At 69.8% G+C, this 225320-nt stretch carries 198 protein-coding genes and 1 pseudogene (2 of these 199 only partly in view); 122 read left to right on the forward strand and 77 right to left on the reverse strand.

Annotation, left to right across the window (positions count from 1 at the left end; all coding sequences use genetic code 11):
• The 5 genes in view from QTI20_RS06200 to QTI20_RS06220 are tightly spaced (at most 12 nt apart) and all read left to right on the forward strand, a layout consistent with a single transcriptional unit that may run on beyond the window.
• Positions 1 to 352: the 3' end of an ABC transporter permease gene (locus QTI20_RS06200; RefSeq protein ID WP_286549255.1), read on the forward strand. Its footprint begins 485 nt before the window's first position; 352 of the gene's 837 nt are visible here — the last part of the coding sequence; the start codon falls outside the window, past its left edge; its stop codon occupies positions 350 to 352.
• The gene (locus QTI20_RS06205) at positions 349 to 2058 is read left to right on the forward strand and encodes a dipeptide ABC transporter ATP-binding protein (RefSeq protein WP_286549253.1); all 1710 of its coding nucleotides are present in this window, start codon (positions 349 to 351) and stop codon (positions 2056 to 2058) included. The genes QTI20_RS06200 and QTI20_RS06205 overlap by 4 nt, the downstream gene beginning before the upstream one ends.
• A gap of 11 nt (positions 2059 to 2069) precedes the next feature.
• A complete protein-coding gene (locus QTI20_RS06210) occupies positions 2070 to 3323 on the forward strand; it encodes an acyl-CoA dehydrogenase family protein (protein WP_286549252.1) in 1254 nt (417 codons plus the stop codon).
• Positions 3324 to 3335: 12 nt separating this feature from the next.
• A complete protein-coding gene (locus QTI20_RS06215) occupies positions 3336 to 4286 on the forward strand; it encodes an LLM class oxidoreductase (RefSeq protein WP_286574160.1) in 951 nt (316 codons plus the stop codon).
• Positions 4283 to 5572: an NtaA/DmoA family FMN-dependent monooxygenase gene (locus QTI20_RS06220; protein WP_286549247.1), complete on the forward strand. Its 1290-nt coding sequence runs from the start codon at positions 4283 to 4285 to the stop codon at positions 5570 to 5572. The genes QTI20_RS06215 and QTI20_RS06220 overlap by 4 nt, the downstream gene beginning before the upstream one ends.
• A 98-nt stretch (positions 5573 to 5670) precedes the next feature.
• Here the strand turns inward: QTI20_RS06220 and QTI20_RS06225 are convergent, their stop codons facing one another.
• The gene (locus QTI20_RS06225) at positions 5671 to 6162 is read right to left on the reverse strand and encodes an H-NS family nucleoid-associated regulatory protein (RefSeq protein ID WP_286549246.1); all 492 of its coding nucleotides are present in this window, start codon (positions 6160 to 6162) and stop codon (positions 5671 to 5673) included.
• A 308-nt stretch (positions 6163 to 6470) separates the two neighbouring features.
• On the opposite strand from QTI20_RS06225, the gene QTI20_RS06230 reads away from it, so the two are divergent.
• Complete coding sequence (locus tag QTI20_RS06230; RefSeq protein ID WP_286549244.1) at positions 6471 to 7469, forward strand: GlxA family transcriptional regulator; 999 nt, start codon at positions 6471 to 6473, stop codon at positions 7467 to 7469.
• A gap of 56 nt (positions 7470 to 7525) precedes the next feature.
• Here QTI20_RS06230 and QTI20_RS06235 read toward each other — a convergent pair whose 3' ends face one another.
• Both QTI20_RS06235 and QTI20_RS06240 read right to left on the reverse strand, forming a co-directional pair.
• The gene (locus QTI20_RS06235) at positions 7526 to 8506 is read right to left on the reverse strand and encodes a tripartite tricarboxylate transporter substrate-binding protein (protein ID WP_286549241.1); all 981 of its coding nucleotides are present in this window, start codon (positions 8504 to 8506) and stop codon (positions 7526 to 7528) included.
• Between the two features lie 35 nt (positions 8507 to 8541).
• Positions 8542 to 9198 (reverse strand): DJ-1/PfpI family protein, encoded by a 657-nt coding sequence (locus tag QTI20_RS06240; RefSeq protein WP_286549239.1) that lies wholly within the window; start codon positions 9196 to 9198, stop codon positions 8542 to 8544.
• Positions 9199 to 9663: 465 nt separating this feature from the next.
• Between QTI20_RS06240 and QTI20_RS06245 the strand changes: the two genes are divergently transcribed.
• Together QTI20_RS06245 and QTI20_RS06250 are read left to right on the forward strand one after the other, a co-directional pair.
• A complete protein-coding gene (locus QTI20_RS06245) occupies positions 9664 to 11031 on the forward strand; it encodes a phospholipase D family protein (RefSeq protein WP_286549237.1) in 1368 nt (455 codons plus the stop codon).
• Positions 11032 to 11068: 37 nt separating this feature from the next.
• Positions 11069 to 11950 (forward strand): AraC family transcriptional regulator, encoded by an 882-nt coding sequence (locus QTI20_RS06250; protein ID WP_286574161.1) that lies wholly within the window; start codon positions 11069 to 11071, stop codon positions 11948 to 11950.
• A gap of 24 nt (positions 11951 to 11974) precedes the next feature.
• Here the strand turns inward: QTI20_RS06250 and QTI20_RS06255 are convergent, their stop codons facing one another.
• From QTI20_RS06255 to QTI20_RS06270, 4 genes are all read right to left on the reverse strand, one after another.
• The gene (locus tag QTI20_RS06255) at positions 11975 to 13228 is read right to left on the reverse strand and encodes an MFS transporter (protein WP_286549232.1); all 1254 of its coding nucleotides are present in this window, start codon (positions 13226 to 13228) and stop codon (positions 11975 to 11977) included.
• Between the two features lie 67 nt (positions 13229 to 13295).
• Entirely contained in the window at positions 13296 to 14228 is a 933-nt protein-coding gene (kce, locus tag QTI20_RS06260) for a 3,5-dioxohexanoate:acetyl-CoA acetone transferase (RefSeq protein WP_503011359.1), read from the reverse strand.
• Between the two features lie 10 nt (positions 14229 to 14238).
• Positions 14239 to 14610 (reverse strand): tautomerase family protein, encoded by a 372-nt coding sequence (locus QTI20_RS06265; protein ID WP_286549227.1) that lies wholly within the window; start codon positions 14608 to 14610, stop codon positions 14239 to 14241.
• A gap of 128 nt (positions 14611 to 14738) precedes the next feature.
• A complete protein-coding gene (locus tag QTI20_RS06270; protein WP_286549225.1) occupies positions 14739 to 17480 on the reverse strand; it encodes an ATP-binding protein in 2742 nt (913 codons plus the stop codon).
• A gap of 116 nt (positions 17481 to 17596) precedes the next feature.
• Between QTI20_RS06270 and QTI20_RS06275 the strand changes: the two genes are divergently transcribed.
• Complete coding sequence (locus QTI20_RS06275) at positions 17597 to 18817, forward strand: MFS transporter (RefSeq protein WP_286549222.1); 1221 nt, start codon at positions 17597 to 17599, stop codon at positions 18815 to 18817.
• 18 nt (positions 18818 to 18835) lie between these two features.
• On the opposite strand, the gene QTI20_RS06280 is transcribed toward QTI20_RS06275, so the two are convergent.
• The 7 genes from QTI20_RS06280 to QTI20_RS06310 are packed head-to-tail and all read right to left on the reverse strand — an operon-like array spanning position 18836 to position 25107.
• A complete protein-coding gene (locus QTI20_RS06280; RefSeq protein WP_286549221.1) occupies positions 18836 to 19246 on the reverse strand; it encodes a hypothetical protein in 411 nt (136 codons plus the stop codon).
• Positions 19243 to 20229: a branched-chain amino acid ABC transporter permease gene (locus tag QTI20_RS06285; protein WP_286549219.1), complete on the reverse strand. Its 987-nt coding sequence runs from the start codon at positions 20227 to 20229 to the stop codon at positions 19243 to 19245. Before QTI20_RS06285 ends, QTI20_RS06280 begins: the two co-directional genes overlap by 4 nt.
• Positions 20226 to 21113 carry a branched-chain amino acid ABC transporter permease gene (locus QTI20_RS06290; RefSeq protein ID WP_286549217.1) on the reverse strand — a complete coding sequence of 296 codons (888 nt, stop codon included), beginning with the start codon at positions 21111 to 21113 and terminating at the stop codon, positions 20226 to 20228. The genes QTI20_RS06285 and QTI20_RS06290 overlap by 4 nt, the downstream gene beginning before the upstream one ends.
• Positions 21114 to 21132: 19 nt before the next feature.
• A complete protein-coding gene (locus QTI20_RS06295; protein ID WP_286549214.1) occupies positions 21133 to 22332 on the reverse strand; it encodes an ABC transporter substrate-binding protein in 1200 nt (399 codons plus the stop codon).
• A gap of 24 nt (positions 22333 to 22356) precedes the next feature.
• Positions 22357 to 23076 (reverse strand): ABC transporter ATP-binding protein, encoded by a 720-nt coding sequence (locus QTI20_RS06300; protein ID WP_286549212.1) that lies wholly within the window; start codon positions 23074 to 23076, stop codon positions 22357 to 22359.
• A complete protein-coding gene (locus tag QTI20_RS06305; protein WP_286549211.1) occupies positions 23073 to 23840 on the reverse strand; it encodes an ABC transporter ATP-binding protein in 768 nt (255 codons plus the stop codon). The genes QTI20_RS06300 and QTI20_RS06305 overlap by 4 nt, the downstream gene beginning before the upstream one ends.
• Before the next feature lies 1 nt (position 23841).
• Positions 23842 to 25107 carry a metal-dependent hydrolase family protein gene (locus tag QTI20_RS06310; protein WP_286549209.1) on the reverse strand — a complete coding sequence of 422 codons (1266 nt, stop codon included), beginning with the start codon at positions 25105 to 25107 and terminating at the stop codon, positions 23842 to 23844.
• Positions 25108 to 25216: 109 nt separating this feature from the next.
• Between QTI20_RS06310 and QTI20_RS06315 the strand changes: the two genes are divergently transcribed.
• Positions 25217 to 25792, forward strand: coding sequence for a PAS and helix-turn-helix domain-containing protein (locus QTI20_RS06315; RefSeq protein WP_286549207.1), 576 nt, complete (start codon positions 25217 to 25219; stop codon positions 25790 to 25792).
• Positions 25793 to 25795: 3 nt separating this feature from the next.
• Here the strand turns inward: QTI20_RS06315 and QTI20_RS06320 are convergent, their stop codons facing one another.
• Complete coding sequence (locus QTI20_RS06320) at positions 25796 to 27382, reverse strand: PucR family transcriptional regulator (RefSeq protein ID WP_286549205.1); 1587 nt, start codon at positions 27380 to 27382, stop codon at positions 25796 to 25798.
• Positions 27383 to 27473: 91 nt separating this feature from the next.
• On the opposite strand from QTI20_RS06320, the gene QTI20_RS06325 reads away from it, so the two are divergent.
• From QTI20_RS06325 to QTI20_RS06345, 5 genes are read left to right on the forward strand one after another with little or no spacing between them, the layout of a single operon-like run.
• Positions 27474 to 28919, forward strand: a complete 1446-nt coding sequence (locus tag QTI20_RS06325) for an FAD-binding oxidoreductase (RefSeq protein ID WP_286549203.1) — start codon at positions 27474 to 27476, stop codon at positions 28917 to 28919.
• Between the two features lie 54 nt (positions 28920 to 28973).
• The gene (locus QTI20_RS06330; protein ID WP_286549201.1) at positions 28974 to 30338 is read left to right on the forward strand and encodes an aminotransferase class III-fold pyridoxal phosphate-dependent enzyme; all 1365 of its coding nucleotides are present in this window, start codon (positions 28974 to 28976) and stop codon (positions 30336 to 30338) included.
• Positions 30339 to 30361: 23 nt separating this feature from the next.
• Positions 30362 to 31087, forward strand: coding sequence for a haloacid dehalogenase type II (locus tag QTI20_RS06335; RefSeq protein ID WP_286549199.1), 726 nt, complete (start codon positions 30362 to 30364; stop codon positions 31085 to 31087).
• 13 nt (positions 31088 to 31100) lie between these two features.
• Complete coding sequence (locus QTI20_RS06340; RefSeq protein ID WP_286549197.1) at positions 31101 to 32573, forward strand: NAD-dependent succinate-semialdehyde dehydrogenase; 1473 nt, start codon at positions 31101 to 31103, stop codon at positions 32571 to 32573.
• 4 nt (positions 32574 to 32577) lie between these two features.
• Positions 32578 to 33450, forward strand: a complete 873-nt coding sequence (locus QTI20_RS06345; RefSeq protein ID WP_286549195.1) for a DMT family transporter — start codon at positions 32578 to 32580, stop codon at positions 33448 to 33450.
• Between the two features lie 3 nt (positions 33451 to 33453).
• On the opposite strand, the gene QTI20_RS06350 is transcribed toward QTI20_RS06345, so the two are convergent.
• A complete protein-coding gene (locus tag QTI20_RS06350) occupies positions 33454 to 34374 on the reverse strand; it encodes a LysR family transcriptional regulator (RefSeq protein WP_286549192.1) in 921 nt (306 codons plus the stop codon).
• 137 nt (positions 34375 to 34511) lie between these two features.
• Between QTI20_RS06350 and ggt the strand changes: the two genes are divergently transcribed.
• Positions 34512 to 36248: a gamma-glutamyltransferase gene (gene ggt / locus QTI20_RS06355; protein WP_286574162.1), complete on the forward strand. Its 1737-nt coding sequence runs from the start codon at positions 34512 to 34514 to the stop codon at positions 36246 to 36248.
• A gap of 27 nt (positions 36249 to 36275) precedes the next feature.
• Here ggt and QTI20_RS06360 read toward each other — a convergent pair whose 3' ends face one another.
• Genes QTI20_RS06360 through QTI20_RS06400 form a run of 9 tightly spaced genes read right to left on the reverse strand, consistent with a single transcriptional unit; the run spans position 36276 to position 44111 of the window.
• Positions 36276 to 36503 (reverse strand): hypothetical protein, encoded by a 228-nt coding sequence (locus QTI20_RS06360; RefSeq protein ID WP_286549186.1) that lies wholly within the window; start codon positions 36501 to 36503, stop codon positions 36276 to 36278.
• A gap of 29 nt (positions 36504 to 36532) precedes the next feature.
• Entirely contained in the window at positions 36533 to 37909 is a 1377-nt protein-coding gene (locus QTI20_RS06365) for an amidase (RefSeq protein ID WP_286549184.1), read from the reverse strand.
• Between the two features lie 25 nt (positions 37910 to 37934).
• Positions 37935 to 38690: an SDR family NAD(P)-dependent oxidoreductase gene (locus tag QTI20_RS06370; RefSeq protein WP_286549182.1), complete on the reverse strand. Its 756-nt coding sequence runs from the start codon at positions 38688 to 38690 to the stop codon at positions 37935 to 37937.
• 13 nt (positions 38691 to 38703) lie between these two features.
• Entirely contained in the window at positions 38704 to 39465 is a 762-nt protein-coding gene (locus QTI20_RS06375) for an SDR family NAD(P)-dependent oxidoreductase (protein ID WP_286549180.1), read from the reverse strand.
• The gene (locus tag QTI20_RS06380) at positions 39462 to 40286 is read right to left on the reverse strand and encodes a polysaccharide deacetylase family protein (protein WP_286549178.1); all 825 of its coding nucleotides are present in this window, start codon (positions 40284 to 40286) and stop codon (positions 39462 to 39464) included. Before QTI20_RS06380 ends, QTI20_RS06375 begins: the two co-directional genes overlap by 4 nt.
• A 38-nt stretch (positions 40287 to 40324) precedes the next feature.
• Entirely contained in the window at positions 40325 to 41116 is a 792-nt protein-coding gene (locus QTI20_RS06385; protein ID WP_237675861.1) for an ABC transporter permease, read from the reverse strand.
• Positions 41113 to 41964 (reverse strand): ABC transporter permease, encoded by an 852-nt coding sequence (locus tag QTI20_RS06390; RefSeq protein ID WP_286549172.1) that lies wholly within the window; start codon positions 41962 to 41964, stop codon positions 41113 to 41115. Before QTI20_RS06390 ends, QTI20_RS06385 begins: the two co-directional genes overlap by 4 nt.
• Positions 41961 to 43052: an ABC transporter ATP-binding protein gene (locus QTI20_RS06395; RefSeq protein WP_286549171.1), complete on the reverse strand. Its 1092-nt coding sequence runs from the start codon at positions 43050 to 43052 to the stop codon at positions 41961 to 41963. The genes QTI20_RS06390 and QTI20_RS06395 overlap by 4 nt, the downstream gene beginning before the upstream one ends.
• Before the next feature lie 33 nt (positions 43053 to 43085).
• Positions 43086 to 44111, reverse strand: a complete 1026-nt coding sequence (locus tag QTI20_RS06400) for an ABC transporter substrate-binding protein (protein ID WP_286549169.1) — start codon at positions 44109 to 44111, stop codon at positions 43086 to 43088.
• A gap of 157 nt (positions 44112 to 44268) precedes the next feature.
• Here QTI20_RS06400 and QTI20_RS06405 point away from each other — a divergent pair, with 157 nt between their 5' ends.
• Positions 44269 to 44889 (forward strand): MarR family winged helix-turn-helix transcriptional regulator, encoded by a 621-nt coding sequence (locus tag QTI20_RS06405; RefSeq protein WP_286549165.1) that lies wholly within the window; start codon positions 44269 to 44271, stop codon positions 44887 to 44889.
• Positions 44890 to 44913: 24 nt separating this feature from the next.
• Here QTI20_RS06405 and QTI20_RS06410 read toward each other — a convergent pair whose 3' ends face one another.
• A complete protein-coding gene (locus QTI20_RS06410; protein WP_286549163.1) occupies positions 44914 to 45732 on the reverse strand; it encodes an IclR family transcriptional regulator in 819 nt (272 codons plus the stop codon).
• Between the two features lie 226 nt (positions 45733 to 45958).
• Between QTI20_RS06410 and QTI20_RS06415 the strand changes: the two genes are divergently transcribed.
• From QTI20_RS06415 to QTI20_RS06480, 14 genes are all read left to right on the forward strand, one after another.
• Positions 45959 to 47581 (forward strand): rhodanese-like domain-containing protein, encoded by a 1623-nt coding sequence (locus QTI20_RS06415; RefSeq protein WP_286549162.1) that lies wholly within the window; start codon positions 45959 to 45961, stop codon positions 47579 to 47581.
• 40 nt (positions 47582 to 47621) lie between these two features.
• The gene (locus tag QTI20_RS06420) at positions 47622 to 48860 is read left to right on the forward strand and encodes an acyl-CoA dehydrogenase family protein (protein WP_286549160.1); all 1239 of its coding nucleotides are present in this window, start codon (positions 47622 to 47624) and stop codon (positions 48858 to 48860) included.
• A 19-nt stretch (positions 48861 to 48879) separates the two neighbouring features.
• Entirely contained in the window at positions 48880 to 50064 is a 1185-nt protein-coding gene (locus QTI20_RS06425) for an LLM class flavin-dependent oxidoreductase (protein WP_286549158.1), read from the forward strand.
• A 29-nt stretch (positions 50065 to 50093) separates the two neighbouring features.
• Complete coding sequence (locus tag QTI20_RS06430) at positions 50094 to 51059, forward strand: ABC transporter permease (RefSeq protein ID WP_286549156.1); 966 nt, start codon at positions 50094 to 50096, stop codon at positions 51057 to 51059.
• Positions 51056 to 51895 (forward strand): ABC transporter permease, encoded by an 840-nt coding sequence (locus QTI20_RS06435; protein WP_286549154.1) that lies wholly within the window; start codon positions 51056 to 51058, stop codon positions 51893 to 51895. Before QTI20_RS06430 ends, QTI20_RS06435 begins: the two co-directional genes overlap by 4 nt.
• A gap of 96 nt (positions 51896 to 51991) precedes the next feature.
• Positions 51992 to 53584: an ABC transporter substrate-binding protein gene (locus tag QTI20_RS06440; protein ID WP_286549152.1), complete on the forward strand. Its 1593-nt coding sequence runs from the start codon at positions 51992 to 51994 to the stop codon at positions 53582 to 53584.
• Between the two features lie 16 nt (positions 53585 to 53600).
• Entirely contained in the window at positions 53601 to 55340 is a 1740-nt protein-coding gene (locus QTI20_RS06445; RefSeq protein ID WP_286549150.1) for an ABC transporter ATP-binding protein, read from the forward strand.
• A 327-nt stretch (positions 55341 to 55667) separates the two neighbouring features.
• Positions 55668 to 57287, forward strand: a complete 1620-nt coding sequence (locus QTI20_RS06450) for a methyl-accepting chemotaxis protein (RefSeq protein WP_286549148.1) — start codon at positions 55668 to 55670, stop codon at positions 57285 to 57287.
• 5 nt (positions 57288 to 57292) lie between these two features.
• Positions 57293 to 57778 (forward strand): chemotaxis protein CheW, encoded by a 486-nt coding sequence (locus QTI20_RS06455; RefSeq protein WP_286549146.1) that lies wholly within the window; start codon positions 57293 to 57295, stop codon positions 57776 to 57778.
• On the forward strand, positions 57769 to 59013 hold the full coding sequence (locus tag QTI20_RS06460) for a CheR family methyltransferase (RefSeq protein ID WP_286549143.1): 1245 nt from the start codon (positions 57769 to 57771) through the stop codon (positions 59011 to 59013). Before QTI20_RS06455 ends, QTI20_RS06460 begins: the two co-directional genes overlap by 10 nt.
• Positions 59006 to 59695, forward strand: a complete 690-nt coding sequence (locus tag QTI20_RS06465; RefSeq protein ID WP_286549142.1) for a chemotaxis protein CheW — start codon at positions 59006 to 59008, stop codon at positions 59693 to 59695. Before QTI20_RS06460 ends, QTI20_RS06465 begins: the two co-directional genes overlap by 8 nt.
• A complete protein-coding gene (locus QTI20_RS06470; RefSeq protein ID WP_286549141.1) occupies positions 59692 to 61920 on the forward strand; it encodes a hybrid sensor histidine kinase/response regulator in 2229 nt (742 codons plus the stop codon). The genes QTI20_RS06465 and QTI20_RS06470 overlap by 4 nt, the downstream gene beginning before the upstream one ends.
• Positions 61917 to 62960, forward strand: a complete 1044-nt coding sequence (locus QTI20_RS06475) for a chemotaxis response regulator protein-glutamate methylesterase (RefSeq protein ID WP_286549139.1) — start codon at positions 61917 to 61919, stop codon at positions 62958 to 62960. The genes QTI20_RS06470 and QTI20_RS06475 overlap by 4 nt, the downstream gene beginning before the upstream one ends.
• Before the next feature lies 1 nt (position 62961).
• Positions 62962 to 64005 carry a diguanylate cyclase gene (locus tag QTI20_RS06480; protein WP_286549138.1) on the forward strand — a complete coding sequence of 348 codons (1044 nt, stop codon included), beginning with the start codon at positions 62962 to 62964 and terminating at the stop codon, positions 64003 to 64005.
• 49 nt (positions 64006 to 64054) lie between these two features.
• On the opposite strand, the gene QTI20_RS06485 is transcribed toward QTI20_RS06480, so the two are convergent.
• On the reverse strand, positions 64055 to 64780 hold the full coding sequence (locus QTI20_RS06485; protein WP_183025707.1) for a FadR/GntR family transcriptional regulator: 726 nt from the start codon (positions 64778 to 64780) through the stop codon (positions 64055 to 64057).
• A gap of 230 nt (positions 64781 to 65010) precedes the next feature.
• Between QTI20_RS06485 and QTI20_RS06490 the strand changes: the two genes are divergently transcribed.
• The 7 genes from QTI20_RS06490 to QTI20_RS06520 are packed head-to-tail and all read left to right on the forward strand — an operon-like array spanning position 65011 to position 70350.
• A complete protein-coding gene (locus QTI20_RS06490) occupies positions 65011 to 65502 on the forward strand; it encodes a RidA family protein (protein WP_286549136.1) in 492 nt (163 codons plus the stop codon).
• Between the two features lie 3 nt (positions 65503 to 65505).
• On the forward strand, positions 65506 to 66171 hold the full coding sequence (locus QTI20_RS06495; protein ID WP_183025709.1) for an amino acid ABC transporter permease: 666 nt from the start codon (positions 65506 to 65508) through the stop codon (positions 66169 to 66171).
• 1 nt (position 66172) lies between these two features.
• The gene (locus tag QTI20_RS06500; RefSeq protein ID WP_286549133.1) at positions 66173 to 66829 is read left to right on the forward strand and encodes an amino acid ABC transporter permease; all 657 of its coding nucleotides are present in this window, start codon (positions 66173 to 66175) and stop codon (positions 66827 to 66829) included.
• Positions 66810 to 67538 (forward strand): amino acid ABC transporter ATP-binding protein, encoded by a 729-nt coding sequence (locus QTI20_RS06505; protein ID WP_286549132.1) that lies wholly within the window; start codon positions 66810 to 66812, stop codon positions 67536 to 67538. The genes QTI20_RS06500 and QTI20_RS06505 overlap by 20 nt, the downstream gene beginning before the upstream one ends.
• A 46-nt stretch (positions 67539 to 67584) precedes the next feature.
• Complete coding sequence (locus tag QTI20_RS06510; RefSeq protein ID WP_183025712.1) at positions 67585 to 68361, forward strand: transporter substrate-binding domain-containing protein; 777 nt, start codon at positions 67585 to 67587, stop codon at positions 68359 to 68361.
• Between the two features lie 10 nt (positions 68362 to 68371).
• Positions 68372 to 69394, forward strand: coding sequence for a succinylglutamate desuccinylase/aspartoacylase family protein (locus tag QTI20_RS06515; RefSeq protein WP_286549129.1), 1023 nt, complete (start codon positions 68372 to 68374; stop codon positions 69392 to 69394).
• Complete coding sequence (locus QTI20_RS06520; protein ID WP_286549127.1) at positions 69391 to 70350, forward strand: threonine ammonia-lyase; 960 nt, start codon at positions 69391 to 69393, stop codon at positions 70348 to 70350. The genes QTI20_RS06515 and QTI20_RS06520 overlap by 4 nt, the downstream gene beginning before the upstream one ends.
• A 37-nt stretch (positions 70351 to 70387) precedes the next feature.
• Here the strand turns inward: QTI20_RS06520 and QTI20_RS06525 are convergent, their stop codons facing one another.
• Positions 70388 to 71716 (reverse strand): MFS transporter, encoded by a 1329-nt coding sequence (locus tag QTI20_RS06525; RefSeq protein WP_286549124.1) that lies wholly within the window; start codon positions 71714 to 71716, stop codon positions 70388 to 70390.
• Entirely contained in the window at positions 71713 to 72465 is a 753-nt protein-coding gene (locus QTI20_RS06530; RefSeq protein WP_286549119.1) for an alpha/beta fold hydrolase, read from the reverse strand. Before QTI20_RS06530 ends, QTI20_RS06525 begins: the two co-directional genes overlap by 4 nt.
• A 727-nt stretch (positions 72466 to 73192) precedes the next feature.
• On the opposite strand from QTI20_RS06530, the gene QTI20_RS06535 reads away from it, so the two are divergent.
• The 11 genes from QTI20_RS06535 to QTI20_RS06585 all read left to right on the forward strand — a co-directional run bounded on the left by QTI20_RS06535 (position 73193) and on the right by QTI20_RS06585 (position 87721).
• Positions 73193 to 74149 (forward strand): ABC transporter permease, encoded by a 957-nt coding sequence (locus QTI20_RS06535; RefSeq protein ID WP_286549118.1) that lies wholly within the window; start codon positions 73193 to 73195, stop codon positions 74147 to 74149.
• A gap of 11 nt (positions 74150 to 74160) precedes the next feature.
• On the forward strand, positions 74161 to 75096 hold the full coding sequence (locus QTI20_RS06540; RefSeq protein WP_286549117.1) for an ABC transporter permease: 936 nt from the start codon (positions 74161 to 74163) through the stop codon (positions 75094 to 75096).
• A 42-nt stretch (positions 75097 to 75138) separates the two neighbouring features.
• Positions 75139 to 76836: an ABC transporter substrate-binding protein gene (locus tag QTI20_RS06545; RefSeq protein WP_286549115.1), complete on the forward strand. Its 1698-nt coding sequence runs from the start codon at positions 75139 to 75141 to the stop codon at positions 76834 to 76836.
• 68 nt (positions 76837 to 76904) lie between these two features.
• Entirely contained in the window at positions 76905 to 77873 is a 969-nt protein-coding gene (locus tag QTI20_RS06550) for an ABC transporter ATP-binding protein (RefSeq protein ID WP_286549113.1), read from the forward strand.
• A gap of 40 nt (positions 77874 to 77913) precedes the next feature.
• Complete coding sequence (locus QTI20_RS06555) at positions 77914 to 78891, forward strand: ABC transporter ATP-binding protein (protein WP_286549112.1); 978 nt, start codon at positions 77914 to 77916, stop codon at positions 78889 to 78891.
• A gap of 20 nt (positions 78892 to 78911) precedes the next feature.
• Entirely contained in the window at positions 78912 to 80657 is a 1746-nt protein-coding gene (locus QTI20_RS06560) for a long-chain-fatty-acid--CoA ligase (protein ID WP_286549110.1), read from the forward strand.
• Positions 80658 to 80801: 144 nt separating this feature from the next.
• Positions 80802 to 82004, forward strand: coding sequence for an acetyl-CoA C-acyltransferase (locus QTI20_RS06565; protein WP_286549109.1), 1203 nt, complete (start codon positions 80802 to 80804; stop codon positions 82002 to 82004).
• Between the two features lie 26 nt (positions 82005 to 82030).
• Complete coding sequence (locus QTI20_RS06570) at positions 82031 to 84121, forward strand: 3-hydroxyacyl-CoA dehydrogenase NAD-binding domain-containing protein (protein ID WP_286549107.1); 2091 nt, start codon at positions 82031 to 82033, stop codon at positions 84119 to 84121.
• 84 nt (positions 84122 to 84205) lie between these two features.
• Positions 84206 to 85399: an acyl-CoA dehydrogenase family protein gene (locus tag QTI20_RS06575; protein ID WP_286549105.1), complete on the forward strand. Its 1194-nt coding sequence runs from the start codon at positions 84206 to 84208 to the stop codon at positions 85397 to 85399.
• 10 nt (positions 85400 to 85409) lie between these two features.
• On the forward strand, positions 85410 to 86546 hold the full coding sequence (locus QTI20_RS06580; protein ID WP_286549104.1) for an acyl-CoA dehydrogenase family protein: 1137 nt from the start codon (positions 85410 to 85412) through the stop codon (positions 86544 to 86546).
• Positions 86547 to 86674: 128 nt separating this feature from the next.
• Complete coding sequence (locus QTI20_RS06585; RefSeq protein WP_286549102.1) at positions 86675 to 87721, forward strand: porin; 1047 nt, start codon at positions 86675 to 86677, stop codon at positions 87719 to 87721.
• Positions 87722 to 87801: 80 nt separating this feature from the next.
• On the opposite strand, the gene QTI20_RS06590 is transcribed toward QTI20_RS06585, so the two are convergent.
• The 5 genes from QTI20_RS06590 to QTI20_RS06610 all read right to left on the reverse strand — a co-directional run bounded on the left by QTI20_RS06590 (position 87802) and on the right by QTI20_RS06610 (position 91705).
• Positions 87802 to 89040, reverse strand: coding sequence for a TetR/AcrR family transcriptional regulator (locus QTI20_RS06590; RefSeq protein WP_183025729.1), 1239 nt, complete (start codon positions 89038 to 89040; stop codon positions 87802 to 87804).
• Between the two features lie 117 nt (positions 89041 to 89157).
• Positions 89158 to 89832 (reverse strand): alpha/beta fold hydrolase, encoded by a 675-nt coding sequence (locus QTI20_RS06595; protein ID WP_286549100.1) that lies wholly within the window; start codon positions 89830 to 89832, stop codon positions 89158 to 89160.
• The gene (locus tag QTI20_RS06600; RefSeq protein ID WP_286549097.1) at positions 89829 to 90809 is read right to left on the reverse strand and encodes an alpha/beta fold hydrolase; all 981 of its coding nucleotides are present in this window, start codon (positions 90807 to 90809) and stop codon (positions 89829 to 89831) included. Before QTI20_RS06600 ends, QTI20_RS06595 begins: the two co-directional genes overlap by 4 nt.
• Before the next feature lie 378 nt (positions 90810 to 91187).
• Positions 91188 to 91475 carry a hypothetical protein gene (locus tag QTI20_RS06605; RefSeq protein ID WP_286549095.1) on the reverse strand — a complete coding sequence of 96 codons (288 nt, stop codon included), beginning with the start codon at positions 91473 to 91475 and terminating at the stop codon, positions 91188 to 91190.
• Positions 91472 to 91705, reverse strand: a complete 234-nt coding sequence (locus QTI20_RS06610) for a hypothetical protein (protein ID WP_286549093.1) — start codon at positions 91703 to 91705, stop codon at positions 91472 to 91474. The genes QTI20_RS06605 and QTI20_RS06610 overlap by 4 nt, the downstream gene beginning before the upstream one ends.
• A gap of 62 nt (positions 91706 to 91767) precedes the next feature.
• Between QTI20_RS06610 and QTI20_RS06615 the strand changes: the two genes are divergently transcribed.
• A complete protein-coding gene (locus QTI20_RS06615) occupies positions 91768 to 91962 on the forward strand; it encodes a hypothetical protein (protein ID WP_286549089.1) in 195 nt (64 codons plus the stop codon).
• Positions 91963 to 92019: 57 nt separating this feature from the next.
• On the opposite strand, the gene QTI20_RS06620 is transcribed toward QTI20_RS06615, so the two are convergent.
• The 3 genes from QTI20_RS06620 to QTI20_RS06630 all read right to left on the reverse strand — a co-directional run bounded on the left by QTI20_RS06620 (position 92020) and on the right by QTI20_RS06630 (position 96143).
• A complete protein-coding gene (locus QTI20_RS06620) occupies positions 92020 to 92856 on the reverse strand; it encodes an enoyl-CoA hydratase/isomerase family protein (RefSeq protein WP_286549088.1) in 837 nt (278 codons plus the stop codon).
• Between the two features lie 11 nt (positions 92857 to 92867).
• On the reverse strand, positions 92868 to 94982 hold the full coding sequence (locus tag QTI20_RS06625; RefSeq protein ID WP_286549086.1) for an acetate--CoA ligase family protein: 2115 nt from the start codon (positions 94980 to 94982) through the stop codon (positions 92868 to 92870).
• Between the two features lie 222 nt (positions 94983 to 95204).
• A complete protein-coding gene (locus tag QTI20_RS06630) occupies positions 95205 to 96143 on the reverse strand; it encodes a LysR family transcriptional regulator (protein WP_286549083.1) in 939 nt (312 codons plus the stop codon).
• 168 nt (positions 96144 to 96311) lie between these two features.
• On the opposite strand from QTI20_RS06630, the gene QTI20_RS06635 reads away from it, so the two are divergent.
• The gene (locus QTI20_RS06635; RefSeq protein WP_286550981.1) at positions 96312 to 97292 is read left to right on the forward strand and encodes a Bug family tripartite tricarboxylate transporter substrate binding protein; all 981 of its coding nucleotides are present in this window, start codon (positions 96312 to 96314) and stop codon (positions 97290 to 97292) included.
• Between the two features lie 31 nt (positions 97293 to 97323).
• Positions 97324 to 98865 (forward strand): acetolactate synthase large subunit, encoded by a 1542-nt coding sequence (locus QTI20_RS06640; protein WP_286549080.1) that lies wholly within the window; start codon positions 97324 to 97326, stop codon positions 98863 to 98865.
• A 9-nt stretch (positions 98866 to 98874) separates the two neighbouring features.
• Here the strand turns inward: QTI20_RS06640 and QTI20_RS06645 are convergent, their stop codons facing one another.
• The 5 genes from QTI20_RS06645 to QTI20_RS06665 form a co-directional block, all read right to left on the reverse strand.
• The gene (locus QTI20_RS06645) at positions 98875 to 99546 is read right to left on the reverse strand and encodes a helix-turn-helix transcriptional regulator (protein WP_286549078.1); all 672 of its coding nucleotides are present in this window, start codon (positions 99544 to 99546) and stop codon (positions 98875 to 98877) included.
• Between the two features lie 36 nt (positions 99547 to 99582).
• On the reverse strand, positions 99583 to 101013 hold the full coding sequence (locus QTI20_RS06650; RefSeq protein WP_503011358.1) for an efflux transporter outer membrane subunit: 1431 nt from the start codon (positions 101011 to 101013) through the stop codon (positions 99583 to 99585).
• Positions 101014 to 101015: 2 nt separating this feature from the next.
• Positions 101016 to 104096: a MexW/MexI family multidrug efflux RND transporter permease subunit gene (locus QTI20_RS06655; RefSeq protein WP_286549074.1), complete on the reverse strand. Its 3081-nt coding sequence runs from the start codon at positions 104094 to 104096 to the stop codon at positions 101016 to 101018.
• The gene (locus QTI20_RS06660) at positions 104093 to 105193 is read right to left on the reverse strand and encodes an efflux RND transporter periplasmic adaptor subunit (protein ID WP_286549072.1); all 1101 of its coding nucleotides are present in this window, start codon (positions 105191 to 105193) and stop codon (positions 104093 to 104095) included. The genes QTI20_RS06655 and QTI20_RS06660 overlap by 4 nt, the downstream gene beginning before the upstream one ends.
• A gap of 96 nt (positions 105194 to 105289) precedes the next feature.
• The gene (locus QTI20_RS06665; RefSeq protein ID WP_286550980.1) at positions 105290 to 106453 is read right to left on the reverse strand and encodes an MFS transporter; all 1164 of its coding nucleotides are present in this window, start codon (positions 106451 to 106453) and stop codon (positions 105290 to 105292) included.
• Positions 106454 to 106651: 198 nt separating this feature from the next.
• On the opposite strand from QTI20_RS06665, the gene gcvA reads away from it, so the two are divergent.
• Positions 106652 to 107671: a transcriptional regulator GcvA gene (gcvA, locus tag QTI20_RS06670; RefSeq protein ID WP_286549070.1), complete on the forward strand. Its 1020-nt coding sequence runs from the start codon at positions 106652 to 106654 to the stop codon at positions 107669 to 107671.
• Here the strand turns inward: gcvA and QTI20_RS06675 are convergent.
• Entirely contained in the window at positions 107601 to 108485 is an 885-nt protein-coding gene (locus QTI20_RS06675) for a helix-turn-helix domain-containing protein (protein WP_286549068.1), read from the reverse strand. The genes gcvA and QTI20_RS06675 overlap by 71 nt on opposite strands.
• A 354-nt stretch (positions 108486 to 108839) precedes the next feature.
• Between QTI20_RS06675 and QTI20_RS06680 the strand changes: the two genes are divergently transcribed.
• From QTI20_RS06680 to QTI20_RS06730, 11 genes are all read left to right on the forward strand, one after another.
• Entirely contained in the window at positions 108840 to 109514 is a 675-nt protein-coding gene (locus QTI20_RS06680) for an RraA family protein (RefSeq protein WP_286549066.1), read from the forward strand.
• Positions 109515 to 109528: 14 nt separating this feature from the next.
• Positions 109529 to 109798, forward strand: coding sequence for a UxaA family hydrolase (locus QTI20_RS06685; RefSeq protein ID WP_286549065.1), 270 nt, complete (start codon positions 109529 to 109531; stop codon positions 109796 to 109798).
• Between the two features lie 12 nt (positions 109799 to 109810).
• The gene (locus QTI20_RS06690; protein WP_286549063.1) at positions 109811 to 110509 is read left to right on the forward strand and encodes an amino acid ABC transporter permease; all 699 of its coding nucleotides are present in this window, start codon (positions 109811 to 109813) and stop codon (positions 110507 to 110509) included.
• A complete protein-coding gene (locus tag QTI20_RS06695) occupies positions 110506 to 111156 on the forward strand; it encodes an amino acid ABC transporter permease (RefSeq protein ID WP_286549060.1) in 651 nt (216 codons plus the stop codon). The genes QTI20_RS06690 and QTI20_RS06695 overlap by 4 nt, the downstream gene beginning before the upstream one ends.
• Positions 111143 to 111868 (forward strand): amino acid ABC transporter ATP-binding protein, encoded by a 726-nt coding sequence (locus tag QTI20_RS06700; RefSeq protein WP_286549058.1) that lies wholly within the window; start codon positions 111143 to 111145, stop codon positions 111866 to 111868. The genes QTI20_RS06695 and QTI20_RS06700 overlap by 14 nt, the downstream gene beginning before the upstream one ends.
• A 9-nt stretch (positions 111869 to 111877) precedes the next feature.
• Positions 111878 to 112669: a transporter substrate-binding domain-containing protein gene (locus QTI20_RS06705; RefSeq protein WP_286549055.1), complete on the forward strand. Its 792-nt coding sequence runs from the start codon at positions 111878 to 111880 to the stop codon at positions 112667 to 112669.
• Between the two features lie 8 nt (positions 112670 to 112677).
• On the forward strand, positions 112678 to 113907 hold the full coding sequence (locus tag QTI20_RS06710; RefSeq protein WP_286549053.1) for a UxaA family hydrolase: 1230 nt from the start codon (positions 112678 to 112680) through the stop codon (positions 113905 to 113907).
• Positions 113907 to 115421, forward strand: coding sequence for a M81 family metallopeptidase (locus tag QTI20_RS06715; RefSeq protein WP_286549050.1), 1515 nt, complete (start codon positions 113907 to 113909; stop codon positions 115419 to 115421). The genes QTI20_RS06710 and QTI20_RS06715 overlap by 1 nt, the downstream gene beginning before the upstream one ends.
• A gap of 2 nt (positions 115422 to 115423) precedes the next feature.
• Positions 115424 to 116626, forward strand: a complete 1203-nt coding sequence (locus QTI20_RS06720; RefSeq protein WP_286549048.1) for a fumarylacetoacetate hydrolase family protein — start codon at positions 115424 to 115426, stop codon at positions 116624 to 116626.
• 15 nt (positions 116627 to 116641) lie between these two features.
• Positions 116642 to 117715, forward strand: a complete 1074-nt coding sequence (locus QTI20_RS06725) for an Ldh family oxidoreductase (protein WP_286549047.1) — start codon at positions 116642 to 116644, stop codon at positions 117713 to 117715.
• Between the two features lie 315 nt (positions 117716 to 118030).
• Positions 118031 to 118792 (forward strand): SDR family NAD(P)-dependent oxidoreductase, encoded by a 762-nt coding sequence (locus QTI20_RS06730; RefSeq protein ID WP_286549046.1) that lies wholly within the window; start codon positions 118031 to 118033, stop codon positions 118790 to 118792.
• Positions 118793 to 118821: 29 nt separating this feature from the next.
• Here QTI20_RS06730 and QTI20_RS06735 read toward each other — a convergent pair whose 3' ends face one another.
• Positions 118822 to 119760 (reverse strand): Bug family tripartite tricarboxylate transporter substrate binding protein, encoded by a 939-nt coding sequence (locus tag QTI20_RS06735; RefSeq protein WP_286549045.1) that lies wholly within the window; start codon positions 119758 to 119760, stop codon positions 118822 to 118824.
• A 341-nt stretch (positions 119761 to 120101) separates the two neighbouring features.
• Here QTI20_RS06735 and QTI20_RS06740 point away from each other — a divergent pair, with 341 nt between their 5' ends.
• From QTI20_RS06740 to QTI20_RS06760, 5 genes are all read left to right on the forward strand, one after another.
• A complete protein-coding gene (locus QTI20_RS06740) occupies positions 120102 to 121511 on the forward strand; it encodes an NtaA/DmoA family FMN-dependent monooxygenase (protein ID WP_286549043.1) in 1410 nt (469 codons plus the stop codon).
• Positions 121501 to 122301, forward strand: coding sequence for an ABC transporter permease (locus tag QTI20_RS06745; RefSeq protein ID WP_286549041.1), 801 nt, complete (start codon positions 121501 to 121503; stop codon positions 122299 to 122301). Before QTI20_RS06740 ends, QTI20_RS06745 begins: the two co-directional genes overlap by 11 nt.
• A 40-nt stretch (positions 122302 to 122341) precedes the next feature.
• Complete coding sequence (locus tag QTI20_RS06750; RefSeq protein ID WP_286549040.1) at positions 122342 to 123370, forward strand: ABC transporter substrate-binding protein; 1029 nt, start codon at positions 122342 to 122344, stop codon at positions 123368 to 123370.
• 13 nt (positions 123371 to 123383) lie between these two features.
• On the forward strand, positions 123384 to 124172 hold the full coding sequence (locus tag QTI20_RS06755) for an ABC transporter ATP-binding protein (protein WP_286549038.1): 789 nt from the start codon (positions 123384 to 123386) through the stop codon (positions 124170 to 124172).
• 458 nt (positions 124173 to 124630) lie between these two features.
• Positions 124631 to 125155, forward strand: a complete 525-nt coding sequence (locus tag QTI20_RS06760) for a GNAT family N-acetyltransferase (RefSeq protein WP_286549036.1) — start codon at positions 124631 to 124633, stop codon at positions 125153 to 125155.
• A gap of 145 nt (positions 125156 to 125300) precedes the next feature.
• Here the strand turns inward: QTI20_RS06760 and QTI20_RS06765 are convergent, their stop codons facing one another.
• The 3 genes from QTI20_RS06765 to QTI20_RS06775 form a co-directional block, all read right to left on the reverse strand.
• Complete coding sequence (locus QTI20_RS06765) at positions 125301 to 125765, reverse strand: hypothetical protein (RefSeq protein WP_286574164.1); 465 nt, start codon at positions 125763 to 125765, stop codon at positions 125301 to 125303.
• A 149-nt stretch (positions 125766 to 125914) separates the two neighbouring features.
• A complete protein-coding gene (locus QTI20_RS06770) occupies positions 125915 to 126151 on the reverse strand; it encodes a hypothetical protein (RefSeq protein ID WP_286550979.1) in 237 nt (78 codons plus the stop codon).
• A 309-nt stretch (positions 126152 to 126460) separates the two neighbouring features.
• Positions 126461 to 127483 (reverse strand): LLM class flavin-dependent oxidoreductase, encoded by a 1023-nt coding sequence (locus QTI20_RS06775; RefSeq protein WP_286549034.1) that lies wholly within the window; start codon positions 127481 to 127483, stop codon positions 126461 to 126463.
• Between the two features lie 308 nt (positions 127484 to 127791).
• Between QTI20_RS06775 and QTI20_RS06780 the strand changes: the two genes are divergently transcribed.
• From QTI20_RS06780 to QTI20_RS06795, 4 genes are all read left to right on the forward strand, one after another.
• On the forward strand, positions 127792 to 128067 hold the full coding sequence (locus QTI20_RS06780; RefSeq protein WP_183025761.1) for a LysR family transcriptional regulator: 276 nt from the start codon (positions 127792 to 127794) through the stop codon (positions 128065 to 128067).
• Between the two features lie 59 nt (positions 128068 to 128126).
• Positions 128127 to 128801 (forward strand): phosphatase PAP2 family protein, encoded by a 675-nt coding sequence (locus QTI20_RS06785; protein WP_286549031.1) that lies wholly within the window; start codon positions 128127 to 128129, stop codon positions 128799 to 128801.
• A gap of 26 nt (positions 128802 to 128827) precedes the next feature.
• A complete protein-coding gene (locus QTI20_RS06790) occupies positions 128828 to 129415 on the forward strand; it encodes an AraC family transcriptional regulator (RefSeq protein ID WP_286549030.1) in 588 nt (195 codons plus the stop codon).
• A gap of 97 nt (positions 129416 to 129512) precedes the next feature.
• Positions 129513 to 130223, forward strand: a complete 711-nt coding sequence (locus QTI20_RS06795) for a sulfite exporter TauE/SafE family protein (RefSeq protein WP_503011357.1) — start codon at positions 129513 to 129515, stop codon at positions 130221 to 130223.
• Positions 130224 to 130241: 18 nt separating this feature from the next.
• Here QTI20_RS06795 and QTI20_RS06800 read toward each other — a convergent pair whose 3' ends face one another.
• Complete coding sequence (locus QTI20_RS06800; protein ID WP_286549028.1) at positions 130242 to 131660, reverse strand: sensor histidine kinase; 1419 nt, start codon at positions 131658 to 131660, stop codon at positions 130242 to 130244.
• On the reverse strand, positions 131657 to 132340 hold the full coding sequence (locus QTI20_RS06805) for a response regulator (RefSeq protein ID WP_183025769.1): 684 nt from the start codon (positions 132338 to 132340) through the stop codon (positions 131657 to 131659). The genes QTI20_RS06800 and QTI20_RS06805 overlap by 4 nt, the downstream gene beginning before the upstream one ends.
• Before the next feature lie 191 nt (positions 132341 to 132531).
• Between QTI20_RS06805 and QTI20_RS06810 the strand changes: the two genes are divergently transcribed.
• Positions 132532 to 132855: a hypothetical protein gene (locus QTI20_RS06810; RefSeq protein ID WP_286549026.1), complete on the forward strand. Its 324-nt coding sequence runs from the start codon at positions 132532 to 132534 to the stop codon at positions 132853 to 132855.
• Between the two features lie 6 nt (positions 132856 to 132861).
• On the opposite strand, the gene QTI20_RS06815 is transcribed toward QTI20_RS06810, so the two are convergent.
• The 14 genes from QTI20_RS06815 to QTI20_RS06880 form a co-directional block, all read right to left on the reverse strand.
• Positions 132862 to 135570, reverse strand: a complete 2709-nt coding sequence (locus QTI20_RS06815; RefSeq protein ID WP_286549024.1) for a winged helix-turn-helix domain-containing protein — start codon at positions 135568 to 135570, stop codon at positions 132862 to 132864.
• A gap of 81 nt (positions 135571 to 135651) precedes the next feature.
• Positions 135652 to 136848 carry a lipid-transfer protein gene (locus QTI20_RS06820; RefSeq protein WP_286549022.1) on the reverse strand — a complete coding sequence of 399 codons (1197 nt, stop codon included), beginning with the start codon at positions 136846 to 136848 and terminating at the stop codon, positions 135652 to 135654.
• Positions 136845 to 138728, reverse strand: coding sequence for an acyl-CoA synthetase (locus QTI20_RS06825; RefSeq protein WP_286549020.1), 1884 nt, complete (start codon positions 138726 to 138728; stop codon positions 136845 to 136847). The genes QTI20_RS06820 and QTI20_RS06825 overlap by 4 nt, the downstream gene beginning before the upstream one ends.
• 11 nt (positions 138729 to 138739) lie before the next feature.
• Complete coding sequence (locus tag QTI20_RS06830; RefSeq protein ID WP_286549018.1) at positions 138740 to 139876, reverse strand: DUF5938 domain-containing protein; 1137 nt, start codon at positions 139874 to 139876, stop codon at positions 138740 to 138742.
• 138 nt (positions 139877 to 140014) lie between these two features.
• Positions 140015 to 140779, reverse strand: a complete 765-nt coding sequence (locus tag QTI20_RS06835) for an SDR family NAD(P)-dependent oxidoreductase (protein WP_286549016.1) — start codon at positions 140777 to 140779, stop codon at positions 140015 to 140017.
• Positions 140776 to 141537, reverse strand: a complete 762-nt coding sequence (locus QTI20_RS06840; protein WP_286549015.1) for an SDR family NAD(P)-dependent oxidoreductase — start codon at positions 141535 to 141537, stop codon at positions 140776 to 140778. Before QTI20_RS06840 ends, QTI20_RS06835 begins: the two co-directional genes overlap by 4 nt.
• Positions 141538 to 141652: 115 nt before the next feature.
• Positions 141653 to 143140, reverse strand: coding sequence for an FGGY-family carbohydrate kinase (locus QTI20_RS06845; protein WP_286549014.1), 1488 nt, complete (start codon positions 143138 to 143140; stop codon positions 141653 to 141655).
• Between the two features lie 20 nt (positions 143141 to 143160).
• Complete coding sequence (locus QTI20_RS06850; RefSeq protein ID WP_286549012.1) at positions 143161 to 144054, reverse strand: NAD(P)-dependent oxidoreductase; 894 nt, start codon at positions 144052 to 144054, stop codon at positions 143161 to 143163.
• Positions 144051 to 144704, reverse strand: a complete 654-nt coding sequence (locus tag QTI20_RS06855) for a dihydroxyacetone kinase subunit L (RefSeq protein WP_286549011.1) — start codon at positions 144702 to 144704, stop codon at positions 144051 to 144053. Before QTI20_RS06855 ends, QTI20_RS06850 begins: the two co-directional genes overlap by 4 nt.
• Before the next feature lie 8 nt (positions 144705 to 144712).
• A complete protein-coding gene (locus QTI20_RS06860) occupies positions 144713 to 145720 on the reverse strand; it encodes a dihydroxyacetone kinase subunit DhaK (protein ID WP_286549007.1) in 1008 nt (335 codons plus the stop codon).
• Between the two features lie 40 nt (positions 145721 to 145760).
• The gene (locus QTI20_RS06865; protein WP_503011356.1) at positions 145761 to 146795 is read right to left on the reverse strand and encodes an ABC transporter permease; all 1035 of its coding nucleotides are present in this window, start codon (positions 146793 to 146795) and stop codon (positions 145761 to 145763) included.
• Positions 146792 to 148399 carry a sugar ABC transporter ATP-binding protein gene (locus QTI20_RS06870; RefSeq protein ID WP_286549006.1) on the reverse strand — a complete coding sequence of 536 codons (1608 nt, stop codon included), beginning with the start codon at positions 148397 to 148399 and terminating at the stop codon, positions 146792 to 146794. Before QTI20_RS06870 ends, QTI20_RS06865 begins: the two co-directional genes overlap by 4 nt.
• A gap of 82 nt (positions 148400 to 148481) precedes the next feature.
• Positions 148482 to 149480 (reverse strand): substrate-binding domain-containing protein, encoded by a 999-nt coding sequence (locus tag QTI20_RS06875; protein ID WP_286549004.1) that lies wholly within the window; start codon positions 149478 to 149480, stop codon positions 148482 to 148484.
• Positions 149481 to 149517: 37 nt separating this feature from the next.
• Positions 149518 to 150546: an ABC transporter permease gene (locus QTI20_RS06880; RefSeq protein WP_183025783.1), complete on the reverse strand. Its 1029-nt coding sequence runs from the start codon at positions 150544 to 150546 to the stop codon at positions 149518 to 149520.
• Positions 150547 to 150793: 247 nt separating this feature from the next.
• Between QTI20_RS06880 and QTI20_RS06885 the strand changes: the two genes are divergently transcribed.
• A complete protein-coding gene (locus QTI20_RS06885; RefSeq protein ID WP_286549001.1) occupies positions 150794 to 151834 on the forward strand; it encodes a LacI family DNA-binding transcriptional regulator in 1041 nt (346 codons plus the stop codon).
• A 12-nt stretch (positions 151835 to 151846) separates the two neighbouring features.
• Here the strand turns inward: QTI20_RS06885 and QTI20_RS06890 are convergent, their stop codons facing one another.
• On the reverse strand, positions 151847 to 153760 hold the full coding sequence (locus QTI20_RS06890; RefSeq protein ID WP_286548999.1) for a sigma-54-dependent Fis family transcriptional regulator: 1914 nt from the start codon (positions 153758 to 153760) through the stop codon (positions 151847 to 151849).
• Between the two features lie 253 nt (positions 153761 to 154013).
• Between QTI20_RS06890 and adh the strand changes: the two genes are divergently transcribed.
• Together adh and QTI20_RS06900 are read left to right on the forward strand one after the other, a co-directional pair.
• Positions 154014 to 155534: an aldehyde dehydrogenase gene (gene adh / locus QTI20_RS06895; RefSeq protein ID WP_286548997.1), complete on the forward strand. Its 1521-nt coding sequence runs from the start codon at positions 154014 to 154016 to the stop codon at positions 155532 to 155534.
• A 2-nt stretch (positions 155535 to 155536) separates the two neighbouring features.
• Positions 155537 to 155914: a DUF779 domain-containing protein gene (locus QTI20_RS06900; protein WP_286548996.1), complete on the forward strand. Its 378-nt coding sequence runs from the start codon at positions 155537 to 155539 to the stop codon at positions 155912 to 155914.
• Positions 155915 to 155975: 61 nt separating this feature from the next.
• Here the strand turns inward: QTI20_RS06900 and QTI20_RS06905 are convergent, their stop codons facing one another.
• A complete protein-coding gene (locus QTI20_RS06905) occupies positions 155976 to 156185 on the reverse strand; it encodes a TOBE domain-containing protein (protein WP_286548993.1) in 210 nt (69 codons plus the stop codon).
• A gap of 48 nt (positions 156186 to 156233) precedes the next feature.
• On the reverse strand, positions 156234 to 156986 hold the full coding sequence (msrA, locus tag QTI20_RS06910; protein ID WP_503011355.1) for a peptide-methionine (S)-S-oxide reductase MsrA: 753 nt from the start codon (positions 156984 to 156986) through the stop codon (positions 156234 to 156236).
• A gap of 338 nt (positions 156987 to 157324) precedes the next feature.
• Here msrA and msrB point away from each other — a divergent pair, with 338 nt between their 5' ends.
• Both msrB and QTI20_RS06920 read left to right on the forward strand, forming a co-directional pair.
• Positions 157325 to 157834 carry a peptide-methionine (R)-S-oxide reductase MsrB gene (gene msrB / locus QTI20_RS06915; RefSeq protein ID WP_286548991.1) on the forward strand — a complete coding sequence of 170 codons (510 nt, stop codon included), beginning with the start codon at positions 157325 to 157327 and terminating at the stop codon, positions 157832 to 157834.
• A gap of 21 nt (positions 157835 to 157855) precedes the next feature.
• Positions 157856 to 159622: a cytochrome c biogenesis protein DipZ gene (locus tag QTI20_RS06920; protein WP_286548990.1), complete on the forward strand. Its 1767-nt coding sequence runs from the start codon at positions 157856 to 157858 to the stop codon at positions 159620 to 159622.
• Here QTI20_RS06920 and QTI20_RS06925 read toward each other — a convergent pair.
• Together QTI20_RS06925 and QTI20_RS06930 are read right to left on the reverse strand one after the other, a co-directional pair.
• Positions 159619 to 160530: a bestrophin family protein gene (locus QTI20_RS06925; protein ID WP_286548989.1), complete on the reverse strand. Its 912-nt coding sequence runs from the start codon at positions 160528 to 160530 to the stop codon at positions 159619 to 159621. The genes QTI20_RS06920 and QTI20_RS06925 overlap by 4 nt on opposite strands.
• A 15-nt stretch (positions 160531 to 160545) precedes the next feature.
• On the reverse strand, positions 160546 to 161526 hold the full coding sequence (locus QTI20_RS06930; RefSeq protein WP_286548985.1) for an AraC family transcriptional regulator: 981 nt from the start codon (positions 161524 to 161526) through the stop codon (positions 160546 to 160548).
• Between the two features lie 140 nt (positions 161527 to 161666).
• Between QTI20_RS06930 and QTI20_RS06935 the strand changes: the two genes are divergently transcribed.
• From QTI20_RS06935 to QTI20_RS06955, 5 genes are all read left to right on the forward strand, one after another.
• A complete protein-coding gene (locus QTI20_RS06935; RefSeq protein ID WP_286548982.1) occupies positions 161667 to 163667 on the forward strand; it encodes a TonB-dependent receptor in 2001 nt (666 codons plus the stop codon).
• On the forward strand, positions 163654 to 164760 hold the full coding sequence (locus QTI20_RS06940; RefSeq protein WP_286548980.1) for a PepSY-associated TM helix domain-containing protein: 1107 nt from the start codon (positions 163654 to 163656) through the stop codon (positions 164758 to 164760). Before QTI20_RS06935 ends, QTI20_RS06940 begins: the two co-directional genes overlap by 14 nt.
• Positions 164761 to 164976: 216 nt before the next feature.
• On the forward strand, positions 164977 to 166179 hold the full coding sequence (locus QTI20_RS06945) for an MFS transporter (protein ID WP_286548978.1): 1203 nt from the start codon (positions 164977 to 164979) through the stop codon (positions 166177 to 166179).
• 97 nt (positions 166180 to 166276) lie between these two features.
• Positions 166277 to 167467 (forward strand): acyl-CoA dehydrogenase family protein, encoded by a 1191-nt coding sequence (locus tag QTI20_RS06950; RefSeq protein WP_286548976.1) that lies wholly within the window; start codon positions 166277 to 166279, stop codon positions 167465 to 167467.
• A gap of 5 nt (positions 167468 to 167472) precedes the next feature.
• Positions 167473 to 168642, forward strand: coding sequence for an acyl-CoA dehydrogenase family protein (locus tag QTI20_RS06955; protein WP_286548971.1), 1170 nt, complete (start codon positions 167473 to 167475; stop codon positions 168640 to 168642).
• Positions 168643 to 168707: 65 nt separating this feature from the next.
• Here the strand turns inward: QTI20_RS06955 and QTI20_RS06960 are convergent, their stop codons facing one another.
• On the reverse strand, positions 168708 to 169691 hold the full coding sequence (locus QTI20_RS06960; RefSeq protein ID WP_286548969.1) for an NADPH:quinone oxidoreductase family protein: 984 nt from the start codon (positions 169689 to 169691) through the stop codon (positions 168708 to 168710).
• A gap of 266 nt (positions 169692 to 169957) precedes the next feature.
• On the opposite strand from QTI20_RS06960, the gene QTI20_RS06965 reads away from it, so the two are divergent.
• Genes QTI20_RS06965 through QTI20_RS06975 form a run of 3 tightly spaced genes read left to right on the forward strand, consistent with a single transcriptional unit; the run spans position 169958 to position 173089 of the window.
• Positions 169958 to 171463: an acetyl-CoA acetyltransferase gene (locus QTI20_RS06965; protein ID WP_286548967.1), complete on the forward strand. Its 1506-nt coding sequence runs from the start codon at positions 169958 to 169960 to the stop codon at positions 171461 to 171463.
• Positions 171460 to 172251, forward strand: coding sequence for an enoyl-CoA hydratase-related protein (locus tag QTI20_RS06970; protein WP_286548962.1), 792 nt, complete (start codon positions 171460 to 171462; stop codon positions 172249 to 172251). Before QTI20_RS06965 ends, QTI20_RS06970 begins: the two co-directional genes overlap by 4 nt.
• A 13-nt stretch (positions 172252 to 172264) precedes the next feature.
• Positions 172265 to 173089 carry an enoyl-CoA hydratase/isomerase family protein gene (locus QTI20_RS06975; protein ID WP_286548961.1) on the forward strand — a complete coding sequence of 275 codons (825 nt, stop codon included), beginning with the start codon at positions 172265 to 172267 and terminating at the stop codon, positions 173087 to 173089.
• 9 nt (positions 173090 to 173098) lie between these two features.
• Here the strand turns inward: QTI20_RS06975 and QTI20_RS06980 are convergent, their stop codons facing one another.
• Positions 173099 to 173635, reverse strand: coding sequence for a GrpB family protein (locus QTI20_RS06980; RefSeq protein WP_286548960.1), 537 nt, complete (start codon positions 173633 to 173635; stop codon positions 173099 to 173101).
• A gap of 261 nt (positions 173636 to 173896) precedes the next feature.
• Between QTI20_RS06980 and QTI20_RS06985 the strand changes: the two genes are divergently transcribed.
• Genes QTI20_RS06985 through QTI20_RS07000 form a run of 4 tightly spaced genes read left to right on the forward strand, consistent with a single transcriptional unit; the run spans position 173897 to position 179134 of the window.
• Entirely contained in the window at positions 173897 to 175486 is a 1590-nt protein-coding gene (locus QTI20_RS06985) for an ABC transporter substrate-binding protein (protein ID WP_286574166.1), read from the forward strand.
• A gap of 7 nt (positions 175487 to 175493) precedes the next feature.
• Positions 175494 to 176459: an ABC transporter permease gene (locus QTI20_RS06990; protein WP_286548956.1), complete on the forward strand. Its 966-nt coding sequence runs from the start codon at positions 175494 to 175496 to the stop codon at positions 176457 to 176459.
• A gap of 15 nt (positions 176460 to 176474) precedes the next feature.
• Complete coding sequence (locus tag QTI20_RS06995) at positions 176475 to 177422, forward strand: ABC transporter permease (RefSeq protein WP_286548953.1); 948 nt, start codon at positions 176475 to 176477, stop codon at positions 177420 to 177422.
• Positions 177419 to 179134 (forward strand): dipeptide ABC transporter ATP-binding protein, encoded by a 1716-nt coding sequence (locus QTI20_RS07000; protein WP_286548951.1) that lies wholly within the window; start codon positions 177419 to 177421, stop codon positions 179132 to 179134. Before QTI20_RS06995 ends, QTI20_RS07000 begins: the two co-directional genes overlap by 4 nt.
• A 10-nt stretch (positions 179135 to 179144) precedes the next feature.
• On the opposite strand, the gene QTI20_RS07005 is transcribed toward QTI20_RS07000, so the two are convergent.
• Entirely contained in the window at positions 179145 to 179351 is a 207-nt protein-coding gene (locus QTI20_RS07005) for a dodecin (RefSeq protein WP_183025803.1), read from the reverse strand.
• 136 nt (positions 179352 to 179487) lie between these two features.
• Here QTI20_RS07005 and QTI20_RS07010 point away from each other — a divergent pair, with 136 nt between their 5' ends.
• Positions 179488 to 179844, forward strand: a complete 357-nt coding sequence (locus QTI20_RS07010; RefSeq protein WP_286548948.1) for a hypothetical protein — start codon at positions 179488 to 179490, stop codon at positions 179842 to 179844.
• Positions 179845 to 179853: 9 nt separating this feature from the next.
• Here QTI20_RS07010 and QTI20_RS07015 read toward each other — a convergent pair whose 3' ends face one another.
• Positions 179854 to 180513, reverse strand: a complete 660-nt coding sequence (locus tag QTI20_RS07015; protein WP_286548946.1) for a glutathione S-transferase family protein — start codon at positions 180511 to 180513, stop codon at positions 179854 to 179856.
• A 176-nt stretch (positions 180514 to 180689) separates the two neighbouring features.
• On the opposite strand from QTI20_RS07015, the gene QTI20_RS07020 reads away from it, so the two are divergent.
• Positions 180690 to 180944 (forward strand): ParD-like family protein, encoded by a 255-nt coding sequence (locus tag QTI20_RS07020; RefSeq protein WP_286548943.1) that lies wholly within the window; start codon positions 180690 to 180692, stop codon positions 180942 to 180944.
• The gene (gene map / locus QTI20_RS07025) at positions 180944 to 181735 is read left to right on the forward strand and encodes a type I methionyl aminopeptidase (RefSeq protein ID WP_286548942.1); all 792 of its coding nucleotides are present in this window, start codon (positions 180944 to 180946) and stop codon (positions 181733 to 181735) included. Before QTI20_RS07020 ends, map begins: the two co-directional genes overlap by 1 nt.
• Before the next feature lie 3 nt (positions 181736 to 181738).
• Here map and QTI20_RS07030 read toward each other — a convergent pair whose 3' ends face one another.
• Complete coding sequence (locus QTI20_RS07030) at positions 181739 to 182740, reverse strand: hypothetical protein (protein WP_286548941.1); 1002 nt, start codon at positions 182738 to 182740, stop codon at positions 181739 to 181741.
• Between the two features lie 181 nt (positions 182741 to 182921).
• Here QTI20_RS07030 and QTI20_RS07035 point away from each other — a divergent pair, with 181 nt between their 5' ends.
• From QTI20_RS07035 to QTI20_RS07065, 7 genes are read left to right on the forward strand one after another with little or no spacing between them, the layout of a single operon-like run.
• Positions 182922 to 184031: a CaiB/BaiF CoA transferase family protein gene (locus QTI20_RS07035; protein WP_286548940.1), complete on the forward strand. Its 1110-nt coding sequence runs from the start codon at positions 182922 to 182924 to the stop codon at positions 184029 to 184031.
• Positions 184032 to 184043: 12 nt separating this feature from the next.
• Entirely contained in the window at positions 184044 to 185606 is a 1563-nt protein-coding gene (locus QTI20_RS07040; protein ID WP_286548937.1) for a long-chain-fatty-acid--CoA ligase, read from the forward strand.
• A 39-nt stretch (positions 185607 to 185645) separates the two neighbouring features.
• Positions 185646 to 187205, forward strand: coding sequence for a long-chain-fatty-acid--CoA ligase (locus QTI20_RS07045; RefSeq protein ID WP_286548934.1), 1560 nt, complete (start codon positions 185646 to 185648; stop codon positions 187203 to 187205).
• Between the two features lie 29 nt (positions 187206 to 187234).
• A complete protein-coding gene (locus QTI20_RS07050; RefSeq protein ID WP_183025813.1) occupies positions 187235 to 188383 on the forward strand; it encodes an acyl-CoA dehydrogenase family protein in 1149 nt (382 codons plus the stop codon).
• A gap of 24 nt (positions 188384 to 188407) precedes the next feature.
• A complete protein-coding gene (locus QTI20_RS07055) occupies positions 188408 to 189199 on the forward strand; it encodes an enoyl-CoA hydratase/isomerase family protein (RefSeq protein ID WP_286548932.1) in 792 nt (263 codons plus the stop codon).
• Positions 189200 to 189221: 22 nt separating this feature from the next.
• Positions 189222 to 190118, forward strand: coding sequence for an SDR family oxidoreductase (locus tag QTI20_RS07060; protein ID WP_219217022.1), 897 nt, complete (start codon positions 189222 to 189224; stop codon positions 190116 to 190118).
• Positions 190105 to 190935: a crotonase/enoyl-CoA hydratase family protein gene (locus QTI20_RS07065; protein WP_286548929.1), complete on the forward strand. Its 831-nt coding sequence runs from the start codon at positions 190105 to 190107 to the stop codon at positions 190933 to 190935. Before QTI20_RS07060 ends, QTI20_RS07065 begins: the two co-directional genes overlap by 14 nt.
• On the opposite strand, the gene QTI20_RS07070 is transcribed toward QTI20_RS07065, so the two are convergent.
• Positions 190932 to 191699 carry an AraC family transcriptional regulator gene (locus QTI20_RS07070; protein ID WP_286548928.1) on the reverse strand — a complete coding sequence of 256 codons (768 nt, stop codon included), beginning with the start codon at positions 191697 to 191699 and terminating at the stop codon, positions 190932 to 190934. The genes QTI20_RS07065 and QTI20_RS07070 overlap by 4 nt on opposite strands.
• Positions 191700 to 191802: 103 nt before the next feature.
• Here QTI20_RS07070 and QTI20_RS07075 point away from each other — a divergent pair, with 103 nt between their 5' ends.
• The gene (locus QTI20_RS07075) at positions 191803 to 192618 is read left to right on the forward strand and encodes a sulfite exporter TauE/SafE family protein (protein ID WP_286548927.1); all 816 of its coding nucleotides are present in this window, start codon (positions 191803 to 191805) and stop codon (positions 192616 to 192618) included.
• 7 nt (positions 192619 to 192625) lie between these two features.
• Here the strand turns inward: QTI20_RS07075 and QTI20_RS07080 are convergent, their stop codons facing one another.
• On the reverse strand, positions 192626 to 195292 hold the full coding sequence (locus tag QTI20_RS07080) for a winged helix-turn-helix domain-containing protein (protein WP_286548926.1): 2667 nt from the start codon (positions 195290 to 195292) through the stop codon (positions 192626 to 192628).
• Between the two features lie 280 nt (positions 195293 to 195572).
• Between QTI20_RS07080 and QTI20_RS07085 the strand changes: the two genes are divergently transcribed.
• From QTI20_RS07085 to QTI20_RS07100, 4 genes are read left to right on the forward strand one after another with little or no spacing between them, the layout of a single operon-like run.
• Positions 195573 to 196778, forward strand: a complete 1206-nt coding sequence (locus QTI20_RS07085) for an acetyl-CoA C-acetyltransferase (protein ID WP_286548925.1) — start codon at positions 195573 to 195575, stop codon at positions 196776 to 196778.
• Positions 196779 to 196802: 24 nt separating this feature from the next.
• Positions 196803 to 198992 (forward strand): 3-hydroxyacyl-CoA dehydrogenase NAD-binding domain-containing protein, encoded by a 2190-nt coding sequence (locus QTI20_RS07090; protein ID WP_286548924.1) that lies wholly within the window; start codon positions 196803 to 196805, stop codon positions 198990 to 198992.
• A gap of 5 nt (positions 198993 to 198997) precedes the next feature.
• Positions 198998 to 199969 (forward strand): NAD(P)H-dependent flavin oxidoreductase, encoded by a 972-nt coding sequence (locus tag QTI20_RS07095; protein ID WP_286550975.1) that lies wholly within the window; start codon positions 198998 to 199000, stop codon positions 199967 to 199969.
• Positions 199966 to 200805, forward strand: coding sequence for an acyl-CoA thioesterase (locus QTI20_RS07100; protein WP_219217047.1), 840 nt, complete (start codon positions 199966 to 199968; stop codon positions 200803 to 200805). The genes QTI20_RS07095 and QTI20_RS07100 overlap by 4 nt, the downstream gene beginning before the upstream one ends.
• An 8-nt stretch (positions 200806 to 200813) precedes the next feature.
• On the opposite strand, the gene QTI20_RS07105 is transcribed toward QTI20_RS07100, so the two are convergent.
• Entirely contained in the window at positions 200814 to 201431 is a 618-nt protein-coding gene (locus QTI20_RS07105; RefSeq protein WP_286548922.1) for a DJ-1/PfpI family protein, read from the reverse strand.
• A gap of 95 nt (positions 201432 to 201526) precedes the next feature.
• Here QTI20_RS07105 and QTI20_RS07110 point away from each other — a divergent pair, with 95 nt between their 5' ends.
• The 4 genes from QTI20_RS07110 to proA all read left to right on the forward strand — a co-directional run bounded on the left by QTI20_RS07110 (position 201527) and on the right by proA (position 210246).
• Positions 201527 to 202861, forward strand: coding sequence for an aminotransferase-like domain-containing protein (locus QTI20_RS07110; protein WP_286548921.1), 1335 nt, complete (start codon positions 201527 to 201529; stop codon positions 202859 to 202861).
• Between the two features lie 178 nt (positions 202862 to 203039).
• Positions 203040 to 204035, forward strand: a complete 996-nt coding sequence (locus QTI20_RS07115) for a hypothetical protein (protein WP_286548919.1) — start codon at positions 203040 to 203042, stop codon at positions 204033 to 204035.
• Positions 204029 to 204814 carry a hypothetical protein gene (locus tag QTI20_RS07120; protein ID WP_286548918.1) on the forward strand — a complete coding sequence of 262 codons (786 nt, stop codon included), beginning with the start codon at positions 204029 to 204031 and terminating at the stop codon, positions 204812 to 204814. Before QTI20_RS07115 ends, QTI20_RS07120 begins: the two co-directional genes overlap by 7 nt.
• Positions 204815 to 204975: 161 nt before the next feature.
• Positions 204976 to 210246: an anti-phage protein ProA gene (proA, locus tag QTI20_RS07125; RefSeq protein WP_286550974.1), complete on the forward strand. Its 5271-nt coding sequence runs from the start codon at positions 204976 to 204978 to the stop codon at positions 210244 to 210246.
• A 30-nt stretch (positions 210247 to 210276) separates the two neighbouring features.
• On the opposite strand, the gene QTI20_RS07130 is transcribed toward proA, so the two are convergent.
• Positions 210277 to 210813, reverse strand: coding sequence for a hypothetical protein (locus QTI20_RS07130; RefSeq protein ID WP_286548916.1), 537 nt, complete (start codon positions 210811 to 210813; stop codon positions 210277 to 210279).
• A gap of 197 nt (positions 210814 to 211010) precedes the next feature.
• On the opposite strand from QTI20_RS07130, the gene mgrA reads away from it, so the two are divergent.
• From mgrA to QTI20_RS07190, 12 genes and pseudogenes are all read left to right on the forward strand, one after another.
• Positions 211011 to 212054, forward strand: coding sequence for an L-glyceraldehyde 3-phosphate reductase (gene mgrA, locus QTI20_RS07135; protein ID WP_286548915.1), 1044 nt, complete (start codon positions 211011 to 211013; stop codon positions 212052 to 212054).
• Between the two features lie 231 nt (positions 212055 to 212285).
• Positions 212286 to 213413 carry a porin gene (locus tag QTI20_RS07140; RefSeq protein ID WP_286574167.1) on the forward strand — a complete coding sequence of 376 codons (1128 nt, stop codon included), beginning with the start codon at positions 212286 to 212288 and terminating at the stop codon, positions 213411 to 213413.
• Positions 213414 to 213580: 167 nt separating this feature from the next.
• Positions 213581 to 214435 (forward strand): TauD/TfdA dioxygenase family protein, encoded by an 855-nt coding sequence (locus QTI20_RS07145; RefSeq protein WP_286548913.1) that lies wholly within the window; start codon positions 213581 to 213583, stop codon positions 214433 to 214435.
• A gap of 76 nt (positions 214436 to 214511) precedes the next feature.
• Positions 214512 to 216038: an ABC transporter substrate-binding protein gene (locus tag QTI20_RS07150; protein ID WP_286548912.1), complete on the forward strand. Its 1527-nt coding sequence runs from the start codon at positions 214512 to 214514 to the stop codon at positions 216036 to 216038.
• 287 nt (positions 216039 to 216325) lie between these two features.
• Positions 216326 to 217558, forward strand: a complete 1233-nt coding sequence (locus QTI20_RS07155; RefSeq protein ID WP_286548910.1) for an aromatic ring-hydroxylating oxygenase subunit alpha — start codon at positions 216326 to 216328, stop codon at positions 217556 to 217558.
• A 23-nt stretch (positions 217559 to 217581) separates the two neighbouring features.
• Positions 217582 to 218658, forward strand: coding sequence for an ABC transporter permease (locus QTI20_RS07160; protein ID WP_286548909.1), 1077 nt, complete (start codon positions 217582 to 217584; stop codon positions 218656 to 218658).
• Positions 218655 to 219536 carry an ABC transporter permease gene (locus QTI20_RS07165; RefSeq protein WP_286548908.1) on the forward strand — a complete coding sequence of 294 codons (882 nt, stop codon included), beginning with the start codon at positions 218655 to 218657 and terminating at the stop codon, positions 219534 to 219536. The genes QTI20_RS07160 and QTI20_RS07165 overlap by 4 nt, the downstream gene beginning before the upstream one ends.
• Positions 219537 to 219560: 24 nt before the next feature.
• On the forward strand, positions 219561 to 221438 hold the full coding sequence (locus QTI20_RS07170; protein WP_286574169.1) for a dipeptide ABC transporter ATP-binding protein: 1878 nt from the start codon (positions 219561 to 219563) through the stop codon (positions 221436 to 221438).
• A 103-nt stretch (positions 221439 to 221541) separates the two neighbouring features.
• Positions 221542 to 222354, forward strand: coding sequence for a TauD/TfdA dioxygenase family protein (locus QTI20_RS07175; RefSeq protein ID WP_286548905.1), 813 nt, complete (start codon positions 221542 to 221544; stop codon positions 222352 to 222354).
• Between the two features lie 33 nt (positions 222355 to 222387).
• A complete protein-coding gene (locus tag QTI20_RS07180; RefSeq protein WP_286548903.1) occupies positions 222388 to 223911 on the forward strand; it encodes an ABC transporter substrate-binding protein in 1524 nt (507 codons plus the stop codon).
• A 54-nt stretch (positions 223912 to 223965) separates the two neighbouring features.
• Positions 223966 to 224604, forward strand: a pseudogene (locus tag QTI20_RS07185) (NADPH-dependent F420 reductase); the annotation flags it as partial.
• 172 nt (positions 224605 to 224776) lie between these two features.
• A protein-coding gene (locus tag QTI20_RS07190; protein WP_286548899.1) for a hypothetical protein crosses the window boundary here: on the forward strand, positions 224777 to 225320 show its 5' portion. Its footprint extends 167 nt past the window's final position; the window shows 544 of its 711 coding nt (coding positions 1-544); its start codon is at positions 224777 to 224779; its stop codon lies off the right edge, out of view.

The raw sequence follows: 225320 nt of genomic DNA on the forward strand, positions 1-225320 counted from the left end.
GCTGCGTGCGCTGGACTGGGTGCGTGCCGCGCGCGTCAGCGGCCTGTCGACAGCGCGCATCGCGCTCCTGCATGTGCTGCCCAACGTGCTGCCGCAGGTCATGGTGCAGGCCTCGCTGATGCTGGCGGGCGCCATCATGATCGAGTCGGCGATCAGTTTCCTCGGCCTGGGCAGCCGCGATTTCATTTCCTGGGGCTTCCTGCTGGGGTCCGGGCGCACGTCCTTCCAGGTGAACTGGTGGCTGTCCACCTTGCCCGGCCTGGCCATCTTCTTCACCGTGCTGGCCTTCAACCTGATCGGCGATGGCCTGGAACGCTGGCTGCATCCGAAGTCGGCCCGGGGGCACGCATGACCCGGCAGCCGCCCCCGATCGAGCGCGTGAACGCGCCCCTGGTGCAGATCCATGACCTGGACATCGCGCTGCCGGCCGATGCCGACCGGGCCTTGGCGGTGGAAGCCGCATCGCTGACGATCGCGCGCGGCGAAGTGCTGTGCATCGTCGGCGAGAGCGGCTCCGGGAAATCGGTGCTCGCATCGGCCATCGCCGGACTGCTGCCCGGCGACACGCTGCGCGTCGCGCGCGGCAGCCTGCACTTCGACGGGCAGGACGTGCTCGCCATGCGCGAGCCCGCGCTGCGCCGCCTGCGCGGCGCGCGCATCGGCTACGTCTTCCAGGAGCCCATGACGGCGCTCAATCCGCTGCTGACGGTGGGCCGCCAGATCGCGGAGGCCCTGACGGCGCACGGGATGCCGGCCGCGCCGGACCAGATCGCCGAACTGCTGGCGGCCATGCAGCTGCCCGAGCCGCGGACCCTGGCCAGGCGCTATCCGCACGAGCTGTCCGGTGGCCAGCGGCAGCGCGTGGCGATCGCCATCGCGGTCGCCTGCGGGCCGGAACTGCTGATCGCCGACGAGCCCACCACCGCGCTGGACGTGACGACGCAGGCCGAGATCCTGAAGCTGATCCTGGACCTGCGTGCGCAACGCGGGCTCAGCGTGCTGTTCATCACGCACGACTTCGGCGTGGTGCGGGACATCGCCGACCGCGTCGCGGTCATGCAGCACGGCCGCATCGTCGAACAGGGGCCGGCCGCCGCGCTGCTGGGCCAGCCGCGGCACGACTACACACGGCGCCTGCTGGCCGCGGTTCCCAGGCTGCAGGCCGACCGGCCCGCGCCCGCGCCGGGCCGTCCGTTGGTCCTGGCCCTGGACGGCATCGAGAAGCACTATGCGGGCCGGCGCCATGTCCTGAGCCGGCAACGCAAGATCACGCAGGCATTGCACGGTGTCGACCTGAACCTGCGCGCGGGCGAGACCGTCGCGCTGGTCGGCGAGAGCGGTTCCGGCAAGTCCACGCTGGGGCAGATCATCGTCGGCCTGCTGGACCGGAACGCCGGCGGCTTCGCGCTGGAAGGGGAGGCCATCCACCAGGCCCGCGACCTGTTCAGCCCCCGATGGCGTCCCGCGGTGCAGATGGTGTTCCAGGACCCGCAGTCCTCGCTCAACCCGCGCCACACCATCCGCCGCATCCTGACCGAGCCGGTGCTGCTGCAGGGCGTCCCGCGCGCGGAGGCCGAGGCCCGCATGGCCGACCTGCTGGTGCGCGTGGGCCTGGAGCCTTCCGTGGCCGACCGGCGTCCGCATGCCTTCTCCGGCGGGCAGCGCCAACGCATCGGGCTGGCGCGCGCGCTCATGATGCGGCCGCGCCTGCTGGTCGCCGACGAGCCCGTCTCGGCGCTGGACGTCTCGGTGCAGGCCCAGGTGCTGCAGCTGCTCGACGAACTGCAGCGCGAACTCGGGCTGGCCATGCTGTTCATCACCCACGACCTGCGGGTGGCCGCGCAGGTGGCCGACCGCATCGCCGTCATGCAGCACGGCCGCATCGTGGAAGAGGCCGCCACGGCCGCGCTGTTGCGCGCCCCGCGGTCGGACTACACCCGGGCCCTGCTGGCGGCCATCCCCGGCGAGCGCGCGCACGCGCCTGCGCACGGCCTTGCGCGCCCGCCGGCCAGCACTTCCGCGTCGTCCCTCCGGATCCCCGACGCATCCACCGTCTGAAGGAAAGAACCATGAACACTGCAGTGAAGGCCCCCGCTTCGCTGACCTACCTGCGCGCCGCGACCGCGCAGGAAGAGGCCCTCGTCGCGCGCTTCCAGCCGCTCTTCGACCGCATCGCCGAGGGCAACGTCGAGCGCGAACGCCACCGCACCTTTCCCTACGAGCAGGTGCAGTGGCTCAAGGACGCCGACTTCGCGCTGCTGCGCATCCCCGAGGTGTTCGGCGGCTGGGGGGCGTCGCTGGAGCAGACCTTCTACCTGCTGGCCTTGCTGGCCGAGGCGGATGCCAACGTGGCCCATGTGTGGCGCAACCACCTGGCCTTCATCGAGGACCGCCTCAACGCCGCGCCGTCGCCGACCAACGAACGCTGGCTTCAGCGTTTCAAGGACCGCGAGTTCGTCGGTGGCGGATGGACGGAAGCCAACAACGGCACCTACGCCAACATCCAGACGAGGGTGACGCGCGAGGAGGGCCTCTACAAGGTCACGGGTGCCAAGTTCTATGCCACCGGCAGCCTCTACGCCGACTGGCTCGACGTGATCGGCAAGGGCGAGGACGGTTCGCTCATCACCACGCTGGTCAGCCGCCACCAGCCCGGCGTGGTGCTCAGCGACGACTGGCCGGGCTTCGGCCAGCGCACCACGGCCAGCGGCAGCGTCACCTACCAGGAGGCCGTGGCGCACGAGGGCGATGTGTTCCCGGCCAGCGAGCGGGTGGTCTACCAGGGCCATTTCTATCAGACGGCACTGCTGGCCGTGCTCACCGGCATCACCCGCGCGATCCAGCGCGACGGCATCGCCTCGCTCCGCTCGCGGGGGCGCAACTATCCGCAGGGCCTGGACCCGGTGCCCGCGCTGGACGCGCAGCTGCTGCAGGTGGTCGGCGAAGTGTCGGCGCGCGCGTTCTCGACCGAGGCCGCCTTGCGCCAGGCCGCGCGCTCGCTCGACCGCATCGCCGCCGCCCATGCCGCGGGCGACATCGCGCTGCGCGACCAGCGTGCGATTGCCGGTGAAGTGTCCGTCGCGCAGGCGCAGCTCGCGATCGTGGACGGCGTGTTGTACGCGGCCACGCATGTCTTCGGTGCGCTGGGCGCGTCCGCGACCTCCGAGCTCAGCGCGCTCGACCGCCACTGGCGCAATGCGCGCACGCTCGCATCGCACAACCCGGTCGCCTACAAGGCGCGCATCCTCGGCGACTACCTGGTCAACGACAAGTCGCCGGTGTCGAGCATCGCCCGGCTCGGCCGCGGCGGCCAGGGCAACTGAGGTGGCCGCGAGATGACCCGTCCCTACCTTGCGCTCGGGCTCGCCGGGCCGCACCTGATCGAACTGACCGCCAGCCGCAGCTTGCTCGCGCGCTGGGATGCCTTGCCGCTGGCCTTCAGCGTGCTGGGCATCGACCGCGTGGACGGCAGCGCGCCGGCCGCCACCACGCTGGCCAGCAGTGCCGTGGGCGCCACCCTCGCGGGCGCGACGCGGCACGGTCGCTTCTTCGTCACCGCCACGCCGCAGCGCGACCATCCCTACAACATCGCGCGCCGTGTCGCCTCGCTGGCCCATCTGTCGCGGGGCCGCAGCGGCCTGCTGATCGGCGTGCGCGATGCCTATGCGCCCGCAGGGCCCGAGGAGGCGCCGGCCTGGGGCGGCGCGGGGCTGGGCGGCGGCACCGCGCTCGACGCGCAGACGGCCTTCGACGCGGCCCGTGCGGTGCGCGCCCTGGAACAGAGCTGGCCCTACGACACCATCGTCGGCAACCGCGAGACGGGGGTGCTGGTGGAGGCCCACCGCATCGTGCACGTCGATCTGGCGAACCGCTTCTCGATCGCGGGGCCGCTGAACGCGCCCGAGCCCGCGACGGGCGCCTCTGTGATCGCGTGGTACGCGGCCACCCCGGCGGACCGGGCCCCGGCGGCCGAGGACGACCCCATCGAGCTGGTGCTGGGGGCGGCCGGCACCGTGCCGGTGCTGCCGCTGGGCCAGGAGCCGCCGCCCGGGCCCTGGGCCGGCCTGGTGCTGCGGGCCGGCCTCGAGCAGTCGGTGGATGCGCTGCTCGACACGGCCGAACGCTGGCTGGCCGAAGGCCGCGTGGCGCCCGTGGCGGCCGGCGGGTCGCTGCGCGCCGCGCTCCGGCTGGCCGCGCCGGCGCCGCTCGCCGCCACCGCGCGCGCGGCCTTCCCGGTGCCTCAGCCCCATGTTCCTCCTTCGCACCCATCGGGACGGCACCCATGACCAACAAACGATCCGGCCATGTGCTCCTGGGCATCAACGTGCTGGTGCTGGGCTACCTGCCCGCCGCATGGAAGACGCCGCTGCTCGAGAAGGACGCCTTCATCAATCCGGACTACTGGGCGAACCTGGGGCGGGCCGCCGAACGCGGCACCCTCGATGCCCTGTTCCTGGCGGACGGTCCGCTGCTGGGCAATCCCGCCCACGACGCCAACCCGATCCGCCTGGAACCGACGGTGAACTGGGGCCAGGTGGCGGCGGCCACATCGCATGTCGGCCTGGTGGCCACCGCCTCGTCGACCTTCAACGACCCGTTCGAGCTGGCGGAGCGCGTGCTGTCGTGGGACCACCAGACGGGCGGGCGCGCGGCGGTCAATGTCGTCACCACCCGCGGCGTGCCCGCCGCGCGCAACTTCGGCCTGCCGGACATCCCGCAGCGCGACGACCGCTACGAGCGCGCCAGCGAATTCGTGGACGTGGTGCGGGCGTTGTGGGCGTCGGCCGCCACGGGGCAGGAGGTGCATCACCACGGCGCCTTCTTCGACATCGAGGGCCGCCTGCGCGTCCCGCCGTCGCGGCAGGGCCAGCCCGTCATCTTCCAGGCCGGCGGCTCGCCGCAGGGGCGTGCACTGGCCGGGCGGGTGGCCGAGGGCGTCTTCGCGGCCGAACTGACGAAGGGCCAGGCCATCGCGCACTACCGGATGGTCAAGGGCCTGGCGCGCGACCATGGCCGCTCGCCCGACGACATCAAGATCCTCCCCGGCCTGCTGCTGAGCCTGGGCAGTACCGAGGAGGAGGCACGCCGCCGCTGCGACGAGATCCACGACGCCGGGCCGGCGTCGTACTCGATCGGCTGGCTGTCGCAGGCGATCGGCTACGACGCCTCGACCCTGGAACTCGACGCGCCGTTCCCCGAGGAGGTGCTGGGCCCGCTGAAGAACAGCCAGACCTTCCTGGGCAGCATCGGCTTTCGCGAGTCGATCGTCACGCAGATCCGCAAGACCCGGCCCACGGTGCGGGAGTACCTGCAGCAGACGCGCTACACCGGCTCCGGCCATGCCGGCTTCGTCGGCACGCCCGAGCAGCTGGCCGACCACATCGAGGACTGGTTCCACGCCGGCGCCATCGACGGCTTCAACCTGCAGCCGGATCGGCTGATCGACGGGCTCGACGTGATCGTCGACGAGCTGGTGCCGATCCTGCGCAAGCGCGGCCTGTACCGTCACGCCTACGAGACGCAGACCTTGCGCGAGCATTTCAGGGCCAGCGCGCCGACGGCTGCCCTTTGATGGGTGCATGCGTCAGCTTCGGCTGCGCCCGCAGGGGCCTGGCCGGACCTGCGCTGAAGTGCGTCAAGGCGAGCAGCCAGCGCTGGCTGGCCGCCTTCTCACTTCAGAAAATCGTCCAGTGCCTTGCCCTCGGACAGGGCCGCCTTGAGCCATCCCGGCCTCGGGCCGCGGCCGGTCCAGCTGTGGCCGGCGTCATCGGCATAGCGGACCGCCGACGGGGCACGCCGGGGCTTCTTCGCAGCCGAGGCGCCTGCAGCGCCGCCGGCGGGCGTCGCGCGGAAGCTCTCGAGGCTTGCGCCGTTGCCGATGGCCTCGCGCAACCAGCGCGGACGAGGTCCGCGACCGCCCCAAACGTTTCCTGCGCCATCCGCATACTTCGCGCCGTCGTCGGTCTTCGGCGCCTTGCCGTTCAGCTTCTTCCTTGGCCGCGTGCCCGTTTTCTCGAAGAGATGCGCCGGGGTCAAGTCGTAATGCGCAATGGCCGCCTTGATGCGATCGATGACCCCCTGGACCTCGCGCAGGCGAATGGCCTCTGCCTGGCGCTTTAGAACTTCGATCTGCTTTTGGAGCTTTGCGTAAGTCGGGGCCATGGGTCTTTCTCCTTCAATGAGAGAGTGAAAGAGCTTACTCGCTTCGCCATGGCGCCTTCTCGAGCGACGGCGCTTTCCTACATTGGCATTTGTTTAAAGATTGGACTGCATTGCAAAGACGGATGCGCGTCGATGCTTCCCGGCGCCATTGGACTACGCGATCGATCATTGGCAAAAAAGGGATGGTTGCAATGCGATGTTCAGGCATCGATGCGGAATCCGATCGGAAAGGCCGATACCCATCGGGCGCATCGCGGCCTGGTCCGGCATAGACTTCCTGCCGTCTCGACTCCGGCACAGTCTGCGCGATGCATCCGACCTGGTTTCTCGTCTTCGACCGATTTCAACTGCTGGATGTCAGCGGCCCCCTGCAGGTGTTCGCGAGCGCGAACGAAGAGCTCGTGCTCTCGGGCCGGAAGGCTTTCTACGAGACCGCCATCTACGCATTGCAGGCGGGGCCGGTGCGAAGCTCCAGCGGTGTCGAACTCGTCGCGAGCGCCTTGCCGCGTCGGTTCTGGCGCGCCGTGGGCTCGGTGTTCGTTCCCGGTGGCCCGGGCATCTGGCGGGCCGGGTTGCCCGTGGCCGACCTGGCGCAGGCACAACGGCTGGAGGCCTTGATCGACTGGGTCCGGCGTGCCGCGCCCCGGTTCTCGCGCATCGCGTCGGTGTGCACCGGCGCCTTCGTGCTCGCACGCGCGGGCCTTCTCGAGGGTGGCAGCGCCGTCACGCACTGGGCGTTGTGCGAGCAGCTCGCGAACGAGCACCCGAATGTCGATGTCCAGCGCGACGCGATCTACGCGCGGCAAGGGCGCATCTGGACCTCGGCCGGCGTCACCGCCGGCATCGACATGGCGCTGGGCATGGTCGAAGCCGATGTCGGCCGCGAGATTGCAATGAGCGTCGCCAAGAAGCTGGTGGTGTTCTACAAGCGGCCCGGCGGGCAATCGCAGTTCAGCAGCGCACTGCTGACGCAGACCGCCGACGATGCACGACTCGACAAGCTGCACGCATGGATGGGCAGCCGGCTGCACAAGACGATCTCGGTGCCCGAGATGGCCGAGCAATTGGCCATGACGCCGCGCACCTTCGCCCGCTTCTATCTGCAGCACACCGGCGTCACGCCGGCACGCGCCGTGGCGCGCCTGCGCCTCGAGAAGGCCTGCCAGCTGGTGGAGGCCGGGCGCCAGAGCCTGAAGGCCATTGCGCAGCAATGCGGCTTCAACTCCGAAGAGGTGCTGCGACGCGCATTCATGCGCCACCTGCGCGTGTCGCCCACCGAGTATCGCGAGCGCTTCGCCGCGCGTTGACGCGCCGATGCGACGCGTCGCCGCTGGCGCCCGCAGAGGCGCCGACGACCTCCCGCCTATTGCGGCACGAAGCCGCTTTCGTGCATCAAGGTGGACAGCACGGCCGAGGCCTGGGCCAGGCGCTGCTGCTGTTCGGCCGGGGTCATGGGCGCCGGCGTCATCACGTAGCTCTTGAGCCTGGCGACCACGTCGGGCTGGGACAGCACGCGATTCAACGCCGCGTTGTAGCGCGCGACCAGCGCGTCCGGGGTGGCCGCGGGGGCGTAGAGGCCCAGCAGGTCGGTGGTGCTGTCCAGGCCGTCGAGCCCGGCCGCGGCGAACGAGGGCACGCCGGGCAGCAGCGCCGTCGCGTGTGTCACCGCGAGGATGCGCAGCGTGCCCGCCTGGTGGTATTGCTGGAAGTCCGAGATGCTGGAGACGCCGGCGGCGAGCTGCCCCGCCAGCAGGTCCTGCACCATCGGCGGGGCCCCGCGGTACGAGGCCGCCACCGTGTCGGCCTTGAAGGTGCGGGAGACCTTGGCCGCCACGAACTCGGGCGAACTGGCGGGCGCGGGCACGCCGATGGACGCCTCGTTCGGGTGGGCCGCGAACCAGGCGCCCAGTTCCTTCAAGGTGTGGGCGTTCGTCTTCGGGTTCACCGCCAGCGCGAGCTCGAAGGTGGCCACGCCGCCCACGGGGCGGAAATCCTTGGCCGTGACGAAGCCCGGATTCCTGACCGTCAGCGGCACCGTCACCACGGTGTGGGTGTTGCTCAGGAAGAGCACCGATCCATCGGCCGGCGCCGCCTTCAGCGCCTGTGCCGCCATCTGTCCTCCCGCACCGGGCTTGTTGTCGACCACCACCGGCTGGCCCAGCTCGACACCGAGCTTTTCCGCGACGATGCGCGCGGCGGTGTCCGCCGGGCCGCCGGCCGTGTAGCCGACCAGCAGCCGGATGGGGGCGTTGCCCTGTGCTTGCGCAGCCAGGCCCGAGAGCGACAGCGACAGGCCCAGCAGCAAGCTGCGCCAGGGACGATGCGAAGGAATGCGATGGAACATGGAAGCCTCGGATGAAAGGGACGACAGGCGAGAACTCAACGCGCGCGGCGGGTGGCGAGCAGGGCGCGGCGATGCGCGACGATGGGACGCAAGCGAAGGCGCATGGCCTCGACCAGGGCGGGCGGCGCCTTGTGCGGCGTGCCGCTGTCGAAGGGCGGTTGCGGGTCGTATTCGGCGAACAGCTGCACCCCGCGCGCCACCTCGTCGCTGCTGGCCAGCGCAATGGCCCGCAGCGCGCAGTCGATGCCCGAGGTCATGCCGGCGCCGGTGATGCGGTTGCGGTCGACCACCACGCGTTCATCCACGGGAATGGCGCCCACCAGCGCGAGCAGTTCGTGCGAGCCCCAGTGGCAGGTGGCCCGGTAGCCTTCGAGCAGGCCCGCCGCGCCCAGCACCAGTGGGCCGGTGCAGATGCCCACGATCCAGGTGGCGCCACGCGCCTGCTGGGCGAGGAAGGAGAGGGTCTGTTCGTCCTGCAGCAGTGCTGCGATGCCGGGGCCGCCGGGCACGACGAGCATGTCGAGCTGGCCGCAGTTTTCATAGGAGGCAGTGGCACGGAACTCCCAGCCCAGTTCCGTGGCCAGCGGCTCCGTGTGCTTCCACACCAGGTTCAGCGTGGCGCCGGGAATGCGCACCAGCAGATCGGCGGGTGCCACATAGTCGATGGCGGTGATGTCGGGAAAAACAAGCATGCCGATGTTCATGAGCGCGGCCCTTTCGCGGTGGTTGGTGGGCCTGACTCTAGGAGCGAGCGGCTTGTCCGAACGGACAGAATCTCCACGATTCCTGCCAAGCGGACGGATGCCGATCCGGACGATTCGGCAGCGAGGAATGGCCTGGCCGCGCCGCGGCCCGAGGGACCGTATGATGGCCGTGCACGGCGGCTGGGCGCTGTCGCGCAAGATCTCGACTGCATCACCGCGGGACAACAACGAAGGTCGATAAAGATGCATCACCTCAGAGGGCTCAGGTTCCTTCTTCTGGCCGGGTTGGCGCTGCTGCTTGGCGCCTGCTCGTCCTTGCCGTCTCGGGGTGACAGTCCTCCCGTTCTGTCCATTCCGGCCGATCCCGCCGGCCTTCTGGGCGGCATCGCAGCCCAAAGTGTGGGCGCGGGCCATGGCTCGGCGTTCAGGCCCCTGCCACTCAGCGCCTGGTCGATGGACGCAAGGCTCACGCTGGTGAGGAACGCACAGCGCAGCCTGGACCTGCAGTACTACCTGCTGCAGAACGACGTCACAGGCCACACGCTGCTGCGCGCCGTGCGGGACGCGGCCTTGCGTGGCGTGCGGGTGCGGCTGCTGATCGACGACCTCTACACCGCCGACAGCGACCACATGCTGATGGCCATCGCGGCCTATCCGAACGTGGAAGTCCGGCTGTTCAACCCCTTTCCTTCGGGACGCTCCTTCTTCCTGACGCGCTGGGCGTTCGCGCTCGGCGATTTCTCCCGCATCAACCACCGCATGCACAACAAGATGCTGATCGCCGACGGCGCCTTCGCGGTCGCGGGCGGGCGCAACATCGCGGACGAGTATTTCTTCAGCAGCAAGGGCGGCAACTTCATCGACTTCGATCTGCTGGTCGCGGGCGATGCGGTCCCGCGGATGGCCGCCATCTTCGACAACTACTGGAACAGTCCCCGGATCTATCCGTTGAACGCGGTGGTGACGACGCGGCGCGAGCCTTCGTCGCTGCGCGACGAATTCGAGCGCATGACCCTGGACGCGGTCACCGCCTACCCGGCGCCGCCCGGCGACAAGCAGGACATCCTGGGCTATGCGCCCTTGAGCGCCGACCTGCTGCATCCGCCGTTGAAGCTCCTGCAGGGGCGGGTCGATGTGTTCGCCGACGACCCGGAGAAGGTGGGGGGCCGCAGTGAAATGGGCGACGACAAGTCCACCGTGACGGCGCGGGTGGGCCGGGCCATCGCCGAGGCGAAAGCGGAGGTGGTGCTGGGCTCGCCGTATTTCATTCCGGGAAAGCCCGGCCTGGATGGCATGCAGGCCGCGCTCGACAACGACGTCCGCGTCGAGGTCATCACCAATTCGCTGGCGTCCAACGACGAGCCCTTCGCCAGTGCGGCCTATGGCCGCTACCGCGTGGCGATGCTGAAGATGGGCGTCGACCTGTACGAGATCGACTCCAGGCAGCTCCGCAACGATTCGCTGATCAGCGCCGCCCTGCACACGTCGATCGGGCGGTCGCATTCCAAGCTCATCGTGATCGATCGACAGACCACCTTCGTGGGGTCGATGAACATGGACCTGCGCTCGTCGCGCGTCAACACGGAACTCGGAATGCTGGTTCACTCGCCCGAACTGGCCGAGAACGTGCTGAGCCTGGCCGACCGGCTGCGTGAGAACGGGAGCTACCGGCTGCGCCTGGCGCAACCGGGCGATCGCCTGCAATGGGTGGGCAACGAGAACGGCGTGCAGAAGGTCTACGACAGCGAGCCGGACGTCGACATCCAGACGAGGCTGCAGCTGTTCCTGCTGTTCCCCTTTGTCAGCGAGAGCCTGCTCTAGCGGTGCAGCAGGGTCTCGCCGGGCCGGAGTGATGAAGATGAATACGGATATCGAAGCGCGCCATGAGACGAGTTGCCGGGAGGTCGGCGGTGAACTCGTGTCCGGCTTCAACATCGACTCCTCGATGACCCATGTCGAGATTCTTCGGCGCAGGTCGGCCGGTCCGATCGCCTGGCGGTTTCGCCAGCAGCGCGCGGCGCTGTTCTGGTTCCGGCGCGGCGTCAGCAGCCTGAACCTGCGGCTGGATGGCGCGCCGGTCCGCGCGCGTGTCGACGAGGGTTCCAATTTCGCGCTCTTTCCGGCATCGATGCTGGTCGAAGGCGAATTCGAGGTGGCGCGCCATTGCGACTACACGGTCGTTTTCCTGGACGTGCAGGCCGTGGCCGAGTCGACCCGGCTTCGCCTGGACCGACCGCTGATCGCGTTCCGGAGTGCCCATCTCCAGAACAGCCTGCCGCTGCTTTTCAGGGAGGCGAATGTGGCGGACGGCCTCTACGGGCTGTTCGCGGATGGGTGGGCCATGCAGGCGCTGGCCGTCCTGGCGCGCATCGGTGGTGGCGACGCTCCTGTCGAACCGGTCCGTCGAGGCGGGCTGGCCGCTGCCAGCCTGGATCGGGTCGTGGACTTCGTGAACGCGGACATTGCGCGGCCCTTCACCGTCCAGGCGCTGGCCGAGGTGGCCGGCGTCAGCCCCAGGCATTTCCTGCGGGCCTTCCAGCAGAGCACCGGCTCGACCCCGCTGCGCTTCATCCAGAAGCTGCGCATCGAGAAAGCCAAGGAACTGCTGTCGCGCGCGCAGGCCAGTGCCACCGAGATCGCACTGGATTGCGGCTTCAGCCACGCGCAGCATTTCAGCACGGCGTTCAAGAAGGCGACGGGCGAGACGCCCTCCAGCTACCGCCGGCGGTCGCCGGGTTAGCGCGCCTCGCCGGTGGTGGAAGGTTCACGTCGCCGGACGCGCCTGCTGCCCCTTCGGTCGATCGGTAGACGCGCGGGGTGCGGCCCCCAGCTTCAGGATCAGCAGGGCCGCCACGAAGGATGCGCCCGAGGCCGCCCAGAGCGCGGGCACATAGCCGAACTGCCGGGCCAGGAAGGCGATGAGCACCGGACCCATGCCGGTGCCCACGCAGATGGCCAAAAAGAGCATGCCGAAGATCTTGCCGAAGTGCCGCAAGCCGAATGCGCGGACGCCCAGGAACGAGACCGCGTCGACTTCGACGCCCAGCCCGATGCCGATCAGGATGGCGCCCGCCATGGCGAGCAGGGGCGGGCCGTCGAGCGTCAACAGGGACAGGCCGATCGCCGGCCCGAGAAAGACCAGCGCGGTCACGCGCGCGGCGTTGAAGCGATCGAGCAGGAAGCCGAAGCCGACCCGTGCCACGATGGTCGAGATGCCGACCAGGCTCAGGATGGTCGCCGCCATCTTGCCGCTGATCCCCCGGTCCCCGAGCACGACCGGGAGGTGCACCGTCGCGGCGCCGACCGAGGCCGCGATCAAGGTGAAGGAAGCCAGCAGCAGCCAGAACTGCCGGTCCTGCATCGCCTGGCGCAGCGAATGGCCGACGCCCTCGGTGGCCGCGACGGCATCGCGTGCCGGTGGGTCCCGCACCAGCCAGAGGGCGTTCGGCAGGCCGATGGCCACCACGGTCAGGCCCATCAACATGTAGGCCGTGCGCCAGTCGAAGGTGCGGATCAGGTAGGCCGAGTAGGGCGCCGCCAGCGCGATGCCGATGCCTGCGAAGGACAGCGCGATCCCCAGCGCGAGCCCGCGGCCCTTGGTGAAGGTGCCCACGATGACGTAGTTGTAGGCATGGGGCAGTTGCAGGGTGCTGAGGAAGGCCGCGAGGACCATGGTCGCGACGAAGGCCGGGGCGCTCTGCGGGAGCCATCCCACCAGCGCGAGTCCGATGCCGAAGCACGGAATGCCGATGAGCGCCATCCGCCGTGGCTTGAGGCGGTCGAGCAGGGCGCCGATCGCCGGCGACATCAGGCCGAAGACGATGGCCGCCATGCCGCCCGCGGAGGCGATGGAGGTTCGGTCCCAGCCGGTGGCCTCCGCGATGGGCCGCACCATCACCCCGAAGGAATAGAACAGGATGGGGCCGCATCCCAGCATCACACCGATCCCCGCGCCGAGGACGATGAGCGCTCTTCGAAGCGCGGAGAGTTCGGAGGCCTGTGGCGTATGGGTGTTCATGTTTGTCTCTGAATGGGGGGACGGCCCTCGGTCGGGGCCGTTGTCTTGGGAAGCGAACGCGGGTCGCTCAGAAATCGACGCGGTGCTCGCCCTTCAGGCCGAGCATGTCCCTGGCCTCGTCGGGCGTGGCGATCTCGAGGCCGAGGTTCTCGATCAGCCGCCTCGCGGCCGCGACCTGTTGCGCGTTGCTGGTGGCCAATTGCCCGCGCCGCAGCCAGAGCGAATCCTCCAGGCCGACGCGGACGTTGCCGCCCGTCGCCGCGGCGATGGCCGCGATGGGCAGCTGGTGGCGGCCCGCGCCGAGCACGGACCAGTGGTAGGCCGCGCCGAACAGACGATCGGCCGTGCGCTTCATGGTCAGCACGTCGTCGGGATGCGCGCCGATGCCGCCGAGGATGCCGAACACCGTCTGCACGAAGAGCGGGCCCTGGACCACGCCGCGCTCCAGGAAGTGGGCCAGCGTGTAGAGATGACCGACGTCGTAGCACTCGAACTCGAAGCGTGTGCCGCGCTCGCCACCGGTGCGCAGCACGTACTCGATGTCCGCGAAGGTGTTCCTGAAGACGCGGTCCCTCGACCCTTCGAGGTAGGGGCGCTCCCAGTCGTGCTTGAAGGCCTTGATCCGGTCGAGCATCGGGTAGAGGCCGAAGTTGATCGAGCCCATGTTCAACGAGGCCAGCTCCGGACGAAACGCGACCACGGGGGCCAGCCGTTCCTCGAGCGTCATCGTCGGTGCGCCGCCCGTCGTCAGGTTGACGACGCAGTTCGACCGCGCGCGGATCGCCGACAGGATGGGGCCGAAGCGTTCGGGCGTCTGGTCCGGCTGGCCGGTGTCCGGGTTCCTCGCGTGCAGGTGCACGATCGCCGCGCCGGCTTCGGCCGCGCCCACCGCCGCGGCGGCGATCTCGGCGGCGGTGATCGGCAGATGCGGCGACATCGTGGGGGTGTGCACCGCGCCCGTCACCGCGCAGGTGATGATCACCTTGCGCTGCTGCTTCATCGACGCCATCTCAGACGCGGGGCGCTTCAGGCAGGCGCTCGCCCCCCCGGACCACATGCCGCGCGGGGTAGAGCGCCGCGGCGACTTCGATGTTGTCTTCGGCATCGCCGGTGCAGGCACTCCAGATCGCGCTCACTTCCTTGAGCAGTGAAAGGATCGCCCCGTCGCTTCGGCCGTCGCGCAGATGGCAGAAGATCAGCGTGTCGGCGGTCGGCTTGCCGGAGCGGTAGGTGCTCTCGGGTGCCAGGTCGTGGAAGACGACGCTGATCAGGTCCAGCGGGGACTGGATGATCTCCTCGATCGCGCGGGTCACCTTGCTGGCGATCTCTGCTTTCAATCCGGCCTCGAGGCCGGCGCGGTTCTCACAAACGATGATCGGCATGCTGTCTCCTGAACTGTGGAAAAGTAGGAGTTGCAGTGTCGTGTCGCGTTGTCATTCGCGATTCCACGAGACGGCCACAACGTGCACGAAAACGCCATGCGAGGCGAAGGCGGCCGGCGCCGCCAGCGTCACCCCGATGCCGGCGGCGCGGGGTCGTGCGCGAGGGTCGCGGCGATGCGGGCTTCCCAGGCGCTGGCGCCCTGGCGGCGGGCCAATGCCATCGCGGTGGCCAACGAGGGCGGCGTGCCATCGTGGCTTTCCGGATCGGGCGCAGACTGGGCCCGTGCCAGGTGCTGCAGCCGCAGCAGTTCCGGCGCGCTCCACAGCTGCAATGCCGGGCCCAGCCGGTCGAGGCGTTCCGTCAGCAGCGCATCGGCCTCCCGCGCCGCGCCGCGCGCGAGCAGCGCCTGGGCCAGCAGCGCGAAGAGCACCGAGTAGGCCGGATCGAAGCCGTTGCGCTCGAACTGCGCGAGGGCCGCGCCCAACTGCTGCGGCGAGACCGTCTGCGGCGCCTGCACCATGCGCGCCCACAGGCCGAAGGCCGCGGCATAGCGCCGCCAGAATTCCAGCCCATGTTCGGCGGCGACCTGTTCGATCTGCGGCACCAGCTGCAGCACATGCGCGACATCGCCGGCCAGGGCGGCCACGGCGCAGCTGCCTTCGATCAGCGCGCAGCACAGCGAGCAGGCATGGTCCAGTTCCGTCGCTTCGTCGACCGCCAGTTGCGCCGCGCGCCGGGCCTGGGCGGGCTGGCCGGCCAGCCACAGCGTGCGCGACAGGAAGGCCCAGCCGACGACCCGCTGGTCCAGCCCGAAGCGAAAGGGCGAGCCGCGGTGATCGTCGCGCACGTAGCGCTCGAGCATGGCTTCGAGCGCCGGAAGCGCCTGCTGCTGGTCGCCCAGGAAATGCTCACAGGTGCCGACCAGGCGTCGCGCGGTCAGCAGGGCGGCCGGGTCCTCGGTGTCCTCGGCCAGCGCCACCATGTGCCGTGCGTGGTGCAGCGACTGCACGTAGCGGCCTCCGCGCATGTGGTGCAGCCACAGGCCGTAGGCCGATTGCAGCTGCATCTCGCGGTCGCCCAGCGTGGCGGCGAGTTCGCTGGCGCGCGTCCAGGCCAGGCCGTTCTCGGGCCCCGGGCCGCGCGACCAGGTCGAGGAGGTGCCCAATGCCGCATGCAGCACCATCGCCTGCGCGGGCGCGAAGGCGGGGGCCTGGGGCGCGGCCAGCGCCGCGGACATGCGCTGGCGGCATTCGTCGTGCAGCGACAGCTGGATCCAGAAGGGCGTGGCGTCCGCGAGGATGCGAAGGCCGGTCGCGCGCTGGTCCTGCCGGCGCTGGCAGTGGTCGAGTGCCGCGCGGATGTCGTCGATGTGGTGGCCGTATTGCCGGCGCCACTGGCGGGTGGACAGCGACATCCAGTCCTGCCGGGCCTGCGCCGCCCGCTGCGCGACGAAGTCGGCATGGCGCCCGGCCAGGGTCTCGATGCGCGCGCCGAGTTGCTGCAGCGCATAGGCGCGCAGCATGCCCAGGTAGCGGTAGCGCAGCGGCTGGGTGCCGGCCTGCGGCGCCAGCAGCGACTTGTCGACCAGGCTGGCGAGGGTGTCCAGCGTGCGGGCGGCCTGGCGGGCCTGCGGACTCAGGACGGCCTCCGCCGCGGCCCCGTCGAAGTCGCCGGGGAACACGGCCAGTTCCTGGAACACCTGCTGCTCGCCGGGCCGCAGCAACTGGTAGCTCCACTGCAGCGCATGGCCCAGCGAGGGGTGGCGCTCGCTGCTGCCGCGCGGGCGGGCCTCGAGCAGGCCGCAGGCGCGCGCCAGGTCCTGCGTGACCGTGTCCAGCCCCAGCGAGGGCACGCGCGCGGCGGCGATCTCCAGCGCCAGCGGGACGCCGTCCAGGGCCCGGCACAGCGCCACCACCTCGCGGACGTTGTCGGGCGTCAGCGCGAAACCGTAGTCGGCCGACTTCACGCGCCGCACGAACAGCTCGACGGCACCGCTGCGGGCCGCCTCGTCGGCCGCGACGCCCGGGGGCGGAAGGGCGAGCGGACCCAGCCGGTAGACCTGCTCGTCGTCCATGCCCAGCGGGGCCTGGCTGGTCAGCAGCACGCTCAGCAGCGGGTCGTGCTGCAGCAGCCGTTCCAGTTCGGTGGCGCAAGCGGCCGCCAGCTGCTCGCAGTTGTCCACCACCAGCAGCGCGCGCGCCGCATCGGGCGCGGCCGGCATGCCGTTGGCGTAGCGCCCGGCCAGTGCGGCCGCGAGACCGGGCGCGACGGCGGCCGCGCCCTGGGTCTGCGACAGGTCCAGGAAATGAATGCCGTCCGGGAAATAGGCGCTGGCGGCCGACGCCAGCTCGATGGCCAGGCGCGTCTTGCCGATGCCGGCGGGCCCGGTCAGCGTGCACAGCGAACGCGTGGCCAGGATGCGCTGCAGGGCGCGCAGCTCCTCGGTGCGCCCGACCAGCAACGAGCGCGGGCGCGGCAGGCCCGATGGCGCCGGCTGCGGCCCGCGGGCCGCGGCGGCGGCTGCCGGGGTGTGCACCGTGCCGGTGAAGCGGTAGCCGCGGCCGAACTCCGTGGCGATCAGCCCGCGGTCCGTGCCCAGCGCCTTGCGCAGCGCCGAGACCTGGACCTGCAGGTTGTTTTCCTCGACCACCTCCTGTGGCCAGAGGCCCGACAGCAGCGCGTCCTTGCCGACCGCCTCGCCCGGGCTGGCCACCAGGGCGCTCAGCACGGCCACGGCGCGCTCGCCCACGTCCAGCCGAACGCCGTCGCGCAGCAGCAGGCGCAGGCCGGGCAGCAGCTGGTAGCGCCCGAAGGCGACGATGTCGTCGTCGCGGATGTCGGGCGAGGGGGGCGAGGAGGGGGGCGGCATGGCGGCGCGGCGAGCGGCCGGTGGCGTGATTTCAGACGTCTGAAATTCTAGGCCAAGGACTTGCGCGGCCGGGCCGGGCAGCATCGTGGGCCCTGAGTATTCCCCTGAAGACCGCCATGCAAAACAAGCTGCCCGGCAGCCCGTCGACGGTGCCTGCCGTCGGCGAAGGCTGCGACGACACCTCGCGCCCGCTCGACACCTCCCTGCTGCTCGCCATGGCGATCGCCTGCGGCGTGTTCGTGGCCAACATCTACTACAACCAGCCCATCCTGGAACTGTTGCAACGGGCCTTCCCCGAGGCGCTCGACCTGGTGAACCTGTCGCCGACGGCCACGCAACTGGGCTTCGCCTGCGGCCTGTTCCTGCTGGTGCCGCTGGGCGACAGGATCGACCGGCGCAAGCTGATCCTGTGCCAGGGCGCGGCGCTGTGCCTGGCGCTGTTCGGCCTGGCGCTGGCGCCCGATGCGCTGGCCCTGGTCATCGCGTCGGCGGTGGTGGGCGTGGCCGGGTCGGTGGTGCAGCAGATCGTGCCCTTCGCCGCGGAGCTGGCGCTGCCCAGCCGCCGCGGGCAGGTGGTGGGCCAGGTGATGAGCGGCGTGCTCTGCGGCATCCTGCTGGGCCGCGCGGTCGGCGGTTTCGTCGGCGAGCACTGGGGCTGGCGTGCCACCTTCTGGATGGGCGCGGTGTCGTCGGTGCTGGTCTGGCTGCTGCTGCTCTGGCGCCTGCCGCACAGCCGGCCCAGCACCCGCCAGGGGTACCGGCAGCTGATGCACTCGCTGCTGGCGCTGTGGCGCGAAGAGCCCCGGCTGCGCCGCGCCACCTGCATCCAGGCGGCGCTGTTCGCGGCCTTCATCGGCCTGTGGACCATCCTGGCGCTGCGCCTGCACGCGGCCTTCGGGCTGGGCGCCGAGGCAGCCGGGATGATGGGCATCGTGGGAGCGGTCGGCATCCTGATGGCGCCGCTGGCCGGGCGCATCGCCGACCGGCGCGGGCCGTACACGGTGATCGGCCTGGGCTGCCTGGTGGTCGTCCTGTCCTTCGCGGTGCTGGGCCTCTGGGGCGGCCTGGCGGGGCTGGTGGCCGGCATCGTGCTGGTGGACCTCGGCGTGCAGTCGGTGCTGATCTCGAACCAGCACGTGGTCTATGCGCTGCGGCCCGAGGCGCGCAGCCGCCTCAACACGCTGTTCATGAGCGGCATGTTCGTGGGCGGCGCATCCGGCGCCTGGCTCATCGGGCTGGCCTGGCGCCACGGCGGATGGAACGGCGCCTGCATGCTGGGCGGCGGGCTGGCGCTGCTGGCCTTCGTGCTGCATGCGACGGGGCAGCGGGAGCACTGAGCGCTCGCAGCGCCGCCGTCATCCGCCGGGCGCTTGCGCCTGCCGTACCGCGCTCACCGCGGACACCGGGAAGGCGCTGTGGCCCCGCAGCAGGTTGATCGTGCGGACGGTGCGTCCGCCCGCCAGGCAGGGCACGTTGAGTGCGTGGAAGAGGCCCAGCGCCTCCAGCGTCTCGAAGTCCGCGAAGGCCGAACGGAACTCGGCGCGGGTCTGCGAGCAGAAGGGCTGGCCGCCGAGGATCACGTGCTCGGCCCACGGGCTTCCCATCAGCCGCTTCACGCCGCCGCTCGGGTAGTTCGCCTCGTCGCTCGAGTAGCTGCGCCGCACCAGTTGCTGCTCCCAGTCGACCTCGAGCACCGTCAGCAGGCCGAAGTCGACGCAGGGCGCGAGCCGCTGCGCGAAATCGGACCAGGCGTGCCGGGCCGTCATGTGCGAGTCGCCAGTGCCTCGGCCATCACCTTGGCGGCATCGCGTGCCGGCCCGGGCGCCGATTCGGAAGGACGGTGCGACGGCATGCGACCGGCGGAGGCCTTCTGGTTGACGCTGCGGAACACGCCTTCGGGCCTGAGCTGCATGATGGCGATCAGCGCGACCGCGATCACGAACTCCCGCAGGGACGCCACCTGCACCGCGCTGAGCCCGGGCACCACCGCCGCGGCGAAGCGCGTGCCTTCCAGCAGCGCGACCACGGCCAGCGAGCCCGCGATCGCGCCGACCACCCGCGTGTAGCCGCCGGCCGTGGCGGCCAGGAAGATGTAGATGGTCAGCAGCGGCACGAAGCCGTCGGGCGCGATGTAGCTGGTCAGGTGCGCGTAGAGGCCGCCCGCGATGCCCGACAGCGCGGCACCCACGAAGAAGGTCTTGAGCTTGAGCTGCAGCACCGGTTTCCCGGCCACGGCCGCCACCTGCTCGTCGTCGCGCACCGCGCGCAGCGCCCGTCCGTAGGGCGACCTGAACAGCCGCGTGAGGCCGAAGGCGGTGAGCCCCACGATCGCCCACACCAGCAGCAGGTAGAACCAGGGATGCGCCGCGCCCAGTTCGAGCTTGAGCGGCGAGCGGATGCCCGACAGCCCGTCGCTGCCGCCGGTGAGCCATTTCTCGTTGGTCGCGATCAGCCGGATGACTTCGGCAAAACCCAGCGAGACGATCGCCAGGTAGTCGCCGCGCAGGGGCCGCGTGAGGTAGGACAGCACCACGCCGACCGCGCCCGCCGCCAGCGCCGCGCAGGCCAGCGAGACGCCGATCGGCACCCCCGCGCCCGACAGCAGCGCCGAGGTGTACGCGCCCACCGCATAGAAGCCGACCAGGCCGAGGTTGACCATGCCGCCCTGACCCCAGATCGTCACCAGGCCGAGGGAGAGCAGTGCGTAGATGCCGGCCAGCGTGGCCATGAACAGGAGATAGGACGTCACTTGCGTACTCCGGAAGCGCCGGCGAACAGGCCGCTCGGGCGGACCAGCAGGACCAGCAGGATGGCGACGAAGGCGGTCGCCGATTGGTAGACGGGCGAAATGACCAGCAGCGCCATCTCGCTCACCACGCCGATCAGCAGCGCGCCCAGCACGGCGCCGCTCAGGCTGGTCAGGCCGCCCAGCACGCTGGCCGAGAAGATGATCAGCAGCAGGCGCGAACCGGTCGAGGGATCGACGCTCGTGTCGATGGCCAGCAGGGCGCCGCCGATGCCCGCCAGCCCCATGCCGATGAAGGTGGCCAGGTTCGACAGCCGGGCCGGATCGATGCCCTTGAGCCGCGCCAGGTCGGGGTTGTCGGCGACGGCGCGCATGGCCTTGCCCACGCGGGTGACGGTGAAGAAGGCCGCCAGCAGGATCGCGATGGCCAGGGCGATGCCCAGGTTGTGCACCTGCTGCGGGCCGACCCGGATGCCGGCGAGCTGCACGTCGCGCGCGATCGGCAGGTCGAAGCTGTTGAGGTCGCTGCCGAAGCCGAAGCGCAGCGCGTTCTCCAGCGCCAGGTTGAGCGCGATCGAAACGATGGCGACCATCAGCGGCGTGTGCGCCGAGACCCTGCGCCGCATCGGCACCAGGGCCAGCCGGTCGCCGAGCATGCCGATCCCGCCCGCGATGGCGAAGGCCACCGCCAGCACCGGGACCAGCGGCCAGTGCAGCTGGCTGTTGACCAGCCAGCCCGCATAGGCGCCCACGGTCATCTGCGCCGCGATGCTGAAGTTGATGAAGCCGAGCACGCTGAAGATGAGGGTCAGGCCCAGCGCGGGCAGGGCCACGACCGCTCCCATGACGAGGCCGTTGACCAGGTGTTGGACGATGTCGGAGAACATGTGGGTCCTTCGCTCGGGCTCAGGCGACCTTGGTCACGGCGAGCTTGCCTTTCTGGATCTGCTCGTAGCGGAAGAACACGCCCTTCACGTCGCCGTTGTCGGCGAACTCGAGCGGGCCGCTGGCGCCGTCGAAGTTGATCGGGCTGCCCGCGCCCAGCAGCTTCAGCGCGTCCGCGACGCCGTCGACCACCTTGCCCTGCGCCGCCTGCGAGATGCCGCGCAGGTGGTCGCGCACGGTGGTGCCGTTGACCGCCGCCGCCGGCGCGTCGGCCAGCGCGAGCGCCACGAGGTTGACGTGGTCGTAGACCTGGCAGGAGTAGCTGTCGAGCGCGTCGACCTTCATCTTCGCGATGAGCCGCTTGTACGCCGCGGCGTTGACCGAGGCCGAGGGCACCAGCGAGTAGGCGCCTTCGCCCACCTCGGCGGGCACGGCCTCGACCAGCTTCTGGTTGATGCCGAAGGAGAAGCCGATGCGCTTGCCGTCGTAGCCGGCCCGGTAGAGGTCCTTGAGCACCACCGAGGTGTCGGGCACATAGCCGCCGAGCACGATCACGTCGGGCCTGGTGCGCAGCGCCTGGTCGACCTCCGACCGGTAGCTCGACTTCTTGTCCTCGTAGATCAGACCCGCGCCGGTGCCGCCCGCGCGGGTGAAGATGCCGGAGAGGATGTCGATGTACGACTGCGCGAAGGGCGTCTGCGGCCCCATGAAGAACATCTTTTTGCAGCCGAGTTCGACGCCGAAGTCGCCCACCCGCGTGCCCTGCAGCGTCACCGTGGGCGAGGTGCGGAAGATGTAGCCCTGGTGCGGCAGCTTCGTGATGCTGTCCGCGCCCGAGGAGGTGGCCAGCACGGTCCTGCTTTCCCAGCACAGCGGCGCGATCGCCGAAGTGACCGAGGACGCGTAGGAGCCGCCGATGGCGACCACGCGGTCCACGTCGATCAGCTTGCGGGCCGCGCGCACCGCGGCCTCGGGGTTGCTCTGGTCGTCCTCGATGACGACCTCCACCCGCCGCCCGTGGATGCCGCCGGCCGCGTTGATCTCCTCGGCCGCGATCTGCGCCGCGCGGCTCATGGTCGAGCCGAACTGGCTGGTGGCGCCCGTGAGGGGAATCAGGATGCCGATGCGGATCGGCTCCTTGCCCTGCGCCCGCAGCAGCGGGTGCTGGGCCGCGAGGGCGAGGGCGGCGCCCGTCGTGAGGAAGGTTCTTCTGCTGGTCATGGCCATGCTCCAAGGAGGTTGAAATCAGTGAATCTGTGCGCCGCCGAGGAACAGGTGGCGGACCTCGTCGTCCGCCAGCAGCTCCGGGGCGCTCGCGTCGCGCAGCTTTCGCCCGGCCACGAGCACCAGGCCGCGCGTGCCGTACTCGAGCGCGAGCAGGGCGTTCTGCTCGACCATCAGGATGGCGAGGCCCTGGCCCGCGAGGTCGCGGATCAGGTCGAAGACCTCGTCGGCGGCGGCCGGCGAGAGCCCCGCGGTGGGCTCGTCCAGCAGCAGCACCTGGGGCTGGGTCATCAGGGCGATCGCCATCGCGAGCACCTGCCGCTGGCCGCCCGACAGGTTGCCGGCCTTCTGCTTGAGCCGCGGCTTGAGCAGCGGGAAGCGCTCCAGCTGCGCCTCGACCCGGGCCTTGCATTCCGCGCGCACCAGGTAGCCGCCCATCTCGAGGTTCTCGCGCACCGTCAGGCTCTGGAACACGTTGCGTTCCTGCGGCACGAAGCTCAGGCCGCGTTCGCAGGCGTCCTGGGCGTTGCCCGGCAGCAGCAGGCGGCCGTCGATGTCCACCTGTCCCGCCTTGGGCTTCAGCAGCCCCGCCACGAGCTTGAGGAAGGTCGACTTGCCCGCGCCGTTGGGGCCGATGATCACGGCCAGGTCCCTGGCCCGGAGATCGAGGTCGATGCCCTTGACGATCTCGTCCGCGCTGCCGTAGCCGCCGCGCAGTTCGCGTATGTTCAAGGCCGTCATGCGCGGCTCCTTCCGAGGTAAGAGGACTGGACGCGGCGGTCGGAGGTGACCTGTTCGAAGCTGCCATGGGTCAGGTACCTGCCCTCGGCCATCACGACCACCTCCTCGCACAGGCGCCGGATGAGCGCCATCTCGTGCTCGATCAGCAGGACCGTGATGCCCTCGGCCTTGACCGCCTCGAGCTGGTCGGCGATCTCGCCCACGAGCGTGGGGTTCACGCCCGCCATCGGTTCGTCCAGCAGGATCATCTCGGGCTCGGCCAGCAGCGCGCGCCCGATCTCGAGCAGCTTCTTCTGGCCGCCCGACAGCGCGGGCACCAGGTTGTCCAGCACGTGGTCGAGGCGCAGCCTGCGCGCCATCGCCCAGGCCTTCTCGCGCAGGGCTTCCTCGCGCGCACGCACGGCGGGCCCGCCCAGCAGGCCGGCGACGAAGCCTTCGCCCGGCTGGTGCGGCCCGTACAGCATCAGGTGCTCGAACACCGTCATGCGCGGGCAGCCGCGGGCCAGCTGGAAGGTCCGCACCAGGCCGGCGCGCGAGATGCCCTCGGGCCGCAAGCCCGAGATGTCGTGGCCCTTGAACGCGATGCGTCCCGAGGCCTGGGGCAGCAGCCCGGTGATGGCGTTGAAGAGCGTGGTCTTGCCCGCCCCGTTGGGGCCGATCAGGCCGGTGGTCTTGCCGCGGGCGACGTCGAAGGTCGCCCCGTCGAGTGCGTGCAGGCCGCCGAAGGTGGCGCGCACGTCGGAGATCTGGAGCAGCGCGTCCATCTCAGTTCGCCAGTGCGGCGCTGGTGCGCGCATGCAGTTCGTTCTTCACGAACCTGCCGTCCTTCAGGATCGCGGCCAGGCCTTCGCCCTGGCCGGTCAGCACGCCGATGTCGCGCAGCGGATCGCCCCGCACCACCAGCAGGTCCGCGATCGCGCCGGGCCGGACGGTGCCGAGCCGGCCCGCGTGCTGGACGATCTCGGCCGCCACGGTCGTCGCGCTGCGCAGCGCCTCCAGGTTGCCGATGATCTCGGCGCGCACGCGCAGTTCCTCGCTCTGGTGCCGGTGCGACTCGCCCAGCAGGTCGCTGCCATAGCCCATCTTCACGCCGGTGCGGTGGAGCAGGGCGACCGCCTCGCGGCCCGCCAGCCGCACGTCGTCGACCTTGGCGATCGACTCCGGCGGCAGCCCGAGCGAGGCGCCCTCGAGCGAGAGCATGTCGAAGGTGATCAGGGTGGGCACCACGAACACCCCGGCGTCCTTGATCAGCCGCGCGGTGGCCTCGTCCACGAGGTTGCCGTGCTCGATGGTCCTGACGCCCGCTTCCACCGCGCGCCGGATGGCGCGCGGCGTGTAGGCGTGCGCCATGACGTAGGTCTGCCAGGCGGCCGCCTCGTCGACGATGGCGCGCAGCTCGTCCATCGAGTAGCCGGTGTTGCCGATGGGGTCGTTGGGCGAGGTGACGCCGCCGCTGGCCATCACCTTGATCTGGGTGGCGCCCTGGGTCAGCTCCTCGCGCGCCGCGCGCCGCACCTCGTCGACGCCGTCCACCACGCGGCCGATGTTGCCGATCCGGAATGCGCAGGCGCACGATTCGAGCTGATCGCTGCGCGCCCGGAAGTCGCCGTGACCGCCGGTCTGGGAGAGCGCCTTGCCGGACGTGAAGAGGCGTGGCGATTCGATCAGGCCGTCCCGCGCGGCCTGGCCCAGCGCCCAGTCGCCGCCGCCCGCGTCGCGCACGCTGGTGAAGCCGCGCATCAGCATGCCCTTGAGGATCGGCAGGGAGCGGATCACCCCCAGCGCATTGGGCAGCCGGGCCGCCAGGCCGAGATTGACCGACGACGCCGTGACGTGCACATGGCAATCGATCAGGCCCGGCATCAGCGTGAGGCCCTGGAGGTCGTACACCGCATCGGTGCCGCGCGGCTCGGCCAGGCCGGGGCCGACCTCCGCCACATGGCCGTCGACGACGACGACGTCCGTGCCACCCACCGACTCGCCCTGCCCGAGGTCCAGCAGGTTCGCATTTCGCAGAACAAATATCGACATGAAAATTCCCGTCTTGAACACCTAATGACGTAGGAGTCTAGGAGTCGTATACTCCTACGACAATAGGTGTCGAGCACCTAAGTGTTTCTCCTTGGAGGACTTTTCATTCATGCGCAACAAAGCCACCGGCCCCGTCATCGATTACGAACGAGCCTTCCAGGACGCGCCCGTGGGCCAGGCGCTGGGCCGCGACCGCCTGATCCTGGCGTGCAACCGCGCCTTCGCCGCCATCTTTCGGGCCGAGGTCGAGGACCTGATCGGCAAGTCCTTCGAGCGGCTCTATCCCACGCAGACGCATTTCGAGCAGACCGGCGCGCGCATCGCGCCGGTGCTGGCCAAGCACCGCACCTTCTCCGACGACCGGATCATGCGCAGGCTCGACGGCGAGCTGTTCTGGGTGCACGTCAGCGGCTTCACCTACACGCCCGAGGACCCGCACCACGACACGCTGTGGGCCTTCACCGACCTGTCGACCGGGCGCAAGGTCAACTCGGCGCTGCGCGGCTCGATGACGCCGCGCGAGCGCGACATCGCGGCCCTGCTGATCGAAGGCAAGACCGGCAAGGAGGTCGCGCGGGCACTCGACATCAGCCCCCGCACCGTGGACATCTACAAGACGCGCCTGCTGCGCAAGTACAGCGTGAGCAGCACGCCCGACCTGGTCAAGCGGCTGCTCGCGGGCTGAGGCTCAGGGCTGTTCGGCCAGGTACAGGCGCACCACCAGCTGCAGCCGGAAGCGCCCCTCCACCGCGTCCAGGTCAAGCCGGGTCAATTCGGCCAGGCGGCCCAGCCGGTAGCGCAGCGTGCTGATGTGCACATGGAGGCGGTCGGCGGTGCGCTGCAGGTTGAAGCCCTCGTCGGTCAGCGCGATGGCGGTGTCGATCAGCGCGCGGCCGCGCTTGTCGGCCTCCAGCACGCCGAACACGCGCGCGATGAACAGCCGGCGCGCGGCCGGGTCGCCGGCCAGCACGCGCGGGAACATCGCCTCGTCGGAGAAATGGACGCGGCCGGGCTTGGTGTGCGGCATCAGGTCGGCCACCTCGCGCCCGGCGCTGTGCATGCCCGCGATGCCCTGGTGCAGCTCGCTCACGCCCATCGCGCAGCGACCGTGCGCGATGGACGACCAGAGCCATTCGACATCGACGGTGTCGGGCACCAGCGCGTTGATCTGGTTGGCCGACAGGCTGATGAGCGGCGCGACCTTCTTCTGCCGCAGGGCCTGCGTCAGCTGCCCCGCGAGCTGCTCGCGCCGCATGAGCCCTTCGCTCGAGAGCGGGTTGGGTTCGTCGAGCAGGATGGTGGCCAGGCGGTAGGGCTGTGCCGGGTCCCAGCCCAGCAGGCGGGCGCGTTCGATGGCGCTGGGCGTCTCGTCGAAGCGTCCCTCGAGCAGCGCCGCCACCAGGGCGTAGCCCAGGCGCGCCTCGTGGGCCGACAGCTCGCGCTGGTGCGCGATCTGCAGCGCGGCCACCGTGCCCGCGTGCTCGACCGCGCGCAGGTCGATCTCGTTGAGCGGCGGCACGCCCTCGGCCACCAGCACATAGCCGAGTCCGCCATTGCGGTTGCGCACCGCGCAGCCGACCACGCTCTGGGCCGCGGTGGCGAGCCGGGAAGGGCGCGGATGCCAGCGCAGGGCGCGGGTCTGTTTGTCCATCGCCTGGATGCCGCCGCCCGCGGACAGGGCACGGAACACGCCCTGTTCGAAGGGCGGCGAGGCCTGCCCGCCCTGCGCCACGGTGTGCGCGGCCAGCAGCGCGCCCTCGGCGGAATGGATCTGCACCGAGCGTTCCAGCACCTGGCCCAGCACGCGCGCCACGTCCTGCAGGCTGTCGCCCGTGGCCGCGGCCTCGGTCAGCTGGCGGTGGATCTGCTCCGACTTGGCCAGGGCGCGGCTCTGGCGGTCCACGAGTTCGCGGTGCACGTACTGGGTGATCGAGCTGAAGGGCACTTCCCAGGGCAGTTCGATCAGCGGCAGGTGCAGCCGCTGCGCGGCGGCGACCGTTTCCGCGGCGAAGTGCGCGACGAAATTGGGCACCGCCAGCACCACGCCGCAGGCGCCCTTGGCCGCCAGCTTCTCGACCAGCGCGGCGGCCTGGGCGCCGCCCTTGGGCCAGTTGTAGCCGGTGCTCAGCAGCAGGTGCCCGGGTTCGACCCAGCTTTCGATGTCGGGGTGGTCGACCACCTGGACCCAGGAAATCGCCTTGGCGAGGTGGTCGGCGCCGGCCACCACGGTGCCGACCCGCAGCGGGGATGTGCGCAAGGCCTCGTCGAGTTGCATGGCGAAATTCTACGAATCAACGGAAGAAAGAGCTACCGTTTCCTACGCTTCGTCTATGTGCCAAAGCGGCCACCGCTTCTAAATTCGCTCCATGCCATCGCCCCACATTGCCCCCCTGTCTGCCATCGTCGGCGCCGCGAACTGCCTGGTCGCGGACGACGAGACGCGCGCCTTCGCCACCGACTATCGCGCCGTGTTCCACGGCAAGGCGCTGGCCGTGCTGCGGCCGGCCGACACGGCCGAGGTGGCCCGGGTGCTGGCCTACTGCCATGCGCACGCGGTGCCGGTGGTGCCCCAGGGCGGCAACACCTCGCTGCTCGGCGGCGCGGTGCCCGATACCAGCGGCCGCAGCATCGTGCTCAGCCTGTCGCGGCTGCAGCGCATCCGCTCGGTCGATGCGCTGAACGACACCCTGGTGGTCGAGGCGGGCGTGACCCTGCACCAGGCGCGCATGGCGGCCGACGAGGCCGGCAAGCTGTTCCCGCTGCGCATCGGTTCCGAGGGCAGCTGCCAGATCGGCGGCAACATCTCCACCAACGCCGGGGGCACGGCGGTCCTGCGCTACGGCAACATGCGCGACCTGGTGCTCGGCCTCGAGGTCGTGCTGCCCGACGGGCAGGTCTGGAACGGGCTGCGCGCCCTGCGCAAGGACAACACCGGCTACGACCTCAAGCAGCTCTTCATCGGCGCCGAGGGCACGCTGGGCATCGTCACGGCGGCGGTGCTCAAGCTGATGCCGCGGCCGCGCGCGACCTGCACCGCCTTCCTCGCCTTCGACACGCCGGAGGCCGCGCTCGGCTTCTTCTCGGACCTGCGCGCGCGCGTCGGCCAGGACGTGTCCGCCTTCGAGCTGATCTCGCAGGCCGCGCTGGTGCTGGTGCTGGCGCACCTGCGCGATGCGCGTGCGCCCCTGCCCATGGCATCGGCCTGGTACGTGCTGGTGGAGCTCGCCTCGGGCCGGTCGCAGGAGGAGCTCGACGCCGCGCTCTTCGACGCGGTGCAGGCCGGCCTGGAGGACGGCCGCGTGCGCGATGCCGCGGTCGCCGCGAGCCAGGCCCATGCGCAGGACTTCTGGCGCATCCGCGAGGAGATCTCCGATGCCCAGACGCGCGCGGGCGGCAGCGTGCGCTGCGACATCTCGGTGCCGCTGTCGAAGATTCCCGCCTTCATCGCGCAGGCCTCGGCCGCGGTGCTGGCGCGCGAGCCGCGCACGCGCATGGTGGTCTACGGGCATGTCGGCGACGGCAACGTCCACTTCAATCCGCTGCGCCCGGCCGACGAGACGGCGGCCGACTACCTGGGCCGCGCGGGGCAGGCCATCACCCGCGCCGTCGACGCGCTGGCCATGGACATGGACGGCTCGATCTCGGCCGAGCACGGCGTCGGCGTGGCCAAGCGCGACGAGCTGCTGGCCGTGAAGTCGCCGGTGGAGCTGGCGCTGGCCTGGCACCTCAAGCGCGCCCTCGATCCCCGGAACCTGCTGAATCCCGGCAAGTTCCTGCCCCTGCTCGACGTCACGAAGGAAGAACACCCATGACCGAGATCGCCGGCGCCCTGTTTTCCTGATCCACCCTCATCCACAAGGACACCCATGACACCGTCAGACCCTTTCGCCGAGCTCACCGAGATCGATCGCCGCCACTGGGTGCATCCGGTCGCCGCGCTGCGGCAGCACGAGCAGCGCGGCGCCACCATCTGGCAGGCGGCCGATCGCATCCACCTGATCGATGCCGACGGCCACCGCGTGCAGGATGCCTTCTCCGGGCTGTGGTGCGTGAACGTGGGCTACGGCCAGGAATCGATCGTGCAGGCGGCCACCGAGCAGATGCGCAAGCTTCCTTATGCCACCGGCTATTTCCACTTCGCGAGCGAACCCGCGATCCGCCTCGCCGGGCGCCTCACGGCGCTGGCGCCGGCCGGCTTGAGCCGCGTGCTCTTCGGCCAGGGCGGCTCCGATGCGGTCGACACCGCGATCCGCACGGTGCGCTACTACTTCAACGCCATCGGCCAGCCCGAGAAGAAGCACTTCATCGGCCTGCAGCGCGGCTACCACGGCAGTTCGGCCGTCGGCAGCGGCCTGACCGCGCTGCCGCTGTTCCATCGTTTCTTCGACGTGCCCGAGCCGCAGCAGCACCACATTCCTTCGCCCTATCCCTACCGCCATGCCGACGGCCCGGCGCCGGAGGCGGTGCTGGCCAGCACGGTGCAGGCGCTGCGCGACAAGGTCGCGGCGCTGGGCGCCGACAAGGTCGCGGCCTTCATCTGCGAGCCGATCCAGGGTTCGGGCGGCGTCGTCATCCCGCCGCCCGGCTTCCTGGCCGCGATGCGCCGCACCTGCGACGAGCTCGGCATCCTGCTGATCGTCGACGAGGTGATCACCGGCTTCGGCCGGACCGGGCCGATGTTCGCCTGCGCCTCCGAAGGCGTGACGCCCGACATCCTGACGCTGGCCAAGGGCCTGACCGCGGGCTATGCGCCGATGAGCGCCACGCTGATCTCCGAGCAGCTCTACCAGGCCATCGCGGAGGGCGGCCGCGACGGCACCGCCTTCGGCCATGGCCAGACCTACGCCGGCCATCCGGTCAGCGCCGCGGTGGCCAACGCCGTGCTCGACCTCTACACCGACGGCGGACTGCTCGCCAACGGCCAGCGCGTGGGCCGCTACTTCGAGGCCCGCCTGAAGGAACTCGAGGCCTTGCCCTGCGTGGGCGAAGTGCGGGTACGTGGCCTGCTGGGCGCGGTCGAACTGGTGGCCGACAAGGCCACCAAGGCCAAGCCGGACCCGGCCCTCAAGGCGGGCCAGCGGGTGCTCGACCACGCGTTCCGCAACGGCCTGGTGTTCCGCGCCTTCGGCGACGACATCCTGGGCTTCGCGCCGTCGCTGAACTACACCGAAGCCGACGTCGACGTCCTGGTCGACCGGCTGCGCGCTTCCATCACCCACGTTTTTTCCTGAAACCAACCCTGACGAGACACACCATGAAACTCTCCGACTTCAAAGCGCTGACCTTCGATTGCTACGGCACCCTGATCGACTGGGAATCCGGCATCTACAACGCGCTGGCGCCGCTGCGCGCCAAGGCGGGCGACGGCAAGTCGCGCGACCAGGTCCTCGAGAACTACGCGCAGCACGAATCCGCGCAGGAGGAAGAGACGCCGGCGATGCTCTACCCGCAGCTGCTGGCGCTGGTGTACAAGCGCCTGGCCAAGGAGTGGGGCGTGGCGGTCGGCGACGAGGAGGCCAACATCTTCGGCGCCTCGGTGCCGGACTGGCCCGAGTTCGCCGATTCGGTCGAGGCGCTGGCCTACCTCAAGCAGCACTACAAGCTGGTGATCCTCTCGAACGTCGACCGGCTGTCCTTCCGCGCCAGCAACGCGCGCCTTCAGGTGGTGTTCGACGCGATCTACACCGCGCAGGACATCGGCTCCTACAAGCCGAGCCCGCGCAACTTCGAGTACATGCTCAAGCGGCTGGAGAGCGACTTCGGCCTCCAGCGCAAGGACATCCTCCACACCGCCCAGAGCCTCTTCCACGACCATGCGCCGGCCAACGACTTCGGCCTGGCCTCGGCATGGATCGACCGCCGGCACGCGAACAAGGGCTGGGGTGCGACGATGCCACCGCCCGGCACGCCGAAGCTGGACTTCACCTTCGACAGCATGATCGCGCTGGCCCGTGCGCACCAGGCCGAGACCGGCGCCTGAGGACCGACGCGAGATGGCGCTTCAACTCAAGGACATGGCGCTGTGGCGCCAGCAGGTGCACATCGACGGCCAGTGGCGGCCTGCGCGCTCCGGGGAGACGTTGCAGGTGGTCAACCCGGCCGACCGTCAGGCCCTGGGCACGGTGCCCGCGTGCGACGACGGCGACACGCGCGACGCCATCGACGCGGCACAGGCCGCGCTGCCGGCCTGGCGCGCGCTGAGCGCGCAGCAGCGCGCCGTGCTGCTGCTCCAGTGGCACGCGCTCATGCTCGCGCATGCGGACGACCTGGCGCTGCTGATGACGCTGGAGCAGGGCAAGCCCCTGGCCGAGGCGAAGGGCGAGATCCTGTACGGCGCCTCCTTCGTGCAGTGGTTCGCGGGGGAGGGCGTGCGCGCCTACGGCGAGACCATTCCCGCGCCCCAGGCGAACCGCCGCATCTTCGTGCGCAAGATGCCGGTCGGCGTCTGCGCCGCGATCACGCCGTGGAACTTCCCCAACGCGATGATCACGCGCAAGCTGGCCCCCGCGCTGGCGGCGGGCTGCACGGTGGTGGTCAAGCCCTCGGAGCTCACGCCCTACTCGGCGCTGGCGCTGGCCGAACTGGGCGAGCGCGCCGGCTTTCCTCCGGGCGTGCTGAACATCGTGACCGGTGCGCCGGTCGCCATCGGCGCCGAGCTCACGCGCAACCCCGCGGTGCGCAAGCTGACCTTCACCGGCTCGACGGCCGTGGGCAAGACGCTGCTGCGCCAATGCGCGGACACGGTCAAGCGCGTGAGCCTCGAGCTGGGCGGCAACGCGCCGGTGATCGTGTTCGACGACGCGGACCTGGAGACCGCGGTGGCCGGCGTGATGGCGAGCAAGTTCCGCAACAGCGGCCAGACCTGCGTATGCGCCAACCGGATCTACGTGCAGGCCGGCATCCACGGCCGCTTCACCGAACGCCTGGTGGAGGAGGTCGGCAAGCTGCAGGTGGGCCCGGGCACGGCGCAGGGCACCACCATCGGCCCGCTGATCAACCCCGCCGCGCTGCGCAAGGTGCAGGCCCATGTCGAGGACGCCCAGGCCAAGGGCGCGCGGCTCGCGGCGGGCGGGAAGTCGGCCGCGCGCGGCGCCCAGTTCTTCGAGCCCACCGTGCTGACCGGCGCGCACCACGGCATGGTGCTGGCCCACGAGGAGACCTTCGGGCCAGTGGCGGCGCTGTTCCCCTTCGAGACCGAAGCCGAGGTGATCGGGCTGGCCAACGACTCGCCCTACGGGCTGGCGGCCTATGTGTTCTCCAACGACGTGAGCCGGCTGTTCCGCGTGAGCGAGGCGCTGGAGTGCGGCATGGTGGGCATGAACACCGGCGCGATCTCCACCGCGGTGGCGCCGTTCGGCGGCGTCAAGGAGTCGGGCCTGGGCCGCGAGGGATCGCTCTACGGCATCGAGGAATTCCTCGAGGTCCAGACCCTGCACCTGGACCTGGACCTGGCCGCGGCCGGGTAGACCGATGCCGCTGCTCGCGGCCGGCGCCGCCATCCTGATGTGGTCGTCGCTGGCCACGCTCACCGTGGCGCTGGCCGCGGTGCCGCCCCTGTACCTGACGGGCATGAGCCTGTTCATCGGCGGCGCGCTGTCGCTGCCCTGGATGCGGCACTGGTCGCTGGACTGGCGCGCGCTGGCGGTCGGCGTCTACGGCCAGTTCGGCTACCACGTGGTCTACATCGTCGCCCTGCGCTCGGCGCCGGCGGTCAACGCCAACCTCGTGCACTACGCGTGGCCGATGCTGATCCTGCTGATGTCGCCGCTCGCGGGCCAGGGGCGGCGCGTGGGCTGGACCCACATCGCCGCGGGCGTGGCGGCCTTCGCCGGCGTGGTGCTCGCCACCCGCGACGGCGTCGATGCTTCGCTGCGCTGGCACACGGGCTACGGCTACGCGCTGGCCGCGGCCTTCATCTGGGCGAGCTACTCCATCGCGGAAGCCCGCAGCCGGGCCACCTCCGCGGTGGACGTCGGCCCGGCCTGCATGGTGTCCGGCCTGCTGGCGCTGGCGGGGCATGCGGTGCTCGAGCCCGGCGTCTCGCTGAGCGCGTCGCAGTGGGGGCTGATGCTCGCGCTGGGCATCGGCCCGACCGGCGGCGCCTTCTACCTCTGGAGCCTGGCGCTGCGCCGCGGCGACACCCGGGTCGTCGGCGTGCTCTCGAACGCCACACCGATCCTGTCGACGCTGATGCTCGCGCTGTGGGGCGGCGGGCCGCTGTCGCTGTCGCTGGTCGGCGCCATGCTGCTGGTCACGGCCTCGAGCGTGGCGGTGTTCGTCGTCAGCCGGCGGAGCGATGGCGCGGCGAAAGCAGAGGGCGTCGACGCCGCGGTCGTCGGCTGAGCGTCAGGCCGCGTCGTCCGGCGCCCCGGCCTGGCCGAGCGCGCCCCGCATGAAGTCGCGCACCCAGGTCGTGAGCCGCGAGGGGGCGCGTCCGGCGACATGCACCAGCGCGACCGGCACCCGGAAGCCGGAGGGCGGATGGACGGTCAGCGAAGCCAGTTCGCCCTCGGCGATGCGCTGCTGCGCCGCCTCCATCACGCCCAGGAACAGCGCGTCGCTGCGGGCGCAGACGTCGAGCAGCAGATCGAGCTGCTCCGACTCCACGGTCGTGTGTTCCCTCAGGTCCACATCGACCCCGTAGCGCTCCTGCGTCCACCGCACCGCCTCGTCGGAGATGCCCGTGTTCAGGATGGGATAGGCCAGGATGTCGCGCAGGCCGACCTGCGCCAGCCGCTGCAGCGGATGCCCCGTGCGGCACACCACGCCGCCGTGGAGATGGCCCAGCGCTTCGACCTGCAGGCTCTGGCTGCTGGGGAAGGAGCGCGCATCCACCACGGCCAGGTCCAGCTGCCGTTCGTTCAACGCGGTGACGAGCGACTCGCCCGTGCCATGGCGCACCAGCAGGCGCAGCTGCGGAAAGTGCTCGACCACGTGCTGGACGAACTGGCGCGCCACGGCCGCGCCCGGCCCGGCGCCGAAGCCGATGCGCAGCAGCCCTTCGGGGCCGACGTCGTCGGTGGCGATGCGCTGCAGCGCGTCCATGTCCTTGAGCAGCCGGCGCGCCCGCTGGACCACCAGTTCGCCCTTCGCGGTGAGCGCGAGCGGCTTGCCCTGGCGGTCGATGAGCACGACGCCCAGTTCGTCTTCGAGCGACTGGATGCTCTTGCTCAGTGCCGGTTGGGTGAGATGCAGGTTCTCGGCCGCGCGGCTGAAGGAGCCGGTCGCAGCCAATTCGACGAGGTGTTCGAGTTTTCTCGATTCCATGAGGGATTGGAATGGCGGTCAGGAAAAGGATTCATTGGACGCAGGAAATGGGGGTCCATAGAGTCCGTGCCGCACCCGGTGCAAGGGTTCAACTTCGAGTCCAACCAATCATACGAGACCACACAAGAGGAGATGGCGTGCACAGTGATATCTTGATTTCCAGGCGCAGTCTGATCGCGTCGGCGGCCGCGGCCGTGGCGCTGGCCGCCTGCGGCGGCGGCAGTGACGGCAACGGCAACGGCGGCCTCGGCGCCAAGCTCAACGGCGGCGCGGTCGCGTCGAGCGACAGGTACAGCGCCGAAGCCGCCAGGCAGATCCTGCTCGCGGGCGGCAACGCGGTGGACGCCGCCGTGGCCATGGCCTTCGTGCTGGCCGTGACCTATCCGGAGGCGGGCAACATCGGCGGCGGCGGCTTCATGAACGTCTTCTTCAACGGCAAGCCCTACTTCATCGATTACCGCGAGATGGCGCCCTCGGCCGCCACCAGCGACATGTACACGCGCTTCAAGGACGCCAAGGGCCAGCAGGACCCGCTGAGCAGCCTCTGGGGCGCGCAGGCGGCCGGCGTGCCCGGCACCGTGCGCGGCATGTGGGAGGCGCACCAGCGCTTCGGCCTGCTGCCCTGGAAGGACGTCGTCGCGCCGGCCGTGGAGCTGGCCGACAAGGGGCACATCGCATCGAAGGCCGAGGTCTTCTGGCGCGACTACATGCTGCAGAACTTCTCGGCCTCGCCCTATCCGGCGAACCTGCGCGAGTACTTCGGATCGATGCGGGAAGGCCAGCTGTTCCGCCAGCCCGAGCTGGCCGAGACCCTGCGTCGCATCGGCGCCAACGGGCCCGACGAGTTCTACCAGGGCCGCACGGCGGACATGATCGTCGCGTCCATGAAGCAGGACGGCGGCAAGGGCATCATCACCAAGGCCGACCTGGCCAACTACAAGGCCGTGTGGCGCGACCCGCTGCCGGTGGCATGGAACGGCATGACGGTCTACACCGCGCCGCCGCCCAGTTCCGGCGGCATCGCGCTGGGCCAGCTGCTGGGCATGAAGGCCGCGCTGCGCGACACGCTGTTCACCGGCGAGAAGCCCAACACCGTGCAGTACATGCACCTCAACGCCGAGATGCTCAAGCGGGTGTTCGCCGATCGCGCGGAGTACCTGGGTGACCCGGGCTTCGTCGACGTGCCGGTCGCGCGCCTGCTGGACCCGGCCTACATCAAGGCCAGGGCGGCCGAGGTCAATCCGCGCGACATCACGCCCACGGCCTCGGTGAAGCCGGGGCTGGCGAAGATGCACACCACCCACTACTCGGTGGTCGACAAGTGGGGCAATGCGGTGTCCAACACCTACACGCTGAACCTGGCCTACGGCTGCGGCGTGATCGTGCGCGGCGCGGGCTTCGCGCTCAACAGCGAGATGGACGACTTCGCCACCATCCCGGGGCAGCCCAACATCTTCGGTGTGATCGGCTCCGACGCCAACGCCGTGGCGCCGGGCAAGCGGCCCCTGTCGTCCATGTCGCCCACCATCCTGGTGAAGGACGGCCTGCCCACGATGGTCATCGGCACGCCGGGCGGCTCGCGCATCTTCAACGCGGTCTACCAGGTGCTGGCCAACACCTACGACCACCAGATGCCCCTGGCCGCGGCGGTGTCGAACCGGCGCTTCCACCACCAGCTGCCCCAGGGCAACATCATGGAAGGCGAACCGTTCTCGCCCATCCCGGCCGACCTGGCGCTGCAGCTGCAGGCGCGCGGCTACACGGTCACGACCAACTCCTTCGACACGGACATCCAGGCCATCCACATCACGGGGCGCGACCTGGTGTCGGTCTCGGACCCGCGCGGGCGGGGCCTGGCGATGGTGGTGAACTGAGCGTTCCTCGCGCGTCGGTCGCGACGCTCAGCGCGCGCGCACGACGGCGATCTGCGCCCGCCTGCCGGCCCTGAAGGTGTAGAGCGTCAGCAGGGCCTGCTTCAAGTCGCCCTTCTCGTCGAAGGAGATGTCGCCGCTCAGGCCCGGGTAGCCCTGCGTCGCGGCCAGCACCGGCAGGTAGATCCGGGGTTCCGACGACCCCGGGCCGGCGGGGGACGGTCTTCGAGAATAGCTCTTCGCTCGCGCGAACGGCATGCGCCGGCGCCTCGGGCCCGGCAAAAAACTCAGCCCAGCGCCCGCTCGACCAGCCCCGCGATGGCCAGCAGGTAGTCGTCGTCGTACCAGCGGCCCGCGAGCTGCAGTCCGATGGGCAGGCCGTTCGCGCTGTGGCCGCAGGGCATCGACAGCGCGGGATGGCCCGTGAGGTTCATCGGATAGGTGTAGGGATACCAGGCGCCACGGATGGTGCCGGCGGGCTTGCCGCCGATCTCGACCTCGCCGCTCACGTCCATGTCGACGGGCAGCGGTGGCGCGGAGACGGTGGGCGACACCAGCACGTCGAAGCGCCCGAACAGCGCCTGCAGCTCCGTGAAGCAGCGGGTCTTGGCGAAGGTGGCCTCGTGCAGGTCGACGGCGCTGTGGCGGCGGCCCTTCAACACCGCGTCGACCAGCGTGGCGTCGAGCCGGTCGCCGAAGCGTTCGAGGTTGGCGCCCACGCGCGCGGCGAGCATCGATTGCAGCACCACGAGGAAGTGGCGCTCCAGGGAAACGAAGTCGAGCTGCACGGTTTCGACGTTGGCGCCTTCGCGTTCCATCGCCTTCACGGCAGCGGTGGTCACGGCCTCGACTTCGGGGTCGACAGGGTTGCCGGCGGTGGGCAGCCAGGCCACGCACAGGCCGCGCAGCGAGGCGGGCCTGGCGCGCCGGGGCATCGGCCCGCCCAGCCCGTAGGGGTCGCGCGCATCGAAGCCCTGGATGGTGTCGAACAGCAACTGGGTGTCGGCGACGTCGCGTGCCATCGGGCCGGTGAAGGAGTTGGCGGAGTAGAGGTCGGGCGCCTGCAGGTTGGGCACCACGCCCAGCGTGGCCTTGAGCCCGACGATGCCGCAGCAGGAGGCCGGAATGCGGATCGAGCCGCCGCCGTCGGTGCCCAGCGCCAGCGAACCCAGGCCCGCCGCCACCGCCACCGCCGCGCCGCTGCTCGACGCGCCGGGCGTGTAGCGCGCGTCGATCGGGTTCAGCGTGCGGCCGAAGAGGGGCGCGGTCGCCATCTGCTTGTGGCCGAACTCGGGCGTGGTGGTCTTGCCGATGAGGATGGCGCCGGCGGCCTTGGCGCGCGCCACCGCCACCGCGTCGTCCTTGGGCACGAAGTCTTCGTAGATGGCCGAGCCCATGGTGGTGCGCACGCCGGCCGTCAAGGTCAGGTCCTTCACCGAGTAGGGCACGCCGTGCAAGGGGCCCAGCGCCTCGCCGGCCATCACCGCGGCTTCGGCGCGGCGCGCGGCCTCGAGGGCCTGTTCGCCGGTCACGGTGATGAAGGCGTTGAGTTCGCGGCGCGCCTCGATGCGCGCGAGCGCCGCCTGCACCGCTTCCACGGGCGAGGCCTTCTTGTCGCGGATCAGTGCGGCGAGTTCTGTCGCGCTGTGGTCCATCAGGTCCATGGTCTTTTCCTTCGGTCGGTGTGGCTCAGAGCATCCAGCGGCCGCCGTCGATCAGCAGCGTCTGGCCGGTGATGAAGCGGGCTTCGTCGCTCGCCAAAAAGCGCACCGTGGCCGCGACGTCCTCGGGAGCGCCGACGAAGCCGGCGGGCGTGTCGGCGACGATCTTCGCGAGCACCTCGGGCCGCAGCTTGTCGTGCGCGCGTGTGCGGATCGCGCCGGGGCACACCGCATTCACCGTGACGCCGTGCGGCGCCAGCTCGCGCGCCAGCGAGCGCGTGAAGCCGACCACGCCCATCTTGGCGGCGGCGTAGTCGGCCAGGCCCACGTCGCCGGCGAAGGCGGCGTCGGTGCTCATGTTGACGATGCGGCCGAAGCCGCGTGCCTTCATGCCGGGCGCGACGCGGCGCGAAGCGCGCATCGTGGTGAGCAGCGACACCTCGAGGACGAAGCGCCACACGGCCTCGTCGGATTCGGCGAACAGGCCGCCGCGTTCGCGCGCGCTCTGGCCCACGTTGTTGAACAGGATGTCGACCGGGCCCAGCGCGGCTTCGGCGCGGTCGAAGAAGGCCGAGACCACACCGGCGTCGGTGCAGTCGCCCGCCACGCAGAGGCAGCGCGTGGCGGTGTCGGGCGGCAGCGCGGCGAGCTGCGCTTGCAGCGGTGCGCAGTCGAGGTCGAGCACGGCGACGCGCGCGCCCTGGGCCAGGAAGTCGCGCACCGTCGCGGCACCGATGCCCTGGCCGCCGCCGGTGACGACGGCGGTGCGTCGGTCGAAGGTCATGGCTTCGGGTCCCTCAGTGGAAGGTGCGCCCGCCGTCGACGGCGAGCGCGGTGCCGGTGATGTAGCTCGCGCCCGGGCCGCTCAGGTAGAGCACGGCCTCGGCCACTTCCTCGGGCGCGGCGACGCGACCCAGGGCGTAGCGCTGGCGGATCTCGTCGAGCGTGCGCTCGGGGTCGTCGCTGTTCTCGTAGCTGGTGCGGAACAGGGGCGTGTCGATGGCGCCGGGGCAGACCGCGTTGACGCGGATGCCGTCGGCCGCGGCCTCGATGGACAGCGCCTTGCCGAACATGATGACCGCCGCCTTGGTGGCGCAGTAGGCGGTGCGGTTGGGCAACGGGCGCAGGCCCGCGCCCGAAGAGATGTTGACGATGCTGCCGCCGCCGGCCGCGCGCAGGTGCGGCATGGCCGCGCGGCACAGCAGCATCGGCCCGGTGAGGTTGACGGCCAGCATGCGCGCCCATTCGTTGTCGCCGGTCTGCTCCAGCGGCTGGAGCGAATCGATGCCGGCCGAGTTCACCAGCGCATCGATGCCGCCCAGCCATTGCGCGGCGGTGTCGACCGCGGCCCGCACGGCCTGCGCGTCCGCCACGTCGCAGAGCAGCGGCAGGGTGGCACCGCCCAGCGCGGCGCAGGCGGCGGCGAGGCCGGCGTCGTCGCGGTCGAGCAGCGCCACGCGCGCGCCGCGCGCCACCGCGAGCCGCGCCACGGCCAGGCCGATGCCGCTCGCGCCACCGCTCACGACGAAGCGCAGGCCCGGAGAAGCCGCGCCGGTCATGCCGCGACAGCCGCCTTCAGGCGCGGGCGCATGTCGTCGGAGATGCGGTCGCAGCGGTCGATCCACACGCCCGAATGCGCGAGCGCATGCTCGATCAGCCCTTCGAGCACCTTGAGCCGCGAAGGCTGGCCGATGATCTGCGGGTGCATGCCGACCATCATCATCCGGTCTTCGGCGTAGAGCATGTCGAACTCGCTGGTCCAGGCCTCGAGCACCGCCGAGGGCGCCTGCAGCGTGCGGCCGGGCAGGGTGATCGAGTACTGGAAGAAGGGCGCGTCGTCCAGCACCCAGCGGAAGGGCAGCTCGACGATGTCGGTGCGCTGGCCGCCGATCTCCAGCAGGTAGGGCGAGTCGTCGTCGAAGAAGTTCGACGAGTAGTCGAAGCCGTACTCCTTGATCAGGTCCAGCGTGATGGCGCTGAACTCCGCCGCCGGCGAGCGCCAGCCGCGCGGCCGGGTGCCGGCCAGGCGTGTCAGCGCTTCCATGCCGCGCTCCATTTCCTCGCGCTCTTCGGCGGGGCTCAGGTTGACGATCCAGCGGTGGCTGTAGCTGTGGTGCGCCACTTCATGGCCCTTGTCGACCACTTCGCGCACCAGGTCCGGGTGCTTGTCGGCCACTTCGCCGGGGATGAAGAAGGTGGCGCTGATGCCGTAGCGCGCCAGCAGCGCCAGGATGCGCGGCATGCCGACCTTCCAGCCGTAGGCGCCCTGCGACATCAGGATCGGGCGCTGGGCATTGGCCGGGTCGCGGCCGGTCCACATGGTCTCCGCGTCGAGGTCGAAGGTCAGCATGAGCGGAAAGCCTTTGCGCGTGGTCGGCATCGGGAAACTCCTTGGCGAAATCGGGGGGTGTTGTTCGGTCAGACGTGCTTGTGGAAACCCGTCCAGCGCTCGGCCAGCAGCAGCACGATGCCGGTGGTCACGATGAGCAGGGTGGAGACCGCGGCCACGCTGGGGTCCACGCCCTGCTCGACCGAGGTGAAGATCTTCACGGGCAGCGTCGTCTGGCTTGCGGAGAGAAGGAACACCGACACCGGCACGTTGTCCAGCGAGGTGATGAAGGCGAAGAGGCCGCCGGCCACCAGGCCCGGCTTCACCAGCGGCAGCGTGACGAGGCGGAAGCTGGTGAAACCGTCCGCGCCGAGCACCCGCGCCGCGTCTTCCAGCGATTCGTCGACCGACGAGAGGCTGCCCAGGCTGGCCCGCACCACGTAGGGCACGGTGATGACCACGTGCGCGAGCCACAGGCCCAGCGAGTTGCCGCGCAGGCCGGTCATCGTGTAGTACTGCAGCAGCGCGACGCCCAGCACCACCGAAGGCAGGATCAGCGGCGCCATGAAGAGCGAGGTGAGCGCCGCGGCACCCGGCACCATGCGGCGGTGGATGGCGTAGGCCGCGATCAGGCCCAGCACCAGCGCGGCGGCGGTGGATGCGGCGGCCAGCCACAGGCTGGTCCATGCGGCGCCCAGGTACTCGGGGTCGCGCAGCACCACCTCGAACCAGTGAAAGGTCAGGCCCTTGGGCGGGATGGTGAGGTAGGCCGTCTTGCTGAAGGCCGCGAGCACCACCACCAGCACCGGAATCTGCAGGAACACCACCACCGCGATGGCCGTGGCCGCGAGCACGGGCGTCTTCTTTCCGTCGGCGTTCATGCGTTGCCTCCCCAGCGCCTGAGCACGCGGCTCGACAGGCCGATGACCGCCAGCGTGAGCGCGGTGAGCGCGAAGGACATGGCCGCGCCGGCGGGCCAGTCGAGCGTCTGCAGGAAGTCGTCGTAGATCAGCGTGGCCATCACCTTGTAGGTGGGGCCGCCCAGCATGCGCGGCGTGACCAGCGCGCTGATGGTCAGCACGAAGACGAGGATCGAGCCCGACAGGATGCCCGGCGCGCTCATGGGCAGCGTGATCGACCAGAACACCCGCAGCCGGCTCGCGGCCAGCGTGTACGCGGCGGCCTGCACGTCCTTCGAGATCGCCTGGATGGCCGGCACGAGCATCAGCACCATGAAGGGCAGGAAGATGTGCGACATGCCCACCAGCAGGCCGAACAGGTTGAACATCATCTTGATCGGCCGCTCGATCAGGCCGATGTCCATCAGCAGGTTGTTCACCAGGCCGCGGTTGGCCAGCAGCGCGATCCAGCCGAAGGAGCGCACCACCAGGTTCAGCAGCATCGGGAAGATGACCAGCATGGTGAGCGTGAGCCGCATCTTCGGCCCCGCGTTGGCGATGTAGTACGCCAGCGGGTAGCCCAGCAGCAGGCAGATGGCGGTCACGCCGAAGCCCAGCACCAGCGTGCGCACCACCACCTCGCGGTAGTACTCGTCGGTGAGGATGTTCGTGTAGTTGGCGAGCGTCCAGCCGGCGGAGATGCCGGTGCCGGGCTCGTAGGGGTGCAGGCTCAGCGGCACCATCAGCAGCACCGGCGCGACGAAGGCCAGCAGCAGCAGCAACAGCAGGGGCGACGCCAGCAGCGTGCCGGTGAGCTGGCGCGGGCTCATGCGGCCGCCGCCTGCGCCGCGCGCGCGGTGACGTACACATGCTGCGATTCGATGGCCACGCGCACCGGCGCATCGACCTCCAGGCCGGCATGCGGGCCGTTGGTGACGGCCTCGGCGATCAGCTCGGTGCCGCCGAAGGCGAGCAGGTACTGCACGCGCGCGCCGACGAAGGAGCGCATGGCGACGCGGCCGGCGAGCGTGGCCGCGCCGCCCACGGGTGCCTCCGTGAAGCGGATGTCCTCCTGCCGGATCACCACGTCGACCGCCGCGCCGTGCGCCATGCCTTCGGCGCCGGCGGCCGGCAGCAGCGGACCGTCGTCCAACTGCACCGCGACGGCGGTGCCGGTGGCGCGCACCACGCGGCCGGTGAGCCGGTTGGGCCGGCCGATGAAGCTCGCGACGAAGCCGGTGGCGGGGCGGTGGTAGATGGCCTCGGGCGTGTCGAACTGCTGTACCACGCCGTGCGCGAGCACGCACACGCGGTCGGACATGGACATGGCCTCGCCCTGGTCGTGCGTGACGAACAGCGTGGTGATGCCGACCTCGCGCTGCAGGCGCTTGAGCTCGATCTGCATCTCGTCGCGCAGCGAGGCGTCGAGGTTGGACAGCGGCTCGTCGAAGAGAAGAATGCTGGGGCGCGGCGCGATCGAGCGCGCCACCGCCACGCGCTGCTGCTGGCCGCCGGAGAGCTGCTTGGGCATGCGGTCGCCGAGGGCCGACAGGCGCACGCTGGCCAGCGCCTGGTCGACGCGCTGCTTCAGCGCGCTGCCCTGCAGGCCCTGGCGGCGCAGGCCGAAGGCGACGTTCTCGAACACGCTCATGTGCGGGAACAGCGCGTACGACTGGAACACCAGGCCGATGTTGCGCTTGTTGGTGGGCAGCGCGGTGATGTCGCGGCCGTCGACGAGGATGCGCCCGCCGGTCGGCTCGATCAGCCCCGCCACCATGCGCAGCACGGTGGTCTTGCCGCAGCCGGAGGGACCGAGCAGCGAGATGAATTCGCCGTCGTGGACGGACAGCGATACCGACGACGCGGCCACATGGCCCGGGTAGCGTTTCTCGAGGCGGTCGAGCGTGAGTGCCGGCATGTCTGTCGGATGGTGAGGGTTGAAGAAGGGCGCTCAGCGTGCGACTTCGCGCTGCCAGCGCTTGGTCCACTCGGGCAGCGACTTGGCCACGGCCTCGGGGTCGGGCAGCCAGAGGTTGTCGAAGGTCTGCTGGTAGGGAACGATCTTCGCGGCCTTGTCGCTGAGCTTGACCTGCGTGTTGACGGGGCCCGCGTACTTGCGCTCGGCGAAGCAGGTCTGGCCTTCTTTCGACAGCACTTCGTCGATGTACTTGAGCGCGAGCGCCGGCGACTTGGCGCCCTTCGGAATCACCAGTGCGGGCAGGATGCCCACCGCGCCTTCCTTCGGATAGACGATGGCCAGCGGCAGGCCCTTGTCGATGGCGGAGCCGGCGCGGTCGGGGTACCACACGGCGGCCGCGATCTCCTGCCGCTCGAACAGCGAGACGATCTGGTCGGCCTGCGTGTAGAGCGTGACGGAAGACTTCGCGATCGGCTTGATGGCGGCGAAGCCCGCGTCCATGTTGGCGAGCGTGCCGCCCTTCATGCGGTTGAGCGCCATCAGGAACTGCGAGCCCGCGGTGCCGCTGATGTCGCCGATGGCGAGCTTGCCGTCGAACTCGGGCTTGGCGAGGTCGGCCCACGAGGTGGGCGGCGTCTTGACCTGCTTGGTGTCGTAGACGATCACGGTGGCGCCGGTCATGAACACCACGTACTGGCCGTCCTTGTCGAGCGCGCGCGGCGACACCGCAGCCGCGTTCGCGAGCTTGCCCTTGTCGATGGTCTCGAGCAGCTTCTCGTTCTTGAGCTGCGAGGCGAGCGAGTTGTCGATGTAGACCACGTCGAAGTCCGACTTGCCGCCGGTGGCGCGGATCGAGGCCGCGAACTGCGAGGAGCTGCCGAGCTTGAGCGCCACCTTGGCGCCGGTCTTCTTCTCGAAGGACGCGATGTGGCAGGTCTTGGAGTCATCGGCGAAGGAGCCGCCGAAGATGCCGACCACCAGTTCCTCGGCCTGTGCGGCACCGGCCAGCAAGGCGGCCGCGAGGGCAGGGACGAGGCAGCGCGAGAAGGTGGTTTTCATCGTGAACTCCTGTGGACAAGCGCCCGAAGGCCGCGTTGGAATTCACTTTATCTTTCGTGAAAGATAAATGCAAGGCATTTAAGATAGGGGCGAACCCGAGCCCGGCGGTGCACCGAGATGGCCGCGCGGAGGCACCACCGTTGATGGAGAGCCCCTCATGTCGCACAAGAAAGAAGCATCGAATCGGCGTCCGCCCCAAGGCGATGCACAGGACCGGGACGACGCCGATGCGCTGCCCCCCGCGCTCGACGACGACATGCCTGCCGGCGGCGGCGACCTGGTCGAGCGCGGCATCCGCCAGTGGCGGCGCGAGCGGCCCGACCTCGACAGCAGCGGCAAGGCCGTGGTCGGCCGCCTGCTGAGGCTGGAAGGCGTGGTGCTGCGCACGCTCAACCTGGTGCTGGAGCCGCTCGGGCTCAAGTACCAGGAGTACGCGGTGCTGGCCACCCTGCGCGTGGCCGGCGCGCCCTACCGGCTGTCGCCGTCACGGCTGCAGAGCACGCTGCTGTTCACCTCGGGGGGCTTGTCGAACCTGCTCAAGCGGCTGGAGAAGGAGGGCTGGATCAAGCGCTCCATCGACCCCAACGACGGGCGCGGCGTGCTGGTCAAGCTCACCGCCAAGGGGGTGCGCCTGGCCGACGAGGCCATGCCGCGCCATGCGGCGGCCGAACTCCATCTGTTGCGCATGTTCGATGCCTCGCAGCGCACCGAGCTGTCGAAGCTGCTGAGCCAGATGATGACGGGCAATGCGCCGGAGCTGGGGCCCGAGGAGGTATGAGAGTAGATGACGGCCCGCGGGTCGTCACTCCAGGAAGCGGGCAAACGAGCGCATGGCGGACGAGGTGTGGCTGAGCAGGCTGGCGGCGTCCAGCAGGTCGCGCTTCATCGCCTGCAGTGCCTCGTCGGCGAAGTACTGGCTCGGCCCCGACATCACCAACGCGCCGAGAGCCGAGCCCTTCGGCGACAGAAGTACCGCGCCGCAGGCGCAGATGCCGGCGACGTTCTCCTGCAGGTTGGTGGTACAGCCTTCCCTGCGTGCGCGGTCGAGTTCACGCTCGAGCGCCGACCGCTCGACGATGGAGTGAGGCGTGCGCGCCGCCAGCGGCTGCGCATCGAGCACCGCCGCGCGTTGCGCTGAGGCCAAGTGGGCGAGCAACAGCTTGCCCGACACCGTCGTGTGATGGGGCGCGCTCACATGCGTGTCGTAGTAGGGAACGACGCTGTAACGCCCCAGCGCGGTCTCCAGGATGCAGCGATCGAGGCCGAAGAACAGGATCAGGCTGGTCGAGGGTCCATGGCGATCCCGCAGGCCGCGCAGCAGGTCGGTCGAGTCGCGCCGCAACAGGTTCATCGGATGGTCCAGGCCCAGCGGGAGCAGGCTGCGCGCCGCGGGCCGGTAGCGCCCGCCGGGCGTGCGATCGACCTGTCGCGCATCCACCAGCATCTGCAGCACGCGGTGCGCCGTGCTCGGCGCCAGACCCGTGGCCTCGGCGACCTCCGAATGGGCCAGCGGCTGCAGCGCCTGGCGCAGCGTGTCCAGCACCTGCAGGCCCTTGGCGAGCGATCCTGACTCCGCCCCTCGCGTGGCGGCGATGTTCTCCCCCTCGGTCATTCGTTTCATCTGGCATTTCCTTTGTTCTGGCTTGGCTGTGTCTCCGCCGGGCTCGCCACCATGCCGCCCTTCGGCGCACGGGCATCTTCGTTTTTCAGATTTCGATATGTGAAAAGCATGCTTCCCGAATTCTTCGGCAGAAATAGACTTGGATCGGAATGAATTATCCGATATGCGGAATGTACGTTCCGATATCTGTTTCCCTTCTCAACCCTGTTTCACGGAAATTCTTCCCATGTCGTCTTCCCCGGCTCCGCTTCCATCCGTCTCCGTCGCCCGACTTCTGGAATGGATCCGGGAGGGCGGCGAGCTGGCGCTGGTCGATGTGCGGGAGGAGGGTGTGATCGCCCGCGACGCGCACCTCCTGCTGTCGGTGCCGCTGCCCTTGAGCCAGCTGGAACTGCGGGTGGCACGGCTGCTGCCGCGCCGCGCGGCCCGCGTGGTGGTAATCGACGCCGGCGACGGCGAGCTCGCGGCCCGCGCCGCGCGCAGACTGGCCGAACTGGGCTATGCCGACGTGCAGGTGCTCGCGGGCGGCGTGGAGGCCTGGCAGGACGCCGGCCTCGAGGTCTACACCGGCTCGAGCGCCTACAGCAAGGCCTTCGGCGAGTTCGTCGAGCATCGCTACGGGACGCCCCATCTGAGCGTCGAGGACTTGCACCGGCGCCTGGCGCGCGGCGACGATCTGGTGGTGCTGGACGGCCGCACGGCCCAGGAGTTCGAGGACTTCAGCATCGCCGGTGCGCATGCGGTGCCCAATGCGGAGCTGCCGCTGCGGGTGCACAGCCTGCTCCCGTCGCCCGACACGCTGGTGGTGGTCAATTGCGCGGGCCGCACGCGCTCCATCATCGGCGCACAGGCGCTGATCAACGCGGGCTTGCCCAACCCTGTGCTGTCGCTGCGCAATGGCACGATGGATTGGCTGATGGCCGGTTTCGAGTTGCAGCACGGGCAGGCGGCGCAACTGCCTGCGCCTCCATCGCAGGACAGTCCGGCGCTGCAGCACAGCGTGGCCCACCTGAGCCGGCGCTTCGCGATCGACTGGATCGACGGCGCGACCATCGGCCGCTTCGAGACCGAACGCGAGGCGCGCAGCCTCTATGTCTTCGACGTGCGCACCCGGGCCGAGTACGAGGCCGGCCACCTGCCGGGCAGCGCATGGATCGAAGGCGGCCAACTGGTCCAGGAGCTCGACAAGCATGTGGGCACCCGGCATGCGCGCATCGTGCTGGTGGACGACGGCTCCGGCGTGCGCGCGGCGATCACCGCCTCATGGCTGCTCCAGCTGGCCTGGGGCGAGGTGCACGCCCACGTGCTCGCGTCGGAGGCTGCGACCGAGTCCGGCCCGGAGCCTTTGCGGCTGCCGGCACCGCTGCCCGTGGTCGACAGCTGGTCGGTGGAGCGCCTCGTCGAGGCGCTGGCACGCGGGGAAGCCGAGGTGATCGATCTCGCGCCGAGCCCGCGCTACGAAGAGGGCCACATCCCCGGCGCCGCGTTCGCGGTGCGCGCGCGGCTGCCCCACGGGCTCGACAGCTTGCGCGACACGACCTGGGTGCTGAGCTCGCCCGACGGCCGTCTGGCGCGCCTGGCCGCGGCCGAACTCGGCGCGCGGCACGCGAAGCTGGTGGTGCTCGAGGGCGGGACGGCCGCATGGCTGGCGCAGCAGCGCCCGCTCGAGCGGGGCGCCACGCGGCTGTTGCACGACGCGGACGATGCGGTGCGTTCACCTTATGCCGCCGCCGACCCGCACGCGGCTTTCCGCGACTACCTGCGCTGGGAGATCGACCTGCTCGACCAGCTCCAGCGCGACACGGTGGTGCGCTTCGCGACCTTCGACGAGGCCGCGTCCCCGGCCTGAGGGCATGCGACCCCGCCGCTCTCTTCACCCGATACACCCCATGACGAACACCATCGACGCGAACCCGACGCGCGAGGCCGGGCAGGCCGCCCGGCGCGCGCAGCAGGCCCTGGCACGTGCACGCGAACTCGCCCGCACCCTGCGCAGCGACGCGGCCGTCCGCGATGCGCAGCGCATCCTGCCTTACGACGCGCTGCGTCTGCTGCGCGAACACCAGCTGCTGAACCTGCGCACACCGCTGGCCCTGGGCGGCGACGAGATCGAGTACGGCGACGTGGTGCGCGTGATCGCCGAGCTCGCCCGCGGCGATTCCAATGTCGCCCAGCTGCTGATCCCGCACTACGTCTACCTGGAACGGCTGCGCCTGATGGGGGAGGCACCCCTCCAGGCGCGCATCTGGCGGCGCGTGCGTGAAGGTGCGCTGGTGGGCAATGCCTCGACCGAACGCAACACGTCCCGCTCCGGCGAGATCACGATCCGCCTCGAACCCGAGGGCGCCGGCTTCAGGTTCAGCGGGCGCAAGTTTTACAGCACGCCCACGCTGTTCGCCGATGTGGTCTTCGCCACGGTGCTGGACCCGCAAGGCCGGATCGTCTACGCCGTCCTGCCGACCGACCGCGAGGGCATCACGCGCCTCGATGACTGGGACGGCCTGGGTCAGCGGCTGACGGGCAGCGGCACCACGGTGTTCGAGAACGTGCGCGTCGAAGCCGACGAGATCGTGCTGGTGGGCGACTGGATGAACCGCCGCCACTACACCAGCTCGGGCGCGCAGATCCTGTTCGCGGCCGTCAAGTCCGGCATCGCGCATGCCGCGCTGGACGAGGCGATCGACTGGGCCCGCGAAGGCGCGCGGCCCACACGCGTCTCGCAGGTCGAGCACGTCACGCTCGATCCGCATGTGCAGGTGCTGGTGGGCGAGCTCTCGACCGCCGCGCTCGGCGCCGAATTGGTGCTGCACCGCGCGGCGGACGCGCTCACCCATGCCTCGCACGTCCAGTACGACGAGACCTCGCGCGAGCGGCTCGAGCAGATCCTGTCCGACACCGCGATCAGCACCGCCCAGGCCCAGCTGGCCACCGAGCAGGCGGCGCTGCACATCGCGCAGAAGCTGTTCGACGTGGGCGGCACCTCGACCGCCTTGCGTCGGCACAACTTCGACCGCCATTGGCGCAATGCCCGCACCATCAGCCTGCACGACCCGATCGTCTACCGCAGCAAGGCCATCGGTGCCCATGCGCTGCGCGGCGAAGCACCGCCGCTGGGCTTCACCTACTGAAGCCGGGGCGCCGTCCACCATGTCCCTCGCAAGCCCCGCCGCATCGCCTTCGGTCGCGAACGATGCACCCGAACCCAGTCCGCTCGAACGCGTGCGGCTGCAGCCCTTCAACCTGGGGCTGTTCCTGCCGATCCAGAACGGGGGCTGGTCGATCTCGACGCTGCCGCGTTCGACCGACTGGCGCTTCGACTACAACGCGCGCCTGACCTTGCAGGCCGAGGCGCTCGGTTTCGACCTGGTGTTCGGCCTGGCGCAGTGGATGCCCAAGGGCGGTTACGGCGGCGCGTCGAACTACCGCGAGACCTCCCTCGACAGCTTCATGGCCACGGCGGCGCTCAGCGCCATCACGCGGCGCATCCTGCTGATCTCCACCATCCACGTGCTGTACGGCCCCTGGCATCCGCTGCACCTGGCCAAGTTCGGTGCGACGCTGGACCACATCTCCGGCGGACGCTGGGGCGTGAACCTCGTGACCGGCCACATCGCCGCCGAGGCCCGCATGTTCGGCCAGGAGCGCGAGGAGCACGACGCGCGCTACACCCGCGCCGCCGAATTCGTCGACATGCTCGAGCGACTCTGGCGCACCGACGGCAACGTGAGCATCGAGGGCCGGCACTGGCAACTGCACGACGCCTACGTCTCGCCCCGGCCACTGCACGGCCGGCCTATCCTCATCAATGCGACCGGCTCGAAGGCCGGCTTCGAGTTCGGCGCGCGCTATTCGGACTTCGTCTTCATCCCGAGCCCGACGGGCGTCGACATCGAGGCGACGCTGGCGGCCTTGCCGGCTTTCACGGCCGGGCTGAAGGCGGCCGCGCAGGCGCAGGGACGCGACGTGCGTGCCATCATCAACCCCACCATCGTGAGCGCGGCCACCGATGCGCTCGCGCAGGCGCGCTACGCGCGCATCCTGGCCTCCGAGGACGCCGAAGCGGTGGCGAACTTCAACGCCCGCTTCAACACCCAGACCGGTGCGAGCGACGCGCGCGCCTGGAGCCACCATGCACGCCGACCGGGCGAGCGGGCGGTCGGCGGCAACATCCATCTGGTGGGCAGCCCGCAGCGCGTCGTGGACGACCTGGTCCGCCTGCGCGACGCCGGCTGCGGCGGGGTGCAACTGACCTTCTTCGATTTCGAGCCGGACCTCGCGCATTTCGGCCAGCACATCCTGCCGCTGATGCGCGAAGCGGGGCTGCGTCTGTGAGCGCGCGGGCTTCCGTGGTGGCACGGGCCGTGGGCCGGCTCGCAGGCCGCCTTCTGACCAAGGCGCCCACGCTGCTGCTGGTGATCGGCGTGAGCTTCCTGCTGCTCAAGCTCGCGCCCGGCGACCTGGCAACGGCCATGGCCGGCGACGCCGGCGCGGCTTCGCCCGAATACATGGCGATGCTGCGGCGCCAGTACGGGCTCGACCAGTCGGTATGGCTCCAGTTCTGGCACTACATCGCGAACCTCGCACGGCTGGATTTCGGCTACTCGTTCCGCAACAGCATGCCGGTGCTCGACCTGATCGCCGATCGCGTGCCGGCGACGCTGCTGCTGGTCGCGACCAGCATCCTCGTCGCGCTCGCTGCGGGCGTGAGCCTGGGGGTGTGGGCCGCCTACCGGCAGGGGCGCTGGATCGACACCGCCATCTCCACGCTGTCGACCGTGGGCTTCGCACTGCCGCTGTTCTGGGTCGGTCTGCTGCTGATCATCCTGTTCGCGGTCGAGTTGCGCTGGCTGCCGTCGGGCGGCCTGGCCACCACCGGCTTCGACGGCGGACTTTGGGCCGGCCTGCTCGACCGGCTGCGCCACCTGGCATTGCCGGCCTTCACGCTCTCGCTGTTCTACATCGCGATCTACGCGCGCATCGTGCGCACCACCGCTGCCGAAGTGCTGCATTCCGAATACCTGCGCACCGCCCGCGCCAAGGGGCTGCGTCCCGCGCGCATCCTGTGGCGCCACGTGCTGCGCAACTGCCTGCTGCCGGTGGCGACCCTCACCGGTCTCGAACTCGGGACGCTGCTGGGCGGCGTCGTGACCATCGAGACGGTGTTCTCCTGGCCTGGCATGGGACGCCTGGCCTTCGATGCCGTGACCTACAGGGACATGAACCTGCTGATGGGCATCCTGGTGTGGAGCGCGGTGCTGATCAGCGCGACGAACCTGGTGCTCGACAGCCTCTACACGCTGATCGATCCGAGGGTGGTGGCCAGATGACGAGCGAACGATCGCCCCTGTGGCGGCGGCTGCTGCGTTCGCCGGCCTTCGTCACCGGCACCGCGCTGCTGGCGCTGAGCCTCGTGATGATCCTGATGTCCGCCACGTTCTACCGCGGCAATCCGCTGTCGGTGGATTCGCCTCCTTTCATCGAACCCGTCACCGAGGCGGCCCATCCACTGGGCACCGACATGCTGGGGCGGGACATGCTGGCCCAGATGGTCCATGGCGCGCGCGTGTCGCTGCTCACCGGGGTGGTGGCCGCCGCGGTCGCGGTGCTGCTCGGTGCGCTGCTGGGCGTGCTGGGCGGCTACTTCGGCGGCTGGGTGGACCGGGCCTGCACGCGCATCACGGAGGTGTTCCAGACGCTCCCGCAACTGCTGCTGGCCATCGTGCTGGTGGCGGTGCTCACGCCTTCGCTCTGGAGCACGATGCTCGCGATCGGGCTGACGAGCTGGCCGCAGGTGGCCCGCGTGGTGCGGCCCGAGGTCATGCGGCTGCGGCAGACCGACTTCGTCCATGCCGCGGCGCTCAGCGGCATGCCGCCGCTGCGGATCATCTGGCACGAGGTGCTGCCCAACGTGGTGCCGACGGTCGTGGCGCTGGCCTCCGTGCTGGTGGCGACCGCCATCCTCACCGAATCGGCGCTGGCCTTCCTCGGGCTCGGCGATCCCAACCTGGCCTCGTGGGGCGCCATGATCGGCGCGGGCCGCTCGGTGCTGCGCGATGCATGGTACGTGGCGGCCTTCCCCGGCTTCGCCATCCTCGCGACCGTGCTGGCTTTCGCGCTGATCGGCAACGGCATCAACGATGCCCTGCACCTGCGACGCCGATGAATCCCGCCAGACGCGCCGCAGGGCCTTGCGTCGTCCTCGGCGGCGCGCCTCTCTTTCTCTCCCTCTTTCCGTTCCATCCTTTTCAGGAATCCTGCTATGAGTTCCACGCGACGTGACTTCATTCTCCGCACCGTGCTGGTCGGCGGCACCTCCGCGCTGCCCTTCGCCTCCGACGTGTTCGCACAGGCCGGCGGCGGACGCAACCTGGTGGTCAACGTGGCGCCGGAACCGTCGGCACTGGCGATCGTCAACGGGCTGCCCAACCAGATCGTCAATGCCAACATCTTCGACGGCCTGGTGACCTACGACAGCAACTACAAGCTGGTGCCGCAGCTCGCGCAGCGCTGGGAAACCTCGGCCGACGGCCTGTCGATCACCTTCCATCTGCGCCCGGATGTGCGTTGGCACGACGGCACGCCGTTCACTTCGGCCGACGTCGCCTATTCCGCGCTCGAGGTGGTCAAAAAGACCAGTGCGCTCGGCGCCAACGCCTTCGCCGCCGTCAAGGGCGTCGACACGCCGGACGCGCACACGGCGGTCCTGCGCCTGGCTTTTCCCGCGCCCGTGGTCTGGTCGTACCTGCACGGCCAGCAGTTCAACATCGTGCCGCGGCATCTCTATGCGGGCAGCGATCCATTGACGCACCCGCGCAACGCCAGTCCGCTGGGCAACGGGCCCTACAGGTTCAAGGAATGGGTGCGGGGCAGCCACGTCGCGCTGGTGCGCAATCCGGACTACTGGGACAAGCAGAAGCCCTATTTCGAGACGCTGACCTTCAAGATCATTCCCGACGCCGGCGCGCGCGAGGCCGCGCTGGAATCCGGCGAGATCCTCTATTCGCCGCACAGCCCGGTGCCGCTGTCGTCGGCGCGCCGGCTGGCCAGGAGCAAGGACGTGGTGGTCGACACCAAGGGCTGGGAAGGGTTGACGAAGGTCTTCTTCTTCGATTTCAACCTGAAGAAGAGGGTGTTCCAGGATGTGCGCGTACGCCGGGCCTTCGCGCATGCGATCGACCGCCAGGCGATCTCGAACGTGGCCTGGTTCGGCTTCGCCAAGCCGTCGCGCGGCCCGATCCCGCCGGAGCAGAAGCAGCACTTCAACGCCGAGGCGCCCGACTACGCTTTCGACCCCAAGAAGGCGGAAGCCCTGCTCGACGAGGCCGGCCTGCGCCGCGGCGCCGACGGCGTGCGGTTGCGCATCAACCATGTGAACCACACCTTCGGCGAGGAATACCGCCGCGCCGGCGACCTGATCAAGCAGCAGCTCAAGCAGGTGGGGGTGGAGGTGGAACTGATCAACTACGACACCGCGACGCAGCTGCGCAAGCTGTTCACCGACCGCGATTTCGACACCAGCGCGATCGACTACGCACCGGGCCTGGACCCGCAGATCGGCGTGATCCGGCGTTTCTGGAGCCAGTCGATCAAGGATGGCGTGCCATGGAGCAATGGCTCGAACTACGCCTCGGCCGCGACCGATGCGGTGATCCAGGGCATCGTCGACGCCACCGACCCGCAGGAACGCAAGAAACTCATCGACCGCCTGCAGGTGCTGGTGCAGCAGGACCTGCCTTCGATCAGCCTGGTCAACATCAACCTGGTGCGCATCTTCTCCAGCAAGCTCAAGGGCGTGGACCAGCGCCCGCTGGGCGCGCTGTCCGGACTGGGCGACGTCTCGCTCGCGAGCTGAAACGAGGGCCGCGTCCATGACCCCGCTTCTGGCGATCGAGTCGCTGAACGTGAGCTTCGGAGGCGTGCCGGCGGTACGGGCGGTGGACCTGTCCATCGGCATCGGCGAGACGCTGGCGCTGGTGGGCGAATCGGGCTCGGGCAAGTCGGCCACGGCGCTCTCCATCCTGCGCCTGCTGCCGCCTGACGCCACGATCTCCGGCCGGGTGCTGTTCCAGGGGCAGGACCTGCTGGCGATGCCGCAGCGCCGGTTGCGCGACCTGAGCGGGCGCGAGATCGGTATGGTCTTCCAGGAACCCATGGTCTCGCTCAACCCCGTGTTGCGCGTCGGAGAGCAGATCGCGGAGACGCTCGTGCGGCATGCGGGCCTGTCGCGCGCACAGGCGCGCGCCAGGACGCTCGACCTGATCGCGCTGGTACGCCTGCCCGACCCCGCCCGGCTCTGCGAACGCTTTCCTCACCATCTGTCGGGCGGGCAGCGCCAGCGCATCATGATCGCGATCGCCGTGGCTTGCAGTCCCCGTCTGTTGATCGCGGACGAACCGACCACTGCGCTGGACGTGACGGTGCAGGCCGAGATCCTGGGCCTGCTGGATTCGCTCAAGCGCGAGCTCTCGATGAGCCTGTTGCTGATCACGCACGACCTCGGGCTGGTGTCGCAATGGGCGGATCGGGTGCACGTGATGCACGACGGGGCCATCGTCGAGCGCGGGACCACGGCCGAGGTGCTGGCCGACCCGGCCCATCCGTACACCCGCGGCCTGCTGGGCGCGGCGCTGCATGGCGACGGCGTGCGGCACTATCGACGCGAGCGCCTGACCGAGATCCGCAAGCACCGGGAGCCCGATGATGGCGCCTGGCGCTTCGAGCTTCACACACCGGGGATCGCCGCCGCGCCGCCGGATGCCGCCAACGATGCGGGCGAGGGCGCGCCCCTGCTCGAGGTGCGCGACCTGCATGTGCGCTACCGCGAACGCGACGGCCGCGAGCTGCACGCGGTGCGGGCCGTCTCCTTCGACATCCAGCCTGGCGAAACACTGGGCCTGGTGGGCGAGTCCGGCTGCGGCAAGTCCTCGCTGAGCCGGGCGATCACGCGTCTGGTGCCAGTGGCGTCGGGCCGGGTCCTGTTCGATGGCGCCGATCTCACCGCGCTGTCCGGCAACGCCTTGGCGCGCGCGCGTCGGCCGTTGCAGTTCGTGTTCCAGGACCCGCATGGCGCCCTGAACCCGCGGCACACGGCGCTGGAGATGCTGAATCTCGCCCAGTGGAGCTTCCCGGATCTCGACGCGGCGGCGCGCACCAGGGCCGCGCGGGAGATGCTCGACCAGGTCGGCCTTCCGCTGTCGGCGCTGCATCGCTACCCGCACGAATTCTCGGGCGGCCAGAAGCAAAGGCTGGGCATCGCGCGCGCGCTGGTCCAGCGGCCGAAGCTGATCGTCTGCGACGAGCCGGTGTCGGCGCTGGACGTGTCGGTGCAGGCGCAGATCCTCAATCTGCTGAGCGAACTCAAGGAGCGCTTCGGCCTGACCTATCTCTTCATCTCGCACGACCTGGCGGTGGTGCGCTACTTCACCGATCGCCTGCTGGTCATGAAGGACGCCGAGATCGTCGAGCGCGGCGATTCGTCACAGGTTTGGACATCGCCGGCCAGCGCGTACGCACGCACGCTGATCGCCGCCGCGCCGACCCTGTCCGGCATGGGTGGCCAGCGAGCCGCGGCGATGGCGGGCAACGAGAAGATGGGCCGCAGGGCCTAGGCAAGGACGCGCCGAGGGCGCTTGATGCGAACTCCGGCGGATGCCCCTTGCTGCGCTGTCACCGCGCGCGCCTTCGCGCACCATGGGTCACGCCAGCCCGGCGCCGAGTGGGTGTTCAGCATGACGTTTTCGTGCGGGCGCGACGCCACGCAATCACCGAAACAGTGAGCGCACTTACATTTTTTCACTGGAACAGTCGCGCGCGGATTCATTGTCGTTACCATTGCCGCGGCTTCCAGGCGGGCATGCGAGCCGAGCCTCGATGGCTTGTGTGCTGAAGCGGTAAGCCATTCTTCTACGTCTCGGTGCCCGCGCCATCCCCGTCCTATGAAAAACCTGACCCTTCGCCAGCGCATGCTGGCCAGCTTTGCCGTGATCCTGGGCATCATGGCCTCGATGGCAGCGCTCAATCTTGCGCGCCTGGTGACGATCGAACGCGAGGCCGACGTGCTGCGCACCGACTCGGTACCGGGCCTGTTCTACAGCGCCTCGCTGCGCTCGACCTGGGGGGCGGGCTTCATCCAGCTGCGCGACGTGCTCGAGCAGCCCACACCCGAAAGCCGGCGCAACCTGCTGGCCGCGCGCGCGCGCTTCGATGCGCATTTCGACGAGCTGATGGCCGGCTACGACGGCACCCTGCATCTGCCCGAAGAGGCGGCGCTCGCCAAGGAGTTCCGCCAGGCGGCCACGGAGTACCGGCGCTTGCGCGACGTGCTGCTGGCCGATGAGAGCCTGGCCGTCCCGGGCCGCGCGCGCGCGGCGGTGCAGGAGCAACTGCTGCCGCAGTTCACGCGCGGCAGCGAGGCGCTGGTGGCGATCCTCGCCGTCAACAAGAAGCAGGCCGACATCGCGACCGCGAGCATCAGCGCGGCGATCGCGAATGCCGAGAAGGGCATCCTCGTTTCGCTGGGCGTGGCGCTGGTCGCGGCCTTCGCCTGCGGCGTCCTGCTGATGCGCGCGATCACCCAGCCGATGGGCAGCATCGTCAGCGGGCTCACGCAGCTGGGCGCGGGCGACCTGACCCGGCGCCTCGACCTGGCGCGCAAGGACGAGTTCAATGCGATCCAGCTCGGCTTCAACACCACGGCCGACGAACTCTCGACGCTGGTGAGCCGGGCACAGCGCTCCGCGATCCAGGTGGCGACCTCGGTGACCGAGATCGCGGCCACCTCGCGCCAGCAGCAGGCCACCGCGACCGAGATCGCCGCCACCACCACCGAGATCGGCGCGACCTCGCGTGAGATCTCCGCCACCTCGCGCGACCTGGTGCGCACCATGACCGAGGTGTCGGGCGCGGCCGAACGCACGGCCGAGTTGGCAGGCAGCGGGCAGACCGGCCTGGCGCGCATGGAAGACACGATGCGCAACGTGGTCGACGCCGCGGGCTCTGTCAACGGCAAGCTGGCGGTGCTCAACGAGAAGGCCGGCAACATCAACCAGGTGGTGACGACCATCACCAACGTGGCGAACCAGACCAACCTGCTGTCGCTCAACGCGGCCATCGAGGCCGAGAAGGCCGGCGAGTACGGGCGTGGCTTCGTGGTGGTGGCGACCGAGATCCGCCGCCTGGCCGACCAGACCGCCGTGGCCACCTACGACATCGAGCAGATCGTGCGCGAGATCCAGTCCTCGGTGTCGGCCGGCGTGATGGGCATGGACAAGTTCTCCGAAGAGGTGCGCCGCGGCATGGCCGACATGCAGCAGGTGGGCGACCAGCTGTCGCAGATCATCCAGCAGGTGCAGACGCTGGCGCCGCGCGTGCAGATGGTCAACGAGGGTATGGGTGCGCAGGCGACCGGCGCCGAACAGATCAACCAGGCGCTGGCCCAGCTGAGCGAGGCCACGCAGCAGACCGTCGAGTCGCTGCGCCATTCCAGCTCGGCCATCGACGAGCTGAACCTGGTCGCCAACGACCTGCGAAGCGGCGTCTCGCGCTTCAAGGTGTGAGTTCCGTGCGCAGGCTGTTCCTGCTGTTCCGGCTGGGCGAGGACCGCTATGCGGTGGCCGCCGATGCGGTGCTGCGCGTGCTGCCCCTGCAGGCGCTCAAGCAGCTGCCGGGCGCGCCGGACTGGGTGGCCGGCCTGCTGGTCCACCGGGGTGCGCCGGTGCCCGTGATCGACCTGAGCCGCATGGCGATCGGCCGGCCTTCGCGGCAGCTGACCAGCACGCGCATCGTGCTGGTGAACCACCGCCACGGCGGCCAGGGCGCGGCCCACACGCTGGCGCTGATGCTCGAAGGCGTGACCGAGACCGGTCACCGCAACCCGGCCGACTTCGTGCCCTGCGGCCTCGACAGCCCGCGCGCGCGCTACCTCGGGCCGGTGCTCGACGAGGCGGAAGGCATGCTGCAGTGGGTCGACGTCGACGCGCTGCTGAGCGACGAAGCGCGCGCCTTGCTGTTCCCCGATGCCGTCGCAGGGGCGCTCGCATGCAGCTGACGACCCACCCGCGCTTCGGCGACCTGCTCAAGCAGCGCATCGGGCTGGATGCCGGGTCCATCGGCGATGCGGCGATCGCGCGCGCCGTGCGCCTGCGCTCGACCGCCTGCGGCGCCGCCGACGACGACCACTACTGGGCGCTGCTGCAGTCCAGCCCGGCCGAGGTGCAGCAGCTGGTCGAGGCGGTGGTCGTGCCCGAGACCTGGTTCAACCGCTACCCGGAGTCGCTGGTCACGCTGGTGGAGGTGGTGCGAGAGCGCCTGTTGCGCAGCGCGCAGGTGCGGATCCTCAGCCTGCCCTGTTCGACCGGCGAGGAGCCGTACTCGATCGTCATGGCCCTGCTCGACGCGGGCATTGCCGCCGAAGGCTTCACGGTGGACGCGGTCGACGTCAGCGAGAAGGTGATCGCGTTCGCGCAGCGCGCGGTGTATGGCGCCAACTCCTTCCGTGGCGACGTGGCGGGCCTGCGCGAGCGCTACTTCACGGCTTCGCCGCAGGGCGAGGTGCTGGCCCGGCGCGTGGTCGAGCGCGTCAGCCTGCGCGCGGGCAACCTGTTCGATCCGGCATCGCTGGCCGGCGGGCAGCCCTACGACATCGTCTTCTGCCGCAACCTGCTGATCTATTTCGATGCGGCGACGCAGGAGCGCGCGCTGGACGTGCTGACGCGCGCGACGCAGGCGACGGGCGCGCTCTTCGTCGGCCCGGCCGAGGCCAGCCTGCTGACCCGGCACGGCCTGCGCGCGATGGCGCCGCACGCCTTCGGTTTCCATGTGGGCCGCACGGCCGCGGTGCCCCGCGCCTTGCCGGTCCATCCGGCGCCGTCGGTGCCGAGGCCGTGGCCCGCGCCCGTTGCCGCGCGGCGGGTGCCGGTGCGGGCGCAACCCGTGGCCGCGTCCTCGCCCCCGGTCGCCGCGCCGCCGCCCGACAGCGAAGGCGTTGACGCGCTGCGCCGGCTGGCCGACCGTGGGCCGGCGGCCGAGGCGCTCGCGGCCTGCGAACGCTGGCTTGCGGCGCATGCGCCGACCGCGCAGGTCTATGGCCTGCAGGGCGTGCTGCACGATGCGCTGGGCCAGCCGCGGCAGGCGGAAGCCGCGTACCGCAAGGCCCTCTATCTCGAACCCGCGCATGCGGAGTCGCTGGTCCACCTGGCCGCGCTGCTGGAGGCGCAGGGCGACCTCGAGGGCGCGCGCCGCCTGCAGGCACGCAGCGCAAGAAGGGAGCGCCGCCATGCTTGAAGACCTGTCGCAGGCGGCGGTCGACGACTGCTGGAACCGCATCGGCATCCACGGCGACAAGCGCTGCGAGCTGCTGGCGGCGCACGTGCACTGCCGCAACTGCCCGGTCTACGCGCGCACCGCGCGGGAACTGCTCGACCGCTTTCCGCCGAGCCTGGCCGCGGCCTCGACGCCGGCCGACGAGGATGCGGCGATCGCCTCGCACATGGCGCATCACGCGCTCGCGCTGCTGGTGTTCCGCGTGCAGGGCGAATGGCTCGGCCTGCCGACCCGCGTGCTGGAAGAGGTGGCGCCGGTGCGGCCGGTGCACACGCTGCCGCACCACTGGAGTCCGGCATTGCTGGGCATGACCAACGTGCGCGGCACGCTGACCGTCTGCGTCTCGCTGGCCCAGCTGCTGGGCATCGACCCGCAGCGCACGCCCGAGGCGCGCGCGCGCCAGGGCGCGCCGCGGATGCTGGTGATGGCCGGCGCCAATGGCATCGGCCGGCCCGTCGTGCTGCCGGTGGACGAGGTCGACGCGATCTACCGCGTCGACGAGAACGCGATGCAGGCGCTGCCCGACACCCTGTCGCATGCCAGCGTGAAGTGCGCGCGCGGCATGGTGCGCTGCGGGCCGCGCACGGTCGGCCTGCTCGACGCGGCGCTGCTGGCCCAGGCCATCGACAGGAGCCTGGCATGAATCCCGACCAGATCCGCGACGCCTCGATGCTGGAGCTGTTCCAGATGGAGGCCGAGACCCAGGTCCAGGTGTTGAATGCCGGCCTGCTCGCGCTGGAGCGCGATCCGCGCGCGGCCGCGCACCTCGAGGCCTGCATGCGCGCGGCCCATTCGCTCAAGGGCGCGGGCCGCATCGTCGACCTCGAACCCGCAGTGCGCATCGCCCACGTGATGGAGGATTGCCTGGTGAAGGCGCAGGAGGGCCGGCTGCTGCTGGAGCCCGCCGACATCGATGCGCTGCTGATGGGCGCCGACCTGCTGCTGCGCGTCGCCACGCCCGGCATCGACTTGGCGCGGGACATCGGCGAGCTGGAGGCGCGGCTCAGTGGCCAGGCCCCCGCCGGCGTGGCCGCCGCGCCGGCCGCCGCCACGCCCGTGCCCGTCGCGCTGCCGCTGCCCCTGCCGGCCGTGGCCGAGGCACCGGCCGCATTGCCCGACGAGGAGCGCGTGCTGCGCGTGACGGCCGACACGCTCAACCGGCTGCTGGGCCTGTCGAGCGAGACGCTGGTCGAGTCGCACCGGCTCGACCCCTTCAACGCGTCCATGCTGCGGCTCAAGCGCCAGCAGCGCGGCGCCAGCCAGGCGCTCGAGACGGTGCGTGGGCTGCTGGCCGAGCAGCCGGCCGACGCGCGGCTGCAGGCTGCGCTCGACCAGGCGCTGCAGATCATGGGCGAGTGCGAGCGCGGGCTGGGCGAGCGCATGGGCGAGCTCGACCAGTTCGGCTGGCGCATGAGCCACCTGGCCCAGCGCCTCTACGACACCACGCTGGCCTGCCGCATGCGGCCCTTCGGCGACGGCCTGGGCGTGATGGCACGCTCGGTGCGCGACCTCGGCCGCGCGCTCGGCAAGCAGGTGCGGCTCGAGGTCGAGGGCGCCGCGACGCAGGTCGACCGCGACATTCTCGAGAAGCTCGAGGCGCCGCTGACCCACCTGATGCGCAACGCGCTGGACCACGGCATCGAGACGCCCGAACGGCGACTGGCCGCCGGCAAGCCCGCCGAAGGCGTGGTGCGGCTGCAGGCACGGCACAGCGCCGGCATGCTGCTGATCGAGATCGGCGATGACGGCAAGGGCATCGATCTCGAGCGCTTGCGCGCCGAGATCGTGCGCCGCCGCCTGTCGACGGCCGAGACCGTCGAGCGGCTCAGCGAGGCCGAGCTGCTCGAGTTCCTGTTCCTGCCCGGGTTCAGCACCCGCACCGAAGTCACCGAGATCTCGGGCCGCGGCGTGGGGCTCGACGTGGTGCAGAACATGGTGCGGCAGCTGCGCGGCGCGGTGCGGGTGCACCAGCAGACCGGGCAGGGCATGCGCTTCGTGCTCGAGATGCCGCTGTCGCTGTCGGTCATGCGCAGCCTGCTGGTGGAGATCGGCGGCGAGAACTACGCCTTTCCGCTGGCCTACGTCACGCATGCGCTCGAGGCGCCGCGCGCCGGCATCGAGCAGATCGAAGGGCACCAGCACCTGCGCTTCCTCGACCGGCACATCGGCCTGGTGTCGGCGCGCCAGCTGCTGCAGTACGACGAGCCCGCCGCCGCCGGCGACACGGTGAGCGTGGTGGTGGTCGGCGAGCATGGCGCGATGTACGGCGTGGCGGTGGACCGCTTCGTCGGCGAGCGCACCCTGGTCGTGCAGCCGCTCGACCCGCGCCTGGGCAAGCTGCAGGACATTCAGGCCGGCGCGCTGATGGAAGACGGCGCGCCGCTCCTGATCCTCGACGTGGAGGACCTGCTGCAGTCGATCCGCAAGCTGATCGCGGGCGGCCGGCTCACGCGCGTGGACGCGGGCGGCGCGGTCGCCGACACCTCGCCGCGCAAGCGCGTGCTGGTGGTGGACGACTCGTTGACGGTGCGTGAGCTCGAGCGCAAGCTGCTGGTCAACCGCGGCTACGACGTCGCGGTCGCGGTCGACGGCATCGACGGGTGGAACGTGTTCCGCTCGGAGCCCTTCGACCTGGTGGTCACCGACGTCGACATGCCGCGCATGGACGGCATCGAGCTCGTGACGCGCATGAAGCGCGACCCGCGGCTGCAGCACATCCCGGTGATCGTGGTCTCCTACAAGGACCGCGAGGAAGACCGCCAGCGCGGCCTCGACGCCGGCGCCGACTACTACCTCGCGAAGAGCAGCTTCCACGACGAGGCGCTGCTCGACGCGGTGGAGGACCTGATCGGAAAGGCAAGCGCATGAAGATCGGCATCGTGAACGACATGCCCCTGGCGGTCGAGGCCCTGAAGCGGGTCATCGCGCTGGAGCCCAGCTTCCAGGTGATCTGGGTCGCCGGCACCGGCGCCGAAGCCGTCGAGCGCTGCGCCGCGCAGCGGCCCGAAGTGGTGCTGATGGACCTGCTCATGCCGGTGATGGATGGCGTCGAGGCGACCCGGCGCATCATGGCCGAGACGCCCTGCGCGATCGTCGTCGTCAGCGGCGATGTCGCGGGTCAGACCGGCCGCGTGTTCGATGCGATGGGCCACGGCGCGCTCGACGTCGTCAGCACGCCGGTGCTCGGGCCGGGCGACATCCGGGAGGCGGCGGCGCCGCTGCTGCGCAAGATCCGCAACGTGGGCTGGCTCATCGGCCGCTACGACCCGGCGCGCGGGGCCCCGCCGCCCGCGGCCGGCCAGGGCCCGTCCGCGCCGGCGACGCGGCTGGTCGCGATCGGCGCTTCGGCCGGGGGCCCGGCCGCGCTGGCCGAACTGCTCAAGGCCCTGCCGATCGATTTCCCGGCGGCGATCGTGCTGGTGCAGCATGTGGACGCGCATTTCGCGGCCGGCATGGCGACCTGGATCGATGCCCAGACCGTGCTGCCCGTGCGCCTGGCGGTGGATGGCGAAGTGCCGCGCGTGGGCACCGTGCTGCTCGCCGGCACCGACGACCACCTGCACCTGCGGCCCGACGGCCGCCTCTGCTACACCCACGAGCCGGCCGCCGCGCTGTACCGTCCCTCGATCGACGTGTTCTTCCAGGACCTGGCCAGCCACTGGCGCGGCGAGGCCGTGGGCGTGCTGCTGACCGGCATGGGGCGCGACGGCGCGCAGGGCCTCAAGGCCATGCGCGAGCGCGGCTTCCTGACCATCGCCCAGGACCGCGCCAGCAGCGCGGTCTACGGCATGCCGAAGGCGGCGGCCGAGATCGACGCCGCCACCGAGATCCGCCCGCTGAGCGAGATCGCGACCCGGCTGATGAACTGTTTGCCGACGCTGCGCGCGCCGGCCCCCCGAGGATATTGACATGCTCCCGATCCCAGACCCGTCCCCGGTCCTGCCCGAGCAGGGCGCGCATTCCACGATGGTGCTGCTGGTCGACGACCAGTTCATGGTGGCCGAGGCGGTGCGGCGCGCGCTGGCCGCGGCGCCGGAGATCGCCTTCCATTTCTGTTCCGACCCGGCGCAGGCGCTGACCATCGCGGTCCAGACCCGGCCCACCGTGATCCTGCAGGACCTGGTGCTGCCCGGCGTGAACGGCCTGTCGCTGGTCGAGGCCTACCGCGCGCACCCGGTGACGCGCGACATCCCGATCATCGTGCTGTCGACCAAGGAGGATGCGGCCGTCAAGAGCGCGGCCTTCAGCGCGGGCGCCAACGACTACCTGGTGAAGCTGCCCGACAGCGTCGAGCTGATCGCGCGCATCCGCTACCACTCGCGCTCGTACCTGGCGCTGATCCAGCGCGACGAGGCCTACCAGGCGCTGCGGCAGAGCCAGCAGCAGCTGCTCGAATCGAACCTCGAACTGCGGCGCCTGACCAACTCCGACGGCCTGACCGGGCTGGGCAACCGCCGCTACTTCGACGAATACCTCGAGGCCGAATGGGACGGCTGCGTGCGCGACGGGCGCCAGATCAGCGTGCTGATGATCGACGTCGACCATTTCAAGGCCTTCAACGACCAGTACGGCCACGTGCCCGGCGACGAGGCGCTCAAGCGGGTGGCGCGCACCATCCTGGCCTGCTGCGACGGGTCCTCCGGCCTGGCCGCGCGCTTCGGCGGCGAGGAGTTCTCGCTGGTGCTGCCCGGCCTGCCGCTCGGCGGCAGCCGGCTCATCGCCGAGAAGCTGCGCCGCGCGATCGAGGCGCTGCGCATCCCGCATTCGGCCTCGTCTTCCGGCCCCTGGCTCACCGTGAGCGTGGGGGTCAGCGCGACGGTGCCGCAGGTCCGCGGCACCTCGTCGACGCTGGTGGAACTGGCCGACCGCGGCCTCTACGAAGCCAAGCGCCTGGGGCGCAACCGCGTGGCGGTCGGCGACAGCGGTCTGGCCGCGGGGGCGTCCGCGGCCTGAGCGAAGCGCGCCGGCCACGCGGTGGCGCCGGCGCGGGGCTGCCTTCGGCTCAGCCGTAGACGCTGAGCGAAGCCAGGATCTGCGTGAAGTAGTCGGTCGCCAGTTGCGTGGCCGCCTTGGCATCGCGGGCCTCGATCGCATCGACGATGGCCGTCAGTTCGCGCAGGGTCTTTTCCCGCACGATGGTGCCCACGGGGCTGTGCAGGCTGGAGCGCCCGTCGTACTGCACGGCGCGGCGGTCGGTCACCACGGCCTCGAACACCTGCATCAGGAAACGGTTGCGCGTGGCGCGGTAGATCGCCTGGTGCACGCCGTAGATGCCTTCCTTGAAGTCGATCCACTGGTCGGCGTCGCGCACGGCCGCGAGGTGGTGACGCATCAGCGCCAGGTCCTCGGCGTCGGCGCGCTGCGCGGACAGGGCCATCATGGCCGGCTCGAACAGCAGCCGGCCTTCGAGGATCTCGCCATAGGTCGGCACGTCTTCATGGTGGGCGGCCACCGGCAGGTCGGTTTCGCTCAGCAATTGCAGCAACGAGTCAGCCAGGAAGGTGCCGCTGCCGACCTTGCGCAGCAACAGGCCCTGGCTGCTCATCATCGCCAGCGCGTGGCGCACGGTGCCGCGCGTCGTGTGGAACTGCGTCGATAGGTCACGTTCGTTCGGCAGCTTGTCGCCGGGCTTGAGCACGCCGTCCTGTATCGACTGAAGGATCGCCCGATAGACCTTCGATGCGGTGGCCTTGTCCTGGGCGCCGATGCGCTCCGACAGGTCGGCCATCGGCCCGGTGGCGGTGTTTGACGGAAGCCCGGGGGCTATGGTTTTATATTTCGCCAAAATGGTTGACCAATGATGAACTGCAATCCTAGAATAAAAACAGCTTCCTGCGGGATCTCGCAAGGAGCATGCACCAGAATTGGTTAACCAATTGCAGTGAACGCTGCGATTTTCCCAGATAACACGGCGGCTGCACCACCTTGGGTGGCGCGAGCTCCCCAACTCCACCATTCATGGCACTGGATTCGAACACCGCGACCGACCCGACACCCGAGATGCGGCTCGCCGGCCTGGGCCTGGCCTTGCCGTCGGCCCCCGAGCCGGTGGCCAATTTCGTGGCCTGGCGGCGCGTCGGCCCGCTGCTCTATCTGTCGGGGCAGGGGCCGCTGGAGGCGGATGGGCACCTGCATGTCGGCCGCGTCGGCGAAGAGGTCGAGATCGAAGCCGCCTACCTGCACGCCCGGCTCACCGGCCTCAACCTGCTGGCCGTCGCGAAGGAGGCGCTCGGCGAACTCCGCCGGGTGCGCAGCGTGGTCAAGCTGCTGGCCTTCGTCAACGCGGCACCGGGTTTTGCGCAGCATCCGAAGGTCATCAACGGTTGCTCCGACCTGTTCGTCGCGGTGTTCGGCGAGACCATCGGCCGCGGCGCGCGGTCGGCGATCGGCGCGGGCTCCTTGCCCGGCAACCAGACCGTCGAGGTCGAAGCCATCCTGGAAGTGGACTGACGCATGGCCTACCAGTTCCAGTTCGAGGCGCTTGCGCCGTACACCGGACAGCTGATCGAGGGCATGGCCCATACGCTCGCGTATGCCGCATCGAGCATCGTGCTCGGCATGGCGATCGGGGTGGTGGGCGCACTGGTGCTGATCTACGGCAGCAAGCCGCTGCGCGGCGCCACGCGCGTCTACGTGGAGTTCTTCCGCAACACGCCGGCGCTGGTCCAGCTGTTCCTCATCTACTTCGGCCTGCCGAACCTCGGGCTGCGGCTCGATGCGCCGGTGGCGGGCGTGATCTCGCTCGCGCTCTATTGCGGCGCCTACATGGTCGAGGTGTTCCGCTCGGGCCTGCTGTCGGTGCCGAACGGCCTGTCCGAGGCGGGGGCGGCGCTCGGCCTGCGCCGTCGGCAGGTGCTGGTGCACGTGCTGTTCGTACCGGCGCTGCGCAACGTCTTCCCGTCGCTGGCGAGCCAGATGGTGCTGACCCTGATCGGCACCAGCCTGATCTCGCAGATAGGGGTCGAGGACATCTTCCATGCGGGCAGCTTCATCGATTCGCGCACCTTCCGCAGCTTCGAGGTCTACCTGGTGATCTGCGCGATGTATTTCGTGGCGGTGCAGGCCCTGCGCATCGTGCTGGGCTTCGTGCAGCGTCGCCTCTTTCCGAAGGAGTTCTGAGATGCGGAGTCTCTCCATCGCCGACCTGTGGCTGATTCTCGGCGCGATCCGCTGGACCGTGGCCCTGGCACTGACCGCGCTGGTGATCGGCAGCGTGATCGCGCTCGGCATCGCCGTCGCGCGCACCTCGCGCCATGCCTGGCTGCGGGTGGTCGCGCGCATCTACGTGGAGCTGGTGCAGGGGACGCCGCTGCTGGGCGTGCTGTTCCTGCTGTACTTCGGCGTGCCGATGCTCATGGGCATCCAGATCGATGCCTTCACCGCGGCCACCATTGCCTTCTCACTATCGGCGGGGGCCTTTCTGGGCGAGATCTGGCGCGGCAGCGTCGAGTCGGTGTCCAAGGGGCAGTGGGAGGCCGCGGCCTGCGTCGGCCTGCGGCGCTGGCATGTGATGCGCCATGTGGTGTGGCCCCAGGCCGCCCGTGTCGCGCTCGCACCGACTGTGAGCTACCTGGTGCAGCTCATCAAGAACACCTCGCTGGCGGCGCTGGTCGGGCTGGTCGAGCTGACCCGTTCGGGACAGATCGTCGCCGGCTCGACGCTCGCGCATCTGCCGGTCTTCTGCGGCGTGGCCCTGTGCTACTTCGCCATCTGCTATCCGCTGGCTCGCCTGGCACTCTCCCTGGAAGGACGCATGCATGTCACTCGTGCGCATTGAATCGGTCGAAAAGCACTTCGGTGACAACCATGTGCTGCGTGGCGTCTCGACGGAGGTCGCGAAGGGCGACATCGTGGCGCTCGTGGGCCGCAGCGGGTCCGGCAAGAGCACGCTGCTGCGCTGCGTGAACGGGCTGGAGACCATCGGTTCCGGCCGCATCGTGGTCGATGGTGTCGATGTGCATGCGCCATCGACCGACCTGGCGCTGCTGCGCCAACGCGTTGGCATGGTGTTCCAGAGCTTCAACCTGTTCCCGCACCTGTCGGCGTCGGCGAACGTCACGCTGGCGCCGGTGCTCACGAAGAAGATCACGCGCGACGAAGCCCCCACGCTCGCCCGGCAGATGCTGGAGCGCGTCGGGCTGGGCCAGAAGCTCGATGCCATGCCGTCGCAGCTGTCGGGCGGCCAGCAGCAGCGGGTGGCGATCGCGCGTGCCCTGGCGATGTCGCCGCAGCTCATGCTGTTCGACGAGGCCACCTCGGCGCTCGACCCCGAGCTCGTGGGCGAGGTGCTGCGCGTCATGGAAGACCTCGCGCGCGAGGGCATGACCATGATGGTGGTGACGCACGAGATGGCGTTCGCGCGCCGCGTCGCTTCCGAGGTGCTCTTCATGAACCAGGGCCGCATCTGGGAGCGCGGCACGCCCGAGCGCATGTTCGGCGCGCCGCAGACCCCCGAGTTCCAGCAGTTCGTCCAGTCGGTCGTCTGACCGCCTTCCGTCCCTTCCCATTCCGTTCACTTCCAGGAGCCTTCCCATGTCCAAACCTGCATCCCTGATCGCTGCCGCGCTGCTGTGCGCCGCGCCGTTGTTCGCGCACGCGGACAAGCTCGCCGACATCAAGTCCAAGGGCGTGATCCGCATCGCGACCACCATCGATGCGGCGCCGTGGGGCTTCACCGATGCCGCCGGGAAGCCCACCGGGCTCGACGTCGAGCTGGCGGAGAACGTGGCCAAGGCGATGGGCGTCAAGCTCGACCTGCAGCAGGTGACCGGCGCCAACCGCATTCCCTACCTGCTCTCGAACAAGGTCGACGTGGTGATCGCCGCGCTCGGCAGTTCGCCGGAACGCGCCAAGCAGGTCGCGTTCTCCAAGCCCTATGCGGCGGTGTACCTCGGCGTCTACGGCGGGAAGGGCATCGCGAAGGTCGCCAAGCCCGCCGACCTGGCCGGCCAGAGCATCGCGGTGCCCAAGGGCTCGACACCCGACCTGTCGCTCAGCGAGATGGCCCCCGGCGCCAAGCTGATCCGGCTGGAGGACACGGCCTCGACCATCTCGGCCTTCCTGTCCGGCCAGGCACCGCTGTTCGCCGAGAACAACTTCATCGCGCAGAAGGTCGCCGACGAGAACCCGGCCAAGGGCATCGAGATGAAGACGCTGCTGCGCATCAGCCCGGCGTACATGGCGGTGCAGCCGAGCGAGACCGCGCTGCTAGCCGAGATGAACAAGATCGTCGATGCCAAGACGGCCGACGGCAGCCTTGCCGCCTTGCGCCTGAAGTGGTTCAAGGACGAGCAAAAAGAAGTCAAGTAAGGAGCGACCAGTGAGCGAGCGCGGAACCACCGTTTTCACGGACATCGACTGGGCACGGCCCGGCAAGCAGGTCGGCCATGCATGGCTGCCGCATTCGGGGCATGCCGATGCCTGGGGCGCGGTGGCGCTTCCGCTGGCGGTCATCGGGAACGGCGAGGGCCCGACCGTGCTCGTGACCGGCGCCATCCACGGCGACGAATACGAAGGCCCGATCGTCATCAACGAACTGATCCGTGCCCTCGAGCCTTCGCAGGTCAAGGGCCGGCTGATCCTGATGCCCGCGGCCAACGCGCCGGCGCTGCGCGCGGCCTCGCGCGTGAGCCCGCTGGACGGGAAGAACCTGGCACGCGTGTTCCCAGGCGATCCGTACGGCACACCGACCGAGCAGATCGCCGCCTTCATCCACGACACCCTCTTTCCGCTGTGCGACGCCTATGTCGACCTGCATGCGGGCGGCAGTTCGCTGTTCATCGACGAAAGCGCCCAGGTCGTGGTCACGCCGACGCTCGACCCGGCCGTGCGTGCGCGCGCCGAAGACATGGCGCGCTGGTTCGGCGCCAAGCTCACGGTCATCACCGACAACATGGGCGATCCGCGTACCAGTTGCGGCGCGGCGGCCCATCTGGGCCTGGCGGCCATCGCCGCCGAGATGGGGGAGAACGGCAGCGTCTCGCCGCAGGGCGTGAAGCGCACGCGCGAATGCCTGGCGCGCGTGCTGGCGCGGCTGGGCGTCGTGCCGGCCGCCCTGCAGGCCGAGCCCCCTTCGAGCCGGCGCGTGCGCATCGTTGCGCGCGGCGGCAACCTGCTGTCGCCCGGCGACGGGTACTTCGAGCCGCTGCACGGCCTGGGCGACACGGTGGCCGCGGGCGATGTCGCGGGCTACCTGCATTCGCTGACCGAGCCCTCGCTGACGCCACGCGCGTTGCGCTTCGCCGCCAGCGGCAGCGTCTACTCGCAGCGCACCTTCGGCATCACGCGACAGGGCAACAGCCTCTGCGTGCTGGTCGAGGACGATGCCGAGGCGGCCGCATGAGCGCCGAAGCCTTGCCCATCGTCCTCGAGGACTACCTCGCCGCCCATGTCCGCGTGGCGCCCTTCATCCGCAAGACGCCGCTGGTGCCGGCACACCCCTGGCTGCCGGGCGATGCGAGCCAGGTCCGGTTCAAGGCCGAATGCCAGCAGGTCACCGGTTCCTTCAAGGCACGGGGCGCCTTCAACCGGGTCCTCAACCTGCCCGACGACGTGCGCCGCCAGGGCCTGGCGACCGCCTCGGGCGGCAACTTCGGCGCCGCCGTGGCCTACGTGGGCAAGACCCTGGGCCTGCCGGCCAATGTGTTCGTGATGAACACCAGCACGCCGATCACGCGCGCCCGCATCCAGAGCCACGGCGCCAGGCTCACGGTGCACGGCGATTTCTGGGACCAGAGCTGGGACGCCGCCGGCGCCAACGTCGCCGAACACGGCGGTGCGCTGCTGCACCCCTATGCCGACCGCGACGTTGTGATCGGGCAGGGCACGACCGCGCTCGAGATCATCGACGAATGGCCCGAGGTGGAGACCCTGGTGGTGGCGATCGGCGGGGGTGGCCTGCTGGCCGGCATCGCGCAGGCCGCGAAACTGCGCAAGCCGTCGATCCGTGTGATCGGCGTGGAGGCGGCGGGCTGCCCGACGCTGTTCACCTGCCGCGCCGAAGGCCGCATCGTCAAGCTCGAGAACGTGAAGACGATCGTGCCGATCCTGGCCGCGCGCTCGACCGAGCCGCTCAACTTCGACCTGATCGAACGCTATGTCGACGAGATCGTGCTGGTCGACGAATCGGTGATCGAGAACGCCGCGCGCGATGCATGGCGGCATGCCGGGCTCGCGATCGAGCTCGGGGCCGCCACGGCCGTGGCCGCCGTGACCGAGCGCTGCTTTGCCCGGCGGGACGACGAAAGGATCGCGGTCGTGTTGTGCGGCAGCGGCAGCGACGGGATGCCGCGCGACTGAAGTCCGTACGCGGCCGCGGCGACGGGGCGGGGCGCGCTCAGCGGGCCTGCAGCTCGCGCTCGCGCCGCAGCCGGTAGCGCGGCTCCTCGATGCGCGAGACCATGACCACGGCGAGCGTCTTGAAGCACAGCGCCATCCAGAAGATCGGCGCGTAGCCCAGCTGGGTGGCGATCAGGCCGCCGAGCAGCGGTCCGAAGGCCATCATCAGGTGCGAGGCGGTGTCGGACACCGCGATCAGCATGGGCAGCTCGTGCGCCTTGCCGAACTCCAGCACGAAGTTCTGCGACGCCACCTGGTAGCCGCCGAAGCCCGCGCCCAGGCCGCAGAAGGCCAGGATGAAGGCCGGCATGGTGGCGCCCAGGATCAGCAGCAGCGTCGCGCCCGACCACACGCCCACGCTCAGCATGAAGACCAGCCGGTAGCCGCGGCGGTCGGCGATCTTGCCCCACAGCAGGTTGCTGATCGTCTGCGAGAGCAGGAAGGCCAGCGAAAAGTAGCCCAGCGCCGCACCCGACAGGCTCACGAAGTTGCCCACGTGCAGGATGTAGAAGGGCACGGCCGAGGTGCCGAGCGCGGCCAGCGCGCGGGCGAAGAAGAAGCGCCGGTAGTGCGGGTCGGCCCGCAGCAGCGCGGGCACCTCGGTCAGCCGCTGCCGCAGGCTCGACGGCGCGGCCCGCACCGACAGCGACTTGGGCTCGCGCACGAAGGTCAGGGCGCTGATGCCCACGCTGGTGAGCACGAAGGCCAGCATGAAGGTCGAGCCGTAGCCGCTGCCGAAGGCATTGGAGCCCACGAGGTACTCGCCGCCCAGGTAGGCCACGCCCGAGGCCGTGAGCCCGCCGAGGAAGTTGCGCATGCCCGTGAGTCGCCCGCGCTGGTTGACCGGGATCACCTTGGACATCAGCACGCTGAAGGTCACGCCCTGCATGCCGCCGAAGAAGCCGAACAGCGCCAGGAAGATGCAGGCGGTGCCCAGAGCCCAGGAGCCCGACAGCAGGAAGGCGCTGAGCGCGAGGCCCAGGATCTGCAGCCGCATGAGCCAGCCGACCGAGTACACCACCCGCATCACGTGGTTGCGGTGCTCGATCAGCGTGGCGCCCCAGATCGAGGACAGCGCCATGCCGATGAACTGCGCCCCCAGCGCCAGGCCGACCGCGACCTTGGAGCCCGAGAGCATGTAGATGTAGGCGGGCACGAAAGTGGGGGCGCTCATGAGCCGGAAGCCCGTCATGCCGAGCATGCCGTGCGCCAGGTTGGCCGCGAAGTTGCGCGGCAGGTCGCGCATCACCTGTTCGTTGTAGAGCGCCTCGTCGCTGGCGGAGCCGTCGATCGTCGCCGCGGCGCTGGGGGTGTCGGGCTTGTTCATGGGGCGGTGGCGGCGAAGGTGTGCATGGCATCGGCGGGTGTCATGGGGGGGCAGGCCAGCAGGTCGACGACCGCCCGCAACCATGGCGGCCGCTCGCGGGTGCAGACGGCGATGGGGTGGGGAAGGGCGGAATGCTGCGCGGCGAGCCGCGCGAAGTGCGCGGCGTACTCGGGCGGCCGCGCATCGGTGGCGAGCTCGGCGATGGCGAAGGGGTCGGGCGGAGCGGGCTGGGCGGTGTCGACCAGCGGGATGTAGGGGGTGGAGGCGCTGCATGTGCCGGCCATGCCGGGGCCGTCGAGCAGGATGGCGCCGCGCACGAGCGCGGGTCGGGCGCCGGCGATGAGCAGTGCGATGTAGGCGCCGAGGCCGCGGCCGCAGACGGTGGCGGGGCCGAGGTGTGCGAGGGCGATGTCGACGTCGCCCATGAGGACCTCGCAGCTGTAGCCGCCGCCGGAGGGGATGGAGGAGTGGCCGTGGCCGGTGAAGTCGAGGGCGTGGACGGCGCCGGGCCAGCCCTCGTGGGCGGCGGCGGGGTGGACGGCATGGGACTCGCCCAGGCCGTGCAGCAGCAGCAGGGGATGGGCGCCGGGCTGCGTGGCGGGGCGCAGCGGGTGCAGGGCCAGGCGGATGCGTCCGTGCGGGAGGAACGCGGTCGGCTGCACCGGGCCGGGATCCCGGGCGGGGCGCGCGTCACGCCTGGGCGCTGCGCCGTCCATGTCGATCGCCATCGAAAGTGATGCGGAAATCATGATGTCGGTATGTTCCTGGTGGCTGAGGGGCGGCCCGATCGACAAAAACCATTCGCAAACAAGCACTTACCGCGCATCGCTTCTCTTTGTGCCTGTTTCCGGAACGGAGAAGTTTGATGGGTACGTAAATTTGTTTGTTCGGTATGGTGGCGGAGATGCTAGCACGGCGTCCGGAACAGTGCTTGGCCCGACGTGAATGACGAAAGTTTCCAATGTAGAAGGCCATTTCGTGTGATGTAGAGATCGAACATTCAGGGCGCCTCATGACTTCGAATTCATGATTTTGGGAATAGTGGTGTGTATTTTTTTCTTCGAATCGACATCAACAACGCCTTTCTGGCGCATTGCTGCGCTGCAAGAAGTGCCTGATTTCTAGGGGGATACCCTGGAAATCCGGCAATGAGGCGTGATTGATTTGACCGATTTAGTGGTCTCGGTATGATTCTTTCATCGAGCTTGCCCATGCAGCCGGATCGGCCCCCGCCCTTCGGCTCCGCAGATTGGCTTTCTCGGTACGTTCCCTCCCAAGGGGCCCGCGATGGGGCAGCAGCCGGCGATGGGTGACGCGTTTCGCCGGTGGTTCGAAAGAAGTACAGGAGACAAATGGTGAGCACTGAATCGACGTGGGCCGGTGAACGGCCCCTTGCAGCGAGACGACGGCGCCCGGACGACGGCGTGCCGGCCACGCCTTCTTCCTCCCGTCCCCGAACCGGCGGCAGGTGAGGCGATGCAGACCTACATCCTGCGCCGCCTCCTGGCCCTGCTGCCCACGCTGTTCATCGCCAGCGTGATCGTGTTCGTGATCGTCCGCATGGTGCCGGGCGACGTGGTCGACCTGATGCTGAGCCAGAACGATGCCGGCTCGAACAACCTGACCCGCGAGCAGCTGCTCGAGACCCTGGGCCTGGACAAGCCCATGTGGAAGCAGTACGGCATCTGGATCGGCGACCTGGCCCTGCGCGGCGACCTCGGCCACTCGCTGTGGCAGGGCGATTCGGTGCTGAGCATGATCGCGACGCGCCTACCCGTGACCTTCGAGCTGGGCCTGCTGGCCATGGTCATCGCGCTGAGCGTGGCGATCCCGGTGGGCGTGTACTCGGCGGTGAAGCAGGACGCCGCGGGCGACTACATCGCGCGCTCCTTCTCGCTGCTGATGCTGGCGGTGCCCAGCTTCTGGGTCGGCACCATGGTCACGGTCTTCCCCTCGATCTGGTGGGGCTGGTCGCCCGAGATCCACTTCATGCCCTTTCGCGAGGACCCGCTGCAGAACCTCAAGCAGATGCTCATCCCGGCCGTGATCCTGGGCTTGTCGCTGTCGGCCATCACCATGCGCATGACGCGCACCATGATGCTCGAGGTGCTGCGCCAGGACTACATCCGCACGGCGCGCGCCAAGGGCCTCAAGGAAACGCTGATCCTCACGCGCCATGCGGTGCGCAACGGCCTGATCCCGGTCATCACCCTGATCGGCAGCCAGGCGCCGATCCTGATCGGCGGCGCCGTGATCCTCGAGCAGATCTTCGTGCTGCCCGGCATGGGGATGCTGCTGCTCGACGCCGTCAACCAGCGCGACTACCCGGTCGTCACCGGCGTGTTCTTCGTGGTCGGCCTGACCGTGATGTTGATCAACCTGCTGGTCGACCTGAGCTACGGCCTGATCGACCCCAAAGTGAGGCAGCGCTAATGGAAGCCAAGATGCAAGCCCATCCCGCCGCGACGGTCGCTCCGGTCACCCCCGCCGTGAAGCCGGCGCCCGCCGGCCGCCCGGCGAACGCGAGGAAGAGCCAACTGGGCTGGTTCGTGCGCAAGCTGTTCCGCGAGAAGCGCCTGGGCGCGGCCGGTGCGGTGATCGCGCTGGTGTTCCTGTTCTTCGGCCTGTTCGCCGACCTGCTCGCGCCCTACGGCATGAACGAGGTGGACATGGGCGCGCGGCTGCAGGCGCCGTCGTGGGGCCATCCCTTCGGCACCGACAACCTGGGGCGCGACCTGCTGTCGCGCTGCATCTACGGCGCGCAGATCTCGGTGGTCATCGGGCTGACGGTGGCGGCCATCTCCACCTTCATCTCGGCGGCCATCGGCATCGTCTCGGGCTACTTCGGCGGCAAGGTCGACATGGTGATGCAGCGCTTCGTCGACGCCTGGATGAGCTTCCCCGGCCTGATCGTGCTGATCGTGGTGGCCTCGGTGTTCGGTTCGGGCATCACGCAGATCATCGTCACGCTGGGGCTGCTGATCGGCATCGGCGGCTCGCGCATCGTGCGCAGCGCGGTGGTCTCGGTGCGGGAGGACATGTACATCCACGCCGCCAAGTCCATCGGCGCCTCGGCCCCGCGCATTCTCTGGCGCCATGTGCTGCCCAACGTGATCGCGCCGCTGATCGTGCTGTTCACCTCCAGCGTGGGCACGGCCATCCTGGCCGAGTCGGGCCTGTCCTTCCTGGGCCTGGGCGTGCCGCCGCCGTACCCGACCTGGGGCGGGATGCTCTCGGGCAACGGCCGCACCTACATGCTGCAGGGGCCCTGGCTCGCGCTGGCACCCGGCCTGTGCCTGACCCTGGTCGTCTACGCGATCAACGTGTTCGGCGATGCGCTGCGCGACATGCTCGATCCGCGGATGCGCGGCTCGCGCTGAGCCCCCGCACCCCACCCCCAAAAACAGAAGGAGACACAGGCAATGAAGATGATCAGGACTTTGCTCGCAGGCCTCACGGGCATGGCGTTGGCCACGGTGGCGGGCCAGGCGATGGCGCAGGCCGACACGCCCAAGTACGGCGGCACGCTCGACGTGGCCACCACCAGCACCGGCGTCACCACCCTGTCGTGGGACCTGGCCGACTGGCAGGCCACGCTGCAGACCCGCGACACCGGCCAGTTCTACGAGCAACTGTTCTCGGTCGACCTGGGCAAGGCCAAGAGCCGCGGCGGCAAGTACCCCTTCACCATCAGCGGCTGGCAGCCCAGCGACGCGATCCGCGGCGAACTCGCCGAGAGCTGGGAATGGGTCACGCCGCTGGTGCTGGAGATCAAGCTGCGCAAGGGCGTGAAGTTCCCGGCCAAGGCCGGCGTGATGCCCGAGCGCGAGCTCACCGCCGAAGACGTGGTGTTCAGCTTCAACCGCATGAACACCAGCGCGAAGAAAACCCAGGGCTACTACGACCACATCGACAAGGTCAGCGCCAAGGACAAGGGCACGGTGGTCTTCACCTTCAACAAGTTCCTGGCCGACTGGGACTACCGCTTCGGCAACGGTTTCTTCTCCGGCATCGTGCCCAAGGAAGTGGTCGATGCCGGCCCGGGCAACTGGAAGAACGTCAACGGCACCGGCCCCTTCATGCTCGGCAACGTGGCGCAGGGCAACTCGCTGACCTTCGTCAAGAACCCGGTGTACTGGGACCAGGAAACCATCAACGGCACCGCGTACAAGCTGCCCTTCGTCGACAAGCTGGTCCACCGCGTGATCAAGGACGAGGCCACGCAGCAGGCCGCGCTGCGCACCGGCAAGCTCGACATCCTGTCCTCGATCTCCTCCGAGGCCGCCAAGGAACTCAAGAAGACCGCGCCGCAGGTCAAGTGGAACCGCTGGCTCAGCACCTCGGCCGCGCGCGTCGCGCTGCGCGTCGACACCAAGCCCTTCACCGACGTGCGGGTGCGCCGCGCGCTCAACATGGCGGTCAACAAGCAGGAGGTGATCGACAAGTTCTACGGCGGCGAGGCCGAGATGTTCGTGTTCCCCATGCATCCCGAATACGTGGGCTACCACACGCCGCTCAAGGACATGCCGCCCGCGGTGCAGGAGCTGTTCAAGTACGACCCGGCCAAGGCCAAGAAGCTGCTGGCCGAGGCCGGCTACCCCAAGGGCTTCGCCTTCAAGATGCAGATCTGCACCTGCAACACCGAGCAGATGGAGCTGATGCCGCTGGTCGCGGCCTACCTCGAGATGGTGGGCGTGAAGATGGAGATCGTGCCGATGGAATACGGCGCGCACCTGTCGGCCATGACCAGCCACACCAACGGCGCGGGCTACCTGACCACCATCCCCGACGTCAACCCGACCACCTCGCTGCGCATCAACTACGGCAAGGGCCAGGTCTACAACGCGCCGATGTGGGACGACCCCAAGTTCGACGCCCGCGTGGTCGAGGCGCTGGGCGAGCGCGACGAGGCCAAGCGCCAGCAGATCCTGCGCGAGAGCACGGCCTTCATCCTCGAGCAGGCGCCGGCCATCTGGATGCCCGCGCCCTACCGCTACACCGCCTGGTGGCCCTGGGTGCGCAACTACGGCGGCGAGCTCTTCGTCGGCGCCGGCCGCAACGCGCCGATCCATGCCCGGGTCTGGATCGACCAGGACATGAAGAAGAAGATGGGTTTCTGATCCGCACGAGCCCCGACCGCAGCGCCGCCGGCGCCGCGCCAGCCCCCCGATCGATAAAGGAAGCCACCATGGCCACTCCCGTTCTGCAGGTCAGAAACCTCACCACCCGCTTCAGGACCGAACGCGGCATGGTCACCGCGGTCGACGGCGTCTCGTTCGACGTGAACGCCGGCGAGACGCTGGCCATCGTCGGCGAGTCGGGCTCGGGCAAGAGCGTGACCGCGATGTCCATCCTGCGCCTGATCGCCTCGCCGCCGGGGCGCATCGAGCGCGGCGAGATCCTGTTCGACGGCCAGGACCTGCTCAAGCTCAGCGACGAGGAGATGCGCGCGGTGCGCGGCAACCGCATCGCGATGATCTTCCAGGACTCGATGTCCTCGCTGAACCCGTCGATCACCATCGGCAAGCAGATCGCCGAGCCGATCAACCTGCACCGCAACGCCTCCTGGGCCGAGGCCTATCGCAACGCCCGCGACCTGCTGGGCATGGTGCAGATCCCCGATGCGCAGAACCGGCTGTCGGCCTACCCGCACCAATTCTCGGGCGGCATGCGCCAGCGCGCCATGATCGCGATGGCGCTGGCCTGCGACCCGCGGCTGATCATCGCGGACGAGCCGACCACAGCGCTCGACGTGACGGTGCAGGCCCAGATCCTCGACCTGCTCAAGCAGCTCACGCGCAAGGCCCAGACCTCGATGATCCTGATCACCCACGACATGGGCGTGGTCGCGCGCTACGCCGACCGGGTGGCCGTGATGTACGGCGGGCGCATCGTGGAGCAGGGCCCGGCGCGCGAGATCTTCAACCGGCCGACCCATCCCTACACCCGCGGCCTCCTGGCCTCGATCCCGCGCATCGACAGCGACACCGACCAGCCGCTGCAGGCCATCGAGGGCATGCCGCCCGACCTGTCGGCACTGCCCGCGGGCTGCGCCTTCGGCCCGCGCTGCCGGCAGGCCACGGCCGAATGCGCCGCGTCGCGCCCGCCGCTGACGGCCGTCGGCGAATCCCATCTCAAGGCCTGCTTCAACACCTGAGGCAGCTGGTCCCGGTTCCAACCCATCCGAAGAAGGCGTTATGGAAGACATCCTGAAAGTCGAAAACCTGCAGATCCACTTTCCCGTGATGAAGGGCGTGGTGTTCAAGAAGCAGGTCGCCACGGTCAAGGCCGTGGACGGCGTGTCGTTCTCGGTCAAGCGCGGCGAGACCCTGGGTGTGGTGGGCGAGAGCGGCTGCGGCAAGTCCACCACCGGGCTGGCGCTGATGCACATGCTCGCCACCACCAGCGGCCGCATCCTGTTCGAGGGGCAGGACGTGACCAGCTTCACGCGCGACCAGGTCAAGCAGTTCCGCCGCCGCGTGCAGATGGTCTACCAGGACCCCTACGGTTCGCTCAACCCGCGCATGAAGGTGCGCGACATCATCGGCGAACCGCTCGAGGTGCACGGCCTGGACAAGGACCGCGAGAAGTACGACCAGCGCATCGCCGAGCTGCTGCGCATGGTCGGGCTGCTGCCGGACATGGCCGACCGCTACGCGCACGAGTTCTCGGGCGGGCAGCGCCAGCGCATCGGCATCGCGCGCGCGCTGGCGCTCGAGCCCAGCCTGATCGTCTGCGACGAGCCGGTGTCGGCGCTCGACGTGTCGATCCAGGCCCAGGTGAGCAACATCTTCAAGAGCCTGCAGAAGCGCCTGGGCCTGACCTACGTCTTCATTGCCCACGACCTGGCGGTGGTGCGCCACATCAGCGACCGCATCGCCGTGATGTACCTGGGCCGCGTGGTCGAGATCGCCTCGCGCGACGACCTCTACAAGGCGCCCAAGCATCCCTACACCCAGGCCCTGCTGTCGGCGGTGCCGGTGGCCGACGTGGACGCCGAGCGCGACAAGGAGCGCATCGTGCTCAAGGGCGAGATCCCGAGTCCGCTGCGCATCCCCTCGGGCTGCCGCTTCCACACCCGCTGCCCGGCCGCGATGGACAAGTGCAAGACGCAGGACCCGGCCATGAGCGAGCACGGCGGCGGCCATGCCGTGGCCTGCCACCTGTACGCGTGAACACCCCCAACGGAGACCCCATGCCTGCCCAGACCTTCCCCGAGTTCAGCACCAATTACCCGCTGCTGCTGACCACCTTCATGAAGCGCCCGGTGCGCTACTACCCCGACCAGATCGGCGTGGTGTACCGCAACCACGTGACGGGCGACTACCAGCGCTTCACCTGGCGCGCCTGGTACGAGCGCGTGTGCCAGCTGGCGCATGCGCTGCAGGGCCGGCTCCAGATCCAGCCGGGCACGCCCGGCGCGCTGGGCGACCGCGTGGGCACCATGGCCTACAACACCCACCGCCACCTCGAGCTCTACTACGCCGTGCCCTGCATCGGTGCCACGCTGCACCCGATCAACATCCGGCTGTCCGAGGACCACATCGTCTACACGATCAACCACGCGCAGGACACGGTGATCTTCGTCGACGACGTGGTGCTGCCGTTGCTGGAGAACATCTACGAGCGCATCAAGGACACGGTGAAGGTCTTCGTCTACATGTCGGACAAGCCCGGCCTGCCCGAGACAAAGCTGCCCAACCTGATCGAGTACGAGACGCTGATCGCGGGCGAGGCCAAGACTTTCGACTGGCCCTACCTGGCCGAGGACACCGTCGCCACGCTGTGCTACACGACCGGCACCACCGGCCAGCCCAAGGGCGCGAACTTCACCCACCGCCAGCTCTACCTGATGACGCTGCACGGCATGGCGCGCCAGAGCATCGTCAACACGCCGGGCTTCGTCGCGGTCGAGCGCCTGGGCGAGAACGCGGTGCCCATGCTCAACACGCCGCTGTTCCACATCCACGGCTGGGGCGCGCCCTTCACCACGGTGTTCAGCGCGCAGAAGGTGGTGCTGCCCGGCACCTTCACCGTGCGCGGCTTCTGCGAGCTGGTCGACCGCGAGAAGGTCACCTCGGTGGGCATCGTGCCGACCATCGCGGCCATGCTGCTGGAGTTCAAGGACTTCGACAAGTACGACCTGAGCAGCCTGGTCAACGTGGGCGTGGGCGGCGGCGCGCTGCCGCTGGGCCTGAAGACCAAGCTCGAGAAGGCGATCCCGCATTTCCGCGCCGGCTCGGGCTACGGCATGACCGAGACCGCGCCGGTGTCGATCGGCGCCTTCGTCAAGAAGCACATGGTGCAGTGGCCCAAGGAGGCGATCGACGAGGTGATGGTCAAGACCGGCCTGCCGTCGCTGGGTCTCGAGGTCGAGGTGGTCGACGGCCAGGGCGTGCCCGTGCCGTGGGACAACAAGACCGTGGGCGAGATCGTGATCCGCGGCCCCTGGGTGATGAAGGAATACTACAAGGCGCCCGAGCGCACCGCCGAGGTCTGGTACGACGGCTGGTTCCACACCGGCGACCTGGCCAAGGTCGACGAGGAGGGCTTCGTGATCATCGCCGACCGGCTCAAGGACGTGATCCGCAGCGGCGCCGAGATGGTGCCCACGGTGCTGCTCGAGAACCTGATCGCCATGGCCGATTTCGTGGTCGAGGCGGCGGTGGTCGGCGTGCCCGACCCGGTTTGGGGTGAGGTACCGATGGCGCTGGTGAGCCTGCGCCCGGGCTCGGACGCGACCGAGAACGACGTGGTGGACTTCCTGGTCACGCACGGCGTCGACACCGGGAAGATCACCAAGTGGATGCTGCCGCGCCTGGTGGCGATCACGCCGGCGATCCCCAAGACCAGTGTCGGCAAGTACAACAAGAAGGCCATCCGGGACAACCTGCAGCAGTTCCTCGCGACCGCCAAGGACACCACCCGCCAGCCAGCCTAAGCGTTTCATGGCGGGCTGAAGAGCCCGTCCTTTTTCCACTCAGCGATGGTTTTTCAGGGCGCCCCGCGCGGGCGCCGGGGAGGCCTTGCGCCGAATTTCTCTGATCGACGTTTTTTCTCATTCATTGATTGACAGGAGCCAGACATGCGTGAAGCCGTGATCGTTTCGACCGCCCGTACCCCCATCGGCAAGGCCTTTCGGGGTGCGTTCAACAACACCCAGGCGCAGGAGCTCGGCGCCCATGCGATCTCGCATGCGGTCCAGCGCGCCGACATCGACCCCGCCTTGATCGAGGACGTGGTGATGGGCTGCGCGGCCCAGCAGGGCACGAGCGGCGGCAACACCGCGCGCCAGAGCCTGCTGCGCGCGGGCCTGCCGCAGACCGTCGCGGGCATGACCATCGACCGCATGTGCTCCTCGGGCCTGATGGGCATCGCCACCGCCGCCAAGCAGATCGTGGTCGACGGCATGCAGGTGACCGTGGGCGGCGGCCTGGAGTCGATCTCGCTGGTGCAGTCGGGCAAGCCGAACACGCACCGGGCGCGCGACCCCTACCTGCAGGCCAACATTCCGCAGCTCTACATGGCGATGATCGAGACGGCCGAGATCGTGGCCGAGCGCTACGGCATCTCGCGCGAGGAGCAGGACGCCTATGCGGTCGAGTCGCAGGCCCGCACCGCCCAGGCGCAGCGCGAGAAGCGCTTCGACGCCGAGATCGCGCCCATGTCGACGGTGATGACGGTCACCGACAAGGTCTCCGGCGCGGTGTCGGAAAAGCCCATGACCATTTCGGCCGACGAAGGCAACCGCCCCGGCACCACGCTGGAAGACCTGCAGAAGCTCAACCCGGTGTTCAAGGACGGCCAGGTGGTCAAGCAGGGCCGCTTCATCACCGCGGGCAATGCCTCGCAGCTGTCCGACGGCGCCTCGGCCATGGTGCTGATGGAGGCCCAGGAAGCCGAGCGCCGTGGCATGGCGCCGCTGGGCGCCTACCGCGGCATGGCGGTGGCCGGCTGCAACCCCGACGAGATGGGCATCGGGCCGGTGTTCGCGATCCCGAAGCTGCTCAAGCTGCATGGCCTGTCGATCGACGACATCGGCATCTGGGAGCTCAACGAGGCCTTCGCCTGCCAGGTGCTCTATTGCCGCGACAAGCTGGGCATCCCCAACGACCGGCTCAACGTCTCGGGCGGCTCGATCTCCATCGGCCATCCCTTCGGCATGTCGGGCGCGCGCATGGCCGGCCATGTGCTGATCGAGGGCAAGCGCCGCGGCGCCAAGTACGGCGTGGTGACGATGTGCGTCGGCGGCGGCATGGGCGCGGCCGGGCTGTTCGAGATCTATTGAGCCACCGCATTCCACAGGAGACATCCATGGCGAAGATCAACAACGTGACGAGCTACTCCACCATCGACGGCGTCGGTGTGATCGTGCTCGATTCCCCGCCCGTCAACGCGCTGTCGGCGGCGGTGCGCGACGGCATCCACACCGCGGCGCAGTCGGCGATCGCCGACCCCGCGGTGAGCGCGATCGTGCTGCGCTGCGACGGCAGCACCTTCATCGCCGGCGCCGACATCACCGAGTTCGGCAAGCCGCCGGCCGGCGTGGGCCTGGCCGAGGTGCTGCGCGTGCTGGAGGATTCGCCCAAGCCGGTGGTGGCCGCGATCCACGGCACGGCGCTGGGCGGCGGGCTCGAGACCGCGCTGGTGTGCCACTACCGCATCGCGGTGCCCAGTGCACGCATGGGCCTGCCCGAAGTGAACATCGGCCTGCTGCCCGGCGCGGGCGGCACGCAGCGGCTGCCGCGCATCGTCGGGCCCGAGGTGGCGCTGGAGCTGATCACCTCGGGTGCGATGGTCAAGGCCGCCGACGCGCTGCAGAGCGGGCTGATCGACGAGCTCGCGCCGGAAGACGACCTGCAGGGCGCGGCCATCGCGCTGGCCCGGCGCGTGGTGGCCGAGAAGCGGCCGCTGCGCAAGGTGCGCGACCTGAACGAGAAGGTCGAGGCCGCGCGTGCGCGCCCCGAGATCTTCGACGCCTTCCGCCAGGCCAACGCGAAGAAGTTCCGCGGCTTCGAGGCGCCCGAAAAGATCGTGCAGTGCATCGAGGCCGCGGTGCGCCTGCCTTTCGAAGAGGGCCTGCAGCTCGAGCGCCGGCTGTTCGCCGAGCTGCTCAAGGGCGAGCAGTCGGCGGCGCAGCGCCACTACTTCTTCGCCTCGCGCCAGGCCTGGCAGGTGCCCGGACTGGCGAAGGACGCGGCGATCCTGCCGGTCAGGACGGTGGGCGTGATCGGTGCCGGCACCATGGGCGCGGGCATCGCGATGAACTTCCTCAACGTGGGCATACCGGTCCACATCGTCGAGACCCGGCAGGAGGCGCTGGACCGCGGCCTGAAGACCATCCGCACCAACTACGAGAACACCGCCAAGAAGGGGCGGCTCAAGGTGGAGGCGATCGAGCAGCGCATGGCGCTGGTCAGCGGCTCGCTGGCGCTGGAAGACCTGGCGCAGAGCGACCTGGTGATCGAGGCGGTGTTCGAGAACATGGAGGTGAAGAAGGACATCTTCGGCCGGCTCGACCGCATCGCCAAGCCCGGCGCGATCCTGGCGTCGAACACCTCGGCACTGGACCTGAACCAGATCGCCTCGGCCACCGCGCGGCCCGAATCGGTGATCGGCCTGCACTTCTTCTCGCCGGCCAACGTGATGAAGCTGCTGGAAGTGGTGCGCGGCGACAAGACCTCCGACAGCGTGATCGCCACCTCGATGCAGCTGGCGAAGAAGATCGGCAAGGTCGCGGTGCTGGTGGGCGTGTGCCAGGGCTTCGTCGGCAACCGCATCCTGGCGCAGCGCCAGCGCGAGGCCAACCAGCTGATCCTCGAAGGCGCGATGCCCTGGGCGGTCGACCGCGTGCTCTACGGCTTCGGCTTCCCGATGGGCCCGTTCGCGATGAGCGACCTGGCCGGCCTGGACCTGGGCTGGAACAAGGAGAAGTCCTCGGGCTCGACTCTGCGCGAGGTGCTGTGCGAGATGGACCGGCGCGGCCAGAAGACCGGCGCCGGCTTCTACGACTACGACGAGAAGCGCACGGCCGTGCCGTCGACGCTGGTCGAGGGCGCGATCCGTGCCTTCGCGCAGAAGAAGGGCATCGCCACGCGCGAGATCTCCGACGAGGAGATCCTCGAGCGCTGCATCTACCCGATGGTCAACGAGGGCGCCAAGATCCTGGAAGAGGGCATCGCGATCCGCGCCTCGGACATCGACGTGGTCTGGGTCAACGGCTACGGCTGGCCGGTCTACCGCGGCGGCCCGATGGCCTACGGCGACGCCGTGGGCCTGCCCAAGGTGCTGGCCAAGATGCAGGAGTTCGAGTCCCGCTACGGGCCGCAGTTCAAGCCCTCGAAGCTGCTCGAGGAACTGGTGGCCAGCGGCCGCAGGTTCAGTGACCTGAACACCACGAAATAAGTCCACGCAACGTCCGCTTCAGAGACGGCCTTCGGGCCGCCTCCGGGGAAGGCTTTGCCCAATTTTTCAACCAAGGAGTCGATCATGGATCTGGAGTACAAAGAGGAAGACCTTCGTTTTCGCGAAGAAGTGCAGACCTTCTTTCGCGAGAACGTGCCCAAGGAGCTCAGCGACAAGGTGCGCGCGCGCCGCCACCTGCAGCGCGAGGACGCGGTGCGCTGGCACAAGATCCTGGCCAAGAAGGGCTGGATCGCGCCGGGCTGGCCGGTGCAGTACGGCGGCACCGGCTGGAGCGCGATGCAGCGCCACATCTGGGCCGAGGAGTACGCGCTGGCCTATGCGCCGCCCACCCTGTCCTTCGGCCTGAACCTGCTGGCGCCGGTGCTGCTGGGCTTCGCCAGCGAGGAGCAGAAGCAGCACTACCTGCCGCGCATCTACAACGCCGAGGACTGGTGGTGCCAGGGCTACTCGGAGCCGGGCGCGGGCTCGGACCTGGCCTCGCTCAAGACCCGCGCGGTACGCCAGGGCGACCACTACATCGTCGACGGCCAGAAGACCTGGACCACCCTGGGCCAGCACGCCGACATGATCTTCTGCCTGGTGCGCACCAGCACCGAAGGCACCAAGCAGTCGGGCATCTCCTTCCTGCTGATCGACATGAAGACGCCGGGCATCACGGTGCGCCCGATCATCACGCTGGACGAGGCGCACGAGGTCAACGAGGTCTTCTTCGACAACGTGAAGGTGCCGGTGGCCAACCTGATCGGCGAGGAGAACAAGGGCTGGACCTACGCCAAGTACCTGCTGGGCCACGAACGCACCGGCATCGCCGCCATCGGCAATTCCAAGCGCGAGCTCAAGGTGCTCAAGCGCCGCGCCACCCAGGCGCAGCGCAACGGAAAGCCGCTGCTGCAGGACCCGCATTTCGCCGCCCGCATCGCCGACGTCGAGATCGAACTGATGGCGCTGGAGATGACCGCGCTGGGCCTGGTGGCCGACGGCGCGAGCAGCAAGATCGGCCCCGAGGCCTCGCTGCTCAAGGTCAAGGGCACCGAGATCTCGCAGGCGATCAGCGAGATGCAGCTCGAGGCCGCCGGCCCGGGCGGGCTGGCCTTCGACCCCGAGTACCTCGACGGCAAGCGCGCGCATGCCGTCACCGGCCAGGACGACATCGCGCCGCTGGCCGCGCACTACTTCAACCTGCGAAAGATCACGATCTTCGGTGGCTCCAACGAGGTCCAGCGCAACGTGATTTCCAAAATGATTCTGGGCCTTTAAGGAGACGACCATGGACTTCCGCCTTTCCGAAGAACAGCAGCAGTTTTCCGACTCGCTGCGCCGCTGGATCGAAAAAGACTACGCCTTCGAGGCCCGCCAGAAGATCATCCATTCCGAGACCGGCACCTCCGCCTCGGCCTACGCCGCGCTGGCCGAACTCGGTGCGCTCGCGCTCGCGGTGCCCGAGGACGCGGGCGGCATGGGAGGGAGCTCCGAGGACCTGATGATCGTGATGAAGGAGATCGGCCGCGGCCTGGTGGTCGAGCCCTATTTCGCGACCGTGCTCGCGGCCGAGTTCCTCAAGCTCGGCGGCGCCCACCCGGCGCTGCTGGAGCGCGTGGCCACGGGCGACGTCAAGCTGGCCTGCGCGCTCAGCGAGAACGGCGCCGACCACGAGCTGTCCAACATCGGCACCCTCGCGCGCCAGGACGGCGAGGGCTTCGTGCTCGACGGCGCCAAGTGCGCGGTGGTGCACGGCGGCCAGGCCGAGGGCTTCGTGGTCTCGGTGCGCACCGGCGGCGAGCAGCGCGACCAAGCGGGCATCACGCTGCTGTACGTGCCGCGCAATGCGCCGGGCCTGACGGTCACCGACTACCGGACCTTCGACGGCCAGCGTGGCGCCGACCTGCGCTTCGAGAAGGTGCGCGTCGCCGCGTCGGATGCCATCGGCCCGGTCGGGCAGGGCTGGGAGATCCTCGAGGCCGTGACCGACTTCGGCGTGGCGCTGCTGTGTGCCGAGGCGGTCGGCGCGATCGAGGCGGCCAACGCGCTCACGCTCGACTACCTCAAGACGCGCAAGCAGTTCGGCGTGCCGATCGGCACCTTCCAGGTGCTGCAGCACCGCATGGCCGACATGTACATCCATCAGGAGCAGGCCCGGTCGATCACGATCCTGGCCGCGGTCAAGGTCCAGACCGCCTCGGCGGCCGAGCGGCGCAAGCTGGTCTCGGCGGCCAAGGTGCGTGTGGGCAAGGCCCTGAAATTCGTCGGCCAACAGGCCGTTCAGATGCACGGCGGAATGGGCATGACCAACGAGATGTCCATCTCACATTACTTCAAGCGGCTGACCGCCATTGAGATGACGCTGGGCAACACCGACTTCCACCGGAGTCGCTTCATCAGTCAGCCCGAGTTCGCGGCGCACTGATTTTTTTCTCGTTGTCACGCGGCTGGGCCAGCGCCCGGGAAGACCGCGAGTGCGGAAGCGCTTGCTGGGCTTTCCGGGGCTGGCCTTTGTCCATTTGTTCGCATCGATTTCAGTCAAGGAATTTCGTGATGAAGAAAATGGTGGTGACTTGGATGGTGTTGGCGGCCTCGGCCGGCTCTGCGCATGCGCAGTCGTCGATCAGGTTCTCTGGCTCCGTCTACGGTGGGTTGGGTCTCAACAGCGGAGGGGATGGCGTGGTGCGCACCGCGCTGACCGGCCCCTCGTCCTTCATGTTCAGCGGCCGGGAGGACCTGGGCGGCGGGCTGGCGGCGATCTTCAAGCTCGAGAACGGCTTCAATGCCGACACGGGCACGATGGCCAGTGCGACGGGCCTGTTCGACAAGCAGGCCTTCGTCGGGCTGCAGGGTGACTGGGGCACGGTGCGCGCGGGCCGGGTCTACACGCCGGCCTTCGCCACGCTGGCGCTGGTGGCCGACCCCAGCGGCACCTACTCGGTGCTGACCAGCACGAACCTGATGGAAAGCCATGGCGTGCGCTTGAACAACGGCGTGATCTACAACACGCCGGGCTTCGATCCCTGGACCTATGCGCGCAGCGGCTTCTACGGCGCGGTGGCGCATTACTTCGGGGAGTCGACCGAGGGCAGTTCGCGCAACAACGCGACCGGCTGGAACGTGGGCTACGGCGAGGGGCCGCTGGTGGTCGAGCTGTCGCACCAGGCGACCAACGCCTACACCTCGGTGACGCAGGACGTGGACTCGCGCAGCACCATCGTGGCGGCCAACTACGACTTCGACGTCGCGCGGGCCTACATCGCGTACTCGGAGAACTCGGCGCGCAACGCCGTGGGCGGCATCAGGACCAAGGACAACAACGACCTGCTGCTCGGGGTCTACATCCCGATCGGGGTGTCGGCGGTGACCGTCTCCTACGTGCGCAAGAACGACAAGATGCCGGTCAACAACGATGCGTCGGTGATCGGTGCGACCTACGACTACTTCCTGTCGAAGCGCACCAAGTTCACCGTCGGCTACGCGAAGCTGCACAAGAAGAACCCGGCGAGTCCGCAACGGCTGGCCAACGGCTACACCGGCACGACCGCGGCCAATGGCGGCACCTCGGCGGTGACGCTGGGCATCACGCACCGGTTCTAGGACCGCTCCTCCGCCGGCATTCCGATCCAGGTCTGCCGGCGGTCTTCCGAGCCGGCGTCAGGCCCGCCCGGGCGCGCGGCTCATTCGTTGCAGATGCCGTAGAAGAGCGGCTTCAGGTAGAGCGTGAGCGCTTCGCTCTTCTGGGAGCCGGGCACCCATCGGTCCAGCGTCATGGCGCCGTTGATCATCCCGACCACCATCCAGGCCGCGATGGCCTGGTGCGTGGGACGCAGCGAGCCGTCCATCATGCCGGTGGCCAGGAAGTCCATGACCGTCTGCGTGAGCTGGCGCAGCGGCTGCACCTGGTCGTAGAACTGGCTGAGGTTCGACAGCTCGGTCCAGGCGGTGATGCGCAGCAAGGGCCCGCGCGGCGAGAAATGGTGGCTGACCAGCGAGCGCGCCAGCGCGGCCAGCTTGTCACCGCCCGTGCCTTCGCCGCTCAGCGCGGCGGCCTGCATGCCCTCGACCACCGCCAGCGTGCGGCTCACGCATTCGGCGAACAGGTCGTCCTTGCTCGGGATGTGGTGATAGAAGGAGCCCTTGGTCACGCTCATGCGCGCGGAGATCCGGTCGATCGACGCGCCGTTGTAGCCCACCTCGTTGACCAGGCCGATCGCCGCCGCGAGGAAGCCCGGGTTCGAGGGCTCGGGCAGGCTGATCGAGGACACGCGCTGGTCCAGCTCGGTCGGCGCCCACACCGTGCCCGGCGCGACCAGGCCGTTGATCAGCACGTCGCACATGTAGGCAGCCACGCGTTCGTAGGAAGAGACGCTGAAGTTGGGCAGCCAGGTGCGGGTCCACAGCGTGGAGGTCAGCAGCAGGTGCGTGCGCGCGTTCAGCGACATCCGGTTCTCGGAGGTGACCGGGCCGGTGGCCAGCAGGCTGCGCACGCGCCGGAACATGTCGCTGTAGCCCGAGAAGATGATCTTGGTGTACGAGGCGTCGAGCTCACCCACGTCGCGGAAGGACATCATGGCCGGATAGCGGCCCTCGGTGGCGGCGGCGACCCTTTTCCAGCGCTCCATCACGAACCGGGTCACGCGCTCTTCGGGCGTGGCGGCCGTGGCGCACTGGCTGGCGATCGTCGAGATGGTGCTGGTCGTGTGCATCAGGCACTCGAAGACCAGGTCTTCCTTCTTCTTGAAGTAGTAGGTGATGCTGTTGGTGCTCAGCCCCACCTGTGTCGCCACTTCCGCGAGCGTCGTGCCCTTGAGGCCGTTCTCGTCGAACAGCTTGGCCGCGGCATCGAGGATGGCCTCGCGCTTTTGTTTGTAGCGTCCCGTCATGCGGTCGCCGGCTTCAGCGGATGGTGAATGCATGGTCGCGAGTGAAGGGGGTGGCGATCGGGTACCGGCGGGGATGGCGACGGTGAGGCGGCATTCTAGGGGTGACGCTGAGGGGCGCGTGGAGACGGGGATGCGCAGCGATGGCAGGCCTCAGGCATGCGAGGGATGGCGCGGCGCGGCCGCGTACGCGCGCCAGGCGCCCTGGGGGGCGATGGGCTGGCAGCCCAGCAGGTCGATCACGGCCCGCAGCCAGGGCGGCTGCTCGCGCGTGCAGACGGTGATCGGGTGCGGCAGGTGCGAACCCTGCGAGGCCAGGTGCGCGAAGTGCGCGGCGTACTCGGGCGGCCGCGCATCGGTGGCGAGCTCGGCGATGGCGAAGGGGTCGGGCGGAGCGGGCTGGGCGGTGTCGACCAGCGGGATGTAGGGGGTGGAGGCGCTGCAGGTGCCGGCCATGCCGGGGCCGTCGAGCAGGATGGCCCCGCGCACGAGCGCGGGTCGGGCGCCGGCGATGAGCAGGGCGATGTAGGCGCCGAGGCCGCGGCCGCAGACGGTGGCGGGGCCGAGGTGGGCGAGGGCGATGTCGACGTCGCCCATGAGGACCTCGCAGCTGTAGCCGCCGCCGGCGGGGATGGACGACAGGCCGTGGCCGGTGAAGTCGAGGGCGTGGACGGCGCCGGGCCATCCCTCGTGGGCGGCGGCGGGGTGGGCGGCGTGGGACTCGCCCAGGCCGTGCAGCAGCAGCAGGGGATGGGCGCCGGGCTGCGTGGCGGGGCGCAGCGGGTGCAGGGCCAGGCGGATGCGTCCGTGCGCGAGGAACTCGGTCATGGGCGAAGCAGGAAGTCGGTGACGAGCTCGGCGGTTTCGCGCGGGCGCTCGATGTGGATGAAGTGCCCGGTGTCGGGCATCGCGATGCCGCGCGCCGAGGCGGGCAGGTAGGGCGCGAGGTCCTCGAGGTGGCAGTCCCAGCCCATGGGTTCGTCGACCGTGCTGAAGAGCGCCAGCAGCGGCACCGGGAAGCCCGGCAGCCGGTCGGTCATCCAGCGCGAGCGCATGGCGCCGAAGCCGCCGGGGCGGATGGCGGGGTCGAGCTTCCAGCGCCAGCCGTCGGCGTCGTGCTGCGCGCCCTGCGTGACCAGGTAGCACAGCCACTCGTGGCTCAGCCGCGGGTTCATGCGCGCGCGCCGGCGCGCGATCTCCTGCAGCGGCGAGGGCTTGCGCGCGGCCGAGCCGGCCGTGTGACGATGGGCCAGCCAGCTGCTGATGATCTCGGGCGACATGTAGCGCCGTTCGTGCATCGCGGTGTCGGGGTGCGGGCTGCGAAAGGGCATGCCGTCGATGCAGGCGAAGCGCGTGAAGCGGTGCGGCAAGGCCTCGATGGCATGGATCAGCAGCGAGCCGCCCTTGCTGTGGCCGATCACCGGCATCGGCTGGCGGGTGATCGAATCGGCCACCGTCAGCAGGTCGCGCTCGTCGGCGACCCAGCCGTAGAGCGCCGCATGCGAGGAGTCGCCATGGCCGCGCTGGTCGTAGGCCACCACGCGAAAGCCCGCGTCGGCGATCAGCGGCGCGAACACGTCGAAGGTGCGCGCGAAGTCGAGCGCGCCATGCACCAGCAGCACCGGTGGCGCATCGGGCGCCCCCCATTCATAGCAGGCCAGGCTCACGCCATGGGCGTCGACACGGCGTTGCCGGTCGGGCGCGCGGGCGCCGGGAAAGTCGAAGAAGCGTGCGTCCTCCGAGGCCATGGTCGGCAACGCGGACGGCGGTTCGATCACTGCCGCGGACTGGGTGAAAGAAGGCATGTGTGGGGTTGGTGGTATGGATGACTCTGGGCGAGAGTCTCGCATAAAGGCCGAATGAAATTGCTGATTGTGACGGTGACAATTTCAGTAATTTACTCGATGAGTACGATTATTGGTGTTGATGGTATGGAACTATTTGGCATTCTGCAAATGCGATGGCGTGCGCCGCCGCGCATCGGGCGATGCGGCGGGGGTGTGGGGAATCAGGGGAGGGGGCGCCGACCGGGCGTCGGGGAACGGCGGGGCTGCGCCCTGACCGTTGGCCAGGGGCTGCCGCAAGAGCGGGGATGGGGCGCTGCCTGGAGGAGAGGCAGGCCGATGGCGGGGGGCTTCCCTGGGCGGCTCCCGCGGGCCGCCCGGAAATCAGGAGGCTGGGGCTCAGCCCGGACGGACCTCGAAGTAGGCCTCGTCGGCGCCGCCCAGGTCCCGGAAGCCGGCCATCCTGGCCTTCTCGTAGGCCTTGGGCCAGGCGCTGGCCAGGGCCAGCTCGTCCGCCGACAGCTCGTCGGCGCCCGATTCCGAGGCGTTCATGTAGGCCTTCAGCACCAGGCCCAGGTCCTCGCCCAGGGCCTTCTCCAGCGCGACCCGGAAGCGTTTCTCGGCGGTGGCGATGCCCTCGGGCGGGAGGCCCGGAAATTCCCGGAGCCGGATGGTGGTTTCGATCATGAGGAGTCCTTGGGTTGGAATCGGCGCGCGGCGTCGGCCGCCACGATCTCCACCGGCCCGATGCCGGCGTAGACGAGCTGGCCGCTGTCGCGCTCCACGATGCGCACCCGCTCGCCCTGGGTGCTCACCAGGTAGCATTCCGGCGCCAGGTCGAGCCGGATCTCTTCGGTCACGGTCGGTCCGAGCCAGGACGGCATCCGCAGCAGGGTGAGGTGGGGACGATCGGTCATGCAGTGGCAATGAATTGTGAAATTAACTGTATGAATATACAGCTTTTCGCTAGACTCACGCCATGCATTCCATACCTGAAACCGAATGGGTCGCGACCTGCGCGCACCGGCTGCAGCGGCACTGGCGAAGCGTCGACCCCCTGGAGCTGGAGGCCCTGGCCGCCGAGCTCGCGCACGACGAGCGCCTGCGCGCGATGCTGCCCACGCTGGCGGCGAGCGAGTGGCTCAAGCCGATCGAGCCGATCGAGCCGGCCTGAGGACTGCGTGCCGATGGCGCGCCGGCCGGGAGGCTTCCGGCGCGACGCCCAGTCCACTCAGGCCACGGCGAACTTCTCGTCGCGCCACTTGAACGCGGCCTTGAGCCCGCGCTCCTGCGCGATGCCGAAGAACTCGCGCTTCTCTTCCGAGTCGAGCAGGTGGATCAGCGCGAACATCTCCGCGCCGTAGTCGATGGTCGACTGGAAGCCGCGCATCTCGTAGCTGCGGTTGAGCGTCTGCTTGTTCATCTGCATTGCATCGGGCGCGATCATCGAGAACCGCAGCGCCAGCTTCTGCGCCTCTTCCAGCAGCGTGGCCGCGGGCACCACGCGCGTCGCCAGGCCGGCCTCGCGCGCCTCGTGCGCGCCGATGCGGTCGCCCGTGAGCATCAGCTCCTTGGTCTTCTTCATGCCCACGATCCACGGCATGATCATCAGCGGCGGGGCCGACTGGAACTGGATCTCGGGTTCGCCGAACTGCGCATCGTCGGCCGCGAGCGTGATGTCGCAGGCCATCGACAGTTCGCAGCCGCCGCCCAGGCAGAAGCCGTTGACCGCCGCGATCACCGGCAGCCGCGAGCGCCAGATGCGCAGGAAGGTGTCGTTGCCCATGCGCGCATGCTCGCGCCAGTCCTGGACCGTGGTGAACGGCTTCTCGCGCGGGCTCAGGTCGAAGCCTGAACTGAAGGCGCGACCCTCGCCGGTGATGACCAGCGCGCGGATCTCCGGGTTCTGTTCGAGCGCGTCCAGTGCATGCTGCATCTCGAGCAGCAGATCGTCGCCCAGCGCGTTCATCTTGTCGGGGAGCGCCATCGTGAGGGTCGCGACCCAGCGGTCGATGTCGAGCCGGATGCAGCGGTAGGCGTGGGTGGTTTCGGAGGTCGGGAGGCTCATGGTTCTGGCTTTCAAGGTTGGCAGGGAACGATCAGCGCGTCGAGCGCGCAAGCGCCTTGCCCCTCGCGGAGCACGGCAACGGGGTTGAGTTCGATGGCTTCGATGACGTCGGCATAGGCCCGCGCGATCTCGCTCACGCGCACGACCATGGCCTCCAGCGAGGCACGGTCCGCGGGCGGGGCACCGCGGTAGCCGGCCAGCAGCTTGGCGGCGCGCGTGCGGTCGACCTGTTGGCTGGCCTGCACGGCGCTCACGGGGGCGAGCGCGAAGGCGCTGTCGTTCATCAGCTCGACCAGCACGCCACCGGCACCGACGACGATGCCCGGCCCGAAGGGGCGGTGCTGCGCCGAGCCGACGATGATCTCGATGCCGCCGCGCACCATCTCCTGCACCACGACGCCGTCGATCTGCGCGTCGGGGCGGTGCCGGCGCACGCTGTCGAGCATGCGGTCGAAGGCCTGTGCCACGGCCGCCGCGCTGTCCAGCGACAGCGCCACGCCGCCCACGTCGCTCTTGTGCGCGATGTCGGGTGAGTCCACCTTGAGCACCACCGGAAAACCGATCGCCTCTGCCGCGCGCACGGCGGCCTCGGCGGTGGCCGCGCTTGTTTCTCCGGTGGTGCGGACGCCGTGCTCTCGAAGGAAGCGCTTGGCTTCGCTTTCCGACAAGGGTGTTCCCTTGGCCAGGCGCGCATGCCAGGCGGGTTGCGCGTCGACGCCGGGGGCCAGCGCCGCGGGCGCGGGTGTCCAGCGGTGCCATTCGAGGTAGGCGCGGATCGCGACCAGCGCCGGGCGCGCGCCCTGCAGCACCGGCACCGGCGTGCCCTGCAGCGGCGCGATGGTCGCGGGGTGCAGCGGGCCGGCCACGTTGCTGTAGAAGACCACGGGCTTGGCGGTGCTGCCGTCGATCTCCGCGGTCGATTGCGCGAGCTTGCCGTAGCCGTGCGCCGCGCCGTCGCTCAGGCCGGCCGGGCAGTCCTGCGACACGGCCACCAGCCCGATCGCCGGGTCGTCGAGCAGCGCGCGCATGGCGTGCCGGTAGACCTGCGGGTCGGACAGCGCGGCGCTCGTGGCGTCCAGCGGGTTGGCCGGCGTGGCGAAGGCGGGCAGGATCTGCGTCAGGGCCGTCTTGGTGGCCGCGCCCAACGGCGGCAGCTGCAGCCCCAGCTCCTGCCCGAGGTCGCAGGTCAGCGCCACCTCGCCGCCGCTGATGTTGATCACGGCCAGGCCGTCGTTGGCGGGCGGCTTGCGCAGCGTGTCGAACAGCACGCAGGCTTCGACCAGTTCGTCGAGGTCGTCGACCACCACGATGCCGGCCTGCCGGAAGAATGCGCTGGCTGCCGTGTGCGAACTCGCGAGCGAACCCGTGTGCGCGGCCGAGGCTGCCGCCCCCATGGCGGTGCGGCCGACCTTGAGTGCCACGACGGGCTTGCCGGCCGCGCGCATGCGCGCGACGGCCGCAGCCAGCCGGTCGGGCCGGCGCACGGTCTCGAGGAACAGGCAGGCCAGGCGCGTGTTCGGGTCGTCGGCGAAGTGGCCGAGGTAGTCCTCGACATCGAGGCCCACGCTGTTGCCCATCGAAACCACCTGGTTCAGCCCGAAGCGGCCGGTGCCGCTGAGCGCGATGCAGGCCGAACCGGAGTGCGCGGCGATCGATACGCCGCCGCGCGGCGCATCGACGGCCAGCGGCGCGCTGTAGAGCGCGAAGCGGCGGTGCAGGTTGCGCACGCCCAGCACGTTGGGGCCGCAGACCTTCATGCCGCTGCGGTGGCAGAAATCGGCCAGCGCGCGCTGCAGCCGTTCGCCCTGTGCACCGGTCTCGGCGAAGCCGCTGGCGAACACCACCGCGGCCTTGGTGCCGCGCGCGGCCGCCTGTTCGAGCACGGGCAGCACCTTGTCCGCGCCGAGCGCGATGGCCACGCATTCGGGGGCCTCGGGCAAGGCATCGAGCGTGGCGTGGCAGGTCAGCCCCGCGAGTTGCGATTCGCTCGGGTGGATGGGGTAGATGCGGCCTTCGTAGCCACCGCGCAGCAGGTTGTCGAGCACGCGTTGTCCCAGCGCGCCGGCGCGCGGCGAGGCGCCGACGATGGCGACGGAGGACGGGTCCAGCAATGCGTTGAGCGTCATGGGGCGCTCCCCCCCGTCGTTCGCGTCGACGCTTTCGCGCACACGGCGGTGCGTCGGTGTCGGGGGTGTCTGCTCGGCAGGATGGCCTTTGGCACGGTGATCTCCTTCGTTCGTTCGCGGGACATCCGCGGCAGAGGGAAATCTAGAAGCCGTGACCGGCATCGGCAAGCATCGATTTATCGCCTGTGCGTTCTCGTTTCGAGAACGCGAGGCGCGGCCACGTCAGCCCGGTGCGGTGCCCGACTCGAGCACGTCGGCGATGCGCGCGAGCATGGTGGTGCTCGCCGCCGACAGCGTGCGGCCGCGCCGCGTGCAGCACGCGAGCAGCTGCGGCGCGATGTTGCCGTCGCGCAGCGGCAGGTACACCACGGGTGACGACCGGGTGTTCGACGCGAACACCTGCTGCGTCAGGATGGCGATGCCGATGCCCGACTCCGCCGCCGAACGCATCACCTCGTAGGAGTTGGTGGTGAGCGCGACCTGGGGGGCGAGCCCGGCCTGCGCGAACATCTTGTCCAGCGTCGCGCGCAGCGCCAGCGACGTGTCGGGCATGACCAGCTCATACGGCGCGCAATCGCGCAGCCGCAGCGCACGGCGCGTGGCCAACGGGTGGTTGCGCCGCACCATCACGCAGACGCCGACGTTGAGCCGGGCCGCGAGCGTCAGGCTCTCGTGCGGCGGCGGATTGAAGGCCAGGGCGAAGTCGATCTCGTCGGCCAGCACCATCTCGACCAGCCGCGGCGAATGCGCGGTGGCGACGTGGTACTGGATGCCCGGGTGGTCGCGCCGGAACTGCGTGAGCACCCCCGGCAGCAACTCGCGCCAGATGCCTTCGTTGGCGCCGAAGTTCACGGTGCCGCGCCGCAGGCCCTGCAAGGCATCGATCTCGCTGCCGGCGGCGCCGAGTTCGGTCATGGCCCGCTTGAGGCGGTAGAGCAGGATCTCTCCCGCGGCCGTGAGCCGAAGGCCCTCGCGCCCGCGGCCTCGCTCGAACAGCGGCGAGCCCATCTCTTCCTCGAGGTGCTTGACGTGCCGGTTGATGGCCGAGGCGGCCACGTGCACCTGCGCCGAGGCCTTGCGGAAGGACCCGGCCTTGGCCACCTCGAAGAAGTAGCGCAGCGAGAGCGGATGCTTGAGCGGGACGAAGGATTCGCGTGTCATGGGCGCCTTGGGTGGGGTGGAGGACGGTGACGAAACGCCGGCATCGTAGTGCTGTTCGCGTTCTCGGTGCGAGAACGCAAATGTGCGGAATCGGTGATTGCCGAGATACGGGCCGGGGTCTAGATTTCGTGACGCCCCAGAAGCGCCTCGAAAGGAGCAATCGTGAACATGGAGACTTTTTCCCCTCGCCGCCGGCACGTGGTGGGCGCCATTGCGCTGGCCCCCCTTGCCGCCATGGCGCAGAAATCCGGCTGGCCCGACCGGCCGGTGCGGCTCATCGTCGGCTGGCCTCCCGGCGGCAGCGCCGACGTGGTGGCGAGGCTGCTGGCCGAGCCGCTGGGGCGCCGCCTCGGCCAGCCCGTCGTCGTCGAGAACCGCGCCGGCGCCAGCGGCCGGATCGGCGCGCAGCAGGTCGCGCGCTCGGAGCCGGACGGCTACACGGTCCTGTTCGGCGCGCCGTCGGAACTGACCATCGCGGCGGCCACGGTGCTGTCGTTGCCCTACGACCCCTTCAAAGACCTGCAGCCGGTCACGCAGGTCGTATCGGGCGCGTTCATGCTGGTGGCCCAGGCGAACTTCCCGGCGGCCTCGGTCGGCGAGCTCGTCAGTTATGCGAAGTCGAATCCCGGCAAGCTCAACTACGCCTCCTACGGCAACAACACCACCAACCACATCTACGGCGCGCAGTTCTGCGCCGCCGCGGGCATCCAGGCCACGCACGTGCCCTACAAGGGCGGCGCGCCGGCCTGGAACGACATGATGGCCGGGCAGGTGCAGTTCATGTTCGACAACGCTGCGGTGCTGATGCCGCTGGTGCGCGCTGGCCGGATGAAGGCGCTGGCGGTGCTGTCGCCCGAGCGCATCCGCCTGTCGCCCGGCACGCCGACCATGGCCGAAGCAGGCTATGCGGAGATCGGCATGCGGTCGTGGCTGGGCCTGCTGGTGCCCGCGAAGACCTCGCCGGCCATCGTCAAGCTGTTGCACGACGAGGTGGCGGCCGTGCTCGCGGCGCCCGAGTTCGCGGCCCAACTCGAGGAGCGCGGCATGCCGGCCCACGGCAGCACGCCGGCCGAATTCGCGCAGGTGCTCCGTTCGGAGACCGCCACGCTGAAGGCGCTGGTGCACAAGCTCGGGCTCAAGCTCGAATGAGCCGTCTTCTGCACGGCCCGAAGGGGGCGCGGTGAACGGCGCCGAGGCCTTGCTGCGCACGCTGTGCGCGGCGGGGGTCGACAGCTGCTTCTCGAACCCGGGCACCAGCGAGATGCACTTCGTGGCGGCCATGGACCGGGTGGCCGGCATGCGCGGCATCCCGGTGCTGGCCGAGGGCGTGGCGACGGGCGCCGCGGACGGCTACGGGCGCATGGCGCGCAAGCCGGCCGCGACCCTGCTGCACTGCGGGCCGGGGCTGGCCAACGGCATCGCGAACCTGCACAACGCCCGCCGTGCACGCTCGCCGGTGCTCAACCTGATCGGCGACCTGTCGCACGCGCATCGGCCGGCCGATCCGCCGCTGGCCTCCGACATCGAAAGCCTGGCGCGCGTCGTCTCTTCGTGGACCCGCGTGGCGCGCGACGTGCATGCGGTGGCCGGCGACGGCGCAGCGGCGGTGGCCGCGGCCATGGGCGCGGGCCAAGGCATCGCGAGCCTGATCCTGCCCTCGGATGTCTGCTGGACCGAAGGCGCGCAGCCGGCCGTCCCGCAGGTCGCGGCGCCTGCATCCGCGGTGGCGCCATCGGCCATCGCACAGGCCGTGGAATGGACCGCGCTCGGCGCGCAGACCGTGCTGCTGCTCGGCGGCGAGGCCCTGCACGGCGAGGCGCTCGCGTTCGCAGGCGCCATCGCGCGGCGCACCGGCGCGCGGCTGATGGCGGAAAGCGCCATCGCCCGCATCGAACGCGGACGCGGCAGGCCCGCGGTGGCGCGCGTGCCCTATGCGCCCGCGGCGGCCATCGAGGCGATGGCGAGCGTGGGCAAGCTGCTGCTGGTCGGCGCGCGCCGGCCGGTGTTCTCGTTCGCGGGCCCCGACGGCCGGTCTCGGCCCGAGCGGCCGGAACTCGAGGTCGCCGTGCTGGCCCATGCCGAGGAGGACATTCCCGATGCGCTGGCACGCCTGGCCGCCGCGCTGGGCTGCGCGCCATCGCCGCCGCACGCTGCGTCGGCCGAGCAGGCGCTGCCCGCCACGGGCGCGGTGACGCCGGCATCCTTCGTCCGGTCGCTGGCCGCACTGCTCCCCGAAGCCGCCATCGTGGTCGATGAGAGCGTGAGCTTCGGGCGCGATCTCTTCCCGCACATGGGCGGAGCGGCCCCGCACGACTGGCTGCAGCTGACCGGCGGCGCCATCGGCTCGGGCATGCCCATGGCCACCGGCGCGGCCGTGGCCTGCCCGGGGCGCCGGGTGGTGAACCTGCAGGCCGACGGCTCGGCGCTCTACACCGTGCAGTCCTTGTGGACGCAGGCGCGCGAAGGGCTGGACGTGACGACGGTGATCCTCTCGAACCGGCGCTACGCGATCCTGTTCGACGAGATGCGCCGCGTGGGTGCCGCCGCATCGCGCACCGCCAGCGAGCTGCTGAGCCTCGAGCGGCCGGAGATCGACTGGCTTCGCATGGCCCGGGCCTTCGGCGTGGAGGCCGAGCGCGCGGACACCATGGCGGCCTTCAACGCCGCCTTCGGTCGTTCGCTGCGTGCCCGCGGGCCGAGGCTGATCGAACTCGTGCTGTAGGCGCGCGTTCTACGCGGCGCGGCGCTTCGCCGCCGGTTCGATGCGGTAGGCGCAGCGCCGCGCGCCCGCCAAGATGTGTTCGACGCGGCTGACGCTCACATCGGTGCCCAGCACGTCCTTGAAGAGTTGCAGTTCACTGCGGCAGAAGCCGGTGCAGGCCTGTGCCGCGGTGCAGATCGGGCAATGGTTCTCGATGAAAAGAAAGCCCTCGTCCTCGGGCCTGAACTCGGCCATGTAGCCTTCGCGGCTGCGGATCTCGGCAAGGCGTTCGAGCCGCGCCGAGAGGCTGCGCGCGCCGCGCATGGCTGCCGTGTAGTCGGCGCGCATGACCTGCTCGCGTTCGCCGATCAGTTGGTTCATGCCCTGCGGGCCGAAGACCTTGATCACGGCGCTGATCATCTGCACCGTCATCTCGGCGTGGGTGTCGGGAAAGCGCTGGTGGCCTGCACCGGTGAGCCGCCAGATCTGCGTGGGCCGGCCGCGGCCGCTGGGCCGGCTCTCGGCGTCGACCAGGCCCTCGGCCTCGAGCTTGGCCATCTGCTGGCGCACCGCTTCCACCGTGACGCCCAGGACCTTGGCGATGTCGGGAATGCCGAGCGCGCCGCGGGTCTTGAGCGTGGTGAGGATGCGGTCGGCCGGCTGGTGCGGCGTCCAGGCGGGCTTGGCATCTGGGGCGGACATGGCGAGTTCCATCGTGGAGGACAACAGCACCCATTGTCAGGTGCCGGGACCACCCTTTCGATCCGGAGGTGCTTGCCAGCCGCCGCCCAGCGCCTTGTAGAGCGCGACCAGGCTGGTGTACGAAGCGGTCTCGGCCTCGGCCACGGCGTCCTGCGCGCGCAGCAGTGTGCGCTGTGCATCGAGCATGCTCAGGTAGGGCGCCGCACCTTCGCGGTAGCGCACCTCGGCCAGTTCGGCGGCGCGGCCGCTGCGCTCCGAGGCCTCGGCCAGCCGCCGCAGGCGCAGCTGGTTCTGGCCGTAGCCGGCGAGTGCGCCTTCCACGTCCTCGATGGCGCGCAGCACGGTCTGTTCGTAGCGCGCGCGTTCGCCCTCGGCACGGGCCTCGGCGCCGCGCACGCGGGCCTTCACCGAGCCCAGCCGCAAGGCGGGCCAGCTTACGCCGGGCTTGACGCTGAAGGCGCGGCTCGACGAACTGCCCACGTCGGCGCCGCGCAGCGCCACAAAACCCAGGAAGCCGCCGATGTCGAAACGCGGGTACAGCTCGGCCGTGGCGGCGCCCACGTCGGCCGTGCTGGCCGCCAGGCCACGCTCGGCACGCAGCACGTCGGGCCGGCGACGCAGCAGATCGCCGAGATCGCCGATGGGCAGGCGCTTGTCGAGCACGCGCAGCTGCTGCGGCTGCAGCATGGGCTCCAGCTCGGCCGGGCGCAGGCCGGCCAGCACGGCCACGCGGTACGCCGCCTGGCGGCGCGTGGTCTCGAGCGCCGGCAACTGGCTTTCGGTGCTTGCGAGGTTGGCCTGCGCGCTGGCCAGATCGCCTTCGAGGCCGCGGCCGGTCTGCACCTGCGCCTCGGTCACGCGCAGGCTGTTGCGCAGGCTGTCGAGCGTGCGGCGGGTCACGGCGATGCGCTGCTCCGCACCGCGCATCTCGTAGTAGCTGCGGGCCAGTTCGGCCACGGCCACGATGCGCACCTGTTCGAGGTCGGCCGCCGAGGCCTGCGCGCGCGCCGTGGCCGCTTCGTCGAGTCGCTGCAGGCGGCCGAACAGGTCGATCTCCCAGGCGGCATCGAAGCCCGCGCGGCTGCTCTGCGCCAGCGTGCGCGCATCGGCCGGCATGCCGTTGCCCTGCGCGATGCCGCGGGTCTTGCTGGCGCCCATCGTGACGGCAGGCAGGCGGTCGCGCTCGGCCTCGGCCTGCGTGGCGCGCGCTTCCTGCAGACGGGCCTGCGCGATGCGGATGTCGTGGTTGTTGCCGAGGGCCCGCTCGATCAGCGCATCGAGCTCCGCATCGTCGAGCTGGCGCCACCAGTCGCGCTGCACCGCGTCGCTGGCGAACAGCGAGCGCTCGGGCGCCGAGATCGTGACCGGTGCGTCCGCGGGCGCGGTGTACCGGGGCCCCACGGCGCAACCGGCCAACAAGAGCGCGCCGAGTCCCCAGGCCGCGGCAGGAAGTAGACGTCCGTTCATCGTCATGCTCCCTGGACCAGTGCGTCGAGTTCGGCGGCGCGCGGCGAGCGGCCCACCGTGCGGTGGTCGCGTGCCAGCAGCGTGTACATGGTGGGCAGCACGAACAGCGTGAACAGCGTGCCCACCAGCATGCCGACCACGATCACCAGGCCGATGCTGAAGCGGCTGGCGGCACCCGCGCCGCTGGCGAACAGCAGCGGCACCAGGCCCATCACCATCGCGGCGGTGGTCATCAGGATCGGGCGCAGCCGGATGCGCGCGGCCTGCTCGATGGCGGGCCGGCGGTCCAGGTTGTCGCGCGCCTGGATCTCGTTGGCGAACTCCACCATCAGGATGCCGTGCTTGCTGATCAGCCCGATCAGCGTCACCAGCCCGATCTGGGTGTAGATGTTGACGGTGGCGAAACCCATGGCCAGCGGCACCAGCGCGCCGCAGATCGACATCGGCACGCTGATCAGGATGATCAGCGGGTCGCGCAGGCTTTCGTACTGCGCCGCCAGCACCAGGTAGATCACCACGATCGCGAACACGAAGGCCATCACCAGCGCCGAGCCCTCCTGCGAGAACTGCCGTGCGTCCGACTGCCAGTCGTAGCTGAAACCGGCCGGCAGCTTCTTCGCTTCCTCGCTCAGGAAAGCGACCGCGTCGCCCATGGTCACGCCCGGCATCGGAATGGCCTGGAAGGTCGCGGCGTTGAGCTGGTTGAACTGCGTGAGCTGATTGGGCCCGACGCTGGTCGACAGCTGCACCAGATTGGCCAGCGGCACCGGCTGGCCGCTGGCGCTCTTCACGAAGTAGCGCGACAGCGCTTCGGCCGACAGGCGCTGGTCGCGCGGCGACTGCGGAATCACGTCGTACGAACGGCCGTCCATGCCGAAGCGGTTGACGTAGTTCTCGCCCACCAGCACCGCCAGCGTGTCGCCGATGGCCTTCATGGTCACGCCCATGCTGTTGGCCTTGGCGCGGTCCACGCGCACCTCGGTCACCGGGTTGTTGAACTCCAGGTCGCTGTCGACCACGGCGAACCTGCCGCTCTCGCGCGCCGCCTTCTTCAGCGCCTCCATCGCTTCGAACACCGTGCGATGGTCGCCCGCGCTGCGGATCACCATCTGCACCGGCAGCCCGCCGGTCGAGCCCGGCAGCGACGGCAGCTGGAAGGCGAAGACGCTGCTGCCCTCGACCTCGTTCATGCCGGCCTGCACCTCGGCCTGGATCTGCTCGGCGCTGCGCTGGCGGTCCTTCCAGTCGGACAGCTGCACGCCGCCGATGCTGTTCGACACGCCGTCCGAACCGTTGACGAGCCAGCGCCCGGTGTTCTCGGGCAGCGCGCCCAGCACCTCGTCCCACTTCTTGCCGAACTTCTCGACGTAGTCGATGTTGGCGTGCTGCGGCGACTTGATGACGGTCATCACCATCGCCTGGTCTTCGCCGGGCGCCAGCTCGCGCTGCGCCGCGTTGTAGAGAAAGGGCAGGCTGACCAGCACCACGGCCGCCAGCAGGCCTGTCACCCAGCGATGGTGCAGCGACACGTCGAGCAGCCGGCCGTAGGCCGTGGACAGCCAGTCGAAGAAGGCTTCGGCATGGCGCGCCATGCGGCCAGCGCCCGTGTCCTGCGGCAGCAGGAAGGAGGCCATCACCGGCGACAGCGTGAGCGCGATCACGCCCGACACCACCACCGCGCCGGCCAGCGTGAAGGCGAACTCCTTGAACAGCGAACCCGTGAGCCCGCCCATCAGGCCGATGGGCGCGTACACCGCGGCCAGCGTGAGCGTCATCGCGATCACCGGGCCGGCCACCTCGCGCGCGCCGATCAGCGCCGCCTGCACGCGCGAGCTGCCTTCCTCCATGTGACGGTGCACGTTCTCCACCACCACGATGGCATCGTCGACCACCAGCCCGATGGCCAACACCATCGCCAGCAGGGTCAGCAGGTTGAGGCTGAAGCCGAACAGCAGCATCAGCGCGGCCGCGCCCAGCATCGACAGGGGAATCGTCACCACCGGGATCAGCACCGCGCGCATCGAGCCCAGGCACAGGAAGATCACCAGCACCACGATGGCCACCGCCTCGAGCAGCGTCTTCTGCACCTCGTCGATCGAGGCCTCGATGAAGCGCGCCAGCTCGAAGGGCAGCTGCACCTCGACCCCGGGCGGCAGGTTCTGCTTGACCGCGGGCAGCAGCTCGCGGATGCGCTTGACGATCACCAGCGGGTTGCCGTCGGGCGCCGCGTGCAGGCCCACGTAGATGGCCTTGTCGCCATCCATCGTCGCGCTGCTGTCGACGCTGGCCGCACCCAGCTCCACCGTGGCCACGTCGCCCAGGCGCACGATCGCCTCGCCGTCGCGCTTGACCACCATGTCGCGGAACTCGGCCACGTTCACCAGGTCGGTGTTGACGCGGATGTTCGACACCACGTACAGGCCCTTGACCTGCCCGGGCGTGGCCTGCACGTTGTTTTGCCGCAGCGCGTCGGCCAGCTCGCCGGCCGAGATGCCGCGCGCGGCCAGGCGGTTGGGGTCGAGCCACACGCGCATCGCCAGCGTCTGGCCGCCCGACACGGCCACGCTCGACACCCCGGGAATGGACGCGAACTGCGGCTGCACCACGCGCGAGAGGTAGTCGGTGAGCGCCGGGATCGGCATCGTCCTGCTGGAGAAGCCGACGTAGGCCACGGCGGTGGCCTCGCCCGAGGACTTGAGGATCACCGGGTCGAAGGCCTCGGCCGGCAGCCGGTACTTGACCTGGCTGACCTGCGCCATGGCCTGCGTCAGCGCCTGGTTGGCATCGGCGTTGAGCTTCATGCGCACGCTGACCACGCTGCGGCCCAGAGTGGACGTCGAGGACAGGTAGTCGACGTTCTCGATGGTCGCCACCGCCTGCGCGATGGGTTGCGTGACGAAGCCCTGCATCAGTTCCGGCGAGGCGCCCGGGTACTGGGTGGTGATGGTGAGGGTGGTGCTTTCGGTCAGCGGGTACTGGCGCACCGGCAGCTCGCCCAGCGCTCGGGCGCCCAGCAGCAGGATGAGCGTGCTCACCACCAGCGCCAGGACGGGCCGGCGCACGAACAGGTCGGTGAATCTCATGGCGTCGGCTCCGCGAAGGCCAGCGTGTCCTTCGCGACCGGCACCACCGCGGCGCCGCTGTACAGGCGCAGCTGGCCCGAGGTGACGACCTTCTCGCCGGCCTCCAGGCCCTGCTCGATGACGACCCGGCCGTCCTGCCGGTCGCCGGCCTTCACGAACACCTGCTGCGCGGTGAAGCCGCCCTTGTCGTCGGGGCGCACCACGAAGACCGCGTCGCCGTGCGTGCTGTAGGTGAGGGCGGTTTCGGGCACGGTGATGGCATCCGCACGCGCCGGCAAGGCCACCTTGCCATTGACGAACATGCCCGGCCTGAGCGCGCCGTCGGCGTTGTCGACGGTGGCTTGCAGGCGCACGGTGCGGGTGTCGGTGCCGATCTGCGGCTCGATGGTGCTGAGCCGGCCCTGGAACACGCGGCCCGGGTAGGCATCGACCGAGAGCGCCACCGGCTGGTGGCGGTGCAGCGCGGGCAGCGCGGTCTCGGGCAGCGTGAGGTTGGCGAACAGCGTGCGCGCATCGGTGAGCGACACCAGCGCGTCGCCGGCGCGCACGAACTGCCCAAGGTGGACACGGCGAATGCCGAGCACGCCGTCGAAAGGCGCCTTGACCTGCTTCTGATCGCGCATCGCCTGCGCGCGCTTGAGCTCGCCGCCGGCCTGGTCGAAGGCGGCCTGCGCCTGTTCGAGCTGTTCCTGCGTGGCCGCCTGCTGCGGCAACAGGCGGCGCGTGCGCTCGAGCAGCGCGAGGGCATTGGCACGCTGCGCGCTCAGGCGCTCCAGGTCGCCCTGCTCGGGCGCATCGTTGAGCTGGACCAGCAACTGACCCGCACGCACCTCGCCGCCGGGCACGAACAGGATTCTGGCAACCCGCCCGTCCACCTCGGCCGGCACCTCGACCTGGGACCGGGCCTCGAGCGTGCCGATGCCGCCGAGCATGCGCGCCAGCTCGGTCCTCTGTGCGATGGCCACCGCCACCTTGGCGGGCGGCATGCCAGCCCCCTGCGCGTGCGCCGGCTTGAGCCTGGCGACGAGCCCATAGCCGCCGCCCAGCAGCAGCACCGCGAGGCCAGCCCCCAGCCAGGCCCTTGAACGTGTCTTCATGATCTGTCCATATTAATCAAAGAAAGTTCTTTGATTATTGGCGATGGCAGCCGGACATGTCGAGCCATGGGGGGCAATGGCCCGCATGGATTCAGGCTATGGACGCCGGTCCCTCGCAACGACATGCGCCGTCAGCGGCACCAGGCAGACCAGCGCCGCGACCAGCCAGAAGGCCGCCGGCAGGCCGAGCGCATGGGCGACGAAGCCGATGCCGGCCGGGCCCGCCAGGATGCCGGCGTAGCCCGCGGTGGTGATGGCGCCGATGGCCAGGGCCGCGGGCATGGCGTTCTGCGCGCCGGCCTTGCGGAACAGCACCGGCACGATGTTGGATGCGCCCAGCCCGACGAGCAGGAAGCCCGCCATCCGGACCCACGCGATCGGTGCGGCCAGCAGCACGACGAAGCCGATGACGGCCAGCAGGCCGCCCCAGAACAGGGTGTTCCGGTCGCCCACCCTGGCCGTGAGCCTGTCGCCCGCGAGCCTGCCGGCGGTCATGGCGATGGCGAACAGCATGTAGCCCACGCCCGCCTGGCTGGGGTTCGCGAGGCCGGCGTCCGTGAGTAGGAGGGCGCTCCAGTCCAGCATTGCGCCTTCGGCCAGGAAGGTCGCGGCCGCCAGGAGCGCGAGCAGCAGCACGATGCCGCGTGGCCTGACCAAGAGCGAGCCTTCCACCCTGTCCGGCGCGCCCGCCAGCAGGCGCGGCCAGGCCAAGGCCATGGCCAGCGCCATGGCGGCGGCCGAGGCCAGCGTGCCCCAGAGCGGATCGACGCCCCAGGAGAGCAGCGCGGTCATCGATGTCGCGCCGGCGAAACCGCCGATGCTGAACAGCGCATGGAAGCCCGACATCAGCGGCGTGCCGGCCGCGCGCTCCACCGCCACGGCATGCACGTTCATCGCGACGTCGATCGAACCCAGTGCCGCGCCGAAGGCGAGCAGCGCGAGCGCCAGCGCCAGCGGCGTGGCGGCCACCGTCAGCGTGGGCAGCACCACGGCCAGCCCGAAGCCGCCGGCCAGGATGACGGGCTTGCTGCCGAAGCGCGCGCTCAACGGCCCGGTCAGCAGCATGGCCACGACGGAGCCGATGCCGATGCACAGCAGCAGCAGGCCGAGCGTGCCGTCGTCCACCCCCAGCCGCTGCTTGGCGAAGGGCACCAGGGGTGCCCAGCAGGCGATGCCGAAGCCCGCGACCAGGAAGGAGAGGCGGGTGGCGAGTCGGGTCGCGGCGCGATCGGGGGAGGGTGTTGCAGGGGGCGGCGGCATCGGAAGAGAAAGGGAGGGGGCGGAAGGTGCATCGGCCTCGGGGCGCGGACCCCGCGTCGTCGACGTGCGCAGCGGCAGGCCCGGCTGGCCCGTGAGGCTTCGCAGACGCATGAGATTTTCCAGAAGGTCGAAGTGCCGCATGCGGGGCATCCTAGAGAGGGACTGGCTCGGCTACCATCGACTTTTATGACGTCATCCATGAGCTCACCTCATGCCAGTCCGCGGCGGCTGCCTTCGCTCAACATGCTGCGCGCCTTCGAGGCGGCGGCGCGGCTGCGCAGCGTGACGCGCGCGGCGCAAGAGCTGAGCGTCACCCAGAGTGCGGTCAGCCACCAGATCAAGGCGCTCGAGGAATGGCTGGGCGCGCTGCTCGTCACGCGCGAAGGGCGGCAGCTCGCGCTGACGCCCGAGGGCGCGGCCTACCTGCCCAGCCTGAGCGCCGCCTTCGACCTGCTGGCCGACGCGACCCAGCGCATCGGCCGGGCCACGCAGCGCCGCACGCTGACGGTCAACGCGCTGCCGACGCTGGCGGCGCAATGGCTGATCCCGCGGCTGTCCGGCTTCTGCGCCCAGGTGCCCGACACCGACGTGCAACTCGCCACCACGGTGAGCGTGCTCGACTTCGCGCCCGCGGCCTTCGACGTGTCGATCCGCTGCCTGTCCGCGGAAGAGCTGGGCATGCTGCAGGCGCGCGCGGGGTGGCGCGGCGTGCGCTTCGGCGCCTTCCTGCCCGATGCGCTGACGCCGGTCTGCAGCCCGGCCCTGCTGGCCCGGCTGCCGGCGTCGCCGAAGCCGGCCGACCTGGCGCGCTGCACCCTGCTGCACAGCCGGTCGACGCCGCTGGCCTGGCGCGACTGGCTGGCCGCGGCCCGCGTGCGCAAGCTCAAGCCGGCGGGCGAACTGGGTTTCGACCACGCCCACCTCGCGGTGCAGGCGGCCGTGCAGGGCATGGGCTTCGCGCTGGGCAACCCCGACCTGGTGGCGGACAGCGTCGCCAGCGGGCTGCTGGCGATGCCCTTCAGCGCCTGGACCACGCGCGAGAAGACCTTCCACTGGATCCTGCCCGAGCGCTCGGCGCAGGACGCCGACGCGCTCGCCTTCTGCGACTGGCTGCAGGCCGGCGGCCGCGCGGCGACGGACCCGCGCGCTACTTCCGCCGGGGCCGCAGCGACTTCAGCAGCGCCAGCGTTTCCAGGGGCTGCAGCACCGCCACCTTGACCAGCGAATCGAACTCGCGCGTGAGTTCGGAGATGGTCTCCTCGTCCTGGCTCAGCAGGAACTTCTGGCCCAGGTTGATCGACGCATAGCGCTGGCCGAAGATCGTGACTGGAAAGCCGGCGAAGAAGTTGTCGCGCGCGTCGAAGCAGAACCAGCGGAAGGTGGGGTACACGCTCTCGTAGACCTCGATCATGTGGTCCAGCTCGCGCTGCCTGAACGCATCGGGCAGTTCGCCCCAGAGGTACTCGCCCTTGGCGAAGGCATGGATGATCTCCACGCTGGTGCAGACCTCCATGTCCGCGCCCGGACGCGACAGGTAGCGGCGCCGGTGCGCGATGCCCTCCTGCGCCTCCGCCACCGTGATCTCCGGATGGTCCTTGTACTGCCAGGCCAGGTTCTCGTCGCTCTTGAGCGGGTCGGGGAAGGTGGTCGGCAGGTAGCGGACTTTCATGCCGCCGTAGTTCTCCCGCCAGCGCGAGAACTGCTCCTGCTTGATGCTGGAGACCTGGAATTTCGCGCGCCCGGTCGCCGGTTCCTCGGCCGCATCGGCCGGCCGCTGGGCGTCGTCGTCCAGCCCGAGCAGCCAGTCGACGCTGACACCCAGTGCGCGCGAGATCTGCACGATGGTCTCGATGCGCGGCAGCCGCGTGGTGGTGTCGGACAGCAACTGGGAGATCGAACTCCGGTTGAGACCCGCCAGCGCGGCGAAGTCGTTCCTGGACATCTTTCTCTTGAAGAGCAGCGCATTGAGGCGCTCGCGGAACTGGGTGGCGTGCTCGGTCTTCGACGGCTCGCTCTCGGAAACATCAAGCATCTGCTCGCCTTCGCATGAAACGGTTGGGGAAGGGGCGGTCGCGACCGGCGCGACCGCGTTCGTTGAAGCGTCCCACAGCATGCCATCGCCGCAGGCCGGAACGGACGCCTTGACTCGGTCGATGCGCATGTGTTGCGCTTGCAACTCATTGTTCTTCAAGCATAACACGCCCTCCCAGGGAGGCTTTTCAGAGGGGAACCGGTCCCTAGGTGCGCACATGGCGCGGCCGATCGCCGCGCTGAAGCCCGCGACTCCCCCGTGTAAACCCTAGGAGTTTGATCTATTCGAAGAACATATGATGCACTTGCGCACCTAAAGCGCACATACGCAACATACATTTGATAGGTGGAACAAATGACAGTCATTCTGGATGCCGCTCAGGTCGAGCTGGCGAAGACGAAGCTCTACTCGGCCGTGGTCTGCGACGTGCTCGACACCCTGGGCTATCGCAACCAGGGCATGAAGACCTTCGTCCGCCCCCTGAACGACCAGCACGTCGTGTTCGGCCCGGCGCGCACGGGGGCCTACATGAAGGTCGGTGGGCACCTCGAGGGCGAGAACCCCTACGACATCGAGATGGACCTGCTCGACGACCTGAAGGAGGGCGAGGTGGTGGTGTTCGGCGTCGACGGCCCCACCGACAACATCGTGCCCTGGGGCGAGCTGCTCACCACCGGCGCGCGCGCCCGCAAGGCGGCCGGCTGCGTCACCGACGGCCTGATCCGCGATGCGCGCCAGATCCGCGAGGTGGGCTTCCCGGTGTTCCACGGCGGCATCGGTCCGTGGGATTCCAAGGGCCGCGGAAAGATGGTCGCGAAGGACGTCGCGATCCAGTGCGGCGGCGTCACCGTGCACAAGGGCGACTACGTGATCGCGGACATCGACGGCGTGGTCGTGATCCCGAACAAGGTGGTCAAGGAAGCCATCGCCATGGCCCTGGCCAAGGTGGACAGCGAGGACACCGTGCGCGCCGAGATCCTGGCCGGCAGCACCCTGCGCGCCGTCTACGACAAGCACGGCGTCCTCTGAGGGACACGCCGCCCATGAAGCGTTCCATTCGCCTCGCGGCGGAGGACAACGTGGCGATCGCATTCGAAGAAATCGTTCCCAACGATTGGGTCGAATGCGCTTCGATCGCGTTGCGTGCCTCCAGCCTCGTGCCCTTCGGCCACAAGATCGCCCTGGTCGACATCCCGAAGGGGCAGCCCGTGTACCGCTACGGCGTTCCGATCGGCTTCACCCTGTCGGACGTCCCCAGTGGTGCCCATGTGCATTCGCACAACCTCAGCACCTACTTCCTCGACCACCAGTGAGGGGCCTCCGGGATGAACTACACACTTGATTTCTCCTGGCTGCAGGGCAGCCTGCCGATGCTGTGGAGCGGGCTGCAGGCCACGGTGTTCCTCACGGTGGTGGCATGCGCGCTCGGTTCGCTGGTCGGCATCGTCGGCGCGCTGGGCCGCAACAGCGCCTGGCTGCCGTTCCGGGCCGCCGCCACCGCCTACGTGGAGGCGATCCGCAACACGCCGCTGCTGGCGCAGGCCTTCCTGATCTACTTCGGCCTGCCGGCGCTGGGCATCAGCCTCACGCCGATGGTCGCGGCCGGGCTGGCGCTGACCATCAACTGCGGGGCCTACACCGCCGAGATCTTCCGCGCCGGCTTCGAAGCGATCCAGAAGAGCCAGCACGAGGCGGCGACCGCGCTGAACCTGAGCCGCCGCCAGACCTTCCTGCACATCGTGCTGCCGCAGGCTTTCCGCAGCGTCTATCCGGCGCTGAGTGCGCAGTTCGTCCTGATCCTGATGGCCAGCAGCATCACCTCGCAGATCTCGGCCGAGGAGATCAGCGCGGCCGCCAACCAGATCCAGTCCACCAGCTTCCGCGGCTTCGAGGTCTACCTGCTCATCTCGCTGGTCTACCTCGCGATGGTGCTGGCGATGAAGTCCTTGTTCTCGCTCATCGGCGGCTTCCTGCTGCGCAACAGCGCGGGCGGGCGCCTGGTTGCAGAAAGGGCCGCGCCATGACCCGCTCCTTCGGCTGGCCCGACCTGCTGTTCCTCATCGAGGCCGCGCGCTGGACCGTGCTGGTGTCGCTGGTGGCCTTCGCGGGCGGTGCGCTCGGCGGCGCGCTGATCTGCATCCTGAAGCTCAGCGGCGGCCGGCTCGGCGGCGCCGTGGTCCGGGTCTGGGTGCAGCTGGGGCAGGGCATTCCGGTGCTGATGCAACTCTTCCTCTTCTACTTCGGGCTGAGCATCCTGGGCTTCAGCGTGCCGCCGCTGCTGGCCGCGGCCGTCGCCTTCGGGCTCTATGCCTCGGCCAACATCGGCGTGATCTGGCTGGGCGCGGTGGACGCCATACCGAAGCAGCAATGGGAGGCCGGCGAGACGCTGGGCCTGTCGTGGGCCCAGCAGATGCGGCAGGTCATCGCGCCGCAGGCCCTGCGGCTCGCGCTGGCGCCGACGGTGGGCTTCATGGTGCAGATCGTGAAGAACACCTCGCTGACCTCCGTCATCGGCATCGTCGAACTCGCGCGCGCCGGCCAGGTGGTGAACAACGCCACCTACCAGCCCTTCTCGGTGTTCTTCGCCATCTGCGTGATCTATTTCATCCTCTGTTTCCCGCTGTCGCTGCTGAGCCGCGGGTTGGAAAGGCGTCTCCATGTCGCTCATTGAAATCAAGGGCTTGAAGAAGTCCTTCGGTGCCCTGGACATCCTTCGCGGTGTCGACCTGAACCTCGATGCGGGCATGACCGCCATCATCGGGCGCAGCGGCTCGGGCAAGAGCACCTTGCTGCGCTGCCTCAACGGCCTGGAGAGGATCGACGCCGGAAGCATCCGCATCGACCGCCACCAGATCACGCCGACGCAGAGCGACCTCAAGTCGCTGCGGGCCGACGTGGGCATCGTGTTCCAGGGCTACAACCTGTTCCCCCACATGACCGTGGAGAAGAACATCACGCTGGCGCCGATGCTGGTGCAGGGCACGCCCCGGGCGCAGGCGCAGGACAAGGCGCTGCACGTGCTGTCGCAGGTCGGGCTGCTGGAGAAGGCCAAGGCCTATCCGGGCCAGCTCTCGGGCGGCCAGCAGCAGCGGGTGGCGATCGCGCGCGCGCTGGCGCTCAACCCCAAGGTGATCCTGTTCGACGAGGTCACCTCCGCGCTGGACCCCGAACTGACGGGCGAAGTCCTGAAGGTGATGGAGAGCCTGTCCAGCGAAGGCATGACGCAGATCCTCGTCACGCACGAGATGAACTTCGCCAGGCGCGCGGCCCGAACGCTGGTCTTCATGCACCAGGGCAAGGTCTGGGAACACGGCCCGACGGCCGAGCTGTTCGCGCGCCCGCAGACCAAAGAGCTCGACAGTTTTCTTTCTTCCATCGTCTAGGAGACAGCCATGTCCATCTTGAAATTCATCCGGGCCATCGTCGCCAGCGCGCTGGCGCTGTTGATGGTGTGCCATGTCCAGGCCCAGACGCTGGACCAGATCCAGAAACGCGGCAAGGTGCTGATCGGCGTGGACCTGACCACCGCGCCCTTCGGCTTCACCGACGCGCAGCTAAAACCCACGGGGGTCGACGTGGAAGTCGCGGGCCTGATCGCCGCGGGCCTGGGCGTGCCGCTGGAGATCGTTCCGGTGACGGGGCCCAACCGTATCTCCTACCTGCTGACCAACAAGGTCGACCTGGTGGTGTCGACCTTCAGCATCACGCCCGAGCGTGCGCGCACCATCTCGTTCTCCAACCCCTACGCCGCCACGCAGATCGTGCTGCTGGCGGAGAAGGCGAAGAAGTTCGAGAAGCCGGCCGACCTCGCGGGCAAGTCGGTGGCGGTGGTGCGCGGCACGGTGCAGGACACGCAGCTCACGCTCGTCGCGCCCAAGGACGCGGTGATCCGCCGCTTCGACGACGACGCCACCGCGGCCACCGCGCTGCTGAGCGGGCAGGTCGAGGCCATCGCCACCGGCTCCGTCATCGGCAACGAACTGGTCAAGCGCGGTGCGCAGAAACAGCTCGAGCTGAAGTTCGTGCTGACGCAGTCGACCTACTCGGTCGGCCTGCGCAAGGGCGACCATGAGCTGCTCCACTGGCTCAACACCACGCTGTATTACTACCGCCTGAACGGTGCGCTCGCCAAGGTGCACGAGAAGTTCATCGGCGGCCCCTACCCGGTCATGGGTTCGTTCTGAGGTGCGATGTGAAAACGGTTGAAACACAGTCCTTCCCCCTGGCCGGCTACCTGCGATCGGACGGCCGCAAGGGCATTCGAAACCATGTGGCGGTGGTCTACCTGGTGGAATGCGCGCACCATGTGGCGCGCGAGATCTCGCTGCCCTTCCGCGAGCAGGGCGCCCATGTGCTCGGCTTCGCCGGCTGCTTCTCCAACGACTACGCGACCCGCATGATGGAGCGGCTCTGCCTGCACCCCAACGTGGGCGCGGTGCTGCTGGTGTCGCTGGGCTGCGAATGCTTCAAGCGCGGCCCGCTCGAGCAGGCCATCGCCGCCTCGGGCCGGCCGGTGAAGACGCTGGTGATCCAGGACAGCGGGGGCACCGTCTCCACCATCCAGCAGGGCCGCGAATGGGTGGCGCAGACGCTGGCGACGCTGTCGACGGTCGAGAAGGTGCCGATGGCGCTGAGCGAGCTGATCGTGGGTACGACCTGCGGCGGCTCCGACAGCTTCAGCGGCGTGACCGCGAACCCGGTGGTCGGCCTGGCCTTCGACAAGCTCGTGGACCAGGGCAGCGCCGTGATGTTCGAGGAGCTGGGCGAACTCATCGGCTGCGACGAGCACATGGCGAAGCGCGCCGTGTCGGACGGCCTGGCGGACGCGATCCGCGCCGCCATGGCCAAGACCCGCTCCTACTACCAGCACTTCGGCCACGGCAACATCGGCGACGGCAACGTGGAAGGCGGCCTGACGACCATCGAGGAGAAGTCGATCGGCGCGTACACCAAGAGCGGCTCGCGTCCCATCGTGGGCATGATCAAGCCAGGCGAGATCCCGCCGGCGGGCGGCCTCTACCTGATGGACATGATCCCCGACGGCGCGCTGCAGTTCGGCCTGCCCGACGTCAACGACACCGCCGAGATCGTCGAGATGATCGCCTGCGGCTGCCAGATCATCCTGTTCACCACCGGCCGCGGCTCGGTGGTCGGCTCGGCCCTCTCGCCGGTGCTCAAGATCTGCTCGAACCCCAGCACCTACCGGCGCATGGCGGGCGACATGGACATCAATGCCGGCGCGATCGTCGACGAGCGTGTGAGCTTCCAGACCGTGGCCGACCAGCTCTACGACGCGGTGATCGACACGGCCAACGGCGCGAAGACCAAGTCCGAGCAGCTGGGCCACCAGGAATTCCTGCTCTGGTACAAGAACATGGAACCCTCGGGCCCGGCCTGCCTGCCGTTGCGGAGGGCCGCGTGATGGCCGGCCCCGAGCGCAAGGTCTTCGTCGGTGGGATCTGGCACGAGACCAACACCTTCTCCCCGGTGCTGGCGGACGTGGCGCAGTTCGAGGCGTATCAGTGCATCCCGGCCCACAAGCTTCGCCTCGAACTGGCCGGCAGCGAGACCGAGATCGGCGGCTTCCTGCGCGAGGCCTGGAAGACCGGGCTCGACGCGGTGCCGAGCGGCTTCTACGCCGCCGTGCCCTCGGGGCCGGTGACGCTGGCCGCCTATGCGAAGTTCAGCACGGTCCTGCTGGACGACATCGCGGCATCGGCCGGCGTGCTGGAGGGCATCTACCTGGCGCTGCACGGCGCCATGGTGCTGGAGGATGGGCAGAGCGGCGATGCACTGCTGCTGGAAGAAGTGAAAGCGCGCTGGCCCGGCCTGCCGCTGGTGGCGACCTTCGACATCCATGCCAACCTCAGCGACGCAGCCATCGAGGCCGCGGACCTGCTGATCGGCTACGACACCTTTCCACACGTCGACATGGCCGAGCGCGGCGCCGAGGCGGCCCGCTGGATGGCGCACATGCTCGCGACCGGCCGGCGCCCGAAGAAGGCCTGGGCCCGGCTGCCGCTGATCACCGTGCCACAGGCGCAAAGCACGCACGACGAGCCCATGGCCGGACTGCTGCGCCTGGCGCATGCCGCGGAGGAACAGCAGGCGGTCTGGACCGCTTCGGTAGTGCCCGGCTTCGCCTATGCCGATGTGCCTTACCTCGGCTTCACCGCGCTCGGCTATGGCGAGGATGGCGTCGCCGCGGCGCGGGTGGTGCAGCGGATCGCCGAGTCCGCCTGGGCGCAGCGCGAGGCCTTCGTCCCGCGGCTGGAGAACGAAGATGCGGCGCGCGCGCGCATCCGCGGCCTGGCGCACAAACCGGGCCTCGTCGTGCTCGCGGAGCCCGCGGACAACGTGGGCGGCGGTGGCCCGGGCGACAGCACGCATGTGCTCGCGCTGCTGCTCAAGGAGGACCTGGGGCCGGCCACGGTCGTGCTGTGGGACCCGCAGGCGGCGGCCCACGCGGCGGCGCAGGGCGTCGGCGCGCGCTTCGCGCGCCTGGTGGGCGCCCATTCGACGCCGCTGAGCGGCGACCCGGTGCACCTCGAAGGCACGGTGTCCGATGTGCGGGACATCAGCTACCAGCGCACGGGCCCCTACATGACGGGCCAGACCGTGCGCATGGGCCTGACAGCCCTCGTGCAGACCGGGCGTGTCACCGTCGTGCTGACCACGGAGCGGGTCATGCCCTTCGACAGCGACCACCTCACGGTGCTGGGCATCGACCCGAAGGCGCAGCGCTTCATCGTCGCCAAGTCGGGTTCGGCGTGGCGCGTGGCCTTCGAGCCCTGGTGCATCGACAGCATCTATGTCGACACCCCGGGCGTGGCCGCGTCCAACGTGACGCGCCTGCCCTACAAGTCGCTGCGCGGGCCGATGTTCCCGCTCGACAGAGACATCGCATTCGAACCGACAGTCCAGACAAGACCTTGAACATGAACGCAAACTCCCCATCCTCCGCCGCCATCCTCGAACGCTTCCTGCCGGCCGACGGCTGCGCGGGCACGCTGGTGGCACGCATCTGGCAGCCCGGTGTCCATGCCGGCCCCAGCGTCGTCGCGATCCGCGAAGACGGCGTGCACGACATCTCCGAAACCTTCCCGACCATGAGCAGCCTGCTCGAGACCGAATCTCCGGCGGACAGCGCGCGCGCTGCCGCGGGCGTGAGGGTCGCGGGCCTGGCCGAGATCGTCGCGAACAGCATCGTGGCGCAACGCGACGCCTCGAAGCCCTTCTTCCTGGCCCCCTGCGACCTGCAGGTGGTCAAGGCCTCGGGCGTGACCTTCGCCGAGAGCCTGATCGAACGGCTGATCGAGGAGCATGGCGCGGGCGACCCGGTGCTGTCGGCCCGCTTTCGCGACCAGGTGCTGAGTGTGGTGGGCGCCAGGCTCGAGGGCCTGAAACCGGGCAGCGACGAGGCCATGAAGCTCAAGGCGTTGCTGGTGGAGAAGGGGATGTGGTCGCAGTATCTGGAGGTCGGCATCGGGCCCGATGCCGAGGTCTTCACCAAGGCGCCGGTGCTCGCGGCGGTGGGCTATGGCGACCACGTCGGCATCCGCGCGGATTCGGTCTGGAACAACCCAGAGCCCGAAGTCGTGCTGGCGGTGAACAGCCGCGCACGCATCGTGGGCGCCACGCTGGGCAACGACGTGAACCACCGCGACATCGAAGGCCGCAGCGCGCTGCTGCTGGGCAAGGCGAAGGACAACAACGCCACCTGTTCGATCGGTCCCTTCATCCGTCTCTTCGACGCGCACTACGGTCTGGACCAGGTCCGGCAGGAGCAGGTCCGGATGACCGTCACGGGCCTGGACGGCTTCGTGCTCGAAGGCAGCAGCTCGCTCGAGAAGATCAGCCGCGACCCGCTGGAGCTCGTCGCGCAGACCATGGGCAGCCACCAGTACCCCGACGGCATGCTGCTGTTCCTGGGCACGATGTTCGCGCCCACGCAAGACCGCGGAGCTAAGGGCAAGGGCTTCACGCACCAGGTGGGCGACCACGTCAGCGTGCGCGCGCAGTGGCTGGGCGAACTGGTGAACGAGGTCCGGCATTGCAACGATGCGGCGCCCTGGACCTTCGGCGTGCGGGCGCTGGTCAACAACCTCGCCGCGCGCGGCCTGCTGCGCCATGGCCTCTGAAGCCATGAGGTCCGCATGACTTCGCCGCCACGCTATCCCGCGCCAGCCCTGGCCGCCTTCGCACGGGACCTGCTCCAGTCCGCGTCGATGCCGCCGGAGAAGGCCGCCGCCGTCGCGGACACGCTGCTCGACGGCGACCTGCTGGGCCACGACACCCACGGCCTCGCGCTGCTGGCGCCCTACATGGACCAGATCGCCAAGGGCTTCATGCAGGTGGCCGGCGAGCCCGAGGTGCTGCAGGACCGGGCCGCGGTCGCCGTCTGGGACGGCCACCGGCTGCCCGGGCCCTGGCTGATGCTGGAGGCGCTCGAAGCGCTCAAGCCCAAGGCCAGGCGCTACGGCACGGCCTCGCTGGTGCTGCGCAACAGCCACCACATCGCGTGCCTGGCGTCCTACCTGCGCAAGGCCACGGAAGAGGGCTTCATGGCCTTCATCGCCAGCTCCGACCCCACCGTGCGCACCGTGGCACCGCATGGCGGCACCCGGGCCGTCTTCACGCCCAACCCGATGGCGATGGGGCTGCCCACCTCGGGCCCTCCGGTGCTGGTCGACATCTCGTCCTCCATCACCACCAACAGCATGGTGCGCCGCCTCGACGCGGCCGGCCAGATGTTCCCGGAAGACTGCATGCTCGATGCGGCCGGCGCGCCGTCGCGCGACCCCGCGGTGCTGTCGACGCAGCCCCCGGGCACCTTGCTGCCGCTGGGCGGCATCTCGGCGGGCCACAAGGGCTACGGCATGGCGCTCTACGTCGAGGCGCTGACCAGCGCACTGGGCGGCTACGGCCGCGCCGACCCCGACCTGCTCGAAGGGGGCTGGTGCGCCAACGTCCACCTTCAATTGCACGACCTCGAGGCCTATGCGGGTCGGGGCGAGTACGTCCGCCAGATGGACTGGATCGTCGAGGCCTGCCGGACGAATCCGCCGCAGCCAGGCGTTGAGGCGGTGCGGTTGCCGGGGCAGCGTGCGGCCGAGAACGCCTCCAGCCGTCTGCGTTCCGGTGTCCCGCTGCGTGACGAGGTCGTGGCGGCGTTGCAGCACTGCGCTGCCGTCCAGGGGCTCCCGTTCCCGGCCGCGATCGAGCGCTGACAGGGCCTCCGCTGCCCCTGTCTTGTGCGCACGCGGTGTCTCCACACCGCGGTGCTCGCGCAGGTGTTCCTTGCGGCCGCGCCGCTGAACTTCGCCCGCAGGATCCGGCAGACTCTGGCAAGATCGACCGGCGCCAGACACGGCGCCCGATCCTTGGCCCGTACGACAGGGCCATGCCTGCCCGCCCCGGCCGTTGACCGAACGGCCCTTGGCTTCGTCGACGCGATGAAGTCGGCAGGCTTCAGTGCTCCCACCCAGCCCGCACAGGCGCGCGGCGGTGGTGGGCTTGATGGCAACCCCTAAGAGATCTTCCAGATGAATGTCAATCCAACAAGGGATGGCGCGCTTCGTGTCGCATTGGTCACCGGATCCACTTCCGGCATCGGGGCCGCGATCGCGCGCAGGCTCAGTCACGCCGGCCATGCGGTGGTTCTTCATTCGCGCAGTTCCGCGAAGACGGGACATGCGATGGCCGCCGAATTGCCGCAGGCGGTCTATGTGCAGGCCGACCTGGCCCTGGAAGCCGATCGGGTTCGCCTGGTCCGCGAGGCCATCGCGGCATGGGGTCAGCTCGATGTGCTGGTGAACAATGCGGGCATCAGCAAGGTGATTCCGCACGACGACCTTGCCGCCGCCACGTCGGCGGTGTGGCACGAGCTGCATGAAGTCAACGTCGTGGCGCCTTTCCATCTCGTCGCGCTGGCCGAGTCGGCCTTGCGCGAGGCGGCTCGCTGCCGCCGCGCGGGCTGCGTCGTGAACATCAGCTCGCACGCGGGCGTCCGCCCCAAGGGGGCATCCATTCCCTATGCGGTGAGCAAGGCCGCGCTCAATCACCTGACACGCCTGCTCGCGCTGTCGCTCGGTCCGGACATTCGCGTCAACGCCGTGGCGCCGGGCCTGGTCGACACGCCGCTGACCGCCGACTGGACCGCGGCACAGGCCTTGTGGCGCGAGCGCGCTCCGATGCGCCGTGCGGCGAGTCCGGACGACATCGCGCATGCGGTGCTCATGCTGGTGGCGTCCGACTATCTCACCGGCGAAGTGCTGCTGTCGGACGGCGGCTTGAATCTGACCTGAGGGCAGGGCACCGCCTTCGGCGCGAGGGCCTACGGCTTGCCCTTCAGCCCGGCCTTCTCGATCAGCTCGGCATAGAAGGCATGGTCCTTGGCCAACGCCTCCTGAAAGGCCGGGCCGTCGGCGTAGGCGTAGCCCATGTTCTGCTTCTTGAGCGCATCCTGGAACTGCGGGTCGGCCGCGACCTTGGCCGCCACCTGTCGCAGCGTCGCCATGATCGCCGGCGGCGTGTCCTTGTGCGCGGCAAGGCCGCGGAACGCGCCCAGTTGGATGTCGTAGCCCTGTTCCTTGAGCGTGGGAATGTGCTCGTAGCCTTCGGTTCGCGTCTGCGACATCATGCCGAGGATCTTGACCTTGCCGCCGGTCACATAGGGCCAGACCTCCGCGCCGGCGATCGTGGTGGCCTGGATGTGGCCGCCCAGCAGGGCGAGTGCCGAGGGCCCGGCCCCCTGGTAGGGGATGTGCGTGAACGCCACCCCGGCCTGCTTTTCCAGCGCCGCGGCCGCCAGGTGGTAGGCGCCGCCGGTGCCGCCGTTGCCCACGCTCAAGCCACCCTTCTTCGCCGCGGCCAGCACCTCGGCGACCGAATTCCAGGGGGAGTCGGCCTTGACCGAGAAACCCGCTGGGTCGAAGTTGAGCCGGGCGATGGGCGCGAAGTCGCGGTAGGTGATCTTGGTGTAGCCCATGTTGGCCTGCACCACGAGGTCGGTCGCGAGGATGACGATGCGGTAGCCGTCGGGCGGACTGTGCGTCACATAAGACCATCCGATGGCGCCGGCGGCGCCGGACTTGTTGATGACGATCAGCGGTTGGGAGAGGTAGGAGGTCGCGACCTGCGCGAAGGCGCGCGCCAGCACGTCGGTCCCGCCGCCCGCGGGGTAGGGCACGACCAGTTCGATGGGCCGTGCCGGGTACTCGCCGCCTTGGGCGCTGGCCAGGCCTGGCAGTGAAAGACAGGTGGAAGTCGCCACGGCCAGAGCCCAGGCGCGTCGAGTGAATCGAGTGGTCACGAGTAAAGCCTTTCTGAAGCAGTAGGGGGAGCAGCACCGTCTGTGCGTCGAGTGATTTGCAGATGAACTATGTGTTCTGTATGTACAGATGATGTCCTGCAAGTGAATCATAAGATTCGGTAAAGGAACGTCTTATTGGTGTTTGTTCGCATGTGCGAGAAACGACGATCGGGTAGCCGCTCGGCGGCAAAGGGCCGGCCAAGCTGGAAAACCGTCTGTGCACATGCGGAAATCTGCGTTCCTCGCAGTCCTGTGGGCGGGGGAGACTTGCCGGTTTCTCTCCACCAGCGACCCTTCTTCGGATGCCGAGCCTTTCCTCTTCCCCGCGTCAACTTCACTTCGGCATCTTCCTGTTCTCCATCGGCTACCACCCCGGCGCCTGGCGACTGACCGGTGTGGACCCGAAGGCCTCGCACGATCCCGCCTTCATCGCGTCGATCGCGCGCAAGGCGGAAGACGCCAAGTTCGATTTCTTCTTCCTCGGCGACGCGCTCGCCACCAGCGCCGAGCAGCAGTACGTGTTTCCGTCGCAGACCGTGCGCCTGGAGCCCTTCACGATGCTCGGCTACGTGGCCGCGCACACCCAGCGCATCGGGCTGATCGCCACCGCCAACACCACCTACGCCGACCCGTACCACATCGCGCGCCAGACCGCCTCGCTCGACCACCTGAGTGGCGGCCGGCTCGCATGGAACGTGGTCACCGGCGCCGACGAGCGCGCCGCGAAGAATTTCAGTCGCGACCATCACTGGGACAACAGCCGCCGCTACGACTGTGCGGAGGAACTGGTGGACGTGGTCTCGCAGCTGTGGGACTCGTGGGAAGACGACGCGCTGGTCGGCGACCAGGAAGCCGGCCTGCTGGTCGACCCCGCGAAGCTGCATACCATCGAACACGAGGGCAGCTTCTTCCAGGTCAAGGGACCGCTCAACGTCGCGCGTCCGCCGCAAGGGCAGATCCCGCTGGTGAACGCCGGCACCTCGCCGCGCTCGCGGACCTTCGGTGCCGCACGCTCGACGGTGGTGTTCGCGGGCGTGCCCACCTTCGAGGCGGCGCAGGGCTTCTACCAGGAAATCAAGGCCGGCGCGGTGGCCAGCGGCCGCGCGGCGGACGACGTGTCGGTGCTCCCCGGGCTGGTGCCCTACATCGGCCGCACCAGCGAGGAGGCCTATGCGCTCTACCAGCGGCTCAGCGCGCTGATCGCCGCCAAGCTCGACACGGCCGCGCTCGAGCGCGACCTGCGCGTGCCGCTGGCCGGCCTGTCGGGTGAGGACCAGTTCCCGGCCTTCGACGAAGCCGATCCGGCCTTCGCGCTGGCGCGGCTCTTCATCACGCAGGCGCGCCAGCTCAACCGCACCGAGGCGCCCACGGTGCGCCATGTGTTCGAGTACGCGATCGCGCGCGGTCGCGGCCACTTCCTGGCCATCGGCAGCGCCGAGGAGGTCGCCGACACCATCCAGCACTGGTTCGAGAACGGCGCGGCCGACGGCTTCAACATCTGCCCGCCGCACCTGCCCGCGGGGCTGGACGATTTCGTCGAACTGGTGCTGCCGATCCTGCGTGCGCGCGGCCTGTTCCGCGAGGACTACAGCGGCAGCACCTTCGGCGCGCACTTCGGCCGCACCGACAAGCCGGCCAACCGCTTCGAGGGCGTGCGCACCGCCGATGCCGAGTTCGGCCGCATCACCGAAACGCACCACCGTGTGGTCTGAGTCGAAAAGGAAGCCGGGCACGCGTCCGGGCTTCGGGGGCTGGGGCATCGTGCTCGCGCAGGTGGCCACCGCGCTGGCGCTGCTGGGTGTCTGGGAGGCCGCGGTCCGCGCTGGCGCCGTGAGCGCGCTCTACCTGCCGGCGCCCACGGCCATCTTCGAGCGCTTCGTGCCGATGCTCACGCGCGGCCAGTTGTTGCATCACACGGGCGTCACGCTGGCGGAGTTCGCCGTGGGCTATGCGGCGGCGGTCGTCGCTGGCATCGGCTTCGGCGTGCTGCTGGTGCTCACGCCCTCGGCGGAACGTTTTGCGCAACCCTTCATGGCGGCGCTGATGTCGGTGCCCAAGGTCGCCATCGTGCCGCTGCTCGCGCTGTGGCTGGGCATCGGCTTCAGCCACAAGGTGGCGATCGTCTTCCTGTTCTCGGTGTTCCAGATCCTCTACAGCACCATCGCCGGCATCAAGCAGACGCGCCGCGAGCACCTGAAGGTGGCGCGCGCCTTCCGGGCCTCGACGCTGCAGACCGTCTGGAAGGTGATCCTGCCCTCGGCCGTGCCGACCCTCTTCGCGGCGCTGCGCGTCTCGGCCTCGGTGGGGCTGGTGGGGGCGCTGTTCGCGGAAATGCTCTCGTCCAAGGAGGGGCTGGGCAACCTCATCACGCGCTCGACCGCCTCGCTCGACACGGCCGAGACCTTCGCGCTGATCGGGCTGGTGACGGTGCTGGCCGTGGCCATGATCGCCGCGCTCGACCTGCTCGAGCGACTGCTGTTCCTGCGCTGGCGGCCTGCCTGAGGCCCTGCGCATTCTTTTCTTTTCCCTGTTCGACAGATCCATGACCTCCATCCCTTTCATCGCCCGCGCTCGCCGAATCCGCTGGGCCCGCCTGGTCGCCGTCGGCGTGGGCATCGCCATCCTGGCCGCGTGCTCGCGCAGCGAGCCCGAGGCGAAGGCGCCCGTGGCCGTACCGGCCGCCGAGGCTGCGCCGCTGAAGTTGCGCTACGCCGGCTACCCCGGTGTCACCGGCCTGGGCGTGCAGCTCGGCATCGAGAAGGGCTTCTTCAAGGACGAAGGCCTGGCGCTCGAGTTCATCAACACGCAGGATGCGATCTCGGGCCTGGCCAGCGGCGACATCGACATCGCCGACTGGAACACCACGGGCGCGATCGTCGCGGCCGGCAAGGGCGTGCCGCTGAGCATCGTCGCGTCGATGTTCCGCCATGTCGGTCCGTTCTACCTCGTGGGCGCGCCCGACGTGGCCTCGGTGGCCGCGCTCAAGGGCAAGACGGTGGGCGCGGCCGCCTTCGGCACCGGCCTGGACGTGTATGCGCGCACCATCCTGTCGAAGGAGGGCGTGCCGCTGGACAGCGTGTCCTTCGTGGCCAACGGCGTCAACGCCGCCGCGCTCGCCACGGTGGAGAACGGCTCGGTCAGCGCCACCATCCTGCACGAGCCCTTCGCCTCGCTGGCCGAGGCGACCGGCAAGGGCAAGGTGCTGGCGGCCGGCTACGACTACCTGCCGCGCTTCCACACCGGCGTGATCGTGGCCAACAACCGGTTCATCGCGAATTCTCCGCAAGGCGTCGAGAAGTTCCTGCGCGCGTACTTCAAGTCCAACGAATACGCCAAGGCCCACCTCGACGAGTACAAGGCCTTCTACGCGAAGCGCCTGGGCGTGGACCCGAAGGTGGCCGATGCCGCGGTGCAGCGCGAGCTGCCGATCTGGGCCAACGACCCCAAGGTGTCGCTGGAGGAAGTGCAGGAAACGCAGAAGATCCAGCTGGCGCTGGGCTTCCAGAAGGAGCTCTACGACGCCGCGAAGTTCGTGAACCTTGCGTTCATCCCCAAGACCCCGGCGCCCTGAGCGCGCGGCATCCATGGCGGAATTCGTACTCGAATCGCTGGGCAAGGTCTTCGCGGGCGCCGTGCCCGTCACCGCGCTGGAAGACGTGAACCTGCGCGTGCGCGCCGGCGAGTTCCTCTGCCTGCTGGGCGCGAGCGGCTGCGGCAAGAGCACGCTGCTCGACATCCTTGCGGGACTGGAGCGCCCGAGCACCGGCACCGCGCTGTTCGACGGCCAGCCCATCGCGGGCCCCGACCCGCGCCGCGGCCTGGTGTTCCAGGACCCGGCGCTGTTCCCCTGGCGCAGCATCGCGCAGAACGTCGGCTTCGGCCCCGAGCTGCGCGGGCTGGGCCGGCGCGAGCGTCGAGAGCGCGCGATCGCCAGCCTGGCGCGCGTGGGCCTGGCCGGCTTCGAGGACGCGTATCCGCACCAACTCTCGGGCGGCATGCGCCAGCGCGCGGGCATCGCGCGCGCGCTGGCCAACAACCCCGAGGTGCTGCTGATGGACGAGCCCTTCGGCGCGGTCGACCACCTCACGCGCATCGCGCTGCAGGAGGACCTGCTGCGCCTGTGGGCGCGCGAACGGCGCACCATCGTCTTCGTGACGCACGACGTGGGCGAGGCTGTGTTCCTGGCCGACCGCGTGGTGCTGATGTCGCCGCGGCCGGGGCGCATCCATCGCATCTTCGACGTGACGGTGCCGAGGGCGCGGGTGCGCGGGCAGAAGGCGCTGATCGAGATCGAGGCCGAGGTGTATGAGGCCATTCATGGGATGGATGAAAGCCAGGGGGCCGTGCATTCGACCGCTGCCGCTTTTCAGTGAGGAGGCGTGCCTGCCTTTGGCGTCGAGTGCATGCGGCCGGAGGATTCACCGAGCTTGGATGCCGTGTCGCGCTCGAGCTGGAATTCCCGGGCATGTCTCATTTACTTTGGCATTGGGCGGCTAGATTTCAGGGGGGCGTGGCACTTGGGTCGTGCTCTCGGTGGTGTGATGACTACAGTCGGCCAGAAGCGGTCGTTGCCGACGGTCAAATGTTCGCTTCAGCCGAACGGTGGTCGGCGGTCGGCGGTCGGCGGTCGGCGATTTTGTCGAAATCTGTTATATCTGCACGTTCACGCAGTACATCGCTTTAAGGCATTGACCATGAAAGACATTCAGGCGTTCTGCCGCCAATGTGATCCCACAGGCGATCTGCAAAGTTCGCAGAAGTGCGGGATACAACAAAGTTAGACCGCAGTTAGCTTATGCTCGATTTTCCAGCGCTGGAGACATCCCGACTCATGCTGCGTGAGATCGTGGAATCGAATGCGGAAAATATTCTTCGAATTCATGGCGACGCCGAGTACATGAGATGGTTTGGATCGGATCCGATTCGCGATCTTGACGGCGCCGCGAAGTTGGTCGCTACGTTTGCCAGTTGGCGGAAAGAGCCGGTTTCTGGTGCACGCTGGGCCGTGGAGTTGAGAGGTCAGCCAGGACTGATCGGTACATGCGGCTTGTTTCGCTGGAATCGAAACTGGAGATCCTGCATCATCGGCTACGAAATCGCTCCGGCGTATCAGGGCCGCGGATACGTGAAGGAAGCTCTAGAAGCGATCATCAGTTGGGGTTTCCGAGAGGTGCAATTGAATCGAATCGAGGCGCAGGTACACCCTGACAACACGGCCTCTCTGGCCTTACTCGAGGCGCTCGGATTCCTGCAGGAAGGGCGACAACGGGAGGCTGGCTACTGGGCGGGCCGGCACCACGACCTCCTTCAGTACGCTCTGCTCAATGCGCAGTGGAGTACAGCGAATGCGGTCTAACCTTTTACTGCAGCGGGAGGCTTCGCCCACCGCTGAGCTTCCACGTTGAGCGTCCGCTTTCGGCCCCGCCCGGTGACTGCTATGGGCCCGAAGCGGAAGTTCGCTTCGCCGAAAAGCGGTCGTTCAACCGCGTCCGCAATCAAACCTAGACGTTCAGCCAGCTCACTTCAAAAGTAGCTGAGTGAAGGCCTGGTGCAGGCCATCGCTTGCCTTGAAACTGACTCGCATCGGCTAGATACGCTTGGGTCGGCATGAATGTCGCACCGCGCCGGAACGTGTCTACGCAAAGCCGCGAGGCGGCTGCTGAGATTTCGCGCATCAGATTCGAGAAATGAAGGTTGACACCGGAGCGCATTGGATAGCTATCCAGTTCCACTCTCCCCGCGTGATAGTCCAAGTCCCATGCGTGCCAGATTGCTTCTGCCTCTACGACCTTGGCCAATAGGATGGCATCGATGGGCGCAAGGTCATAAATTCCATGTCTAGGTGTTGAACTGCCTTCACGGAGCCAAAAGTAGTGTGGCGCGCCTCCGCAATCTGCCACTCCTTCTTCCGGCAATTCGACCTCTCCGTCATAGTCAAAGTAGCTGTAGACGCGCTCAGTTCCCATAGTTTTCCCTACTTCATGAATGTCCGCAGTTGGCCGAATCTTGCCTCAGGCCGCGAGCCGCTACTTCTGGCCGCGTGCCGACGCTGTCCTGTAGTCGCATCAAGGAATCGCTGACTCATAACTTGCTACGGGCCGACTATTCTTTGCCATCATGGAATAGTCAAGTCCAGGCCAAGCATTCTGCCAAGGCCAAAGGTGAAGAGCGAGATCACCAGGAGCGATAGCAAGAAGACTGCGGCCACCTTGCCGCTCGTGCGTAGCACCGCGCTCTGCTTCTTCTTGTCCTTTTTTCCTTTCTGATAGTGCCATTTGATGGCGAAGAACATGCCCGTGCCGAACACGAGAAGCTTGAACGTAACGAAGACGATGGGGACCCAATCCATAATTTTGAATATTCCAGGCTATGAGGTGACTCTATCTATCGAGAGGAGGGCCGGTCCGCGACCGGTCAATCAGACAGGCAGCGCGCCCGGGTGACAGGGCAGAAGGCGCCGATCGAGGTCGAGGTCGAGGTGTATGGTGCCATTCATGGAATCGATGGCGGCGATGAGGTCGTCGGCACGGCGCATTCAGACGCTGCTGCCTTTCGTGAGGATCGGGGCGATCAGCAGATGGCCCGAGGCCTCGATGCGGCGGTCGAGCCGATGGAGAGCGGGCCCCTTGCATCGGGTGCGATGCAAGGGGCCCGCGCCACCTCAGCGCCAACCCAGCGCCGGCGCCACCTGGGTCAGGATGGTCTCGATCACGTGCGCGTTGTACGCGACGCCCAACTGGTTGGGCACGGTCAGCAGCAGGGTGTCGGCCTCCGCGATGGCCTCGTCCTGCGCCAGCTGCGCGATCAGCTGCTCGGGCGCCGCGGCATAGCTGCGACCGAAGATCGCCTGCGTCTGCTCGTCGATCAGGCCGACCGTGTCGCCTTCCTGGCCGCCGCGCCCGAAGTACATGCGGTCCTGGTCGTTGACCAGGGCGAAGATGCTGCGGCTGACCGACACCCGCGGCGTGCGTGCATGGCCGGCTTCCTTCCAGGCCGCGCGGTAGGCGCGGATCTGGCGCGCCTGCTGCACATGGAAGGGCTCGCCGGTCTCGTCGGTCTTGAGTGTCGAGCTCTGCAGGTTCATGCCGAGCTTCGCGGCCCAGACCGCCGTCGCGTCGGAGCTCGATCCCCACCAGATGCGTTCGCGCAGGCCCTCGGCATGCGGCTCGACGCGCAGCAGTCCCGGCGGGTTCGGGAACATCGGCCGCGGGTTGGGCTGGGCGAATCCCTCGCCCCGCAGCACGTCCAGGAAGACCTGGGCGTGCTCGCGCGCCATGTCGGCGTGCGTGCGGCCTTCGGCGGGCTCGTAGCCGAAATGGCGCCAGCCCTCGATCACCTGCTCGGGCGAGCCCCGGCTCAGGCCCAGTTGCAGGCGTCCGCCGGCAATCAGGTCGGCCGCGCCCGCGTCCTCGGCCATGTACAGCGGGTTCTCGTAGCGCATGTCGATCACGCCGGTGCCGATCTCGATGCGGCGCGTGCGGGCGCCGATGGCGGCCAGCAAGGGGAAGGGCGCGCTGAGCTGGCGGGCGAAGTGGTGCACCCGGAAATAGGCGCCGTCGGCCCCCAGTTCCTCGGCCGCCACGGCCAGCTCGATGGACTGCAGCAACGCGTCGGCGGCGGAACGTGCCTGTGACTGGGTCGACGGCGTCCAGTGGCCGAACGACAGGAATCCGATCTTCTTCATGGCTTGTGCTTTGCAGGGGTGGTCTGGGGCCGTGCCCGGCTGCGGATGGAGATCCGGCCGAGGCATGCGGGCCCGCCACTGTGCCAGTTGCCGCAAGACCGGGTGCGCGGGCGGTTTCTGGCTCGGCCCCAGCCTGGGCCGGCCCTGAATATGCAAGTGCGGATTGATTCGTTCACGGTACGCGCGGCGCCCCCTATCGTTCCGGTTTTCGTTTCCTGCGGCCGTTCCCGTGCATCCTTCGTCTCTCTCCATCCAGGCCGCGCGCCGGATGCCATCGCTCTCCCGCCCCTCCGTCTCGCGTGCGTACCGTGTTCAGCATTGAACTGGTCGAGGCGCTGCGCGAGGTGTCGCGCCATGGCAACCTGACGCGCGCCGCCTCGGCGATGGACCTGTCCAAGTCCACCATCAGCAAGTACATCACCGAGCTCGAGTCGCAGGTCGGCGTGCGCCTGCTGCACCGGAGCACGCGCGTGGTGGAGGTGACCGACGCGGGCCGCCACCTGCTCGAGCGCAGCGTGGCGCTGGTCGACCTGGCCCGCTGCATCCAGTCGGAACTCGATGCGCGGGGCGCATCGCTGCGCTGAGCCCCGCGCCTGGTACGGCCTTCATGGGCGCGCCGAACGGACCGACTATCCTCGGGGCGGTGACGACGCCCCTGCATCCCCTGGTCCCCGGCAACCTTTCGCATTTCCTCCTCTGGATGGGCGACAGCGGCCTTGCCACGCTGGTCGTCGGCGCGGTGGCGCTGTGCCTGGCCCTGCGCAGGCAGACGCGCGGGCTGGCCTGGCTGTGGGCGGGCACCTTCGTGCTCGTGACCTCGCTGGTGTTCGCGACCAAGCTGGGCCTGTTCGGCTGGGGCGAGGGCTTCGCATCGCTCGACTTCCGGGGGCCGAGCGGGCACGCCACCCTGTCGGCCTTCGTCTGGCCCATGGTCGCGTGGCTGCTGACGCTGCATGCCGACCGGCGCGTGCGCCTCGCGGCCCACCTGCTCGGCGCGGCCTTCGCGCTGGCGATCGCATGGATCCTCGTCGCCTACGACTTCCACTCCCTGCCCGAAGTGGTCGCCGGCAGCCTGCTCGGTGGCGGCGCGTCGGTGGCGTGCATCGCGGCCGCGCGTTCGGCCGCGCCGGCGCCCAGGCACATCACTTTGCTGGCGGCCCTGATGATCGCGTTGCTGTTCGGCCTGCAGCACGGCACGCAATTCGGGCCGCTGGTGCGCTTCAAGGCGAAGGCGCACCAGCTCGTGGCGGCCGACGGCCATCCGGCGCTGCGCGGTGGCAGCGAGGCCGCCCGAAGCGGCCGGCGCGACGGGACCTGAGGCGCCTTCGGCCGAAGATTTCGACGATGGCCGTCACCAATCCCTGGCGCTATGCGCTCGATGCCGACGCGGTCGAGGTGGGCCATTGGCAGGGCGACAGCGCACCCGCGCTGACCGCCCACTTCCACGCGCAGGCCCAATGCACGCTGGTGCTGCGCGGCAGCCGGCTGTTCGGGATCGGCGACCGCGCGATCCTGGTCTCGGCGGGCGAATGCCTGCTGATTCCCGCCGGCCTGCCGCATCGCAGCCTCGCGCACGTCGACCCCGGCACGGCCTGCCTCAATGTCTACCTGGAGGTCGAGGGACCGGCGCAGGCGTCTGCGCTGGCGGGCACGCCGGAGACCGTGGCGCGCCTGGCCGAGCGGGCCGGCGTGAGCCGCGAGGCCTTCACGCGCAGCTTCGCGCGGCGCACGGGCCTGCCACCGGCCGCCTACCGGATCGTTCATCGGCTCAACCAGGGGCGGATGCTGTTGCGGCATGGCGCATCGGTGGCCGATGTGGCGTTTGCGCTCGGCTTTGCCGACCAGAGCCATTTCGGGCGCCTGTTCAAGCAGCGCTTCGGCACCACACCCGGTGCCTACAGCCGCGGCCTGCGCGCATCACAAACGTTCTAGACCCTCGCCCTGTCGCTCCCTAGTCTCCTGCGCTTTGGAGGCCGTGGATGCAGACGTCGATGGGTGCATTGCTTTTTGTCTCGGGGCTGGCGGCGGTGTGATCAACGCGGTGGCGGGCGGGGCCACGCTGATCACCTTTCCCGCCATGCTCGCGGCCGGTCTGCCGCCGGTGGTCGCCAACGCCTCGAACGCGGTCGCCATCGCGCCTGGGCACCTGCTCGCCGCCATCGCCGACCGGGAGAAGCTGCCGGTGGTCGACCGCTGGCTCGTCTGGACCCTCGCGGCGGCGGTGCTCGGGGGTGTCGCGGGGGCGCTGCTGCTGCTGGCCGTGCCGGAGCGCCTGTTCGTGCTGCCGGTGCCGGCCTTGATCGGCTTCGCCACGCTGCTCTTCGCCTTTGCGCCGCGGGTCCAGGCATGGTCGGCGCGGCGGCGCGAGGGCAGGGCGGCGTCGCCATGGGCCGGCCTGGGCAGCGTGGCCGGGGCCTCGGTCTATGGCGGCTTCTTCGGTGCGGGGCTGGGCGTGATCCTGACGGCGATCCTGGCGATCCACGACGCGGGCGACCTGCGGCGCGTCAAGGTGCTGAAGAACCTGCTCGCCACGGCGGTGAGCCTGGCGGCGGTCGCGATCTTCGTCGTCCAGGGCGCCGTGCGCTGGCCGGAGACCATCGTGATGCTGGCGGGCGCATTGCTGGGCGGCTACGCCGGCGGACACCTGGTGCGCGTGCTGCCGGCCCAGGCGACCCGCTGGGTCGTCATCGTCGCGGGCGCGGTGATGACGGTCTTCTACGCATGGAAGTACTGGCGTTGACGGGCCGCGGCGCGGGCGTCACCCTTGCGCCAGCGGCAGCCTTACCGTCACCTGCAGACCGCTGCCACCGCCCTCAGCGACGCCCAGCGCGATCTGCCCGCCGTGCTTCTCGACCACCGACTTGACGATGGCCAGGCCCAGGCCGCTGCCGGTCTGCAGCTGGTCGGGCGTGCGGAAGAAGCGGTCGAACACGCGCTCGCGCAACGCGGCATCGATGCCGGGTCCCTGGTCGGACACGGTCAGCACGGCCTGGTCGGCCTCGCGCGCCAGCCGCACCGTGACCACGCCGGCCGGCGGGCTGTACTTGGTGGCGTTCTCGACCAGGTTGTCGACCATCGAGGTCAGCCCCTCGCGCGCGCCCAGCACGCGCAGGTCACGTTCCGTCGTGACCAGCTCCAGCTCGACGCCGCGGGCCTGGGCCAGGCCGGACAGTGTCGCGAGCCGGTCCTGCAGCAGTTCGTCGAGCGCCAGCTTCTCGTTCGGACCGACGTCCATGTCGGCGCTGCTGCGCATCAGCCGCAGCAGCTGGCCCACCAGCCGGGTCGCGCGGTCGATGCTGCGCAGCACACCGCTCAGCAGTTCGCCCTGGTGCTCGGTGAGCCGGTGCTGGGCCTGCAGGGCTTCGACGTTGATGCGGATGGCCGCGATCGGCGTGCGCAGTTCGTGCGCGGCATCGGCGATGAAGTTGCGTTCGCGCGCGGCGCTTTCCGACAGGCGCTGCATCAGCGCGTTGACGCTCTCGACCAGCGGCCGCAGTTCGGCGTGCCGCGCTTCGAAGCCCAGCGGCGTCAGGTCCTTCGGCCCGCGCGCGGCGATCTCCGTGCTGACCTCGCGCCAGGGCCGCAGCGCGAGCCGTATCGACAGCCAGGCCGGCAGCAGCAGGAAGGGGATGCTGATGATCAGCGGCATCAGGTAGTAGCCGCGCGAGTTGAAGGTCACGATCAGCTGCTTGCGGTCGCTGGGCGTGACGAGTGCGACGCGGGTGTCCGAATGCGGCGACTGCCGCGTGCTGGCGCGCCAGTAGCGGCCTTCGACGAACAGGCGCTCGAGCGTGTCGAGCCGGCTGTTCCGGAGGGTGTCGGGCACGCCGTCGGATTTGTAGACCAGCCGGCCGGCCTGCCAGACCAGCACGCTGGGCGCCATGGCGGGCTCGTTCTTGTCGCCGTAGGCCTCGCGCAGCGCCACGTCGAGGGCCTGCAGGCTGGCATGCTGCAGTGCCGGCCGGTCGGCCAGGTTCTCCGCGACGGACAGCACGGCGTCGTAGGCGTCGGTGGCGCCGTACAGGTCCTGGTTGAAGGCCTCGACCAGGAACAGCCCCACCAGCACGCTCCACAGCAGCGCCAGCGTGGCCACCTGCCCCAGGAGCAGGCGGCGCACCAGCGTGGGCCGGGTCCAGCGCTTCCAGCGCGGCTCGCGCGCGGCAACTGCGGCGCTCATGGGCGCGCCGTCAGCGGCTGTTCCGCCTGGTCGATCACGTAGCCCACGCCGCGCACGGTGCGGATGTAGCCATCGCCGATCTTGCGCCGCAGGTTGGAGATGTGCACTTCCAGCACGTTGCTCTCGTTGACCATGCCGCCGGGCACCAGCTGTTCTTCCAGCACGCGGCGCGTGATCACGCGGTCGACGCGCCGCATCAGCAGGCTCAGCAGCTCGAACTCGCTGCGCGACAGCGCCACCGGCGCGCTGCGCACCCGCACGCGCCGGGTCGGCTCGTGCAGCGTCAGGCCGCGCACCTCGACGGTCCCGTCGTCGAAGCCGTAGCTGCGCCGCACCAGCGCGCGCACGCGCGACAGCAGCTCGGCCAGCACGAAGGGCTTGACCAAATAGTCGTCGGCACCGCTGTCGAGCCCGTTGAGCCGATCGTCCAGCGCGTCGCGCGCGCTCAGGATCAGCACCGGCGTCTTGTGGCGCTCGCGGCGCATCTGCATCAGCAGGCCCAGGCCGTCGCCGTCGGGCAGGCCCAGGTCGAGCAGCACCAGGTCGCAGGTGCCCGACTGCAGCGCGCGCGTCGCCTCCTCGATCCGGCGCACCCAGACGACCTCCATGTCCTCGTCCCGCAGGGCCACGCGGATGCCGTTGCCCAGGTCGAGGTCGTCTTCCACCAGAAGTATTTTCATCGGGGGAATCTAACCGCTCACGTTAAAGAAAAGCTGAAGGGCACGCGGCGCGCGGGCCCGGCCATTCAGCCAATCTTCAGGGAATGCCGAGGCTGTCTTCAGGTGGCGGCGGAAGACTGCAGGGGTGCAGCGCCGGCGGGGCGTGCGTCCGCAGGCGCTGCACTTCTTGCAAGGACTGGACGCTCATGTGGATGACGAAAAAACAAGCCTGCTCGGCCCTCATCGCGCTCGTGCTGGGCGCCTTCGCGACGGCGGTGTGCGCGGCCGAGCGGCCCGCCCAACACCGGGGCCACGAGCACGCCGCGGCGCCGGCGGGGTGCTGCGGCCCGATGGCGGCAGGGCCGGTCGCCTGGCCTCTGGCCGAACGCGGCGCCGCGGCTTTCGAGGCGGAGCGCGATGCCCGCCCGGCAAGGTCCATCGGCGCCGCGGCCGGCTATGCGCGCCTGGGCCGCTTCCGTTGCTGGGTGGCGGTGCGGACCTACCTGCGGCGCCAGTTCCTGCAGGCCGGCGGCTGAGGCGCCTCAGATCAGCGGAATCTCCCGCGCCCGCGCCAGCGCGCTGGTCCGGTTCTTCACGCCCAGCTTGGCGAAGATGCGGTGCAGGTGCCATTTCACCGTGGCCTCGGCCAGGAACAGGCTGGCCGCGAGCTCGCGGTTGCCCAGCCCGGCGTCGAGCAGGCGCAGGATCTTGAGCTCGCGTTCGGTCAGTGGCTCGACCAGGGGCTTGGGCGCGTCGGTGGCCCGCACCGTGGTCGTGGTGGCGGGCGCGATCGTCCGGCCCGCGGCGCGCAGCAGGGTTTCGAGGTACTCCTGCGGCACCGGGTTGTGGCTGGCGGGCACCAGCGGGCCGCGGCGGCCGTGGATCTGTTCGACCAGTTCGGGGATCAGCGGATCGGCGTCGACGAAGCTGCGCACCAGGCCGCAGCGCGCGCCCGCGCGCAGCGCCTCGTCGAGCGTGCGCAGCGCGGGGCCGGGCTCGAGCGCGCGCTGCTGCTGGGCAGCGCGCAGCAGCAGCAGCCGCACCCGCTGCGCCTCGTGGCCGTCGCGCTGCGCACGCCGCAGCGCATCGGACAGCGCACCGGCGGCCCGCGCCGCGTCGACCGCATGGAGCAGCCGCAGCGTGACCAGCACCACGGGGTCCGGCTCGGCCTCGAGCGCGACGCTGCGCCAGCCCGTGTCGTGCCGCAGCAGCCCATAGGACTGGGCCAGCTTGAGCGCGTCGTCGAGCGCGCCGGCCTGCAGCCGCAGTGCGCAGCGTTCGGCCGCCAGCACGCGGGCCAGCCGTGGCAGGCCCAGCCGGTGGCCCAGCGATTCGCCCTCGAGCAGGCAGGTGTCGGCACCCGCCGTTTCGCCGCGCAGGCGCAGCAGGCGCGCGCGCGTGAGGTAGCCGGCGGCGGTCATTTCCACCAGGCCGTGCTCGTCGACGAAGGGCAGGCCCAGGTCGAGCAGGCGCTGGGCCTGTTCGAGTTCGTGGTGTTCGTAGCAGACCTCGGCCGCGAGCAGCAGCGGCATCGAGGCCGCGTACGAGGACACGCCCAGGCTGCGCTCGACCTCGGCGATGCCGCGCCGCGCCTCGGCCAGCGCCGCGTGGTAGTCGCCGCGGCGGATCGCGATCATCATCAGCAGCGCGCCCGCCCAGGCGATGCCGTAGTGCGCGGCGCTCGGCTCGAAGGAGGCGCGCGCCAGTGCGAGCGCCTGCACGCCGCGCTCGAAGTCGTCGGTGGCGCAGCAGCCGAAGGCCAGCACGTTGGCCACCACGCCGACGGAGAAATCGTCGCCGCGCGGCGTCTGCTGCAGCCAGGCCTCGCTGCGCGCCTTGGCCAGCATCGGCTGGTCTGTCAGCGCGAAATACACGCAGCGGATCATCTCGACCACCCGGCGCACCGGATCGTCGGTGGCGCCGGCGGCGTGGGCCTCGAGCAGCAGCAGCTCGCGGTCGGCCTCGGGGTAGCGGCGGGTCAGCACCAGCGACCAGGCATGGCCGATGCGGATCTGCGGCCGCGCCTGCACCAGCGCCGGCGGCAGCCGCGCGATCCAGTGCAGCAGGGTCGCATGCTCGCCGCGGTGCTGCACCAGCTCGCCCGAGAACTGCGCGACCAGATCGGCCGCGCGCTCGAGGTCCCGGCCCTCGAAGGCGTAGCGCACCGCCTCGTGCGGCAGGCCGTTGCGGTCGAACCAGGCGCTGGCGCGCAGGCAAATGGCGCGCGTGCGTTCGGCCGACTGCTCGCGCATGCGCGTGCGCAGGTAGTCGGCGAACAGATGGTGGTAGCGGAACCAGGTGCGCGATCGGTCGAGCCCGGCCAGGAACAGGTTGCGCGCCTGCACCTCGGCCAGCAGCGCGCGGCTGTCGTGGCGGTCCAGCACCTCGTCGCAGAGTTCGGCGCAGAAGCGGTCGAGCATCGCGGTGCCCAGCAGGAACTCGCGCAGGTCGGGCCGCAGGCGGTCGAGCACCTGCTCGCCCAGGTAGTCGGTGATGTCGCGGTCGGTGCCGGAGAAGGCGGTGAGGAAGGCGGCCTTGTCCTCGCTGTCGCGCAGCGCGAGTGAGGCCAGTTGCAGGCCCGCGATCCAGCCCTCAGTGCGGTCGTGCAGGGTCTCGATCTGGCTGCGCTCGAGCGCGGTGCCGCTCACCCGGCCGATGAACTCGGCGGCTTCGTCCAGCCGCAGCCCGAAGTGCGCCGCGTCGAGTTCGAGCAGTTCGTCGCGCACGCGCAGCTGGCTCACCGACAGCGGCAGCCGCGTGCGGCTGGCCACGATGAAGCTGACGCCGGGCGTGGCATGGGCCAGCAGCCATTCGAGCTTGCGGTGGACGAGGTCGCTGCCGACCAGATGGAAGTCGTCGAACACCACGAGCAGCGGGCGCGTGCCGGCCGCGAGGTCCTGCAGCAGCGAGGTCACGACCGCGTCGAGCGAGGCCAAGGTGCCGGCGCCGAACTGCGCCAGCGCGTTGCGCCCGAGCGCGTCGTCCGCATGGTGGAGCGCCTCGGCCAGGTAGCGCATGAAGCGCAGCGGATCGTTGTCCTCCGCATCGAGGCTGAGCCAGGCGGTGGCCACGCCCAGCCCCTCGGCGCGCGCGACGAACTGCGTGAGCGCGGTGGTCTTGCCGTAGCCGGCCGGCGCGGTGATGCTGACCAGCCGCTTGGCCAGGCCGATCTGCAGCAGCGCCGACAGCTGTTCGCGCGCCAGCAGGCTCAGCGGCACATGCGGCGGCGCGAGCTTGGACCGGACCAGCATGGTGGGTGCGTTCGGCTCCACGGAAGTCGTGCTCGGGACGGGAGTCTTGGGCGAAGGGTTGCGGCGCGCCATGCACCCAGTCTAGGACGCGCCGTCACCCGACTGGTAGAGGGTGACTACGCAGGCGCCGCCCAGCCCCAGGTTGTGCTGCAGCGCCAGCCGCGCGCCGGCCACCTGCCGCTGCTCGGCCGTGCCGCGCAGCTGCCAGACCAGCTCGGCGCATTGGGCCAGGCCGGTGGCGCCCAGCGGGTGGCCCTTGGACAGCAGCCCGCCCGAGGGGTTGACCACCCAGCGGCCGCCGTAGGTGTTGTCGCCGTCGAGCACCATCTTCTCGCCGCCGCCCTCGGGCACCAGGCCCAGCGCCTCGTAGCTCAGCAGCTCGTTGGCGGTGAAGCAGTCGTGCAGCTCGATCACGTCGAGGTCCTCGGGGCCCACGCCCGCCTGCTCGTAGACGCGCTGCGCGGCGGCGCGGGTCATGTCGAAGCCGATCAGCCGGCGCATGTCGCCGGAATCGAAGCTGTCGGCGCGGTCGGTGGTCATGGCCTGCGCGGCGATGGTGATGCGCGCATCGAGGCCGTGCTTCCGGGCGAAAGCCTCGCTGCACAGGATCGCGGCCGCGGCGCCGCAGGTGGGCGGGCAGCATTGCAATCGGGTCATGGGGTCGAAGACCGTGGGCGAGGCCATCACTTCCTCCAGCGTGATCGGCTCGCGGAACACCGCCAGCGGGTTGCGCGCCGCATGGCTGCGCGCCTTGACCGCGATGCGGCCGAAGGTGTCGGCGCGCGTGCCGTATTCCTGCATGTGCCGGCGCGCGGCGCCGCCGAAATACTGCGCGGCGACGGGCGTGCCGGGGGCCGCGCCCTGCAGGCCTTCCATCGTGGCCTGGAAGCGTTCGAGCGGGTTCGGCCGGTCGGTGAACTGGGCGCCCAGCGCGCCGCGCTGCATCTGCTCGAAGCCCAGCGCGAGCACGCACTCGGCCGCGCCGCTGGCGATCGCCTGGCGCGCGAGGAAGAGCGCGGTCGAGCCGGTGGCGCAGTTGTTGTTGACGTTGACGATCGGGACGCCGCTCAGGCCCACGGCGTACAGCGCGGCCTGGCCGCTGGTGGAGTCGCCGTAGACGTGGCCGACATAGGCCTGCTCGACCCACGCGTAGTCGAGGCCGGCATCGGCCAGCGCGGCGCGCGTGGCCATCGCGCCCAGCTGGTCGTAGGGCAGGCTGGCGCTGGGTTTGGCGAAGGGCACCATGCCCACGCCGACGACCGGGACCTTGGCAGTCATGCGGATTCCTTCCATTCGAGGGTCCAGCGCACCGGCAGGCGGCCGAGCGCGGATTCGGCCTGTTGCATCAGCGCGGTGCTTTCAGGGCCGGTGGGGCGGGGCGCGCGCACATGGGCCTCGAGCCCGTGCAGCGCATGCGGCACCACCTCGACCGCCACCCGCACCGGGCCGAGCGTCTTCTCCACGGTCTCGGTCAGCGCGCGGGCGATCGCGAGTTCGCGCAGCCGCGGCTTGAAGATCTTGTTGACGGCCGTGAGCGGCATCGCCTCGAGCACCACCACGTCGACCGGCACGGCCGCGCGCTCGGCGATCACGGCGCGCGCATGCGCGAGCAGCTCGGCCGCGCTGCAGCGCGTGTGCTGGCGCAGCGTGACGTAGGCCATGGGCAGCTCGCCCGCATGGCCGTCGGGCTTGCCGACGGCCGCGGCCAGCTCGACCGCCGGGTGGCGCATCAGGCCTTCCTCGATCATCGCGGGGTCGATGTTGTGGCCGCCGCGGATGATCAGGTCCTTGGCGCGGCCGGTGAGCCAGAAATAGCCTTGCGCATCCTGCCGCCCGAGGTCGCCGGTGTTGAGCCAGCCGTCGGCCAGGCAGATGCCCTGGTTGTCCTTCTCCTGCACATAGCCCGAGAACACATAGGGCCCGCGCAGCAGCAGCGTGCCGATCTCGTCGACCGCGGCCTCGCGCAGCACCGCGCCGTCGGCGCCCAGTTGCGCGACCTTCATCTCCTGGTAGGGCAGCCGCAGGCCGATGGAGCCGATCGCGCGCTGTCCGTCGCGCGGGTTGAGCGCGCTCACGCAGGTGGCCTCGGTCATGCCGTAGCCCTCGAGCAGCCGCAGCCCGGTGGCGGCCTCGAAGCGCTGGAACAGCTCGGGCGACAGCGGCGCCGCGCCGCAGATCGCGAAGCGCAGCGAGGCCAGGTCGGCGCCGTCCTGCGGCACGTTGAGCAGCGCCGACAGCACGGTCGGCACGGCGCTGAACAAGGTGGCGCGGTAGCGCTCGACCGAGCGCCAGAAGGCGGCGAAGGTGCGCGGCTCGCGGTAGCCCGAAGGCGAGAGCATCACCACGTGCGCGCCCACGCTGAAGGGCGCCAGGCCCGTGACCATCATCGCGTTGGAATGGAACAGCGGCAGGCCGCACAGCAGCGTGTCGTGCGGGCCCATCGCGACCGCGGTCGACACCGCCCAGGCATTGGCCGCCTCGTTGAAATGCGTGCGGCGCGCCAGCTTGGGCGTGCCGGTGGTGCCGCCGGTGTGGAAGTAGGAGGCGATGTCCTCGCCCTGCGGCGCGGTGCCGACCAGGGCGTCGCCGGGCTGGGTGTCGAGCAGGGTGTCGAAATCCAGCGCCCACGACGGGCAGGCATCGATGCCACCCACGCGCAGCACGTTCTGCAGCGTCGGCACGCGCTCGCGCAGCGCCTCGACCTTCTCCCAGATGCCGGGCTGCGCCTGCCGCCCCTGCGCCACCAGCACGCGCGTGCCGGCGGCGTTGAGGATGCCGGCCATGTGCTCGACTTCCAGGAAGGGATTGACCGGGTTCACGATGCCCGCCGCTTCGGCGCCCCAGAGCGTGAAGTGGGTCTGCGGCAGGTTGGGCAGCAGGTACGAGACCACCTCGCGCCGGCCCACGCCCAGCCGGGTGAAGGCGTGGGCGGCCTGCGTGACGCGCGCGGCCAGCGCGGCGTAGTCGAAGCGGGTCTCGCCGTCGGCCGGGTCGCCGGTGGGCACGAAGCTCAGTGCCGGCGCGCCGGGCGTCAGGTCGGCCTGGCGCACCAGGGCCGCGTAGCTCGAGACGGGCGAGGCCAGACGCTGGCGGATCGGCACGCGCTCGATGGCTTCGATGTCGCGCAGGTCGCGCAGGGGCGGGTGGAGGGCGGTCATCGGCATTCGTCTCAGTCGCTGATGCTCAGCTCGGGTTTGGCCACCAGGCCGAAGGCGCGCAACTGGCCCAGCAGCTCGTGGTGGCCGAAGGCCTGGCAGCCCGAGGCGAAGCCCACGCGCTTCGGCGGCTGCTGCAGCAGCGCGTGCGCGGCGTAGGCCTGCAGCAGGCCGGTCTGCTTGTAGTTGCTGTTGCCGAAGATCACGCAGTGGGCGCGGCCCAGCGGGCCCGAGGCATGGACCGAGTCGACCGACTTGTTGAGCCGCGGGTTCTCGCGCGGCGGCATGGTGTTCATCACGCTCGCGGCGGTCTGCGACAGCGCCGCATATCGGTCCTGCTCGTTCATGCCCTCGGTGGCCTTGAGGGCCGCCTCGACGATCTTCGGCACGCCCATCATCAGCGGCTTGTTGAACACGCCGCCCAGCACCTTGACGTTGGCCACCCGCGGGTCCTTGCGGAACCACACCGGGTGCGAGGTGCCGCCCCAGGGCAGGGCCAGCGCCAGCTCGTGCTGGCCCGGGATCGCGAGGCTGTAGAGCCCGGCGTCGGGCTGCCACTCGACGAAGCGGTTCTGCTGCAGGTGGAAGGCCTTGGAGGTCGCGGCGTTGACCAGGATGGTCTGGGTCGAGGCGATGGTCGGGCTGCCGCCCCAGAACACCGCGATGTCCAGCGTGTCCAGGCCGGGCGTCTCCAGGCACAGCTGGGCCGCGATTTCGCCGGTGGTGTACATGTGGGCCAGCCCGGGCGACAGCAGCAGGCCGGCGGCCGCGAACTGCGCGCCGTACTCGGCCTCGAGCGTGATCAGCCAGTCCTGCTCGCCCGTGGTGTCGGTGTAGTGGCACTTGGCCGCCAGGCAGGCCTGCACCACCTCGGGCCCGAACTTCGCGAACGGGCCCACGGTGTTCAGCACCACCGAGGCGCCGGCGAACAGCTTCGTCAGTGCCGCCGTCGTGTGCTCCACCGCCACCACTTCGTAGTCGGCGGTCTCGATGCCCGGCACGTTCGACTGCATCGCCGCCTGCAGCTTGTCGGCGCTGCGCCCCGCCGCGATGAAGGGGATGCCGTACTCGCGCAGGTACTCGCAGACCAGCCGGCCGGTGTAGCCGCTGGCGCCGTAGACGATGACGGGTTTCTTGGCGCTCTTGTTCATGTTCAGTCTCCGTAAATTTCAACCAGGATGCAGACGTGTGCCAGGGCACCCGTGGATCCGGCTCCGCCGGTCCACCGGGTGCGCCCCCCTTGGGGGGAAGGGCCGGGCGACACGCAGTGCGCGCGGCCCATCGGGGGGTTACAACAATGACGCGCGGGTGCCGCCGTCGAGCACGTGCACGGCGCCATTGGAGAAGGCGGCGCGCGGCGAGGCCAGGAACACCGCCAGCTTCGCGACCTCCTCGGCCGTGCCGTAGCGGCCCTGCTTCTGTGCCACCAGCGCATCGAAGTCGGGCAGGCCCAGCATCTTTTCGAACTCGGCCTTGCGCGGCTTGACCATGTCGGTGTCGATGAAGCCCGGCAGGATCGCGTTGACCCGGATGTGGTGGGCGCGCAGCTCGACCGAGGCGGTCTGCGTGAGCGACACCACGCCGGCCTTGGCGGCCGCGTAGTGGCCGATCAGCGGCACGGCGGCCTGGGCGGTGATCGAGGCCATCGTGACGATCGCGCCGCCCCCCGCGGCGATCATGGCCGGCGCCGCATAGCGGATGCAGAGGAACACGCCGTCGAGGTTGACCGACAGCACCTCGCGCCATTGCGCATAGCTCATCTGCGCGAGCGGCACGACCGAGGCCACGCCGGCGTTGGGCACCATGATGTCGAGCCGGCCGTGCGCCTCGACCGCGGCCTCGACCAGCGCCTCGACCTCCAGCGGCTCGCGCACGTCGCAGGGCACGGCGATCGCGCCGGGCAGCGCATCGGCCACGCGCCGCGCCGCGGCCGGGTCGAGGTCCGACACCACGAGCTTCGCGCCCTGCGCCGCATAGGCGCGTGCCACGGCCTCGCCGAGGCCCCTGCCCGCGCCGGTGACGATCGCCACCTTGTCTTGGAGAAGATTTTTCATAGCAGGCTCGCGGACAGGCCGCCGTCCAGAACATAGTGGGAGCCGGTGGTCCAGCTGGCGTCGTCGGAGGCCAGGAAGGCCACCATCTCGGCGACTTCCAGCACGGTCCCCAGCCGCTGCTGCTTGAGCGCGACCAGCGTGTCCCAGGGCACGCCCACGGCCGCCTCGACGGTGGGCACCAGCCGGTCGACCATCGCGGTGCCGATGAAGCCGGGGCAGACCGCATTGATGCGCAGGCCGGTGGGCCGGAGCTCGACCGCCGCCACGCGGGTGAGCTGGATCACCGCCGCCTTCGACGCGCAGTAGGAGCCGAACAGCGGCGCGCCGCCGACGCCGGCCAGCGAGGACATGTTGACGATCGCGCCGCGGCCCGAGGCCACCAGCGCGCCGAGCGCGTGCTTCATGCCCAGGAACACGCCCTTGACGTTGATCGCCATCAGCCGGTCGAACTCTTCCTCGCTCTGTTCGAACAGCGGCTTGACGATCTCGATGCCGGCGTTGTTGACCAGCGTGTCGAGGCTGCCGAAGGCCGCCACGGTGGCGTCGACCGCGGCCTGCATGTCGGCCGCCGAGGTGACGTCGCAGCGCACCGCCCGGGCCTGGGGCCCGAGCGTGTCCGCCGCGCGCTGCGCGCCGGGCCCGTCGATGTCGGCGAGCATGACCTGTGCGCCGCGCTCGACGAACAGTTCGGCGATGGCCAGGCCGATGCCCTGCGCCGCGCCGGTGATGAGGGCCTTGCGGCCCTGCAGTTCTGGCATGGGTGTCTCCTTTGTTGTGCACCCATTGGAGCAAGGGGTGGTGCGCGCGGGCGCCCACAAAAAGGATGGAAATTCGCGCTGCAGTGCAGCAGAAACGCCGCGGCGTGGACTGGGCTCAGGCCTTCAGCGCATGCACGATGTCGCGGGTAGAGGTGTAGAGCTGCAGGTACAGCGCGAACAGCCGGTCGTAGGTGGCGCGCCGCGCCGGGTCGGGTGCGATCACACGCCCGGGCCGGACCCAGTCGCCGATCGCGTCGGCCGGCAGCAGCCCGGCCGCGCGGCCCGCCAGGAAGGCATCGCCATAGGCGGCGCCCAGCGTCACCTGCGGCACGATCTGCTCGACGCCCGCGATGTCCGAGATGATCTGCAGCCAGGTGTCGGAACTCGCGCCGCCGCCCACCGCCACCACGCGATCGACGCGCGCGCCGATCTGGGCGAAGGCCTCGAGGTTGTGCCGCACGCCGAAGCCCACGCCCTCGAGCAGCGCACGGAACATCTGGTCGCGGGTGTGCGAGAGCGTCAGGCCGACGATCATGCCGCTGGCGTCGGGGTCGTTGATCGGCGTGCGTTCGCCGCTGAAGTAGGGCAGGGCCAGCAGGCCGCCCGCGCCCGCGGGCACCTGCGCGGCGGCCGCGAACAGCGTGGCGTAGTCGCTCTGCGGCGAGAGTTCGTCCTTGAACCAGCGTGTGAGGCTGCCGGTGGTGCTCATGCCCGCGGCCAGCGCGTAGCTGCCGGGCGTGGCGCCGGCCACGGTCCAGACGCGCGGGTCGGGCGTGGGGCGGTCCTGCGTGAGCACGAAGAAGGTGGTGCTGCCGTGCATCAGCATCAGGTCGCCGGGCTGCACCGCGCCCACGCTGATGGCTTCGCTCAGCGCATCGATGGTGCCGAACGCGACCGGCGTGCCCGCGGCCAGGCCGGTGGCCTGCGCGGCTTCGGCGCCGACGGTGCCGGCCAGGTCCTCGGCCCAGCCCAGCTCGGGCAGCATGCCGATGGGGCAGACGCCTGCCGCGTGGCGCGCGTCCCAGTCGCCCGTCGCGGGGTTGTAGAGCGGCATGAAATGGCTGGCCGAATGCCGGTCCATGCACAGGCGCCCGGTCAGGCGGTAGACCAGGTAGGCGGTGGCGGATGTCAGCTTCGCGGTGCGTTGCCAGACCTCGGGTTCCTGCTGGCGCAGCCAGCGGATCTTCGGGCCGATGGCCTGGCTGCTGAGCTGCATCAGCGAGAAGGCGGCAATCGCCTCGGTGCCGATCTCTGCCTCGAGCTCGGCGATCTGTTGCGTGGCGCGCGTGTCGACGCCGTAGAGGATGCCGGGACGCAGCGGCTGCATCCGCGCATCGAGCGGCAGCAGGCAGGGGCCGATCGCGCTCACCGCCATCGCGGCGATGCGCCCCGCCGCCACGCCCGGGCGCGCGAGGAGCTCGCGGGCGAGCGCGCAGACGTCGTGCCACCAGACGCCGTCGGCGTCCTGCTCGACGTGGCCGGGCGCGGGCAGCGAGATGCCGTGCGCGATCACCGCGGTCTGCAGCACCCGGCCCGCGAGGTCGGTGAGGGCCGCCTTGCTGCTGTAGGTGCCGACGTCGATGCCGAGCAGGAGGTCCTTCATGCCGTGCCGCGCCTCGGGTCTCAGCGGGCCGACTGGGCCGGCGCGTTGCCGGCCATGAGCTCGAACAGCTTGAAGATGGCGGTGGCGTTGAGTTCGCCCCAGCCCAGGTTCTGCGCCACCTTGTTGAGCTCGTGCACCGTGTTCGAGAGCAGCACCGGCACGCCGATGGCTTCGGAGTGGTTGCGGATCAGCTCGGTGTCCTTGACCATGGTGCGCAGGTGGAAGGACACGCCGAAGTCGCCGTCGATCATCGAGCGGCCCGCGCCTTCGATGATGGGCGAGCGGAAGTCCGATTCGCCCCACAGCGTGATCAGCTGGTGGCAATCGAGCCCCGACTTGCGCGCCATCGCCAGCGATTCGGCCAGCGCGGCCAGCACCGAGGACACCAGGTGGTTGCCGCTGAGCTTGGCCGCGCAGCCCGCGCCCACCGGGCCCATGTGGTGCACCGTGGCGCCGATGGCCTGCAGCAGCGGCAGCGCGGCGGCCCAGCCGGCTTCGTCCGCGCCGGCCATGATCCAGAGGCCGCCCGAATGTGCCTCGGCCTTGCTGCCGTGCACCGGTGCGTCGACGAACAGCGCGTCCTGGGCCGCGAAGGCCTGTGCCACCTCGCGCGCGGTGGTCGGCAGCTGGGTGCTCATGTCGATGAAGACCTGGCCTGCGCGCGCATGGGCCAGCAGGCCGTCGGGGCCGTCGAGCATCTGGCGCAGGCCGGCCTCGTTCCACACCAGGATGATCACGTGCGTCGCGCCTTCGGCCGCTTCGCCGGGGGTCGCGCACCAGGTGGCGCCGGCCTGCACGAGTTCCTGTGCGTTGGTTTCGCTGCGGTTGTGGCAGCGCACCTCGTGGCCCTTGGCGAGCAGGGTCAGGCCGACGCCCGTGCCCATGACGCCGGTGCCGATGATGGCGATCTTCATGAGGAGCTTCCGGTGGGTGCGGCCGCGAAGGCGCGCAGGGTGTCGATGATCAGGACGCCGACCGTGGCGCCCGCGTCCTGCAGGCCCAGCGACTTCTCGGGGAAGCAGGCGGCCTTGCCGTGCTGGGCCACCATGGTCCGGGTGGCTTCCAGGCCGGCGGAGGCGGCCTGGGCGGCGGCATCGAGCGCCGGCGCGAGGGCCAAGCCCGCGGCGGCCGAGGCACGCAGCGAGGTCGCGATCGGGTCGAGCACGTCGAGCAGCGTCTTGTCGCCGCGCTTGGCCTTGCCGCGCTCGGCCACGCCGTCGTGGTAGGCGGTCCAGAAGGCCGCGATCTCGGCGGTGCCGATGCTCGGCGCATCGCCCACGGCCTTGCCGCCGCGCATGAAGCCGGTGGCGGTCAGCGTGCCCATGGTCGAGGGGGCGGCCTTGGCGATGGCCATGCCCGCGAGCTGCAGGGTCTTGCCGATCGGGTCGGTGGTGTTGGCCTTGACCGATTCCCAGGCGGCGTTGAAGCCCTTGTTCATCGTGATGCCCAGGTCGCTGTCGCCGACCTTGCCGTCGAGTTCGATCAGGAAGCTGCGTTGCGCGGTGAAGGTCTCGCTCAGGCGCTCGAAGAGGCCCGCGAGTTCGTTCTTTGCGATGGAGTCCATGGTGGGTTTCAGAGCTGTTGCTGGACGAAGAAGGGCGAGGACGCGGGCGCGGCGACCAGGCGCTTGAGCTCCTCGTCCATGCGCAACAGCGAGATCGAGGCGCCGGCCATTTCCATCGCGGTCGCGAATTCGCCGACATAGGCGTGGAACACCGAGACGCCGCGTTCCTTCAGGATCTGCGAGACCTTGCGGAACAGGATGTAGAGCTCTTCCTGCGGCGTCGCGCCCAGGCCGTTCACCAGCACCGTGACCTCGTCGCCGCTGGCCAGCGAGAGTTCGGCCAGCAGCGGGCGCATCATCTCCTCGACCACCTGGTCGGCCGATTGCAGCGGGCCGCGGCGGATGCCGGGTTCGCCGTGGATGCCCATGCCGATCTCCATTTCGTCCTCGCCCAGCGAGAAGGTCGCATGGCCGACCTCGGGCACGATGCAGGGGCTCAGGGCCACGCCCATGGTGCGGGTCTGGGCCTTGGCCTTCTCGGCCACGCGCTTGACCTCGTCCAGCGACATGCCCTCGGCGGCCGCCGCGCCCGCGGCCTTGTAGACGAAGAAGATGCCCGCGACGCCGCGGCGCTTGTGTTCCTCGCCCACCACGGACGAAGCGGCATCGTCGTTGCCCACCACCGACAGCACGCGGATGTCCTCGATCTCGGCCATCTCGGTCGCCATGTCGAAGTTCAGGATGTCGCCGGTGTAGTTGCCGTAGATGTAGAGCACGCCCGCGCCCTGGTCGATGGCCTTGGTGACCTCGAACATCTGGTCGGCGCTGGGCGACTGGAACACGCCGCCCACGGCCGCGCCGTCGAGCAGGCCGGCGCCCACGTAGCCCAGGAACAGCGGCAGGTGGCCCGAGCCGCCGCCGGTGGCCAGGCCGACCTTGCCCTGTGCGCGGGGCGTGGTCGCGACCAGGCAACGGCGGTCGTTGGCCACGAAGCCGACCTGCTTCGGGTGCGCGGCGTAGATGCCGTCGAGCATCTCGTCGACGAAGTCCTCGGCCTGGTTGAGGAATTTCTTCATGTGTGTTTCTCCTTGAGGGGGTGCGGGTGCGAAGGGAGGGTCAGCGGCGGCGGATCGCGAAGAAGGCGCCCGCGACCAGGATGAAGGCGCCGACCACGACGCGCTGCCAGGTGCTGGGGATGCCGGTCATGATCAGCACGTTGTTGATGGCCACGACCAGGAACACGCCCAGCAGCGTGCCGGTGACCGTGCCGGTGCCGCCGGTGATGCGCGCGCCGCCCAGCACCACGGCCGCGATCACGTCGATCTCCATGCCGACCAGGTCGAAGGGGTTGGCCAGCCGGTTGCTGCAGACGTGGATGATCCCGGCCAGGCCGGCCAGCGCGCCGGTGTAGGCGAAGATGAACAGGTGCACGGCGCGCAGGTTGTAGCCCAGGCGCTCGGCCACGGCGCGGCTGCCGCCGGTGGCGAAGATCGCGCGGCCCATCAGCGTCTTGTTGAGGATCCACCAGGTCAGGCCGGCCACGATCGGCAGCGCGAGGAAGAACACCGGCAGCACGGCGCGCGCGCCGTCGGTGCTGCGCTCGATCAGCGCGAGCTTGCCGAAGCTGTCCATCTGCTCGGGCAGCGAGGTGACCCAGACCGTGCCGATGAAGGTCAGCAGGAAGCCGCGGAACAGGTACTGCGTGCCGATGGTCACGATCAGCGAGGGCGCGCGCAGCGCGTGCACCAGGAAGCCGTTGATCAGCCCCAGCAGCCCGCCGCCCAGCGCGGCCGCGAGGAACACCAGCACCAGCGGCGCGCCGGGGAAGCAGGTGACGATGAGCTGCGTCACCGAGTACATCGACAGCGCGGCGATGGCGGTGAAGGACACGTCGATGCCGCCAGCGGCCAGGATCACGAACACGCCCAGCGCGAACAAGCCGATCACCACGCTGGAGCGCGCGATGTCGAACAGCGACGAGGCCTGGAAGAAGCTGGGGTTGATGGCGCCGACCACGGCGCAGAGGCAGACCAGCAGGAACAGCGTGAACAGCTCGGGCCGGCGCTCGAGGCGGCGCTTGAGCCGGTCGCCCCGGGACAGGTCGGGCGCGACGGCGGTGGGGGCGGGCACGACGGTGCTGGGGGCGTTCAAGACAAAGTCTCCTCGGGGGTCTTGTGCGATGCCGCGGGCGCGCCGCTGGCGGTCATGGCGTCGTAGAGCGCTTCCTCGCGCGCGCTCGCGGCGTCGAAGCTGGCGGCGACCTCGCCGTGGCGCATGACCAGGATGCGGTCGCAGTTCTGCAGCAGTTCGGGCAGGTCGTCGCTGATCACGATCAGCGCCATGCCCTTCTCGGCCAGCGCCTGGATCGCGCGGTAGATGGTGTCCTTCGAGCCGATGTCGACGCCGACGGTCGGGCCGTGCAGCACCAAGAGGCGCGGCGCGATCGTGAGCCAGCGGCCGATCAGCACGCGCTGCTGGTTGCCGCCCGACAGCGACTGCACCGGCAGGTCGACATTCGGCGTGGCGATGCGCAGCTCGTCGACCAGGCCCTGCGCGATGCCGCGCGCCTTGCGCTGGTCGAGCAGGCCCAGGCGGCTGCGCAGCCGGTCGAGCACCAGCGCCACCATGTTCGAGAGGATGGGCTTGTCGAGGAACAGGCCTTCGGCCAGCCGGTCCTCGGGCACGTAGCCGATGCCATGGTCGATGGCGTCGGAGGGCTGCGCGAGGTGCACCGTCTGGCCGTCGAGCCGCATCGTGCCGGCGGTGGCCGCGAGCACGCCCGCGATCGCCAGGCCCAGCTCGTTGCGGCCCGAGTCCATCAGGCCGGTGATGCCCAGCACCTCGCCGCGCGCCAGCGACAGCTCGACGCCGCGGAACTGCTCGCCACGGCCGAAGCCCTCGAGGCGCAGCAGTTCGGTGTCGGTCGGCCGGCCGGTGCGGTAGCGGCTGCCGTCGATGGTCTTGCCGGTCATGAGCTGGCTCAGGTCGGTCTTGCTGTAGTCGCGGATCGGCCCCTGCGCCACGCACTGGCCGTCGCGGAACACGATGGCCTGGCCGCCGATGCGGTAGCACTCGTCGAGCTTGTGGGTGACGAACAGCACGGCCACGTGGTCGCGCTGCAGGCCCGCGACCACGCGCACCAGGTTGTCGACCTCGCGCCGCGTCAGCGAGGTGGTGGGCTCGTCCATGATGACCAGCTTGGCCTGGGTGGCGATGGCGCGCGCGATGGCCACCAGCTGGCGCACCGCCAGCGGCAGGTCGGCCACCACGGTGTCGAGGAAGGCGTCGGTGCTCGGCAGGTCGACCGCCTGCAGCGCGCGGCGCGCGGTCGCGTGCAGCGCGGCAGGGTCGAGCCGGCGCGCGAGGCGGCCGTTGGCGCGCACCAGTTGTTCGGACAGGGCGACGTTCTCGGCCACCGTCAGGTTGGGAATCAGGGAGAGGTCCTGGTAGACCGTCTCGATGCCGGCGGCCAGCGAGGTGATCGGCGTGAGCGCGGCGTGGTCGACGCCCTCGAGCCGGATCGTGCCCTCGTCGGGCGGCTGGGCGCCGGAGATGATCTTGATGATCGTGCTCTTGCCGCAGCCGTTCTCGCCCAGCAGGTGGTAGATCTCGCCGCGCTCGATCGAGAAGGCGACGCCGCGCAGCGCGTGCACGCCGCCGAAGCGTTTGTGGATGCCGCGGACTTCCAGGAAGGCGGGGGCGGGCGTCGACCCGCGCGCGCTGGGGGCGTCGGGCCGGTTCTGGACGGCAGGCATGCGGGAACCTCGGGGCGGGTGCGTGAAGAGAAGCGGAAAGCGCGGCACAGGGGCCCGGCCGGGCCCCTGTTCAGGCTTCAGGTCAGAACATGTAGGGCTTGTAGGTGGCCTTGTCGACGATCACCATGGCGTTGCCGGTCAGCAGCAGGCCCTTGCCCGGACCCTTGGTCACGCGCACCTTCTCGTAGCCCTTGACGCCCAGGTCGATGCCGTCGGTTAGCGGCTTCTTCTCGAGCAGCAGCATCGCGGCCTTGTTCATCGCGATGCCGGCGTCCTTCGGGTCCCAGAAGCCGATCGCGCTGATGGCGCCCGACTCGAGCAGCTTGGCCGAGGGGTTGGGCAGGCCGGTGCCGACCAGGCAGACCTTGCCCTGCAGGCCGGCTTCCTCGATCGCGCGCCCGATGCCCAGCACGTCGTTGCCGGCCGAGCTCTGGAAGCCCTTGAGGTCGGGGTGCTTGCGCAGGATTTCCTTGGCCTTCTCGTAGGTCTTGTTGGCGTCGTCGAAGGATTCGTTCTTCGCGTCGACCAGCGTCATGCCCGCGTACTTCTTGGCGTTCTGCGCGCCGGCATCGACCCATTGCAGGTGGGTGCGGCTGCCCAGCGAGCCGACGAAGGAGGTCCACTTGCCCTTCTGGCCCATGCAGGCAGCGAGCTTCTCGTTCAAGGCGGTGCCGTAGGCGGCGTTGTCGAAGGCCTCGATGTTGGCGTTGGTGTTCTTCTGGTTGTCGGCCTCGTGCGTCACGACGACGATGCCGCGGTCCATCGCGCGCTTGAGCACGCCTTCGATCACCGCCGGGTCCATCGGGACCACGGCCAGCGCGTTCACCTTGCGCGCCACCAGGTCGTCGATGATCTTCAGCTGCTGCGCCGCATCGGAGGTCGCGGGGCCGCTCTGGCTGGCCACCACGCTGGGCGTGTTGGCGGCGAATTCCTTCACGCCGACGTCCATGCGGTTGAACCATGGGATGCCGGCGATCTTCACGACGGTCGCGATGACCGGCTTGTCCTGTGCATTGAGCACGCCGACGCTGGCGAGGAGGGCGGCACCGATCAACGATGTCTTGACGTAGGTGATCTTCATGTTGTCTGTCTCCAATGGATGGGAAAAAGGAAAGCCCTCAGGACGGATGCTTCGGCGCAGGAGGGAGCTGCGACGACGAGGTGCCGGCGCGACCCGGCAGCCGGAACAGGCTGCCGATGTCGTAGCGACCGATGGCCAGGAAGACGAGCAGCAGCAGGCCCCAGGCGCAGTCGCGGAAGAAGTTGGAGAGGTCGGCGAAATTCAGCATGCTGGAGAGCAGCTGCAGCGCGGTGGCCGACAGGAACAGGCAGGTCATGCGGCCGTAGCCGCCTTCGGGCTTCACGCCGGCCATCACCGTGATCAGGATCGCGATCAGCAGGTAGGACTGGCCGTAGTCCCACTTGACGTTCACGTTGCGCGAGGCGATCAGCACGCCCGCCACGCCGGCCAGCGTGCCGGCCAGGCCGTAGGTGGTGAGCAGCAGCCGGGTCTGCGCGAAGCCCGCGTAGCGCGCGGCCTTGGGGTTGGTGCCCATGAGGAACAGCCGGATGCCGAAGGGGCTGAACTTGAGCGTGGCGCCGATCAGCAGCGTGATCGCGCAGAAGATCAGGAAGGAGATCGGCACGCCCAGCAGCAGGCCGCTGCCGATTTCCATCAGCGGATCGGCGCTGCCCACGCGCACCGAGGGGCCGCCCGACAGCGCCACCGCCAGGCCTGTGAACAGCAGCTGCGTGCCCAGCGTGCACAGGATGGGCGTGAGGCCGAGCTTGGCGATCAGCAGGCCGTTGAACAGGCCGCCGAGGAGCCCAACGATAATCGCCGCCGCGGCGAAAGCCACGGTGAAGAGCATGGGCGAGTCGTCGGCCGAGACGTAGGCCGACACCAGCATGGCGGAGCAGACGCCCGCGAGGTTGGCGAGTGCGATGCCCGAGAGGTCGATGCCGCCGTTGCCCGCGCTCATGGCCAGCATCACGCCGATGGCGAGCAGGCCGAGTTCGGGCAGTTGGCCGGCCATCGACTGCAGGTTGTACGGATCGACGAAGGCGCCGCGCGACATGGCGGCGCCACCGATCAGCACCGCCACGTTGATGGCCAGCAGGAACAGCAGCTGAGGATCGCGCTTCATCTTCTAGTTCAGTAAAAATCTTGTCGAATTTTAGTGAACTGAATCTCGCGTCGGAAGCTGAAATTCCTAGGGCAAACCCGTATTCATGGCTTGCGGAATGGCGGCGCTACGCCGCGAATTGCGGTCTTTCCAGAGTGCATACCCTGATGCTTGTACGCAGTTGTTTCCGAGAATCTGCTCTAAAATTTACTAAACGTTCACTTCCGATGGCGCCCCACGCATCGGACCCAGCCAAGGCCACGATCCCATGTCGTCCACAGTCAAGGACATCGCCCGCATCGCGGAGGTCTCCGCCGCCACCGTCTCCCTCGTCATGAACGGCAAGGGCGGCATTTCCGAGGAGACGCGCGCGCGCGTGCTGGCCGCCGCCTCGACCCTCAACTACACGCCGCGCCCGCCCAAGGGCGCGAAGGGCGCCAAGCCGGCCCGCGTGGGCACCTTGCGCTTCCTCAAGATCGCGAAGCACGGCCACACGGTGAACCGCGACCACAACACCTTCATCTCCGACTACATCGACGGCATGTCGCTGCAGGCCAGCGAGTACGGCTACAAGCTGGAAGTGGTGAGCCACGAGGGCCAGCCGGTCGAGGACATCGTGGCCTCGCTGGCCGACACCGCGCTGGCCGGCGTGGTGGTGCTGGGCACCGAGCTCACCGAAGCGGACATCCTGCTGTTCCAGGGCTGCGGCATTCCGCTGGTGGTGATCGACACCTTCCACGACGTGCTGGAGTGCAACTTCGTCAACATGAACAACGGCGACGCGGTCTACAAGGTGCTGTCGCACCTGGCCGAGCGCGGCTTTCGGCACATCGGCTTCATCGCGAGCAATGTGCAGACGGCGAATTTCCGGATGCGGCGCGATGCCTTCGTCGACGGCATGAAGCGCCTGGGCCTGGGCTTCAGCCCGCGCGACATCGTGACGGTGGACTCGACCTACGACGGCGCCTACCAGGACATGCTGGCCAAGCTCAAGAGCGGCTTCGCGGTGCCCGAGTGCTATGTCTGCACCAACGACATCATCACCTACGGCTGCATCAAGGCGCTGCGCGAATTCAACATCCGGATCCCGCAGGACCTGTCGCTGGTCGGCTTCGACAACCTGCCGATGAGCGCCACGATGGACCCGCCGCTCACCACCATCGACGTGTCCAAGCGCAAGATCGGCAACCTCGCGATCACCGTGCTCGACGAGCAGATCCGCGCGCCCGAGGGCCAGCCCGCGGTGAAGATCCTGGTCGGCGCCAACCTCGTGGTGCGCGACAGCGTGGCCTCGCGCGCGGGCAACTGAGAAGCCGGGCGCTCAGCGCCTATCCTGCTGCTGCTGCTGCTGCTGCTGCTGCTGCTGCTGCTGCTGCTGCTGTCGGCGCAGATGGCGGTAGAGGGTGCTGCGGTGCAGGCCCAGCCGCGCCGCCGCCTGCGCGACATTGCCGCCGGCCGCGTGCAGCGCCGCGCGGATCTGCTGCTGCGTCAGGTCGGCCAGGGGCGGGGGCTGCGATTGCACTTCGTCATGCTCCGGCAGGAGCGCCGTTGCCCCGGTCGCGGCCTCGCCGATGCGCGCCGGCAGCATATCGATGCCGATCTCGGTGTCGGGGTCGGCGAGCGCGGTCAGCGTGCGCAGCACCGCCAGCAGTTCGCGCACGTTGCCGGGCCAGGGGAAGGCGCACAGCGCCGCCAGCGCCTCGTCGGCCAGCGTGAGCCGCTTCGCATCGCCGCCGGTTTCGGCGAACAGCCGGCGGATCAGCGTGCGCCGGTCGCCGCGCTCGCGCAGGCTTGGCAGCCGCGCTTCGTAACCGTTCACGCGGAACATCAGGTCGGCGCGGAAGCGGCCCGAGGCCGCGAGCGCGGCCAGGTCGCAATGGGTGGCGCAGACCAGCTGGAAGTCGACCGGCGTGGCGCGACCGCCGCCCAGCGGCATCACGGTCTTGTCTTCCAGCACGCGCAGCAGCCGGGTCTGCAGCAGCAGCGGCATGTCGCCGATCTCGTCGAGCATCAGCGTGCCGCCGTGGGCCTCGCGAATGCGCCCGACCGTGCCCTGGCGGCGCGCGCCGGTGAAGGCGCCCTCGTCGTAGCCGAAGAGCTCGGCCTCGATCAGGCTGTCGGGCAGGGCGGCGCAGTTCACCACCACCAGCGGGCCCGCGCGGCGCCGGCTCGCCGCATGCAGGCGGCGGGCGAACACCTCCTTGCCCGCGCCGGTCTCGCCCGTGACCAGCACCGCCACGCCCGCATCGATGACCTTGACCGCCTGCTGCAAGGCGCGCGCCACGGCGGCGTCTTCGGGGGCCTCGGCCGCCGCGGGCGGCGGTGAGGACGCCGGCCTCGCGGGGCGGTTGGGCCGGGCCTGGCGGCTCAGCACGATGCGTTGCCCGCCGGGCAGCGTCAGGGCCGCGGTGCCGCCGCCCGCGCCATGCCAGCGCCGGCCCAGCAGCTGTTCGACCGGCTGGTCGAGCACCGCGCGCCACGACAGGCCCAGCAGGCCCAGGGCGATCCGGTTGGCGGCCACCACGCGGCCGTCCTCGACCGTGAGCAGGCCCTCGCGCGAACTGCCCAGCACCGCGGCGTTGGCGTGGAAGCGCACCGTGTCGCCGGCCGCGCGCGCCAGCATCATCCGGTGCTCGATCTGCTGCGAGGCCATGCGCACCAGGCCCAGCGTGTGGCCGTCGATGCGGATCGCGTCGCCCGAGATGTCGAGCACGCCCGCGATCTCGCCGCGGCCGGTGAAGATCGGCGCGGCGGCGCAGCCGAGCCCGCCGTGGCCCGAGAGGAAATGTTCGCCGCCCAGCACCGCCAGCGGCTGGCGCTCGACCAGCACGGTGCCGATGGCGTTGGTGCCGCAGCGCTGCTCGGACCAGTCCACGCCCGGCAGCAGCGCCACGCGCTGGGCCTTGGGCAGGAAGTCGGGGCTGCCGATCTCGTCGAGGATCACGCCGGCCGCGTCGGTGACGATCACCACGCAGCCGTGGCCGATCGCATGCTCGGCCAGCGCATCGAGCTCGGGCTGCGCGCTCTCCAGCAGCAGGCGCGACGCCTCCTTGCGCTCGGCCAGCTCGGCGGCGCCCAGCGGCGTGGCCTCCATGGCCCAGACGCCGGCGCCACGCGATCGGGTCCAGGAGCGCGAGATGTGGGGCGCCAGCCCGTCGCCCGGCACATGGCCCTGGTTGAAGAACAGCTCGCGGGCCCGCTCGGTCCGCTGGACCAGCCCCGTTGCATCCGACATGGTGTCTCCTTTGTCGCCGCCTGTCGCGCGATGCGACATGTTCGTTCGACTATGTCGCAGTTCGCGACGCGAGGCAATGCGCTTGCCCCCGCGGATCATGCGTCATCGTGCGCTGCGCGAGAGGAGAGGGGCGCGTGTGCGTGGCGCGGCGGCACGCTAGGGATAGTCCCTAGATCACGCGGTACGGGCTTTGCAAGCGATGGGTCACCGCGACGGCGCGGCAACACGCAACCACTGATCTGGAGACACACACATGGACATGCTGGAACCCGGCAAATTCGGCACCGCGGTGCCGTTCCGCAAGCGCTACGACAACTTCATCGGCGGGCAATGGGTCGCACCGGCCAAGGGCCAGTACTTCGAGAACATCACGCCGGTGACCGGCAAGGTGTTCTGCGAGGTCGCGCGCTCCACCGCGGAGGACGTCGAGCGCGCCCTCGACGCCGCGCACGCGGCCAAGGCCGCCTGGGGGAAGACCTCGCCCACCGAGCGCTCGAACATCCTCCACAGGATCGCGCAGCGCATGGAGGAGAACCTGCCCATGCTCGCGATGGCCGAGACCTGGGACAACGGCAAGCCGATCCGCGAGACCACGCTGGCCGACATGCCGCTGGCGGTCGACCACTTCCGCTACTTCGCCTCGTGCATCCGGGCGCAGGAAGGCGGCATCAGCGAGATCGACAGCAAGACCTACGCCTACCATTTCCACGAGCCGCTGGGCGTGGTGGGCCAGATCATTCCCTGGAACTTCCCGATCCTGATGGCGGTGTGGAAGCTGGCGCCGGCGCTGGCCGCGGGCAACTGCGTGGTGCTCAAGCCGGCCGAGCAGACGCCGGCGTCGATCCTGGTGCTGGTCGAGCTCATCGCCGACCTGCTGCCGCCGGGCGTGCTCAACGTGGTCAACGGCTTCGGGCTCGAAGCGGGCAAGCCGCTGGCGTCGAGCAACCGCATCGCCAAGATCGCGTTCACCGGTGAGACCACCACCGGCCGGCTGATCATGCAGTACGCGAGCCAGAACATCATTCCCGTGACGCTGGAGCTGGGCGGCAAGTCGCCCAACATCTTCTTCGAAGACGTGGCGGCCAAGGACGACAGCTTCCTCGACAAGGCGCTGGAAGGCTTCGCGATGTTCGCGCTCAACCAGGGCGAGGTCTGCACCTGCCCGAGCCGGGCGCTGGTGCAGGAGTCGATCTACGAGCGCTTCATGGAGAAGGCCGTCAAGCGGGTGGAAGCCATCAAGCAGGGCAGCCCGCTCGAGATGAGCACCATGATCGGCGCGCAGGCCTCCAACGAGCAGCTGGAGAAGATCCTGTCGTACCTCGACATCGGCAAGCAGGAGGGCGCCAAGGTGCTCACCGGTGGCGATCGCCACCGGCTCGCCGGTGAACTGGAAGGCGGCTACTACGTCAAGCCGACCATCTTCGCGGGCCACAACAAGATGCGCATCTTCCAGGAGGAGATCTTCGGCCCGGTGGTGTCGGTGACCACCTTCAAGACCGAGGAAGAGGCGCTGGAGATCGCCAACGACACGCTCTACGGGCTGGGTGCCGGCGTCTGGAGCCGCGACGCGAACCGGGCCTTCCGCATGGGCCGCGGCATCCAGGCCGGCCGCGTGTGGACCAACTGCTACCACCACTACCCCGCGCATGCGGCCTTCGGCGGCTACAAGGCCTCGGGCATCGGCCGCGAGAACCACAAGATGATGCTCGACCACTACCAGCAGACCAAGAACCTGCTGGTGAGCTACGACGAATCGCCGATGGGGTTCTTCTGACCATGGACCTGCGCCGCGTCATCTGCACGCCGGCCGCCGAGGCGCTGATCGACGTGGTGCGGGCCAGGCACGGGCCCGTGATGTTCCACCAGTCGGGCGGCTGCTGCGACGGCAGCGCACCCATGTGCTACCCGCAGGGGGAGTTCCTGATCGGCGACCACGACAAGCTGCTGGGTGAGATCCACGGCGCGCCCTTCTACATCAGCGGGCCGCAGTTCGAATACTGGCAGCACACGCAGCTGATCATCGACGTGGTGCCGGGGCGCGGCGGCATGTTCTCGCTGGAAGGCCCCGAGGGGCTGCGCTTCCTCACCCGCTCGCGGCTTTTCAGCGATGAAGAGGACACGCTGCTGCAGGCCGAGGTGCAGGCGGCGCGCTGAAGCGAGACACGACGAGGGCCGGCAGGTCGGGGATCTGCCGGCCCTCCGTCGTGCGAGACGCTCAGTCCACCCCGATCATCACGCTCGAGGCCTTGATCAGCCCATACGCCGGGCCGCCTTCGAGCAGGCCCAGCGAATCGGCCGAGGTCGAGGTGATCGTCGAGACGATCTGCACGCCCGACGCGATCTCGAGCGTGACCTCGGTCGTGACCGGGCCGCGCACGATCTTGACGACCTTGCCGGGCAGAACGTTGCGGGCGCTGATTTTCATGGGTGACTCCAGAAGAATGGACGAAGACGCATTCTGCCGGCCATGGCGTCAGCCGGACACGCGCTTGCCCACCAGCACCGGGTCGGCGCGGTAGCGCTCGGGGAACACCTTCTGGAGATTGGCGACCTTGGGCAGGTCGTTGATCACGATGTAGGGCTGGTTCGGGTTCAGCGTCAGGTAGTCCTGGTGGTAGCCCTCGGCCGGGAAGAAGCGCTTCTGCAGTTCGATGGTGGTGGCGATCGGCGCGCCGAAGCTGCCAGCCTTGCCGAGCTGCTCGATGTAGGCCTTGGCGACGCGGGCCTGTTCGTCGTTCTGCGCGAACACGGTCGAGCGGTACTGGGTGCCGCGGTCGGGGCCCTGGCGGTTGAGCTCGGTGGGGTTGTGGGCGACCGAGAAGTAGATCTGCAGGATGCGGCCGTAGCTGATCTGTTTCGGGTCGTAGGTGATCGCCACCGCCTCGGCATGGCCGGTGCGGCCCGAGCCCACGGTCTCGTAGCGGGCCGTCTTCTCGTCGCCGCCCGCATAGCCCGAGACTGCATTGGTCACGCCCTTGACGTGCTGGAACACGCCCTGCACGCCCCAGAAGCAGCCGCCCGCGAGCACCGCGGTCTCGGTGGCCGCGGCCGTGGCGAGGTCGTCGGCGGGCGCCGGGATGACGACGGCCTTCTCCGCCGCCATCGAGGGCACGATCTTGAAGGCGGCCGCGGCGGCCAGCAGCGCCACGGCACCGAGCGCCATGCGGCGCGAGAAGCGCTGGCGGGGGGCGAGCGCGGCGGCAGGAGGGGTCGAGGGCTTGTTCATCTCAGGTCTTCCTTCGGTGCAGGGTGGATCGGACGGCGTCCGTGTCCCTGAGTTCGGGCGAAGGGCGCCTTCGGTTACGCGAGGCGGGTCGAAATTTCCGCTGCATCGACCGCGCCGGGCTGTAACCCCGGGGCGGTGCGGGTCGAACTAAGCGGTGGATGCGATGCCGCGCGCCCTCGATCATGCGTCGTTATGCCCGTTGGGATATAACGTTTTCTTGAGCTTGACCGAGTCCAAGGTGCCGCGCGCTGCGTACAGCGTCCCAGGAGCCCCCGGTCGTCCCGTGCCGATGGCAGCCTGTCACCCGGACCCCACAGGACCCTTTTGAAGGATTTGCCATGACCCCCCAAGGAAGACGTTCGGCATTGGTCGCAGGCGGCTCGACGCTCGGCCTGGCCATTGCCTATGCACTGGGCTGGAGCCCGCGTCCGGCGCTGGCCGCCACCGCCGCCGCCTTCGAGCTGACCCGCACCGAGGCCGAATGGCGCAAGCTGCTCACGCCCAACCAGTACGCGGTGATGCGCGAGGAGGGCACCGAGCGGCCCTACACCAGCCCACTGAACGACGAGCACCGCGAAGGCATCTTCGCCTGCGCGGGCTGCAGCCTCGATGCCTTCTCCTCCAAGACCAAGTTCGACAGCCGGACCGGCTGGCCCAGCTTCTGGCAGCCCCTGCCCAACGCGGTCGGCGAGAACGTGGACAAGACCTTCGGCATGGTGCGCACGGAGGTGCACTGCCGGCGCTGCGGCAGCCACTTCGGCCATGTGTTCCCCGACGGTCCCAAGCCCACCGGCCTGCGCTACTGCATGAACGGCCTGTCGCTCAAGTTCACGCCGCGCGCGGCCTGATCCCGCCAAGGCCGCACCGCCATGCTGCTCTTCCTCGTCGCCTACCTGGGCGGTGTGCTGACCATCCTCAGCCCCTGCATCCTGCCGGTGCTGCCCTTCGTCTTCGCACGCGGTGAGCAGCCCTTCCTGCGCAGCGGGCTGCCGCTGCTGGCCGGCATGGCGCTGACTTTCGCGGCGGTGGCTTCGCTGGCCGCGGTCGGTGGCGGCTGGGCCGTGCAGGCCAACCAGTACGGCCGCTGGGCGGCGCTGGTGCTGATGGCGGTGTTCGGCCTGATGCTGCTGTTTCCCCGGCTGTCGGAGCACGCCACGCGGCCGCTGGTCGCCTGGGGGGCGCGCCTGTCGGCCTCGGCCACGGGGGTCGCCTCCGGACGCGGCGCCTCGTCGCTCGTGCCTTCGCTGCTGCTGGGCGTGGCGACCGGGCTGCTGTGGGCGCCCTGCGCGGGCCCGATCCTGGGCCTGGTGCTGACCGGCGCGGCGCTCAACGGCGCGAGCGCGCAGACCTCGCTGCTGCTGCTGGCCTATTCGGCCGGCGCGGCGACCTCGCTGGCCGCGGCGCTGCTGATCGGCGGGCGGGTGTTCCAGGCGATGAAGCGCTCGCTCGGCGCGGGCGAGTGGATCCGCCGCGGCATCGGCGCGGCCCTGCTGTGCGGCGTGGCCGCGATCGCGTTGGGGCTGGACACCGGCGTGCTGGCGCAGCTGTCGCTGTCGAGCACGGCCAGGGTCGAGCAGGCATTGGTCGACCGGGCGGGCGCGGGGCCGAAGGGCGCGCCCGCCATGGTGGCGGCGAACGATGCGCCGACGAGGGCCGGCGCTGTCGACCTGCCCATCGAAGGCGCCATGCCCCCACTGGCCGGCGCGGTGCAGTGGCTCAATTCCGAGCCGCTGGCCACGGAGCAACTCCGCGGGAAAGTGGTGCTGGTCGATTTCTGGACCTACTCCTGCATCAACTGCCTGCGCGCGCTGCCCTATGTGCGTGCCTGGGCGCAGAAGTACCAGGACCAGGGCTTGGTCGTGATCGGCGTGCACGCGCCGGAATTCGCCTTCGAGAAGGACGTCGGCAACGTCCGCAAGGCGGTGCAGGACCTGCAGATCGACTACCCCGTGGCCATCGACAACGACTTCACGGTCTGGCGTGCGTTCAAGAACCAGTACTGGCCCGCCCATTACTTCATCGACGCCAAGGGCAACATCCGCTACCACCACTACGGCGAAGGCGAGTACGACAAGTCGGAGCAGGTCATCCAGCAGCTGCTGGCCGAAGCCGGCCGGGGCCGGGTGCCGGGCGACCTGGTGAAGGTCGAGGCCAGCGGGGCCCAGGCCGCGGCCGACGGCGCCAACGTCCAGTCGCCCGAGACCTATGTGGGCTACCAGCGCGCCGAGCATTTCGTCTCCACCGGCGGCTTCGCGAAGAACCAGCCGCACCGCTACGCCGGCCCGGCCACGCTGCTGCTCAACCAGTGGGCGCTGGCTGGCGACTGGCGCGTGGGCGCCCAGAGCGCCGTGCTGGCCCGCAGCGGCGGGCGCATCAGCTACCAGTTCCATGCGCGCGACCTGCACCTGGTGCTGGGGCCGGGCGCGGACGGCAAGCCGGTGCGCTTCCGGGTGCTCATCGACGGCAAGCCGCCGGGCGCCGACCAGGGCATGGACGTCGACGCCCAGGGCCAGGGCGTGGTGACCGGCCAGCGCCTCTACCAGCTGGTGCGGCAGAAGGGCGGCGTGGCCGAGCACCGCTTCGACATCGAATTCCTGGACCCGGGGGCCGAGGCCTTCGCCTTCACCTTCGGCTAGGTCAGGATGTACACGTCGGGATCGAGCCTCGGCGCCTGCTGGGGCTCGCCCATCATCTCGCGCAGCGTCGACTCGATGCCGGCCGACATCGCATCGAGCGCGAGGTCGTTGGCGGCCGTGCCGAAGGGCTCCTCGATCTCCGCGCCCAGGGCCTCGAGCGCGAAGAAGGTGTAGGCGATGAAGGCCACGATCACCGGCGTGGTCGGCCCGATCGAGTCGACCAAGCCGAAGGGCAGCAGCACGCAGTAGAGGTAGATCGTGCGGTGGATGATCACCGAGTAGGTGAAGGGGATCGGCGTGCTCGCGATGCGCTCGCAGCCGCCCAGCGCCTCGTTGAGGTGGCTCAGCGGCGCGTCCATGGCCGGCACGATGGCGGGGGCGATGTCGCCCGCCTGCCGCCGGTCGCGCAGCCATTCGCCGGCCATCAGCAGCAGCATCGAGGGCTTGTACAGCACCGGCTTCAGCCGCGCGCGGTCTTCCGGCGTCAGCAGGCGCTCGAAATCGGCCGCGGGATCGGTGCGGCGCAGCTGGTGGCGCAGCGCATGCACGAAGGCGATCAGCCGCGCGGCCAGGGGCAGCACTTCAGCCGGCGCGTCGGCCAGCGTGAGCGCCTGGCGCAGCAGGGTGCGGGTGTTGTTGAGCACGCTGCCCCAGAGCGTGCGCGCCTCCCAGTAGCGCGCGTAGCTGGTGCCGTTGCGAAAACCCAGGAAGATGGCCAGGGTCAGGCCGATCAGCGAGAAGGGCACGAAGGTCAGCGGGATCTTCCACTGGAACAGGCGCCCGTGGAGCACGGTGACGAGGATGGCGAAGGCCGTGGTGGCGAGCAGCTGCGGTGCGATGTCGCGCAGCACGGAGCCGCGCCAGACAAACAACATGCGCAGCCAATGGAGGCGGGGTCGAATGATCATGGGGCCCCGATCATCTCAGCTGTGCAGGCTTCGGTAGCGCAGCGGGGTGGCCGAGAAGCGCTGGGCGAAGTGCTTGGCGAGGTGGCTGGCGCTGGAAAAGCCGCAGTGCTCGGCCACCTGCCGCACCGTGAGCGGGCTGTCGCGCAGCAGGTCGGCGGCCCGGCCGCAGCGTGCCTGCAGCACGTGTTCGTAGACGCTGCGCCCGAACAGCGCGCGAAAACCCTTCTTGAGCGCGGTCTCGCTCAGGCCGCAGGCGGTGGCAATGGCCGAGACCGTGAGCGGCTCGGCCAGATGGGCCTCGATGTGGCGCCGCGCCTCGAGCAAACGCCGGCGGTCGCGGCCGCTGAACGAGGGCGTGGGGGCCGCGGTCGCGGTCGCGGGTTCGGGCTGCGGGTCGGCGAAGAACAGCTCGCGCGTCGACGGGCTCAGGCGTGACGCCACCCCGTGCAGGGCACGCAAGGCATGGCACTGCAGCTCGAGCAGGGCCAGCGGCTCGGTGGGCAGGCCCGCCGCGATCAGCCGTTGCGCGAATGCCGCCATCCAGGGCGCCATCGGCAGCCGCGCGAGCCAGGCCCTGGCGCGCGGATGGGCGTGGACTTCGCAATCGTGCTGCGACACCGGCGTGGCCCGGCCCAGCACCTCGCGCAGCGCCAGCGGGTAGTGCAGCAGCACCGCACGGAAGCGCGAGGAGGCCGGGATGAAGTCCTCGCCGTCGAAGGGCGCCCAGCCGCAGCTGAGGAAGCAGTGGCCCGCGAGGAATTCGCAGGGGCGCGTGCTGTCGCCCATCAGGAAGTGGCCCTGGCCCTCGGCCAGCAGCACCAGCGACAGGTGCGGCGCCACCGCGGCCGAGGGCATGCGGATGTCGCGCTCGGCATGGCGGTCGACGATGCCGATGCGCACCGCATCGTCGGAGGTGCCCCAGGTGGCGCCGGTCACGGCCTGGCTTTGCCGGGCGTGGTGAGGAATGACCAGGCGCGGTTTCGGCGGCAGGGGCATGGCGCGGGCACCGTGTTCAGTTGGGAATACTTCTCATTCTAATGACGGATGCTGTCTTTCCCGGCCCGATGCTGTTCTTGCGCCGGGGCGCCTGCTTCTACCTTCGACGCTTCGAGAAACCGCAAGAAGAGGGAACAGGAATGAAGTTGACACCGTACTGGGCCGGCATGGCTTTGGTCGCCGGCCAGGCCGTGGCCCAGGAGCAGACCGTGCCGCCGGGGCAGGAGGCCGCCGCGCTGCCCACCGTCACCGTGACGGCCACCAAGCGCGAGCAGAAGGCGTCGGAGATCGCGGGCGCGGTGGCCACCGCCACGGCCGAGGACTTCGGGCCGCGCGGCCTGCAGAGCGTGGACCAGATCGACCGCGTGTTCACCGACGTGAACATCCGCAAGCGCTCCAGCCGCGCCTATTCGAACGTCACGATCCGAGGGCAGTCCTCGGTCGATTTCTACAACCCCACGGCGCAGCTCTACGTCGACGGCCTGCCGCAGGACCAGGCGCTGTTCGCGCAGCTGCTGCCGCAGGCGCTGGAGCAGGTCGAGGTGCTCTACGGACCGCAGGGCACGCTCTACGGCCGCGGCGCGGTGGGCGGCATCGTGAGCATCGTCACGCGCAAGCCGGACAACCAGCTGCGCTTCGAGGCCGCGGGCGACCTGAATGCGCACGGCCGCGGCGCGCAGCTGCTGCTCAACACGCCGCTGGTGGCCGACACGCTGTATGCCGACGTGGCGGTGGGCACGCGGAAGGAACGCGGCGAGATGCACGACATGGTGAGCGGCGCGCGGTTGGGCGACGGCGAGGACGTGAACGGGCGCCTGCGCCTGCGCTACGCCCCGACCGGCGGCCCGCTCGACGTGATGCTCACGGCCGCGCGCGACAGCCTGCGCTCCGACGAGGAGTACTACGTGCTCGGCCCCGACCTGAAGCGGCGCATGGCGCTGCCCGCGCCCTCGCACTACCGGCTCAGGACCGACAGCCTTGGGCTGTACGTGGCCTACGACTTCGGCGCCGCGACCCTGAGCTCGCTGACCGGCCACCAGGACCGCCGCTTCGACCGGACCATCTTCGGTTCGTACACGCCCGAGACGCAGAAGACCCTGAGCCAGGAGTTCCGGCTGGCCTCGAAGGCCGGCGCGCACAAGGCCTTCGACTATGTCGCGGGCCTGTACTTCCAGGACCTGGACTTCAGCCGCGAGGTGCCGGCCGCCACGCTGCGCTCGCAGCAGAACATCCGTTCCTACGCGGCCTTCGGCGAACTGAGCTGGCACGCCAGCGAGCGGCTCGATGCGGTCTTCGGCCTGCGCTTCGAGCAGGAGCGCGCCAAGGCCGACACCGCCTTCGGCGCGCTGGCGCTCGGCGGCGAGAAGAAGTTCGATGCCACCTCGCCCAAGCTGGGCCTGAACTACCGGGTGGCCGATGCGCTCGCGGTCTATGGGCTGTACAGCACCGGCTTCAAGGCCGGCGGCTTCACGCGCGCTGTCACGCCGCAGAACATCGGCTTCACCTACGCGCCGCAGAACGCGCGCAACCTCGAGTTCGGCTTCAAGTCGAAGCTGCTCGACGACCGGCTCGAGCTTTCGGGCGCGGCCTACTTCACGCGCACCAGCGACTACCAGCTGTCGGTCGGGCCGGTGCAGGGCCAGTACCTGCAGAACGTGGGGCAGGTCGAAACCAAGGGCGCGAGCCTCGACGCCCAGTGGCAGGCCACGCGCAGCCTGTACCTCAGGGCCGGCGTGGCCGTCAACGACAGCGCCTTCAGCCGCTACCGCAACCCGGCCAATCCCGGCGTGGACCTGACGGGCCACAAGGTGCCCTACGCGCCGACGGCCACGGCCAACCTGGTGGCCGAGTACGTGGTGCCGCTGTCGGGCGGCGCGCGCCTGGTGCCGCGCATCGGCCTGAGCTATGTGGGCAAGAGCTATTTCAACGAGGCCGACACGATCAGCCAGAAGGGCTACGCCTTGCTCGACCTCGGCGTGTCGTTGCAGCTGAACAAGAACCTGTCGGCCGATTTCTACCTCGATAACGCGGCCGACAGGACCTACGCGCTCTATGCCTTCGAGGCCGGCGCGCCCTATGGCACGCTCTACCAGGTCGGCCGAGGGCGCACGGCCGGCGTCCGCGTCCATGCGCGCTTCTGAGGCGGCCCCGGTGCGCCACCGGGGCTACCGCTGGCGTGCGCTGCACCGCTGGCTGGCCTGCGTGTTCGGCGCCTTCTTCATCGTGCAGGGCCTGAGCGGCAGCCTGCTGGTGCTGTCCGATCCGCTCGACGACTGGCTCAACCCCCAGCTCACGGTGCCCGCGGCGCAGCGCGTGCCGCTGGTCGAGATGGCGGATGCGCTGGAGCGCCAGCACCCGGGCGCGGTCGGCATCGGCGTGACGCAGATCGACGAAGCCGGCCGGCTCACCACCGGCTTCTGGCCCACGCCCGATCCGCTGATCCCCAGCGAGCGGCGCTACTGGCTGGCGCGCCTTCACCCGGGCACGGGCGAGGCGCTGGCCGTCATGCCTTACGGCGCTTGGTCGCTGGACCGGCGCGACCTGATCGGCCTGCTCTATGCGCTGCACACCAGCCTCACGCTGGGCGCGGTGGGCAAGCTGCTGCAGATCGTCTCGGCCTGTTTCCTGCTGCTCCTGCTGTGGGCCGGACTGCGCACGCTGCTGCACCGCAGGCGCGCGTTGCGCGGCAAGGCGCCGGCGGCCATCGTCGATTCGGCGCCCGCGCGCTGGCACCGCCGCATCGGGGCGGTGGGCGCGCTGGTGCTGGGCATCCTGCTGGCCAGCGGCCTGGCGCTGCAGTTCGAGACCGTGCTGGACCCGAGCTTCGGCTACCGCTCCGAGGGCGACGCCACCGGCCCGCGCCTGACGCTGCGCCAGGCCTGGACGGCCGCGCAGGCCGGCCATGGTGACGCCCAGACGCGGCTGATCATGGCGCCGTTCAAGGAAGGCGGCGTGTTTCGCATCGACCTGGTGCCACGCACCGGGCCGCGCGCCGGCCAGACCGTCGAGGTCTTCGTCGACGCCTACTCGGGCCGTGTGCTGAAGGAACGCGACGACAGCCAGCGCGAGGGCATCCAGCGCGTGCTGGGCTGGCTCGAGGCGCTGCACGGCGGAAAGATCCTGGGCGTGTCGGGGCAGGCCCTGGCGCTGGTCGCGGGCCTGCTGCCGGCAGGGCTGGGGATCACGGGCTGGGTCATGCGAAGGCGCCGGAGGAGGGCGAGTCCATCGGACTGAAGCGCCGAGGGGTGCCGTGTGCGCACGTGGAAAAAATGCATGGCTGGCCGGAGAACCGATGGCTAGCAAAAAACGACCTTGGAGACTTTTGAGGGTCCCGGGTCGCCCCACGATGAAACTGAAGCGGTGGAAAGGGCGGCGGCTGCTTGCAGCGGCTTTTCTTTCGATGCCGCGATCATATCTCAAATGCAAACGCTTCTCATTTAATATGACCGCATGACACAAATTCTTTCCATTGAGCCCCGGCCTGCGGCGCCGGCCTCTGCTTTCGACCTCAAGCCGCTGCTGGTCGCGAACATGCTCTGCACCATGGCGATGATGGCTTTCGTCCCGCTTGTGGGGCCGATCGCGCGGCTGCTGCGGATGCCGGCCTGGCAGGCCGGTGCGGCCGTGACGGTGGGCGGCGTGCTGTGGATGCTGCTGGCGCGGCGCTGGGGTGCGGCCAGCGACCGGCATGGCCGCCGCACGGTGCTGCTCTGCGGCGTGGGCGGCTTCGCACTCTGCTACGCCGCCATGTGCGCGCTGCTGGTGGCCTCGATCGCGCTGCTGCCGGCGGCGCTGCTGGTGTTTGCGGGCCTGGTGCTCACGCGCGGCGCGATCGGCGCCTTCTATGCGGCGATTCCATCGACCGGGCAGGCGCTGGTCGCCGACCATGTGCCGCCCGCGGGCCGGGCGCGCGCGATGGCTTCGCTGGGCGCGGCCAATGCGGTGGGCATGGTGCTGGGTCCGGCCCTGGCCGCGCTGCTGGCGCAGCGCAGCCTGAGCCTGCCGCTCTATGTCACGGCCGTGCTGCCGCTGCTCGCCTTGGCGGTGCTCTGGAAAGCGCTGCCGCGCCACGGGCGCCAGGGCACGCGGGGCGCGTCGACGCTGCGCCTGGACGACGCACGGCTGCGGCGGCCGATGGTGGTGGCCTTCATCGCGATGTTCTGCGTCGCGATCTCGCAGATCACGGTGGGCTTCTTCGCCATCGACCGGCTGGCGCTGGCCGCGGGTCCGGCGGCCCGCGCCGCCGGCATCGCGCTGACTGCGGTGGGCATCGGCCTGATCGCCTCGCAGATGGTGGTGCGCCGGCTCGACTGGCCGCCACAGCGGCTGATCCGCGTGGGCGCGCTGATCGCGGCCTGCGGCTTCGGCGCCACCGCGCTGATCGCGACGCCGGTGATGCTGGCGCTGTGCTTCTTCATCGCCGCCGCGGGCATGGGCTGCATCTTCCCGGCCTTCGCGGCGCTGGCGGCCAACGCGGTCGATGCGCAGTCGCAGGGCGCGGCGGCCGGTTCGGTGGGTGCGGCCCAGGGCCTGGGCATCGTGCTCGGGCCGCTGGCCGGCGCGCTGCTCTACGACCTCGGCCCGGGCGTGCCCTATGCGGCGGTGGCGCTGCTGCTGGTCGGCGTGGCGCTGTGGCGATCGCGCGCAGGCTGAACCCGGCAGCCTTCCATTCGTCGCTTCCGACGATGGTCCGCGCGGCCGTGCCGCAGAACACTCCATCGCTTCGATCCAGTGGGAAAAGAGGCGAGCGATGGCTTGGAAACTCGACGCGGCCGAGGCCGGGTTCAGGCAGGAGGTCCGCGACTTCCTGGACGAGGCCCTGACGCCCGAACTGCGCACCGCGGGCCGGCGCTGTTCCGGCATCTTCAGCGACTACGACGACGGCATCCGCTGGCACCGCATCCTCGCGCAGCGCGGCTGGAGCGTGCCCAGCTGGCCGGTCGAACATGGCGGCACCGGCTGGACGCCGATGCAGCACTACATCTTCGCGAGCGAGCTCGCGCAGGCCGACGCACCGCCGCTCGCGCCCAACAGCACGCGCATGGTGGCGCCGGTGATCATCGCCTTCGGCACCGAGGCACAGAAGCAGCGCTGGCTGCCGGGCATCCGCAATGGCGACGACTACTGGGCCCAGGGCTACTCCGAGCCGCAGGCGGGTTCCGACCTCGCGTCGCTGCAGTGCCGCGCGGTGCGCGACGGCGAGCACTACGTGATCAACGGCACCAAGATCTGGACCACCCATGCCCACTGGTCCAACCGCATGTTCTGCCTGGTGCGCACCGCCAGCGGCGGCAAGGCGCAGCAGGGCATCAGCTTCCTGTGCTTCGACCTCGACCTGCCGGGCATCACGGTGCGCCCCATCGTCAGCATCTCGGGCGACCACGAGCTCAACCAGGTGTTCTTCGACGACGTGCGCGTGCCGGTGTCCTCTTTGCTGGGCGAGGAGAACCAGGGTTGGGCCATCGCGAAATACCTGCTCGCGCACGAGCGCGGCCATGCCTGGGCGCCGCTGCTGCGCGCGCGGCTGCGGCGCCTGCGCGAGGCGGCGCGCGCGGCGTGGCCGCACAGTGACGCCGACGAAGCACGCGACATGGCGCTGCGCCTGGCCGAGGCCGATTGCGCGATCGATGCGGTCGAGGCGCTGGAGCTGCAGGCCCTGCGCGCGCAGGTGCAGGGCGAGCCGCCGGGCATCCGGCCCTCGATGGGCAAGGTGCTGGGTTCCGAACTGCGCCAGCGGCTGACCGAACTGGGCATCGAGATCGCCGGCCGCTACGCCGCGGTGAACCTGCCGCTGGCCGACAGCCTGCAGGGCGAGCTGCCCGTGCCCGAGGAGGCCGTGTTCTCGATGTCGGCCTACCTCAACGACCGCGCCGCGTCGATCTACGCGGGTTCCAACGAAGTCCAGCGCAACCTCATCGCCGCGCACCTGCTGCGCGGCTGACCTGCATGACCACCGACACCCTTCAAGCCGAGCGCGAGCACACGCTCGCGATGCTGGTCGATAGCCTCTCGCGCTACCTCGGCGAGCGCTTCGACCTCGACCAACGCCTGCGTTCGCTGGCCGAGGCCACCGACGCGCCGCCGGCCTTCTGGTCCGGCCTGGCGCGCGAGCTCGGCCTGCTGGGCGCGGCGCTGCCCGAGGCGCAGGGCGGCCTCGGCGGCGGCATGGCCGTGCACCTGGCCGTGATGCGGGCCTTGGGCGGCGCGCTCGCGGGCGAGCCCTACCTGTCGAGCATCGTGATCGGCGCGGGCCTGCTGCAGCGCCAGCCGGGTGCGTTCAGCGATGCGCTGCTGGCCGACGCGGTCGAGGGCCGCGCGGTGCTGGCCTTCGCCCATGCCGAGCCCGAGGGCCGCGACGAACGCGCCGCGGTGCGCACGCGGCTGGTGCGCGATGCCGAAGGCTACGAGATCGACGGCCACAAGGCGGTGGTGCACGCGGCGCCCTGGGCCACGCACCTGATCGTGTCGGCCCGCAGCAGCGGAGAGCCGGGCGACGCCGAGGGCCTGTCGCTGATCGTGGTCGAGCGCGATGCGCCCGGCGTGCAGCTGCGGCCCTACGCGCTGCGCGACGGCACCCGCGCGGCCGAGTTGCGGCTCGAGCGCGTGCGCGTGCCGGCCGAGGCCCTGCTGGGCCGCGAGGGCGAGGCGCTGCCGCAGATCGAACAGGCGCTCGACGAGGCCACGCTTGCGGTCTGCGCCGAGGCCGTGGGCGTGATGCGCCGGCTGCTGGCCGACACGCTCGACTACGTGCGCCAGCGCAAGCAGTTCGGCGTGGCCATCGCGAGCTTCCAGGTGCTGCAGCACCGGCTGGCCGACATGCACATGGCGCTGGCCCAGGCCGAGGCGCTGACCCAGGCGGTGCTCGAGGCGATGGACGGCACGGCCGACGAACGCGCGCGGGCCGTGTCCTCGGCCAAGGTCGCGGTCGCGCGCGCCTGCAGGGCCGTGGGGCAGGGCGCGGTGCAGCTGCACGGCGGCATGGGCATGACCGAGGAACTGGCCATCGGCCATTACTTCCGGCGCGCGACGCTGATCGAATTGCAGTTCGGCCCGGCCGCATGGCACCTGCGGCGGGTCGCGCGGCTCGAGGCGCAGCGCGATCCGACGCAGGCCTGAGGCCTCGAGTCTGGCCCGCCGGCCACGCCATGTTCCTGATGGACATGACGTGACTGGAAAAAGCCTCAGTCCGGCCGCAATACGACGCGCCCCACCGCGTCGCCACCCTGCATCGCCGCCAGTGCCGCGCGGTGGTCCGACAGCGCCCACACACCCGCGATGGCCGGGCGCAGGTCGCCGCGGGCATGCAGTGCCATCACGCCGCGCAGGTTGGCCGCCGCTCGGTCCGGCGCACGCTGCGAGAACTGTCGGATGTCCACGCCCACCAGCGCAGCGCCCTTGAGCAGCGGCAGGTTCGCCGGCAGCGCCGCGATGCCGCCGGCCGCGAAGCCCAGCACCAGGTGGCGCCCGCCCCAGCCCAGCGAGCGGAAGGCGGGCTCGGTGAAGGCGCCGCCGACCGGGTCGACCACGACGTCGACGCCGCCGGATGGCGTGAGCGCCTTGAGTGCGTTGCGCCAGTCGATGGCCGAGGTGTCGATGGTGGCGTCGGCACCGGCCGCGCGTGCCAGCGCGCGTTTCTCGGGCGTCGAGCCGCCCGCGATCACACGGGCCCCGAAGGCGCGCGCGAGCTGCACCGCGGCCAGGCCGACGCTGCCCGCGGCGCCGAGCACGAACACCGTCTCGCCGGGCCGCAACGCGCCGCGGTCGACCAGCGCGTGCCACATGGTGCTGTAGGGCACGGCCAGCGCGGCCGCTTCGGTGAAGGGCGCGGCCGCGCCGATGCGCTGCACCGCACCGGCCGGCACGCACACGGCCTCGGCCCAGGCGCCGCCGGCCGTGGCCGAGCCACAGACGCGTTCGCCCAGTTGCCAGTCGCCCGCGGTGCCGTCGCCGATCGCCTCGACCGTGCCCGCGAACTCGCTGCCCGGGATGTAGGGCACGGGCGGCTGCAGCTGGTAGCGGCCCTGGGCCAGCAGCAGGTCGGCGTGCGAGATCGCACTCGCCTCGACACGGATGCGCAGTTCGCCGGGGGCGGGCTCGGGGCGCGGCAGCTCGCGCAGCGTCAGGCCTTCGAGCGGCCCCAGCCGGTCCGTCTGCAAGGCCTTCATGCGGTCCGCCCCTGCCTGCGCACCGCGCCCGGCACGTCACGGCGATGCGTGAAGGCGAACAGCGGAACGTCGATGCCGGGCATGCGGAACAAGGGGGGCTGTATCACGGGGGTTGTCTCCTCTGGGGTCCTCGGTGGAACAGGCACCTTAGGAAGGGCAGGGCGCCGCGGCAATCGTCCCTTTCGACGATGCCCCGGCGCACGGGCCCTTCCTATGATCGACCGCAGAGACCGGCATTGGGCCCGGTCGCGCAGGAGACACGACGCATGACCGCCATCGACGACCGCACCCCGATCATCGTGGGTGTGGGTGAGATCACCCACCGCAACAAGGAGCCCGAGGCCGGGCTCGAGCCGATCGAGCTCATGCTCCGCGCGCTGCGCGCAGCCGAAGAGGACGCCGGCGCCGCGCTGCTGGCCGACATCGATTCGCTCGACATCGTCTGCGAATACTCCTGGCCCTACACCGACGCGACCGCGCTGCTGGGCGAGCGGCTGGGCCACCTGCCGGCGCGCCGCGTGTACGGCGAGGCCGGCGGCGAGTCGCCTGTGCGCTTCATCCACGAGGCCGCGCTGCGCATCGCGCGCGGCGAAAGCCGGGTCGCGGCCATCACCGGCGCCGAATCGCGCTACACCGTCGACGCCGCGGCCAAGCGCGGCATCGACCTGGGCTGGACGCCCAGGGACGACACGGTGAAGCTGGTGCGCGGCACCGACCTGTGCCACCCGGTGGCGGTCAAGCACGGCGCCGCGATGCCGATCACGATCTACCCGCTCTACGAGAACGCCGCGCTGGCGCACTGGGGCCAGACCCCGCGCGAGGCGCAGCAGGAATCGGCCGCGTTGTGGTCGCGCTATTCGGAAGTGGCGGCGGCGAATCCGCATGCCTGGCTGCGCCAGGGCTTCAGCGCCGAGGCGGTGGCCGAGCCGAGCGCCGCCAACCGGCTGATCGCCTGGCCCTACACCAAGCACATGGTGGCCAACCCGGTGGTCAACATGGGCGCGGGCGTGCTGCTGACCAGCGTGGGCCATGCGCGCGCGCTGGGCATCGCGCCCGAGAAGTGGGTCTACGTGTGGGACGGTGCCGCGGCACGCGAGCCGCGCGACTACCTGCAGCGCGACCAGTTCCACCGCTCGCATGCGCAGGACCTGGTGATGGAGACCGTGCTCGCGCAGGTGGGCGGCGATGCGTCGGCCTTCGAGATGCTCGAGCTCTACAGCTGCTTCCCCATCGTGCCCAAGATGGCGCGCCGCACCTTGGGCCTGGCGCCCGAGGCGCAGATGACCTCGACCGGCGGCCTGAGCTTCTTCGGCGCGCCGCTCAACGACTACATGACGCACGCGGCCGCGGGCCTGGTGCGCGCGCTGCGCAGCGCGCCGGGCAAGACCGCGCTGCTCTACGGCCAGGGCGAGTACGTGACCAAGCACCATGCGCTGGTGCTGGGCTCGAGCCCGCCGCCGAACGGCCTGCCCCCGGCCGACTACAGCGTGCAGGCCGCGGCCGATGCGCGGCGCGGCCCGGTGCCGCCTTTCGTCGAAAGCTACAGCGGCAGCGCCACGCTCGAGACCTTCACCATCCTCTACGGCCGCGACGGCCTGCCCACGCACGGCATCGTGATCGCGCGCACGCCGGCCGGCGAACGGCTGATGGCACGCGTCGAGCCCGACGATGCAGCGGCGCTGGCGGTGCTCGCCGACCTGGACCGATCCCCGGTGGGCAGCACCGGCCACGTCACGGCAGGCACCGACAGCCTGCGCTGGAGCCTCGCATGAACGCAGGACAAAACAACGACGCGGTGCGCGTCGAGAAACTCCCCGGACACATCGCGGTCGTCACCATCGACCGGCCCGAGGCCCGCAACGCCGTCAACGGCGCGGTCGCGGCCGGCCTTGAGGCCGCGGTCGACGCGACGGAGGCCGACGACGACACCTGGGTCGTGGTGCTGACCGGCGCGGGCCCGGACGCCTTCTGCGCCGGCGCCGACCTCAAGGAGGTCTCGGCCGGCCGCGGCAGCGCGCTGAGCACCGAGCGCGGCGGTTTCGCGGGCTTCGTCTACCGCGAGCGCAGCAAGCCCTGGATCGCGGCCGTCAACGGCAAGGCGTTGGCCGGCGGCACCGAACTCACGCTGGCCTGCGACCTGGTGGTGGCGGCCGAGCATGCGGCCTTCGGCCTGCCCGAAGTGCTGCGCGGCCTGATCGCCGCGGCCGGCGGACTGTACCGGCTGCCGCGCGCGATCCCGCCCAACATCGCGCTGGAACTGATCCTGACCGCGGGCCAGCTCGACGCGCAGCGCGCGCAGCAGCTGGGCTGGGTCAACCGGGTGGTGCCGGCCGCGGCGCTGCGCGACGCGGCGCTGGCGCTGGCGGCCCAGATCACGCGCAATGCGCCCACGGCCGTGCGCGAGAGCCTGCGCGTGGCGCGCATGGCGAACGAGCTCGACGAGGCCGCGCTGCGCACGCTGACCCGTGCGGCCTTCCAGCGTGTGGCGGCCAGCGAGGATTTCCGCGAAGGCCCGCGGGCCTTCATCGAGAAGCGGGCGCCGCAGTGGACCGGCCGCTGAGCCCGGACCCGCGATGAGCGCCACCGACGACATCCAGCTCGACCGCAGCCACGAAGGCATCGCGGTCGTCACGCTGAACCGCCCCGAGCGCCTCAACGCGCTGAGCCAGATGACGGTGCGCCGCCTCTGCGCGATGCTCGACGGATTGGCCGCGGACGACGCCGTGCGCGTGCTCGTGCTCACCGGCGCGGGCCGCGGCTTCTGCGCCGGCTGGGACCTGGCCAGCCCGCTGACCGATGCCACGGGCGCCGAACTCACGGGGCCGCCCTCGGTGGCCGACTACTGCACCGGCCAGGAACTGTTCGCGGGCATGGTGCGTCGGCTGCGCTCGCTGGGCAAGGTGGTGATCGCGGCCGTCAACGGCGTGGCCGTGGGCGCGGGCTTCGCGCTCACGCTCGGCGCGGACCTCCGCATCGCGAGCCGCGCCGCGGCCTTCCATGTGGGCGCGGTGCGCATCGGCCTCACGGCCGGCGAGTGCGGCATCAGCTACCACCTGCCGCGGCTGATCGGTGCCTCGCGCGCCTTCGAAGTCATGCTGACCGGCCGGCCGATCCCGGCCGAGGAGGCCGAACGCATCGGGCTGGTCTCGCGGCTGGTGGACGATGCCACCGATCTGCTGCCGCAGGCGTTGGCGCTGGCCGAGCAGGTGCTGCGCAACAGCCCCTACGCCACGCGCCACACCAAGCAGATCATGTGGGCCAACCTCGACGCGGGCGGGCTCGACGCCGCGATCGAGCTCGAGAACCGCGCCCAGGTGCTGGCGCTCATGACCGAGGATTTCAAGGAGGCCTCGGCGGCCTTCGTGCAGAAGCGGGCGCCGGTGTTCGGCGGGCGGTGAGGGCGCTCGCTACCGGCGCCCGATCAGCGCCTCGATCTCCCGGATCACCGCCTCCTTCTCCCGGTTGTAGACCTGCGGGTCGGCGGGGTCGATGGCGTGCGCCCGGTCCTTGGCGGCTTCGTACTTCAGCCGCAGGTCGGGCCGGCGGTCCAGGATGGCCATGAAGGCCAGCGAATCCGCGTGCACCGGATCGCCGCGGTGGCAGATGTGCACGTTGACATTGAAGCGCCGGCCGGCGAGCACCACCGAGGCGCAGACATAGGGCTTCTCGTCGGTGTCGACCCAGACCGGGCGGCGGTGGAAGCCCAGGCGCTCGAAGGCCTGCTGCTCGGCGCGCAGGTCCGGCCGTGTGGTGATCGCCACCGCATCGACCATGGGCTTGCCGCGCAGGCCGACGATCGCCGTGCTGCCGATGTGCAAAAGTTCCACGCCCGCGAGGGCCGCGTGCACCTCGTCGCGCACCCGGGCAAAGACCTCGGAATAAATGGGGTCGTAGGCCACGATGTGGCGGTGCTGCAGTCCTTCGTCGAAGCGTTCGAGTTCCATCGGGCGTCCTTTCGATCCGGGCGGATTCGCACCGCCGCACGGCGTGCGCGCTCGGCGCTGGCCGGACAGGACTGTACGAAATTCAAACGCAAGCATGGCCCCATGCGATCGGCTTGCTCGAATTCCGCATGAGCAGGCGCGCAAAGCTTCTTTCACGCGCGACATGCCCGCTTCAATACTGCGGCCCGGCATGCCTTCACGTTCCAGCCATGGGCGCAGAAGCGGCTTCCTCTCCACTTCTCCTGTTCACCGAGGCTTCACTTGATTCGTCACACCCTGCTCGCAATGATGTTGGCTGCCGGCCTGATGCCGGCCGTCGTGGCCCAGGCCGAGACCGTGCGCTGGGCGCGCAGCGCCGACCCGGCCACGCTCGATCCCCATGCGGTGAACACCGGCACCAACTTCAACCTGCTGCACCAGGTCTACGAACCGCTGATCATCCGGCTGCCCGACGGCAAGCTGCAGGGCGCCATCGCCACCGCGTGGACGCTCACCACCGAACCCAGCGTCTGGGAATTCAAGCTGCGCCCCGGCGTCAAGTTCCACGACGGCTCGCTGCTCACGGCCGACGACGTGGTGTTCTCGCTCAAGCGGGCCCAGGCGCCGACCTCGCAGCTGAAGTCGCTGCTGTCCTCGGTCGACACCATCACCAAGGTCGATGCGCTCACGGTGCGGGTCAAGACCAAGGGCCCGAACCTGATCTTCCCCAACAACCTGAGCAACATCTTCATCCTCAGCGAAGCCTGGGCCAAGGCCAACAAGTCGGAGACCGCGCAGGACGTGGCCAGCAAGACCGAGAACTTCGCCACCCGCAACGAGAACGGCACCGGGCCCTACACGCTGGTCTCGCGCGAGGTCGACAGCCGCACCGTGCTCAAGCAGTTCCCGCAGTACTGGGGCCGGGGCCAGTTCCCGCTCGAGGTGACCGAGCTGGTCTACCTGCCGATCAAGTCGCCCGCGACCCGGGTCGCGGCCCTGCTCTCGGGCGAGGTCGACTTCCTGCAGGACCTGCCGGCGCAGGACGTGGCCCGGCTCAAGGCCGACAAGAGCCTGCGCGTGACCGAAGGGCCGGAGAACCGTTCGATCTTCCTCGGCCTCAACGTGGGCGCCAACGAGCTCAAGTACGCGGACGTGAAGGGCAGGAACCCGCTGGCCGATCCCAGGGTGCGCGAGGCCATCGGCCTGGCCATCGATCGCGATGCGATCAAGACCGCGGTGATGCGCGGCCTGTCGATTCCCTCGAACATCATCGCGCCGCGCTTCGTCAACGGCTACGAGAAGGCCTTCGCTGCCTACCCGAAGGCCAACGTGGCCCAGGCCAAGAAGCTGCTGGCGGAAGCGGGCTATCCCAACGGCTTCGGCATCACCCTGCACACGCCGAACGACCGCTATGTCAACGACGAGGCGATCAGCACCGCGGTCTCGGGCTTCCTGGGCCGCATCGGCATCAAGACCACGGTGGCGGCGCGCCCCATCGCACTGCACAGCACGGCCATCAACCAGGCCGATACCGACTTCTACCTGTTCGGCTGGGGCGTGCCCACCTACGATTCGGCCTACATCTTCGACTACCTGGTCCACACCCGCGGCAAGGACGGCCGCGGCCCGACCAATGCCACCGGCTACAGCAATGCCGAGATCGACGCGAAGATCGTCTCGCTCGCCTCCGAGAGCGACCAGGCCAAGCGCGACGCCACGATCAAGAGCATCTGGCAGACGGTGCAGGCCGAGCGCTTCTACATCGCGCTGCACGACCAGGTGCTGAACTACGCGTCGAACCCCAGGCTCGACATCCCGGTGAGCCCTGAGAACACACCCTTCTTCAAGTTCGTGAAGGTGGCGAAGAAGTAGGCGTCGCATGCTGGTCCATCTGCTGCGCCGGCTCGGCCAGTCCGTGCTGGTGCTGCTGGCCGTCTCGCTGATCTCCTTTCTTGTCTTCCGGCACATCGGCGATCCGACGATCAGCCTGCTGGGCGAGGACGCGACGCTCGAGGAGCGCGCCGAACTCACCGCCCGGCTGGGCTTCGACCGGCCGGTGCCGGTGCAGTACCTGCGCTACCTCGGCGAGGTGCTGCAGGGCGACCTGGGCGTCTCGTACCGCTTCAAGCGCCCGGTGGCCGAGCTGATCGCGGAGCGCCTGCCGGCCACGCTCGAACTGGCGCTGGTGGCCGCAGTCTTCGCGATCGCGGGCGGCATCGCCCTGGGCGTGTACACCGCGATCCACCGCGACGGCGCGCTGAGCCGCGCGATCATGACGGTGTCGCTGGTGGGCGTTTCGCTGCCCACCTTCCTGATCGGCATCGGGCTGATCTACCTGTTCGCGGTCGAGCTGCGCTGGCTGCCGTCCTTCGGCCGCGGCGAGACGGTGAAGATCGGCGCCTGGAGCACCGGTCTGCTCACCGCCTCGGGCTGGAGCGCGCTGCTGCTGCCGGCCTTCACGCTGGGTTTCTACAAGCTCACGCTGATCATGCGGCTGGTGCGCGCGGAGATGCTGGAAGTGCTGCGCTCGGACTACATCCGCTTCGGCCGGGCGCGTGGCCTGCGCACGCGCGACCTGCACTACGGCCATGCGCTGCGCAACACGCTGATCCCCGTGATCACCATCACCGGGCTGCAGATCGGCTCGCTCATCGCCTTCGCCATCGTCACCGAGACGGTGTTCCAGTGGCCGGGCGTGGGCCTGCTGTTCATCTCTTCGATCCAGGGCGTGGACGTGCCGGTGGTCGCGGCCTACCTGCTGCTGATCGCGCTGCTCTATGTGCTGATCAACGGGGTGGTGGACCTGCTGTATGTCGCTGTGGACCCGCGCCTGCGCATCGCCTGATTGCTTCCGTTCACCATGTCCTCTTCCCGACCTTCCGCCGCCGCCGCGGCCCCGCGCCGGCGCTGGCGCCAATCCGATTCGCCGGTGCTGCGCGCCTTCGCGCGCTCGCGCACCGTGCAGGTGGCGGCCGTGCTGCTGCTGCTGATCGCCATCGCCTCGCTGTTCGCGCCGCTGATCGCGCGGCAGGATCCCTTCGACCCGGCCCACCTCGACCTCATCGATGCCTTCACGCCCCCGTGGCAGCAGGGCATCACGGGTGCCTTCTATCCGCTGGGCGCCGACGACCAGGGCCGCGACGTCTTCTCGGCCATCCTCTACGGCCTGCGCATGTCGCTGCTGGTGGGCGTGTCCGCGGTGGCGCTGTCGCTGGCCATCGGCGTGCCGCTGGGCCTGGCCGCGGGCTATGCGGGCGGATGGTTCGACACGCTGGTGATGCGGGTGGCCGACGTGCAGCTGACCTTCCCGGTGTTGCTGGTGGCGCTCTTGATCTTCGGCATCGCGCGCGGCCTGCTGCCCGAGGGCTACCGCGACGACATGGCGGTGTACGTGATCGTCGCGGCCATCGGACTCTCGGACTGGGTGCAGTACGCGCGCACGGTGCGCGGCGCGGTGCTGGTCGAGAAGCACAAGGACTATGTGGCGGCCGCGCGGATCATCGGCCGCTCGCCCGGCGGCATCCTGCTGCACCACATCCTGCCGAACCTGCTGGCGCCGGTGCTGGTCATCGCGGCCATCAGCTTCGCGCTGGCCATCGTGGCCGAGTCCACGCTCTCCTACCTGGGCGTCGGGCTGCCGCCCACGCAGCCCTCGCTGGGCACGCTGATCCGCATCGGCCAGGGCTTCCTGTTCTCCGGCGAGTGGTGGATCCTGCTGTTCCCGGGGCTGGTGCTGCTGGCCCTGGCGCTGTCCGTCAACCTGGTCGCCGACTGGCTGCGCGACGCGCTCAACCCCAGACTCCAATGACCGCGCAAAGAGAGCAGGGCGCCGTGCTGCGCGTGCGCGACCTGAGCGTCGAATTCGACACCCACCGCGGCGTGATGCGGGTGCTCGACGGCGTCTCCTTCGACATCGCGCCGGGCGAGATCCTGGGCGTGGTGGGCGAGTCGGGCGCGGGCAAGTCCATGACCGGCGCAGCCGTCATCGGCCTGATCGAGCCGCCGGGGCGCATCGCGGGCGGCACGGTCGAGCTGCACGGCGAGCGCATCGACACGCTGCGCGGCGAAGACCTGCGGCGGCTGCGCGGGCGCCGCATCGGCAGCGTGTTCCAGGACCCGCTGACCAGCCTCAACCCGGTTTATCCGATCGGCCGGCACCTGGTGGAGACCATCCGCACCCACCTGCCGGTGAGCGAGAAGGAGGCCTTCCGCCGCGCGTTGGCACTGCTCGCCGATGTCGAGATCCCCGACCCGGAACTGCGCATCCGCCAGTACCCGCACCAGTTCTCCGGCGGCATGCGCCAGCGCGTGGCGATCGCGCTGGCCCTGTGCGCCGAGCCCCAGCTGCTGATCGCCGACGAGCCCACGACCGCGCTCGACGTGTCGGTGCAGGCGCAGGTGATCCGCGTGTTCCGCCGGGTCTGCCGCGAGCGCGGCACGGCCGCCCTGCTGATCACGCACGACATGGGCGTGATCGCCGAAGCCGCCGACCGCGTGATGGTGATGTACCGCGGCCGCGTGCGCGAGACCGGCCCGGTGCGCGCGGTGCTGGACGCGCCGCGCGAGCCCTACACGCGCGCGCTGATGGCCGCGATCCCCTCGGTGCACGAGCGCATCGACCGGCTGCCGGTGCCGGAGATCGGTTCGGACAGCGCGCTGCCGGTCCCCGCGCTCGCTCGCACGGCCAGGGCCGCCGACGCATCGGCCGCGCCGCTGATCCAGGTGCAGGGCCTCACGCGCGAGTTCGACCTCTCGGCCGGCTGGCTGGTGCGCACGTTGGTGCGCCAGCCGCGCAAGCTGCTGCGCGCGGCCGAGGACGTGCACTTCGACATCGCGCGCGGCAGCACCTTCGGCCTGGTCGGCGAGTCGGGCTCGGGCAAGTCGACCGTGGCCCGGATGATCGCCGGCCTCACGAAGCCGACGGCCGGGCGCGTGCTCTTCGACGGCATCGACCGCTGGGGCGGCCCCAACGAGACGGCCGCCTTGCGTCGCCGCTTCCAGATGATCTTCCAGGACCCCTATGCGAGCCTGAACCCGCGCTGGCGGGTGGACCAACTGATCGCCGAACCGGTCGAGGTGCTCGGCCTGGCGGGCAGCGCGGACGAGACCGAGGCGCGCGTGGCCGATGCGCTGCGCCGCGTGCGCATGTCGCCCGACGACGGCCGCAAGTACCCGCACCAGTTCTCGGGCGGGCAGCGCCAGCGCATCGCGATCGCGCGTGCGCTCGCCAGCCAGCCCGAGTTCATCGTCTGCGACGAACCTACCTCGTCGCTCGACGTCTCGGTGCAGGCGCAGGTGCTCAACCTGATGCGCGACCTGCAGCAGGAATTCGGCCTGACCTATCTGCTGATCAGCCACAACCTGGCGGTGATCCGCCACATGTGCGACCGCATCGGCGTGATGCAGCGCGGCCGGCTGGTGGAGCAGGGCGCGGCCGAGGCCGTGCTGGACGCGCCGGCCCATGCCTACACCCGCGAACTGATGGCCGCGGTGCCCGACCATCGGGCGCGTCGTACTTAGAAGACCGGCTTCACTCCAGCGTGAAGCCGATCTTCAGCGTGACCTGCCAGTGCGCCACCTTGCCCTCGACCACATGGCCGCGGGTCTCGGTCACCGTGAACCACTGGATGTTGCGCACGGTCTCGTGGGCCTTGGCGATGGCGGTCTGCACCGCGTCCTCGATGCCCGCGGGCGAGGAGCCGGTGAGTTCGAGCGTCTTGTAGACATGGCTGGACATGGGATGTCTCCTGGTGGGGGTCGATGAAAAAGAGCACGCGACTGCATGCTCCACCCGCGCGCGGGTTCAGGCAAGAACATCCGGCGGCAAGGCTACGATCGCTGCCAACCGGTTTTGCTCTTCACCGCCACAGGACATGCGCCCCTTCCTCTACTACACCGCGTTGCTGCTGCTCGGATTCGCCTGGTACCACGTCGGCCAGCGGCTGCTGCGCAAGGGTTACCGTGACGAGAAGGGCGAATTGACCCCGGGACTGGCGGGGCCCGCGGGGCTGCTGGTGGCGGCCGCCGTCGCCTGCTTTCTCTTCTTTTCCATGCTGCGCGCCCTGGTGCGGGGCGAGGTCCCGTGCGTCGGCAAGGGCTGCGCCGGGCAGCTCTACACCCTGGCGGCGTCGCCCGGCGACTACTGGGCCAACGTGCTCTTCCTGCTGTGGTGCGTGCTCGCGCTGGGCTACGCGGTGTATGTCACGCTCAGGATCTGGTTGCGGGCCTAAGGCCAGACCCTAGCGGATGTCGTCCACGCGCACACCGAGGCGCTCTGCGTAGCGCACGCGCGCACGCTCGAAGGCCGGGCGCGCGCGGCAGCGATCGTAGAAGGCCTGGACCCGCGGGTGCGGTGCCAGCAGATCGGAGTGGCGGATGCCGCGCAGCACGCTGGCCATCATCAGGTCGGCCACCGTGAACCCGGTGCCGGCGAGCCATTCGCGGCCTTTCAGGTGTCGATCGAGTTCGCCGAGCCAGCGGTCGGCGAGCTGCGGCAGTTCGGCGTGCAGCCGGGGCGCGGCCTTGCCGCTGTCGAACATCCCGATCAGGTCCATGCAGACCAGCGTGGTGCCCACGGTGGCGACGGCGGCGAAGCACCATTGGACGACGTGGGTGCGCCCCTGGAGGTCGCCGGGGATCAGCTGGCCGGACTTCTCGGCCAGGTAGAGCGCGATGGCCGCCGATTCGGCCACCACGAAGCCGTCGTCGTCGATCACCGGTGCCTGGCGGAAGGGGCTGAGCCGGCGGTAGGCCTCGCCGTCGAGCTCGCCGCCGGTGTGGTCGAGCGCGTGGACGCGGTAGGGCAGGCCGGTCTCCTCGAGCGCCCACTGCGCCCAGAGGTCCTTGGTCTCGCCATGGCCCTCGGGAAAGATGCGGCCGAATCCGTAGAGCGTGATCATGCTGTGGACCTCCTGCGGCGACCGGTTCGCCGGCACCAGGGCAGCGTACACGTCGGCGCCCACCGCCACAACCACCGTTGCGGCGCAGGCGAGGCCGTCGCCAGGCGTGACGCCTCGGCATCACGGGACCACATGAACCGTATATAATTCGCATACGTTTCATATAGAGGTGGGCCATGGGTATCGTCAAGATTTCAGACCTGATGCACGAGAACCTGCGGGTCGCGGGCAATGCACTCAGCAGGTCCATCAACGCACAGGCGGAGCACTGGATGCGCGTCGGCATGCTGACCGAGATGCATCCGGAGCTGGACCACCGGGAGATCTGCCAGCTGCTGATCCGGGCCGAGCTCGCGGGCGGGCTGGACATCACGATGGCCGCGACGCCCTCCGCCGCCAAGCCGGTCGCGGCGCGCGCCGGCAAGCACTGATGGCGCGCACCGTTCCCATCCACGGCGCCGAGGGCCTCGCGATGTCGCGCCGGGCCGCGGGCCTGGCCGCCGAGGTGCTGGCCATGATCGAGCCCCATGTGGTGCCGGGCGTAAGCACCGAGGCGCTGGACCGGATCTGCCACGAGCACATCGTGAAGGTCCAGGGCGCGATTCCGGCCAACGTGGGCTACCAGGGCTATCCCAAGACCATCCTCACCTCCGTCAACCAGGTGGTGTGCCACGGCATTCCCTCGCCCGACAAGGTCCTCAAGAAGGGCGACATCGTCAACATCGACGTGGCGGTGATCAAGGACGGCTGGTTCGGCGACACCAGCCGGATGTTCTTCGTCGGCGAACCCGGCGTGCTGGCGCGGCGCCTGGTGGAGACCACCTACGAAGCGCTGCGGGCCGGCATCCGGCAGGTCCGGCCGGGCGCGACGCTGGGCGACATCGGCCATGCGATCCAGTCGGTGGCGCAGCGCGAGCATTTCAGCGTGGTGCGCGAATACTGCGGGCACGGCATCGGCCAGATCTACCACGACGAGCCCAACGTGCTGCACTACGGCCGGCGCGGCGAGGGCCTGAAGCTCGAAGCGGGGATGGTCTTCACCATCGAGCCGATGCTCAACGCCGGCCAGGCCGGCACGCGGCAACTGCCCGACGGGTGGACCGTGGTGACGAAGGACCGGTCGCTGTCCGCCCAGTGGGAGCACATGGTGGCCGTCACGCCCGAAGGCTACGAGGTGCTCACGGCCTGGCCGGGCGGCACCGGCGCCTACCCGCCGATCTGAGGCTCAGCGCATGGCCTGCAGCCGGAGAATCTCCTGCTGCAGCAGCGCGATGAACGGGCCCTTGAGCGCGGTGTCGGCGTGCGCGGGCAGCGTCAGGGTCGCCTCCACGTTGTTCAACAGCTGGTCGCCCTTCTCCGACAGGCGCAGCGAACGCGCGTCGAGCCGCGCCAGCTCGATGCGGACCGGCGCCTCCATCAGGTCCTTGCTGTGCAGCGCCTGCGCGGTCAGCGCGAGGCCGTAGGGGCCGCCGAACAGCGGGAAATCCACCAGCGCGAACTGCAGCGCTTCCGCATTCGGGATCTGGAACTTGTCGACGACCTTGCCCAGCTTCTTGGCCAGCTTGGGGTTGGCGGGGTCCAGCAGCGTGTCGGCCGCGCCGTGGTCGGCGATCAGGCCGCCCAGGGTCCAGCTGCGCTCCGGGGCCTGGCGCTGGCTCTGGTGCTGCGCGTGGTAGTCCAGCACCGTCCGGAGCACCGAGGTCAGCAGCACGTCGAGCCGGCTGGTCAGGGCGGCTTCCGGGCGCTCGGCCAGCGCGCTCCAGTCCTTCCAGGCCTTGTAGCGCGCGAGCAGCACCGCGACGAAGGCGCCGGCGTCGTCGGCGCGCGCGGGCAGGGCGTGGCCCTCGGCTGGCGGCGGCGCGGACGAGAGCACCGTGAAATCGTCCTGCACGTAGATCGCCTGGTCGCTCAGCAGCAGGCCCTGCGCGGTGCGGCGGCCGCTCAGCCGGTTCATCGCGTGGTAGCCGACGAAGAGCAGCGGGATCTCGTCGCTGATCCAGGGCTTGGGGCCGTACATCTGCTCGACCGCCTGGGCGAAGACCTGCGCCGCATCCTCATGGTCCGGGTGATCGGCCTGGTCGGGCAGGAACAGGAAGGCCGACAGATCGGCATTGGAGGGCCTGCGCACCGCCTGTTCGACAGCGGCCCGCAGGGCGGCGCCGTGGCGCGCATGCGGGTCCGGCAGGGTGGCCAGATGGTCGTTGAAGGACGAGTAGACGAATGCCATGGGGGGATGTCTCCGGTGGGCCGCTGGAAAGCGTGATCGCGGGGCCATCTTAGGGGAGGGCGCGGCCGGGCCCTGGGCCCCCCAACTTCGTCGCTTTCGACGATGCGAGCCGCGCCGCCGTGGCGCCAAGATGCCTTCCATACCAACAGGCCGCCCGCGGGGGCCACAGGAGACATCAAACATGGCAGGTCCGCTCCAGGGGCTTCGGGTGATCGAGATGGCCGGCATCGGCCCGGGTCCGTTCTGCGCGATGCTGTTCGCCGACATGGGCGCCGAGGTGATCCGCATCACGCGGCCCGGCACGGCCGCCGACCCGAACGACATCCTCACGCGCAGCCGCGGCACGGTGGCCATCGACCTGCGCGCCGAGGGCGCGGCGCAGCAGGTGCTGGACATCGTGGCCGGCGCCGACGTGCTGATCGAGGGCTTCCGCCCCGGCGTGATGGAGCGCCTGGGCCTCGGGCCCGAGGCCTGCCATGCGCGCAACCCCCGGCTGGTCTACGGCCGCATGACGGGCTGGGGCCAGCACGGCCCGCTGGCCCAGGCCGCGGGGCACGACATCAACTACATCGCGATCAGCGGCGCGCTGCACGCCATCGGCCGCTCGGGCGAGGCGCCGGTGGCGCCGCTCAACTACGTGGGCGACTTCGGCGGCGGCGCGATGCTGCTGGCCGTCGGCGTGCTGAGCGCGCTCTACGAAGCGCAGCGCTCGGGCCGCGGCCAGGTGATCGATGCCGCCATGACCGACGGCGCGGCGCTGCTCTCGGCCATGTTCTACGGCTTCAAGGCGGCCGGCCAGTGGAGCAACCAGCGTGGCGAGAACCTGCTCGACGGCGGCGCGCACTTCTACGACACCTATGCCTGCGCCGACGGCAAGTACGTGGCGGTCGGCGCCATCGAGCCGCAGTTCTACGCCTTGCTGCGCGAGCGCTGCGGCATCGCCGACGACCCGGCCTTCGACGCCCAGATGGACGCCGCCCGCTGGCCGCTGCTCAAGCTGCGCATGGCCGACGTGTTCCGCACCCGCACGCGCGACGAATGGTGCGTGCTGCTCGAGGGCAGCGACGCCTGCTTCGCGCCGGTGCTCGACTGGGACGAGGCGCCGGCGCATGCGCACAACGTGGCGCGCGGCACCTTCGTCGACGTGGGCGGCGTGGCGCACCCGGCCCCCGCGCCGCGCTTCAGCCGCACGCCGCCGGCCACGCCCCGCGCCGCGGGCGACGCCGGCCTCGAGGACGGTGCCGCGCTGCTGCGCCGCTGGGCCGAAGACCGCCGCGCGTCGGCCGGCTGAGGGCGACAAGACATGAAGCTCTACCTGACGCAGGCCCTGCACCGCGCGGTGCAACTCCGTCCCGAGGCCACGGCCACGCTGTTCCAGGGCCGCAGCCGCACGTACGGCGAACTGGGCCACCGCGTGGCCCGCCTGGCCGGCGCGCTGCAGCGCCTGGGCCTGCAGGCCGGCGACCGCGTGGGCATGCTCGCGCTCAACTCGGACCGCACGCTCGAGTACTACCTGGCCGTGTGGTGGGCCGGCGGCGTGGTCAACCCGGTCAACACGCGCTGGAGCGCGACCGAGATGGTGCATTCGCTCGACGACTGCGGCACCGCGATCCTGTGCGTCGACGACGCCTTCGTGCCGGTGCTGGGCACGCTGCGCGCGCAGTCGAAGGCGCTGACGACCTGCATCTACATGGGCGAGGGCACCGCGCCCGAAGGCCTGCACGACTGGGAAACCCTGCTGCGCGAGAGCGAAGCGGTGCCCGATGCGCTGCGCAACGGCGAGGACCTGGCGGGCGTGTTCTACACCGGCGGCACCACCGGCCGGCCCAAGGGCGTGATGCTGAGCCATTCGGCACTGGCGCTGAACTCGCAGATCTCGCTGCTGGGCGCCTACTTCGACGAGCGCGCGCGCCTGCTGCAGGTGGCGCCGCTGTTCCACCTGGCCGGGCTGTCCTTCCTGCTGCGCGGCGTGGTCGCGGGCTGCACCCAGGTCATCGTGCCGGGCTTCTCGGTCGACGCCATGCTGGCCGCCATCGCGCGCGACCGCAGCTCGCACCTGATGGCGGTGCCCGCGATGCTGCAGGTGCTGGTGGACGATCCGCGCACCGCCCAGGCCGACCTGTCGAGCGTGCAGTTCGTGGGCTACGGCGCCTCGCCGATCACCGAGGCGCTGCTCGAACGCGCCTTCGCGATGTTCCCGCAGGCCGAGTTCGCGCAGGGCTACGGCATGACCGAGCTCTCGGCCGGCGTGAGCTACCTCACGAGCCGCTACCACACGCCCGAGGGCCGCAAGCTGGGCAAGCTGTCGTCGGCGGGCCAGGCGCTCGCGGGCGTCGACCTGCGCATCGGCGACGCCGACGGCCGCGAGCTGCCGCGCGGCGAGGTCGGCGAACTGATGGTGCGCAGCCCCTGCGTGATGCAGGGCTACTGGAACCTGCCCGCGCAGACCGCCGCCGCGCTGCGCGAGGGCTGGATGCACACCGGCGACGCCGGCCGCATGGATGCGCAGGGTTTCGTCTTCATCGTCGACCGCTTCAAGGACATGATCGTGAGCGGCGGCGAGAACGTCTACTGCGCCGAGGTCGAGGGCGCGCTCGCGGGCCACCCCGGCGTGGCCGCGGTGGCGGTGATCGGCGTGCCCAGCGCGACCTGGGGCGAGGGCGTGCACGCGGTGGTGGTGCGCAAGCCCGGCGCCAGCGACGATGCCGACGCGCTGATCGCCCACTGCCGCACGCTGATCGCGGGCTACAAATGCCCGCGCAGCATCGAGTTCGTCGATGCGCTGCCGATCTCGGGCGCGGGCAAGGTCATGAAGTACAAGCTGCGCGAGCCGCATTGGGCCGGGCACGACCGAAGAGTCGGCTGACGCACCTGTAGAAACACCAAGAACGAGGAGACACAAGACATGATCCTGACCCAACCCCTGCACAAGGGCCGGCGCGAGAAGCCCGAAGCCATGGCCGTGGTCTTCGGCGAGCACCGGTTGAGCTTCGGCCGTTTCACCGACCGCGTGGCCCGCCTCGGCGCGGCGCTGCGCGCGCTCGGCATGGGGCCGGGCGAGCGCGTCGGCATGATGAGCTTCAACTCGCATCGCTTCGTCGAGTTCTTCTTCGGCACCTGGTGGGGCGGCGGCGTGATCAACCCGGTCAACATCCGCTGGAACCCCAAGGAGGTCGCGTACTCGCTCGACGACTGCGACACCCGCATCCTGCTGGTCGACGACGCCTTCGCGCCGCTGGCGGCCGAGCTGCGCGCGCTGTCGAGCTCGCTGCGCACCGTGGTCTATTGCGGCGACGGCCCGGTGCCCGAGGGCATGCTGGGCTACGAGGCGCTGCTCGAGAAGAGCGCGCCCTGCGAGGACGCGCCGCACAGCGCCGACGAGCTGGCGGCCATCATGTACACCGGCGGCACCACCGGCCGGCCCAAGGGCGTGATGCTCACGCACGGCAACCTCTACATCGACGCGCTGGGCTCGATCGCGGCGCTGCCGCGCACCGCGCAGAAGCCCGCGATCGTGATCACCACGCCCATGTTCCACGTGGCCGGCTGCGGCCTGTCGATCCAGGCGATGCTGCGGCTCGCGCCCCAGCACGTGCTGCCGATGTTCGACGAAGTGGGCATCCTGCAGGCCATCGAGTCCGCGCGCGCGACCGAGACCTTCCTGGTGCCGACCATGATCAAGCGGCTGATCGAGCATCCGCGTTTCGCCGAGTTCGACCTGTCGAGCCTGGACCTGATGCTCTACGGCGCCGCGCCCATCGACGTGCCGCTGCTCGAGAAGGCCATGCTCGCATTGCCGCGCGCGGGCTTCTCGCAGGCCTACGGCATGACCGAGCTCTCGCCCACGGTGGCGGTGCTGCAGCCGCACTGCCACCTGCCTGGCCCCGACCGCGAACGCCTGCTGCGCTCGACCGGCACGCCGCTGCCCATGGCCGAGATCCGCATCGTCGACGGCGAGGACAACGAGGTGCCCACCGGCCAGGTCGGCGAGATCGTGGCGCGCGGGCCGATGGTCATGCGCGGCTACTGGAACAAGCCCAGGGAGACCGAAGAGGCGCTGCGCGGCGGCTGGATGCACACCGGCGACGGCGGCTATGTGGATGCGCACGGCTTCCTGTTCGTGGTCGATCGCATCAAGGACATGATCGTGAGCGGCGGCGAGAACGTCTACTCGGCCGAGGTCGAGAACGCCATCGCGCAATTGCCCCAGGTGCTGATGTCGGCCGTGATCGGCGTGCCCGACGACAAGTGGGGCGAGCGGGTGCACGCGGTGGTGGTGCTGCGCCCGGGCGCGACGCTCGAAGCGGATGCGCTGATCGCCCATTGCCGCAGCCAGATCGCGGGCTACAAATCGCCGCGCAGCGTGGAGTTCCGCGATGCGCTGCCGCTGTCGGCCGCGGGCAAGCTGCAGAAATTCCAGTTGCGCGAGCCCTTCTGGGCCGGCCGCGAGCGCCGCGTCGCGTGAACTGAACCATCAGAAAACAAGGAAAAGACATGCCCATCGACTTCCGCCGCTCCTGGAGCGACGAGGACCTGGAGCTCTACCGCGACAACGTGGTGCGCTTCATCGACACCGAGATGCTCCCGCACGACGAAGCGGCGCGCAAGCGCGGCCACGTCGGCCACGAGATCTGGCGCAAGGCCGGCGCGCTGGGCCTGCTGTGCGCGGACATCCCCGAGCAGTACGGCGGCGGCGGCGGCGACTTCCGCCACGAGGCGGTGTTCTACGAGGAGATGTCGCGCCGCGGCCTGACCGGCATGAGCACCTCGGTGCACGCCATCGTCGCGCACTACTTCCTCAACCACGGCACCGAGGCGCAGAAGCAGAAGTACCTGCCGCGCATGGCGCGCGGCGAGCTGGTCGGCGCCATCGCCATGACCGAGCCCGGTGCGGGTTCCGACCTGCAGGGCATCCGCACGCGCGCGCAGAAGGACGGCGAGGGCTACCTCATCAACGGCTCGAAGACCTTCATCACCAACGGCTTCCTGGCCGGCGTGGTGCTGGTGGTGGTCAAGACCGACCCGAGCCAGGGCGCCAAGGGCACCTCGATCCTGATCGTCGAGACCGAGGGCTGCAAGGGCTACCGCGTGGGCCGTGTGCTCGACAAGATCGGCATGAAGGCGCAGGACACCTCCGAGCTCTTCTTCGACGACGTGCGCGTGCCGGCCGAGGCGCTGCTGGGCGGCACCGAAGGGCAGGGCTTCTTCCAGCTCATGGGCGACCTGCCCTACGAGCGCACCATCATCGGCGTGACCGCGCTGGCGACGATGGAAGGCGCCTTCCAGGCCACGCTCGACTACGTGCGTGAGCGCAAGGCCTTCGGCAAGCCGATCGCCGAATTCCAGAACACCAAGTTCAAGCTGGCCGAGATCGCTACGCAGATCAAGGTCGGCCGGGCCTTCATCGACCGCTGCGTGGAAGACCTGGTGGCCGGAAAACTCGACACCGCCACCGCCTCGATGGCCAAGCTCTGGGGGTCCGAGACCCAGGGCCGGGTGGTCGACGAATGCCTGCAGCTGTTCGGCGGCTACGGCTTCATGAACGAGTACATGGTCGCGCGCATGTACGCCGACGGACGCATCCAGCGCATCTACGGCGGCACCAACGAGATCATGAAAGAGGTGATCTCCCGTGCGCTGTGACACCGTGACGCGGGAGCTGCTGCGATGAGCGTGCTCGAACTGCGCGAGGAGGGCGGCATCGCCTGGCTCACGATGAACCGGCCCGAGCGGCTCAACGCGATGAACCCGGAACTGGTGCAGGCGCTGCGCGACTACTTCGAGGGCCTGAACGCCCGCAGCAGCGCGCGTGTGGTCGTGCTGCAGGGCGCGGGCCGCGCCTTCTGCGCCGGGCTCGACCTCAAGGACCAGGTGGGCGGCCCCGAGAAGCCCTCGGTGCCCGAGGTGCTCGACCAACAAAAGAGCATCCGCGACATCATGCTGGCGATGCGCCGCTGCCCGCAGCCCATCGTCAGCGTGGTGCAGGGCTCGGCCAGCGGCGGCGGCTTCGCGCTGGCGCTGGCCTCCGACGTGCGGCTGGCCACGCCCGAGGCGCGCATGAATGCCGCGTTCATCCGCATCGGCCTGTCGGCCTGCGACGTGGGCGTGAGCTATTTCCTGCCACGCATGGTGGGCAGCTCGGTCGCGGCCGAGTACCTGCTCACCGGCCGCTTCATGGACGCGCAGCGCGCCTACGCGCTGGGCCTGGTGAGCCGTGTCGCGCCGCTGGCCGAACTGCAGGCCGAGGCGCAGGCGCTGGCCGAGGACATGCTGCATGCCACGCCGCTGGCGCTGCGCCTGACCAAGGACGCGCTCAACTTCGCCATCGACGCACCCAGCATGGAGGCGGTGATCGCGATGGAAGACCGCAACCAGGTGCTGTGCACCCAGACCGCCGATTTCCGCGAAGGCATGCAGGCCTTTCTCGAAAAACGCGCACCCAACTACGCCGGCCGTTGAACAGCCCCAAGGATTCCACGACATGACCCTCGACGACCTGATGTACAAGCCCGGCCTGCTGGCCGGCAAGCGCTACCTCGTGACCGGTGGCGGCAGCGGCCTGGGCCGCGTGATGAGCGAGGCGCTGCTGCTGCTGGGCGCCGAGGTCTACATCTGCGGCCGGCGCGAGCCCCTGCTCGAACAGACCGCGGCCGAACTCATGGCCGCGCACGGCGGGCGCGTGATCCCCAAGGCCTGCGACATCCGCCACGAGGCGCAGATCGGCACGATGCTCGACGAGATCTGGGCCGACGGCGGCGCGCTCGACGGCCTGATCAACAACGCCGCCGGCAACTTCGTGAGCCGCACCGAGGACCTGTCGCCACGCGCCTTCGACGCCATCTCCAGCATCGTGTTCCGCGGCAGCTTCTGCATGACGCTGGACTGCGGCAAGCGCTGGCTGGCCGAGGGCAAGTCGGCCTCGGTGCTGTCGATCCTCACGACCTGGGTCTGGAACGGCTCGCCCTTCACCGTGCCCTCGGCGATGTCGAAGGCCGGCCTGCATGCGATGACGCAATCGCTGGCGGTCGAATGGGCCGGCCGCGGCATCCGCTTCAACGCGATCGCGCCGGGCCTGTTCCCGACCGAGGGCATGAGCGCGCGCCTGAATCCCGGCGGCGGCGAGCACAAGGCCGACCGCAACCCCATGGACCGCAACGGCCGCATGCCCGAGCTGGCCAACCTCGCGGCCTTCCTGATGGGCCCGGGCTCGGAGTACGTCAACGGCCAGACCATCGCCATCGACGGCGGCCAGTACCAGGCCACGGGCGGCAATTTCTCGCGCATGGCCGAATGGACCGACGGCGATTGGCGGCGTGCGCGCGAGAATATCGCCGAACGTGACGCCAAGGACCGGAGACAACGCCATGCCAACGACTGAGACCCAGAGATTCCACGACCGCGTGCAACTGCAGCTGGACGGCGACGGCGTCGCCCAGCTGCGGCTGTCGCGCCCCGACAAGATGAACGCCATCGACGCCGGCATGTTCGCCGGCCTGGTGGCGGCCGCCGAGCATCTGGCCGGCGTCCGCGGCCTGCGTGCGGTGGTGCTGCACGGGGAGGGCCGGGCCTTCTGCGCCGGCCTGGACATGGCGAGCTTCGGCCGCATGAGCGAAGGCGGCGTGGTGGCCGACGGCCTGACCGACCTGCTGGCGCGCACCCACGGCCTGGCCAACGCGCCGCAGCAGGTGGCCTGGGCCTGGCGCGAGCTGGCGGTGCCGGTGATCGCCGCGGTGCATGGCGTGGCCTTCGGCGGCGGCCTGCAGATCGCGCTGGGCGCCGATGTGCGTTACCTCGCGGCTGACACGCGCATGTCGGTGATGGAGATGCAGTGGGGCCTGGTGCCCGACATGGCCGGCATCCCGCTGATGCGCGAACTGCTGCGCGCCGACGTGGCACGCGAGTTGGTGTTCAGCGCGCGCATCGTCGAGGCCGAGGAGGCCTGCCGCATCGGCCTGGGCACGCGCGTCTGCGCCGACCCGCTGGCCGAGGCGCTGGCCTTCGCGCGCGGCATCGCGGGCCGCAACCCCGACGCGGTGCGCGGCGCCAAGCGCTTGCTCAACCAGTCGGCCGATGGCGATGCGGCCTCGCTGCTGATGGCCGAGTCGGTGGAGCAGGCCAAGCTCATCGGCAGCGCGAACCAGCGGGAGGCTGTCAAGGCGGCGATGGAGAAGCGGGTGCCGCGCTTCCAGGACTAGGCACGTTCCAGGAACGACGACGGCGCGCGCCCCAGCCGCTTGCGGAACATGGTCGAGAAGGCGCCCGGGCTGTCGTAGCCCAGCTCCAGCGCCACCGTGGTCACGGGCGTGCCCGAGGCCAGCCGCGACAGCGCGGCCAGCAGGCAGGCCTGCTGGCGCCATTCGCCGAAGGCCATGCCGGTCTGCTGCCGGAACAGGCGGCTGAAGCTGCGCTCGCTCTTGTGCAGCTGGCGCGCCCAGTCGCCGGGCGCGGCGTGGATCAGCGGCCGGTGCAGGAAACCAATGCACAGCGCGGCCAGGCCCGGGTCGCGCGGCAGCGGCGCGAAGAAGGGCAGCGTCTCGGCGCGCGCCAGCTCGTGCAGCAGCAGCTGCATCAGCACGCCGTCGCGCGTGTGTTCCTGGTAGTCGGCCCGTGCGTCGGTGGCTTCCAGCAGCAGCTGGTGCAACAGCGCCGAGACCTTGAGCACCGCGCACTGCGTGCCGGCGCGCGGCGCCGCGGCCGGTTCGATGTAGAGGCTGCGCGTGCTCACGCCCACCATGCGCACCCGGTGCGGCTGGCCGGCCGGAATCCAGACGCCGCTGTAGGGCGGCACGACCCAGGCGCCGTCGTCGGTGCCCACCTCCATCAGGCCGGTCGCGCCGTAGAGGAACTGCGCGCGGCGGTGGCTGTGGGTCTCGAGCAGCACGCCTTTCGCATAGTCGGTGCCGATGGCCAGCACGGCCTGGGGCAGGGCATCGACATCGGCGAGGGGCACGTTGCGCATGGTTGGACGAGTTTGGCTGAACGGCGAACATTATTGGCGAATCGGCGCAGGCGGGCCGGGCGTCGGGTCCGGACACTCGGTCTCTTTAGCGAAGAGGTTGCCCGTGTCCTTCTATGTCCTGCTCGGCGCGTTCGGTCTTCTGGCCGGCGTCACCACCGTGTTGTTCGGCTTCGGCGGCGGTTTCGTCGTCGTGCCCTTGCTCTACCGGATGCTGCTGATGGCCAACGGCGAGCAGAGCGCGGTCGGGCGCTCGGCCATGCAGATCGCGGTTGCGACCTCGACCTGCGTGATGGTCTTCGGCGCCGCGCTGGCCACGCGCCGCCACCAGCGCGCGGGCACGCTCGATTGGGCGCAGGTGCGGCCGCTGCTCGCGCCCATCGCCGTGGGCGCGGCGCTCGGTGCGCTGGCCGCGAGCGCCGCGCAGGGCGAGTGGCTGCGCTGGGCCTTCGTGGGCTACCTGGTGCTGACCATTCTCGACAGCGTGTTCCGCCCGGGCTTCCTCTCTCGCCGGCCCGCGCTGGCGCCCGCGCCCTCGGGACTGGCGACCGCCGCATCGGGCCTGGGCATCGGCACCGTCGCCGCCTTGCTGGGCGTGGGCGGCAGCGTGATGACCGTGCCGCTGATGCGCCGGCGCGGCGTGGCCATGACCCAGGCCACGGCGATGGCCAACCCGCTGTCGCTGCCGGTCGCGCTGGCGGGCGCCGCGACCTACGTCGCGCTGGGCTGGCATGCGAGCGCCTCGCTGGGCACGGGTTACATCGGCCTGGTGGACCTGCGCGCGCTGGCCGTGCTGGTCGCGGGCTCGTGGGGCGGCATCCGGCTGGCGGCGCCGCTGATCGGGCGCATTCCCGACGCGGTGCATGCCCGGGTCTACCTGGGCCTGCTCACGGCCGTGCTGCTGGCGATGGTGCTGCGCTGACGAAGCTTCAGCGGATCACGCCCAGCTTGCGCGCGATGGCCACCGCCTGCGTGCGGCTCTTGGCGTCGAGCTTCATGTTGATGTTGCGCAGGTGGGTGCGCACCGTGCTGTCGGACACGAAGAGCTTCTCGGCCATCGCGTTGTTCGAATAGCCCTCGGCCAGCAGCTGCAGCACCCGGATCTCCTTGCGCGTGAGCGGCTCCTTGTTGCCGTCGGCGCTGGGCGCCTCGACATTCGGCGCGACCATCGGGCCAAGTACCTGCAGCAGGCGCTGCAGGTACTCGGCCAGGATCGGGTCGCTGCGCCCGTCGGCCGCGCTGCGTTCCTGCGCCGCGTTGGCGTAGCGCTGCACCAGCAGGCCCACGGCCGGACCCTCGTCGAGGATCAGGCGCATGAAGCCTTCCTGGCTCGCGGTCTGCAGCACCGCGCCGATCTCCTCCAGGGCCGCGGCCACGTCGCCCGCGCGCTGCAGGGCCAGCGCGCGCAGTACGCGCAGCTTGAGCGCGCGGCGGCTGCGCGCGGCGGCGAGGGCGGCGTGCAGTTCGGCGTCGAGCGCGGTGAGCGCGACGCGCGGGTCGCCGAAGCTGATCTCCCAGCGCGCCCGCGCCAGCGCGAGGTAGTCCAGGTCGTGCGCGGGCAGGCGCTGGCGGCGCTCGCGGTCCCACAGGGCCGGGTCGTCGGCGCGCGCGAGCTCGTCGCGCGAGGCCGGGCCGTTGCCCTGCAGCAGCAGCATGCGCGAGCGTTCGAGCTTGGCGCCCGCCACCACGCGCGGCAGCTGGCGGTGGTGGCCCAGGTACTCGAGCTCGGTCAGCGCCTGGAAGGCGGCGTCGATGTCGCCGGTGTAGAAGGCGATGCGCGAGCGCATCACGTGGCTCAGGATCATGTGGTCGGGCAGCCCCACGTCGCGCGCCAGCGGCAGGTAGACGTTGAGCAGGTGGTCGGCCTGCGGCAGCTGGTTGGCCTCGTAGACCACGCCCGCGTACAGCACGCCGGCCCAGGCGTTGCCGTGGCTGTGGTTGTACGAGACCGCATGGGTGGAGTCGACCGCCATGCGGAAGCGCGCCGTGGCCTGGCGCAGCCGGCCGCCGTGCAGGTCGAGCATGCCCTCGAGCGACTCGGTGTACATGCGGTTGAAGGTGCTGTTGCCCTGGCGGCTGCGCGCCGCGTCGAGCAGGCGCTGCGATTCGTGCTGGTCGCCCACCACCGAGATGATGTTGGCCATCGCGTTGAGCAGCGCGCTGTCGGCGAAGGGCAGCCCGGTGGGCAGCCGGGCCAGGCTCTCGCGGCCGGCCTCGTAGGCCTCGTCGTAGCGGTCCTGCATGGCCAGCAGCAGCGGGGTCAGCGTGTGGGCGCTGGCGCGCACCTCGGGGATGCCGCTCTCGGCGCAGCCCGACTGCTCGAGCTTCTTCATCGCGTCCCAGGGGCCGTAGGTGAAGCAGGCGGCCCACAGCGCGATCAGCTGCAGGAAGGGGTGGGCGCGCAGCTGGTGCTCGGGAATGGCCGAGAACCACCGCGAGAGCATGCGCATGCGGCCCTGCTCGAGGAATTCCTCGGCGTAGCTGTCGAGCAGCGTGAGCGCATGCGGATGGTCGCCGCCCTCGATCGCGTGGTCGATCGCGGGCACCGGCCGGCCCTGCGATTCGTACCAGCCCGAGGCCGCGAGGTGCAGCCGCGCGAGTTCGTCGGGCCGCTCGCGCGCCAGCTGCGCGCGCAGGAAATCGGCGAACAGGCTGTGGTAGCGCCAGGCCGGCGTGTCGCTGGCCACGGGCGTGAGGAACAGGTTGGACGCGGCCAGCTGGTCGAGGATGGCGGCGCAGTCGACGCGCGGGTTCAAGGTCTGGCAGACCGAGGCGTCGAGCTGGCGCAGGATGCTGGTGCGCAGCAGGAAGTCGCGGATCTCGCGCGGCTGGTGCGCGAGCACGTCCTCGGCCAGGTAGTCGGCCACCGCGCGGTCCGAGCCCGAGAAGCGCTCGACGAAGCCGGTCTCGAGGCCGTGCCGCTCCAGCGCCATCGAGGCCAGCCAGATCGCCGCCACCCAGCCCTCGGTCTTGCGGTGCAGCTGCGACAGCATGTCGGCCGGCAGCGCCTGGCCCGCGCGCTGGCCGAAGAAGGCGCTGGTCTCGTCGATGTTGAAGCGCAGCCGGTCGGTGTCGATCTCCATCAGCTGGCCGCGCGCGCGCAGCCGGCCCACGCCGAGGTCGGGCAGGCTGCGCGAGCCGATCACGATGCGGCCGCGGCGCGGCAGGTGGTCGATGACCTCGCGCACCAGGCCCAGCACCGCGGGCTCCTGCACCACCTCGAAGTCGTCGAGGAACAGCGTGAAGGGCGAGTCGTGCGCGGCCAGCGCGGCCACCGCGTCGAAGGGCGCGTTGGCCGGCGGCTCGTCCACGCCCAGGCGCTGCACCGCCTCGCCCAGGCAGATCAGGAAGCGCGAGACGTCGTTGTCGGCCCGGTCGAGCGTGAGCCAGGCGGTGGCCACGCCGTCGGCCTCCATGCGCTGGCGGCTCTGCGCCATGGCCGTGGTCTTGCCGAAGCCCGCGGGCGCGCGCACCAGGACCAGCTTCACCGCCGCCGCCGCGATCTGTTCGCTGATCGCGGTGCGCAGCACCTGCGTGACGACCACGGCCGGCGGGTTGAGCTTGGTTTCCAGGATGCGGGGCGAGGTGGGGGGCATTGCGGGTGGTTGGAAGAAGAAGGAAAAGGCGGATCGGGGCCGCGCGCCAGGGCGCGGCGGGCAGGGCAGCGGTGTTGTAGCGGGCTATCGCCTCGGGTCTTGTCTCCTTGGGCGCAGCGCTTCGGGCGGGCACCGCGAGGGACCCATTGTGGGGGCCACCCCGGCGAGGAATTTCCGTCGCTTCCGACGATTTCGCGCTTCGATTCTGCTTTCTAGACTGGCCGCCGACCCACTGAGAAACCCTTGCAGACCGAGGCGATCCTGGCTGCAGCGCACCGACATGACCGACGTATTCCTCTATGACCACGTGCGCACGCCGCGCGGCAAGGGCCGCCCCGACGGCGCCCTGCATCCCATCACGCCCGTCCAGCTGGCTGCCCAGGTGCTGCAGGCCCTGCGCGAGCGCAACGGGCTGGACCCGACGCAGATCGAGGACGTGGGCCTGGGCGTCGTGATGCCGGTGGGCGAGCAGGGCGCCGACATCGCGCGCTTCGCGCTGCTGGCCGCGGGCTACGGCGACAGCGTGGGCGGCTACCAGCTCAACCGCTTCTGCACTTCGGCGCTGGACACGCTCAAGATGGGCTTCGGCCTCGTGGCCTCGGGCCAGGCCGACGCGGTGATCGGCGGCGGCGTGGAGTCGATGTCGCGCGTGCCCATCGGCAGCGACGGCGGCGCGGTCTACACCGACCCGGCCATCGGGCGGCGCTTTCCCTACATCCCCAACGGCGTCGCGGCCGACCTGATGGCCGCGCTCGACGGCGTGGGCCGCGAAGACGTCGACGCCTACGCGGTCGAGAGCCAGCGCCGCGCGGCCCAGGCCCAGGCCGAAGGCCGCTTCGACCGCTCGCTGGTCCCGGTGCGCGACGGGCTCGGGCGCACCGTGCTGGCGCGCGACGAGGCCAACCGGCCCGGCACCACGATGGCCGACCTCGCCAAGCTCAAGCCGGCCTTCACCGCCGCGGGCGAACAGGGCTTCGACGCGATCGTGCTGCAGCGCTACCCGCAGCTCGAGCGCGTGCCCCACATCCACACCGGCGGCAATTCCAGCGGCATCGTCGACGGCGCCTGCGCGGTGCTGCTGGGCAACCGCGCCTACGGCGAGCGCAACGGCCTGAAGCCGCGCGCCCGGCTGGTGGCCGCGGCCTCCTGCGCCGACGAACCGCTGCTGAGCCTGGGCGGCCCGCTGCCCGTGACCGAGCGCGTGCTCGCGCGCTGCGGCATGGCCATCGGCGACATCGACCTGTTCGAGGTCAACGAGGCCTTCTCGGTGGTGCCGATGCGCTACGCGCGCCACTTCGGCATCGACCCGGCGCGCATCAATCCCAACGGCGGCGCGATCGCGCTGGGCCATCCGCTGGGCGCGACCGGCGCCATCCTGGTCGGCACGCTGCTCGACGAACTCGAACGCAGCGGCCAGGCGACCGGCCTGGTCACGCTGTGCGCCGCCGCGGGCCAGTCGACCGCGCTGGTGATCGAACGGGTCTGACCCTCTCCTGAAGCCTTCCTCCCCATGACCCAGACCCCCAACCTCCGCTTCGAGGTCGACGCCGACGGCATCGCCCTCATCACCCTCGACGTGGCCGACCGGCCGATGAACGTCTTCACGCCCGGCTTCTCGGCCGACCTGCGCGCGGCCGTGGCCGAGCTCACGCGGCGGGAGGACGTGCGCGGCGCCGTGATCACCTCGGGCAAGCGCAACGGCTTCCTGGCCGGCGCCGACCTCAAGGATTTCGTCGGCTTCCATGCGCGCGGCACCACCGCCATCGAAGCCTCCGAGCTGATCGCGGAGAGCGCCCAGCCGCTGCGTGCGCTCGAGCGCTGCGGCAAGCCCGTGGCCGCGGCCATCAACGGCCTGGCGCTGGGCGGCGGTTTCGAGCTGTGCCTGGCTTGCCACCACCGGGTGCTGGCCGACGACCCGCGCGCCGTGGTCGGCCTGCCCGAGGTCACGGTCGGCCTGCTGCCCGGGGGCGGCGGCACGCAGCGGCTGCCGCGGCTGATCGGCATCGAGCGCGCCTTGCCGCTGCTGCTGACCGGGCGCCATGTGGCACCGGCCGAGGCGCTGGCGCTGGGCCTGGTCGATGCCGTGGTGCCGGCCGACGAACTGGTCGCCACCGCGCGCCGCTGGGTGCTCGCGCATCCCGATGCGCAGCAGCCCTGGGACCTGAAGGGCTTCCGCGTGCCCGGCGGCACCGGCGCGCTGGCGCCGCATGCCAACGGCAGCTTCGGCGCCACGGTGGCGCGCATCCGGCGCGAGACGCAGGACAACTACCCCGCGCCGCTGGCCATCCTCTCCGCGGTCTACGAGGGCACGCAGCTGCCGATCGAACTGGGCCTGCGCATCGAGGCCCAGTACTTCGGCCCGCTGCTCGCCGGCCCGGTGGCGCGCAACCTGATGCGCACGCTGTTCGTGAACCGCGGCGCCGCGCAGAAGCTCGCGCGCCGGCCGGCCGGGGTGCCGCGCCAGCCGGTGCAGCGCCTGGGCGTGCTGGGGGCCGGCATGATGGGCGCGGGCATCGCGCAGGTCGCGGCGGCGGCCGGCATCGAGGTGGTGCTGGTCGATGCGACGCAGGCCGCGGCCGAGGCCGCCAAGGCGCGCATCGCGACCGCCTATGCCAAGGAGAAGGGCGCCGATGTCGAACAACGGCTGGCGCGCATCACCGCCACGGCCGACCTCGGCCTGCTGCGCGGCAGCGACTTCGTGGTCGAGGCGGTGTTCGAGGACCGCCAGGTCAAGGCCGATGTCATGGCCCGCGCGGCCCTGGCGCTGGGCGACGTGCCCGCGCATTTCGTCTGGGCCAGCAACACCTCGACCCTGCCCATCGACAGCCTGGCCGCGCACTGGCAGAAGCCCGCGCAGCTGATCGGCGTGCACTTCTTCTCGCCGGTGCCGCGCATGCCGCTGGTCGAGGTCATCCTGGGCCCGCAAACCGCACCGGCCGCGCTCGCGCGCGCGCTGGACTTCGTGCAGCAGCTGCGCAAGACGCCGATCGTGGTGCACGACAGCCCGGGCTTCTTCACCAGCCGCATCTTCTGCGCCTACATCGACGAAGGCATGGCGATGCTGGCCGAAGGCGTGGCGCCCGCGCTGATCGAGAATGCCGCGCGCCAGGCCGGCTTCGCGACCGGCCCGCTGGCCGTGACCGACGAGGTCTCGCTCGACCTGCAGCAGCAGGTGATCGACCAGGCGACCGCCGACGGCCTCGATGCGCGCTTCCTGCGCGGCCATGCGCAGGCCGTGGTCGCGCGCATGAACGCGCTGGGCCGGCTGGGCCGCAAGAGCGGTGGCGGCTTCCATGACTTTCTGGCCGAGGGCGGCAAGCAGCTCTGGCCGGGATTGGCGGATGAATTCCCGTTGGCCGCCGATCAGCCCGCGGTCGAGGCACTCAAGCAGCGCCTGCTGGGCATCCAGGCGCTGGCCTCGGCACAGTGCGTGGAGGAGGGCGTGGTCACCGAGGCGGCCGACGCCGACCTGGGGTCGATCCTCGGGCTGGGCTACCCCTCGTGGACCGGCGGCACGCTGTCGTACATCGAGACCGTCGGCCTGCGCGCCTTCGTGGAACAGTGTGACGCACTGGCCGAACGCCACGGCGAACGCTTCCGACCCTCGGCCTGGCTGCGCGCCCGCGCCGAGGCAGGCCACCTGTTCCATCCCCCGGCGCCCCAGGCCGCCGACCCTCGTCCCCTGGAGAACGCATCGTGAGCAGCATCCGCACCCGTGTCACCGAACAACTGGGCATCGCCTACCCGATCATCCAGGGCGGCATGCAGTGGGTGGGCGTGGCCGAGCTCGCCGCGGCCGTGTCGAACGCCGGCGGCCTGGGCATCCTGACCGCGCTCACCCAGCCCACGCCCGAGGACCTGGGCCGCGAGATCGCGCGCACCCGCCGGATGACCGACAAGCCCTTCGGCGTGAACCTCACGATCCTGCCCTCGATCCAGCCGCCGCCCTACGCCGACTACGTCGAGGCGATCGTCGAGGGCGGGGTGCGCATCGTCGAGACCGCGGGCAACAGCCCCAAGGAATTCATCGCCCGCTTCAAGGAACGCGGCATCACCATCGTCCACAAGTGCACCACGGTGCGCCACGCGCTGTCGGCCGAACGCAATGGCGTGGACATGGTGTCCATCGACGGCCTCGAGTGCGCGGGCCATCCGGGCGAGGACGACGTGGGCGGCCTGGTGCTGATCCCGGCCGCGGCGCGCGCACTGAAGATCCCGATCATCGCTTCGGGCGGCATCGCCGACGGCCGCGGCCTGGCCGCCGCGCTGGTGCTCGGCGCCGAGGGCGTGAACATGGGCACGCGCTTCTGCGTGACGCAGGAGGCGCCGATCCACGACAACATCAAGCAGGCGCTGGTGCGCGGCTCGGAGCGCGACACCGCGCTGCTGTTCCGCACGCTCAGGAACACGGCGCGCGTGTTCCGCAACGCCATCGCCGACGAGGTGCGCGCCATCGAGCAGCGCCCGGGCGGCTGCGAATTCGAGGACATCCGCCCGCTGGTGGCCGGCGCGCGCGGCCGTGCCGCCTTGGCCTCGGGCGCCGTCGACGACGGCGTGATCTCGGCCGGCCAGTGCATCGGCCTGATCGACGACGTGCCCACTTGCGCCGAGCTGATCGCGCGCATGGTGGCCGACTGTCGCGAGAGGCTGGCCCTGGCCGGGCGTTTCTTCTCGTGAGCCCCTGGAGCGAAGGCGAGCGCGGCGCGGCACTGCAGGCGCTGGTCGCGCAGCTGCGGCTGGAGCAGCTCGAGCACAACCTCTTTCGCGGCAGCAGCAGCGACATCGGCGCGCCGGCCGTGTTCGGCGGCCAGGTGCTGGGCCAGGCGCTGATGGCCGCGGCCCGCACCGTGCCGCAGCATGCGGCGCACTCGCTGCACGGCTATTTCCTGCGGCCCGGCGACAAGGCCGCGCCCATCGTCTACGACGTCGACCGCATCCGCGACGGCGCGAGCTTCACCACCCGCCGTGTGGTCGCGATCCAGCATGGCGAGCCGATCTTCCACATGTCGGCGTCCTTCCATCGGCGCGAGGAGGGCGTGTCGCACGCCCCCGCGATGCCCGAGGTGCCGGCCCCCGAGCAGACCCGGCCGCGCGAGGCGGCGCTGCGCGCGGTCGACGAGGTCTTCGACCTGCGCTTCGTCGACCCGCGCGACCCGGCCACCGCGGGCCCGCGCCCGGCAGTCAACCGCGCCTGGCTGCGCACCGCCGAGGCCTTGCCCGACGACCCGGTGCTGCACCAGGCCTTGCTGGCCTACGTGTCCGATTACAGCCTGCTGGGCGTGGCGATGCAGCCGCACGGCCTGCACTTCAAGCAGCCCGGCGTGCAGGGCGTGAGCCTGGACCACGCGATGTGGTTCCACCGCGATTTCCGCTGCGACGACTGGCTGCTCTACGACACCGAGTCGCCCTCGGCCGCGCATGCGCGCGGCTTCTGCCGCGGCAGCCTGTTCAGCCGCGACGGGCGGCTGGTGGCTTCGGTGGCGCAGGAAGGCCTGATCCGCGTGCGGGGCTGAAGCCGCACTCAGGCCGTCGCGGGCTGGCGCGCGAGGAAGGGCGCGATGTTGCGCATCGCGCGCTCGACATAGGCTTCCTTCTCGCCCACCGGCGCCACATAGTGCAGGGCGTTGCGTGCCGCGTCCTCGCCTTCGAGCCGCGCGATCAGCCAGGCGGCCAGGTACTGCGCCGCCAGGCAGCCGCCTGCGGTCGCCACGTTGCCCTTGGCCACGAAGGGCCGGTCCAGCACCTCGATGCCCGCGTCCTGGACCCAGGGCCTGGTCGTCAGGTCGGTGCAGGCCGGCAGGCCGTCGAGCAGGCCCAGCCTGGCCAGCACCAGCGTGCCCGAGCACTGCGCGCCCAGCAGCTGCCGGGCCGGGTCGAGCTGCAGCTGCGCCATCAGGGCCGGGTCGGCCACCACGTCGCGCGTGAGCCGGCCGCTGCCGACGATCACCGCGTCGGCCGCGCAGGCCTCGCGCAGCGTGGCCTGGGCCTCGACCACGACGCCGTTCATCGAGCGGACATGGGTGGCGGGGCTGGCGATCGACACGCGCCAGCCGGGCTTCTGGACGCGGCGCAGGATGTTCAGCGCGATGAAGGAGTCGAGTTCGTTGAAGCCTTCGAAGGTGAGGATGGCGATGTGCATGGGGGTGTTCCGGCGCGCGGTCGTGGGTGGAGGGTTCCGGCATCGTAGGAAGCCCGTTCAATACAATCAAATAATTGTCATGAATACATTGGTCCATGGCCCACGCCCGCTACAAGACGCTGGTCGACACCTTCGCCGCCGAGATCCGTGAGGGCCGCCTCGCGCCCGGCACCCGGCTGCCCACGCACCGCAAGCTGGCCGCGCGTGAGGGCGTGGCGCTGGTCACGGCCACCCGCGTGTACGCCGAGCTCGAGGCCATGGGCCTGGTCAGCGGCGAGACCGGCCGCGGCACCTTCGTGCGCGAAACCCTGCTGCCGCGCCACCTGGGCATCGACGCCTACGACACCGCGGCCGACCTCACCGACCTGAACTTCAACTACCCCGCGCTGCCCGGTCAGGCCGGCATGCTGCGCGCCGCGCTGCGCCAACTGGCGGCCACGGGCGACCTGGAATCCCTGCTGCGCTACCAGCCGCACGGCGGGCGCCTGCCCGAACGGGCCACGGTCGCGCGGCATCTCGAAGACCGGGGGCTGGCGGTGGACCCTGCGCAGGTCGCCATCGTGGCCGGTGCGCAGCATGGCCTGGCGACCACCGCCATGGCGCTGCTGCAGCCCGGCGACGTGGTGGCGGTCGATGCCTTGACCTACCCGGGCTTCAAGCTGCTGGCGCAGGCGCAGCACCTCGAACTGGCGCCGCTGCCCGCGGCCGGCGCGGGACCGGACCTCGATGCGCTGGAGGCGCTGTGCCGGCGCCGGCGCGTGCGCGCCGTGTACGTCATGCCCACGCTGCACAACCCGCTGGGCTGGGTGATGAGCGCCAGCCGCCGCCGGCAGCTGGTGGCGCTGGCGCGCCGCCATGGCCTGCTGCTCATCGAGGACGCGGCCTACGCCTTCCTCGCGGCCGATCCCCCGCCGCCGCTGGCCGCGCTGGCGCCGGAGATGACCGTCTACGTCTCGGGCCTGTCGAAGAACGTGGCCACCGGTCTGCGCGTGGGTTTCGTCGCGGCACCCTCGGCATGGATGCCGAAGATCGAGCGCGCCATCCGCACCACGACCTGGAACACGCCCGCCGTGATGACGGCCATCGCCTGCGGCTGGCTGGAGGACGGCACGGTGGCGCGGCTCGAGGCCGAGAAGCGCGCGGACGCGATGCGCCGGCAGGCGATCGCCACCGACGCGCTGGCCGGGCTGCGCTGCGTGCGCCATCCCGCGTCGTACTTCCTGTGGCTCACGCTGGCCGAAGAGGTGCGGGCCGACCGCGTGGCCAAGGCGCTGCTGGCCGAACGCATCGCGGTCTCGACGGCCGAGCCCTTCTCGACCACCGCGCACGTGCCGCATGCCTTGCGCCTGGCGCTGGGTTCCGTCCCGCTGGAAGGCCTGGGCGCGGTGCTGGGAACGGTCAGGCGGGTGATCGAGGGGCAGACGTTCTGAGAGTGTTCGGAGTCGTGAGCGCCCGCGAGTTCAAGCCCCGTTTTTCCGTGGTGACGGCGGGCGCGTGTGCGAGCCGCCCACAGGCATGACAACAGGTGTCAGCGCCGAGATAACAGAAAATTCACACGATAACAGTTGTTATGTTATTGTGCGGAATTCGAGTTACCAAGGAGGGGATGTGAGCACCCTCGCAACTGGCGTTCTGCGTTACCTTGAAGAGGTCCTGGGTGTCGAAGCCTCAGGCCTCAGGCCGTGGGCGCATTCGAACGAACTGCCGTACTTCCTGCGCGACGCATTCGCGTTTCATGAGCTGGCGTTGCTGGGCCAGCCCATCCTCCTCGCGACCGGGCGCGTCGAAGCGAAGCAGTCGCTCAAGGACGTTCGGATCTGGCTGGACAAGGTCAAGTCCCTGACAGGATTGCCGGTGGTCTATGTGACCGATGCGCTGGCCTCGTATGACCGTCGGCGCCTGATCGCGCAAAAAGTCCCCTTCGTCGTTCCGGGCAACCAGCTCTATCTGCCGGACCTGGGTCTGGACTTGCGCGAGTACTTTCGGAAACGCGCGCCAGCCGCGGACACGGCGCTGAGCCCGTCCGCCCAGGCGATGCTGATCACGGCCTTGCTCCGCCAGCCGTGGCAAGCCGATTGGCAGCCCTCCGCGGTCGCGGTCGCCTTGGGCTACACGCCCATGACGCTGTCGCGCGCCGTCAAGGAGCTGACGGCGGCCGGAGTGGCCACTGCCTACACGGTCGGCCGCGTGCGCTGGCTGCGCATGGAACTTCCGCCCGCGCAGATCTGGGAGCGTGCGAAGCCCGCGCTGCGCACGCCGGTCAAACGCACGGTCTGGGTGGCAGGCCATGGGCATGACGCGGATCGGCCTCGACGGGTGGCCGGGCTCAGTGCGCTGGCGCTGGGCTCCATGCTGGCCGAGCCGAGATCGCCGGTGTATGCCGTGACGGCTGCCGAATGGAAGGCCGCGACGAATGCCGGTGTTCGCGCATTGCCTGAGCCCGAAGCGGGCGCACAGGAATGGCAGCTGTGGCGCTACAGCCCGGCGCTGATCCCGGACGTCACCACGGTGGACCCGCTCTCGCTGATGCTCAGCTTGGAAGACAACGCCGATGACCGCGTCCAGCTCGCACTGGACGAATTGAAGGCGCAGCTCCCATGGTGAGAGGGCTGCGTGTTTTCCAGGAGAGGTTTGCGCCTTACGTCGACCAGTACGTGCTGATCGGGGGCACGGCAGCGAGCCTCACGATGGAGGAGGCCGGGCTGGAGTTCCGGGCCACCAAAGACCTGGACTTCGTGTTGCACGTGGAGGTGCTGACGCCGGCATTTGGCGAGGCCTTCTGGCAATTCGTCGAGGACGGCAGCTACGCGATCCGCCAGGCCAGCGACACGGGACGCCCGATCTTCTATCGCTTTCAGAAGCCTGCGGACGATCGCTACCCGGCGATGGTCGAACTGTTCGCCAGAGCGCCCGACGGACTGCGGCCCGCTGAAGGCAGTCGGCTGACACCGATCCCCCTGGACGAAGCCGTCTCCAGCTTGTCCGCCATCCTGCTGGACGAGGGCTACTACGCCTTCGTCATGGCTGGGCGCCGCGAAGTCCTGGGCTTGCCCTGCATCGCAGAGGATCGACTCATCCCGCTCAAGGCCATCGCTTGGCTGGAACTGAAGGCGCGAAAAGAGCAAGGCGCCCAGGTGGATGCCAAGGACGTCCGCAAGCACCTGAACGACGTGCTGCGACTGTCGCAGCTGTTGACGCCCGCCACACGCATTCCGCTCGATCCGAAGATCAACGGCGACATGAAGCGCTTCCTGGTCGCGGTGGCAGCCGACGCATCCATCGACCTCAAGACGCTCCAGCTCGGGAAGCTCGCAATGGCCGATGTGCTGACCCGTCTCGCACAGGCCTATGGCATCGAACTGCCATCGCAAGGGGGCGAATGACAAGCGATCGGCCGCAGGGACTCTCGACGCGTCGCTGACCTCGCGCGCATCCATGCAAAATGACCCGCATCAATGCATGGAACGAGCGAATGAACGGCCCCGACAACGAAGCGCGAGAAGAAGAAGCAGACCCCCACGCCGCATCTGAAACGGGCCAGCCGATGTCCTCGGTCGGGCCGGTGGCCATCGAGATCGAGGCCGACCCCACGCTCGGCTACGCCTCGATCCAGAACGCCGTGCCGGTGGTGCGGGCCTTGCGGATCACCAACGGCGGTGCCGAGGCGCTCGAGCAGCTCGAGGTCGCCGTGGCCTGCAACCCGGGCTTCGCCGCCGGCGTCACGCTGCGCTTCGACCGCCTGGCGCCCGGCGAATCACGCCGCATCTCGCCGCTCGACCTGCAGCCGGACCATGGCTACCTGGCGCAATTGCAGGAGGCCGTGACGGCCACCATCGGCGTGACCGTGCGCTCCGGCACGGTGGAACGAGGCCGGGCCAGCCAGACGGTCCAGGTGCTGGCTTACGACCAATGGGCCGGCACCCGCGCCTTGCCCGAACTGCTGGCGGCCTTCTGCATGCCCAACAACCCGGCCGTCGACGTGTGGGTCGGCCAGGCCTCGGCGCTGCTGCGCGAGGCCGAGCACGCGCTGTCGATGAACGGCTACCAGTCGAAAAGCCGCGAGCTGGTGTGGAAGCAGGTCTCGGCCCTCTACAGCACGCTGGCCGCGGCCGGCTTCCACTACGCCGAGCCGCCGGCCTCCTTCGGCAGCGACGGCCAGAAGATCCGCACGCCCGACCGCATCCGGGACGCCGGCGTGGCGACCTGCCTTGACCTGGCCATGCTCTTCGCCTCCTGCTTCGAGCAGGCCGGGCTGCGGCCGGTGGTGCTGATCGGCGAGGGCCATGCCTGGGTCGGCGTCTGGCTGCACCCGACCCGCTTCCCCGACCCGCTGACCGACGACGTGCAGGCCGTGCGCAAGCGGGTCGACAGCGGCGAGCTGCTGGTCTTCGAGACCACGGGCATCGCGCGCCACCACAGTCAGCGGGCCAGCCTGCGGATCGCGATGGAGTCTGGCGCCGAGCACCTGCGCGACGAGCAGGCCTTCCGCTACGCCATCGACATCCACCGCGCGCGCGAAGTGCAGATCAAGCCGCTACCGTCGCGCGCGGCGCCGATCCAGCCTGGCGAGATCGACACCGACGCGCAGCCGGCGGCGGCGATCGAGCCCATGCCGCCGCTGCCGGCGCTCGATGCCGCCAGCACCGTCATCGACCTGCCGTCCGACGACACGCCCGAAGGGCGGCTGGCGCAATGGAAGTCGCGCCTGCTCGACTTGACGCTGCGCAACAAGCTGCTGAACTTCAAGCTCACGAAGACCACGCTCAAGTTCGTGGCACCCGAGCTGGCGCGGCTGGAAGACGTGCTGGCCGAAGGCAAGGACTTCAAGCTGCGCGCCGTGCCCGCGCTCATGGAGGGCGCCGACCCGCGCATGGCGCAGGTGCATGCCAACCGCGGCGGGCGTTCGCCGCTGGACGACATGGCGCTGCAGGCGCTGGACGACCGCGAGCTGCTGGCGGAGGTCAAGGCCGAGGAGCTCGACGCGCGGCTGCTGGCCATCCACACGGCCGCACGCACCGGCCTCGAGGAAGGCGGCGCCAACACGCTCTACCTGGCGATCGGCCTGCTGCGCTGGACCGAGGACGAGAAGTCCGAGCGACGGAACATGGCGCCCATCCTGCTGGTGCCGGTCACGCTGCAGCGCCAGTCGGTGCGCTCGGGCTTCCGCCTCACGCGGCACGACGACGAGACCATCGTCAACCCGACGCTTCTGCAGTTCCTCAAGAGCAGCTTCGAGCTGCGCATTCCCGGGCTCGATGCGCTGCCCAGCGACGAGAAGGGCGTGGACGTCGAGCGCGTGCTGCAGGCTTTCCGCCTGGCGGTGGCCGAGATCAAGCATTGGGAGGTGCGAGAGGAGGCCTGGCTGGGCCTGTTCTCCTTCACCAAGTACCTGATGTGGAAGGACCTGCAGGACCGTACCGCGCAGCTCAAGGCCAACCGCGTGGTCCGGCACCTGATCGAGAACCCGGGCCAGCCCTTCGAACGCGAGGGCGAGGCCGGTGAGTTCGACCGGCTCGACCAGCGGTTCCAGCCGCAGGACATCCTGGCGCCGCTGCTGTCGGATTCGTCGCAGCTCAAGGCCCTGTGCGCGGTCGACACCGGCCGCGACCTGGTGCTCGAAGGCCCGCCGGGCACGGGCAAGAGCCAGACCATCACCAACATCATTGCGCACAGCCTCGGCAAGGGAAAGACGGTGCTGTTCGTGTCCGAGAAGATGGCGGCGCTGTCGGTGGTGCACCGGCGGCTGGAGGCCATCGGCCTCGGGCCTTTCTGCCTGGAGCTGCATTCGTCGAAGTCGAAAAAGTCGGAGGTGCTGCAGCAGCTGGGCATCGCGCTCGACGTGGCGGGCCAGCGCACGACCGAGGACTGGTCGCGCGAGGCCGAGCGGCTGGCGCAGCTGCGGCAGGAACTCAACGGCCTGGTCGATGCGCTGCACCGGGCCTATCCCAACGGCCTGACGGTCTTCGACGCGATCGGCACCTGCATCGGCGCGCCCGGGAAGGACGCTTCGGCCATGCCCTGGCAGGATGCTTTGACGCACCGGCGCGAGGACCTGGACGCGTTGCGCGAGGTCGCGCGCAGCATGGCGACGCTGGCCGGTGCGATCGGCGAGCTGGACACGCATCCGCTGCGCCTGGTCGGCATGACCGAATGGAGCCCGACCTGGAGCGACACGCTGCTGGCGGCGGGCCGGCAGCTGGCCAAGCAGGCCGAGGTGCTGCAGGCCCGGGCCGCGGCGCTGGCGCCGGTGCTGGGCTTCGACCCGGCCGGCCTGGGCATGGAAGGCCTGGCGCAGCTCGACGCGCTGGCCGACGAACTGCTGGGCGCACCGAAGGTGCCGGCCAGCCTGGCGCGTCAGGCGCACGACAGCGGCGCGCGTGCGCGGGTCCACGCCCTCGTGCGGCATGGCACGGCGCGCGCCGGCCATTGGGAACGCATCGGCGCCGGGTGGACGCCCACCCTCGCCAAACTCGACGGCACCGCGCTGCTGGCCGAATGGTCGGCGGCCCGCGCGGCCTGGTGGCTCGGTGCGCTGTTCAAGAAGCGCGCCGTGACCGGCAAGCTCGCGGCCTTCCGCGCCGACGGCCGGCGACCCACGGCGGCGCAGGTCGAGGCCATGCTGCAGCCCCTGGTCGCGCTCAACGAAGAGGACCAGGTGCTGCGCGCGATGCAGGCCGAGGCCCAGGGCCTGCTGGAAGAAACCTACCAGGGCCTCGGCACCGACTGGACCGCGCTGGCCTCGCACGAGACCTGGGCCCAGCGCTTCGCCGATGCGGTCGTGCGCCTGGCGGCCGGTGACGAGGTCAGGACGGCCTCGCTGCGGTCGGTGCTGCAGCCGCTGGTGTCGGAGAACCGTGCCTTGCTCGCCCCGGGTGGCCGCGTCGGCCAGGACCTGCTGGCCTTCCGCGCGTCCTGGCGCGAGCTGCGCGAAGGGCTGGCCCAGGTCGAGGCCCTGGCCAGGCCGGTCGCCCCGCTGGCCGGCGAGGCCCATGCCGATGGCGCGCTGGCACGGATGCTGGGCGTGCTGGCCGGATGGCAATCGGCCAGGCCGCGCCTGCAGGCCTGGTGCCTCTGGCGCAATGCGCGCGACCGGGCCATCGCCGGGGGCCTGCAAGGGCTGGTCGCGGACCTCGAGGCCGGCGCGGTCGCCCTGCAGGACATCGAAGCGCATTTCGAGTTCAGCTACCGGAACTGGTGGGCCAAGAAAGCCATCGACGTCGACCCGATCCTGCGCAACTTCGCGAGCGCGGAGCACGAACGCAAGATCCGCGACTTTCGCGCCGCGGATGCCAACTTCCAGAAGCTCACCGAGCAATACCTGGCGGCCACGCTCGCGGCCAAGGTGCCCTCGTCGGCGGGGGTCGCGGCCAAACCCACCAGCGAGATGGGCCGGCTGCTGCGCGAGCGGCAGAAGCAGCGCGCCCACATGCCGGTACGCCAACTGGTGCAGGCCATGCCGACCCTGCTGCCGCAGCTCAAGCCCTGCCTGCTGATGTCGCCGCTGTCGGTGTCGCAGTACCTCGATGCGGGCTTCTCGCAGTTCGACCTGGTGATCTTCGACGAGGCCTCGCAGATCCCGGTCTGGGACGCTGTGGGCGTGATCGCGCGCGGCAAGCAGGTCGTCGTGGTGGGCGACCCCAAGCAGCTGCCGCCGACCAGCTTCTTCAACAAGTCCTCGGACGGCGAGGAGTCCGGCACGGCCGACGACGAGCGCGTGGACGACCTGGAGAGCATCCTCGACGAGTGCCTGGGCGCGGGCATGAACAAGCTGAGCCTGAAGTGGCACTACCGCAGCCGGCACGAGAGCCTGATCACCTTCAGCAACCACCGCTACTACGAGGACTCGCTGGTCACCTTCCCCTCGCCGGTCACGGACGACCTGGCGGTCCGGTTCCAGCGCGTGGCGGGCGTCTACGACCGGGGCGGCAGCCGCACCAACCGGGCCGAGGCCGACGCCATCGTCGAGGGCATCGAGGCGCACTACCTCGACCCGAAAAAGCGCGAGCTGAGCCTGGGCGTCGTGACCTTCAACCAGACCCAGCAGGCCCTGATCGACACCTTGCTGGACGCGCGCCGGCGCGCCAACCCCGAACTCGACCGCGCCATCGCGGCGCAGGCGCGGGAAAAGCTCTTCGTCAAGAACCTGGAGAACGTGCAGGGCGACGAGCGCGACATCATCTTCTTCTCGATCACCTACGGCCCCGATGCCGCGGGCAAGACGACCATGAACTTCGGGCCGCTCAACGGGGAGGGCGGGCATCGCCGGCTCAACGTGGCGATCTCGCGGGCGCGCGAAGGCGTGGTGATCTACAGCACGCTGATGCCCGAGCAGATCGACCTCGCGCGGGTGCGGGCCGCGGGCGTGCGCGACCTCAAGCACTACCTGGAATTCGCGATCCGCGGTGCCCGCGCGCTGGTGGCGCAGAACGCGCCCACCGGCCGCGAGCCGGACAGTCCCTTCGAGGTGGCGGTGATCCGGGTGCTGCGCGAAGCGGGCTGGACGGTGCATCCGCAGGTGGGTTGCTCGGGCTACCGCATCGACCTCGCGGTGGTCGACCCGCGCGCACCGGGCCGCTACCTGGTCGGCATCGAATGCGACGGCCGCGCCTACCATTCCGGCGCCACCGCCCGCGACCGCGACCGGCTGCGCCAGCATGTGCTCGAAGGCCTGGGCTGGCACATCCATCGCATCTGGTCGACCGATTGGTGGATGGACCCCCAGGGCGAGGTGCACAAGCTCACGCGCCTGCTGCAGGGGTTGGCGGCCGATGTGCAGGAGGAGGGCGAAGCGGCCGAGGTGGTGGCCACGCCCTGAGCGCAGGGCGGCGCGGCGGCCCGGGGCGCGTCAGCGCGGCTTCGGGTCCCCGTGCGGATTCGGCCACCGGTCCTGCGGGCCTTCGGGGCGCAGCAGCGCGTCGACCGGCTGCCGGTAGTCCTCGTGCTTCCATTCGGGCGGCGTGCGCCATATCGCGCGCCAGAGGGCGACATGCAGCGGCAGGCTGTCGGCCTTCACGCGCTCCCAATCGTGCTTGAGCAGCAGCGCGATGCGCTCGATGAACACGTCCATGTCCTGCGCCTCCTGGCAGAACAGGCGGTCGAAGTGTTCGAGGATCTCGACGTCGAGCGGGTCCTTGGGGTTGAGCAGCGTCGCCAGCCGGGCGCGCAGCTGCCAGATCCGCCCGGGCATCGAGGCCTGGGCCGGGAACAGCTGGAACTCGGCGATCTCCGCGGCGAGCGCACGCAGCGCGTGGCGCCACGTCGTGCGCTCGGCGCTCACCGCGGCGATCTGGACCGTGCGCTCTTCCTTGCGGAAAGCGAGGAAGCCGACGGCCACGCCCGCCAGCGCGGGCCAGAGGGTCGCAGCCCTGAGAAGTTCGATCATGTTCGTCGCCCGAGCCAGGCAGATGCCTTCCGCATTCTGGCGCTTTCGCGCCTGCGCCGGGGCGACGGCCCGGAGCCCGCCGCGCGGGCCAGAGTCCGGGCGCGCTGGGACAAGAGGCGCCGCGTCGATCCGCTTAGCCTTTCCCCGCAGGCCACACCCACGGCCCCCATCCCCGTCCCCGGAGAAAAAGCAACGCCATGACCTACATCGCCGCCGCCGAGCGCTACCAACGCATGCACTACCGACACACCGGCCGCAGCGGCCTCAAGCTGCCCGTGCTGTCGCTGGGCCTGTGGCACAACTTCGGCGACAGCACGCCCTTCGAGCGCCAGCGCGACATGCTGCGCACCGCCTTCGACCTGGGCATCACGCACTTCGACCTGGCCAACAACTACGGCCCGCCCTTCGGCAGCGCCGAGAGCAATTTCGGGCGCCACCTCCAGGAAGACTTCCGCACCCACCGCGACGAGCTGGTGATCTCCACCAAGGCCGGCTGGGGCATGTGGCCCGGCCCCTACGGGCGGGGCGGCGGCTCGCGCAAGCACATCCTGGCCAGCCTCGACCAGTCGCTGGGCCGCATGGGCCTGGACTACGTCGACATCTTCTATTCGCACCGTTTCGATGCCGACACGCCGCTCGAGGAAACGGCTGCCGCCTATGCGAGCGCGGTGCGGCAGGGCAAGGCACTGTATGTGGGCATCTCCTCCTATTCGGCCGGCAAGACGCGCGAGTTCGCGGCGCTGTTGGCCGCGCACCGGGTGCCGCTGCTGATCCACCAGCCGGCCTACAACATGCTCAACCGCTGGATCGAGCCGGAGCTCACCGGCACGCTCGAGACGCTGGGCGCGGGCTGCATCGCCTTCACGCCGCTGGCGCAGGGCCTGCTCACGGACAAGTACCTGAACGGCATCCCGGCCGATGCGCGCATCAACCAGCCGGGTGGCGATTCGCTGCCGGCCTCGCACCTGAGCGAGCGCAACCTGGCGGCCGTCCGCATGCTCGACGAACTGGCCCGGGCCCGCGGCCAGACGCTGGCGCAGATGGCGGTGGCCTGGATCCTGCGGGACCCGCGCATGACCTCGGTGCTCATCGGCGCGAGCAGCGCCCGCCAGATCCGCGAGAACGCGAAGGCGCTCGAGCGCCTGGACTTCACGCCGGCCGAATTGGCCGAGATCGACCGCCACCTGATCGACGGCGGCGTGAACCTGTGGGAAAAGCCGTCGACCGATCAGCGGATCTGAACGACGCCCGGACTTGATCGCAAATGAACGGAAAACGGCCAAAAGAAGCCGGTGCGGCCATTTGCAAGTTCTTGAACGTATTGGAACAAGAAGGAGCGCGGTGCCCTGAAATAACCTGAAAGCACCGGCAAGGCGAATGAACGGAATGAATTCCGAAAGCCTGCCGGGGCTGCGTTTTTCCCACGTTGAAAACGCATGGTTCTTTCATCTCGGAACACTGAAGGTATTGAAATGATCAAGCGTTGTATTTTGGGTGCTGCCGCTGCCATCTGCTTTTCCGCGCAGGCCCAGAGTTCGGTCACCATCTACGGGATCATCGATGCCGGGCTGACCTACATCGACAATGAACGCGGCTTCAGCGAATACCGCTTTGCGGATGGCGCCAATTACGGCAACCGGCTCGGATTCCGCGGCGCGGAGGACCTGGGCGGCGGGCTGCGCGCGCTGTTCAACCTGGAGATGGGTTTCAACCTCAAGAACGGCACGCTGGCGCAGGGCGGCCGTGGCTTCGGCCGGCAGGCGTGGGTCGGCCTCGAGAGCGCCGCGCTGGGCACGCTGACCGCGGGCCGCCAGTACGACTTCGTGCGCGACTACCTGACCCAGTTCAACTACGGCGGCTTCGCCAGCGTCTACGCGGGCCACCAGGGCGACTACGACCGCATCTCCGGCAAGCAGATGGACAACTCGGTGAAGTACCAGAGTCCGAGCTTCGGCGGCTTCACCTTCGGCGCCATGTACGCCTTCGGCGAGCAGATCGACGCCTTCAAGAAGAAGAGCCAGTTCAGCCTGGGCAGCGGCTACAAGAATGGCGCGCTGAACATCGGCGCGGCCTATGTGCGCATCAACGACACCACGGTCTTCCCCTTCGCCCAGACCGGCGTGTACTCCTTCATGGGGCTGCCTTCGGCGGCGCGGGGCCCCGGACCCAACACGGTGGTCGACTTCTACCCGGTCACCGGCGCCGGCTTCACCGTCGACAAGCAGGAGGTGGCGGGCATCGGCGCGAGCTACAGGTTCGAGAAGTTCCTGCTGGCGGCCAACACCACGGCGACCAAGTTCACCAAGGGCGCCAGCAGCACCACGCAGAACGTCTACGAGCTCGGCGGCATGTACTTCCTCGACGGCCCGTGGGCGCTGGTCGGCGGCTACCAGCACGTGACCATGGAAGACGACAAGTGGAACCAGTACACCGGGGCGGTGCGCTACAGCTTCTCCAAGCGCACCACCTTCTACGCCTCGGTGTCGTACCTGCGCAGCTCGCCGACGGTCAATGCCTCGCAGGGGGCCGCCTTCTACATGCAGCCCTCGAGCGACAACACGCAGACGACCTACCGCGTCGCGCTGGTCCATTCCTTCTGAAGGAGGGCCGAGGCCATGAATCCGTCCATGCCCCTGCGCTACTGGTGGCTGTGCATCTTTCGAACGCCGCCCGCTGCCATGACCGCTGTCGGCATGTGACTTGCAGCAGGCCCTGTGCAAGCCATGTCGATGGCATCCCCTTTGACCGCTCCGTCCGAAAGAACCCCATGACCACCGTCGACACCCTTTCCATCCGCAAACTCAAGGACAACTACGGCGCCGAAGTGCTCGGCATCGATGTGTCCGCCGGCGACGCCGAGACCCTGCAGGAGGTGGTGAACACCTTCAACCTGCACGGCGCGGTGCTGCTGCGCGGCCAGTCGCTCACGCCCGCGCAGCTGGTGAACTTCGCGCGCGCCTTCGGCGAGCCCGAGGGCCACACCATCCAGGAGCACACGATGCCGGGCTTCCCCGAGATCTACATGCTCTCCAACCGCGAGGTCGACGGCAAGCCGATCGGCAGCCACCGCGACGGCGTGGGCTGGCACACCGACTACTCCTACAAGGAACAGCCGGTGATGTGCACCATGCTCTATGCGGTCGAGGTGCCGGCCGAGGGCGGCGATACGCTGCTGGCCGACATGTGCGCCGCCTACGATGCGCTGCCCCAGGAAAGGCGCGCCGCGCTCGACGGCCTGCAGGTGCACCACAGCTACGAGCACCTGATGACCACGCGGCTCTACGCCAAACGCGAGCTCTCGGCCCAGCTCAAGGCCGAGAACCCCGACGTGATCCATCCGCTGATCCGCACCCATCCGGCCAACGGCCGCAAGGCGCTGTGGCCCAGCAGCGGCACGGTGAAGGGCGTGGTCGGCATGGACAACCCCGAGGGCGTGGACCTGGTCGAGTCGCTGGTCGAGTACGCGACGCAGCCCGAGTTCGTCTACCGCCACCGATGGCAGGTGGGCGACCTGCTGGTCTGGGACAACCGCTGCTCGCTGCACACCGGCTCGCTGTTCGACGACAAGAAATACATCCGCGAGGCCCACCGGCTCTGGGTCAAGGGCGACAAGCCCTGCTGATCCGCCGCCCGCCACCTCCGCCGCGCTGTCGCGCCTGCTGCGCCGGAGGTTCTTCTTTTTCCGCCGAGGAACCGCCATGATCCATCGCCGCCAATTCACGCAGTCCGTTTCCACCGGCCTCGCCGGCCTACTGCTCGCGCAGTGGGGCCTCGACGCCAGCGCCGCGGCCGAGCAGGTGCGCATCGCCTATCCGATCGACGTGCCGAGCTGGGACCCGAGCCGCAGCGCCGCGCCCAACCCCACCGCGCTGTTCAAGTGCGTGTTCGACCAGCCGCTGGAATACACGGCCGATTCGAAGCTGCAGCCCGGTGTGGTCACGGCCTGGGAATGGCTCGACAAGGACGGCCTGGTGCTGCAGCTGGACCTGCGCGACGACGTGTACTTCCACAACGGCGACAAGCTGACGTCGGCGGATTTCAAGTTCACCTTCTTCGATCGGCTGCGCGCCGAGAAGGGGCTGCAGCTGAGCTTCATCTGGAGCGGCATCACTGCCATCGACACGCCGACGCCCACGCGCGCCATCGTGCGCTTCGCCAAGCCGATGGTCACGGCACCGCAGTTCCTCGGCTACAGCGCGGCCTTCATCCTGCCCAAGGCCTATTTCGAGAAGGTCGGGCTCGACGGCTTTCTCGCCAAGCCCGTCGGCTCGGGCCCGTACCGGCTGGTGGACCACCAGCGCGACGCCAGCATCACGCTCGAGGCCTTCGACAAATACTGGCGCGGGCCGGCGAAGATCAAGCGGCTGGTGTTCCAGGTCGTGAAGGACCCGACCACCCGCGTCTCGGCCGTGCAGTCGGGCCAGGTGCAGGTGGCGGTCGCGCTGCCGATGCGCGAGGCGCTGCGCCTGGGCCAGAGCAAGGGCCTGGCCCACAGCCTCACGCCCACCGTCGACACCTACCTGGTCCAGATGGTCAACAGCGGCCCGCTGGTCGACCGGAACGTGCGGCTCGCGATGCACCACGCGATCGACAAGCAGGCGATCTCCAAGGCCTTTTTCAACGGCATCGCCGCGCCGCTGTCGACCGCGGCTGCGCCGGGCACGCCGGCCTATGCGCCCGACTACCGCTTCGCCTTCGACCCGGCCCGGGCGCAGGCGCTGCTCCAGGCGGCGGGCTACGGCCCGCAGAAACCGGTGCAGTTCCGTTTCTTCGCCACCAACGGCATCTACCCGAACGACTTCGAGATCGCGCGGGCCATCGTGCAGATGTGGAGGAAGGTCGGCATCGAGGCGGCGCTGGAGGTGATCGAGCCCGCGCAGTACTACCCCAAGGTGCAGGCCGGCAAGCTCGAGGGCCCGACGCTCTGGTTCTGGACCAACGCCACCGGCGACCCGGAGCTCTCGGCCGGCTACTACCTCGATCCCAAGAAGAGCTTCTCGGTCTGGCGCAGCGCCGATGTCTCGGCCCAGCTCGATCCGCTGCTGGTCGAGCTCGACGACCCCAGACGCATCGAGGGCTACCGGAAATTCCATGTCTGGGCGGTGGAGCAGGGCTATTCGCTGCCGCTGGTGCAGGGCGTGTCGACGGTCGCCTATGCCAAGGCCGAGGCGGCCTACAAGCCCTTCAAGAACGGCTGGATCCTGCCGTATTACTGGCAGGCCTGAGGAACCGGCCCGACGCACCGAAAAGCCGCGGCGCCGAATTGGCGTTCCGCGGCTTTTTCGTGCCGGCCTGCGGGCGATGGCGCGGTTCTCGCTAAGGCCCGGATGTCATGTTTTGCCGCCAGCTTCCCTCGATCGTCCATGGCCCAAGATGGTGCGCATCCAGGCCATTGGCCGTGCGCCTGACGCCAAGACCCGTTGGGGGGCGGCTCCTAAGATCATTGCATCCAAAAGCCTTTCTTTTCGGAAATCAGATTTCCGCAAAAGGAATTCATTCTGAAAGCGCCGCAATGACTTTTCATCCCACGGACCAATTCTTCGAGGAACTCGACAGCTCGGTCCTGTCCGTTCAAAAAGCGCAGGCATTACCGCCGGTTTGCTACACCGACCGAAACTTCTACGAATTCGAAAAGGAAGCGGTCTTCAATCACGAATGGCTGTGCGTGGGCCGCGAATCGTGGGTGGCGAAGGCCGGCGACTACTTCACCACGAAGATCATCGGCGAGCCGCTGGTGATCGCGCGCAACCGGCTGGGCGAGATCAAGGCCATGTCCTCGGTCTGCCAGCATCGCGCGATGCTGGTGGCGGAGGGCCACGGCAATGCCAAGGCCTTCCTGTGCCCGTACCACCACTGGGCCTACTCGCTCGACGGCGAACTGATCGGCGCGCCGGCCATGGAGCAGACCGCGGGTTTCGACAAGAAGGCCTTCTGCCTGCCGACGCTCCAGGTCGAGGTCTGGCAGGGCTTCGTGTTCGTGAACTTCGACCCGGCGGCCGAAGCACTGGCGCCGCGCCTCGCGGAAGTGACCGAGGCGCTGGCGAACTTCGACCTGGCCAGCCTCGACGGCCCGCGGCCCGACAAGCCGGCGCACTTCTCGTGGAACTGGAAGGTCATGTTCGAGAACAACAACGACGGCTACCACGCCAACCGGCTGCACCACGGCCCGCTGCACGACTTCGTGCCCAGCGCGATGGCGAGCTTTCCCGAGCTGCCCGAGACCACCGCCGGCTACTACCGCTTCAACGGCACGCTGCACCAGGATGCGAGCTTCAACGCCACCCAGAAAGCCGTCCTGCCGGTGTTCCCGAAGCTCACGCTCGAGGAGCGCAACCGCATGATGTTCGCCAACATCCCGCCGACGCTGTCGCTGGTGATGATGAGCGACATGGTGATCTACATGATCCTGCGCGCCGACGGCCCCGAGACGCACGAGATGGACACCGGCCTGCTGTTCGCGCCCGGCGCCATGCAGGACCCGCTGTTCCAGCAGCGCATGGCGATGAACATGCACGCGGCCAACGAGATCATCGCGCAGGACCTGCACGTCGACGCGCTGGTGCAGGTCGGCCTGCGCTCGCGCTTCGCGACCCGCGGCCGCTACTCGTGGCAGGAGCAGGCGCAGCGCGAGTTCAACAACTGGCTGGTGCCGCGCTACCAGTCGGCCTGGAAGGCCGGCGGGAAGAAGGGCGTGCGCATTCCCATCCAGCCCGTTGCCGAAACGGCGTCGGCGCACAGTTGCTGAGCGCCACCACGGACCGCGTCGCCATGTCCACTTCCTCCGCGCTTTCCCGCCCGGCGACGGCCGGCCGTCTGGGGGCCATTGCCGGGCGCGCCGTCGGCGCCTTGCCGACCCTGTGGCGCATCCTCTGGCGCATCCCGATGCTGCTGTTCCTCGCGGCGCTGGTGTTCTTCGTGCTGCGCGTGCTGCCGGCCGACCCGATGGGCATGCTGCTGCCGCCCAGCGCGACGCCGGCCGACGTGCAGGCGCTGACCGCGGCGCTCGGGCTCGACAAGCCGATCCCGGTGCAGTTCGGCATCTGGCTGGGCCACGCGCTGCACGGCGACCTGGGCCGCACGATGCAGTCGGGGCTGGCGGTCACGCCGCTGATCCTCAAGGCGCTGCCCACCACGCTGCAGCTCATCGCCTGCGGCCTGCTGCTGGGCATGGTCTTCGGCATCGGCGGCGGGCTGCTGGCCTTCCGCTACCGCGGCACGCGCATCGAGCGCGCGGTGGAGGTGGTCAACAGCATCTCGATCTCGGTGCCCGAATTCCTCTGGGCCATCCTGCTGATCCTGGGCGTGGGCATCGGCCTGCAGTGGCTGCCTTTCCTCGGGCAGCTCGATGCCGGCCTGAGGGTGCAGCCCGTGACCGGCTTCCTGCTGGTCGACGCGTTGGTGGCGGGCGACTTCGCGGCGCTGTGGAGCGCGATGAAGCACCTGGCCTTGCCCTCGATCGCGCTGTCGCTGGGCATCGCGCCGCCGCTGATGCGCATCCTGCATTCGAGCCTGCTCGACGCCTATACCGAGGACTACGTGGCCGCGGCGCGACTGCGCGGCCTGAGCGAGAACCGCATCCTGGTGCGGCATGCCCTGAAGAACGCGGCGCTGCCGACGGTCAGCATGCTGGGCATCCAGGCCAGCACGGTGATCGGCGGCACGCTGCTGATCGAGACCATCTTCGGCTTTCCCGGCATCGGCAGCCTGATGGTCAACGCCATCGGCGGCCACGACCTGCCGATGATCCAGGGGCTGGCGCTGACCTATGCCGTTGCCGTGCAGGCGGTGAACATGGTCACCGATGCGGTCCTGCTGCTGCTCAACCCCCGACTGCGCACGCCATGAGCACCTTGTCCCTCTCCGCGCCGGCGCCGCTGCGGCGCGTCTTCGGCGAACCCCGCGTCGTGATCGGCGCCGGCCTGTTGCTGCTGCTGATCGCGCTGGCGGTCTTCGCGCCCTGGCTCGCGCCGCACGGCCCCAACGAGCAGGACCTGCTCAGCACCTTGCTGCCACCGGCCTGGGCGCCGGGCGGCGACCGGGCCTTCCCGCTGGGCACCGACGCGCTGGGCCAGTGCGTGCTGTCGCGGCTGATCTACAGCACCCGCGTCACGGTGATCATCGCGCTCACCGCGCCGCTGGGCGCCGCGCTGCTGGGCTGCACGCTGGCGCTGGTCGCGGGCTACCGCGGCGGGCGCGTCGAGTGGGCGATCCTGCGCATGGTCGACCTGTGGATGTCCTTCCCCGCGATCGTGCTGGCGCTGGTGCTGATGGTGGCGCTCTCGCCGGGGCTGCTGAACGTGATCGTCGCGATCATCCTGGTCGACTGGACGCGCTTCTGCCGGGTGATCCGTGCCGACGTGGTGGTGCTGCGCCGCAAGGACTACGTGGCCGCAGCGCGCATCACCGGGGCCTCGCATTGGCAGGTGGTGATGAAGGACATCGTGCCCGGCATCCTGCCCACGCTGATCTCGCTGATCAGCCTGGAGATGGGTATCTCGGTGGTGGCCGAGAGCATCCTGTCCTTCGTCGGCATGTCGGTCGAACCCCATGTGCCGACCTGGGGCGTGATGATCGCCGACGGGCTCAAGAGCGTGTTCAGCTCCCCCTGGGGGCTGATCGCGCCGGTGCTGTGCACGGTGCTGACCGTGCTCGCCACCACCTGCCTCGGCGACGGCCTGCGCCGCACCACCGATCCGCGCCTGTTCAACCGTTCGGGGAGCTGAGCGATGAGCCTTCCTGCCCATGCCATGCCCCTCGAGACCGCGGTGCCGCCCGCGATGACCCGACCCACAGGCGCCGTACTGCTCGAGGCCCGTGGCCTGACGGTGTCCGCGCCGGGCCGGCCCGAGCGCCTGCAGGTGCTGCGCGACCTGAGCTTCACCCTGCGCGCCGGCGCCACGCTGGGCCTGGTCGGTGAGTCGGGCGCCGGCAAGAGCATGATCGGCCGCGTGCTCGCGCGCCACCTGCCCGACGGTTTCTCGGTCGACGCGGGCACGCTGCGCTTCGGCGACGACGACCTGCTGGGCATGCCGGCCGAAGCGCACCGCCGCCTGCTCGGCGCGCGCATCGCCTTCATCCCGCAGGAGCCGATGACGGCGCTGAACCCGGTGCTCACCATCGGCCAGCAGGTGCAGGAGCACCTGCTGCGCCTGGGCGTCGCCAAGGACGAATGGCGCGAGCGCGCGGCCGCGATGCTGGCCGAGGTGCGCATCCACCAGCCCGCGCAGGTGCTCGACAAGTACGCCTTCCAGCTCTCGGGCGGCATGTGCCAGCGCGTGATGATCGCGATGGCCTTCGCCGGCGACCCGCAACTGGTGGTGTCCGACGAGGCCACCACCGCGCTCGACGCGAGCACGCAGGCGCACATCGTGACGCTGATCCGCGGCCTGCAGGAGCGGCGCGGCACCGGCGTGGTCTTCGTGACGCACGACCTGGGCCTGGCCGCGCATGTGTGCGACGAACTGGTGGTGCTCTACGCGGGCGAGATGGCCGAGCGCGGACCGGCCAAGCGGATCTTCACGCGCTCGCTGCATCCCTACACGCAGGCGTTGCAGCGCGCCAACCCGCATCTCACCGGCCCGCGTCGGCTGTTGTTCTCGCTGCCGGGACAGATGCCGGGCATCAGCGACTTCCCGTCGCTGAACGGCTGCCGCTTCCAGCCGCGCTGCGCGGTCGCGACCGAGGCCTGCGCCACCGGCGTGCCGCCGATGCGCGAGGTGCTGCCCGGCCACCATGTGCGCTGCGTGCACGGTGCGGCCGCGCCCGAGCCGCTGCTGGCCGCGGACGCCAGCGACGCGACCATCTTCCAGGCGCCGCGCATGAGCGAGTCGCCGTTCCTGCAGGTGCAGGGCCTGTCGAAGACCTACCGGCCGCGCGGCGGCTGGCTGCGGCGCGACACCGCGGTGCACGCGGTGAAGGACGTGCACCTGAGCATCGCGCCCGGCGAATTCGTCGGCATCGTGGGCGAGAGCGGCAGCGGCAAGTCCAGCCTGGCCCGCCTCGTGATGGGGCTGGAGAGCGCGAGCGAAGGCACCATCCTGCTCAACGGCCGCGCGCTGGTCGCCAAGGCCGAGGATTGGGAGCGCCGCATCGCCTCGATCCAGATGATCTTCCAGGACGCGCGTTCGGCCCTCAACCCGCGACGCCGCGTGCAGAGCCTGGTCACGCAGTCGATGGAGAGCCGGCCCAACCTGCACAGCGACCGCGAGGCGCGCGCCCGCGAGCTGGTGGGCGACGTCGGCCTCGCGCCCGACATGCTCACGCGCTTTCCCTCGCAGATGTCGGGCGGCCAGCGGCAGCGCGTGAACATCGGCCGCGCGCTGTGCGACCTGCCGCAGCTGCTGGTGGCCGACGAGATCGTCTCGGGGCTCGACGTGTCGGTGCAGGCGCAGATCCTCAACCTGCTGCTGCGCATCCGGCGCGAGCACAAGATCTCGCTGCTCCTGATCTCGCACGACCTGGCGGTGGTGCGCTACCTCTGCAGCCGCGTGCTGGTGATGCACCAGGGCGTGGTGGTCGAGAGCGGCGAGACCGAGCGCGTGCTCGCCGACCCGCAGCACGACTACACCCGCAGCCTGCTGGCGGCCGTGCCGCCGCGCGACCTCGGCCAGCGCTGGCCGGCGTGAGGCCCGGGCCGGCGCCGCTTTCCCTCAAGTCGCCATGCGCGGCGATGCAAGAGGAATCGGGTGGCGCCGCCCAAGAATGAAGTCCTTCAGGAGTGATTTGTTCATGCAATACGAGACGATCCAGGTGGCGCCCATGACGCTCACCATCGGCGCCGAGATCGGCGGCGTCGACCTCACGCAGCCGCTGCATCCGCAGCAGGTGCACGAGATCCACGAGGCGCTGATGGCGCACCAGGTGGTGTTCTTCCGCGACCAGAAGCTGGACTTCGAATCGCACCAGCGCTTCGCGCGCCACTACGGCGACCTGGTGCTGCACACCGGCGGCTTCGGCGTCGAAGGCTATCCCTACGTGGTGCCGATCCATGGCGACGCGAACTCCAAGTCGGTGGCCGGCGAGAGCTGGCACTCCGACCTGAGCTGCAACGAGGCGCCGCCGATGGGCAGCATCCTGCATCTGCACATCGTGCCGCCCGTCGGCGGCGACACGTTGTTCTCGAGCCAGTACGCGGCCTACGAGGCGTTGTCCGATCGCATGAAGGCCTACCTCGAAGGCCTGACGGCCGTGCACGACGCCGAGCACATCTACCGCAAGTACACCAACGACCCGAGCAAGCGCTTCCCGGCCACCGCCCAGCCCATCGTGCGCACGCACCCGGTCACGAAGCGCAAGTGCCTGTTCGCCGACGCGCAATACACGACCCACATCGTGGGCGTCGACAAGCCCGAGAGCGACGCGATCCTGCGTTTTCTTTTCGCGCACTGCCAGAACTCGAGCTTCCAGGTGCGCTTCCGCTGGCAGCCGCATTCGGTCGCGTTCTGGGACAACCGGTGCGTCGAGCACCACGCCGTGTGGGACTACTACCCGCAGACCCGCTCGGGCCACCGCGTGACCATCCAGGGCGACAAGCCCTTCTGAACCGACTTTCCCTTTCCCGGAGCGCTTCTTCCCATGACCCACCGCAGAGATTTCGTCACCAAGCTGCCGCTCGCGCTGTTCGGCGCGACGATGGCCACCAGCTTCGGCACCGGTGCCTTCGCGCAGGACGCACGCACCGTGACCGTCGCGTTCCCGATGGACATCCTGAGTTGGGACCCGGTGTCGCTCAACCCCACGCAGTCGGCCGTCATCAAGTGCGTCTACGACCAGCCGCTCGAGCTCGCGCCGGACCTCCAATTCGCGCCCAGCGTGGTGTCGGACTTCAAGTGGCTCAACAAGGACTGCACGCTGCTGGAACTGAACTTCCGCGACGGCGTGACCTTCCACAACGGCGACCGGCTCAGCTCGGCCGATTTCAAGTTCTCCTTCCTCGACCGGCCGCGTGCGCAGAAGGCCTCGCTGCTGGAGGGCGTGTGGTCGGCCATCGAGGCGATCGACACGCCGACGCCGCTCAAGGCGGTGGTGAAGTTCAGCACGCCGATGGCGATCGCGCCGGTGATGTTCGCCGACATTCCGGCCTACATCCTGCCCAAGGCTTACTACGAGAAGGTGGGCAAGGACGGCTTCGAGGCCAAACCCGTCGGTTCGGGCCCGTACCGGCTGGTCGAGTACCAGCGCGACCAGCGCATCGTGCTCGAAGCCTACGAGGGCTATTGGCGTGGGCCGGCCAAGGTGAAGCGGCTGGTGTTCCAGGTGACCAAGGACCCGACCGCGCGCGCCGCCGCGATGCAGGCCGGCCAGGCCGACCTGACGATGAACATCCCGGTGCGCGAGGCCGAGCGCCTGGGCGCGCTGCCGGGCCTGTCGCCGCACCTGGACGCGACCACCGGCGTGGTCTTCCTTCAGATGGCCAACAAGGGCATTCTCACCGACAGGAACGTGCGTCTGGCCTGCCACCATGCGATCGACAAGGCGGCGATCTCGAAGGCGCTGTTCGGCGGCCATGCGACCGCGGTCTCGATGCCGGCCGGCCCGGGCTTCCCGGCCTATGTGCCGGACTTCAGGATCGCCTTCGATCCCGGGAAGGCCAAGGCACTGCTCGCGGCCTCGGGCTACAACGCGGCCAACCCGGTCAAGCTGAACTTCTACACCAGCAAGGGCGTGTTCGCGAGCGACTTCGACACCGCGCGCGTGATCGCCCAGATGTGGCAGAAGGTCGGCATCGAGGTCAACCTGCAGGTGCTCGACAGCCCGGCGCTCTACGAGTATCAGCGCACCGGCAAGTTCGACGGCCCGGTGCTCAAGCCCTTCAATCCGGCCGCGGGCGACCCGGGCACGTATTCGGGCTACATGCTCGACCCGAAGATGAGCTTCTCGATCTGGAAGGGCGAGGACATCCCGCCCAGGCTGTATCCGCTGATGGGCGAGCCCGACTACGCCAAGCGCATCGAGGGCTTCAAGGCCTTCGACATGTGGCAGGTGGAGCAAGGCTATTCGATCCCGCTGTTCCTCGGCCTGAGCACCATCGTCGCGAAGAAGTCGCTGGGCTTCAAGCCCTACAAGAGCGGCATCCTGATCCCGTACAGCTGGGCCTGAGCTTCCTTTTTCCTCGCCGCATCCGCGCGGCACTTTCAACCCGCATCCTCTTTCCTCAAGGAGATCACCATGACACTCACCATCGTCGGTTACGGCAACGTCGGCTCCGGCCTCGCCAAGCAATTCGTCAAGGCCGGCCACCAGGTGACGCTGACCGGCCGCTCGCTCGACAAGGCCCAGGCCGTGGCCGAGGCGCTGGGCGCCCAGGCGCTACCGCTCGACCAGGCGGCGAAGAACGTCGAGGTCCTGGTGCTGGCCGTGCCCTACGACCAGGCCCCGGCCGCGCTCGCCGCGCTGGGCGACCTCAAGGGCAAGGTCATCGTCGACGTCTCGAATCCGCTGACGGCCGACTACATGGGCCTGACCGTGGGCTTCAGCAGCTCGGCGGCCGAGGAGATCGCCAAGCGCGTGCCGACCGCGCACGTGGTCAAGGCCTTCAACACCCTGTTCGCCCAGGTCATGCATCAAGGCGCGGGCTTCGGCGATGCCAAGGGCAGCGTGTTCTTCGCCGGCGACGAGGCGAAGGCCAAGGACACGGTCCAGGCGCTGATCGAGAGCATCGGCTTCGACGCGGTCGATGCCGGCGGCCTGAAGAATGCGCGCTACCTCGAGCCGGTGGCGGGCCTGAACATCTACTTCGGCTACGGCGCCGGTCTGGGCACGCAGATCGCGCCGGCCTGGCTCAAGCGCTGACCAAGAGCTGAGCGGGTTCACTTTCCGGCACGTGATCCTTTGCACAGTTGGCTCTGGAAAGTCGCTGTTCAGGGCGGTTTCCATTGGCTGATCCTTCGCGCTGATGGATGGCTCCCTATAGTTGCAGCGCTTGCAACGACAAGCGTCGATACACACAACAGGGAGCCTCGCCATGCGCACAAGAAGTCACCGAACCACTGAACAGCTGATCGTCTCAATTGCCGCGGGCCTGCTGATGGCCACTGCCACTGCCGCGACGCCTACGGATAGCGCCTCAAAGGCATCGGGCCCTGATTCGGCAAAGGTCGCCTTGGTGGCATTTATGCAATGCGATCAGTCTTTCTTCGCCAGGCTTTCGGCGAATCCACAGTCCTTCGGACCTGATGTTGCCGTCAGTGCGACTGGCGGGGTGGCAAGCCCCACAGTTTCAGACCCGCTGTCAGAACAAGGTCAGGTGCAGACTTTCCGGCAGCCTGTGGAGGTCGATGGGCTGAAGTTGATGGCTTACCGAAATGAGGTGAGTTACGACGATACGATGGGCGCCTTCGTATGGTGGGGATTCGATGTGGAGGGCTCAGAAACCTCCGTAGCCAAAGCGGTCAACCAGCTTTTGAATCCTGAGCAACGGCTGGTGAAGACCAACGGATACTGGGCGCGCGGCGAGTATCGCCAAGTGAGTGACCCGCTCGACGCATGGCAGCGTGGCGGTCAGGGTA

The sequence above is a fragment of the Variovorax sp. J2P1-31 genome (genome assembly GCF_030317215.1).
Taxonomy (GTDB): domain Bacteria; phylum Pseudomonadota; class Gammaproteobacteria; order Burkholderiales; family Burkholderiaceae_C; genus Variovorax.

What these genes read in the sequence shown, in the direction of transcription:
- QTI20_RS07035 (WP_286548940.1), top strand. Translation starts at nt 182,922, where the DNA reads ATGGCAGGTCCGCTCCAGGGGCTTCGGGTGATCGAGATGGCCGGCATC.
- QTI20_RS06680 (WP_286549066.1), top strand. Translation starts at nt 108,840, where the DNA reads ATGACAGTCATTCTGGATGCCGCTCAGGTCGAGCTGGCGAAGACGAAG.
- QTI20_RS07130 (WP_286548916.1), bottom strand. Translation starts at nt 210,813, where the DNA reads ATGATCGAACTTCTCAGGGCTGCGACCCTCTGGCCCGCGCTGGCGGGC.
- QTI20_RS06375 (WP_286549180.1), bottom strand. Translation starts at nt 39,465, where the DNA reads ATGACCGGCGCGGCTTCTCCGGGCCTGCGCTTCGTCGTGAGCGGTGGC.
- QTI20_RS06610 (WP_286549093.1), bottom strand. Translation starts at nt 91,705, where the DNA reads ATGACCGATCGTCCCCACCTCACCCTGCTGCGGATGCCGTCCTGGCTC.
- QTI20_RS06900 (WP_286548996.1), top strand. Translation starts at nt 155,537, where the DNA reads ATGGACCTGCGCCGCGTCATCTGCACGCCGGCCGCCGAGGCGCTGATC.
- QTI20_RS06205 (WP_286549253.1), top strand. Translation starts at nt 349, where the DNA reads ATGACCCGGCAGCCGCCCCCGATCGAGCGCGTGAACGCGCCCCTGGTG.
- QTI20_RS06755 (WP_286549038.1), top strand. Translation starts at nt 123,384, where the DNA reads ATGGCGGAATTCGTACTCGAATCGCTGGGCAAGGTCTTCGCGGGCGCC.
- QTI20_RS06850 (WP_286549012.1), bottom strand. Translation starts at nt 144,054, where the DNA reads ATGAAGATCGCCATCATCGGCACCGGCGTCATGGGCACGGGCGTCGGC.
- QTI20_RS06635 (WP_286550981.1), top strand. Translation starts at nt 96,312, where the DNA reads ATGGAGACTTTTTCCCCTCGCCGCCGGCACGTGGTGGGCGCCATTGCG.
- QTI20_RS06690 (WP_286549063.1), top strand. Translation starts at nt 109,811, where the DNA reads ATGAACTACACACTTGATTTCTCCTGGCTGCAGGGCAGCCTGCCGATG.
- QTI20_RS06590 (WP_183025729.1), bottom strand. Translation starts at nt 89,040, where the DNA reads ATGCATTCACCATCCGCTGAAGCCGGCGACCGCATGACGGGACGCTAC.
- QTI20_RS06270 (WP_286549225.1), bottom strand. Translation starts at nt 17,480, where the DNA reads ATGCCGCCCCCCTCCTCGCCCCCCTCGCCCGACATCCGCGACGACGAC.
- QTI20_RS06235 (WP_286549241.1), bottom strand. Translation starts at nt 8,506, where the DNA reads ATGTTCCATCGCATTCCTTCGCATCGTCCCTGGCGCAGCTTGCTGCTG.
- QTI20_RS06535 (WP_286549118.1), top strand. Translation starts at nt 73,193, where the DNA reads ATGCAGACCTACATCCTGCGCCGCCTCCTGGCCCTGCTGCCCACGCTG.
- QTI20_RS06600 (WP_286549097.1), bottom strand. Translation starts at nt 90,809, where the DNA reads ATGCCTTCTTTCACCCAGTCCGCGGCAGTGATCGAACCGCCGTCCGCG.
- QTI20_RS06325 (WP_286549203.1), top strand. Translation starts at nt 27,474, where the DNA reads ATGCCATCGCCCCACATTGCCCCCCTGTCTGCCATCGTCGGCGCCGCG.
- QTI20_RS06650 (WP_503011358.1), bottom strand. Translation starts at nt 101,013, where the DNA reads ATGAACGGACGTCTACTTCCTGCCGCGGCCTGGGGACTCGGCGCGCTC.
- QTI20_RS06620 (WP_286549088.1), bottom strand. Translation starts at nt 92,856, where the DNA reads ATGAGCCTCCCGACCTCCGAAACCACCCACGCCTACCGCTGCATCCGG.
- QTI20_RS06440 (WP_286549152.1), top strand. Translation starts at nt 51,992, where the DNA reads ATGAGTTCCACGCGACGTGACTTCATTCTCCGCACCGTGCTGGTCGGC.
- QTI20_RS06210 (WP_286549252.1), top strand. Translation starts at nt 2,070, where the DNA reads ATGAACACTGCAGTGAAGGCCCCCGCTTCGCTGACCTACCTGCGCGCC.
- QTI20_RS06300 (WP_286549212.1), bottom strand. Translation starts at nt 23,076, where the DNA reads ATGACGGCCTTGAACATACGCGAACTGCGCGGCGGCTACGGCAGCGCG.
- adh (WP_286548997.1), top strand. Translation starts at nt 154,014, where the DNA reads ATGGACATGCTGGAACCCGGCAAATTCGGCACCGCGGTGCCGTTCCGC.
- QTI20_RS06605 (WP_286549095.1), bottom strand. Translation starts at nt 91,475, where the DNA reads ATGATCGAAACCACCATCCGGCTCCGGGAATTTCCGGGCCTCCCGCCC.
- QTI20_RS07110 (WP_286548921.1), top strand. Translation starts at nt 201,527, where the DNA reads ATGGCCCACGCCCGCTACAAGACGCTGGTCGACACCTTCGCCGCCGAG.
- QTI20_RS06870 (WP_286549006.1), bottom strand. Translation starts at nt 148,399, where the DNA reads ATGCCTGCCGTCCAGAACCGGCCCGACGCCCCCAGCGCGCGCGGGTCG.
- QTI20_RS06940 (WP_286548980.1), top strand. Translation starts at nt 163,654, where the DNA reads ATGCGCGCTTCTGAGGCGGCCCCGGTGCGCCACCGGGGCTACCGCTGG.
- QTI20_RS06630 (WP_286549083.1), bottom strand. Translation starts at nt 96,143, where the DNA reads ATGACACGCGAATCCTTCGTCCCGCTCAAGCATCCGCTCTCGCTGCGC.
- QTI20_RS07040 (WP_286548937.1), top strand. Translation starts at nt 184,044, where the DNA reads ATGAAGCTCTACCTGACGCAGGCCCTGCACCGCGCGGTGCAACTCCGT.
- QTI20_RS06905 (WP_286548993.1), bottom strand. Translation starts at nt 156,185, where the DNA reads ATGAAAATCAGCGCCCGCAACGTTCTGCCCGGCAAGGTCGTCAAGATC.
- QTI20_RS06805 (WP_183025769.1), bottom strand. Translation starts at nt 132,340, where the DNA reads ATGAAAATACTTCTGGTGGAAGACGACCTCGACCTGGGCAACGGCATC.
- QTI20_RS06290 (WP_286549217.1), bottom strand. Translation starts at nt 21,113, where the DNA reads ATGTTCTCCGACATCGTCCAACACCTGGTCAACGGCCTCGTCATGGGA.
- QTI20_RS06475 (WP_286549139.1), top strand. Translation starts at nt 61,917, where the DNA reads ATGAAGATCGGCATCGTGAACGACATGCCCCTGGCGGTCGAGGCCCTG.
- QTI20_RS07070 (WP_286548928.1), bottom strand. Translation starts at nt 191,699, where the DNA reads ATGCGCAACGTGCCCCTCGCCGATGTCGATGCCCTGCCCCAGGCCGTG.
- QTI20_RS06470 (WP_286549141.1), top strand. Translation starts at nt 59,692, where the DNA reads ATGAATCCCGACCAGATCCGCGACGCCTCGATGCTGGAGCTGTTCCAG.
- QTI20_RS06715 (WP_286549050.1), top strand. Translation starts at nt 113,907, where the DNA reads ATGGCCGGCCCCGAGCGCAAGGTCTTCGTCGGTGGGATCTGGCACGAG.
- QTI20_RS06575 (WP_286549105.1), top strand. Translation starts at nt 84,206, where the DNA reads ATGGATCTGGAGTACAAAGAGGAAGACCTTCGTTTTCGCGAAGAAGTG.
- QTI20_RS06295 (WP_286549214.1), bottom strand. Translation starts at nt 22,332, where the DNA reads ATGACCAGCAGAAGAACCTTCCTCACGACGGGCGCCGCCCTCGCCCTC.
- QTI20_RS07085 (WP_286548925.1), top strand. Translation starts at nt 195,573, where the DNA reads ATGACCGACGTATTCCTCTATGACCACGTGCGCACGCCGCGCGGCAAG.
- QTI20_RS06960 (WP_286548969.1), bottom strand. Translation starts at nt 169,691, where the DNA reads ATGAAGGCCTTGCAGACGGACCGGCTGGGGCCGCTCGAAGGCCTGACG.
- QTI20_RS06490 (WP_286549136.1), top strand. Translation starts at nt 65,011, where the DNA reads ATGGCACTGGATTCGAACACCGCGACCGACCCGACACCCGAGATGCGG.
- QTI20_RS06545 (WP_286549115.1), top strand. Translation starts at nt 75,139, where the DNA reads ATGAAGATGATCAGGACTTTGCTCGCAGGCCTCACGGGCATGGCGTTG.
- QTI20_RS06370 (WP_286549182.1), bottom strand. Translation starts at nt 38,690, where the DNA reads ATGACCTTCGACCGACGCACCGCCGTCGTCACCGGCGGCGGCCAGGGC.
- QTI20_RS06460 (WP_286549143.1), top strand. Translation starts at nt 57,769, where the DNA reads ATGCAGCTGACGACCCACCCGCGCTTCGGCGACCTGCTCAAGCAGCGC.
- QTI20_RS07010 (WP_286548948.1), top strand. Translation starts at nt 179,488, where the DNA reads ATGCGCCCCTTCCTCTACTACACCGCGTTGCTGCTGCTCGGATTCGCC.
- QTI20_RS06415 (WP_286549162.1), top strand. Translation starts at nt 45,959, where the DNA reads ATGTCGTCTTCCCCGGCTCCGCTTCCATCCGTCTCCGTCGCCCGACTT.
- QTI20_RS06930 (WP_286548985.1), bottom strand. Translation starts at nt 161,526, where the DNA reads ATGCCCCTGCCGCCGAAACCGCGCCTGGTCATTCCTCACCACGCCCGG.
- QTI20_RS06245 (WP_286549237.1), top strand. Translation starts at nt 9,664, where the DNA reads ATGGACGCAAGGCTCACGCTGGTGAGGAACGCACAGCGCAGCCTGGAC.
- QTI20_RS06775 (WP_286549034.1), bottom strand. Translation starts at nt 127,483, where the DNA reads ATGAAGAAGATCGGATTCCTGTCGTTCGGCCACTGGACGCCGTCGACC.
- QTI20_RS06360 (WP_286549186.1), bottom strand. Translation starts at nt 36,503, where the DNA reads ATGCCGTTCGCGCGAGCGAAGAGCTATTCTCGAAGACCGTCCCCCGCC.
- QTI20_RS07030 (WP_286548941.1), bottom strand. Translation starts at nt 182,740, where the DNA reads ATGGCATTCGTCTACTCGTCCTTCAACGACCATCTGGCCACCCTGCCG.
- QTI20_RS06400 (WP_286549169.1), bottom strand. Translation starts at nt 44,111, where the DNA reads ATGAAAACCACCTTCTCGCGCTGCCTCGTCCCTGCCCTCGCGGCCGCC.
- QTI20_RS06765 (WP_286574164.1), bottom strand. Translation starts at nt 125,765, where the DNA reads ATGGGAACTGAGCGCGTCTACAGCTACTTTGACTATGACGGAGAGGTC.
- QTI20_RS06830 (WP_286549018.1), bottom strand. Translation starts at nt 139,876, where the DNA reads ATGAACAAGAGCGCCAAGAAACCCGTCATCGTCTACGGCGCCAGCGGC.
- QTI20_RS06230 (WP_286549244.1), top strand. Translation starts at nt 6,471, where the DNA reads ATGCATCCGACCTGGTTTCTCGTCTTCGACCGATTTCAACTGCTGGAT.
- QTI20_RS06510 (WP_183025712.1), top strand. Translation starts at nt 67,585, where the DNA reads ATGTCCAAACCTGCATCCCTGATCGCTGCCGCGCTGCTGTGCGCCGCG.
- QTI20_RS06420 (WP_286549160.1), top strand. Translation starts at nt 47,622, where the DNA reads ATGACGAACACCATCGACGCGAACCCGACGCGCGAGGCCGGGCAGGCC.
- QTI20_RS06315 (WP_286549207.1), top strand. Translation starts at nt 25,217, where the DNA reads ATGCGCAACAAAGCCACCGGCCCCGTCATCGATTACGAACGAGCCTTC.
- QTI20_RS07170 (WP_286574169.1), top strand. Translation starts at nt 219,561, where the DNA reads ATGCCCCTCGAGACCGCGGTGCCGCCCGCGATGACCCGACCCACAGGC.
- QTI20_RS07090 (WP_286548924.1), top strand. Translation starts at nt 196,803, where the DNA reads ATGACCCAGACCCCCAACCTCCGCTTCGAGGTCGACGCCGACGGCATC.
- QTI20_RS06280 (WP_286549221.1), bottom strand. Translation starts at nt 19,246, where the DNA reads ATGACGGCCCGGCACGCCTGGTCCGATTTCGCGCAGCGGCTCGCGCCC.
- QTI20_RS06700 (WP_286549058.1), top strand. Translation starts at nt 111,143, where the DNA reads ATGTCGCTCATTGAAATCAAGGGCTTGAAGAAGTCCTTCGGTGCCCTG.
- QTI20_RS06835 (WP_286549016.1), bottom strand. Translation starts at nt 140,779, where the DNA reads ATGAAAAATCTTCTCCAAGACAAGGTGGCGATCGTCACCGGCGCGGGC.
- QTI20_RS07045 (WP_286548934.1), top strand. Translation starts at nt 185,646, where the DNA reads ATGATCCTGACCCAACCCCTGCACAAGGGCCGGCGCGAGAAGCCCGAA.
- QTI20_RS06350 (WP_286549192.1), bottom strand. Translation starts at nt 34,374, where the DNA reads ATGGAATCGAGAAAACTCGAACACCTCGTCGAATTGGCTGCGACCGGC.
- QTI20_RS06975 (WP_286548961.1), top strand. Translation starts at nt 172,265, where the DNA reads ATGAGCGCCACCGACGACATCCAGCTCGACCGCAGCCACGAAGGCATC.
- QTI20_RS06340 (WP_286549197.1), top strand. Translation starts at nt 31,101, where the DNA reads ATGGCGCTTCAACTCAAGGACATGGCGCTGTGGCGCCAGCAGGTGCAC.
- QTI20_RS06800 (WP_286549028.1), bottom strand. Translation starts at nt 131,660, where the DNA reads ATGAGCGCCGCAGTTGCCGCGCGCGAGCCGCGCTGGAAGCGCTGGACC.
- QTI20_RS07155 (WP_286548910.1), top strand. Translation starts at nt 216,326, where the DNA reads ATGACTTTTCATCCCACGGACCAATTCTTCGAGGAACTCGACAGCTCG.
- QTI20_RS06480 (WP_286549138.1), top strand. Translation starts at nt 62,962, where the DNA reads ATGCTCCCGATCCCAGACCCGTCCCCGGTCCTGCCCGAGCAGGGCGCG.
- QTI20_RS06240 (WP_286549239.1), bottom strand. Translation starts at nt 9,198, where the DNA reads ATGCTTGTTTTTCCCGACATCACCGCCATCGACTATGTGGCACCCGCC.
- QTI20_RS06560 (WP_286549110.1), top strand. Translation starts at nt 78,912, where the DNA reads ATGCCTGCCCAGACCTTCCCCGAGTTCAGCACCAATTACCCGCTGCTG.
- QTI20_RS06435 (WP_286549154.1), top strand. Translation starts at nt 51,056, where the DNA reads ATGACGAGCGAACGATCGCCCCTGTGGCGGCGGCTGCTGCGTTCGCCG.
- QTI20_RS06380 (WP_286549178.1), bottom strand. Translation starts at nt 40,286, where the DNA reads ATGCCGACCACGCGCAAAGGCTTTCCGCTCATGCTGACCTTCGACCTC.
- QTI20_RS06225 (WP_286549246.1), bottom strand. Translation starts at nt 6,162, where the DNA reads ATGGCCCCGACTTACGCAAAGCTCCAAAAGCAGATCGAAGTTCTAAAG.
- proA (WP_286550974.1), top strand. Translation starts at nt 204,976, where the DNA reads ATGTCCTCGGTCGGGCCGGTGGCCATCGAGATCGAGGCCGACCCCACG.
- QTI20_RS06305 (WP_286549211.1), bottom strand. Translation starts at nt 23,840, where the DNA reads ATGGACGCGCTGCTCCAGATCTCCGACGTGCGCGCCACCTTCGGCGGC.
- QTI20_RS06675 (WP_286549068.1), bottom strand. Translation starts at nt 108,485, where the DNA reads ATGCTTGATGTTTCCGAGAGCGAGCCGTCGAAGACCGAGCACGCCACC.
- QTI20_RS07160 (WP_286548909.1), top strand. Translation starts at nt 217,582, where the DNA reads ATGTCCACTTCCTCCGCGCTTTCCCGCCCGGCGACGGCCGGCCGTCTG.
- kce (WP_503011359.1), bottom strand. Translation starts at nt 14,228, where the DNA reads ATGAAGCAGCAGCGCAAGGTGATCATCACCTGCGCGGTGACGGGCGCG.
- QTI20_RS06585 (WP_286549102.1), top strand. Translation starts at nt 86,675, where the DNA reads ATGAAGAAAATGGTGGTGACTTGGATGGTGTTGGCGGCCTCGGCCGGC.
- QTI20_RS06840 (WP_286549015.1), bottom strand. Translation starts at nt 141,537, where the DNA reads ATGCCAGAACTGCAGGGCCGCAAGGCCCTCATCACCGGCGCGGCGCAG.
- QTI20_RS06405 (WP_286549165.1), top strand. Translation starts at nt 44,269, where the DNA reads ATGTCGCACAAGAAAGAAGCATCGAATCGGCGTCCGCCCCAAGGCGAT.
- QTI20_RS06655 (WP_286549074.1), bottom strand. Translation starts at nt 104,096, where the DNA reads ATGAGATTCACCGACCTGTTCGTGCGCCGGCCCGTCCTGGCGCTGGTG.
- QTI20_RS06385 (WP_237675861.1), bottom strand. Translation starts at nt 41,116, where the DNA reads ATGAACGCCGACGGAAAGAAGACGCCCGTGCTCGCGGCCACGGCCATC.
- QTI20_RS06925 (WP_286548989.1), bottom strand. Translation starts at nt 160,530, where the DNA reads ATGATCATTCGACCCCGCCTCCATTGGCTGCGCATGTTGTTTGTCTGG.
- QTI20_RS06555 (WP_286549112.1), top strand. Translation starts at nt 77,914, where the DNA reads ATGGAAGACATCCTGAAAGTCGAAAACCTGCAGATCCACTTTCCCGTG.
- QTI20_RS07105 (WP_286548922.1), bottom strand. Translation starts at nt 201,431, where the DNA reads ATGCACATCGCCATCCTCACCTTCGAAGGCTTCAACGAACTCGACTCC.
- QTI20_RS06570 (WP_286549107.1), top strand. Translation starts at nt 82,031, where the DNA reads ATGGCGAAGATCAACAACGTGACGAGCTACTCCACCATCGACGGCGTC.
- QTI20_RS07055 (WP_286548932.1), top strand. Translation starts at nt 188,408, where the DNA reads ATGAGCGTGCTCGAACTGCGCGAGGAGGGCGGCATCGCCTGGCTCACG.
- QTI20_RS06250 (WP_286574161.1), top strand. Translation starts at nt 11,069, where the DNA reads ATGAATACGGATATCGAAGCGCGCCATGAGACGAGTTGCCGGGAGGTC.
- QTI20_RS06825 (WP_286549020.1), bottom strand. Translation starts at nt 138,728, where the DNA reads ATGACCGCCCTCCACCCGCCCCTGCGCGACCTGCGCGACATCGAAGCC.
- QTI20_RS07150 (WP_286548912.1), top strand. Translation starts at nt 214,512, where the DNA reads ATGATCCATCGCCGCCAATTCACGCAGTCCGTTTCCACCGGCCTCGCC.
- QTI20_RS06705 (WP_286549055.1), top strand. Translation starts at nt 111,878, where the DNA reads ATGTCCATCTTGAAATTCATCCGGGCCATCGTCGCCAGCGCGCTGGCG.
- QTI20_RS06390 (WP_286549172.1), bottom strand. Translation starts at nt 41,964, where the DNA reads ATGAGCCCGCGCCAGCTCACCGGCACGCTGCTGGCGTCGCCCCTGCTG.
- QTI20_RS06860 (WP_286549007.1), bottom strand. Translation starts at nt 145,720, where the DNA reads ATGAAGAAATTCCTCAACCAGGCCGAGGACTTCGTCGACGAGATGCTC.
- gcvA (WP_286549070.1), top strand. Translation starts at nt 106,652, where the DNA reads ATGAGCTCACCTCATGCCAGTCCGCGGCGGCTGCCTTCGCTCAACATG.
- QTI20_RS06520 (WP_286549127.1), top strand. Translation starts at nt 69,391, where the DNA reads ATGAGCGCCGAAGCCTTGCCCATCGTCCTCGAGGACTACCTCGCCGCC.
- QTI20_RS06330 (WP_286549201.1), top strand. Translation starts at nt 28,974, where the DNA reads ATGACACCGTCAGACCCTTTCGCCGAGCTCACCGAGATCGATCGCCGC.
- QTI20_RS07165 (WP_286548908.1), top strand. Translation starts at nt 218,655, where the DNA reads ATGAGCACCTTGTCCCTCTCCGCGCCGGCGCCGCTGCGGCGCGTCTTC.
- QTI20_RS07015 (WP_286548946.1), bottom strand. Translation starts at nt 180,513, where the DNA reads ATGATCACGCTCTACGGATTCGGCCGCATCTTTCCCGAGGGCCATGGC.
- QTI20_RS06275 (WP_286549222.1), top strand. Translation starts at nt 17,597, where the DNA reads ATGCAAAACAAGCTGCCCGGCAGCCCGTCGACGGTGCCTGCCGTCGGC.
- QTI20_RS06760 (WP_286549036.1), top strand. Translation starts at nt 124,631, where the DNA reads ATGCTGCGTGAGATCGTGGAATCGAATGCGGAAAATATTCTTCGAATT.
- QTI20_RS07050 (WP_183025813.1), top strand. Translation starts at nt 187,235, where the DNA reads ATGCCCATCGACTTCCGCCGCTCCTGGAGCGACGAGGACCTGGAGCTC.
- QTI20_RS07145 (WP_286548913.1), top strand. Translation starts at nt 213,581, where the DNA reads ATGACCACCGTCGACACCCTTTCCATCCGCAAACTCAAGGACAACTAC.
- QTI20_RS07065 (WP_286548929.1), top strand. Translation starts at nt 190,105, where the DNA reads ATGCCAACGACTGAGACCCAGAGATTCCACGACCGCGTGCAACTGCAG.
- QTI20_RS06695 (WP_286549060.1), top strand. Translation starts at nt 110,506, where the DNA reads ATGACCCGCTCCTTCGGCTGGCCCGACCTGCTGTTCCTCATCGAGGCC.
- QTI20_RS06750 (WP_286549040.1), top strand. Translation starts at nt 122,342, where the DNA reads ATGACCTCCATCCCTTTCATCGCCCGCGCTCGCCGAATCCGCTGGGCC.
- QTI20_RS06980 (WP_286548960.1), bottom strand. Translation starts at nt 173,635, where the DNA reads ATGGAACTCGAACGCTTCGACGAAGGACTGCAGCACCGCCACATCGTG.
- QTI20_RS06935 (WP_286548982.1), top strand. Translation starts at nt 161,667, where the DNA reads ATGAAGTTGACACCGTACTGGGCCGGCATGGCTTTGGTCGCCGGCCAG.
- QTI20_RS06950 (WP_286548976.1), top strand. Translation starts at nt 166,277, where the DNA reads ATGGCTTGGAAACTCGACGCGGCCGAGGCCGGGTTCAGGCAGGAGGTC.
- QTI20_RS06335 (WP_286549199.1), top strand. Translation starts at nt 30,362, where the DNA reads ATGAAACTCTCCGACTTCAAAGCGCTGACCTTCGATTGCTACGGCACC.
- QTI20_RS06365 (WP_286549184.1), bottom strand. Translation starts at nt 37,909, where the DNA reads ATGGACCTGATGGACCACAGCGCGACAGAACTCGCCGCACTGATCCGC.
- QTI20_RS06485 (WP_183025707.1), bottom strand. Translation starts at nt 64,780, where the DNA reads ATGGCCGACCTGTCGGAGCGCATCGGCGCCCAGGACAAGGCCACCGCA.
- QTI20_RS07175 (WP_286548905.1), top strand. Translation starts at nt 221,542, where the DNA reads ATGCAATACGAGACGATCCAGGTGGCGCCCATGACGCTCACCATCGGC.
- QTI20_RS06845 (WP_286549014.1), bottom strand. Translation starts at nt 143,140, where the DNA reads ATGAAGGACCTCCTGCTCGGCATCGACGTCGGCACCTACAGCAGCAAG.
- QTI20_RS06885 (WP_286549001.1), top strand. Translation starts at nt 150,794, where the DNA reads ATGTCGTCCACAGTCAAGGACATCGCCCGCATCGCGGAGGTCTCCGCC.
- QTI20_RS06665 (WP_286550980.1), bottom strand. Translation starts at nt 106,453, where the DNA reads ATGCCGCCGCCCCCTGCAACACCCTCCCCCGATCGCGCCGCGACCCGA.
- map (WP_286548942.1), top strand. Translation starts at nt 180,944, where the DNA reads ATGGCGCGCACCGTTCCCATCCACGGCGCCGAGGGCCTCGCGATGTCG.
- QTI20_RS06265 (WP_286549227.1), bottom strand. Translation starts at nt 14,610, where the DNA reads ATGCCGATCATCGTTTGTGAGAACCGCGCCGGCCTCGAGGCCGGATTG.
- QTI20_RS06920 (WP_286548990.1), top strand. Translation starts at nt 157,856, where the DNA reads ATGCTGCTCTTCCTCGTCGCCTACCTGGGCGGTGTGCTGACCATCCTC.
- QTI20_RS06345 (WP_286549195.1), top strand. Translation starts at nt 32,578, where the DNA reads ATGCCGCTGCTCGCGGCCGGCGCCGCCATCCTGATGTGGTCGTCGCTG.
- QTI20_RS06450 (WP_286549148.1), top strand. Translation starts at nt 55,668, where the DNA reads ATGAAAAACCTGACCCTTCGCCAGCGCATGCTGGCCAGCTTTGCCGTG.
- QTI20_RS06215 (WP_286574160.1), top strand. Translation starts at nt 3,336, where the DNA reads ATGACCCGTCCCTACCTTGCGCTCGGGCTCGCCGGGCCGCACCTGATC.
- QTI20_RS06465 (WP_286549142.1), top strand. Translation starts at nt 59,006, where the DNA reads ATGCTTGAAGACCTGTCGCAGGCGGCGGTCGACGACTGCTGGAACCGC.
- QTI20_RS06220 (WP_286549247.1), top strand. Translation starts at nt 4,283, where the DNA reads ATGACCAACAAACGATCCGGCCATGTGCTCCTGGGCATCAACGTGCTG.
- QTI20_RS06720 (WP_286549048.1), top strand. Translation starts at nt 115,424, where the DNA reads ATGAACGCAAACTCCCCATCCTCCGCCGCCATCCTCGAACGCTTCCTG.
- QTI20_RS06685 (WP_286549065.1), top strand. Translation starts at nt 109,529, where the DNA reads ATGAAGCGTTCCATTCGCCTCGCGGCGGAGGACAACGTGGCGATCGCA.
- QTI20_RS06965 (WP_286548967.1), top strand. Translation starts at nt 169,958, where the DNA reads ATGACCGCCATCGACGACCGCACCCCGATCATCGTGGGTGTGGGTGAG.
- QTI20_RS06890 (WP_286548999.1), bottom strand. Translation starts at nt 153,760, where the DNA reads ATGTCGGATGCAACGGGGCTGGTCCAGCGGACCGAGCGGGCCCGCGAG.
- QTI20_RS06990 (WP_286548956.1), top strand. Translation starts at nt 175,494, where the DNA reads ATGCTGGTCCATCTGCTGCGCCGGCTCGGCCAGTCCGTGCTGGTGCTG.
- QTI20_RS06625 (WP_286549086.1), bottom strand. Translation starts at nt 94,982, where the DNA reads ATGACGCTCAACGCATTGCTGGACCCGTCCTCCGTCGCCATCGTCGGC.
- QTI20_RS06530 (WP_286549119.1), bottom strand. Translation starts at nt 72,465, where the DNA reads ATGATTTCCGCATCACTTTCGATGGCGATCGACATGGACGGCGCAGCG.
- QTI20_RS07120 (WP_286548918.1), top strand. Translation starts at nt 204,029, where the DNA reads ATGGTGAGAGGGCTGCGTGTTTTCCAGGAGAGGTTTGCGCCTTACGTC.
- QTI20_RS06955 (WP_286548971.1), top strand. Translation starts at nt 167,473, where the DNA reads ATGACCACCGACACCCTTCAAGCCGAGCGCGAGCACACGCTCGCGATG.
- QTI20_RS06810 (WP_286549026.1), top strand. Translation starts at nt 132,532, where the DNA reads ATGACGAAAAAACAAGCCTGCTCGGCCCTCATCGCGCTCGTGCTGGGC.
- QTI20_RS06495 (WP_183025709.1), top strand. Translation starts at nt 65,506, where the DNA reads ATGGCCTACCAGTTCCAGTTCGAGGCGCTTGCGCCGTACACCGGACAG.
- QTI20_RS06855 (WP_286549011.1), bottom strand. Translation starts at nt 144,704, where the DNA reads ATGGACTCCATCGCAAAGAACGAACTCGCGGGCCTCTTCGAGCGCCTG.
- QTI20_RS06875 (WP_286549004.1), bottom strand. Translation starts at nt 149,480, where the DNA reads ATGAAGATCACCTACGTCAAGACATCGTTGATCGGTGCCGCCCTCCTC.
- QTI20_RS06595 (WP_286549100.1), bottom strand. Translation starts at nt 89,832, where the DNA reads ATGACCGAGTTCCTCGCGCACGGACGCATCCGCCTGGCCCTGCACCCG.
- mgrA (WP_286548915.1), top strand. Translation starts at nt 211,011, where the DNA reads ATGACCTACATCGCCGCCGCCGAGCGCTACCAACGCATGCACTACCGA.
- QTI20_RS06790 (WP_286549030.1), top strand. Translation starts at nt 128,828, where the DNA reads ATGGCCGTCACCAATCCCTGGCGCTATGCGCTCGATGCCGACGCGGTC.
- QTI20_RS07140 (WP_286574167.1), top strand. Translation starts at nt 212,286, where the DNA reads ATGATCAAGCGTTGTATTTTGGGTGCTGCCGCTGCCATCTGCTTTTCC.
- QTI20_RS06395 (WP_286549171.1), bottom strand. Translation starts at nt 43,052, where the DNA reads ATGCCGGCACTCACGCTCGACCGCCTCGAGAAACGCTACCCGGGCCAT.
- QTI20_RS06945 (WP_286548978.1), top strand. Translation starts at nt 164,977, where the DNA reads ATGACACAAATTCTTTCCATTGAGCCCCGGCCTGCGGCGCCGGCCTCT.
- QTI20_RS07080 (WP_286548926.1), bottom strand. Translation starts at nt 195,292, where the DNA reads ATGCCCCCCACCTCGCCCCGCATCCTGGAAACCAAGCTCAACCCGCCG.
- QTI20_RS06660 (WP_286549072.1), bottom strand. Translation starts at nt 105,193, where the DNA reads ATGAAGACACGTTCAAGGGCCTGGCTGGGGGCTGGCCTCGCGGTGCTG.
- QTI20_RS06615 (WP_286549089.1), top strand. Translation starts at nt 91,768, where the DNA reads ATGCATTCCATACCTGAAACCGAATGGGTCGCGACCTGCGCGCACCGG.
- QTI20_RS06500 (WP_286549133.1), top strand. Translation starts at nt 66,173, where the DNA reads ATGCGGAGTCTCTCCATCGCCGACCTGTGGCTGATTCTCGGCGCGATC.
- QTI20_RS06580 (WP_286549104.1), top strand. Translation starts at nt 85,410, where the DNA reads ATGGACTTCCGCCTTTCCGAAGAACAGCAGCAGTTTTCCGACTCGCTG.
- QTI20_RS06255 (WP_286549232.1), bottom strand. Translation starts at nt 13,228, where the DNA reads ATGAACACCCATACGCCACAGGCCTCCGAACTCTCCGCGCTTCGAAGA.
- QTI20_RS06820 (WP_286549022.1), bottom strand. Translation starts at nt 136,848, where the DNA reads ATGACTGCCAAGGTCCCGGTCGTCGGCGTGGGCATGGTGCCCTTCGCC.
- QTI20_RS06410 (WP_286549163.1), bottom strand. Translation starts at nt 45,732, where the DNA reads ATGAAACGAATGACCGAGGGGGAGAACATCGCCGCCACGCGAGGGGCG.
- QTI20_RS07180 (WP_286548903.1), top strand. Translation starts at nt 222,388, where the DNA reads ATGACCCACCGCAGAGATTTCGTCACCAAGCTGCCGCTCGCGCTGTTC.
- QTI20_RS06505 (WP_286549132.1), top strand. Translation starts at nt 66,810, where the DNA reads ATGTCACTCGTGCGCATTGAATCGGTCGAAAAGCACTTCGGTGACAAC.
- QTI20_RS06540 (WP_286549117.1), top strand. Translation starts at nt 74,161, where the DNA reads ATGCAAGCCCATCCCGCCGCGACGGTCGCTCCGGTCACCCCCGCCGTG.
- QTI20_RS06565 (WP_286549109.1), top strand. Translation starts at nt 80,802, where the DNA reads ATGCGTGAAGCCGTGATCGTTTCGACCGCCCGTACCCCCATCGGCAAG.
- QTI20_RS06525 (WP_286549124.1), bottom strand. Translation starts at nt 71,716, where the DNA reads ATGAACAAGCCCGACACCCCCAGCGCCGCGGCGACGATCGACGGCTCC.
- QTI20_RS06320 (WP_286549205.1), bottom strand. Translation starts at nt 27,382, where the DNA reads ATGCAACTCGACGAGGCCTTGCGCACATCCCCGCTGCGGGTCGGCACC.
- QTI20_RS07005 (WP_183025803.1), bottom strand. Translation starts at nt 179,351, where the DNA reads ATGTCCAGCCATGTCTACAAGACGCTCGAACTCACCGGCTCCTCGCCC.
- QTI20_RS06995 (WP_286548953.1), top strand. Translation starts at nt 176,475, where the DNA reads ATGTCCTCTTCCCGACCTTCCGCCGCCGCCGCGGCCCCGCGCCGGCGC.
- QTI20_RS06740 (WP_286549043.1), top strand. Translation starts at nt 120,102, where the DNA reads ATGCCGAGCCTTTCCTCTTCCCCGCGTCAACTTCACTTCGGCATCTTC.
- QTI20_RS06425 (WP_286549158.1), top strand. Translation starts at nt 48,880, where the DNA reads ATGTCCCTCGCAAGCCCCGCCGCATCGCCTTCGGTCGCGAACGATGCA.
- QTI20_RS06730 (WP_286549046.1), top strand. Translation starts at nt 118,031, where the DNA reads ATGAATGTCAATCCAACAAGGGATGGCGCGCTTCGTGTCGCATTGGTC.
- QTI20_RS06880 (WP_183025783.1), bottom strand. Translation starts at nt 150,546, where the DNA reads ATGAAGCGCGATCCTCAGCTGCTGTTCCTGCTGGCCATCAACGTGGCG.
- QTI20_RS06725 (WP_286549047.1), top strand. Translation starts at nt 116,642, where the DNA reads ATGACTTCGCCGCCACGCTATCCCGCGCCAGCCCTGGCCGCCTTCGCA.
- msrA (WP_503011355.1), bottom strand. Translation starts at nt 156,986, where the DNA reads ATGAACAAGCCCTCGACCCCTCCTGCCGCCGCGCTCGCCCCCCGCCAG.
- QTI20_RS06445 (WP_286549150.1), top strand. Translation starts at nt 53,601, where the DNA reads ATGACCCCGCTTCTGGCGATCGAGTCGCTGAACGTGAGCTTCGGAGGC.
- msrB (WP_286548991.1), top strand. Translation starts at nt 157,325, where the DNA reads ATGACCCCCCAAGGAAGACGTTCGGCATTGGTCGCAGGCGGCTCGACG.
- QTI20_RS06310 (WP_286549209.1), bottom strand. Translation starts at nt 25,107, where the DNA reads ATGTCGATATTTGTTCTGCGAAATGCGAACCTGCTGGACCTCGGGCAG.
- QTI20_RS06550 (WP_286549113.1), top strand. Translation starts at nt 76,905, where the DNA reads ATGGCCACTCCCGTTCTGCAGGTCAGAAACCTCACCACCCGCTTCAGG.
- QTI20_RS06970 (WP_286548962.1), top strand. Translation starts at nt 171,460, where the DNA reads ATGAACGCAGGACAAAACAACGACGCGGTGCGCGTCGAGAAACTCCCC.
- QTI20_RS07060 (WP_219217022.1), top strand. Translation starts at nt 189,222, where the DNA reads ATGACCCTCGACGACCTGATGTACAAGCCCGGCCTGCTGGCCGGCAAG.
- QTI20_RS07000 (WP_286548951.1), top strand. Translation starts at nt 177,419, where the DNA reads ATGACCGCGCAAAGAGAGCAGGGCGCCGTGCTGCGCGTGCGCGACCTG.
- QTI20_RS06645 (WP_286549078.1), bottom strand. Translation starts at nt 99,546, where the DNA reads ATGTCCGCCCCAGATGCCAAGCCCGCCTGGACGCCGCACCAGCCGGCC.
- QTI20_RS07020 (WP_286548943.1), top strand. Translation starts at nt 180,690, where the DNA reads ATGGGTATCGTCAAGATTTCAGACCTGATGCACGAGAACCTGCGGGTC.
- QTI20_RS06815 (WP_286549024.1), bottom strand. Translation starts at nt 135,570, where the DNA reads ATGCTGGTCCGGTCCAAGCTCGCGCCGCCGCATGTGCCGCTGAGCCTG.